Consider the following 222865-nt stretch of genomic DNA (forward strand, 5'->3'; position numbering starts at 1 on the left):
TCCGCTCGACCAGGCGGCGGAATAAAGCGCCCTGTCGAGCGCCTGATGGCTGCTCCGGCCGCGTTCCGGTGCGACCAAGGCTTGGAACCTTGGCACGCCGCTTACCGTTCTTCTCCTACGTGTTGCACCGCAGCGGTCCGGGGCGGGACGCGCCTTGCATTGCCGGGCCTGCCCGCGTACCAATGCCGGTTCGCCCCCGCGCGAGCGCATAATAGCCGTAACGAGGACGTACTCCATGGGTTACAAGGTCGCCGTCGCCGGCGCCACGGGCAACGTGGGCCGGGAGATTCTGAAGATCATGGCCGAGCGGGAGTTCCCCGCCGACGAGGTCATCGCGCTGGCTTCCGGCCGGTCGGCCGGCCGCGAGGTGTCGTTCGGCGAGGACCAGACCCTGAAGATCCAGGACATGTCCAAGTTCGACTTCAAGGGCGTGGACATCGTCCTGTCCTCGCCGGGCGGCGAGGTGTCGGCCGAATACTCGCCCAAGGCCGCGAAGGCCGGCGCGGTGGTGATCGACAATACCTCTAAGTTCCGGATGGAGCCGGACGTCCCGCTGGTCGTGCCGGAGGTCAATCCGGAGGCGATCGCCGAGCACACCAAGCGCGGCATCATCGCCAACCCGAACTGCTCGACCATCCAGATGCTGGTCGCCCTCAAGCCGCTGCATGACCTGGCCGGGATCAAGCGCGTGGTGGTCTCGACCTACCAGTCGACCAGCGGCTCCGGGAAGGAGGCGATGGACGAACTGTTCAACCAGACGCGCGGCATCTACATGAACGAGCCGGCGCGTCCGCAGAACTTCACCAAGCAGATCGCGTTCAACGCGATCCCGCACATCGACTCCTTCCTGGACGACGGCTCGACCAAGGAGGAGTGGAAGATGGTCAACGAGACCAAGAAGATCCTCTCCCCCGACATCAGGGTTGCTGCGACCTGCGTGCGCATCCCGGTGTTCATCAGCCACGGCGAATCGATCAACGTCGAGTTCGAGCGCGATGTGAGCGAAGACGCCGCGCGCGAGGCGATGCGCGACTTCCCAGGGCTGACCGTGGTCGATCACCGCGCCGACGAAGGCTACGTCACGCCGGTTGAAGCGGCCGGTGAGGACGACGTCTACGTCTCCCGCATCCGCAAGGACCCGACGGTGGACAACGGTCTCGCCTTTTGGTGCGTCGCCGACAATCTGCGCAAGGGCGCGGCCCTCAACACCGTCCAGATCGCCGAGACCCTGATCGAGCGTTTCTGGGCCAAGGAGCGCGCGAACGCCTGACCTCTTCGGCGCGTTACGAAGCGGCACAAAGGGCGTCCGGGGCAACCCGGGCGCCTTTTTTCTTTGGCGGATTGCAGGGGCAGTGTCTCTTCCGGCGGGAAGAGGACGGCTTACGGCGTTAGGCGCATTCCACCTTCACGGGCGCGCCGGCCTTCGCGCCCTTGAGCTTGCGCACGTCGTCGGGATCGGCGTCGGCGAAGATGTTGACCGGGGCGGCCAGGCGGATTTCGTCGCCCTGGCTGATCGGGGTCGGGCCGTAGCCGATCGCGATCGCGTTGCCTTCGGGCCAGTAGGCGATCTCGCCGGCATCGACCACTGCGCGCTGGTCGTCTTCAGGCGCGACGTCGAGCCGGGCGCCGAAATAAACTTCCTCGCCCCAGGTATTGGCCGTGCCCGTGACCGGGCAGGCGCTGGCAATCGCCTTGGCGGTCGGCGTGGCGCGCAGGGTTGCGTCGAAACAGACGTCCCCCACGGTGATCCGGATACGTTCAGTCATCGATACCTCCCGGACGGTTTTTCTCGTTTGCTCGTCCTTATGATGGACGTTGCACGATGACGGACGTTTTACCCGTCCTGATAGGCGGCGACCACCGCGTTCACTTCACGGGCGTGCGCGATCCGGGCCGGCTCGCCGCTGTCTGGGCCGTCGTAGCGTCCCAGCTCGCGCAGCAGCTGGAAGAAGCCCGGGCCCGGCAGGCCGTCGTTGCCGCGCCCGACCGCGAGCGCGGCCAGCATCGGCCGGTCGGCGGCGTGGTCGGCACGGGCGATCGCTTCCAGCGCTTCCGTCGTCTTGTGGATCGTGTGCGGGCCCGGCACCTCGGCCTCGTGGGCCAGATCGCGGTAGCGTACGGTCTGTCCCGCCCGTGCATGATCTTCCAGATGCCGGCGCAGCCGTGGGCAAAGTTCGACGATGAGCGCGAAGTCATTCATGCCTTCCACGTAGGCTCCTCGGGCGCGTCTTGCGAGCCGTGGCCGGGATTTTCCTGTGCCCGGGTGGGGCGCCCGCCGTCTTGCCGCCGCCCGCGCGAGCGGGTAGGCAAGGGAGCCGTCCAAGAACGCGCCTGGCCGCGCCGTATGCGGCCCGGGTTCGACAACATGCCTGCGAAGGCCGGGAGGGATCTCATGACCGAACAGTTGACCCACTTCATCGATGGTGCGCGTACGTCCGATACCGGCGGGCGCAGTGGCCCGGTGTATAACCCGGCAACCGGCCAGCAAACGGCCACGGTCGCCTTCGCCGACAATGCGGTGTTGCAGCGCGCGGTCGCCTCCGCCAAGCAGGCCTTGCCGGACTGGGCCGGGAAGACGCCGCTCACCCGCGCGCGGGTGCTGTTCAAGTACAAGGAACTCTTGGAAGCCAACCGCGACAAGCTGGCGGAGCTGATCTGCCGCGAGCACGGCAAGGTGTTCAGCGACGCCAAGGGCGAGGTCACGCGCGGTATCGAGGTGGTGGAGTTCGCCACCGGCGCGCCGCACCTGCTCAAGGGTGACTACACCCCGCAGGTCGGCGGCAGCGTCGACAGCTTCTCGATGCGCATGCCGCTCGGCGTGGTCGCCGGCATCACGCCGTTCAACTTCCCGGCGATGGTGCCGATGTGGATGTTTCCGGTCGCGCTTGCCTGCGGCAACACCTTCGTCCTGAAGCCGAGCGAGAAGGACCCGAGCGCGCCGCTGTTCCTGGCCGAGCTGCTGATGGAGGCGGGCGCGCCGAAGGGCGTGCTGAACGTCGTCAACGGCGACAAGCAGGCGGTCGACGGCCTGATCCAGCACCCGGACGTGCAGGCGCTGTCGTTCGTCGGCTCGACGCCGATCGCCGAGTACATCTATCAGCACGGCTGTGCGCAGAATAAGCGCGTGCAGGCCCTGGGCGGCGCTAAGAACCACATGGTGGTGATGCCCGACGCCGACATGGACCAGGCCGCCGACGCGCTGATGGGTGCGGGCTATGGCAGCGCGGGCGAGCGCTGCATGGCCGTCTCTGTGGCGGTCACGGTGGGCGAGGCCGGTGATCAGCTGATCTCCCGCCTGGCGCCGAAGGTGGAGAACTTGCGGATCGGTCCCTGGGACGACGCCAAGGCCGACATGGGGCCGCTGGTCACCGCCGATCACCTGCAAAAGGTGAAGGGCTACGTCGACCTGGGCGTCGAGGAAGGCGCTGAGTTGATCGTCGATGGCCGCAGCCAGTCGCTGCAGGGCTACGAGAACGGCAACTTCATGGGCGGCTGCCTGTTCGACCGTGTGACCCCGGACATGCGGATCTATAAAGAGGAAATTTTCGGCCCCGTGCTGTCGGTGGTGCGCGCCAACAGCTACGACGAGGCGGTCGAGTTGGTGAACGCGCACGAGTTCGGCAACGGCTCGGCGATCTTCACCCGCGACGGCGACGCCGCCCGGCAGTACCAGCAGGAGGCGCAGACCGGCATGGTTGGCATCAACGTGCCGATCCCGGTGCCGATGGCCTTCCACTCCTTTGGTGGCTGGAAGCGCTCGCTGTTCGGCGATCATCACATGCACGGCATGGAAGGCGTGCGCTTCTATACCCGTCTGAAGACCGTGACGCAGCGTTGGCCCACCGGCATCCGCGCCGGCGCCGAATACACCATGCCGACGATGGAGTAGGCTGAGCGCCGCGCGTCCTGTCTCCAGGCCGTTGACCTCGGCGCCAGCCGGCGCTTAGGTGCGCTGCGAAGACGGGTACGGAAGTGAGGAGTGCATGGCCGAGGCCGCGCGCGACAGCGCCAAGGCAACTAGCGACGCGCCGCAGCAGACCGACGTGAGCGCGGACGGGCCGCTCGCGGCCTATCGCACCCTGCGCCAGCAGGGCGAGATCGCCGCCGATCCCGCGCAGGAGCTGGCGGCGGAGAAGCTGGAATCGCTGCATCACGCCCTGCGCAACTACCAGCCCAAGAATCCTGGCGGCTGGAAGGCCCGCCTGGGCCTCGCCCGCCGGCCGGAGACGCCGCCGCAGGGCCTGTACCTGTACGGCGACGTCGGGCGCGGCAAGTCCATGCTGATGGATTTGTTCCACGACCGCGCACCGGTCGAGCGGAAGCGGCGCGTGCACTTCCACGCCTTCATGGCCGAGGTGCACGACCGGCTGCATGCCTGGCGGCAGGAAACCAAGGGGGCGAAGGCCGACCCGTTGCCGCAGCTGGCGGAGAAGATCGCGCAGGAAAACTGGCTGCTGTGCTTCGACGAGTTTCACGTCGTCAACGTTGCCGACGCGATGATCCTGGGCCGGCTGTTCGAGGCGCTGTTCGAGCACGGGGTGGTGGTCGTCGCCACCTCCAACTTCCCGCCCGACCGGCTGTACGAGAACGGCCTGCAGCGCGGCCGCTTCCTCCCGTTCATCGAGCTGCTGAAGCAGCGCCTGGACGTGCTCGGCCTGGAGGGCGGGCGCGACTACCGGCTGAGCCGCCTGTCCGACATCACGGTCTATCAGACCCCGCTCGGCCCCAAGGCCCGCCAGGCGATGGACCAGGCCTTCGCGCGCTTGACCGAGGGGGCGGAGATCGCGCGCGACTACGTCACGGTGAAGGGCCGGCGGGTCGAGGTGCCGCGCTGCGCCCGTGGGGTGGCGCGCTTCGGCTTCGACGACCTATGCGCCAAGGCGCTGGGCGCGCAGGACTATCTGGCGATCGCCACGCACTTCCACACCGTGCTGCTGGACGACGTGCCGGCAATGACCGGCGATCAGCGCAACGAGGCGCGGCGCTTCATGACCCTGATCGACGCCCTCTACGAGCATCGCTGCAACCTCTTGATCGCCGCCGATGCGCCGCCGGAACGCCTGTACCAGGGCGAGGACGGCGGCTTCGAGTTCCAGCGCACCGTCTCGCGCCTGATGGAAATGCAGTCCAAGGACTACATTGCCCTGCCGCACCTGACGTGAGGAAGCGCCAGGAGCGCGCGGCGAGGGAGCTTCACGTGTGAAGCAGGGGGAATTGATGTGACGGCTGACCGCCGTGCTTATTCCCCTACCTGCAGCAGCAATCCGCGTTTGCGGGCGACGTGGAAGCTGTACAGGAACAGGAACGCTCCCAGCGCCAGGTAGCAGAGATCGACCAGCGCGGCGTGCAGCAGCAGGTCGGTGCGCACCGTGTCGTCGACCAGAATCGCGCGCATCCCCTCGAACACCGGGGCGGTCGGCAGCATCCAGGACACCGGCTGCAGCCAGTCGGGCAGGGTGGCGACCGGGTAATAGACCGCCGACACTGGCGCCAGCAGGAAGATCGCCAGCCAGGCCACGCTTTCGGCGCCCTGGCCGACGCGCAGGACGAGCGCGGAGACCATCATCCCGATCGCCCAGCCGAACACCAGCAGCAAGGTGAAGAAGGCGACCAGCGGCAGGCCCAGCGTGAAGATGTTGAACCGGTAGAACACGATCGCCAGCGCGGCGGCCGGTAGCACGCCGATCAGGGTACGCAGCAGGCTCATCACCGTCAGCGCCGCCAGGAACTCACGGGGCGCCAAGGGGCTGACGGCCAGATTACCCAGGTTGCGCGACCAGATTTCCTCCAGGAAGGACAGCGAAAAGCCGAGCTGGCCGCGGAACAGCACGTCCCACAGCAGCACCGCGGCGATCAGCACGCCCGCGGCCTGCGCGACGTAGGCGCTGTGCTGCAGGAAGAACTGCGTGATGAAGCCCCACAGGATCATCTGGATCGTGGGCCAGTACATCAACTCGAAGACGCGCGGCCAGCTGGTCTGCATCAGGTAGACGTGCCGCAGCACGACCGCGCCGATTCGCCCGATCATGCTGCCGGTCGCCTGGGAGGTTGGGGCATCCGCCAGGCGGCTCATTCGGCCAACGCTCCCTCGGGCGTGTGGTGCGGCATTTCGCCGCCGCGTTGCCGGTCACGAGCGATGTCCAGGAACACCTCTTCCAAATTGCCGCGGCCATAGCGGTCGAGCAGGTGGCGTGGCGTGCCCTGGTCGACGATCCGGCCGGCACGCATCATCTTCACGTCGTGGCACATCCGCTCGACCTCGGCCATGTTGTGGCTGGCAAGCAGGATCGCGCAGCCGCTTTCGCGCTGATAGGCCTCCAGATAGCTGCGCATCCAGTCGCCCGTGTCGGGATCGAGCGAGGCGGTCGGTTCGTCCAGGAACAGCACCTGCGGGGCGTTGATCAGCGCCTTGGCGAGCGCGACCCGCGTTTTCTGTCCGGCCGAGAGGCTGCCCAACCGGCGTTTGCGCAAGTCGCCGAGGTCGAGTTCGTGCAGCAGATCTTCGATCCGTTGGCGCGGCCTTGGGACGCCGTAGAGTCGGGCGAAAAAGCTCAGCGTTTGCCGGACGTTGAGCCGCCGGGGCAGGTCGACATAGGGACTGGAAAAGTTGACCAGGGCCATCGCGCGGTGGCGCGCCCGCGCCATGTCGTGGCCCAGCACCTCGACCCGTCCGCTGGTCGGCAGCAGCAGGCCCAGCAGCATGGCGATCGTGGTCGTCTTGCCCGCGCCGTTCGCGCCCAGCAGCGCCATCGTCGTACCGCGCGGAACGTCGAAGTCGATTCCCTGAACGGCGTGCACCGACCCGAACGTCTTGGTCAAAGCAACCGCCCGGACGACGGGGGCGGGGGAGTCAGGGGCGGCGGGCTGGACGGTCATTTCGGCAATATGGCTTGGCGCGTTGAAACAGGCCAGAGGGTCCCCACGCGGTTCAGTCTATTGCTTCGATCGATGGTGTGGCATGCCCGTGTTGCAATGCACACCCGACGTGTAAGACTTGGCGAAAACGCCATGGCGCGCCATGCTCGCAGATGTAATGACAACCGATGTCCAACCAACTCTGAAGCGTGGGGTGCGCCCCCTGACCCCAACGACGAGCGCCGTCGCGGATGGCGGGCGGGTGCGGTTGCGTACCTTGAACACGATCCGCTGGGTCGCGGTGGGCGGTCAGATGGCGGCGCTGGCGCTCGTCTACGTCGGTCTGGAGTATCCGCTGCCGATCGTGCCGGCCGTGCTGCTGGTACTGGTGTCGGTTGCGACCAACCTGCAGGCCGCGTGGTCGCATCGCGGCGCGCCCTGGCTGACAGACCGGGGGGCTGCAATCTACCTCGCGGTCGATCTGGTGCAGCTAAGCGCCTTGCTGGCGCTTACCGGCGGTTTGGCCAACCCCTTCGCGCTTTTGATTCTGGCGCCTGTCACGGTGTCGGCAAGCGTGCTGTCGCGTACGAGCACCTTGGCGCTTGCTGGGGTCGCGATCCTATCGGCGAGCGTGCTGGCGCTGTGGCACGTTCCGTTGCCCTGGGCGAACGGGGGGCTGGACCTGCCGCGTTTGTATATCGGCGGCATCTGGGCAGCGCTGGTTCTCGCGGTGTCTTTCATCGCCGCCTATGTGTTCTCGCTTGCCGCCGAAGCGCAGCGCATGTCCGACGCGCTGTCCGCCACGCAGATGGCATTGGCGCGCGAGCAGCGGCTTTCCGCGTTGGGGGGACTGGCGGCTGCGGCGGCGCACGAGCTGGGCAGCCCGCTTGGCACCATCGCCGTGGTTGCGCGCGAGATTCGTGGCGAGGTGCCCGAAGGCAGCGACATGGAGGAGGACGCCGAGTTGCTGCTGCAGGAAACGCAGCGTTGCCGGGATATCTTGGCGCGCCTTGCCGCCCAGCCGGAGGGCGACCAGGACGACACCACCTTCTGGGACTTGCCGCTGTCTGCGTTGGCGCAAACCGCCGGCCAGCCGTTTCAGCGTGAGGAAATCGCGCTCGAGGTGCGTACGGACCCGCGCGATGGATCGGCGCAGCCGACGGTCCAGCGCAAGCCGGAGATTCTGCACGCGATCGGGACGCTGGTGCAGAATGCCATGGGATTCGCGAACAGTCAGGTCGTGTTGGAAACGCGCTGGGATGCGCGGACCGCGGAACTTGCGATCCTGGACGATGGGCCTGGCTTCGATCCGCAGATCGTCCCATATCTTGGGGAGCCCTATCTTTCGACGCGTCGACGGGACTCGGGCGGCGAAAACATGGGCCTGGGTATTTTCATCGCGCGCACGTTGTTGGCGCGTACGGGCGCCGATGTCCTGTTCGACAACCGCCCGGAGGGCGGCGCGCAGGTAATCGTGCGCTGGCCGCGCGCGCGTTTGGAAGAAGCCGCACCGGCGGGCGGCGGGTCGACCTGGCCCGGACACGCGCCGCGCCGACAAGACGAGAGGGTAGCGTCATGACTGAGCGGATGGACGTTAAGGGGCGGAACACTGACGGTGTCGACACCCCGAGCGCTGGAACAGCCACGATTGGCCAGCCGAGCGGGGCTGCCAGCGAGGTGGCCGACCTCGGCCGTCTCTTGTTGGTCGACGATGACGAGCGTTTTCTGACCCGGCTGGGTCGGGCGATGGCGAAGCGGGGATTCGAGGTATCGACCGCGACCAGCGTTGAGGAAGGGGCGCAGCTTGCGCATAGAACCGCACCGGACTACGCGCTCGTCGACCTGCGCCTGGAAGATGGCAACGGCCTGGAAGTCGTGCAGCAGATCCGCGAACACCGGCCGGAGTGTCGGGTCGTGGTGCTGACCGGCTATGGCAACATCACCACTGCCGTTGCCGCCGTGAAGGCCGGGGCGGTCGATTACCTCTCCAAGCCGGCCGATGCCGACCAGATCGCTTCGGCATTGCTGGCGCAGGGCGAGGATCTGCCGGAGCCGCCGGACAACCCGATGAGCGCGGATCGCGTGCGTTGGGAGCATATCCAGCGGGTTTACGAGCAGTGTGACCGCAACGTTTCCGAGACCGCGCGGCGGCTGCGTATGCACCGGCGCACCCTGCAGCGTATCCTCAGCAAGTATGCGCCGCGTGACTGACCCGCGGCGCTGCTACGATCCGGGTGGCCAGGGCGAAAGTGCGGCAGGCGGATGGTCTGTGGCTTTGCGCCCATGGCCAACGGGCAACGCCATGGGTCAGGCTTTGTGTGAGTGCTGCGGGCTCGGTAACGATGCCTAGCGGGATTTCACGTCGATTTGCAGGATGACGTTGCCCTTGGCCTTGTACAGCGACTTTTGGCCCTGTTTGGGGATGGGGACATGGGTCTTGTGGCAGTAGGCGATTAATGCCGCCGTCATTTCCAGTGCGGTGAAATGCGTCGGTCGCGGCACGTTTTCGAATTTAATCCGCGCGCTCACGCCTTCTTCCGTCTGACCGTCATACTCGATCGATGCCACCTGGCTTCTGGGCAGCGTGCGCTCGTGCGCCTCGGCAAACGTGCGCAGTGCCTGTTCGACTTCGGGCGTAGTGAAACGGATCAGGCGGCGTTCGCTTGGCATGGCGCACTTTTGAATTGAAAAGACGAGAGGGGGCAGCGGCTACGTGTTGCCGAAGTGATTGAGTGCCCAAATCGCGGCGAAGCCGAGAGCCACGAGCAGTACCGCTTTCACGGCGAGCATGGGCAACGAGGAACTGATGCTGCCGGCCTTGCCCTCGTTGACCTTGGCGTCGTTGCGGGCCGTGCGCGTCGCCGTCGCTTCCCGGCGCGCTTCGGCGCGCTCCTTGAGAGCGGTGTCGTTGTGCTGATCGAGCGCGCTGGAGCGATACACCGTGCGTGACTTGTACCCACCTGTTTCGGGATCGAAACGTTCTTCGACCACGCGTATGGCCGGAAACCGCCGGCTTTCGTCCATGCGGCGCGCTTCCAGGATCGCCAAGTCACGGTCGTCAAAGAACCCCTGTATCTTCCAGCGGCCGCCCGTATAACTATGGAGCTCGTAGGCGATCTCGGCGCTCATGCCTGCGCTCCTTCATCGACCTCGGTCACCGTGTCGGCCCCGAGTAGGCGGCCGTTCGCGGCCCCCAACAGATGGTCGATGGTCGTTCCGTCGTTCGACAACGGCAGCAGGACCGAGCGGAACAGCGTGCGCCCGGCATCCAGCATGGCGTCGCCGCCCAGACTGACCGGCACCAGCTTCTCCAGCGTCAGGTCGATAAAGCCGGCGGCGTGGTGCAGCAGGGCGCTTTCGGGCACTTCTTTAAGTGTCGCGGGGACCCCGTCCGGAAGCTCGGCCAAGAAGCCGTCACCGACGTGCAGCAGTTGGCTTGCCCCCGCTTGACCGTCGGCCAGACGCAGCAGGAAGCATTGCGCCCAGTCGTCGCCGACTTGCGCGGCGTCGATGTCGTCCGCGCGTGGGTAGTCGCGCTCGCCGCGCAGATCGTCCCAGTACGCCAGCAGACGCAGGACAAGCCGGCGCTCGTCCGGCCGGTAAACGTTCATACTTGTCGGGTCTCCCATTGCCATGAATGGCTTAGCGATCTCCAGCATGTGCGTGCTTGCTTAAAAAGCCGTAAAATCCCGTAACGAGCGTACCGACGTGTCGTGGTTGTTAAGCATGGCGCGTTGTGGCAATAGTGCATCCTATGCGGGTGTTGTGCGGTGATGTGACCACCTAAAGAAGTAAAATATCACGGGAGTAACGCATTTAGTTGCTCGTTTCGCGTGTGTACCTATAATCCCTCAGGGGTTGTTTGTATCGGCTTTGGGTCGCGTTTTTGATGTTCCGACTCCAGAAAGCTTGCCGTCCAGGATCGTATGCGGTTGGGCCTGGTTGGGATCGGGCGCGCTATTTGGCCGCTTTGTGCCTGACGCTTGCGTGGACTGCGCTGCTTCCGCCGTCCGTCAGTGCGCAGGAACGATCGGTGGTCGCCTTGCCGTCCGCCGTGGCCCGGCAGCTGGATGTGCAGATGGCCGATCTGGGCACGCCTGCGTTCGTCGATGGTTTTGCCGGTCTGGTGCTTGCGCATGCCGGTCGCGACGCCACGCGGGCCCGGGCCATGGCCAAATGGGTGGTCGACCGCGTGCCCAACGCCGCCCCCGAGGTGGCGCGGGCGTTGGAACTGGCCGGTTTCGCGCCATTGGGCGCCGGGCTGGCGGCAAAAACGCGTAGCGCCCATGCATCGCCTGTGCTGAGCGGCGTCCCGGGAGGTGATGGCGTGCGTGCCGTTCCTGGGGCGGCGGTCGGGACCAGGGATCTTGGCGGCGGGGGTGGTGGCCGGACACGCGGCGGGAGCGGGGGTGCAGGGGGCGGTGCAGCGCTCGGCAGTGCGCCCGGCTATCCGGCCCCGATCTCGGCTCGCCAGACGTTTCGACCCGCCCCCGACGACCTCGCAACGCCGCAACTGCGTTAGCGGCGGGGCAGTAAAGTAAGGGCGCGCGATGCACGGGAATCTGTCGCCACTGCCATCGCCGGTTCGCCCGTCCGCTCCGGCATCGGCGTCCAGCTCGCCCGGGCCAGAAGACGAGAACAACGAGGTTGCCCAGCTGCTGTGGGTGCTGTGGCGGCGCCGGACGCTGATTCTGTTGCTCACATTGATCGGCACGCTGGCGGTGGCCGCGCTCGTGATGCGCTTGCCGCCCAGCTACCAGGCCGAGGCGGTGCTGTTATTTCAGCCACCCTTCGCACCGGTGGATCCGACGACGGCGGCTCCGTCGGGCGCGCCGGACGCCGAGTTGCGCGATCTGGCAAGTGAGATCGAGCTGATCCGCTCGCACAGTTTGCTGAGCCGGGTCGTGCAGGATGCGGGCTTGCTGTACGCACCGGCGTTCAACCCGGTGTTGGGGCGCACGCCTGGACTGCTTGAGCGCCTCGGTCTGCAAGCTCCACCGCCGCCCGAGGCCTTGCGGCTCAGTCGTCAGCGGGCGGCCACGCTGGCCACCTTGCGGGAACGCTTGCAGGTCCGACCGGTCGGGCAGGCGCGCGCGCTGTCGATCACGGTGGCCGCGCCGGCTGCGGAGGTCGCCGCGCGCGTCGCGAACGCCGTTGCCGACACCTATCTCGCCCGCAGCGCGGCGCGTGCCCGCGCGCGGCGGTCTGCGGCGACGGCCTGGCTCGACCGGCGGGTGGCGAAGCTGCGCCAGCGAGTCCAGGCCGCCGAGGCTGCGGTCGCCGATTTCCGGATCGAGTCGGGCCTGGCGGAACGCGGCCCCGACAGCGCGGGGGCTCAGGACCGGGTTCGCGCGCTCAATCGCGCCCTCACCGAGGCCCGGGTCGCGGCCGCGGCTGCCCGTGCACGCGTGCAGCAGGTAACGGCGCAGCACGCTTCGACAGGTGCTGGATCGCCACCAGGGGAGGGGGTATCACCTACGAGGGTATCGACAAGGCCGCAGGGTACGTCGACCGGTCGCCTCGATCAGGCGCTGGAGTCGCAATTGCTTCAGGAACTGCGGCGCGCGGAGGCGGAACTCGCGCATCAGCGCGCACAGCTTGCCACCAGCTACGGACCGCGCCACCCGCGTTTGCGCGCGGCGAACGCCGAACTGCTCGACCTGCGGATCGAGATCGACCGGGAGAAAGATCGGCTGGTCGCCGGATTGCGCCAGGAGGCTGAGCTGGCACGTCAGCGTGCGGCGGACCTGCAAGCCGATTTGCAGCAACTGCACACCGAGGCGGGCGCGCTCGGCCGGGCGCAGGTCAAGCTTGCGCAGTTGGAGCGTGAAGCCGCAGCGGAGCGGGCGCTATTCGATACCTTCCTGGCTCGACTGAAGGAAACCCGCCTCGCAGCCGATCCCCCCGGCGGCAAGGCGGAGCTGGTTACCCGCGCCCATCCGCCGGCTGAGCCGTCCGCGCCGAATCGGCCCTTGCTGGCGGGCTTCGGGGCGGTCGCCGCGTTCGCTCTGGCGGTCGCGCTCGCGTTGCTGCGGGAAGCGGTCGATCGCGGGGTTCGGGAGCCGGAGCAACTGGAACGCGTCTCGGGCCTGCGCGTCCTGGGCACGTTGCCGCGTGTGCCGCGCGCGCCGGCCCGGCAGGTGCTGGCGCAGCCGACCGGCGCGTTGGCGGAGGCGCTGCGGGCGCTTCATACCAGTGTCTTGCTCAGTGACGTGGATCGGCCGCCGCGCACCCTCCTCATCACCTCCGCCTTGCCGGGGGAGGGAAAGACCGGGCTGGCCTGCGCGCTTGCCCGTGTGCTGGCGCGTGCCGGCAGCCGCGTTCTGCTGATCGACGCCGATCTGCGGCATCCAGGCGTGGCCGCCACGTTGGGCCTGCCGCCAGGTCCGGGACTGGCGGAGGTGCTGGCACGTCAATGCAGCGCAAGGTCCGCTGTCCGCGTCGATCCCGATCGGGCACTCGACGGCCGGCTATCCGTGCTGCCAGCCGGCCGGGCCGGCGATCCGGGCGGCCTGCTCGACTCCCAAGCGCTGGGCGCGCTGATTGAGGCGTGGTCCGAAGCGTACGATCTCGTCCTGATCGATAGCCCGCCTGTGCTCACCGTTGCCGACCCGCGCAGTTTGGCCACGCGGGTCGATAAGACCGTTCTCGCGGTGCGGTGGTCCGCCACCCCACGCACGCGCGTTCGCCGCGCGGTTGCGGTGCTGCGCGATTCCGGCGTGGCGCCGGCGGGGGTGGCCCTGACGTTGGTGAATGCACGTCATCATGCCCGCAATGCCGGTGTGTACGGTACCGGTCTAACCTCCCGGCGGGGATATTATGCCGGTGCCTGACGCTCGGGGCGCCCGGGGCCGCGCGCGTCGCACCGGGCTGGCGGCCCTGCTGCTGGGCGTCGGTTTGCTTGCCCTCGCCGTGCCGATTACGGGTGCGGCGCTGAGCCGTTTGCCGGGCGATGCCGTGCTGCGCGATCTGCGCGCCGACAAGGCTGTGGGCGTGCGTGCCTTGAACCGACTCATCGACAGCCGGCAAATGGCTGGGCGCTGGCGCGAGGATCCGCGCGATCTGGGCGATCTGGTCCTGGCATACCTGTTGCTGGCGGAGCGCCCGGCTGGCGATCCCGCGCACCTTCTCGCCGCCGAGCAAACAGTGACCGCCGCGCTGCGGGCGGCGCCGGCCGATCCCTACGGCTGGACGCGGCTGGCCTTGGTCCGCTGGCAGCTTGGCCGGCCGGCGGAGTCGATCCGCGCGGCGCTGAATGCGGCTTGTACGACGGGCCCGAACAGCACGCGCTTAAAGGCCATCCAGCAAGCCCTCAGGGCGAAGTTTCCGGCGGCGCCCGATGGTTGATTTCACTTGGCGTCCGCGACAGCCCCAGTCCTACGAGCAAGGCAGCGGTCAGGGCGACGGCCGGAATCTGTGGGCCGGGGTCGACCGCGCCCTGCAGGGCGACGACGGTCAGCGCGGGCACGGCTGCCAGAACACCAGCGCTGCGCGCGGGCGCACGCAGCAGGGCCACGGCGAAGCCCAGCAGGAGTGCGAGCCAGGCGCCGGCTGCCGGCAGCCCCAGTTCCGTTGCCCATTCCAATGGTCCGCTGTGGGCGCTTATTACCGGCTGCGTGGCGCTCGGCAGGCGGTACAGCGGGTACAACTCGGGAAAGCTGCCCAGGCCGTGGCCTGTCCAGGGCTGCTCCGCGATCGCGGCCAGCGCGGCCTGCCAAATGACCGCGCGGTGGGCGAGATCGCCGGGCAAATCGGCCAATCGTCCGTCCAGCCCGGCGGCCAGGAGCGCAAGCGCCGCGAGCGCCAGCATCCCGGCGCTTCCCACCAGGGCTTGCCGCCGGTCCAGCCAGTGCCCGCGGGCGGCCAGGGCCAGCAGCAGAAGATGCGCGGCCAGGGCCGCGATGACTGCGGTGCGCGACTGGCTCGCGACCAGGCCGGCGGCCATCAAAGTCCAGGCAAATGCCAGCAGTGTTCCGGGGGTGTCCCCCTCGCGGGTCAGCCACAGCGCGGCGCCCGCCAGCATCGTCAGCGTCAGGTAGCACGCGAACGCGCCACGGGCGACGAACGGGCCTGTCGGGGTTGGATGGAATGGGCCCTGCAGCCACAGAACGTTCTCGACGCCCAGGGCATGAGAGCTCAGGGCGCTGCCGGCCACGAGCGTTCCGGCAAGGGCGAGCGCCGACAGCGCCGGGCGCACGGGCGCGCCAGTCCACGCCTGCGCAACCAGCCAGCCGAGCAACAAAACGCTGCCCAACCGCACGACGGCATCCAACGCTTCGGCCCGGTGCAGGATCGGCGTGGCCAGCAGACTGGCGCCCGGGCGCAGCGTGTCGGCCAGCGCGATGCGCAGCGGATGGACTGGCAGGCTGGCCGTCAGTTGCCAGAGCGCGAGCCCGGCGATCCCGAGCAATGGCACCACGGCCCAGGCTGGCAGGGGCCACGGCCGCACGGGCTGTGGGGCGACCAGCAGCAACAGTCCGCCCTGCAGGATCGCCAATACCGCGATCAGGCATGCCAGACTGCTCCACGCCCACGCGGGTGCGGCGCCCAGCGCGATCGGAGCCAGCAGCACGAGGGCGAGGAGCGCAGGGCGCAGCACGGGGCACGGTCTCCGGCGACAGGTAGCGACGCGTGCACTTTATCCGATAAGATCTCGGACTGCGCGCTTTCTGCCAATGTGCGTGTGTCCGGAGAGTCGCGGTGAGGGTCGGTGTCTTTCACCCCGGCGCGCAGAACAGCTGGCAACGTGCACTGGCGGCGCAGGAGGCGGGCGTGCTCGCCTGGTACCTGTCGAGCGTACAGGTCCGCGCTGACGGCCCTGCGATGCGCACCGCCGCGAGCGTGCCTGGTGCTGCCGGGCGTTGGCTGCGGCGGGAGTTGGAGCGGCGCTGCTGCCGCGCCCTCGACCCGCGCATGCTGCGTCGCGCGGGGATCAGCGAGCTTGCCGAGATCGCGTTGCGTCGGGCCGGCTGGATGCAGACGGCGGCTGCGGTGAACCGCTGGGGCAACGCCTGCTTTGCCCGGCACGTGATCGCACAGGCGCGCGCCGAACCGGTTGATCTGATCTGGACCCACAACGATAGCGCGCTGGAGAGTTTCACCTGGGCGAAGCCGCGCGGCATCCGCTGCGTGCTCGACCAGTCGATCGGCCATCCAGCCGCCCTGGCCGAGATCCTGGAGAGCGATCGGGCCCGCTACCCGGAACTGTACGAGCGTGCGCCGCCGCTCCCAAGCGGACACGAGATCGCACGGGCGGAGCGCGAGTTGGACTTGGCCGATACCGTGCTGGTCGGCTCGGCGTTCGCGCGCGATAGCCTGACCGCCCGGGGCGTGCCGGGGGACAAGATCCGTCTGGTGCCCTACGGCTTTGACGAGACGCTGTGGAGCCAGCCGGGTCCTCGCCCGCCGCTGCGTGGTCGGCCGCTGGAGGTGCTGTTCGTCGGCGCCGTGCAGCCGCGCAAGGGCTTGGGGGCGCTGTTGCAGGCCTTCACCCGCATCGACCCGCGCGTCGCGCGGTTGACGCTGCTTGGCCGGATGGACCTGCCGGCCAACGCGCTCGCGCCCGTCGCTGATCGTGTTGTCCATCGTCCGCCGGTCCCGCGCCGCGAGGTCGCTGCCGTGATGGCCAGGGCCGACGTCCTGATCCTACCCAGCCTGTTCGAGGGTAGCGCTGTGGTCGCGTACGAGGCGCAGGCGGCGGGGCTGGCCTTGATCCAATCCGCGAGCACCGGGTGGATCGCCGAGCAGGATCGCACCGGTCTGATCCTGCCGGACGTGAGCGCGGCGGCGATCCGGACGGCTGTCCTGGCCCTGGCGCACGATCCGGATCGGCTGGCGGCCATGCAGACGGCGGCTGCCGCGGCCCAGCCGCGCTGCTGGGCGGATTACCGGGCCGAGGTGCGGCAGGTTCTGGGTCTGGCGGCGGCCCAGGTGCCCGAAAGCAGGGAGGCCGCGGCGTGATCGCCCTGGCGCTGACCTTGCAGATCGCCGTGTTCGTCGGTGTCGGCGTGGCTTTTCTCGCGCACCGGGGGGCGAGCGCCTTTCACCCGCTGCTGTACTATCTGCTGTTCCACCTGCTCGCGTTCGTTATCCGGCCGTTGCTGGTGCATCTGGCCGGGTTCGACGGGCAGTGGCGCTACATGGGCTTCCAGCCGAGCGACGCCGGGTTCGTGCTGACCCTGGCCGTGTCCAGTCTGGCGCTGATCTGCTTCGCCGCGGGGTGCCTCACCGCCGGCGCGGCGCGGCCCGTTTTTGTCGGGGCGGGGTGGCGCTTCGAGCGGGCGGATCGATTGGCATTGGCCTGCGTGGCAGCTGTGTTGTTGCCGGTCGCGGTCTATGCCGCCCACCTCGACCTGCGGCTGTTCGGCGAGCCCGCGACACGCCCCGGGCAGCTCTCGGACCACCCCAGCATGCTGCGCGACGTGGCGACTGGTTTCACGGTGTTCGCCGGGACGACGGCCTATCTCGTGAAGGCACACAATCTGCTCGCACCTTTCTCTGTCCTGTGTGTGGTTGCCGGGCGCTTTCGTTGGTGGGCGTACGTCCCGTTTGCCTTGTTCGTCGGGTATCGTCTCTACCTCGGCAGTCGCTGGGGCGTGGTGCTGGCACTTGTCATGCTGCTGCTGATCCAGCTCGCGCACGCGGGACGGCGATGGCCGCCACTCAAGGCCAGCTTGGCGGTACTGCCTGTGGTCGTTCTGTTCGTCTGGGTCGGGCTGGATCGGGATGGTCTGCGGACGTTGGGGGCCGAGCCACCGACGCATGCCCCAGTCACCCGCGCGTACACTGCGCCTCGCCATCTGCTCGACACCCCCGATTTCGCGAACTTCGACTATCTGGCCTTCATCATCGACCGGGTACCGGCGCAAACCGGTACCTACAGCTATTTCAGCCAGCATCTCGAACTGCTCACCCGGCCGGTGCCGCGTGTGCTCTGGCCAGACAAGCCGGTCGGCTCGCCGGTCACGCTGTTCAATCTGAACGACTACGGACGCTTCTACGGCCGGACCCGCGCGTTGCCGGGCGACGGCTGGATGAGCCTGGGCTGGTTGGGGGTGGTCGCGACGTCGGCTGTAGTGGGCGCGTTGCTCGGACTGGCGCACCGCTGGCTGTGGCAGCCACGGACGGGGATTTATGGCTGGCTGGCCTACGCCGCCGTGTTGCCGGCCACGATCCAGCTGTTCCGCGACGGCGCGCTCTTGTCGCTGGCGCGCTTTGGCATGTGGATGGCGTTCCCGGTGGTGGCGTGTTGGGCGCTTGCGGCCTTGTTCCGCCGGCTGGCCGGCGCGCGGGAGCAAGCGTCCGGACCGCCGGGGAGGGTGGTCTCGTGACGGCCCGCCGGCTCGCCTTCGTCTGGGCCCAGTTGGCGCCCTACCACCTTGATCGGTTGGATGCGCTCGCGTGCGTTGGGTTCAAGGTTACGGGGGTGGCGGTTGCACAGACCAGCCACCGTTATCCCTGGCGGCCGGGGCAAGAGGGGTCGGGCTGGGACCGCCATACACTCGTTCCCGGCATGCCGCTGGAAGCGGTGTCGGAGCGCATGCGGACCCGGGAACTCCTGGCTACCTTGCGTGCCGTTCGCCCGGATCTCTTGTTCCTGTGCAACTGGCCGCGCCCGCACGTGCTGGCAGCGGCGCTCTGGGCGCGGCGGGCCGGGATTCCCTCGGTCGTGATGTGCGACAGCACCGCTGACGACCGCCCGCAGAGGCGCTGGCGCACCCGGATTAAGCGCGCCCTGCTCGCTTCCTATTGCGGCGGGTTGGCTGCGGCGGACCGGTCGGCCGCTTACCTCGCGGCCCTGGGCGTGCCTGCATCGGCCATCGCGACCGGTTACGACCGTCTGTCGGTGGCCCGTCTGCGCACGCTTGCGGCTGCCCCGACGGAGGATGCACCGGAGCCGGGTTTCGTCGTGATTGCGCGGCTGGCGCCGGAGAAGAACGTTGCGGGCGCGCTCTCGGCCTACGCCCACTACCGCGTTTTGTGCCAGGCGGCGGGACGTGTTCCGGCGGCGCTGACGATCCTGGGTGACGGCCCCTTGCGAGCGGAGCTGGAGACTTCTGCCGCAGGTCTGCCCGGCGTCCGCTTCGCCGGCTTCGTGGCCTCGGATGCGGTGGCCCGGACGTTGGCCCGCGCGCAGGCGCTGCTGTTGCCCAGTTGGCGCGAGCCCTGGGGGCTCGTCGTGAATGAGGCGGTCGCGCTCGGGGTGCCGGTGCTGGCGTCGACCCGTGTCGGCGCGGCGGAGACCCTGGTGCGCGACGGCGTCAGCGGGCATCTGCTGGCGCCCGACGATCCGGCGGGTTGGGCGCAAGCGATGGCACGGCTGACGGCGGCGCCCGAATACCGCGCCCGGCTCGCGGCTGGCTCGGCCGCGCTGGCGCCGCGTGCTGACGTGGGGGGCTTCGTCGATGGCGTGGGGTGGCTGGCGGAGCGGTTGACGTGAGCCCGCCGCGCGTTCTGTCGGTTATCCACGCTCCCCACCTGGGAGGTCCGCAGCGGCGCAACCTCGCGCTCGCCCAGCGTTTCGCCGCGGATGGGACGGCGCATCTGACCGTGGCGCTGCCCGACGGTCCCGCGGCCGAGGTCCTGAGTGCGGGCGGTGTGGAGGTGCGCTCGCTGCCGCTTGGCCGTTTGCGGGCGACAGCCGATCCGCGCACGCAGCTCCGTTATCTCGCGGGTTGGCCGGGGGACGTCGCGCGCCTTGGCGGGCTGATTCGGTCGACGGGCGCGGACGTGGTGCTGTTGAACGGCCTGGTGAATGCCCAGGGGGCGGTTGCCGCCCGGCGCGCGGGGGTGGCGCTGGTCTGGCAGCTCCTCGATACACGTCCGCCTCCCGGCCTGATCCGTCTGCTGCGGCCGGTTGTACAGGCCTGGGCGGATTGCGTGATGACGACCGGTCCGGCGCTGGCCGTCGCGCAGCTGGGCGTCGATCCAGCGGCAACGGCTGGACCGTTGGCGGGCCGGGTCGTGCCGTTCGCCCCGCCGGTCGATGCCGGGTGCTTCCGCCCCGATCCGGCGATCCGTGCCGCGGTGCGGGGCGAGCTCGGCGTGGCGGGGCGCCCGGTCGTCGGCATGATCGCCAACCTGACCCCGCAGAAGGGGCACGACGCCTTCCTCGACGCGGCGATAGCGTTGCGCCGCGTGCGCCCCGACGTTGCCTTCCTGTGGCTGGGCGAGCGCTTTGCCGGGCAAGCGGCGTATGCCGAGCGGCTCGTCCAGCGCGCGCGTCGGCTGGGGCTGAACGACCTGGTCGTGCGGGCGCCGGGCCAGCGCGTGGCTGCGTTGGCGCAAGCCATCGACGTCGCCTGGCTGACCTCTGCCCCGCGGAGCGAAGGCATCCCCACCGCTGCCGGCGAGGCAATGGCACTCGGCCTACCGCTGGTCGGCTTCCGGGTCGGGGCGCTCGATGCGCTGGTCACGCATGGGCGGACCGGTCTGCTGGTGCCGCCCGGGGATATCTCAGGGCTGGTGACGGCGACGGCGGGGCTGCTGGCCGATCTGGATCGTCGCCGGACGCTCGGCGCGGCCGCCCGCGCAGCGGCGCAGGCCGTGTGTGCCCCCGAAGCTTGTGCGGCCCATCATCTCGCGGCGTTCGAGATCGCGCGGGCACATCGCCAGCGGTGTGCGATGGGCGGCACGACTCCCGGCCGCGGCAACAAAGTTCCGAGCATTTAGGGGCTTTTAATTAAATGCGCGAAGACTGGTTCAAACGCGCGAAGTCCGGAGCCGCCCAGGAAGGGTGGAGAGGCGGACCAACGTGTGCGCAGCAACGCCAATCCACAGAGGCGGACATGACCAGGATGGGCATGAGCCGGCAGATGCATGCACCGCAGGCGTCTTTGAACGGAGCCTCGGCAGCGGATACACACCGGTCGGCGGCAGCCGATGGGGAGAGTCGAGACGCGCCCGAACGCCGCCATGGGCAGGCGCTCAAGATCCTGATTCTGGCGTTGAACAGCGCGCCGGATCCCGTCGGTGCCGGCAAATGCACCGGTGAGATGGCTGCCTGGCTCGCCGCTCGCGGCCACCAGGTGCAGGTGGTCTCGGCGGCGCCCTATTATCCTGGATGGCGGGTCGCCGAAGGGTATCGCGCCAGCGTCTACCGTCATGAGACGAGCGACGGCGTCGAGACGCTGCGCTGTCCGGTATATGTGCCGCGGAAGCCGACCGGCCTCCGCCGCCTGCTGCAGCATTTGTCCTTCGCACTCAGCAGTTTGCCCGCCGTGGTGAGTCGGGCGCTTGCCGGGGGGCCGGATGTCGTCCTGACCGTTGCGCCGTCCTTGATCGCCGCGCCAAATGCCTGGCTTGCCGCCCGGCTGAGCGGGGCTGAGGTGTGGCTGCACGTCCAGGATCTGGAACTCGATGCCGCGTTGGAACTTGGCCTGCTCCCAGGCGGTCGGCGGCGCGGCTGGGCGGAAGCTGTGGAGGGGTGGCTGCTACGGCGGTTCGACCGGGTGACAACGATCGGCGATGGAATGGCGCAGCGGTTGGCCTCCAAGGGGGTCGATCCGATGCATCTGGGTGTGCTCGCCAATTGGGTCGACTGCACGCAAATCCGCCCCTTGCCGGAGCGCGAGGTGTCCCGTGCTTCCTTCGGCCTGCCGGCTGATGCGTTTGTGGCGCTTTATTCCGGCAGTCTTGGCGAAAAGCAGGGGGTGGAGGTACTGATCGATGCCGCGGCCCGTCTGGTGCACCGGCGCGATCTGCACATCGCGGTATTCGGTGACGGGCCGGTCCGGCAACGATTGCTCGATGCCGCGGCGCAACTGCCCAACCTGACCGTCGCTTCCCTGGTGCCCGCGTCGCGGCTCAACGATCTCCTGAACTGCGCCGACGTCCACCTGCTGCCGCAGGCGGTGGGGGTGCAGGATCTGGTTCTGCCGTCGAAGCTGACGCACATGTTGGCGAGTGGGCGTCCCGTCGTCGCCGCTGCGTCGCCAGGCACCAATCTGGCGGACCTGGTGGAAGATTGCGGTGTGTGTCTCAGCAGCAATGAGGGCGATGCGTTCGCCCAGGCCCTGATCCGATTGTCGGAAGATCCCGTGTTATGCCGGAGTTTGGCCCGTTCGGCGCGCGAACGCGCTGTGGAGCAGCTTGACCGGGATGCGGTGCTCGGACGTCTGGAACGCGCGCTGTTTGGCGCCCGTCACACCTTGAGCGCGCCGGACGACGCGTGATCCGGCGCAACCGGAAGCTGGCCGTCGGCAAGCGAGTCGTTCGCGGTACGTCGCGTACCGGGAGGCCCTCCCCAATCTGAGGTATTACGCTGAGCCTTTTTTGCACTTGTTAAGTGTGATTGTGTGCGCGCATGTTGAATAGCCGTTCAGCCAGCGGTTGGCGGTATGCCGGCAGCAGCAAGGCGAGCACACCCATGACGAACCGGCGATCACGTCCAACGAGTCCTTATTTGCAGCGGCGTTTGCGCAGCTATGAAGAAGCGTGCGCGGACCATCAAGCCGACTGTCAGACTGATCGGGATGCACCGGGGCAAAGTGGGCCCCGAGGGCCTCATTCCGAGCCGTCCGAGGCGAGTCCGGAAAGCGAGTAGCCTGCTCTTCTGAAGGAGATCATGGCGTAGCGGCGCCTGTTGGAAGCTCCCAATATTAAGGCGTCAGTGGCAAGTTTTCCGCCAAGTATCAGCGTCTACACTGCCAGGGGGTGTACGCGGAGCGCGTGCGCTTCTAAGGCGATGTGCTGGTAAATGTGCTTGTGTCAGTGTCGCAAGTTTGCAATCATCAGGTGTGTTTAGCTCATCGTGTTCGCGGGCGAGTCCGCGGGCACGTCAGAGGGTGGCCAGAAGAAGCGCGGTGTGGGGCGCGGCGCTTCCGAGGCAGGAAGGATGTAGCACACCGTGGCAGGGGGAGCGTGCTGGGGGCGGCGTGCGGGTGACACGACAGCACATCCGCTGGCCGGTCGCCGGGTGGGCGTCGCAGCGCTGAGCGCCTGTGTAATCACAGCCACGGTTCATGCCGGTTTTGCACAGGCGCGCCCGTTACATGCGGGCGAGACGGTTCTGGACCGTCCGCGCCCCGAGGTCACCGTGCATGGCGGCCGGATTGGGCAGATCTGGGTGCGGCCGGCCGTGACCACGGCACTGGCCTTCGATGACAATGTTTATGCCAACGATGCGCGGCGGAAGGCTGGCGTCCTGCTGCGCACGGTGCCCGCCGTGACGGCGCAGACTGATTGGCGTGGCCATACCGCCGCCGTGAGCGTCGCTGCCGAGCGTGGGGCCTATCTGGACCAGTCCAGCGAGGACTATCTCGACCTTCGGGCCAAGGCGTATCTCCGCATCCAGGCGACCCGCCATCTGCATAGCAGTGCGACGGCGCGCTGGGCGCGAGGGCACGCCCCACGTCACTCGGCGGAAAGTCCGGCCGACGCGGTCGAGCCCACCGTCTACCACGCGCGTAGCGGGGAGATCGTGCTGAAACGGCGTGGCGATCTGAGCGACTGGAGTGCGCGGGCGCGGGTGCGGGCGATCGACTACGATGATGTGGCCCGGCTGGATGGCGGGGTCATCAACAATGACGATCGCGACCGCTGGGTCGGGGAACTGACGCTCGCCGAACGTACCCGCTTGGGCCTGGATGTTGACGGGTTTCTGCGCAGCCGGATCAATGTGCGCCGCTACGCCAACGGGCCGGACGATCAGGGGTACGTCCGGGATTCCTGCGGTCATGCCAGCGTCAGCGGGGTCACCTGGCGGGCGACCGGCCTGACCACGTTGGAAGCCTATGCCGGCGTGCGCCAGCAAATCTACGCGGATCCGCGTTTCGCCCCGCTGTTGATGCCCACCGCGGGCGCCAGCATCACCAGCAGCCCCACCCAACTGACGAGCGTTCGTCTGGAGCTTGAGCAGGAGGTGCGCGAGACGACCGAACCGGCCGCGCGCGGTCGGCTGGTTACGGCCCTGACGGGGCGGATCGATCACGAACTGCGCCGCAATCTGTTGGCCGGGCTGCATGGCCGCTACGCCGTCGACGATTATGATGGCACAAGCCGCCGGGACGTGCATGTCAGCGTGGGGGTGACGCTCACCTATCTGGCCAGTCGGTATCTGCATGCCCGCCTGGCGTATGGTCACGCCCGGCGTGAGACCCATGGCGCGACGGCGCGGGAGTTTCGGCGTAACCGGATCGAAGCCAGCCTGGAGCTGCGCTATTGACCGGTTCGCCAACCCGCTTGCCCCGGTTCGCCTTGGGGCGCCGATCGCTGCTGCACGCGGGGCTCGCCTGTATGGTCATGGCGGCGGGGCCGGTCGGCTGCGCGCCGCGCCGGCGGGCGCCGGAGGACTTACCGCGATATAGCCTGCGTCCGGGAGACCGGATTGCCGTTACGGTACATGCGCACCCCGAGCTGTCGGGTGAGATGAGTCTGGATTCGACCGGGCTGGTGCGGCTGCCAATGGCTGGAACCGTCGGACTTGCAGGTCTGAGCGTGCGGAACGCCGAAACGCGCATCGCCGGCGTGCTGGAAGGACATTGGGTGCGCCAGGCCTCGGTTGGCGTGGAATTGCTGGATCACGCGCCGGTCTTCGTGCTGGGCGAGGTGCATCGGCCCGGCCGGTTCGCCTACCGGCCGGGGATGACGGTGCTTGAGGCCGTCGCGCTTGCCGGGGGCTACACCTATCGTGCCCGCACCTCCTGGGTCACGATCGTGCGTTCCGACCGCACCGGCATGCCGCAGGAATTCTCAGGCATGCCGTCCACGCCGTTGCTCCCTGGGGACGGTGTGCGTGTGCCCGAACGCCTCTTCTAGCTTCCAACGGCTGTGCCGCGCAGCTTCGCCGGCCTCCGAACGACCGAGCATCATGCCCTGTCCGCCTTACCGCCCGTTTTCGACCGTCAGCGCTTCCGGCCATGCCGCTCGGTCGATCTTCTGGGTCGCGCGTTTTTTCGGCGGCAGATTTGCTCAGTTGGCGGGGGCATCGGAGAGTTCCAGCGGTCCACTGCACACGCCCCAGCCGGCCCCGTTACCTGGCCCGACCGACCGGGTGGTCTACGCGATCGGTGATATACACGGTCGGGCAGATTTGCTGGCCCGCTTGCACGGCATGATCCTGAGCGACGCTGCGCGGCGCGGGCGACGGGCGGCGGTGGCGGTCCACCTGGGTGACTATGTCGACCGCGGGCGGGAGAGCCGGGCGGTGCTCGACCGTCTGACCGACGATCCGTTGCCTGGGCTGCAGACGGCCTTCCTGTGCGGCAACCATGATGCCTGGATGCGCGCCTTCCTGGATGACCCGGAAGCTGGGCGGGGCTGGCTGGTCAACGGCGGGCGGGAGACGCTCGCCAGCTACGGTATCCCGAGTGTGAGCACGGATCCCTCGTTGCGCGAACTCCGGCGTTTGCGCGCCGATCTGGGCGCCGCAATGCCGGCAGCGCACCGGGATTTCCTGGACGGTCTCCAGCTGACCTGGCGGGAAGGTGACTACCTGTTCGTGCACGCCGGTGTGCGCCCTGGCGTGCCGTTGGCGCGTCAGGACCCGGACGACCTGATCAACATTCGCCAACCGTTTCTAGCCAGCCAGTCGCGGTTCGACGGTGCGCTCGTGGTGCATGGCCACACGATCGTGAATACCCCGCAGGTGCACGACAACCGGATTGCTCTCGATACCGGCGCTTATGCCACTGGTCGGCTGACTGCGTTGGTGATCGACGGCGCGGAGATCAGCATTTTGCAGACCTGACCCTCACACGTGTGCTTGCGTGTGGGTGCTTGCGAGCCGGAGCGGGATGCTTTAGCTCCCGAAAGCGAAACCGGCTGCGCAGCTAGACCGCCCCGGAGCGTCCTTTGGCGACCCCGCTTGCCCCATTCCGATCTCCTAGTATCCCCGCTCCCGCCGCGTGGAGGGCCGGATGACGGTCGATGATGCCGATCTTGTCGGCAAGCTGGACGCGCTCGCCGGCGCACGGGTGGCGGTCGTCGGCGACATCATGCTAGATCGTTTCGTAAACGGAACGGTCGAACGGGTTTCTCCCGAGGCCCCGATTCCAGTGCTGAAGGTCGGGGAAACGACCGCGATGCTGGGCGGCGCCGGCAACGTTCTGCGCAACCTGGCGGCGCTTGGCGCCCAGGGCCGGTTGGTCGCGGCGGTTGGCGACGACGCGCCGGGAAGGGAGGTTGCGGAACTGGCCGAACAGGCCGCGCCGGGCGCGGCCCGGCTGGTTACGCTCCCCGCTCGGCCGACCTCGGTGAAGGTGCGTTATCTGGCCGGCGGGCAGCAGTTGTTGCGCACCGATTGGGAGGACACGTCCGCTCTCCCGGCGGATGCTGCGCAACGCCTGCTCGAGTGCACGGAGGCGGCGCTGGATGACGCCCAGGTGCTGGTGCTATCGGATTACGGCAAGGGCGTGCTGACCGCCGAGACGATTGGATCCCTGATCCAGGCGGCCCGCCGGCGTGGCGTGCCGGTCGTCGTCGATCCGAAGGCGCGTGACTACGCCGTCTATGCCGGCGCCGATCTGGTGACGCCCAACCGGGCGGAGCTGGCGCGGGCCACCGGTCACGGCGTGCCGGACGCGACCGGCCCCGAAGCCGACGCGCAGGTTGCGGCGGCCGCCCGCGCCCTCGCGCGGCAGTCCGGAATCGCGGGGGTGCTGGCCACCCGCAGCGCGCACGGCATGACACTCGTCGAGCACGCGGAGGCCGAGGCCCGCCATCTGCCCGCGGCGGCGCGCGCGGTTTACGACGTTTCCGGTGCGGGCGACACGGTGGTGGCGGCGCTCGCGGCGGCGTGGGCGGGCGGACTTACGCTTGCGGATGCCGCGCGGATCGCCAACGTCGCCGCCGGGATCGTGGTCGGCAAGGTGGGGACCGCGGTGGCCCGGCCGGACGAGCTGTTGCGCGTTCTGCACGCGCAACGGCTGCTGCAGACGGAAACCAAGGTCGCCAGCCGGGAGACCGCGTTGGAGCGGGTCGCGGCTTGGCACCGGTCCGGGTTGAAGGTCGCGTTCACCAATGGCTGCTTCGACCTGCTGCATCCCGGGCACGTGTCCCTGCTGGAGCAGGCGCGGGCCAGCGCCGACCGGCTGGTCGTCGGGCTTAACGCCGACAGCTCCGTGCGCCGTCTGAAGGGCGCTGATCGCCCGGTCCAGGGGGAGGCGGCGCGTGCGGCCGTGCTCGCCTCGCTCGCCAGTGTCGATCTGGTGGTGCTGTTCGAGGAGGATACGCCGCTCGAGCTGTTGGCGGCGCTGCGCCCGGACGTGCTGGTCAAGGGCGCGGACTATACCCGCGACACGGTGGTCGGTGCCGATTTGGTGGAGGGCTATGGCGGGCGCGTCGTGCTGGCGGCGCTGTCCGAAGGGCACTCCACGACGGCCACGCTCAAGCGCTTGCGCGGGCAGGGCTGAGGCGCAGGGGGACCGCTTGCGCAGCCGTCCGTGAAACCCCCGCCAAACCTACGAATCCGCTTGCGTTCCGCGTGGTATACGCGTAGTAAAGATCGGGTCTACGACGTCACGTTTCGCCCTAGCCTAGATGGTGTGCAGGGCCGCGCCGAGCTCCTGGAGACCGGAGAGACTGACAAGTGAGACCGCGACCACTCATACGGGGTGATCGCGCCAGTCAAACCGGATTCTCAAGGAGATGCGCATCATGGCGACCGGTACAGTTAAGTTTTTCAATACCACCAAGGGTTTCGGCTTTATCCAGCCGGATGACGGCAGCAAGGACGTGTTCGTGCACATCACGGCTGTCCAGAACGCCGGCATGGATTCCCTGGCTGAGGGCCAGAAGCTGTCGTTCGAGGTGATCACCGAGCGCGGCAAGCCCGCTGCCGGTAACCTGAAGCAGGCGTAAGCCTGCCGCTTCGGACGGTTCCCCCCGTTCGACTGCCGAGGCCCCGGATGTCGCCATAAGGCGGCGTCCGGGTGCTGGCCGGCCCGGAATTCAAAACGGCGGCTACCCGGATGACGGGTAGCCGCCGTTTTCGTTTTGGTGAGCTAGGGGCAGGGTCAGAGACGACCGGTATCCGGATATCCGGAGCGTTTCGTTCAGACACACGGTCGTCGGGTAGGGGCGCTCCGTCGGTGGACTACACCCAGACGGCTGTCATGACGAGTATCCCGATGATCGCGCAGACCACGGCTGTGCCGACACAGATGTAGACGTGCCGCAATCCTTCGCCGCCGATGTCCATCACGTTGGCCAGACCGCGCCCGGCGACAAAGCCGGCAAGCGCGAAGGCGCATACCCCTAGAACGATGGCCCCCATCTGTGTCCCTTTCGGCCGAAGCTCAGTTAACGCGAAAACGCCTTAACTGAGCTTGGGTTGCATTATCCTGTAATAAGTGGCTGCCCATTTTCCATGGGCCGCGCGATTCCCACGTGCAAGCCGACAGCCCATCGCGATCAGCTATGATTTACCCGCATTCACCGCCGCCAGATCGCCTTGCCGGTGCCGGGTAGGCCCATCTCGGCCCACTTGCGGTCGACGGACTCGATCGTGGCGTCGTCCATGCGTAGCTTCTCGCCCCACTCGCGCTTGGTTTCCGGCGGCCACTTGTTGGTGGCGTCGAAGCCGATTTTGGAGCCGAGTCCGCTGTCGGGGCTCGCGAAGTCCAGGTAGTCGATCGGGGTGTTTTCGATCGTCGTGGTGTCGCGCGCGGGGTCCATGCGGGTCGACATCGCCCAGATGACGTCCGTCCAGTCGCGGGCGTCGATGTCGTCGTCTACCACGATCACGAACTTAGTGTACATGAACTGGCGCAGGTAGCTCCAGGCGCCCATCATCACCCGCTTGGCGTGGCCCGGATAGGCCTTCTTCATCGACACCACCGCTACCCGGTAGCTGCAGCCTTCCGGCGGCAGCCAGAAGTCGACGATCTCCGGGAACTGCTGCTGCAATAGTGGGATGAATACCTCGTTCAGGGCCTCGCCCAGCACGCTCGGCTCGTCCGGCGGTCGGCCGGTGAAGGTGGAGAGGTAGATTGGCTGCGAGCGCATCGTGATCGCGGAGACGTGGAACACCGGGAAGGACTCGACCGCGTTGTAGTAGCCGGTGTGGTCGCCGTAGGGGCCCTCGTCGCCCTGCTCGTCCAGGCTGACATAGCCCTCGATCACGATCTCTGCTTCCGCCGGGACTTTGAGCGGGACGGTCTTGCAGTCGACCAGCTCGACCCGCTGGCCGCGCAGCAGGCCGGCGAACTGGTATTCGCTGAGGGTGTCCGGCACCGGCGTGACCGCGGCCAGGATGGTTCCCGGGTCGGCGCCGATGACCGCGGCGGCCGGCAGGGGCTCGCGCTTGCCGGCCTGCTTCCAGCGCTGATAGTGCTGCGCGCCGCCACGATGCTTCAGCCAGCGCATCAGCGTGGTGTCCTTGCCGGTCACCTGCATGCGGTAGATGCCGAGGTTGAAGGCGTCTTCGCGCTTGCCCTTCTGCGGCCCCTTGGTGACCACCAGCGGCCAGGTGATCAGCGGCGCCGGCTCGCCCGGCCAGCAGCCCTGTACCGGCAGCTGGCCGAGGTCGATGTCGTCGCCCTTGAGCACGACTTCCTGGCAGGGCGCACGGGAAACGCTGCGCGGACGCATCGACAGCACCTGGCGCAGCAGGGGCAGCTTGTCCCACGCCTCCTTCAGCCCGCCGGGCGGTTCCGGCTGGCGCAGGAAGGCAAGTGTCTCGCCGACCTCGCGGAGTTGGTCGGGTGTGCGGTCCATGCCGAGCGCGACCCGCTCGACCGTGCCGAACAGGTTGACCAGCACCGGTATATCCCAGCGCCGGCCATCAGCGGCCTCGGGCCGGTCGAACTGTACCGCCGGACCGCTTTCGGCCAGCAGGCGGGTGTGGATCTCGGTCATCTCCAGGTCAGGCGAGACCGGGGTGGAGACCCGCTGGAAGTCGCCGCGGCGTTGCAGTAGATCGCGGAAGTCGCGTAGGGAGGCGAAGGGCATGACGTTCCCGAAAGTCCGTTATGACACGGCTGGCTGTTGTCGCACGTGCGCGTGCTGCGGCAGGCTGTAGCCGCTTGCAGCCGATGACCGCAAGCCGCCGCTTGGTGCCGGCCGCTGATGCGCGTCGTCGCGGGTGGCGCTAGACCGCGTGCGCTTGGACTTGGGGACGGAAAAAGCGCAGGGTTAACGCGGCGGCAACACGCGCGGTTGCAGAAAAGATGGATCGCAGCGCGCCTGCATGCGTTTATGACCGCATGAGGCCAGAGCGCATTTGAGAGCTTGAGACGAGGGCAATGATGGCACGCTTCTGGGTCGTTGGCGGGGAATACGCCGACACCAACTTCGACATCACGGTGACGGGCGCCGAAGAGTGGTTCGGTCCGTACGACGACTATGAGGACGCCCGTCAGGTCTGGCAGCGCAAGGCCTGGAACACGGTGGACCACGCCACCACGCGCTACCGGATCGAACGCATCGACCCGGACGAGCCCCCGCGCTGCACGGACTAGCAGTCGGTGGTTGCGCGCTCAGCTGCTGGACCCCAGCAGACTCTGGCATGACCGGGCCGCCCTGGACGCTGCCGAGCGATCCCGTGCACCGGTTGGCGATCGCCAAGGGCTATCCGTACGACGCGCCGGCCAATTCCTACCTGTTCCGTGACGGGCGGGCGCAGCCGCTATCGGATGCCCAGGGCAGCGATCTGTGGGCCGGTCGCTGGGCCGTGCTGGGGCACGGCTCCAACCGGGCACCGGGGCAGCTCGCGCGCAAGTTCGCGCATTTCCAGGGTACGGACTCCGAGATCCCGGTCACCTATGTCTGGCTGGACGGTTACGACGTGGTCTATTCCGCCCACGTCACCGCGTACGGAGCGATCGCCTCCAACCTGACGTATGCGCCCGGATGCCGCGTGCGCGTCGCGCTCACCTGGCTGACCGACCGGCAGTTGGTGCGCATGCACGAGACGGAGGGCTCCTACGCCTTCGGCCGGCTGGATGGCGTGGATATCCAGACAGACGCCGGTCCGGAGGCCGCGGACACCGACGTCCACATGTACCTATCCGATCACGGATGCCTGCTCGATGACGGTGCGCCGGTCGGCATCCAGGCGGTGCGGGCACAGGGCCGCTCCCATCGGGTGCTCGATCAGCCGGGCGTTCAGGAACTCGTGCGCCACAAGCTCTCCGGGGCGGGCGACCTCGATACCTTCATCCTGCACGCCATCGCGGACCCCGACACCCGGATGCAGCGCATCCGCCAACTGCAGGCCCACGCCCAGCCGTCGCACGTACCGCACTTCGTGCCGCTGTGAGGTCGCGCCCGGTGTGCGGGCCGGCCTCTCCAGCGGCGGTTTACTCCCCTGTCAGCACCTGCGCCTGCGCGTCGGCATCGACGTCCGTGCCGTCGACCTGCCGGAAGGCGATCGTGACGGTGCCGACCTCGAAACCCCACTTGGTGACGTCGGCGGTGTTCAGCAGGACGCCATCTTCCTGCAGGAACATCCAATCGTCGAAGGTGACGCGGTAGCTCGACCCGTCGACTTCGAGATCGACCTGGTAGGTCCAGGTGAACGCGTTGCCGTAGGCTTCGCCCCGGGCGGTGCCGGGGACATCGCCGGCGGTGCCCTGGTAGCTGTGCGGGCCGGTTTTCCGGATCGTCCAAACACGCCGGTCGGTTTCGCCGTCCTGGTAGCGGAACCGTTCGTCCAGGGTCAGGGTGCGTGTCTGTGGGTCCCAGTCGCCGTGGATCGTCACGACGAACTGCCGGCGTACGTCGCCGAAGCGGTCGCGGAACAGGCCATACGCTTTGGTCTGGCCGGCGAAGTAGTCCTCCAGTCTCAGCCTGGGTTCGTTGTTCTGGAAGTCCTGGACGCGCATGGAGCCACAGGCGGCCAGCGGCACGATGGTAAGCGCGATCAGCAGCATCCGGCGCAGCAGCATCGGGGTCTCTCCGGTTGGGGGGTTCCTGGTTTCCTGAAGGGCATACGCACGCGCGGCCGGTTTCGACCACTAGCCTGTAGGGAGTCTGGCGCGACGCGACGCTCCAGGGCGGAACAGCGGCGCACGCGCGCAGGCCGGGGGTGGCGCATGCTGGTTTTGTCACACCCGCCACGTCCTTTTCGGATCACCCAGGAGCGCCGCTGCCGTGACCGCCCAACAGTCCGCTACCCCGCAGCCTTCAACCGCCGAGGCCCCGCCTGCCGAGCGCGCGCCGCGCGATCACAAACGTCTGGACGGCCGGATCGTCTCCGCGCGGATTCGCGAGAAGGTCGGGCAGAAGGTGGCCGGCTTGACCGCCGCCAACTGGCCGCCGCGGCTGGTGTCGATCGCCGTCGGCGCGGCGGAGCCGGCCGCGCTTTACATCCGCAACCAGAAGCGCGTGGCGGACAAGCTCGGCATCGCCTTCGAGGACCGGCACTATCCCGAGGGAACAACGCGCGAGGAGATGCTGGCGGCCGTGCAGGCGCTCAACGCCGACCCGCGCGTCACCGGCATTTTGATCCAACGCCCAGTACCGGGGCACATCCCGATGAAGGAGTTGCAGGCCGCCGTCCATCCGCTGAAGGACGTCGAGGGCATGCACCCCGCCTCGATCGGCAACATCGTCTATAACGATCTTATCCTCGGTCCCTGCACGGCCGTCGCGGCGGTGGAGATGCTGCGCGCGACCGACTTGGCGCTGGAAGGGCTGGAGGTCGTGGTGGTCGGCCATTCGGAGATTGTCGGCAAGCCGATCGCCTTCCTGCTGATGAGCGAGGGGGCGACCGTGACCGTCTGCCACCACATGACCCGCGATCTCTCGGTTCATCTGCGCCGGGCGGACGCGGTGTTCGTCGCGGTCGGCAAGCCGGGCCTGATCGACGGTTCGATGCTCAAGCCCGGCGCGGCCGTGATCGATATTGGCATCAACCAGATCGACGATGGTGCGGGCGGCACGCGGGTGGTTGGCGACGCCGACTATGCCAGCTGCCGCGAGGTTGCGGGCTGGCTGACCCCGGTGCCGGGCGGCGTCGGGCCGGTCACCGTGTCGATCCTGATGCGCAACGTGGCCAAGGCGGCGGAATTGCAGAAGCGGCACTACGAAAAGCAGTACGGCACACCGACCTTCGTGCCCGATGTCTAAGGCTGCTGTTATGGGGAATGAGGGGCGAGGTCTGCCCTTGCGTTTCCAATGCCGGCTCGCCGGCCTACGTTAGGGGAGAGGCGGGTGCGTATCGCCTATGGCCGAAGGGTGGTGCGCCGACGCCGCATCCCCACGTGCGTGGTCCGATCGGGACCATGCCAGAGGAGGACAATCCCCGTGCGTTGCCGACCGACCGTGTCCTTGCGTCTGCTGGCAGCGAGCCTGATCGTCCTCGCGTTCGGGCTGCCGACGGGCCCGGTGCGGGCGGCGTGCGACGACCCACCGGGCCCTGGCGTGGTCTGGGAGACCTGCCACAAGACCAGCTTGCGCTTGAACGGCAGCGATCTGGCCGGTGCGCGAATCGTGGGCAGCTCGCTTGCGCGCAGCGACCTGCGTAGGGCGAACCTGACGGGCGCGGTGCTCGAAGGCTCCTATCTCAACCGCGCGCTCTTGAGCGGGGCGAACCTAAAGGGCGCCGACCTGAGCCGTGCCGAGGCGTACCGCGGCGAATTCGCCCGGGCCGACCTGACGGCGGCGGAACTGGTCAAGACCGTGCTGGCGCGCGCGAATCTGACGGGGGCGCGGCTGCAGGACGCCAACCTGCACAAGGTGGATGCCGGGCGCGCCGTTTTGCGGGGCGCGATCCTGACCCGCGCCAATCTGACCAAGGCGGATCTGTCGCGCGCCGATCTGCGCGACGCCACGTTGGTCGACGCCAATGCGACCAAGGCCGCGCTGATTCGCGCCGACCTGCGCGGGGCTGATCTGACCGGCACCGATTTGACCGATGCGCACCTGATCCTGGCGGACCTGCGCGGGGCCAGGCTTAAGGGAGCCGACCTCACCGGCGCCTTGCTGCGCGACGTCGAGTTCTCGGGCACCGATCTGTCGCAGGTGACCGGTCTCGGCGCGGCGGAACTCGCACGCGCCTGCGGCGACACCGGCACCAAACTGCCCGCCGGTCTGACGCGCCCGGATACCTGGCCCTGCGCCCCGATGCAGCGCGAGCGCGACAGGTAGCCCGCAAGTGCGTCATGCTGGCATGAGTGCGGCATGCGAAAATACAGAAAAACGGAAGATGTCGAATGTCCTGCGGCAGACCGACGCGGTGCTGTCCAGCGGCGTCGCACGAGCGACCGTCACCCGAATGGGCCGAGACATTCCGGCCCGCGCGGCCATGCGGCGCGACGGCGGACGGCTCGGAACGAGACGGACGCCGGCGCACCTGGGTCGCAGGGAGACCGGGACGGAAAGACTCGTGGAGGACCAACGGGACGACGAGGACGCGGTCCCGCCCGGGTGGCGTATTGAGCTACCGCACGAGACGACGAATGGAAGAGATGAGCTGGCAAGTCGGTGTTTATTTTCGGGAAAGTTTGATTTCTCCCTCGAAGTCCGGCTCACGCCCCCTTATGAGGGCAGCATTGTTATATTGAAGAGGAGATGAGCGATGCGCCGGACCCTTCTTGCGTCAGCCATTTCGGTCACTCTTGCCGCTGGGGCCCCTGCCTTGGCAGCACAAGACACGATGAGCGAGGACCAGTGCCTCGCGGTGATCATGGCGATGTCGAAGCTCGAACTGGCAATGGTGGGCAAGGTGCCGCTCGCGGACGCCCGGGCGGAGCTGGCCGGGCTGCAATCGACCCTGCCGGAAAACGTCTCCACGCGCGTCGATGAGCTGGTCGCGGTGGCGGAATCCGCGCAAGGAATCGAGGTAGGCGACCCTGCGCACCCGATGGCGACTGGTGAGTTTCAGGAAGCCAACAAATTATATCGCGAAGCTCTCGCACCGAGATGTCCTAGCTTCGATCTGGACTACTAAGCGCGTCCTTTGTGGGGCACGTGAGGACTGGACGCGCGTTTCTGACCCCCGGCCTGACGATCGCTGGGGGACTCGGCTGTGTCCTCATTTATGATCTTGCCGTTGGCCGTGTGGCTTTGATTCCCGTAAGCCGTGGAAAGGAGGCTTTCCACGGCGAGCAGTCGCTACGATCTCATGGACTTCGAGTGGTAGGTGATCAAGGAGGTGCTGCCGCGTAAGGGGCGTGGCGCAACCCTTTCGGCTTCGCTGTTACCCGTGGCGTTACCCCAGATCGATTCGACTGGGTAACGTGGCTCTACATGCAAAGCCGGAAAAGCGCGGGATTCTGCGGAAGGGAAACTGGCCCGCTGGGGAGGATTCGAACCCCCAACCTCCTGATCCGTAGTCAGGTGCTCTATCCGATTGAGCTACCAGCGGGCAGATCGCGGCGCGTTGGCCGCGTCGACAGCTTGTGAGGCCGTCGTGTCCGTCACTTTAGGCGCGCGGGCGGCTCTCTAGCAAAGGGCCGTGAGCCGCAGCGTCCCCGACGGCGGCGCGGACCCTACTCAAGCCGGCGTGGCTTGGCAAGGGGCGAAGTGCATCGCTGTGATGATTGATCGGCCAGCGCCACCCGGGATCGCAACGCAGGCGCGCAACTACCTTGAATCTCAGGGAAACTCCGGCTTGTTCGGCGCATCCCCATAAAGTAGGATCGCGCAGCGAGATTTACGGGGGGCGGCGTGCCGGTCGACTCCGCAACGGCCCAAGGTGCGTTAAGGTTTCTCTTAACCATTGGTGTCGGATAACCCGAAGACGACACACGGCACGACCGAAGTATCATGGATGTTCCAAATGGCGAGACGCGCATGCTAGCCATCCGTCGAACGGCGGCCGCGATTGCCGCCGTCGTTGTCCTCGGCGGCTGCTCGATGACCGACCAGGGACCGGGCCCGGGGGGCCGGTCCGATTCCCGCAGTCAGACAGCCGGTGCCCAATCGAGCGGTGGCAGCGGCAGCAACCGACAGGAGATGCGCGCCACGCAGCTGGCCGCCAGCGGCGCGATCCCTTCGCTCGGTACCACCGTGTTCGAGCCGCAGCAGCTGCCGCAGTTCGAAACCACCGGCACCTATGTCGGGCAGAAGGTGCAGGAGCTGCGTGGCGATCTGGAAGACCTGAAGACCCAGATCAGCGATCATAACCAGCGCCTGCAGGAGCTGCGCCAGCGGACCCGTTCGGCGGCTCGCGGCTATCACGGCAATGTCGGGCAGATTAATACCCGCCTGCAGCTCGGCACCACGCCCGGCAATCCGGAGCTGGTGGAGATGTGGAACCAGGCGCGTCAGCGTCTGGGCACTGTCGAGCAGACGGTCGACGATATGAACCAGCTGTCCAACGAGGTCTCCTCGACCACGCGGCTGGCGTCCTACCTGCTGGAATCGGTGCAGGCGGCCTACGGTCTGTCGGGCGCGGTGGAAAAGGACCACGACCAGTTGGCGATCCTTGAGGATTCGACCAACCGCACGGTGGTCTTGATCGACCGGTTGGCGAACGAGCTGTCTTCCGATATCGCCCGGCAGAATCGCTACCTGCAGCGCGAGCGTGCGGACCTTTCGACCCTGTCGTTGGCGATCAAGAACGGCGAGTTCTACGGCGAAAGCCTGAGCAATCAGGCTTACGGCACGCCGACGCCGGCGAGCAGCACCGGCAGTTCGGACCGGGTCGGCCGCGACCAGCCGCTGGTCGTGATTCGATTCGACCAGGACAATGTCGATTACGAGCAGCCGCTCTATTCCGCCGTGCGCCGGGTACTCGACCGCCGGCCGGAAGCCGGATTCGACGTGGTCGCGGTGGCGCCGCAGGGCGGCCAGCAGTCCGCGCTCGGGTTGTCCCGGGCACGCCGCCAGGCGGAGCGGGTTCTGCGGGCGCTGAACGAAATGGGCTTGCCGCCCAGCCGCGTGTCCTTGTCCGCAACCACCAGTGCGCGCGCCAACGTCAACGAGGTGCACGTCTACGTGCGGTGAGCCGCACGGCGCGTGGACGACAGCTAAAAAGGCCCGTGTCGGCAAGTGAGCGGCACGGGCCTTTTTCGTTGCTGGTTTGCCCCTGCGGGCGTCGCCCGGACTGTCGCCTTTAGACCAGGGCCAACACGCGGGTCAGGCCGCCGGTGGCGTCCTGCACCTTGGGCGCGCCGATCACGACCGTGGCGCCGCTCGCGGGCACCTGATCCAGGTTCTTGAGGTTCTCCAGGCCCCAGCGGTTGGTCGGGAGCCAGGCGTAGTGGGTGTCGAAGCTGGTCGACTGCCCGTAGTCCAGTGACAGCGTATCGACCATCAGGCCCTGTGCGCCGGTTTCTTCCAGCAGGTATTGCGTCGCTTCGGCGTGGATGCCGGGGAAGTGCATGCCGCCATCGTCGTCGCGCCCGACGAACTTCTCGGTATAGGCGTGCTGGTCCCAGCCGCTGTTCATCGCCACGGCCGCGCCGTCCGGGATCGGCCCGTATTGGGCTTCCCAGGCCTTGAGATCGTCGGGGGTCAGGCGGGCGTCCGGGCTCTCGGCCGCCCGCGCCTTGATGTCGACGACCACCAGGGGGGCGACCAGCTGTTCAGCCGGAATCTGTTCGGCCGTATGCTGGTCTTCGCGCGAGAAGTGGATCGGAGCATCGAGATGCGTCCCGGCGTGTTCGATCAGCGACCAGCGGTACATGTTGTAGCCGTCGTTCTCGATCCGGGCCATCCGCTCCAGCTCGATGCCCGGCTTGTTGAAGAAGGTCGGGAACTCCGGGCTCATCGTGTGGGTCATGTCGACCACCCGCTCGAAGCTACGCGGCTGGGCCGCGGCCGGCCTGGGCGGGTAGGCGGCGGCCAGCGCGCCGGCCGCGGCGGTCGCACCGGCGCCCTTGAAGAAGTTGCGCCGGCTCAGCCGGTGATGGACGGTTTCCAGGCATCCGGGTGCGCACATCGTAAAGCTCCTTGCACGATCGTTATGGGACGTGGCGGCCTGCGATCACAGGCTTTGCGTTAGTGCCCTTGCCCGCTACGGCAGGACGCGGGCACGGCTAGGAGTCTCGCCCGGCTTCTTCCAGAACGCGGTGCAGGTCCAATACGGGGCCGGCGTGGCCCGCCTGGGTCAGCATTGCGTGGACCTGACCGCGATGATGCGTCTGGTGATTGAAGAAGTGCGCCAGCAATACAGGGACAGGGTCCCGGATGTCTCGGCCCGTATTGTTCCGGTAGGCGATGGTGCCGGTGAGGAAGCTGTCGTCCAGCCCTGCCATGAAGGCGCGGATCTTGGCATCCATCTCGGTCCGGGCCGAGCGCAAGGCGGCGAAGTCGGCGTACAGAATCGCGTCGAGCCCGGTTGATGGCACCGTCATGCCCTGAAAGCGCGCCATCCAAATTCGGTCGCCGACGAGCAGATGGTTCAGGGTGCCATGGATGCTGCCGAAGAACGTGCCGCGGTCACGGGTGCGGTCATCTTCCGACAGCTCGGCGCAGGCTGCGTAGAGGCGTCTATTGGCCACCTCGTTGTAGGCGGCCATGCTGCGGCATCCGTCCACGGTCAGCATGCGCCCGTTCCCCTGTTTTCAATGGCTCGCCGGCCCTAACGGCGGCGAGCCAGCAGGATGCAATCGGTAGACATGTGTATGAAAGTGCCCAGGCCGCCGGAGTGATCACCGACGGCCGGGCGACGACAGACCGGAGAGAAAAAAGGTCGACCGCCTGGATTAGGCGTCGACCTGATATCCCAGTCGTTCGATTTCGTCCTTGAGCCGCAGTTTTTCGCGTTTAAGTTCCGCGACGTGGTTATCGTCGCCATGCGGGCGGTTGAGTTCCTGGTGCAGTTCCTCTTCCAGCTTGGCGTGGCGGGACCGCAGGGATTCAAGACGTGCGTCGACCGTCATCCGGACCTCCTTGACCACCATCTGATCTGGTGAGCGTAACGCCCTCGTCAGAGCTTTGCCAAGCAAACGCGTCCGCGTGTGACCAACTTGCCACAGCCGAGTCGAGTTCCGTCATGACCGCCCCGTCTGATGCCGCCTCCAGCCCGTCGTCGGGAGCCGTGCCGCGCCGTCTGATCGTCGCCATCAGTGGCGCCAGCGGGGTGATCTATGGTGTCCGCCTGCTCCAGCAACTGCAGGCGACCGAGATCGAGACGCATCTGGTGATGTCGCGCCCGGCGGAGGTCACGCTCGCCCACGAAACCGACCTGAAAGTCGCCGATGTGCACGCGCTGGCCGACGTTGTGCACGCGCACGGCGACATGGCGGCGGCGATCTCCTCCGGTTCGTTCCGGACGCTCGGCATGGTGGTGGCGCCCTGCTCCGCGCGCTCGCTGGCGGAAATCGCCGGCGGGCAGGCGGGGTCGCTGCTGACCCGCGCGGCCGATGTCGTACTGAAGGAGCGCCGCCGTTTGGTGCTGATGCTGCGCGAAACGCCGCTGCACCACGGTCATCTGCGCAATATGCTGGCGGTCAGCGAGATGGGCGCCATCCTGGCCCCGCCGGTGCCGGCCTTCTATGCCCAGCCGCAGAGCCTGGAGGAAATGGTCGATCAGTCGGTCGGCCGGGTGCTGGATCTGTTCGAGATCGACGTCGGTTCGGTACGCCGCTGGGGCGAGCCAATCGCCGACGGCCGTCCGCCGCTGCGCACGGTGAAGTCGACGCGCGCGCGGTGACGGCCCAATATCCGCGTCAGGCGTTCTGGGCACGCTAGCTTATAGCCCCTCCCAACACCTTCGTGCGCAGCTGGCTCAAGTGGAATGACCTGGAATCGTGCGAATGATGGTGTTTTGTTAATGTTTTTGAGTCCAAAATTGAGAGCGATTGACGGCCCTCGCCCGGGGGTCTATTTCACCAATGCCTGATGCGTTACGTTGTGTCGCAGCATAGACCGCGATGACGGGTTCGAGATCGGTCGCGGTCGTTCAGCCGGCACATCCGCCGCCGCATCCGGCCTGTTGTCAACGCAAGGGTGATTTCCGTGAGTGATACCCAGCGCCCGCTTTCTCCGCACCTTCAGGTTTATCGCCCGCAGCTGACGTCCGTTCTGTCGATTTTGCACCGCATCACCGGCGTTGCGCTGTCGGTCGGCAGCCTCGTCCTGATCTGGTGGGTGGTCGCGGCGGCCAGCGGGGCCGAGTACTTCGCCTACGTCCAGGGCTGGATCGGCAGTTGGATCGGCTATCTGCTGCTGTTCGGCTGGTCGGTCGCGCTGTTCTATCACCTCTGTGCCGGTATCCGGCACCTGGTCTGGGATGCTGGCTACGGCTTCGAACTGGAGACCATCTACAAGAGCGGCTGGGTCATGGTTGCGGCGACCGCCACGCTCACCGTGCTGGCCTGGATTCTCGGCTTGGCGGCGCTGTAGCGCGCCGGACGTAAGGATGCTGGCCTTGGAACGTGAAGGGTAAGGAGATAGGCGCGATGCGGACGATGCGCACCCCAATGGCCCGCGCGCGGGGGCTGGGCGCGGCGAAGGACGGCACCGGCCACTGGTGGCTGCAGAAGCTACTGTCGCTGGCACTGATCCCGCTTGTGATCTGGTTCGCCGCCAGCGTGATTTCGCTGGCCGGTGCCGACCATGCCACGGTGACTGCGTGGCTCGGCAACCCGCTTGCCGCCGGGCTGATGATTCTGCTGGTGATCGCGACCTTTTATCACGGGCTGTTCGGTGTGCAGGCGGTGGTCGAGGATTACGTCGATCACGAGGTGGCGAAGTTCGCGCTGTTGATCGGGCTCAAGGGGCTGCACATCGTCCTCGGCCTGACCGGCGTGCTCGCCGTGCTAACCATTCTCTTCCAGGGCTAAGGCAAGCCATGAGCAAGACCAACGGCACCACGAACGGTAAGGGCAACGGCAAGGCGAACGGCGCCAACGGCCGCACCAACGGTGGCGGGGCGCCGAACCTGGCTGGCGAGACCTACCCGATCCAGGATCACACCTACGACGTCGTTGTCGTCGGCGCCGGTGGCTCCGGCCTGCGCGCGACGCTCGGCTGTGTCGAGGCGGGCCTGAAGACGGCCTGTATCTCCAAGGTCTTCCCGACCCGCAGTCATACGGTCGCCGCCCAGGGCGGTATTTCCGCCGCGCTCGGCAACATGGGCGACGACGACTGGCGCTGGCACATGTACGACACCGTCAAGGGCTCCGACTGGCTCGGCGACCAGGACGCGATCGAGTACATGACCAAGGAGGCCGTGCCGGCGATCGTCGAGCTGGAACACTACGGCGTTCCCTTCTCCCGCACCGAGGAGGGCAAGATCTACCAGCGTCCGTTCGGCGGCATGACCACCAACTTCGGCGATGGTACCGCCCAGCGCACCTGCGCGGCGGCCGACCGGACCGGTCACGCCATGCTGCACACCCTCTACCAGCAGTCGCTGCGCCAGAACGCCGAGTTCTTCATCGAGTACTTCGCGCTCGACCTGATCATGGACGAGGGGCAGTGCCGCGGCGTGGTCGCCTGGTCGCTTGAAGACGGGACGATCCACCGCTTCCGCGCCCACAACGTGATCCTGGCGACCGGCGGCTACGGCCGGGCGTACTTCTCCTGCACAAGCGCGCACACCTGCACCGGCGACGGCAATGGCATGGTGCTGCGTGCCGGCTTGCCGCTGCAGGACATGGAATTCGTGCAGTTCCACCCGACCGGCGTCTACGGCGCGGGCTGCCTGATCACCGAGGGCGTGCGCGGCGAGGGCGGCTACCTCACCAACAGCGAGGGGGAGCGTTTCATGGAGCGCTACGCGCCCAGCGCCAAGGACCTCGCAAGCCGCGACGTGGTCTCCCGCTCGATGACCATCGAGATCCGCGAGGGCCGGGGTGTGGGGCCGAACAAGGACCACATCAACCTGCACCTGGAGCACCTGGACCCCGACGTCATCCACCAGCGCCTGCCGGGCATTTCTGAGACGGCGCGGATCTTCGCCAACGTCGACGTGACCAAGGCGCCGATCCCGGTGCTGCCGACCTGCCACTACAACATGGGCGGCATCCCGACCCTCTATACCGGTGAGGTGGTGACCCTGCAGGACGGCAAGCCGGACTCGGTTGTGCCCGGCCTGATGGCGGTCGGCGAGGCGGCCTGCGTCTCCGTCCACGGCGCCAACCGCCTGGGCTCCAACTCGCTGCTCGACCTCGTCGTGTTCGGTCGCGCGGCGGCCAAGCGCACGGCGGAAATCATCACCCCGGGCGAGACGCACAAGCCGCTGCCCGCGGATAGCGCGGAACCGGCGCTGCAGCGCTTCGACCGGCTGCGCAACGCCAACGGCTCGACGCCGACGGCCGAACTCCGGCTCGACATGCAGAAGATCATGCAGACCAACTGCGCGGTCTTCCGTACCGGCGAGATCCTGGAGGAAGGCAAGCAGAAGATGTCGGAGGCCTACTCGAAGCGCGACGACCTGCAGGTCAACGACCGCTCGATGATCTGGAACTCCGACCTCGTCGAGACGCTGGAGCTGGATAATCTGCTCGGCCAGGCGATGACCACCGTCTGGTCCGCGGCCAACCGGGAGGAAAGCCGCGGCGCCCACGCCCGCGAGGACTACCCGGACCGCGACGACGAGAAGTTCATGAAGCATACGGTCAGCTGGCTGGACCAGGACGGCAAGGTCACGATCGACTGGCGCCCGGTCCACATGAACCCGCTGACCAACGAAGTGCAGTCCTTCCCGCCCAAGGCGCGGGTGTACTAACAGCGGCGAGCCTGCGCCCCCGCCCGCGGGCGGGGGCGGAGTTTCGAGGCATCAAGAGGCGTCCATGGTTGAATTCGCGCTGCCGCGCAACTCGAAGATCCGTCAGGGCAAGGTCCATCCGGCGCCGCAGGGCGCCAAGCGGCCCAAGACCTTCCACGTCTACCGTTGGGATCCGGACGCGGGCGAGAACCCGCGGGTCGACCAGTTCACCATCGACCTCGACGACTGTGGGCCGATGGTTCTGGATGGCCTGATCAAGATCAAGAACGAGATCGACAGCACCCTGACCTTCCGCCGTTCCTGCCGCGAGGGCGTCTGCGGCTCCTGCGCCTTCAACGTCAACGGGCGCAACACGCTGGCCTGCACGACCTTCATCGAGGAAACCGACGGCGACGTGAAGGTCTACCCGCTGCCGCACATGGAGGTGGTCAAGGACCTGGTGCCGGACCTCAACCAAGCCTACGCGCAGTACGCCTCGATCGAACCGTGGCTGAAAACCCGCACCCCCGCGCCCGAACGCGAGCGGCTGCAGAGCCCGGAAGAACGTGCGCAGCTGGACGGGCTGTGGGAGTGCATCCTGTGCTTCTGCTGCACCACCAGTTGCCCCAGCTACTGGTGGAACGGCGACCGCTACCTGGGTCCGGCTGTGCTGCTCCAGGCCTACCGCTTCATCAACGACAGCCGCGACGAGTTCACCGGCGAACGGCTCGACCAGCTTGAGGACCCGTTCCGCTTGTACCGCTGTCACACCATCCTGAACTGTACCCGCACCTGCCCGAAGGGCCTGAACCCGGCGAAGGCGATCGCGGAGATCAAGAAGAAGATGGTCGAGCGGCGGGTCTAGCGCCCGGCTGGCGATGGATGATTGAGCAAGGGCGCCGGAAAATTTCCGGCGCCTTTTTTCGTGTGGGGCTTGGGCGTCGGCGCCCGCCGCCTTCATGCAAGCGCCTCCACACTTGGAAGCGGAGCTTCGCCCTGCCCATGATCCGCGACCGCCGCTTTCTAGATGGCCGTGACATCCAGGATCCGATGGCGCGGATCGACGATGTCATGGGGGAAGTTGCGGACATCTACCGCTCCGCCGTGGGGACGGTCGGGCCGGCGTACTACGGCGCCGAGCAGGTCGCCGCCTGGGCCCGGGCGGCGGACAAGCCGACGGTTTTGGGGCAGGTGATGGCAAGCGGCCTCGCGCTTCTGCGCACGGTCAATGGCCGGCCGGCGGCGCTGGGGCAGGTGAGTCACGGCGGCCACATCGGCCTGCTGTACGTCCACGGCGCGTTCACCCGCCAGGGCCACGGCGCCCAGCTGCTGGTCCAACTGACCGACCATGCCCGGCGCCAGGGCGCGGTAGCGCTCACGATCGACGCCAGCTACTTCTCCGCCCGCCTGGCCGCCCGTCACGGCTTCATCGTGGAGGCCGAAGAGCGGCCCGACTACGCCGGCGTGCGCTTCACCCGCTGGCGAATGCGCCTGACCCTCTAATACGCATACGAAAACGCCCCGTGGGCCAGGGCCCACGGGGCGATGCGCCGTCCGGCTTGGGTTTCGGCGGGGTTAGATCGACTGTTCGACCCAGCTCTTCAGCTCGTTCTTGGAGACCGCGCCGACCTTGGTCGCCGCGACCTGACCATCCTTGAACAGCATCAGGGTCGGGATGCCGCGCACGCCATACTTCTGCGGCGTGCCCGGGTTGTCGTCGATGTTCAGCTTGGCGACGTCCATCTGTTCGTCGAGTTCGCTGGCAACTTCTTCCAGCGCCGGGGCGATGGTCTTGCAGGGGCCACACCATTCGGCCCAGAAGTCGACCAGCACCGGCTTGCTGGCCTTGAGAACGTCCTGATCGAAACTACCGTCGCTGGTGTTTGTCATGCTCATCGAGGTGATCCCCTTGGCGTGTCTCGTGTGCGGCATCTCGGCGCGCCAGCGTGCGCGCTGCGGGCCGCGTCCGCAAACGTAGGTAGGAGGCGTCGGCGGCCGGGTCAAGCTGGTATGGCTATGCGCTCAAGCATCGGTGATCTGCATCAGGTGCGGCCCGTCTGTCCACAGCAGCCAGGTTTCGACTCGTCGTTCCGGCCAAATCCGCTGCACCAGCCGGCGATAGGTAGCCAACTGGTCGCGGTAAACCTGCGGCACCTGCTCGGGTGTTTGCGGCGGTGGGCGGTTGGTCTTGTAGTCAACGATCACGACCGTCTCCTCGGTGATCGCCAGACGGTCGATCTGGCCGCTCGCCGCTTCCGGTCCCAGGCCACGGTCGAGCAGGCCGACCACCGGCACCTCCGGCCGGCTGGCGGGGCCGAACAGCTGCTGGAACTCCGGGGCCTCCACGATTCGCAACGTCTCCTCCAGGATCGCTTCGGCCTGCGCCGCATCCAGCTGGTGGCTGGGGCTATCCAGATAGCGCAGCCCGGCCTCGCGCCGCTCACTGGCGGGCAGGTCGGGCAAGGTCTGCAGCAGGCGGTGCACCAGCCTGCCGCGCTGGTAGGCCGCGCCCGAATCGCCGCCGAGCGGGGAGCGCACCGGCGGTTCCGACTCGGGCGCGCGCGACGGGGCAAGCGGGCGCGGCGGTGCGGGTTCCGGCGCGGGCGGCGCCACCGCCCAATCGGGGAGGGGCCCAGCGTCGGGCGCGGCACCGGCGTCGCCCGTATCCGGCTTGGTCTCGGTCCGCTGCGGGCTTTCCAGGACGTGCGCGGTGCCCTGCCAACCGTCGTGCGGCAGGTCGCGGGTCGCGTCGAACGCCCGTTCTTCGGCGAGCTCGGCCAAGCCTTGCTGGACCAGCTCGTACCAGCAGCCCGGCGGTGCGCTGCGCTTGGTGTTGTAGCCGCAGACGTAGAGCCGGTCCTCCGCCCGGGTCATCGCGACGTAGAGCAGCCGGCGGTACTCCTGGCTTTGCGCGTGCCCGGCCGCCTCGCGCAGGCCGCGGCCGACCGCTTCCAGATCGGCGGTCCGCGGCGGCCAGAGCGCCAGACCCTGGCCCTCGTCCCACAGCAGCTTCGCGCCCTGGGTCGGCACCTGCAGCGTGTCCGGCAAGAACACGACCGGCGCCTGCAAGCCCTTCGCGCCGTGCACCGTCATCACCCGCACGGCGTTGCCGCCGTGCTCGGCGTCGCGCTTGACCTCCTGCTCGCCGGCCTCGAGCCAGTGCAGGAAGCCCTGCAGCGAGGGCACGTGTTCGCGCTCGTAGGCGAGCGCGAGCGCCTGGAACTCGTCGACCGGATCGTTCGCCTCCGGCCCCAGCCGGGCGACCAAGTCGCGCCGGCCGCCTTCAGCGCCCAGCAGCTGGGCGTAGAGCTCGTAGGGCGGGACGTAGTCCGCGCGCGCCAGCCAATCGGCAAGGCGGGTATAGGCGCGCTCGAAATCCGCATTCTCGCCCGTGCGGTCGCGCAGGGCGTCCCACAGGCTGGCCTCGCCGCGATTCCAGGCGAGTTCGAACAGCCGCTCCTCGCTCAGTCCGATCAACGGGCCCTTGAGCACGCAGGCGAGTGTCAGCGAGTCCTCCGGCAGCAGCAGGAAGCGCCCGAGCGCGACCAGGTCCCGGACCGCCAGCTGCTCGGTCAGCACCATGCGGTCGACACCGGCGACAGGCACGTTGCGCAGCTTGAGCTCGCGGACCAGCTCCTCGACGAAGTCGTTGCGTCGGCGCACCAGCACCAGCACGTCGCCCGGGCGCATCTGCCGCCCCTTGGACGGCAGCCAGCCTTCGGGATCGTCCGTCCGGGTCCAGCGTTCGATCCGCGCGGCGATCAGGCGGGCCAGGCGCTGGCGCGGTGGCGCGTCGCCGTGGCGCTCGGTCGGCGGGGCCCAGGGATCGGGCTCCTGCGTGTCCGACGGATCAACCGGCGGCCACAGCTCGACCCGGCCGCTGTGGCCGACGCGCACGGGGTCGTGGTGCAGCGGTGCGTCGCCCTCGAACAGCACGCCATCGTGCGCCGCCGGCGTGCGGAACACTGTGTCGACCGCCTGCAGCACGGCGTCCGTGGAGCGGAAGGAGTGGCCGAGCGCCACGGGACGGAAGGTCCGCCGGGCGGCCTGGGCGCGGCTCTCGAAGTGCTTGCGCATGCGCGCGAAAGCGGCTGGTTCGGCGCGCTGGAAGGAGTAGATCGACTGCTTGCCGTCGCCGACCGCGAAGACGGTGCGCTGCGGCGCGTCCCGCGCTTCCGCCGCGCCTTCGCCGGCGAAGAACTCCTGGGTCAGCGCCTGCACGACGTCCCACTGCTCGGGGTTGGTGTCCTGCGCTTCGTCGATCAGCACGTGGTCCAGACCGCCGTCCAGCTTGTACAGCACCCAGGCCGCGCGGCCCTCCGCATGCAGCAGTTTGCGCGCGGTCAGGATCAGGTCGTCGTAGTCGAGCAGCGCCCGTTGCGCCTTGTGCCGGGCGTAGGCCTGCACGATCGCCGCGCCCAGGCGCAGCAGGCTGGCGGTCGCGGTCGCCGTGGTCGCGGCGTTCAGGCGTTCGCGCACGTCCTGGAGACGCGCGGCCTCGACTTCCATCGCCCCCAACGCGCCCGGAACGGCGGCGGCGTCCTTGTTCAGGAGCTTTTTGCGCAGGTCGCCGGCCGTGGTGAAGAACAGCGCGGTATAGCTGTCCCACAGCCGCACGCGCCCGGGCGTGTCGGTGTCCAGGAAGGCCTTCAGCGTCTGCGCGTTCTTCGCTTCGGTCTTGGTGCCCTGACGCATCGCATCCTCGGCGACCTTGAGGCCGAGGGCATCCAACGCCTCGGGCGCGCAGGCCTCCTGCAGCACGTCGTCCGTCGTCGTTTCGCGCGCCAGGCCAAGGGCGCGGTAGGTCCGCGCGATCAGCGAATCGATCCCGCCGGCGGCATCGATCAGCCGGGTCAGGCGTCCGCGCTCGGCGATCAGGTGCTGGATCAGCTCGGCGAATTCCTGCTCGTTCACCCGGGCGGTGACGTCCGCCAGGGCGCCGGCGAGTTCAGGGTCCTCGCCAGCGCCGGCGCGCGCCAAAACCTCCTCGCGCGATTCGCGCAGCATCTCCTGGGCGCTGCGCTCGTCCAGCACCTGGGCGTGTGGCGCCACGCCCGCTTCCAGCGGGAAGCGCGCCAGCAGGTGCTGGCAGAAGGCGTGGATGGTCTGGACCTTCATGCCGCCGGGGGCGTCCAGCACCTGCGCGAACAACTGCCGCGCCCGGCGCATCGTGGCAGCGTCCGGCGCCTGACCGGTCAGGTTTTCCAGCCAGCCGGCGAGCTCGTCGTCCGCCGCGGTCGCCCAGTCGCTCAAGCGGTCGGACAGGCGGTTCGCCATTTCCGCCGCCGCGGCCTTGGTGAAGGTCAGGCACAGGATCTTCGCCGGCGGCGTGCCCGCCAGCATCAGCGACAGCACGCGATCGGTCAGCACCTTGGTCTTGCCGGTGCCGGCTGAGGCGGCGACCCAGACGCTGGCCTCGGGATCGGCGGCCCGGCGCTGGCTGTCCGCCGCCTCCGCGATCTTGCGCTGGCTGGCGGCCACGGGATCGTGATCCAGCAGGTCGCCCGATCCAGGCGAGGTGGTCTTCGGACGGTCGTCGGGGGCCATCTAGTCCTCCCCGCCGATGCCGGCGGACCATTCCTGCACACGGGCCAGATGGTCGTAATCGGTGTAGCGCGGCGCGAAGCCGGGGCGCGGCCGTGCGTGGTACGGCTGGTCGGGGTCGGCGAACCGGTCGATCAGCGCGGTGAGACCATCCAGCGCCGCCGCCGCCAGCTCGTCCGGATCGGTTCTCTTCAGGGTCAGTTCCTGGCCGGCCTCCCGTCCGCCGGTCAGGCGCCAGTAGGCCAGTTCGCCCGCCCCGGCCGCCGCGACATCCGGGAAGCCGCCATGCGCGGCGATCGCGGCCTCCAACGGCAGTTGCGGGGCGAAGCCGAGCGCGACCTGTTTCTCGCTGGGCGGCGTACCGGTCTTATAGTCGATTACCGCCAGCCTGCCGTCGGGCAGCAGCTCGATCCGGTCGGCCTTGGCGCTCAGCGTCAGGCTGGCCTGCTTGCCCTCGACCGGGATCTCGCCCTTGCGTTCCGCCAGCACGCGCCGGCCATCGGCGCGGCGGGTGCGTTCGCGTTCCGCCAGCCAGTCGGCGATCCGCTCGAAGCGGGGCCACCAGAAAGCGCGCATGCCCGGGCGTACTTTCAATTCGTCGAACTTCTGCACGCCAATCCGGCGTAGGCCAGCCGCCACGTCGTCGGGCAGGCCGTGCGTATCCGCGTCCCGCGCGAACGCCTCCAGCACCGCGTGGATCAGCGTGCCATGCTCCGCCGCGCCAGGGTCCTGGTCCAGCGGCTCCAGCGCCCGCAGCCGCAGGACATAGCGGGCGTAGAGGTCGTAGGGATCGCGCATCCAGGTCTCGACCGCCGTCACCGACAGGCGGGCCGGCCGGGCCGCGCGCGGCGGGGTCGGGGCGGGCGGTATGCAGGGCCGGGGCGGCCCGGGATCGTCCAGCGCCTTCGCCCACTGCACCCAGCGGGGATCGGGGGTCAGCAGGCCCTTGACCCCATAGGCCGCCTGCAATGCTTCCAGCCGCAGTAGCCAGCGCGAGGGCACGGTCGGCGTTCCCTCGATCCGGGTGGCGCGGGTGAGCACGACCTCCGGCGCGGCGAACGCCTGGGTGAAGTCGTGCGCCATAAGCCCGATCCGCCGTTCCACCGGCGGTAGGCCGAAGTCGTCGCGCATCGGCCGGGACATCCAGGGGCCAGGGTCGGTCTCGGCCGGCCAGGTGCCTTCGTTCAAGCCGCCCAGGATGGTCAGGTCGGCGCGCTGCAGGCGCGCTTCCAGCGGCCCCAGGATCGCCAGACGTGGATGCCCGCCGTAGCGCGGCCGCACCACCTGCCCGGCCATCAGTCCGTCCAAAAGGGCCGGATAGCGCCGCCCATCGATCGTGGGTGCGGCGTCGGCGTGGCGGGCCAACTCGGCGGCAAAATCGGCCGCGCTCTCGCCCGCCTCTCCGGCCCACAGGCGTGCGGCCCCCGGTTCCTGGTCGCTGTCCGCCAGCGTCTCGGCGAAGCGCATGTGCGCCTCGACCACCTGGGCGAGGTCGACCGAACTGTCGCGCATCGCCGCCAAGGCGTCGGCCGCCATCTCCTGCAGCCGGTCCAGCCAGGGGGCGAGCCGCCGGTCGACCGGCTGGTCGCCCAGTTGCGCGCGCAGGCCGTCGAAGCCTTCCGCCGGCCGCACGCCGCGCAATACCCGTTCCTCCAGCTCGCGCACCCGCGCCTTGAACGCGCCCGGGTCCTCGCCGCCTGCGGCCAACGGATGCTTGAGCGCGGAGAGCAGCGGTACGGGCGCCAGCTTCTCCCCCAGCATCTGCGCGGTCAGGCGCAGGAAGGTGCCGGGCGCGGTATCGGCCATCGGCACGCCGGCGGAATCGTCGATCGCCAGATCGAAGCGGCGCAGTTCCGCCGCGACGCGCCGGGCGAGCGCGCGGTCGGGGGTGACCAGCGCGGCCGTCTTGCCCGGCACTTCCAACGCCTGGCGCAGCAGCAGCGCGATCGACGTTGCCTCCTCGACCGGGCCTGGCGCCGCGACCAGCCGGACGTCGGCGAGCGCCTGGCGCAGACCTTCCGCCCCACCGTCGAGGGCGAGGTTGCGCCATTCAGGCGTCGTGCTCGCGGGTTTCAGGGCTTCGTTGACCACCGCGTTGCGGCTCAGGGGCGCGGCCTGTGTGGGGCGGTCGACCGGCCAGTCGCGCACTTGATCGCGGTCGATGCCGAAGCTGGCGAGCAGCCGGGCCAGGTTGTGTTGCGGGTGCGTCGGGTCCTCGGTCACCGCCGCCCAGCTCTCGGCGTCTGCGCGCCGGTCCAGGCCGGGCAGTACGACCTCGCCCTTGGGGATGTGGGCGATCGTGCGTAAGAGTTCGGCGGTTGCGGGGATCGAACCGGTGGAACCGGCGGCGATGATTGGCCGGTCGGGCGGGTCGTCGGCCCAGGCCCGTGCCTGCGCCTGCATCAGCCGGCGCCGGCGTTCCGCCGGGCCGATCGCGCCCTCCTGGTCCAGCCAGTCGGGCCACCAGTCGGTGACGATCTTCAGGAAGTCGAGGGTGATCTGCCAGTGTTCGGCGTACTGCTCCGGCGCCAGCTCCTTCAGGCGCGCGAACTCCAGCCCTTCCGTCTCCACCTGGTCGAGCAGCCGGCCGAGTTCCTCGGCCAGGCGCGCGGCCTGATCGACCGTGGGCACGCCGGCGCCGGGCGCCACCTCGCCGAACTTCTGGATCAACTGCGTCAGCACGAACTGCCGGCGCACGCCGGAGATCGTGGGTGGCAGTTGCAGCGGCTTCGACGGGTCGCCCAGCCCGGCCGCGGCGAGCGCGTCCTCCCCACCCATCAGCAGCTCGTCGGCATCCAGATCGCCCAGCGGCAGCATCCGCGGCAGCAGCAGCGCCGCGCCATCGGACAGGCGCAGGAACGCCTCGTGCAGCGTCCGGCAGGCCCGGCGGGTGGGCAGTAGCACGGTGGTCGACGCCAGGGCGAGGGGATCGTCCCCCGCCCGGTCCTTGAGCCCGCGCGCCAGCGCGTCGGCGAACGACACCTCCGGCGGGATCGTGGCGACGGTGGGGGATGGGGCGAGGGCAACCATGCAGGTAGGCTATTCTTTCCAATCAGCAGACACGCGCATTAACGAGTGTCTGGGGCATCCTCGTCGCCGATCTGTCGGAAGCGGACGCTCTCCGACGCAGCTTCGGTCAGCAGTGTGTCCCAATCTTCAGGCGGGTGGCCACGATCCAGCATCTTCGCGAACACCCGGTAGGCATCGTCGCCGCTGTCATAGGCGCGCTTGCTGCCGGTGTCGTTCACCCAGGCGTAGACAATGATCCGGCTCGCCGCATGATAGCGAAAGAACAGGCGGTACTGTTGGAAGAACTTGGTGCAGAACCAGTGCTTACGGTCATCGCCTAGGGTTCGGCCCTGGCGATAGGCTGGATGCCCGGGGTCTGTTGGGATGTCGTGAAACGCCAGCTTGTTGATCGCCGCCAGGCGCTTGGTTGCATTCTTGCCGCGATAGCCCGTCGGGTCCTTGGTCTTCAGGCGGTCGACCTGGGCGATCAGCGCATCCAGTTGGTCCAGGAACAGCGGATGGGCGTAAAGCCGCCAACCGTTGACGACGAGCGGTCTGTCGGCCCCCTCGCTCATTCCTCCTCAGCCGGCAGCGGCTGGTCCAGATCGACTTCGATGTTCCCGACCAAACCGTTGACCCGTTCGGCGAGGTCCGTATCGATCTGTTGCAGACGCTCCGGGTGATTCTGCATGTCGCGCGCCAGGAATGTTAGGAACGTTTCGAGGACCGGGTCGGCGGCTTCTGCGTCGGCTCGGCGCAACTCGACGCTCCCGTCCGGGCGGATCGTGTAGGCGATCTGGTCGCGCTTCGACAGCTTCAAGGCGCGCCGTACCGCCTCTGGAACGGTGGTCTGATAGCGGTCCGTCAGCGTGGAGGTGACTGAATCCTTGGTGCCCATGGCTGCCGTCCTCAGCGATTGAACCGCTTATGGTAATGCGTTTGCATTACCTAGGCAAGCGCATGATGGGCGCTAAGACACCCGCTCCTCGGGCCGGTTGGTGCGGAAGCCGAGGTCGTACAGCACCTCCTCGGCGGTCTCGATGTCGTGGGGCGTGCCGATGTGGAACCACAGGCCATCGTGGCGCAGGCCGAACAGGCGTTCGCTGCCCTCGGCCTGGTCGAACAGTAGGTTAAGCGAGAAGCTCCCCTCCGGAGCGTAGTCGAACAGACGGCGGTGCAGGATCTGCACCCCGGCGAAGCAGAAGGGGGCGACCTCGAACTCCTGTCGGCGGCGCACCCGACCCTGGATGTCCATCTGGAAGTCGCCCGGCCCGGCGTAGCCGATCGCTTCCGCCGTTGCGCTCAGCAGCACGAGCGCGTCCATCTTCTCCGGGGCCCAGTGCTGAGCCAGTCTTATCAGCGCCGGCACGCAGCCGTCGAGCCAGAAGATATCGCCGTTGAGCACGTAAAAGTGCTCCTCGCCCAGCTTGTCGAGCGCGTTCAGCACGCCCGCCCCGGTGTCGAGCGGCGTGTCCGCCTCGCGGCTGATCTCGATCGCTGGCGGTCCGGACCGCGCGGCGAGATGGGATTCGAGCTTGTCCGCCAGATGGTGGCTGTTGACCACGACCCGCTCGACGCCCGCGTCCGCCAGACGGTCGAGGGTGCGATCGATCATCGGCCGCCCCATCACCTCCACCATCGGCTTGGGCGTTTCGTCGGTGATCGGGCGCATGCGCTTGCCATAGCCCGCAGCCAGGACCATCGCTGTTTTCGGCGCTGCGGTCGCGTCGACGGTGGACTGGGGCGCGGCGGAGGTCGGCTCACTCATTCGGCTGTCTCCGGGGGGATCACCCGTTGGGTCCGGGGCAGATTGACGTTGAACCAGGCATATACAGGCTCAAGCGCCGGCGCGCTCAGCGCCCGGTTCAAGAGGCGCCAAAGCCGTGGGATGTGCGCAAGATAGCCGCTCTTGCCGTCGCGCCGCGCGAGCCGGGTGAAGATGCCGATCACCTTGGCGTGGCGTTGCGCGGCGATCACGGTATAGGCGATGCGCGCATCCTGCGCATCCAGCTCCGGGAAGGCGGCGAGGTAGCGCTGCAGCATGCTCTCCTCGATCTCCGGCGGTACGTCGCGCCGGGCGTCCTGCAGCAGGGAGGCAAGGTCATACAGCGGGCTGCCGATCACCGCATCCTGGAAATCCAGCAAGCCGCAGGCGGCCGTGCCTTCGCGGCCGTCCAGGAGCATCAGATTCTCAGGGAAGAAATCGCGCAGCACCAGGGTGTTCGGATGAGCGTGCACGCGTGCCAACGCTTCTTGCCAGGCGTTGCGGTAGGCTTCGCGTTGGCTCGCGTCCGGTGTCAGGCCGATGGCCGGCATGTACCAGTCGAGCAGCAGGTTGGCTTCCCGGTCGATCAACAGGGCGTCGTCGTAGAGGGGCAGGTGCGCCTCCAGATGCGGCCCGGCCTCGCGCCAGGCGCGCTGCAGATCAATCAGCGTGTCGGTGGCCAAGCGATACAGCGGCTCCTGCTGCGTCGTTCCCTCAAGCTGCTTGCTAAACGTCTGGTCGCCGAAATCCTCCAGCAGCAGCAGACCGGCGTCCAGATCGCTTGCCAGGACCCGGGGCGCGGACAGTCCAAGCGACTGCAGCAACTGGGCCACATCGCGGAAGGCGGTGACGTTCTCCTGCGGGGGCGGTGCGTCCATCAGCACGGCCTGCGTGCCGTTCACCGCGTGCAGCCGTTCGTAGCGCCGGAACGACGCGTCGCCGGCGAGCATCGTCCGCTCGGCCGCGCCCCAACCGGCGTGGTCAAGAAAGGCGGCGATCGCCTTCTCGCGCGCGCTCATCGTCTGGTCCCCTGCTTACCGCGTTCGAAGGTCGGGTCAGCCGGTCCGGCCGTCCCGCGTCTGACCCTGGGCCTCGTCGCTGTCGGCCAGTGTGTCGATCCGCTCCTGCCAACCCGCGCCGCCCTGCAACACCGCAACCCGGCCGGTGCCGGCCTGATCATAGACCAGGGTGGCGTCCAGGCGCGTGCTGGGCAGCCGCGCGCCCAGCCGGTCCGGCCACTCGACCAGCACCAGTCCTTCGGCCAGGGCCTCTTCCCATCCCAGTTCGTCGACCTCGTCCGGGTCGCCCAACCGGTAGAGGTCGAAGTGCCAGACGGTGAGCGGCGCGCCATCGGCGCTTTGGCGGTCGTAGGTCTGCACCAGCGTGAAGGTCGGGCTCGGCACCTCTTCGTCCGAAGCGTCGGTGCCCTGGTGGTCGCGGAGCGCACCGATCAGTGCACGGGCGAGCGCGGTCTTGCCCGCGCCCAGATCGCCGGTCAACGCGATCAGGTCGCCAGGATGTACGATCCCGGCCAGCCGCCGGCCCAACGCCTGGGTGTCGGCCGGCTGTGGCAGGGGGATCGAAAGCGCTTCGGCACCGGATGATTCGGCCATCACGCGCCCGGTTGTACCGCCCCGTCGCCAGCCCGGCAACCTGCGTACCTCGCGTGTCTGAACCCTGTGTGGCTATGTCGGCGGTGCGCCTTGCCAAGCCGGAACCGCCTCGCCATCTTGCGCAGCCGGACGCGGGGCGGTGGCGCCTCAACAAACGCCTTGGACGCGAGAGACGATGAGCGACAGCCGGATCGAGACGGACGTGGTGATCGTGGGCGCGGGGCCGGTCGGCCTGTTCGCGGTGTTCGAGCTTGGCATGCTTGGCCTGCGCGCCCAGCTGGTGGATTCGCTCGCCGGCCTGGGTGGGCAGTGCCAGGCGCTTTATCCCGAGAAACCGATCTACGACATCCCCGGTTATCCCAAGATTCTGGCCGGCGAATTGATCGAACGGCTGGCCGAGCAGGCGGCGCCCTTCCAGCCCGGCTATCACTTGGAGCAACGCGTCGAAACGGTGCAGCCGACCGAGGCGGGCCGCTGGCGCGTAGTCTCCAGTGCGGGCACGGAGATCGATTGCGGCGCGGTGATCGTCGCCGCAGGGGTTGGCGCGTTCGGTCCGAACCGGCCGCCCTTGGACGGTTTGTACGACTATGAGGGCCAGGGCCCTGGAGCCGGGGTGCATTACCTTGTCAGCCGGCGGGAGGATTTCCGCGACAAACGGCTGGTGATCGCCGGCGGCGGCGACAGCGCGCTGGACTGGACGCTGTCGTTGTCGGACCTCGCGGCGAAGATCTATGTCGTCCACCGCCGGGACAAGTTCCGCGCCGCGCCGGAAAGCGTGCGCGAGATGCGGCGGCTGGCCGACGATCCGGCGAGCCCGGTGGAACTCGTCGTGCCTTACCAGCTGCACGGGCTGAGCGGCGAGGCTGGCCGTCTGTCCGGTGTCGACGTCGCCACGCTGGAGGGTGAGGTCCGCCGGCTGGAAGCGGACGCGCTGCTGCCTTTCTTCGGCCTGTCGATGAATTTGGGTCCGATCGCCGAATGGGGCTTGGACTTGGAGCGCGGCAGCCTGAAGGTGGACCCTGCGGCCTGCGAGACCTCAACGCCCGGCATCTACGCGATCGGCGATATTGCGAGCTATCCCGGCAAGCTGAAGCTGATCCTGAGCGGCTTTTCCGAAGCGGCGCTGGCCGCGCATGCGATCTACGCCCGTCTCAACCCGGATACGCCGCTGCACTGGGAGCATTCCACCACCAAGGGCGTGCCTGGCTTCGGTGCGTAGGCAGCTCTACTTCGTTGACGAGCCCGGGGGCGGAGCGGATTCGGAGGTGGAGTCGTCGGTGATCTGAGCCACCCCCGCCACCGGGAGGTGGCAGGTAACGCGGGTGCCCCTATCTGGGGCGCTGGTCAGTTCCACCCAACCGCCGTGCAGTTCGATCAGGCTCTTCACCAGCGACAGGCCGAGCCCGGCACCGGTCTTGCGCGGTTGGCCGCGAACGAACTTGTGGAAGACGTTCGCCTGATCCTCCTGCGGAATGCCGACACCGGTATCGATCACCGATAGATCCAGTGTTTCGCCGTCCCGCGCGGCGCGCAGCGTGACCTTGCCCTTGTCGGGGGTGAAGTTGAAGGCGTTGGAGACCAGGTTGAACAGCGCCTGCTTGAGGCGGCGTGGATCGCCTGTAATCGTGCCGATTCCCTCCGGACAGTCGATTGCCAGCTCGATGCCACGGCTGTGTGCGCGCTCGCGGGCGATCGCCTGCAGGTCGGCGAGCAGCTGGCGCGGGTCGATCTCCTGGGTTTCGAGTTCCAGGTAGCCCGCCTCGATCGAGGCGAGGTCCAGGATGTCGTTGATGAGGCCGATCAGGCGCTGGGAAGACTGGACGATCGCCCCGGCGTAGTCGTGCTGTCGGTCGTTCAATTCGCCGAAGTACTGGTTCTCCAATATCTCCGCGAAACCGACGATGGCGTTGAGCGGCGTGCGCAGTTCGTAGGAAATGTTGGCGATGAACTCGGACTTCAGCCGGTCGGCGGTCTCCAGCGCTTCCGCCTGCTCGCGCAGTGCGCGCTGGACGCGGATCGAATCGCTGATGTCGAGATAGGTGAACAGGCTCTGTCCGTCGGGCAGCGGCACCTGCGCCCAGTCGATCACCGCGCCGTCCGGGCGTTCGATCCGGCCGGTCTGGCTGTCCGGCTCGGTGGCCCGGCCGACCAATTTTTCCAGGACCTGCGGCCAGTCTTCATCGGCGATGTTGAACTGTGGCCGGGCGGCCTCGGCGACGGCGCGCACGTGCGGACGTTCGCCCAGCTGCTCCATCGGCATGTGCCACAACTGGACAAACGCCTTGTTGTACAGAGCCAGTCGGCCGTCCGATCCGAACACGGCGACCGCCTCGTACAGGTTCTCGATCGTCTCGCGCTGGACGTCGATCAGGGTGTTGAAGCCGCGTTCGAGCGCCAGGCGGTCGGTGACGTCCTCCAGCATGGTCAGCACGCCGCCGAACGGGTGCGGGGAGATTGTGTACTTCAGCGTGGTGCCGTCGGGACGATGCAGCAGCTCTTCTTCCGTCTGCACCACCGAGCGCATCGCCTCCACCTGCTCGCGCTTGAAAGCGGGGAAGTTCGGCTGCTCCGGGAGCTGGCGCTTTTCGCGCAAGGCTTCCAGCAAGTCGTTCAGGTGGGGCTCGCCATCCAGGAAGGCGTCGTCCAGGCCCCACAGTTCGGCATAGGCGCCATTGTAGAACTTGATTCGCAGGTCAGAGCCGTAGATCGCGATCGCGGTCGATAGGGTCTCCAACACTTCGGCCTGGGCGGAGACCGTGCGCGACAGCTCGTCCTGCAGCTCTTCCGTCTCGGTGCGGTCGATCGCCAGCCCAACCAGGCCGTTGGCCGTGCCGTCCGTGCCGCTCAGCGGCACTTCGATCAGCTCCATCAGCCGACGCTTGCCGGCGACCACGACATGGTGGTGCTCGCTTTCCATTCGCCCGCTGCTACGCGCGCGTTCCGCGAGCGCCCGGCCGATCTCGGACAGGGAATCGCCCAGCAGCTCGGCGTTCTCCGCGACCGCCTGGCTGCGCGGACGCTCGACCGCGCGGGCGTAGGGATCGTTGCAGTCGACCAGCCGGAGGTCATTGCCGCGTCGCCAGATCGGGATCGGCACGGCATTCAGGATCTGGACAAGCAGGTCCCGGGTGGCCGCGGCGTCGCTGGCACGGTGCGCGCTGTCGGTGACGTCGGAAAACCAGATCGCCGGTCCGGGGGTATGTGCCCGGCCTTCGGCGCGCAGCGTGCGGCTTCCGTCGGCAGTCGTGAGGGTCAGGACAAACGGTGTGCTGTCGGCGCGTAGGGCCTTGGCGGCCATGTGCAGCCGTTCGCCATCAGAGGCGCTCAAGGCCCCGAGCACGGTATCGAGGCCGGCACCGGCCGTCTTGATATCAAGCAGGTTCGCCATGCTGGCGGAAAGGCCTGCGCGTGGTCCGTCGAAGGCGTAGAAGCCGTTTGGGGCATTCGCCACCAGCGCACTGAGCGCGTTGCGGTCCGCCTCGATGCGCGCGCGACGCTGTTCCTCGGCCTGCCAGCGCAGTCGGTAGCCGATTGCCACCAGCGCGACCGCAATCACGGTCAGTAAGCCCAGCGTGATGGCAACCCAAATTCCGGTCATCGCGAACGTCGAACGACCGGTTGACTGATACTGGTCAAAGCGTACCTGCGGTTGTTTATCTGTGGCGCTCGGACTTGGCCGTTCCGGGCGCGTCCCCCAGTTTCCGTCAAAACGAGGCCCCCGCGTTTCCCGTGGCGAGTGTGACGCCGGCCAGGGATAGGTACAAGGGGGGCTGGATAGCGAAAAAGGCCCCACGACTGGCGAGTTCTGACGATGAGGCGGCTAGGGCCGGCTGGACCGTGATCATCCAACCGGCCCCGACGTGGGTGTCGACGTCTAGTAGCGGTAGTGGTCGGGCTTGAAGGGACCGGTCTTGGGCACGCCGAGGTACTCGGCCTGCTGCTCGGTCATCTGCTCCAGCTTGACGCCGATCTTGGACAGGTGCAGCGAGGCGACCTTCTCGTCCAGGTGCTTGGGCAGCACGTAGACGTCGTGCTTGTAGTCCTTGGCGTTGTGCCAAAGCTCCATCTGCGCCATCACCTGGTTGGTGAAGCTCGCCGACATCACGAAACTCGGGTGGCCGGTGGCGTTACCCAGGTTCACCAGGCGGCCCTCCGACAGCACGATCAGCCGCTTGCCGTCCGGGAACTCGACCTCGTCGACCTGCGGCTTGATGTTGTCCCACTTGAAGTTCTTCAGCCCGTCGATCTGGATCTCGTTGTCGAAGTGGCCGATGTTGCAGACGATCGCCCGGTCCTTCATCGCCCGCATGTGGTCGACCGTGATCACGTCGACGTTGCCCGTCGCGGTGACGAAGATGTCGGCCAGCGGCGCCGCCTCCTCCATCGTCGTCACCTCGTAGCCTTCCATCGCCGCCTGCAGCGCGCAGATCGGGTCAACCTCGGTCACCATCACCCGGCAGCCGGCATTGCGCAGGCTCTGCGCCGAGCCCTTGCCGACGTCGCCGAAGCCGGCCACCAGCGCCCGCTTGCCGGCCATCATCACGTCGGTGCCCCGGCGGATGCCGTCGACCAGGCTCTCACGGCAGCCGTAGATGTTGTCGAACTTACTCTTGGTCACGCTGTCGTTGACGTTGATCGCCGGGCACAGCAGCTCGCCCTTGCGCGCCATCTGGTACAGGCGTGCCACGCCCGTCGTGGTCTCCTCCGACAGCCCCTTGACCTGCTCCTTCAGCAGCTCCGGGAACTTCTCGTGCATCATCGCGGTCAGGTCGCCGCCGTCGTCCAGGATCATGTTCGGACGCCAGCCGTCCGGACCCACGATCGTCTGCTCGATCGCCCACCAGAAGCTGTCCTCGTCCATCCCCTTCCAGGCGAACACCGGCACCCCGGCCGCGGCCACCGCCGCCGCCGCCTGGTCCTGGGTCGAGAAGATGTTGCACGACGACCAGCGCACTTCCGCGCCCAACGCCGTCAGCGTCTCGATCAACACCGCCGTCTGCACCGTCATGTGCAGGCAGCCCGCAATCCGCGCCCCCTGCAGCGGCTTCGACGCCCCGTACTCCTCGCGCAGCGCCATCAAACCCGGCATCTCCGTCTGCGCGATCTCGATCTCCTTGCGACCCCACTCCGCAAGCTTGATGTCCGCTACCTTGTAGTCCTGCTGGTCGGCCATGATCGGGGCGACTCCTTCCCGTTCGATTGAGTATCGGCTGCCGTGTTGGACGGCGCCGCCGGTCCGGCGCGGTATCGCGCGGCCGTTCGGGACGGGGGCGCGATACCGCGGCACGCGGGGCGGCATTTGCGAGGCTGAAATAGCAGGCTGCCGCGATGCCGGCAAGCTGCCGTACGGTGTGCGGTTATCCGGGCGGGACAGGCGGTTATCCGGCGAAGTCGTCCAACAGGGCGGCGATCCGACCGGTGTCGTGCTGATCCATGATCGCCATGGCGCGGTGGCTGGCCGCGCGCATCTCGAGTTGTCGCACGCGCTGCTTCACCCGCGGCAGCGATGCGGAGGACATCGACAGGTCGCGCACCCCCAGCCCCAGGAACAGTGGGGTGTAGCGTGGATCGCCTGCCATCTCCCCGCACACCGAGACTGGAATGCCGGCGCGCAGTGCCGCTTCCACGGCGAACTGGATCAATCGCAATACGGCCGGATGCAGCGGGTTGTAGAGGTGTGCGACCCGTTCCTCGCCGCGATCGATGGCGAGTGTGTACATCGTCAGGTCGTTGGTGCCGATGGCAAAGAAGTCGGACACGCCAGCCAGCGCGTCCGCCGACAGCGCCGCGCCCGGTACCTCGATCATCGCGCCCAAGGGGGGCAGGGGATCCGGCACTTGTTCGCCGCGGCGGACCAACTCACGGGCGACCTCGTGCAAGGCCTTGCGGGCCTCGCGCATCTCGTTGGTGCTGGATACCATCGGCAGCAGGATTCGCACCGGCCCATGTCGGGCCGCGCGGAGCATCGCGGCCAACTGCGTATCCAGTAGGTCGCGCTGCTTCAAGCTGAGCCGGATCGCGCGCAGCCCGAGCGCCGGGTTTACGGACTCGCCCAGTTGGTTGCCCAGCGACCAGGCCAGCTTTTCCCCGCCCACGTCGAGCGTGCGCACGGTCACGGGGTGGCCCTTCATGGTCTCCAGGATCTGGCGGATCGCCTGGTATTGTTCCTCCTCGCCGGGCAGATCCTCCCGGTTCATATAGAGGAATTCGGTGCGCAGGAGACCGACGCCCTCCGCGCCTGCGGCGATCGCCTGGTCGCTCTCGCGCGGCAACTCGATGTTCGCTTGCAGGGTGATCCGATGCTGGTCGCGGGTCACCGCCGGGAGATCGCGCAGCGTCGCCAGTTGCCGCGCCTCGCGCTTCATCTCCGCCAGCCGCGCGCGATAGCGCGTCAGGCGGGCTTCCGTCGGGTTGACGATCACCCGCCCGCGCGAGCCGTCGACGATCACCTGCTCGCCCGGCAGCACCTGGCCCAGCAGGTCGGGCACGCCCAGCACGGCCGGCAGTCCGAGCGAGCGTGCCATGATCGCGGTGTGGCCCTCGGCGCCGCCCAGCACGGTGGCGAAGCCGCCGACCCGTTGCGGGTCCATCAACGCGGTGTCGGCCGGGGTGATCTCCTCGGCGATCACGATCGAGTTGGTTTCCAGGGTGTCGAAGGTTGTGAACGGCGCGTCCATCAGGTTGCGGACGATCCGCGCGCCGACCTCGCGAAACTCCGCCGCGCGCGCCTTCAGATAAGGATCGTCCATTTCCGCGAAGTTCTGGGCGATCCGCTCGATCTCGCCGGTGACCGCGCACTCGGCGTTGATGCACCGCTCGCGGATGCGCCGTTCGACGCCCGTGATCAGCGACTGCGAGCGCAGCATCTGCAGATGCGCGTCCAGCAGGTAGCCGAGTTCTTCGGCGGCGGAGCCGTGCAGGCTCTCCGCTTTCGCGCGCACCTTGCCGAGTTGCTTGCGCGCCTTGCGCACGGCCGCGTCGAAACGCCCGACTTCGGCATCGATCTGATTTTCGGTGATGCAGTATTCGACGACTTTGAGGTCGCCGGTGTCGCGGACGTGCGACGGACCGATCGCCACGCCGGGCGATACGGCAAGGCCGGTGAACACCCGTTCGTCCCGCCCCTGGGGTCCCCGGTCCTGAGCCCCAGCCGTTGGCGCGCCGTTCGGGGCGGCGTCGTCGGGCGTTTGTCCATGGCGGGAACGTTCGGACATCAGTCCTCGTCGAACTTACGGTCGATCAACTGCGCCAGCGCATTCAGCGCGCTCTCCGCGTCCGCGCCGGTGGCGTGCAGATCGATCTCGGTCCCCGGGCCAGCGGCCAGCATCATCAGGCCCATGATCGAGGTGCCGAGCACCTCGGTGTCGTCTTTCACCACCCGAACCTCGGCCGCGTATGCTTCAGCGGTCTTGACGAACTTGGCGGCGGCCCGGGCGTGCAGCCCACGCTGGTTGCGGATGGTGACACGCCGCGCCTGGCTCGCGGCATCGGTCATTTTTTGGTCGCGCCGGCGGTATTGTTGGGGCTGCCGCTCTCCTTGGGGGCCTTGGTCCCTTGAGCCCCCGTCGGGCCGGCGCGGGTCGGCTCGACACCGCCATGCAGCAACTGCGAGGCGACGTTGATGTACTTGCGTCCGGCTTCCTGCGCGTTGGCAACGACGACGTTCAGCGGCTCGCTCTTGCGCAGGGTGGCGAGCTTGATCAGCATCGGCAGATTGACCCCGGCGATCACCTCGACCTTGCCCTGACTGAGCACCGAGATCGCCAGGTTGGATGGGGTGCCGCCGAACATATCGGTCAGGATGACCACCCCGTCGCCGTCGTCGACCGCGCCGACGTGGCTTAGGATATCCTGGCGGCGGCGTTCCATGTCATCGTCCGGGCCAATGCAGACCGCCTGAATCTGCTGCTGTGGGCCCACGACATGCTCGAGGGCGGAGATGAACTCCGAGGCGAGCCGTCCGTGGGTTACCAGGACCATCCCGATCATGCGTCCTCCTGCACGCGCCAAATCGCGCCCGTCATGGTCGCTCCCCGGCGCGAGCGCGGGGGCGCCAGTGCGCCGTAACCGCGATCTGTCGCGTGAATCGGGCGGGTGTGCAAGCGTCGCGTTGTCCGCAGGGCAGCAGAATTCGCTGGGCCTAGAGGGATCAACCGGTTGGCGGGTATCTAGACCGGGTCAGCCGATCTTGCCAGCGGCGGGACTATTCGGGTCTTCCGAGTCCCCACCGACGCCGAGTTCGCGGTGGTTGAGGGTGACGCTGCGGCCGACGCTTTTGAGCTTGCCCGCCAGCTTCTCCGCCAGGGCCACCGAGCGATGCCGGCCGCCGGTGCAGCCGATGGCGATCGTCAGGTAGCTCTTGCCCTCGCGTTCGTAGCGCGGCAGCAGCCGTTTCAGCAGGCGCACCAGCCCGCCGAAGAAGGGCGCGAAGTCCGGGTCGGCGGCGACGTAGTCCGCCACCGCCTGGTCGCGGCCGGTAAGAGGCTTCAACTGCGGGTCATAGTGTGGGTTGCGCAGGAACCGCACGTCGAACACCAGGTCCGCTTCGCGCGGCAGGCCGTTCTTGTAGGAGAAGGAGGTGACGAACACCGCCATGCCCTGAGCTTCTTCCAGACCCAGTTGGGCGGAGATCACCCGCCGCAGGTCCTGGGTCGATAGGGTGGAGGTGTCGATCGTTATGTCCGCGCGCTTGCGCAGCGGGGCCACCAGGCGGCGTTCCGCGGCGATGCCATCGGTCAGCGGACGACCCTGGGCCAGTGGATGACGGCGCCGGGTCTCGGTGAAGCGCCGGCGCAGCACCTCTTCTTCGCAGTCGACGAACAGCAGCGTCACCGCCAGCGTCGGATCGCTTTCAAGCCGCTGCAGGGCGTCCATGAACGGCTGTACGGCAAAGTTCCGGGTGCGGATGTCGACTCCGATCGCCACCGGCGCATCCAGCCCGCCTTCGTGGACGATGGTGGCAACCAGATGCAGCGGCAGGTTGTCGATCGCCTCGTAGCCGACGTCTTCCAGCGCCTTCAGCGTGGTCGATCGGCCGGCGCCGGACATGCCGGTGACCAGGACAACGCGCTGGCGCCCGCCGTCACCCGTCCGGTGGACGTTGGCCGATCTGGTGTCCGCGTTCGGATCTTGCGATCCGGTGACCTCCGGTGGGGCCGCTTCTGCTGTGGGGGTGCCCTCATGGGTCATTTGGCTGGCGCGTCCCTATCCGTTGCGTCCGGGCGCCGTACCGTCTGGCGCCTCCGGATGCCAATCGGGCGGGAGTATAGTCGCGCCCCTGGACCCGAGGGCAAGTTGCAGCTTTGCGACAGCCGATGGGCTGCGGGCATCGAGTTCCATCCGCGTCAGTGTGCAGCCCAGCAGTATCTCGCGCGGTGGCTCCGGAAGACGTTGGGGGCGGTCGGTCAGATCGACGAGCAGAACGACCGGCGTCGGAGGCGCTGGCGGCAGGCGTACCAGCCCCAGTCCGCGCACCTCCATCGCCCCAAGGATGGCCTCGGGGGCGGACGCCATCACCGCGGCGCCGTCTCCGCGCAAGCGTACTTGGTCGTCCGCAAGCAGGCCGGCGCCGGCCTCCACGATCAGGCGCAGCAGCAGGTCCGACTTGCCCGCACCGGACGGTCCGCGCAACAGCACGGCCTGGTGGTCCAGGACGGCGCAACTGGCATGAACAAAGGTCTCTTCCATAGCCGGCAGACTACGCCCGTTGTCGGGTGGGCGACCATACCCAGAGCGGCTCAGGTGGAAGGCTTGTCAGCGGGTTGTGACTGCTGTGCCGGTTGGGGGGGCAAAGCTTCTTGGGAGGTGCCCGATTCGGACTGCGGCCCGGACGAGCGCAACCGGTCGGTCGGGAGGTGAATGGTCACGCGGGTCCCCAGGCCGATGGTGCTGTGCAGTTCGACGCGACCGTTGTGCAGATCGGCGAAATGCTGGACCAACGAGAGCCCCAGGCCGACGCCGTCGCGGTTGTGCTTCTGGTTGACGCCGTTGGGCGACTGCTGGAACGGCTTGAAGACTCGTTCCTGATCTTCCGGGGGAATGCCTACGCCCTGATCGCTCACGCTGAGCGCCAGGCCCTCTGCGTTGTGGTCCACGTGCAGGACGACGCGTCCGCCGGCGTTGGAGAACTTGATCGCGTTGACCAGCAGGTTGACCAGCATTTGCCGCACCCGCGTGGGATCGGCGTTCAGCAAGGGCAGATCGGCCGGTATTTCGGACAGCAATTCGATCTCATGGCTGCTGGCGCGATCGTGCACGATGCGTAGCGCCGATTCGACCATCCGGGTGACATCCACCTCCTCGGTCTGCAAATCCATTCGGCCCGTTTCCACGCGCGAGAGATCGAGGATGTCGTTGATCAGCTCCAGGAGGTGGGTGCCACTGTCGTGAATGTCCCGGGCGTAGTCCTCGTAACGCTTGTCGATCGGGCCGAACATGCCCGTCGACATCACCTCCGAGAAGCCGATCACGGCATTGAGCGGCGTGCGCAGTTCATGGCTCATGTTGGCCAGGAAATCGCTCTTTGCCCGGCTGGCAAGTTCCGCCTGCTCCTTGGCCCGGGCGAGCTCGCGCTCCTTGCGCTCGCGGTCGGTGATATCGGCATAGGTCAGGACCGCCCCGCCGCCTTCCAGGTGGGTGCTCCGAATCGAGAGGCTGCGCCCGCTGGTATGGTCATACAGGACATGCTCGCCGGCGCCCCCGCGCACCACAGCCGCGCGCGTCAATACGGCTTCATCCGTGTCCATGGGACCATAGTCGCCGCGTGCGGCGCGGTAGCGGATCAAGTCGTTTAAGTGGGTGCCCGGCTGTACCAGTGCGCGCGGCAGGGCCAGTATGTCGCAATAACGGTCGTTTGCGGCCAGCACGCGCCAGTCGGCATCGAGCGCGAGCACGGCATCCGCCATGCTCTCAAAGGTCGCCTCCAGAATTTCGCGACGGCGCTCGGCGGTGCGTTGTGCGGTGGTCTCCGCAGTCACGTCGCTGGCGGTCCCCCGATAGCCGGCGAACGTTCCGTCATCGCTGTAAAACGGCCGACCGCTAAGACGCAGGACGATCGGTTTGCCGTTGGCGTCGGCTGCGTTGGCGGTGAGGTTCCGAAATGCCTGGCCACGGCGCATGTGGGCGGCGATGCGCAGCCAGCTACCGCTCAATCGGTCGCCGAACAGCTCGGCCGGCGTGCGTCCGAGCACGGCCTCCGTGCTCAGGCCGGTCACCTCGGTGAAGTGACGGGAGACGAAGGCGAAGCGCAGGTCGCGGTCGAGTTCCCAGACCCAGTCGGCCGCCGTGTCGGTGATATCGCGCAGCCGGGCTTGCTCGGCGATCAGCTCGCGTTCGCCGGCGCTCATGCGCCGGGTCGTGTACAGGCCGAGCAACCCGCCGCTGGCCGCGAGTAAGGCGGTCAGCCCCGCCATGCCCGCGATCACATAGCTCTCGACCGTGCGTGCTGCGACGCTGATGGCGCGGGCGAAACGACGGGTGTGCCGACTGAGGGCGGCCGAGGTTCCGATCACCTGGCTCTTCAGCCGCGCGCGTCTGGCCGGGTCCAGGGTGTCTTTTCCTATAAGATAGGCGCGCGCGGTCATTCCCAGGTTGTCCAATGCCAAGACCATCCTGTTGCCGTCGGACCAGGCCTCCTTCGCTTCCGTCATCAGATCGGTGTGGACCAGCAGCCGATACATCCATACGGACGCCGCGGCATCGTCCGGGTGCATGCCGACCGGGGTCAGGAGCTTGACGGCGTGGGAGGCATCAAACGTCGGGTTGTCGATGAGGACCTTGGCCAGCGCGTAGGATTTGGGGACTTTGAGCGCGGCCTGGAAAGCGATGTAATAATCGATGTCACCGGTGCGTATGAAGGTCTTCAGCGCTGACGCGGCTTCGTAGCTCGCCTTGGAGTAGTGGCTCTGCCCTTCCAGGTAGGAGCGACCGATGTCGACCAGATAAATCCCGGCCATGCCCGCAGCCATGATCATGAGCTGAAGGGCGATCAGCACGCCGACCAGCCAGTGCAATTTTGACTTCGAGCGGGCGCGCATGTGAGGGCCAGTAATTTGTTTGTCGCGATCGGCATCCATCCCGATGAAGCACCAGTTTCGCCTTATACGGCATTGATAATCAATTAACATTTGCGCGGATGGGTGGGCGCAGTCTTCGAGCTAGGAGTAGAGAAGGTCGAACATCGACCTGTGATACATGTCAGGTGATTAAATACACGCGGATCGCAGCCCCATCGCCTTTGATCAGGATGATCGAAGAGTTTGAGGCGGGGGAGGGGCTCGATCAATTCGGTCGCCGCGCAGGTTCATTTATGGACGGCGCATGCGATGATTTTGGGGTTGGTTCACTCGGCCGGGAGCCAGACGGTGAAGCGGGCGCCGGCGATCTGGCTGTTGGCGTCCCGGCGGTTTTCCGCACGGATGTCGCCACTGTGGGCATCCACGATCTGCTTGGAGATCGACAGTCCCAAGCCGGAGTGGGTGCCGAACTTCTCGTCCTTCGGCCGTTCGGTGTAGAAGCGATCGAAGATCGCCTTCAACTTGTTCTCCGGAATGCCCGGGCCGTCGTCGTCGATGGTCACCTGCACCCAGCCGTCCCAACGCCGCGCGGTAACCCGGATCGTGCCGTCGGCTGGAGAGAAGGTGGCGGCGTTCGACAATAGATTGCGGAACACCTGGCCTAACCGGCCTTCCAGGCCCTGGATGGTGAGCGGGTCCGTAGTGCCGTCGACCGTTTTCGGCAGCTCGATCGTGTAGGTTGGCCCGCCGCGCTCCTTCGAGGTGGCCCCCTCGACCTCGACCAGCGCGTCGAGCAGGCGACTCAGGCCGACCGGCTCGCTCTGGGCGCGCGACAGTTCGGCATCCAGGCGGGAGGCGTCGGAGATGTCGGAGATCAGCCGGTCCAGACGCTGCACGTCGTCCAGGATGATCCCCATCAGCTTCTTCTGCTGCTCGGGATCGTCCACCCGCGCGACCGTCTCGACGGCGCTGCGCACGCTGGTCAGGGGGTTCTTGATCTCATGCGCGACGTCGGCGGCGAAACGCTCGATCGCGTCGAGCCGGTCCCACAGCGCTTGGGTCATGTCGTTGAGCGAGACCGATAGGTCGCCGATTTCGTCCCGGCGCTTGGACAGGTCCGGGATCTCGACTTGCCGGCCTTGGGCGCGCCGGACCCGGTCGGCGGCTTCCGCCAGACGGTGCAACGGCCGGGCGATCGCGCCCGCGAGATAGAACGAGAGCAGCACCGTGACGCCCAGCGCGACCGCGAACACGACCAGGATGTCCAGCCGCCGGTCGCGCACCGCAGCCTCGATTTCCGAGCCGTCCTTGGTCAGCATCAGCGCGCCCAGCACCTGCCGGTACCGCTGTACCGGCATCGCTACCGACAGCACCAGTCCCCCGTTGGGGTCTCGGTAGACCCGGCTGGCGGCGTCGCCGGCCAGCGCCCGTTCGGCTTCCAGGTACTGCGCGGCGCGTTGCCGGCGTGCTTCCCGATACGTCGGCAGGTCGTCGCTGGGGATATAGTTGAGCACCCAGTTGTAGGCGCGCTGAACCCCCTTGGGCAGCCAGCTGCCGGGTTCCGGGGGCGGCAGCTCTTCCACCGTCACTTGCCCGCCTGGGCCCATCAGGACGAAGCTGTCGGCGACCAGATTCCCGCCGGGGCCGAACAAACGGGCGCGGATATCGCTGCCAGACAGCAGGACGCGCATGGCATGGCGCGTCCCTTCGGCCAGCAGTTTTTCCTCGCCGGACTGGGTGACGACGACCGAACTCCCGGCCAGCGTGGTGGCGAAGGCACGGGTCTGCGTGCCGAGCGCCTCCACTTCCGCCTCGATCAAGCTGTCGCGATACTGTTCCAGGTGCAGCAGACCCAATACCGGTACCGCCAGCACAAGCACGTTGAGTGCCAGAATGCGCCGGGTCAGGGGGGACCGCCAGGCACCGCGCTTACGCCGACGCCGGTCGCGTCGCCGGTCGGCCGGTTGCTCTTCGTCGTCGGTCCCCATGCCGGTCGGTGGCGCCCCGCGCCCCGGCCTATCCCCCCTCGACAAAACGGTTCAGCCTCGCTGATCAGGCTTCGCGGTAGCGGTAGCCGACACCGTACAGCGTCTCGATCTGCTGAAACTCCGTGTCGACCTGCCGAAATTTCTTGCGCAGGCGCTTGATGTGGCTGTCGATCGTCCGGTCGTCGACGTAGATGCTCTCGCCATAGGCCGCGTCCATCAACTGGTCGCGCGATTTCACGTGGCCCGGGCGATGGGCGAGGGTCTTCAGGATCAGGAACTCGGTGACCGTCAGGTTGACCTCCTGTCCCTTCCAGGAGCAGAGGTGTCGGCTGGGATCCAGCATCAGGTTGCCGCGCTGGATCGCCTGCTCCTCGGGCGTCGCCTCCTCCATCCGGCCGGCCAGCCGTTCGCGGCGCAGCAGGGCGCGGATGCGCTCGATCAGCAGGCGCTGGGAGAACGGCTTGGTGATGTAGTCGTCCGCCCCCATCCGAAGGCCCAGCACCTCGTCGACCTCCTCGTCCTTGGAGGTCAGGAAGATCACCGGCAGGTTGGAGTTCTCCCGCAGCCGGTTGAGCAGTTCCATGCCGTCCATGCGCGGCATCTTGATGTCCAGGACGGCGACGTCGACCGGGCTCGTCTGGATGCCCCGCAAGGCTTCTGTCCCGTCGGCATAGGTGCGGACCTTGAATCCCTCGCTTTCCAGCGCGATCGAGACCGAGGTCAGGATGTTGCGGTCGTCATCGACCAGGGCGATCGTGTTCTGCATGGCGTTCGTCATCATGCCCGCGGCGGGGGCGCCGCTGCGCGTCTGGTGGGTCGTCTCTTCCAACATGTGGTTGCCCCTTGGCGTGAATTCTACATGGGCTGTGCATCGGCGGGTGCGCGGACGCGTGTGTCGCGGCGCCCGCAATCAGCAAATCGGGCAGATGGCCCCTTATGGGGTGCGCAGCCGGCGGTCATGCGGCGGGATTGGGGCAGATCGGTGACGGGCGCCGGTTGTTGCAGCGTCGCGTAGACATATGCGTGACGGGCGCGTTCGGGGTCCTTCTTTGGGGTGCACGCGCGGTTGGCCGGAACCGGCTACACTCAGACTATCTGGACGCCGACGCGTTCAGTGGGGCGTTCGGGTTTTGGCTTTGCCAACTGGAATTAACGCGCGTGGATTTGGTCTTCCGGCTGGAAAAGTAAGCTGGGCGGCGGCCAAGCGCTGCAATGCAACATTGTCGATACTGAGGCGTTAAGGCTCGGGAGGCAGCCATCATCGAGCACAGGTATAGCCTATCTGGATAGGTGCCTCGGCACCGTGTGGCCCGGACGGCATAACCCGGCCAGCACGTAAACAGGACAAGAATTGGACGAGAACAAAGTGTGGTTTATCGTCTGGTAGCTGTTGAACACCGGTTCGAAAGCGACTAAGGCGTGGACCCCTTTCGCGGCGCGAAAAGTGGGAGCCGGACACGCGCGGACGCTGCGTGCCAGTCCGGGCGGCATGCGCGGCGAAACCGATATCATAACGTCTCGAGGGAGGCCGACGTGAGTGTGACGGGACCTGTCGTAAGCCGTTTCGACCTGAGCCACCAGGGCATCAAGAGCGCACGGGCAGAACATTGGAACCTGCCGGTGGCGGCGTTGACGGAACATGCCCTGCGGCTCGGCGAAGGGCTGCTGGCAGCCGATGGCCCGCTGGTGGTCGAGACTGGTGACCACACCGGTCGCTCGCCCAACGACAAGTTCATCGTCGAGGATGACGTTACCCGCGAACGGGTGTGGTGGGGCCAGGTCAACCGGGCGATCACCCCGGAGGCGTTCGAGCGGCTGCACGCCAAGGTGCTGGCTTACCTGCACGGCCAGGAGCTGTTCGTGCAGGATCTCTATGCCGGGGCCGACCGGGATTATCGCCTGCCGGTCCGGGTGGTGTGCGAGCGCGCTTGGCAGGCGCTGTTCGCGCGCAACATGTTTATCCGCCCGCCGGTCGAGGATCTGCATGACTTCGAGCCCGGCTTCACGGTGCTGCATGCCCCCGGGCTGGAAGCCGATCCGGACCCGGATGGCGTCAACTCGGGGACCTTCATCTGCGTCGACTTCACCCGCCGGATCGTGATCATCGGCGGCAGCGAGTACGCCGGGGAGATCAAGAAATCGATCTTCACCGTGCTCAACTTCCTGCTGCCGGAATCCAACGTGCTGCCCATGCATTGCTCGGCCAACATCGGCGCGAATGGCGATACCGCGCTGTTTTTCGGCCTGTCCGGCACCGGGAAAACCACCCTTTCGGCGGACAGTTCGCGTACCCTGATCGGTGACGACGAGCATGGCTGGTCGGATAACGGCACCTTCAACTTCGAGGGCGGCTGCTACGCCAAGGTCATCCGCCTCAGCGAGGAGGCGGAGCCGGAGATCTATGCGACCACGCAGCGGTTCGGCACGTTGCTGGAGAACGTTGCCTGCGACCCCTACACGCGGCTGCTGGATCTGCACGACAACGCCAAGACGGAGAACACCCGCGCCAGCTACCCGCTCAACTTCATCCCGAACGCGAGCGATGACGGCCTGGGCGGCCACCCGGCCAACCTGATCATGCTGACCGCGGATGCCTTCGGCGTATTGCCGCCGATTTCCATGCTCTCGCCCGAGCAGGCGATGTACCACTTCATCTCCGGCTACACCGCCCGCGTTGCCGGAACCGAGAAGGGCATGGGCAATACGCCGAGTGCTACCTTCTCGACCTGCTTCGGTGCGCCGTTCATGCCGCTGCACCCGGTCGAATACGCACGCCTGCTGGGCGAGAAGATCGAGCGGCACGGCTGCCGCTGCTGGCTGGTCAATACCGGCTGGACCGGCGGGGGCTACGGTGTCGGCAAGCGCATGGACATCAAGCACACCCGCGCGATGATCGCCGCCGCCCTGAACGGCGAGCTGGAAAAGGTGCAGATGGAGGTCGATCCGCATTTCGGCCTGCACATGCCCACCCAGTGTCCGGGCGTACCGAGCGAGGTGCTGAACCCGCGCAATACCTGGGCGGATCTCGCCGACTACGACCGCGTGGCCCGCGACCTGACCCTGCGGTTCGCCGAGAACTTCGAGCAGTTCGCTGACGTGGTCGACGAGGATATCAAGGCCGCCGGTGTGAAGGCCGCGGCTTAAGGGAGAAGAGTGCAGGGCGGCGCGGATGCCCAAAAGCGCCCATGAAAAAGCGGCTTCCAGCTTTGACAGCTGGAAGCCGCGCTTCCTCTACGATCCCCTTGTGAAGGCAACGGGTAGTTAGGCCGCGCGCTTCACGTTGATCTTCTTGGTCTGTTCCTTCTCGGCCGCTTTCGGCGCCGTGATCGTCAGCACGCCATCCTTGAAAGCGGCGTCGATCTCGTCCTCCTTGATGCCGTGCCCAAGCGGTAGCTGGCGCTCGAAGCGGCCGTAAGCCCGCTCGGTCACGTGGACATTGCGGTTCTGGTCCGCGTGCTCCTGTTTCTTCTCGCCGGCGATCCGCAGCACGCCATCGTCGTAGGTCACCTCGACGTCGTCCTCGCTCAGGCCCGGCAGTTCGGCGGTGACGTACCAGTTGCGGTCGTCGTCTTTCACCTTGATCCGCGGCGCGGCAATCGTGCCCTCGAGATTTGCCGCCGGGGTGCCGAAGCCATTCCAGACGTCGTCGAACAGCCGGTTCATTTCGGTCTGCAGCGTCGCGAACGGATCGCGCAGCGCCACGTTGCGGCCGTTGCGGGTCGTCAGATCGTTGTTGCTTACCGGGAACAGGGTCCGACGCATGGCTCTCACCTCCCGTTTGCCTGAAAGTGAACAGCCTGTCGTCTTGTCCTTAGCGCGTCTTGCGCCGCCCGTCTGAACGGGTCTCGACCGGAAGACGGGAAACCGCCGGCGATTGCCGCCGTTGCCCGTCTTCCGTGTTCATTTTTCCAACTAGTGCAGAGGGTTAGACTGTCAAGGGCGATGCAGAATGCAGGTCTGCTGTGCGTGCGGGGGGCCTTGTTCCGGGGGGCGGTTTCGGGCACTGTCCGCGGCGCAATCAAGCCGTAAGACGCGCGAGTCCGCCGCTTTTCGGTGCCGCGCGCCCACCTGTCGGCCCAGTATTTCCGTGCGTGAGGGCGCCCGCATCCGCGCGCCTCGTCAAAAGCCAGGGAGCAGTGAGCCCAGCCATGAGCGAGCAACAGCAATACGATCTCGTCGTCATCGGCGGCGGGCCCGGTGGTTACGTCTGTGCCATCAAAGCCGCGCAGCTGGGCCTCAAGGTGGCCTGTGTGGAAAAGCGCGGCAGCCTCGGCGGCACCTGCCTGAACGTCGGCTGCATCCCGTCCAAGGCGCTGCTGCAATCGAGCGAGAAGTTCGAGGAGACGCAGGGCGAACTGGCCAATCATGGCATCAAGATCTCCAAGGCCGAGCTCGACCTGAAGACCATGCTGGGTCGCAAGGACGAGGTGGTGAAGTCGCTGACCCAGGGGGTCGAGGGCCTGTTCAAGAAGAACAAGGTCACCTACATCGCCGGGACCGGGAAGATCACCGGCCAGGGCGAGGTCACGGTCGACGGCAAGGACAAGCTCGCCGCCAAGCACATCGTGATCGCTACCGGCTCGACCCACGCCGATCTGCCGGGCGTGGAGATTGACGAGAAGAAGATCGTCTCCTCCACCGGGGCGTTGTCGTTGTCCAAGGTGCCCAAGCACATGGTGGTCATCGGCGGTGGCTACATCGGCCTGGAAATGGGCGCGGTCTGGCACCGTCTGGGCGCCGAGGTCACGGTCGTGGAATACCTGGACCGCCTGCTGCCCGGCATGGACGGCGAACTGGGCAAGAATTTCAAGCGCTTCCTGGATAAGCAGGGCTTCAACTTCAAGCTCGGCACCAAGGTGACCGGCGCCAAGACCACCAAGTCCGGCGTGACGCTGACGGTTGAGCCGGCCAAGGGCGGTGACTCCGAGGAGATCCAGGCCGACGTCGTGCTGGTCGCGATCGGCCGCAAGCCCTTTACCGATGGGCTCGGCGCCGAAGACATGGGCATCGAGATGGACAAGCGCGGGGTGATCCAGGTCGACGATCACTTCCGCACCAACGTCCCCGGCGTCTACGCGATCGGCGACGTGATCCCCGGCCCGATGCTGGCGCACAAGGCCGAGGAGGAAGGAGTGGCACTGGCCGAGCAGCTCGCCGGCCATGCGGGCCACGTCAACTACGAGACCTGCCCCGGCATCGTCTATACTTGGCCGGAGATCGCCTACGTCGGCCGCAGCGAGGACGAGCTGAAGGAGCGTGGGATCGAGTACAAGGTCGGCAAGTTCTATAATGCCGCCAACTCCCGCGCCCGGGCCAATGGCTTCACCGAAGGCTTCATCAAGGTGCTGGCCGACGCCAAGACCGACCGCGTCCTGGGTGTTCACGCCATGGGCCCGGAAGCGGGCAACCTGATCCACGAGGCGGTGATGGCGATGGAGTTCCAGGCCACCAGCGAGGACATGGCCCGCGCCTTCCACGGTCACCCGACCTTGAACGAAGCGGTCAAGGAAGCCGCCATGGCGGTGACCGGCAAGCCGATCCACAGCTAACCGGCCGTGTCGCCGACGTCCTACGGAGCAGATCCGATGCAACGCCCGCTCGTGCTCGTCCTTGGTTGGGGCTTCACGATTTTTGGCGCCCTGGCGCTGTTCGACGACCTGCTGCAGGGCGTGTTGCTGTTGGCGCTCGGCCTTTATCTGCTGTCGTTCGAGCAGCCCTGGGTGCGCAGCCGCCGGGCGGAGCTGGAGAAGCGCTTCCCCGATGCCGCGCGGATGCTGGCGGCTGGTGAAGGCAAGCTGCGCGACCTGCACGCCAAGGTCAGCGGCGAGGCCAGGTCGCAGCCGCCGAAGGACGGGACCGGTTCCGACGCCGGGCGATGATACCGCGTCGTTCGACCGGAATCTGTAACCGGGGTGCGCTAGCCTGCAGGGCCCATGGCCCCGGTCGATCCGACGTCCAGTCCCGCTGCCTCCCGGACACGCGCGCGCAAGCCGCGCCCGCTGGGCCGTCGGCTGGCTGCGGTCGGTGGGGCGCTGTTGCTTGGCACGGGGCTGGTGGTGTTCGTCACGCCCATCCCGTTCGGTGGCATCATGGTCGGCGTGGCGTTGGCCGTGCTGATCCGGGTGTCGCCGACCGCCCGGCTGGTCCGCCGCACGCTGTCCCGCCGCTATCCGGATACCGCCCGCCGGTTGGAGGCCCTGCGCCAGCGCGTGCGCGCCTACCTGCGGCGTTGAGTTCCCCCGCACGCGCCAGAATATGCACGGCGTTGGCCGGGCAGGCCGGGCGGCTCTGGTGAGCGTTGCCCGCATCACGGCTGTGATGTGCGTGGCTCAGCTCCTGGGCATGCTGTCCAACGCCAGCTTTCCCGCATTGATCCCGACCTTCGTCGATGTCTGGGACCTGTCAGGGGCAACGGCCGGGTGGGTGGCCGGGATGTACTACGCCGGCTACGTCGCCGCGGTGCCGCTTCTGGTGGCCTACACCGATCGGCTGGACGCGCGGGCGATCTATCTGACCTCGCAGTTGCTGGGTCTGGTCGCCGCCGCCGGTTTCGCGCTGTTCGCCGCGGGGCCCTGGAGCGCCTCGGCGTTGCGCTTTTTCGACGGAATCGCGCTGGCCGGCACCTACATGGTCGGGGCGCGCATGCTGTCCGACCGTGCGCCGGGGTCGTCGCGCGCGCTCGCTTTCTATACCGCGACCTTCTCGTTCGCCACGGCGGTCAGCGTGTTCGCGGCCGGGGAAATCTCGACGATCGCCGGTTGGCCGTCGGCCTTCTGGCTGGGGGCGGTGGGGCACGGCCTCGCCGCGGTCTTGGTGTTGGTGAGCTTGCGCCCCCGTCCGCCCGCACACGCGCCCCGGGCCCACCCGCGCGACGTCCTCGATCCCCGTCCGGTGCTGCGCAACGCGCCGGCGATGGCCTACATCCTGAGCTATGCCGCGCACATCTGGGAGATGTTCGGGTTCCGCACCTGGCTGGTCGCCTTCCTTGGCTTCGCGTTCGTGCGTGCCGGGGCGCAGGCGGACGCCCCTAGCTTTGCTGGGCTGACGCCGACCCAGATCGCGACCGTGCTGCTGCTGCTCGGGATGCCGGCGAGTATCCTGGGGAACGAGGCAGCCGTGCGATTCGGCCGCCGGCGGGTGCTCAAGGGCGTGATGGCGAGTTCCGGGCTGCTGGCCTGTGCGCTCGGGGTGTTCGCGCTCGGGCCGGTGTGGTTGCTGCTCGCGGCGTGTGCGCTCTATGGCGTGCTGATGATGGCCGATTCGGCGGCGCTCACCGCCGGGACGGTGGCCGCCGCGGCGTCCGACCGACGCGGCGCGACGATGGCGCTGCATTCGTTGTTGGGCTTCGGGGCCGGCGTGGTCGGTCCGGCCGTCAGCGGGGTCGCGCTGGACATCGCAGGCGGGCCCGATCGTCCGGTGGCCTGGGGCGCGGCGTTCGTCGTTCTGGGCCTGGGCGGGCTGCTCGGGCCGGTGATTCTGAGTCGGTTGGGCCGGCAGGGCGATCCCGCCGACCCGTCGCGGTCGGCTATGTGAGAGGCTGCCTGCCCTAGACGGGCCGCGGGCGGGGTGCCATAGTCCGCGCCAGATCAACAGGCGACCTGACCCGCCCTGTCGCGAGTGCGAACGGGGCGCGCGACACGAGAGTCAGACCCGGACCCATGCGAAACAGTCTTGTCACCCGGCTCTACACCCGGCGCTACGGCATCTACGTCGGCGAGGACCAGTTCGGCAACCAGTACTACCGCAACCCGAACGCCCACCGGGCGCCGGGCCTGCTGTCGTCCAGCGAGAAGCGCTGGGTGCTGTACAACGGCGACCCGGAGGCTTCGCGCGTGCCGCCGGCTTGGCATGCCTGGCTGCATCACATCACCGAGGAACCGCCGACCCAGGGCGGCGTGCCCGACCGCAAGCCGTGGGAAAAGGAGCATACGCCGAACCGCACCATGACCGCGGAGGCGTATCGGCCCCCAGGGCACACGCTGCGCGGTGGCAAGCGCGCGCGCGGCACCGGCGATTATGAGCCCTGGCTGCCATCCTAAGAAATTCCACTTAGTGTGAGAGCGTAAAAAAGATTCGGGGTGCAGAGTGAAAGTCAGTGAGTTTGAAGCCAAAGCCTGGGAAGTTGATGGGGTTGCAATTGTTGTCCGTGCCCCAAAAGATGCTGAGGTGGGTGAATTTCACTGGGGACGAGCCCTTGGCGGTGATTCCAGAGTGACCGAATGGCTTGAAGGTAGGATTTACGCTAAGCTTAACGGTTGCGATGCTGAGGTGCTATCTGGTTCGGGTAGACGTCCCAACGGTAACACGAAAATGCGTTCCTTGCGTGAATCGTACAATTACTGATGCTCGTTTAAATTCAAGGGCTCGCAGTTAAAATCCAGGGTTAATACTCGCTCTACAGGCTTCAGGACACCTACTCATATGCGCCGCAACATTATCGAGACCATCATGGGCGCCGCGGTGATCCTGGTCGCCGTGGGCTTCGTCGTGTTTGCCTTCTCCGCGACCGGTGTCGGGTCGTCGGTCGATGGCTACCGTGTGACCGCGCGTTTCGATAACGCGCAGGGTGTGACCCCGGGCACGGATGTGCGGATGGCCGGCGTCAAGATCGGCGCCGTGGTGGCGCAACGGCTGAACACCGAGACCTACTTCGCCGAGGTCGAGCTGGCGATCCAGGAGGATATCCGGCTGCCGCAGGATACCAGCGCCCGGATCGTTCCGGAGGGTCTGTTGGGTGGCAACTACGTCAACCTGGAGCCCGGCGGGGCGGAGGCAACGATCCCGGACGGTGGGCAGATCCAGTACACGCAAGGCGCGGTCAACCTGATCGACCTGATCGGCCGCTTTATGTTCTCAAGCGGCGGGGACTCTGGCGGTTCCGGGAGCGGTGGCAGCGGCAGTGTTCCGGGCGGCGGCGCCGTTCCGGGCGGCAACTAGCCGCCGCCGCGTGATGGGCGACTCGGTCGACAGCCTGGGCGATGGCCCGGTTGCACAGCACTGGAATCCCGAGCGCTACCAGCGGGAGGCCGGGTTCGTCGCGGAGTTGGGCCGGCCGCTGCTGACCCTACTCGCCGCCCAGACGGGCGCGCGTGTCCTCGACCTCGGTTGCGGCGACGGACGCTTGACGTTGGAGGTCGCGGCCGGCGGCGCCCAGGTCACTGGCGTTGACCTCAGCCCCGACCTGGTGGCGACCGCGCGGGGGCGCGGCCTCGACGTACAGGTCGCGGACGCCGCCGCGCTGCCCTATCCCGACGCCAGTTTCGATGCGGTGCTGTCGAACGCTGCCTTGCACTGGATGACCGCGCCGGAGCCGGTACTGGGCGAGGTTGCCCGCGTGCTCAAGCCCGGGGGCCGTTTCGTCGGCGAGATGGGCGGGGCAGGCAACGTCGCCGCGATCGTGGGCGCGATCACGAATGCGTTGGCCCAGCGTGGGATTGAGGTGACCCGCGCCTATCCCTGGTATTTCCCGACCCTGGCGCAGTACCGCGCGCAGTTGGAGGCCGCCGGCTTTACGGTTGACACGATCGAACGGTTCGCCCGTCCGACCGATCTTCCGGCCGACATCACCGGCTGGTTGGCAACCTTCGCCGAGAGCTTCCTGTCGCTGGTTCCGGCATCGCAACGCGACCAACTCGTCGGCGATATCCGCGATGCGCTGGAACCGTCGCTGAAGCAAGCCGACGGGCGCTGGGCGGCGGACTACGTGCGCTTGCGGTTCAGCGCCCATAAAGCCGCCACATAGCCGGGGCATCGACGTCGCTTGTGCCCGTAGACGTATCCGCCTACCTCTGCCGGGCAGAAGCCCTTATGCGAACGGGAGAACGCCTGTGATGGCGCAGGTCCGCGACAGCCAGTTCCCCACCTGGACGCAGCCGGACGGTCAACCGGTCGGCTGTCGGGACAAGATCAAGGTTCTGAACGAGAACCTGGAGGAGGTCCGTGAGATGGCACAGGACGCGCTGGAGGATGCCATCCTGATGGGGTGTGACGAGGGCCAGGTCCGTCAGGTGCTGCACCAGTTGATGGACGGGTTGGAGAACCCTTACGCCAGCACGGCCGGTGAGACTTCCGGCGGATCGGATACGGAGCAATCGTGATGGCCGGGGTTGTGCGTTGTCTAAGCGTTGCCGTCGCCAGCGCGTTGTGCACCCTCGCGCTTGCCGGGCCCGTCGCGGCGGCGGAAGCGAAGGTCGTCGTCCTGCAGGGGCTGGACAAGGTAACCGCGCGCACCGACACCTTCGAGGTGCCGGTCGGGTCCGCCCACCGCTTCGGCACGCTGGAGATCACGGTGGATCACTGCTGGAAGGCGCCGCCGGAGGAGCCGCCGGAGAACAAGGCGTTCCTGGAGATCGTCGACATCCGCCCGGACCGGGAGCCGAAGACGGTCTTCACGGGATGGATGTTCTCATCCTCCCCGGCGCTCAACGCGCTGGAACACCCGGTCTACGACGTCTGGGTGGAGACCTGTAAGATGCAGGCGGGGCCATCTGGAGACGAAGACCAGCCGCCCAAGCCGGACGAGGTGCCAGGACGTTCGGAGTGAGGGTCAGATAAGACGCAGATTCCGAGGCAAATTACTGACCGGAAGTGTGCTCTCAGTACAGTGGTAGGGGTGCCACAAATTGAGGCACATCCATCTTGCCACTGCTTATTCGAATAAATCGGGGGTTTTAGTTTGGGGGCGGTTTTCGTGAATTTTCTGGCTCAGATGTCGGGATTTTCCTTGGATATCGCTTAATCTCTCACTCATTTGACGGCCAAAATTATCATCGCCGAAAGCGCCGCCAGATCTATCTAAATCGAAGTTGTGATCATATATAAGACTATTAATTTTTAATGCTGCCCTTGCTAAATCCTGATCTATCAAAGACATAAATTTCCAATCTTTCGTAGAGTCAGGCGGTGAAAGTTTCATTCTTGCCTTGATTTTATCTCCAATTTGAGCGTTTTCAGCTTTGGCTGCCCTAATGGTCCCACAGCCATTTTTAGCTCGCTTCGAGATGAGAGATAAATCTTCTGCGAGTTCAAGGCATCTCAGGTTCACGAGCTGTACTTCCTCTCGCTCTTGTTTTTGTCTCTCAGCTCGTACAGAAATATGTGTTGATTTATAAATTAAAAAAGCTGTTATGCATGCCCCGATAATCGCGAGGATTCCGGTCATTAAGTTTTGGAATTCTTTGATAAAAGCTATGATTTCTATCATGTGAGTTTTTCGAGATAATGAGCATTTGTCTGGTGATCTAGCCCGCCTCTTCCTCGACCTTCTCGCGGGTCATCAACGGCATCTGGGCCATCGCGAACACAATGGTCAGGCCGAGCAGGCCGAACACCTTGAAGCTGACCCAGAAGTCGGTCGACTGGGTGCGCCAGACCACCTCGTTCAGGACCGCCATCGCGGCGAAGAATACGCCCCAGCGGAAGGTCAACTGGCGCCAGCCGCGTTCGGTGATCGTCCAGGGCATCGCCATGCCCAGGACCGGTTTGAGCAACGCCCGGCCGAACGCGAGGCCGCCCAGGAGGACGACCGCGAAGATCGCCTGTACGATTGTCGGCTTCATCTTGATGAACGTCGGATCGTTGAGGGCGAGCGTCAGGCCGCCGAACACCGTCACGATCCCCGCGGTGATCAGGGGCAGCTTGGGCACGGTCCGCTGGATGCCCAGCGACAGGCCCAGCACCAGCACGGTCGCCACGATCAGGGCGGCCGTGGCGGCCATCAGCCCGTCGATCACATAGGCGGCGAAGAAGACGGCCAGGGGGCCGTAGTCGATCGTCGGCCGGAGCCAGGCGGGGGTGCGCTGTTCGCTCAACTGAGGGCCTCGCTGTCGGATGGCTTGGCCGGCACGTCGGCCGGGTCCTGACCCCGCTCTTCGCGCGTGGCCGCCATCTCGTCAAGCAGCCAGTCACGGAAGGCGCGCACGCGGCGCAGCTTCAGCTTCGCTTTGGGGGCTACGATCCAGTAGGAAAAGCCGGTGCCAGCCGTGTTGCCGGCGCCCGCTTCGTGCGCGTCGAACGGCGCGACGAGCCGGCCGGCGGCCAGATCGTCTTCCATCAGCACGCGCGCCGCCAGCGCCACGCCCTGGTCCTGGAGAGCGGCTTGCACGGCGTATTCGGTATGGTTGAAACGCGGACCGCGGCGGCTGTCGATGTTCGAGACGCCGGCGCTGCGGAGCCACTCGCCCCAGTCCGGATCGGTCGCACCGCTGCCCCAACTGGTGTGGATCAGGGTGCGGTTGGCCAGGTCCGCCGGCTGCTTGAGCGGCGGATCGGCGTACGCGACGGCCGGGCTGCACACCGGGATGACGTCGCCGGATGCGAGCCGGATCGCCTCCAACCCCGGATAGCCGCCCGTACCGTAACGCAGGCCGAGATCGATGTCCTGATCCCGGCTGAAGTCGACGACCGTACCGGTCGCATCCAGGCGCACGTCGATTTCCGGATGCTGTCGGCGGAAACGGTCGAGGCGCGGGACCAGCCATTTCGACGACAAGGACGGCACGGCGGAGACGGTGAGTAGGTGCTGGTTGGCTTCGCTGGCGTCCCGCAGCCCCTCCACCGCCTCGGCCAGGTGCTCGAAGGCCGCCCGAATCTCCGGCAGCGCCCGCTGGCCGGCATCGGTCAACAGCAGGGTGCGCGGCTCGCGGCGGAACAGTTGGACCTGTAGATGCTCCTCCAGTCCTTTAATCTGGTGACTGATCGCCGCAGGCGTGACGTTCAGTTCCTGCGCGGCCTTGGAGAACGACAGGTGGCGGCCGGCGGCTTCGAAGGCGCGCAGGCCGTTGAGCGGGGGCAGGGCGCGCGGCATCTCGGACCCTTTCAAATTTTCCTAAACCTGACGCAAGACATCGTCGTTTGTCGGCATCAGGAGTTTCCCCAATTATGCCTTTCAAGAGACGGAGGGGATAGGCCCTCGGTTGAGGAAAATTTGAAAGGCCTGGGCGATTGTGCGCAGGCCGGAGCGGAGAAGGAGACGACGTCATGACGTTCCAGAGCCCCAGCGCCACCGCCGTGCCGACCGCCTCCCACCCAGACACCCGGTTCAAAACCCGCACCGCCAATTTTCTGACGGCGATGGCGCGGCGGGTTGACCGGGCGGCCGAACAACGAGCCCGCCGGAAGGCGCAGCGGATGACGCAAGCCGAACTGGCCAACGTGCCGGATGAGGTGCGGCGCGAACTCGGCCTGGATAGCCCGCGTGCCGACGCGCCGTCGCCTTTCCTGCAGGGGCTGGTCGGCCCGGCCGTCTACTGGACGCCGCACGCCGGTAAGTCTGGGAAGCCCTGATCTAGCGTGGAGACCTCATCGTTGCTGGCTTTTCCACTGACCCTGTGAGGAGCGGTCGCGGACCCAAGTCGGTCCGCGACCGCTTCCGCGGTGACAGTTTGGCTACCTTTAGCCGTCGGTGTCCTCGCCATTGCCGGCGTCCTGCATGTCGCCAACCGGCGCGGTTGCGTGGCCGTGGCGGTCCAGGAAGGCGTGAAGCTGCTGGCGCGTGATCTGGGGCGGGAATTCGGCAGCCGTGGGGACCGCGTCGGACAATAGCTGGCGGTATTGCTCCCGGCGGATGTCGATCGCGCCGAATTGGTTCAGGTGCGGGGTTGTGAACTGCGTGTCCAACAGCTTGAAGCCGCCGATCTCCAGCCGAGCGACCAGGTGCACGAGCGCCACCTTGCTCGCATCCGTAAGGCGGGAGAACATGCTCTCGCCAAAGAAGGCACCGCCCAGCGCCACCCCGTACAGGCCGCCCACCAGCTCGCCGTCCTGCCAGCATTCCACCGAATGGCCAAAGCCGAGCTGGTGCAGATCGCGATAAAGCCGCTCGATCGTCGGGTTGATCCAGGTGTCCGGGCGGTTTTCCGACGGCTGCGCGCAGGCGGCGATGACGTCGCGGAAGGCACGGTCGGCGGTGATCTCGAAAACACCCCTGCGCACCGTGCGCCGCAACCGGCGCGGTACGTGGAAATCCTCCAGCGGGATCACGCCCCGCACTTCCGGATCGATCCAGTGGATTTCGTGGTCGCGGCGGCTTTCCGCCATCGGGAAGATCCCGACGGCGTAGGCGCGCAGCAACAAATCCGGCGTCAGTTCCATTGCGTTGTCGTCGGCCGCGTCACTTGTGCGTTACGTCCGTGCGTGCCCGTCACCTGCGCAGTCTAGCGCGATAATCGGGACGAGGCGAGCGGCTGTTCACCCGCTCGGGCGGCGACGTCCAACAAGAGTCATTTGGCTGTCACGCGATGGCCGCTTGCTCCGAACGGCGCCGCGCGGCATTTCTCGCGCCATCGCGGAGACGGCACGTTTGCGTCGTTCCGCCGTCCTGAGAACGGCTTAGGGATCGGCTCCCATGCACTACCGGTCCTGGCTCGTCGCCCCCCTCGCGGCGCTGTTGCTGGCAGGTTGCGCCAGCACGCCGAAGACGAGCACGTCCAAACCCGGTCGCACTTTGGCTTATACCTGCGAGGATGGCGGCCATCTGGAAGCCTTGGTGCGGGAGGGTGATACGCTCACGCTGCTGGCCCCAGGCCGCTCGGCAGTCACGCTGCACCGCGTGCGGACCGCCTCCGGGGCGCGCTACACCGGCGCGGGCCTCAGTTTCTGGGACAGTGGCGACGAGGCCACGTTCACCCCGTCCGGGGGCGAGCCGGTCGACTGTGACCTTGAACCGCAGGGGTCTGCGCCCTGGGCCGCCGCAGCCGCGCGCGGGGCGCTGTTCCGGGCAGTAGGGCAGGAGCCTGGCTGGCACGCCGTGGTGGCCCATGGTCGGATCGAGGCGACGTTGGACGATGGCGCCCGGATTGTCACCGCCCCGGTCGAACGCGCGTCGACCGGCACGGGCGCGGTCCGCTGGCGTGGCACCGCACGTCCGGGCGATCTCCGCTTGCGTGCGCGCGACGTGCCCTGCCAGGACTCGATGAATGGCCGCGCCTATCCTGCGAGCGTGTTGCTGACGGTGGACGGGGAAACCTACGAGGGCTGCGGGCGCTGGCTTAGGATGCCCTAGCCGCGTCTCTTATGGGGTTCCGGTCGAGGCGCATGAAACTGCCCCGCAAAAAATCTGAAATAATTTCGGAATAAAGCGCCCGGGCTTTCGGTCCACGGGATGCGCCCAGATTCGTTCTGTCCCGAATCCGGCGGCGTGATCACCATTCGGACACGAAAGGCTTGTAGCGATGCGCATCAAAATTGCGGCTCTTCTGGTGGCCGCCTTGGCCCTGCCGGGCACCGCGTTGGCCCAGACCGGCGATCAGGAGCCGGGGCCGAAGCAGGGCGACTGGGAAATCACCCTGTCGGGTAACGGCACCAGCAACAACGACTTCGATAACCACCAGATCGGTATCTCCGGCAGCGTCGGCAACTACGTGACCGACAACATCCTGCTGGGTGCCCGGCAAAGCATAAACTTCGCCGATTTGGAAGATGACGACCAGGTGAACGCCGCCACCCGCGGCTTCATCGACTACGTGTTCGACCTGGGCCGGTTCCGCCCCTACATCGGCGCTAGCTTCGGCGGGATCTACGGCGACAACGTCAACGACAGCTTCGCCACCGGTCCGGAAGCGGGTCTGAAGTACTACGCGGACAACAACACCTTCATCTTTGTCCAGAGCGAATACCAGTTCACCTTCTCGAACGCCGAGGACGCCGACGAAGCGGCGGACGACGGCCAGTTCTACCACCTGGTGGGCGTTGGCTTTAACTTCTAAAGGCGGCGGTATCCGCGTTCTGCGGTTCGAAGACCCCGATCAGCCTACAAGGCGGATCGGGGTTTTTTATGAGTGCTGAAAAGAGATACGCGTTGTCCCGCTACCCGCTCTTCGCATCGACGTAGCGCTGCAGCCAGTGGATGTCGTAGTTCCCGGAAACGAAGTCGGGTTCGTGGATCAACTCGGCGTGGAGCGGGATGGTGGTCGAGATGCCCTCGATCACGAACTCTTCAAGCGCGCGGTTGAGCCGGCGCAGGCATTCCGCGCGGGTGGTGCCGGAGACGATCAGCTTGGCGACCAAGCTGTCGTAGAACGGCGGGATGCGGTAGCCACTGTACAGCCCGCTATCGACGCGCACCGCCAGCCCGCTGGGGGCGTGGAAGTTGGTGACCTGCCCGGGCGAGGGGGCGAAGGTGCGCGGGTCCTCCGCATTGATCCGACATTCGATGGCGTGGCCGCGAATCTCCACGTCGTCCTGCCCGAAACCGAGTGGCAGGCCAGCGGCCACCCGGATCTGCTCGCGCACCAGGTCGACGCCGGTGATCGCCTCGGTCACCGGGTGCTCGACCTGCAGGCGGGTGTTCATCTCGATGAAGTAGAACTCGCCGTCCTCGAACAGGAACTCGAAGGTGCCGACCGAGCGGTAGCCCATGCCCCGCACCGCGTCGACGGCGCGCTGGCCGATCCAGGTGCGTTGCTCGTCGGTCAGCGCTGGCGAGGGGCCTTCCTCCAGCAGTTTCTGGTGGCGGCGCTGCAGGGAACAGTCGCGCTCGCCCAGATGCACGGCGTTACCATGGTTGTCGCCCACCACCTGCACCTCGATGTGGCGCGGGTGGCCCAGATACTTCTCCAGGTAGACGGCGTCGTGGCCGAAGGCGTTGCGTGCCTCGGTGCGCGCCATGTTGAGCGCGTCGTGCATCTCCTCGCGCTTGTAGGCGACCTTCATGCCCCGGCCGCCGCCGCCGGCGGCCGCCTTGACCAGCACGGGATAGCCGATCCGCTCGGCGATCGCCCAGGCCTCGTCGTCATCCGTCACCGCGCCGTCGGAGCCGGGTACGACCGGCACGCCCAGATCCTTCATGGTCTGCTTGGCGGTGACCTTGTCGCCCATCGAGCGCAGATGCTCGGGGTCCGGGCCGATGAAGGCCATACCGTGCTCGCGCACCATGTTGGCGAAGTCGGCGTTCTCAGACAGGAAGCCAACGCCCGGGTGGATCGCGTCGGCTCCGGTGATCGTGGCGGCGGTCAGGATCGCCGCCATGTTCAGGTAGCTGTCCTTGGAGGCGGGTGGGCCGATGCACACGCTTTCGTCCGCCAGGCGCACGTGCATGGCGTTGGCGTCGGCGGTGGAGTGCACCGCCACCGTGTGAATGCCCATCTCGCGGCAGGCGCGGTGAATGCGCAGCGCGATCTCGCCGCGGTTGGCGATCAACACCTTGTGGAACATCGGTTCGGCCCTTTGCCCGGCCTACTCGACGACCAGCAACGGCTCGCCGAACTCGACCGGCTGGCCGTCGCTGATCAGGATCTGCGACACCGTGCCTGCGCGCGGGGCGGGCAACGGGTTCATCACCTTCATCGCCTCGATGATCAGTAGGGTCTGGCCCTCGCTCACCTTGTCGCCGACTTGCACGAAAGCGGCCGAGTTCGGGTCCGGCGCGGTATAGACCGTGCCCACCATCGGTGAGGTCACAGCGCCGGGGGGCACCTGCTCGGCCGTCGCCTCCGGGCCGGGCTTGGGCGCGCTCGCCGCCTCGCCGCCGCCCTGCGGCTGCGGTGCTGGTGCCGGCGCGGCCGGTGCGCTTGCCTGGACATTGATCTGTCGGGCGACCCGGATGCGGTGGCCGCCGGTCTCGACCTCGATCTCGGACAGGTCGGTTTCCTTGAGCAGGTGGCTCAAACGGCGCACCACCTCCTCGTCGAAGTTGAAGTCGTCGCGGCTCTCGTCGTCGGCCATCAGGCCTCTCCTTGCGCGCTCAGGCGTCGGCCAAGGGCATCCAGCGCGTAGAGATACCCGGCGGCGCCGAGGCCGCAGATAACGCCCTGCGCCGCCTGACTGATGTAGCTGTGGTGGCGGAATGTTTCACGCTTGAACAGGTTCGACAGGTGCACCTCGATCACTGGCAAATCGACGGCCAAGAGCGCGTCCAGGATCGCAACCGAGGTGTGGCTGTACGCGCCTGCGTTGATCACGATTCCGGCGTGGCTGTCCCGCGCTTCCTGGATCCAGTCGACCAGTTCGCCTTCCCGGTTGGATTGCCGGAAATCGACCTCCAGGCCCAGCGTTTCCGCGGTCTTGGTGCACGCGCGCTCGACATCGCCGAGCGTCTCGCGGCCATAGACCGACGGCTGCCGGGTGCCCAGGAGATTCAGGTTCGGTCCGTTCAGGATCAGGATCTTCGGGGTGCGTGCCAAACCGCCCTCGTCAGCGCCGTTCAAGCGGCGCGATAGCTAGCACACGCCAAGCCGGCGGTGCAACGCGCTGTGCGTCGCAGAATTTCGCCTAAGATATGCCTGCGTGAAAAACGTCGTGGGTACAGCTTGATAAACGGCCTCTTCACCGACCCGACCCTTTCTGATGCCCGGTGTTCGCTATGCGCAGAGAAACGGGTTCCGGCTATAACTGCTTGCGAATGTTGAATAATTCAGCGTTTTTGGGGGGAGGTTGACGCTTAAGCAAGAGCCCCTACCCTTACCCCAAAACTCAGAACCCTTATTAATTGGGGTGTCAGAATGCGCGCAAACAACCTTTGCACGTTGCGCGTGCGTTAACAATACGCAACCAGGGAGGCTGAGTGATGCAGAAAATCACCTCTACATGTCTGGCGCTGGCCGTTGCCGTCGGCACGGCTGGTGCGGCGCAGGCGGAAGACAACGGCGTCGTCGAGATCGGCTACTTCAACTGGTCGGATGCGCTCTTCACCTCGCACGTGGTCGAGTACATCGTGCGCGAGAAGATGGGCAAGGAAGTCGAGATGACCAAGGCCGATCCGGCCGCCGTCTATCAGGCGGTGCAGTCGGGTGACATTGACTTCCATACGGATTCCTGGCTGCCGGACACGCACTCCGACTACTACGACAAGGTGGCACAGGACACCGTCAGCATCGGTCCGATCTACAGTCGCGCCCGGCTTGGCTGGATCGTTCCGGATTACGTGCCGGAGGATCAGCTCGGCTCGATTGAGGACCTGAAGTCCGAAGAGATCCGGGAGAAGCTCGACGGCAAGATCATCGGTATCGGCCCGGGCGCCGGTCTGACCCGCCTGTCGAAGAAGGCCATGGACGAATACGGCCTGAAGGATGCGGGCTACCGTCTCGTGGTCTCCTCAGGCAGCGGCATGACCGCCGCGCTTCAGCGCGCGATCAAGAACGAGGAGTGGATCGTGGTCACCGGCTGGAGCCCGCACTGGAAGTTCGGGCGCTGGGACCTGCACTACCTCGAAGACCCGAAGGGCGTCCTCGGCAGCATCGAGCGGGCCGATATCCTGGCGCGCGAGGGCTTCTACCGCGAGTTCCCGGACGTCTATGAGATGCTGGACCGGATCTCGATCCCGCTGGACGACGTGCAGGCGGGCATGGACGTCGGCGAGCGTGAGGATTACCCGACGGCTGCCAAGCAGTACGTCGAGAATCATCCCGATCTCGTGAACTTCTGGATCACCGGCGAGATGCCGGACTAACGCCAGAGTCGATTGCCGAGAGGAGGGCCCGGTCGCTTCGGCGGCCGGGCCTTTTCATGTCCGGGTCAGGTTACGATCGGGCACGGCCGGCGCATCAGGTCCCGCTGCGCGGCTTCAGGCGGGTGACGTGGCCCATCTTGCGGCCCGGGCGGGCCTCTGCCTTGCCGTAGAGGTGCAGGCGGGCGTCGCCTTCCCGCGCGATCTCCAGCCAATGGCCGGCCTCGTCCCCCAGCAGGTTGTCCATCACTGCGTCCGAATGCCGCGTGCAGGGGGCGAGCGGCAGCCCGGCGACCGCGCGGATGAACTGCTCGAACTGCGAGGCGGGGCAGGCGTCGATCGTCCAGTGGCCGGAGTTGTGCGGGCGTGGCGCCAGCTCGTTGACCAGCACGTCGCCGTCGTGGGTGACGAACAGTTCCACCCCCATCACGCCGACCAGGTCGATCGCGCGGGCCACCGCCTCGGCCGTGTCGGTCGCCCGCTGTGCTGTCGTCGGGTTTAGGTCGGCCGGGGCGATCGTCTGGGACAGGATGTGGTGCTCGTGCCGGTTTTCGACGGGCACGTAGCTCGCGATCTGCCCGTCGACCCCGCGGGCGACGATCACGGAAGCTTCCAGGGCGTAATCGACGAACGCCTCCAGGATGCCCACCGGCTGGGCATCCGTCCCGGCCATTTCGCTCCAGGCTGCCTCGGCATCGCTGTCGGGCGCGATCATCAGCTGGCCTTTGCCGTCGTAGCCGCCGCGCACCGTCTTCAACACGGCCGGCCGGCCGATTGCCCCGTCGGCCAACGCGTCGGCCAGCTCCTGGGCGCTCGTCACTTCGGCATAGTCGGTCGTGGGGATGCCGTGGTCGCGCAGGAAGTCCTTTTCCTTCAGCCGGTCCTGGCAGATCGCCAGCACACCGGGGCGCGGGCGCAAGGGGACGCTCTCGCCCAGGATCTCTGCGGTGCGCGCGGGTACGTTCTCGAATTCGTAGGTCACCACGTCGACCGCTTGCGCGAAGGCGGCCAGCGCCTCGGCGTCGTCGTAGGACGCGATGGTCGTGCGGTCGGTCACCTGGGTCGCGGGATCGTCGGCCTTGGGGGTGTAGACATGCACCCGGTAGCCCAGCGGGTAGGCGGCCAGGGCCGCCATGCGGCCAAGCTGGCCGCCCCCCAGAATGCCGATCACGGAACCGGGGGCGAGCGGGTCAGACATGGGAACAGGCTCTACGTTGTGGGCGGGGACTCAGGCACTGTCGCTGGGCGTCTCGGCAACGCCGGCGCTCTGCTCGGCGCGGTAGGCGTCCAGCGCCTCGGCGACGTCCGCGTCGATCAGGGCGATCACGCTGGCGGCGAGCAGGCCCGCGTTGACCGCGCCGGAACGGCCGATGGCGAGCGTGCCGACCGGCACGCCGCCCGGCATCTGCGCGATCGACAGCAGGCTGTCCCAGCCGCTCAACGCCTTCGACTGTACCGGCACGCCGAACACCGGCAGCGGCGTCATCGAGGCCACCATGCCCGGCAGGTGCGCGGCCCCGCCCGCGCCGGCGACGATCACCTTCAGACCGCGCGTCCGGGCGGTCTTGGCGTAGTCGACCATGCGTTCGGGCGTGCGGTGGGCGGAGACGATGCGCGTTTCGTAGGCCACGCCCAGCCGGTCCAGCGTGGCGGCGGTGTTCTGCATGGTCTCCCAGTCGGACTGGCTGCCCATGATGATGCCGACGACGGGCTCGGCCATGCGGAGTCCCCTACGGATACGGGTTGTTGGATGGGCGCGCGGCAGAGCCGCAGCGCGCGCAGTATTCTCACCCGAGGCCGGCCTGACAAGGGCGCGTCCGGTGGACGGATGACGGTGACAGAGGTAGCGAGGGGCGCTGCCGGATCAGGCGATGATGTCGGGCAGTAGACGGCTGCGAATCCGGGTGATCTCGTCTTTCAGCTGCAGCTTGCGCTTCTTCAGCCGCTTGATCTGCAACTGGTCGTTGATCGAGCCATCGGACAGCCGCTCGATCACGTCGTCCAGATCGCGGTGCTCGCTCTCCAGCTCTTGCAGGCGGTTGCGCAGTTCGCTGTCGGGGTCGTTCTCGCTGAAGGTCTCGTCGTCCATCGTCAGGTTTAGCGGCTTTCGTCGGGTTCAACAGGGCAGCGCGCAGCGCGATGATGGGCGGACTATACGCTTCGCAGACGCGTGCGGGGAGTCGTCTTTGTCTTCCCAGGAGCGGATTTTTCACCCACTTCGGCGTGTGAAAAGGGGGTTTTCCGTGTCCGGTCGCCTTGCGAAAGCGGGGCCTTTTCAGGACACTTCGTCACCAGCACGGATCGGAGCGATACACGCAACGCCATGGCCGAACGTAAACGTCTGGGGATTCTGACCAGCGGCGGTGATTGTGCCGGGCTGAACGCGGCGATTCGGGCCGCGGCTAAGCGTGCGCAGGCGTACGGTTACGAGGTTTACGGCATCCGCGCGGGCACGGTTGGGTTGATGCACCGCCCGGTCGATGCCGTGCGGCTGGACCCGAACGATTTCGATGGCACGCTTCTGCGCAAGGGCGGCACGGTACTCGGCAGCAACAATTCCAACGACCCGTTTCACTATGTCGACAGCGATGGCAACCGGCTCGACCGCGCCCCCGAGGTTGCGCAGGGGTACCATGAGCTGGGTCTCGATGCGTTGATCGGAATCGGCGGTGATGGGTCGATGGCGATCCTGCGCCGGCTCGCCGGGATCGGGGGCTGGAACTTCGTGGGCGTGCCCAAGACGATCGACAACGACGTCGGCGCGACCGAGGTGTCGATCGGCTACGCCAGTGCCGTCAATGTCGCGACCAACGCGCTCGACAACCTGCAGCCGACCGCGGCCAGCCACAACCGCGTGATGGTGCTGGAGGTGATGGGCCGCGACGCCGGTCACATCGCACTCGCCGCCGGTATCTCGGGCGGGGCCGACGTGATCCTGATCCCGGAGATCCCCTACAGCATCGATGCGGTGGCCCAGCAGATCGAGGCAATCCGCAAGAGCGGGCGCAACTTCGCGCTGGTCGTCGTCGCGGAGGCGGTGCAGACGGAAAGTGGCGAACCGGTGCGCCAGCAGCATACCGGTGGCGGCACGACCTACGGCGGGATTGGGCATTATATCGGCGGGCGCATCGCGGAGGCGACCGGTGCGGAGGTGCGCGTCACCGTCCTTGGCCACGTTCAGCGCGGCGGCATGCCGGTCAGCCGGGATCGTTTGATGGCGTCCGTGTTCGGCGTCCACGCGGTCGACCTGGTGGCGCAAGGCAAGTACGACCGCATGGTCGCCTGGCAGAACCGTCAGGTCGTCGACGTGCCGTTACAGGATGCGATCGACCAGTTCCAGGCGGTCGAGCGCGACAGCTCGCTGGTGCGTACGGCGCGTGGTCTCGGGATCTCGTTCGGGGACACGGATCCGGTACTCTAAGGGGTCGATTTTCTGGGAAGGACTCGGCAAGGCGTTTCGTGGTTTAATCGAAAAGTCACGCGTGCCTGCTAGAGATTGGGTCATGGACACCGCGCTCGACACGCCCTTCTGGCGGTTCTCGCTGGACCTTTACGGTCGGCCGGGGGTCGATGCGGCCTGTCTGTCCCTGCAGGGGCGGCACGATCTCGACGTCAATCTGCTGCTGTTGTGCGTCTGGGCGGGGCAAACTGGCACCCGTCTGTCCCGGGCCGATGTCACGTTGTTGGCGGACAAGGTCGCTGCCTGGCAGGGCGAGGTGGTGCAGTCGCTGCGTGCCGTTCGCCGGTGGCTGAAGTCCCAGGACGCAACATCGGCCATTACGCCGTTGGCCGATGCGGCCGAACGGTTGCGCGACGGGGTCAAGGCGCAGGAGCTGGCGGCCGAGCAGCTCGAACAGGCTTTGTTGTACGAGGCGGTACAGGCCGGCGGGGTCGGTGCGCCCGCGTCAGTCGGCCCGCGGTTGGCAATGGGCAACCTCGACGCCTATTTCGCCTGTCTCAGCCGCGAACCTGGGGTGGCCGACGCTGCCGATCTGGCACAAATTCTCACCGCCGCTTTCGGCGATCGGCTGCGTCCCCTCGATGCCATCTGGCAGATGCAGGATGGCCGCGACGTTTTGCCGGCGTAAAGAAACGGCGGCGATTGCCGGCTTGTAGTTGGATAAGAGTATCCTGGCCTACGCGACCAGGGACGGGGCGGCGTCAGCGTACCACCAGCACCGAGCAGGTCGCGTGCCGGACGATCTGGGAGGCATTGGAGCCGATCAGGTAGTCGCGTAGATCCGGGCGGTGGGAGTTCATGACGATCAGGTCGCAGTTCCGTTCCTCCGCCGCCTTGCGCACGTTCCGATGGACCGAGGCACCGCGGTAGATTTCCGCTTCGACCTTAACGTCGCGTGGGACCTGCGCGTCGACCAGGTCCTGCAGCTCGCGCGCCACGTCGTGCGCGGTCTTCTTGTCGTCTTCCGAGGCAACGTCGGAGGTCACCGTGACGACGTGTAGCGTCGCGCCATGGCGTCGCGCCTCGCCGATGGCCAGCGGCAGGGCCTTGCGCCAGGTGCTGGGCCGGTTCGGCCGGATCGGTACCAAGATGTTCTGGAACATGGCGCGTGCCTCTCGCGGATGCGGTGGGCAGGTGGCCGGATTTTCGCCGGCCACGCCAGGTTAAGGCTTCCCCCGGGCGCGGGAAACCGCCGTACCGGGCACCGGCAAGCCACCTTGCCGGCCTATGCGGCCGGCGGCGTGCCCAGCCGTTGGTCGCTCGTGCCCAACACGCGCTCGACCGTCTGTGCAAGCGCCAGCAGACCGGCCTCTCCGCCCGGTTGGCCGAGCAACTGCAGGCCGACCGGCATGCCCGCGGCATCCAGCCCGGCCGGAAGCGTCACACCGGCCATCGTCAGGTAGTTGCCCACGGCCGTGTTGCGCAGGGCGAAGCCGTTTGCCCTCGCAAACGCGTCGGGCGCTTGCACGGCATCGATTTCGGGTGGGGTGAGCGCGACCGTCGGCGCGACCAGGGCATCGCAATCCCGCAAGCGTTCGGCGGCCGCGCGCGAAAGCTCGGCCACGCGGGCGCGGGCGGCCAGCCACTGCCAGGCGGGCACATCGGTCGCCTTGTCCAGGCGTTGGCGAATCGATGGGTCTACCGTGTCGAGCCACCCCGTAAGCTCGGTCGACAACAGACGGTACAGGTCGGGACCCGCCAGATTGGTGGTGCGGAAGACCTCGACCGCCGCGAGGACCTCCGGCACGTCCCGGCGCAGCAGCTTAGCGCCCGCCGCCTCCAGCTCGCGCAGCGCGCTCTCGACAGCTTCGGCGATCCCAGGGGCGGTGTCGTCCCAGACCACCTGTGCCGGCACGCACAAGCGCACGCCCGTCAGATCCGGCCGTGCCATCGGGGCCGCGCCCGGCGCGTCGCCGTTAAGGGCGCCATAGCCGATCGCCAGGTCCTGGGCGGTGCGTGCGATCAGCCCCGGCGTGTCGAGCAGGTGGCTGAGCGGCACGATGCCCTCGGTCGGCCATTGCCCGGCGCCCATCTTCAGGCCCGCCAATCCGTTCATGGCCGCCGGGACGCGGATCGAGCCCGCCGTATCGGTGCCGAGTGCCAGCAGCGCGCTACCTTCGCGCACAGACACGGCCGCCCCGCTGGACGAACCACCGGCGACCCGCGCCCGGTTCCAGGGGTTGCGCGGGGTGCCCCAGTGCGGGTTGGTGCCCAGCCCCGAGAACGCGAACTCCACCGTGTTGGTCTTGCCCGTGATCGTGGCCAACTGCCGTCGCAGCTTGGCGACCAGCGGGCCGTCGCGTTCCCACGGCTCGGCCGGTAGGGCCTTGGGCGAACCGGCATAGGTGCGCCAGCCGGCCGCCGCATAGATGTCCTTGAGGGAAACCGGCACGCCCATCAACGGCCCCGTGGTCGCGCCCGCCTGCCGCGCGGCGTCGGCTGCCGCGGCCTGGGCGCGGGTCGTCTCGGGCGTCCAGGCGGCATAGGCGTTGAGTGCGGGATCGTGTGCGGCGATCGCCTGCTCGGCGAGGTCAGAGGCGCTCAGATGCTGTTCGGCAAGCGCGCGCATGGCGGCGGCGAGGTCGGTGGCGGCTTCGGGCATGAGGGGCGGCTTGGTCGACGGGTGAACGGGGAAGGGGTCTCGCCAGTCTAGCGCGCTGTGCCGCCGGCTGTCGTGGTCGCGTGAAAATGCCCAGCCTTCGGCAAGAGACTTAGCTTGATTTCTGTTAACAACAGAATGTGGGTTTATGGCGAATGCTTGGCCTTTCCCACATCGGTTTACCAAGAATTAAGATCTGAAATACCTAATACTTGGTAATACAGTCCGCCTTGAGCGTCGTATAGGGTCAATGGAGTCGAAAGAGCGCGTGGACTGGGACGCGCTGTGACCGACCCCCGGTCGACGTGACCCAGTCCGGCTCTGCTGCGGTCATGGCGCCTGGCGTCGGCCGACCGCACGCCCGATGCGCGCCTGCGGGGTGCATATCGGGCGGGTGCCTACAAGACGGGGTGGCGCCGAGGGGGTGCTCCTCCGCAAGCCGCGCGCATCGGCGCGCAGAAGGGAAGCGATATGTCGGGCAACAGCCGCCGGACGCTGGAACTAGTCTACTCGAATGGCAGGCCGGTTGGCGTCGTCGAACCTGAGACGGAAAACGGACACGGCCAGCACCGCGACACGGATGATACGACGCGCGCGATCGAGCGGTTCCTGACCTATCTCTATGGAGAGTTGAAGACCTCGGAGAAACGTCACGCAGCCCACCTCGTCGGCGCCGCGATTCTGGCGCTACGTGACGAGTTTGACGGCGAGGAAGGGGGACAGGTGCATCCGTGAGCCGCGTACGGGGACCCGTCGTGTCAGCTGTCGCCGGCGGATGGCCAGCCATCGGGCATGACGCCGGCGACCTTCACATGGCCTGTGCGCAGGGCCGCCATTAAGTCGCGGACGCCCGCCTGCATCGCCTCATGCCGTGTCCGGGCGGCCTCGAGCATCTCGATCTGTTTGGACTCCGGCAACCCGTCGACCTCCGCGAGGTCGAGTGTGGCGGCAAGGTAGCGGGCCTTCGCCTTGGCGGCCTTTTCGATCACCCTCTGCACCTCGCGCGGGGTGACCTCGACCAGCGTTTCCCGGATTTGCGTCCGTTCGGCCCGTTGGATGGTCTGTTCCAGGGCGTGCAGATAGTCCGACAGCGTCGGCTCGGCTGGCCGGTCGGGCCTCGGCAGGGCGGTTGCCTCGGGCTCGCGGTCGCTGGCGGTGAACAGATCCGCGAACGGACGACGGCGGTTGCCGGGGCGGCCGCCGTCGAAGATCGTTGCTGCGGTCATGGGCGCCTCGTCTTTTCCGGTTGGGCATCGGGCACGCTCGAATGCAGTCGCCATGCATGCGACGTGCCAGCTTGCCGGTTATCCCCAAGGCCCACGGGTTCCGGGCGAATTGGCTCGCGACCTCTGGCATGCGTGCGGTTTGCCCGGTCGAAATCGCCGGGCAGTTTCTGCCTGCTGGCGGTCGGCCGGTCGCTGTCCTACATAACCGGGGACGGCTACCGATATGAGCGGAACAGCAGGTTCGCCCTTCGCACACCAACTGCCTTGGAAAGGCCGGCTCATGGTCGATCAGCGCGCCGTGCCATCGGATATCGCCGATTTCGATCTTACGATCTGCGGGATCGATGAACTGCACCACCACAGCACGGCACCGATCACGCACGTGCTGTCGATCCTGGACCCGGAAGCGCCGGTCCCACAGGCGTTCGAGGGATATGCTGCCCTGCGCCAGCACTGGGTGCTGCGGTTTCACGACGTGAGCGCCCCGATCGGGGATGCCCGTGTGCCGGAGCAGGCGGACGTCGAGCAGGTCTTGGCATTCGCCGCGGAACTACAGGTGGGAGCCCCGAACGCGCATCTTCTCGTGCATTGCCATGCCGGCGTCTCCCGCTCCACTGCGGCGGCGGCGATCCTGCTGGCTCAGCGCAATCCAGGGAAGGAGGCGGAGGCCTTTCAATATGTCGCCCGCATCCGACCCGGCGCCTGGCCCAACCGGCGCATGGTCGAGATCGCCGACCGTTTGATGCACTGCGACGGGCGCCTGATCGAGGGTCTGCGGGCGATGCCTCGTGTGGGGGCCCCCTAGAGACGCCGCAGCGGGCGGGCTATGCTGTCGTAGCTGCGCCTGAGGACACGGGCGGCCAAACCGGGGGTGAGTGCAGTGTCCGACGTCCAGCCGAAGGCGCTGTTCGCCCGGGCCGAGGTTCAGGCCGAACGGACGGTTTCGGTGTTGCGCATGGCGATCGCGCTGGCGCTGGTGCTGGTGTTCTTCGCCGTTCTGCGCGAGGCGCCGGCCGGCGAGCCGATGCTGGTCCGGCAGTGGTTGTCCGCCGGTGCGACCATGAGCGCCTATTTCCTGCTCGGCGCGGCCTCGTTTCTGGCGATCCGGCGCGGGCTTTACCGCCCCTGGATGGCTTGGATCGCGGTGACCGGCGATTGCCTGTTCCCGCTCGTGAACATCTGGCTAGGGCTGGCCAACACGGGCCTGCCGACCGGCTTCCTGATCATTCTGCCGCCGGTCTGGCTGGCCCCCGTCGTGCTCGCCTTTGGCGCGTTGCGCTTCAATCCTTGGCTGCAGGGATACGTCCTGTTGTTACTTGTCGGCGGGCTGGCGGGGCTCGCTTATCTGGAGGCGCCGATGGGCGGCGAGGCGTCGCCGGCGCTGATCGCCAAGTTCACCTCGTTTTCGCCCAACGTGATACGCCTGTGCATGTTGGCGCTTGCGGCCGGTGTGTTGCTGGTCGCCGCCCTGCGTGCCCGTAGCCTGTTGCGAGGTGCGATCGCGGAGACCTATCGGCGGATCAACTTGACCCGCTATCTGCCGGCTGAGGTCGCCGAACGCCTGGCACAGGGCGGCCTGAAGGAACTGACGGGCGGGCGTCGGCAAACGGTCGCGGTGCTGTTCGTAGACCTGCGGGGGTTCACCCGGCGCGCGGAGGGGATGAGCCCGGAGGAGGTGGGAGCCTTCGTTACCGAGTTCCGGCGACGGGTGCGCCGGGCGGCGGAAGCCTCGGGCGGGACGATCGACAAGTTCATCGGCGATGCCGCGATGATCGTATTCGGCCTGCTGAAAGAGGAGGGCCCGCCGAACGCGCGCGGGGCGCTGGCCTGCGCTGACCGGATTCTGTTGGAGATGGCCGATTGGAACCGGGGCGAGGCGTCCTCGGAGCCTGTTGCTGTCAGCGTCGGGCTGCACTGGGGGCCCGCCTTCTGCGGGGCGGTCGGCGATCAGAGCCGGCTCGAGTTCACCGTGCTCGGGGATACCGTCAATATCGCAGCCCGATTGCAGGAATACGCGAAGTGCGAAGGCGTATCGGTCGTGGTGTCCGCTGCGACTCTGCAGGCCGCCGAGCGCGTGCCGGGGCGGCACTGGCGCGAGTTGCCGGAGGTCACGCTGCGCGGCCGCCGGGATGGCGTGCGGGCCTTTGCAACCGCCGAGCCGCTCGACGGTGCTCCCGCACGTGAAAGCGAAGCTCGTCAAAGCGCCGATTGATTACGCGTCAGGCCGCCTATTTCCACTCCAGGAAGGCGCGGAAGTGGTTTTCCAGCGCGCCCTGGATGATTTGTCGCCACTTCGGCGGCACGGCGGAGACGGTGCCGTTGGTCGGCCAGAGCCGGCCGGATTTGAGGTCGCACCAGCCGCCGTAATCGAAATCCCGCTTGTCGCGACCGCGCAGGATGTTGCCGTGACCCGAATTGGAGATCAGCAGCAATAGCTGGTCGCTCGAAAAGCAATAGGCGATCTTGGAGCGCGGCTTGATTGTGCCGAGCGGGCGTACTTCCACGTCGCCGGGGCGGGGCTGCAGGTCCATCGGTGCGCTCAGCCCGCGTCTGGGACGACCGGCAGATTGTCGATCAGCCGCACGCCGTCCAGCCACGCCGCAGCCAGCAGCCGTGCCGGACGGTCAACGTGGGTCAGCGGCGCCAGATCCTCGGCCGCGCGCAAATCCAGGTAATCGATCGCCTCGAAGCCGGCATGACCCAGGCGTGCCCGCCCCTTGGCCAGGATCGTGCTGGACGCGCCTTCCCCGGTGGCGAGCGCCGCCGCGCTGTCGCGCAGCACGGCGTAGAGTTCCGCCGCGCGGACCCGGGCTTCGGCACTCAGTTGCCGGTTGCGCGAGGAGAGCGCCAGTCCATCGGCTTCGCGCACCGTGGTTACGCCGTCGATCTCCACGGGGATGTCCAGGTCCCGGACCAGGCGCTGGACGGTGATCAGCTGCTGATAATCCTTTTCGCCAAAGGCCGCGACGTCGGGCAGGGACTGCAGCAGCAGCTTGGTAACCACGGTTGCGACGCCGGCGAAGTGGCCCGGACGGTGCGCGCCCTCCAGCGGTTCGGTCACCTGTCCGACGTGCACGCTGGTGGAGAAGGTGTCCGGGTACATCTGCTCCACACCCGGCGCGAACAGCAGATCGCAGCCGTTGGCCGCTAGTTGCGCGCGGTCGCTCGCCTCGTCGCGCGGGTAGGCGGCCAGATCGTCCGGCCGGTCGAATTGCTTGGGATTGACGAACACGCTCGCGATCACGTGGGTGCAGCGCGACCGGGCGTGCCGGATCAGCGCCAGATGGCCGTCGTGCAGCGCGCCCATGGTCGGCACCAGGGCCACGCTCTCCCCGCGCCGGCGCATGCTGCGCACGTGCCCACGCAGATCGGCGACCGTGCGGACGACCGGCAGCTCGGTCTGGCTAGCGCTTTGTATCGCGGCTCGGCTCATCGGCGCGCTCGCATTTGTCGGCGGAACAACGGTCAGCCCTGACGCGGCCGGGTGACGTGTGTGGCCTCGGGGAAGGTGCGGTCGCGCACCTCCTCCGCGTATTGCCGTACCGCGGTGTCGATCGCCTGGTCCAGACGGGCGTAGTGCTTGACGAAGCGCGGCGTCTGTTCGCCGAACAGGCCCAGCATGTCCTCACTGACCAGCACCTGGCCGTCGCAATCGGCCGAGGCGCCGATGCCGATCGTGGGGATCTTGACGGCCCGGGTGATCTCGCGGGCCAGCGGCTCGACCACCCCCTCAACGACCAGGGCAAACGCGCCGGCGCGCGCGACCGCGGTGGCATCGGCGCGGATTCGTTCGGCCGCCGCGTCGTCGCGGCCTTGAATTCGGAACCCGCCCAACTGGTTCACCGCTTGCGGGGTCAGGCCGACATGGCCCATCACTGGAATGCCGCGCGCGATCAGGAAACGGATGGTCTCCGCCATATCCTGACCGCCTTCGAGTTTGACCGCCGAGGCGCCGGTTTCCGCCAGCACGCGCGCGGCCGTGCGGAACGCCTGCTCGGGGCTCTCCTGATAGCTGCCGAACGGCAGGTCGACCACCACCAACGCACGCTCGGCCGCCTTCGCGACCGCGCGACCGTGATTGATCATCATGTCCACGCTGACGTCGAGCGTGGTGTCCATGCCGTAGACCGCCATCCCCAGGCTGTCGCCGACCAGCAGCACTTCGGCGTGGGCGTCCAGTAGGTGCGCCATCGGCGCGGTATAGGCGGTCAGGCAGACGAGCGGTGTCCCGCCTTTGCGCGCTTGTATGTCGCGCACGTTGATCGGACGGGCGGGGCGGCGGTCGGACCCGGCAGTGGCGGTTGGATCGCTCACGTCAGGACGCCCTTTTGCTGTTGGGCTTGAGGGAGACCGGTGCGGGCCGCATCGGGCACGCCTCTCCGCAGAGAGGAACTTTGTACATACCTGTCTTTCACGGTGCAAACCCGCCGCCAACAAGGCTGGCGAATGTTAGGGGCGTATGCGCGAAGAGGTGGAAGCCGTTTCAATCCCCTTGGGCGACGTCGTCCAGGGCTTCGCGGTCCAGAATGTCCACCTTGCCGCCGTTGCGGAGCGCAATCGTGCCGCCGGTGCGCAGGTTGGTGAAGGTACGGCTGACGGTTTCGGTGGTCAGGCCCAGGTAGTCGCCGATGTCCGTGCGGCTCATCGGGACGGAGACCGGGTTGCCCGGCTGGCCGCGTGCTTCCGCCCGCTGGGAAAGGTTCAGCAGGAAGGAGGCGATCTTCTCCTTCGCCGTCTTGCGGCCGAGCAGCAGCATCTGCTCTTGCGCCACGGCCAGCTCGTGGCTGGCGATCGACAGCAGGCGCTTTTCCATCTTGGGATAGCGTTCGAGCAGCTTGTCCAGCTTGCTGCGCGGGAAGCGGCACAAAGTGGCGTGAGTCACGGCTTCCGCCGAATAGGCGTAGGTATCGTTGTTCGCGAGGCCCAGGAAGTCACCGGGGAACAGGAATCCCGTCACCTGCCGCCGGCCGTCGGAGAGTAGCTTGTAGACCTTCATGGTGCCGGCGGTGACGTTATAGACCTGATCGGCGCCTTCGCCCTCGTCGAACAGGGGATCGCCCGGGGACATCTCCACACTCTGGGAGATTGCGGCGACCTCTTGGACTTCCTGGTCGTCGAGGGGGGCGCAGACCGTCAAATGGCGTACCGTACACCCCTGACAGGGCGACTGCGCGCGCGTCGGCCGGCGCGTCGGCTCGCTCAGCGGCGACATCTTGTTCACGTCGAACGCGGACACGGGCATTCACCCCACCTCTTTGCGCTGGCTGGCATATAGCCGAGCGCGCTGCTCAAGTATCTTTTCCGGCGTAAGTCTGGCGCCAAACCGGATGCGGTTCAACAGCGACCGTCTAGCGCACTTGACGTATATCAAGGCAGCTATGCGCTGATCGGCTGCATGCTCTCAACACTTCATCAGCGGAGAAGACCTGGATCGCGCACCTTTTCAGGCAGCAGGAACCCGCCCGGCATGCGTAGTTTGACCATCGAACCCCTGACATCCGAGCGGATCGATCAAGCTTATCCCTTGATCCAGATGGTCCGGCCGCGACTGAGTGTCACAGGCTGGCAGGCCTATGCGCGTGCGCAGATCACCCAGCCCAACGGCGGCGTCACCCTGCTGGTCGACGATGGCGGTCTGATCCTGGGTCTGTTCTCCTGGTCGGTCGAATCGCATCCTGACCATGGTGCCACTTTGGCCGCCGAGGATTTCGTGGCGCTCGACATTGTCGGCTCCAGCCGAATCGCCGACGCCCTGGCCGATGCGTTGGAAGACACCGCGTATCGTCGCAACTGCCAAGCGGTCCATACCAACGTGACCTGTACTGGCGGGGGCGCCAAGGGCCTGGTCGACCGGCTGGCCGGGCTCGGCCACCGGATGGAGAGCTTCCGGCTGTGCAAGCAGCTGACGCAGGCCTGAACGCCTCAGCCGGCTTTCGTTCCCGCAGCCGCGCAGGCTAGGGTACTTTCGTTTCCTGACCCTGGGACGAAAGCAGGCGGATCATGCGGATTTTCCTGACAGCGCTCGCGCTGACCCTGACGCTTGCAGCCTGCGCGCAGCCCGGCTCGCGGGCGCAGCCGGAGGCGGCGAGCGGGCGCAGCGATGCGCGTCCGCCGGCGGTCGCCGAACGGCAGATGGTCGTCGCCGCGCATCCGCTGGCCGCGCAGGCCGGGCGCGAAATTCTGCGCGCCGGTGGCAGTGCGATCGACGCGGCGATCGCCACGCAATTGGTTCTGGGCCTGGTGGAGCCGCAGTCGAGCGGGATCGGTGGCGGCGCGTTTCTGTTGCGCTACGACGGCGCAAGCGAGTCGGTGACAGCCTTCGACGGACGCGAAACGGCGCCTATGGCCGCGGGCGAGACGCTGTTCCTGAATGCCGATGGAACGCCGATGGGCTTCTGGGAGGCGGTGGTCGGCGGCCGGTCGGTCGGTGTGCCAGGTACGCTCGCGATGCTGGAAAAGGCGCATGAGCGTCACGGCAAGCTGCCCTGGGCGCGGCTGTTCCAGCCGGCGATCGAGCTTGCGCGCAACGGCTTCGACGTAACGCCGCGGCTGCACGCGCTGATCGCGCGCGATCGCTTCCTGAAGACCTACGGCCCCGCGCGCGACTACTTCTACACCGACGCCGGCGAGCCGCTGCCCGTGGGCCATCTGCTCAAGAACCCGGACTACGCCCGCACGCTGGAGACAATCGCGCGCGAAGGCGCCCAGGCGTTCTATCGCGGCGCAATCGCGCGCGATATCGTCGCGACCGTACGCGAGGCCAAAGGCAATCCAGGCCTGCTCAGCCTGCGCGATTTCGCCCGCTACGAGGCCAAAGTTCGCCCGGCGCTGTGCCGTCCGTACCGGGACACTACCGTCTGCGGCCACCCGCCGCCCACCAGCGGCGGGGCGACCAGCCTGCAGATTCTGGGCATTCTGGAGAATTTCGATCTGCCCTCGACGCAGCCGATGGGTGTTGAGCCGGTGCACCTGCTGGCGGAGGCGAGCCGGCTGGCGTTCGCCGACCGCAATCGTTTCCTGGCCGACAGCGACTTCGTCGACGTCCCGCTCGAGCGGTTGCTGTCGGACGCCTACCTGCAGCGTCGCGCCGGGCTGATCGAACGCGATTCGAGCTTGGGCACGGCCGAGCCCGGTTTCCAGCGCGATCTGGCCTCGATGCCGGATCAGCCGGGAGGGCGGTCGACCAGCCACTATGCGATCGTCGACGCCGATGGCAATGCCGTCTCCGCGACCGCGTCGGTGGAGCAGGCTTTCGGCTCCCGGTTGATGGTGCGCGGCTTCGTGCTGAACAACCAGCTGACCGACTTCTCCTTCGTGCCCGAACGCGATGGTCGACCGGTCGCCAACCGGGTGCAGCCAGGCAAGCGCCCACGCAGTTCGATGGCGCCCACGATCGTCAAGGACGCCGCAGGCGATTTCCGGCTTGCCGTTGGATCGCCGGGCGGTAGCCGGATCATTGGCTACACGACCCTGCGTGTGCTGGCCGTGCTGGATTGGGGGTTGGACGCGCAGGCGGCGGTGGAATTGCCCAATGTGGTCAACCGTAACGGCCCGACGACGCTGGAAGCGGGCACGTCCGCCGAAGCGCTCGCCGGTCCGCTGCGTGCCCGCGGGCACACGGTCGAGATCGAGGCGATGACGAGCGGCCTGCATGCGATCGAACGGCGTGACGGCCGGCTTTACGGCGGTGCCGATCCGCGACGGGAAGGCATCGCGTTGGGCGATTGAATTGTTGGTGGGCATGTTGGCTGCGCGGCCTTGGACATGGCCGGGGTGGATCGGCGATAAGGGAGCCGATTCGATCTGTCGCGCATGCATGAAAAGGATCGCTTTTCGGTGACGACTCTCCCATTCGCCAGGCGGGCCGGCGTGGTCCTGCTCGCCGTCGCCGCGCTCGCGGGCTGCAGCAGTGACGATGGTCCCAGCATTCAGGAGAAGCTCGCGGCGAACGCCCGTGCCTCGGAAACGGGCGACCGCAGTTACGCGTTGCCGCCGCTGTCGCGCCCGCCGGAGTTTGGCGCACGCCCGGAACTCGACACGGACGGCACGCTCGCCGATGACGGGCCGACCGTGTTTCGCGAGCCGAGCGGCCAGGAGCAGGATATTCCGGCCCGGATCGCCGAGATCCCCGGTCTTTCGGATGGCAGCCGAGCCTTTCTGGCCAAGGCTGTTCCCGCGGAAGAGGGGACGTCTGGTGACGAGCGCGCCGCGTCGCCGGAGCTGATCGAGCGGCTGGCGACCGGCGACAATGTCGCCGATGCCGGGTCCGAGGCGACTGCTGGGCGGAAAGTGCGTATCGAGCGCCAGTCTGGCTGGTTCGACTGAGTCGCGACAGCCCGGCGCCGGGCTTGTCGTCACGGACCGCCTTGCCCGTTGCGCCCAGGCGCGATCCCTGCCATGAGACGCGGGCCATGACCCAGTCGTCTGTTCCTTCCGCCGCCGTCGATCCGGCGGCCCGTCCGACCGTTCGCCTGAGACCCGCGGGCAAGAAGAAGCGCCCGCACTTCGGCAGCCCCTGGATCTACGCCAACGAGGTCCAGATGACGCCGGAGGCCAAGGCGCTCGATCCTGGCACGCCGGTACGCTTGGAAACGGCGGAGGGGGCACCGCTTGGATGCTTTCTGTTCAACCGCCATCCACTGATCTGTGCCCGGTTGATTTCGCGCGATCCCGACGCGGTCCTGGATCGCGATTTCTTCGAGGCGCGTATCCGCGCGGCGGTCGAACTGCGCGACAAGCTGGTCGGCGTGCCCTACTACCGCCTGGCGCATGCCGAAGGAGACGGTCTGCCCGGCACGGTGATCGACCGCTACGGCGACACGCTGGTGCTGCAGGTCAACACCGCCGGTCTGGATCGCCTGCGCCCATCGTTGCTTGAAGCGCTCGATCGGGTCGTCGCCCCCCAGACGGTGGTGTTGCGTAACGATAACCCAGCGCGCGAGCTGGAAGGCCTGTCCACCCAGGTCGAGGTGGTGAAGGGCACGGTCGACGGGCCGGTCGAACTGGTCGAGAACGGCGCCCGCTTCCAGGCCGATCCTGGTGAAGGGCAGAAGACCGGCTGGTTCTACGACCAGCGTGCCAATCGCGCCTTTGTCGCCGGCCTTTCCAAGGGGGCGCGGGTGCTCGACTGCTACGCCTTCGCCGGCGGTTTTACGGTGCAGGCGGCGCTTGCTGGTGCGAAGCAGGTGACGGCGGTCGACCGCTCCAAGGACGCGCTTGAGCTTGCACGGAAATCGGCGGCCTTGAACGGGGTGGCCGACGTCTGCCGGTTCGAAAAGCGGGAGGTGTTCCAGGACCTGGCCGCCCGCGCGCAGGCGGGGGAGCGGTACGATGTCGTCGTGGTCGACCCGCCGGCGTTCGTCAAAAGCAAGAAGGACTACTGGCAGGGCATCAAGGGCTACCGCAAGATGACCCGCCTGGCCGCCCCGCTGGTCGCGCCGGGCGGCATCCTGGCGGTCTGTTCCTGCTCGCACCATGTCGAGCCGGACACCTTCGCCGACCAGATTCGCCGCGGCCTGGGACAGGCCGGGCGGGATGGCCGTATCCTGCGTTTCGCCGGGGCGGACGTGGATCATCCGGTCCACCCCTGGCTGCCGGAGACCAGCTACCTGAAATGCCAGGTCCTGGCGCTGGACTGACCGGCGGCGCAGGGGGACGGAGGATGGGGCGGCGGCTACTTCGCCGCCATCAGGCCCAGGCGGCCGACCGGAGCCGTCCACTCTCCCGGTTCCGGCGGGCGCTTGCCGGAGCCGAGCCTCTCCTGGGCGAACGCCACCCGGCTTTCGACATCGGGCAGATCGTCGATCGCCTGATCGATGGCATCCAGTCGATGGCGTTGGCCGGTATTGTTGGCGATCTGGATCGCAAGGCCCGGGCGGGCGTTCAGTTCGAGCAACAACGGACCCTGTAGCCGGTCGAGCACGATGTCGACGCCCAGGTAGTCTAGCTGGGTGATCTCCTGTGCGCGCGCGGACATGTGCATCATCTCCTCCCAGTGTGGGACGGCCACGCCAGCAATGTCCTTTCCGGTGTCGGGATGGCACTGCACGGCATGGTCGTTGCACACGGCCGTCGTGGTGACGCCCGAGGAGATGTCGACGCCGGCGCCGAGCCCGCCCTTGTGCAGGTTGGCCTTGCCGCCCGAGGCTGCGGTGGGCAGGCGTGCCATCGCCATCGCCGGCACGCCGCGGTAGACCAGGACACGTATGTCCGGCACCCCGCCCCAGGCGATCTCGGCGAACACGGGATCGACGTCCACGAAGTCCTCGATGAAAGCCGTATCCGGCTGTCCGCCCAGCGAGTACATGCCGGAGAGGACGTTGGACAGGTGGAACTGCAGGTCCGCGGTCTCCAGCATGCGCCCGCCGGCCATTCGCCAGTAGCCGTTCACTTGGCCGGTGACCACCAGGATACCGTCGCCGCCGGCCCCATGGGCGGGCTTGATGGCGAAGGAATCGCGCCCTTCCAAGATATTCCGGAGCTTGCTGACCTCGCCATTGACCGAGATCGCCCCGAACAGTTCCGGCACCTTGATACCGACTTCCTGGGCAAGGCGCTTGGTCTGCAGCTTGCAGTTCACCGCGGCCTGAAGATGGCGGGCATTATGGGGGAGCACATAGGTCGCGTTGCGGGCGTTGACGCCGACGACGCCGGCGTTCTTCAGGTCGCGAACGCGTTTCCAGATCATGCGGTGCGCTCCTTTGCAATGTCGCGGAACCGCCACAACTCGACCAGCCGGTAGCCGGTATAGCGGCCCAGCAGGAGTGTCAGCGCAAGCAGGATGAGCAGCAGTTCCGGGAACGTGAAGGTCAGGTATTCGACCAGATCGTTAAACATCACGAGATAGACAAGTGTTGCCACGCCCAGACTGCCCAATCCTTGCTGGATGGCATCCTTGGGGCCGTCCTCTTCCCAGACGATCGACATACGCTCGATCGTCATGGTCAGGATCACCATCGGGAACAGGGCGATGGATAGACCAGCGCTTGTTCCGATCTGTTCCGTCAGCACGCTGAACGCCGCCATCATCAGTACGACCACGATCAGCATCGAGGCCAGCCGTGGAACCAACAGCAGCTTCAGCCGTTCGAAGTAGAAGCGCACCAATAGCCCCAGGCTGACGATCACGGTGAACAGCAGCACGCCGTTGAGCAACTGGGTTTCCCGGAACGCCAACGCGATCAACACGGGCATGAAGGTGCCGAACGTGGCGATGCCGACCACCTGACGCATGAGGGTCAGCACGAGCGCGCCCACGGGGATCAACAGCAGCACCTGGTAGAGCAGCTGCGTCTCAAGCGAGGTGTTGAACAAGGAGAAGCGCAGCAGCGGGGCATCCATCGCCAGCCCGCGCTGGACCGCGGCTTCCAGCGCGTTTTCACGCGTGTGCGCGAACGACATGTTGAGCTCGATCTCTTCGGCGCCTTCCCACTGCACCAGCGGCCGGTCACCACGCCACCATGGCAGGTGCCCCTCCGGCAGGGCGCGGGTTTCGCTTTCCAAGCCGATCGGGCGCCAGAAACCGTTGTCGTAGACCTCGATCCAGTGCGCGAGCGCTACATTGCTCGCGGCCCCCTTGCTCAGGTCCAGTCCATGGACGCTGCGCGCGGGGATGTCGTCGGTGCGCAGCACCTTGGCCGCCGTCTGCGCAAGCTGGTCCTGGCTGGCGTCGGGCGGCAGCAGCGCGGTGACGTTCTCGCCGGGCGAGCTTGCGGTGAGCTCGTCGATCAGGTTGAGCGCCAGCGTCTCCCGGTCGGCGCTGTTGGCCCGGATGTTATCGAGCAGACTGTTGGCGGCGGCCCGTTCACTGCCGGTCCAGGCGGGCGGGCTTACGCGCGGTTCAGGCGCCTGCACCTTGTCGTCGATCTGCGGATAGCTCGCGACGTGGGCGCGGTAATAAAGGGTTTCGTCCCCTTCGCCGTCCCGTTTGGAGAAGATCACCAGTTGGTTGCCTGCGGCGTCGCCGTCATGGGTGACGCCGTAGTCGCCGGAGACGTAGGCTTGCCGGCTGATAACGTAGTGCCCGGTCTTGCTGGGCAGCGCGAGCGTTGCCTTGAACGGGCCGGGTGTATCCTGGAACGACATTTTTAACTCGACGTTCCAAGAGTTCGCCTGCTGCCCGGCGCTTAGCGGGAAGCCCAGGCTGGTCACCTTGTACAGAAAGATCGCGGTACCGACCGCGGCCAGTATCGCCGCGAGGACGACGACGTGCAGGTTGCGGCGCATGGTTTAGTCGTCCACCGCATCGACCGCTGGCCCGATGCATTTCGGGTCGGTGGTGAACTCCGCGCTGGAGTCCACGAGCGCGGCGCCACTCAGGAACTCGCGGCCGAGCAGCATCCGGGTGGAGAAGCCGCTGCGGTCGGCCAGGTTCACCTCGACCGTGCGGTGCAGGTGCGCCATGCACAGATCAAGCTTGATCATGTAGCGCTCGTTCGACTCTTCGCCCTTCTGCTTGATCAGGACCGTGTCCTGGATCGGGGCTTCGTACCGGATGGTTTCTTGCTCGAACTCGGCTTTTTCTTCCTCGTCCTCGGAAATAACCACGTCGAAGCGGACCCAATCCTCGCCGTCCTTCTCGAATTTCTCGATGTTTTCGGCGTGCAGGGAGGCGCTTTCCGCCCCGGTGTCGTTCTTTGATGCCAGGGTCAGGTCCAGGGCTGGAATGCGGACTTTTTCCTTCCAGCCCACGATTGCGCGCGGTTCATCGGCAGCTGCGTTGTGTCCGGCAAGAACGCCGGCCATCAGCGCCAGGACCGTCAGCGGTCGTAGGGGAGTCCGCAAGAGCTTCATCTTTAGCGTCCTTCGTCAGTGTGCGCGCGAGGGGTGCGCTGCGTCTCTATGTTTGTTTCGGGGTCCCCCTTGGGGACGGCGATCGGGCTCAACCCGCCTCGCATCCACGGCCATGGCCGGCGCGGCGGCGCGACAATAGGGAGGCAACGGTGGTCAAGTTCAAGCAGTTCATGAAAATCTCACACGGCCCAAGGCGCAGCAGCCGGGGCTCCCGCGTTGTGTCGGGCGCGTGACGGTCGCGTAGAGGGCGTTTGCGTGACGGCTGTAAACGGGGCACGGTAGCCTGTGCAAGACCTTGGGTCCATGGAACGCAGGCACGAAAGACCGGACATGTCCGCGCACGACTTCACCTTTCCCGCGCTGGAAGGCGGTGACATCAACTTGGCGATCTTCGCCAATCGGGCGCTGCTGCTGGTCAACACTGCAAGTGCCTGTGGCTATGCCGGTCAGTTCACCGAGCTGCAGCAGCTCTACGACGACCTGGGGGAACGCGGGCTGATGGTGATTGCGGTGCCGTCGAATGATTTCGGCGAGCAGGAGCCGCTCTCGGAAGGCGAGATCGCTCAGCATTATCGGAACGAGTTGGGTCTGACGTTCCCCATCACCGGCAAGCAGCAGGTGGTGGGAGCCGGCGCGCACCGCTTCTACCACTGGGTGCACGAAGAAGCGGGCGAAGCGGCCGCACCGCGCTGGAATTTCCATAAGGTGCTGTTGGACCCGCAGGGTGAGCTTGCGGGCGTATGGCCCAGTTCGGTCAGCCCGCAGGATGCCGAGGTGCGTGCGGCGATCGAGGCGGTATTGCCAGGATGACCATCGCTTCGCGTGTGAGGCGCGAAGGCGATTTGGCAATTCCCTGTCGTTTTTGTGCCGTGCCGCGCCATCTTCTAAAAGAACCTGCGATCTTAATGGTTTATCGTAGGTCCGCTAAAGTATGATTACTTGAGCGGCCTTGACTTTGTATCGCCGTTCTTGCATATCTGTGGGACGGCGTAGGGCCGCGAGGTCCATCGACGCGACACGCATTCCAACCTGTCTCCCGCGATGATGCGGAGCTGGGCTGGAGGGCGGACCCGGGCAAAGCACGGTCGTTGTCGATCCAAGCGTCGTACACCCGAACGGACGGACGGTGCCGGGGCTGCATGCAGCCACCCACCCCGTCCGTTGTTCTTTTTCCGGGCCTGGCGCCGCGTGCCACGCGGGGTCCGAGCGCGGACGGAATGGAGTGCCGGGCGCCCGGACGGCCCGGCCTTCTGGTTCATCTGCTGGTTTAGGGGGTCCTAAGAATGCCGGCCACCACCACCCTCAAATTGGGGATGAACTCGGAAGAGGTTCCGAGCGACGCCCAGGCTGAGATTTACCGCTTCCCGCACGAGGGCGAGGCTGCCGTGGAGCAGACCGCCCAGCGACAGGCCGCGGCCCATCCGGCATCCGTCCAGGATGCAGATACGCAATCGGACGAGAATGCCGACCATTTCATCACGCGCGACGGCAAGACCTATGCCGGCACGCACCTGATCATTGACGTCTATGGCGGCAGCCGTTTGGACGACATCGAGCACATCCGCCAGATGATGCACGATGCCGTGACGGCAGCCGGCGCGACGCTGCTGCACACCCATCTGCATCACTTTACGCCCAATGGCGGGGTGTCCGGGGTGGCGGTGCTCGCGGAATCGCACATCTCGATCCACACCTGGCCGGAGCGCGACTACGGCGCGCTCGACGTGTTCATGTGCGGCGATAGTGCGCCCGAAAAGGCGGTCGAGGTGATCCGCGAGGCGTTCCAGCCAAGCCGTCTGGCCGTCGACACGTACTTGCGCGGCGAGGACGTCGAGACGGGCGAGGTGCGCGAGACGGCGTAGACGTGCGCGCGTTCCAGCGCTGAAGACTGAAAAAGCCGCCGGGGCGGGCGCCTCGGCGGCTTTTTCGTATGGGGTATGAGGGTGGACGTCAGTCCGTCTTGCGCGCGTCGATCCGGTCGAGGACGGTGCGCTTTTCATCGGCCGTCATGATTGGCCAATCGCGTATTTCGTCGATCGAGCGTAGGCAGCCGACGCACAGATCGTCGGGGCCGAGCTGGCAGACCGCGATGCAGGGCGAGGCGACGGTGGTGTCGAAAGTACGCTCGCGCACCCGGCGGCGGCGCTCCGCCCGGCGTTGCGCGCGCGCATCCTCGACCGACGAGGCGTTCGCGTCGGCGCTCGGCTCAATTGTCTCGCGGCGGTCGCTGTCGTCGCGGAATTCGTCGGTCACGTTCAACTGCCCGTCTTTGATCGAAGGTGTCGCATGCCAAGGACGCCGTGCAGTGGGCGCGGCATCGGCGATAAATTACCCTACACACCACTCAGGAATGGTCAAACGGCCGCGTGCGACGTCGTCTGCCGCGGATGCGACGTCCGCGCTATCAGCCGCTCGGCAACAGGCGCTCGATCCGGCTGACGATCGCTGTGTCGGTCGGGCGCACGCCGGAGGGCCAGCCAGCGACCGGCTGGCCCTGCCCGTTGACCAGCACCTTATGGAAGTTCCAGCGCGGGCGCCCGTCACGGCCCAGCTTCCGCCCCAGCCACTGGTAGAGCGGGTGGGCGTCCTGCCCGGTGACGTGGCTGATCTCCGTCATCGGGAAGGAAACGTCGAAGGTGGCCTCGCAGAACTGCTTGACCGCTGCTTCGCTTGCCAGTTCCTGCCGAAAGTCGTTCGACGGCACGGCGAGCACGACCAGCCCTTTATTCTTGTAGCGGTCCCACAGCGTCTCGAGGTCGGCATATTGGTCGGTGTAGCCGCAGCGCGAGGCCGTGTTGACCAGCAGGATCGGTTGCCCGTCGAAGCGCGCCAGATCCATCGGCGCGCCGGTGATCGAGGTGAAGGAGAAGGCGTGCGCGCTTCGCTCCGAAGCTTCGGCCCCGGTTCCCAGGCGTGGCGGCAGTACGGCCAGCATCAGAGCCGCACACAAGACGGTGGTCAGGCGCATCTCAGGCATTCTTGCAGCCTCCTTCGACCTGTCGGCTCGGGCTTGGATCCCGGCGATCTCGGAGCGATGAACTGGGCGCGCGGACGGGGAAGTCAATTGTCTCTTGCCTTCTGCGTACGGCCACGATGGCCTTTTGATTACTTGCAAGCCGCTGATCCCGTCGCTATCCCGGCGCGGACTTATGATTCACAAATTCCGGAGACTTCGTCCGATGGTGTCGCGCGCCGCCGGTCACGCCCGTTTGTCGATCGCCGTTCTGGTCGGTCTGCTGATGCTGCTTATGGCGGCGCTACCGGCGGCTGCGCAGTCCGGTGGCGGATCCGGTGCATCGGATACGGGGGGCAGCAGCGGTGGCAGTGGCGCGGCTGCCGAAAGCCTGCCGCCGGGCGCCGTCTCGGCAAGCGCGGAGAAACTGCAGGACCTGGTCGACACGCTGCAGGACGACCAGCAGCGTCAGGACTTTGTCGGCAAGCTGAACGCCTTGATCGAGGCCAAGCAGGCCGACAGCGGGCAAGGCGGTGCGGACGCGGGCAACGGTGCATCCAAGGCGGGTCCCGATGGCCTGGGCGCGCAGTTGCTGCGGGCGATCACCGAGCGGCTGGATCAGGCGGGCAGTGCCCTGGCCGGGATGGTCGACACGGTCAAGCAGGTGCCGGCGATCGCGCTTGAACTGTGGAGCGAGGTGCAGAACGACCAGCAGCGACAGCTGTGGACGGCGACGGCGATCAACCTGCTGCTGATCCTCGGCGCTGCGATCGTCGTCGAGCGTCTTGCCCACTGGTCGCTGCGGATCCCGCGCCGGCGAATTGAAGCGCGGGCGAACGACAATGTGCTTGTCCAGGTGCTGTTCCTGATCGCCCGGACGCTCTTGGACGCCGTTCCGATCGCCCTGTTCGCGGCTGCCGCTTTCGGCACCATGACGGTCGTGCAGCCTCGCGAGGTGGCACAGGTGATCGTGGTCGCGCTGATCAACGCCAGCGTGCTCTCGCGTGTCGTCGCGTTGCTCGGCCGGGCGATCCTGGCGCCGGATGCGGGGGGGCTGCGTCTGCCCAAGCTGACCGACGAGACGGCGCACTATTTGTTCATCTGGCTGCGCCGGGTCGCGCGCACGGCCATCTACGGCTACGTCGCCAGCGAGGCGCTGGGCCTGCTGGGACTCAGCACGGCCGCGGTGGTGACGGTGCAGAAGCTGATCGGCTTCGCCATCGCGCTGATGGTGATCGTGTTCGTTCTGCAAAACCGTCAGCCGGTCGCCCGCTGGCTACGGGGGCCGGCTGATGAGTACGCCAGCATCCGCGGTCTGCGTACCCGCTTGGCGGAACTTTGGCACGTACTGGGCGTGGTTTACGTGCTCGTGGTCTACGGCGTCTGGGCGCTGGAGGTGCCGGGTGGCTTCGTCTTCCTGGCCCGGGCGACCCTGGTCACGATCGCGGTGCTGATTGCCGCCCGGCTGATTAATCTGGGGCTGGATAAGCTGATCAATCGCGGTTTCCAGCTGAGCGACGATATACGCCGGCGCTATCCGGGCTTGGAGGCGCGCGCCAATCGTTACCTGCCGACGGTCAAGCGGATCCTGCGCGCGCTGGTCACGTTGGTTGCCGCCTTGATGATCCTGCAGGTCTGGGGCGCGGGGGCGCTCGACTGGCTGACCTCATCGGTCGGCCGCGATCTGCTGGGGACCGTTATCACGGTCGCCATGATCCTGGGCCTGACCTTCGCGTTCTGGGAGATCGTCAGCGCCACGATCGAACGCGTGCTGACCCGTTCCAGCCAGCGCGACACGGCCAAGCGTAGCCAGCGGCTGGCGACCCTGCTGCCGTTACTGCGCAACGCGCTCAGAATCCTTCTGATTGTGGTGGTCTCGCTGATCGTGCTGTCGGAGATCGGCGTGGACATCGGCCCGCTACTCGCCGGTGCCGGCGTGATCGGCCTGGCGATCGGCTTTGGCGCGCAGACCCTGGTGAAGGACGTGATCACCGGCGTGTTCATCCTGCTGGAAGACAGCCTGGCGATCGGCGACTGGGTCGACCTCGGCGGGCACGGCGGTGAGGTCGAGAGCATGACCATCCGCACGATCACGCTGCGCGACCTGCACGGGCATATCCACGTCGTGCCCTTCTCCGACGTCACCTCGATCCTGAACATGGCGCGTGACTACGGCTATGCGGTGATCGACATCGGTGTCGCCTATCGCGAGGACACGGATGCGGTGATCCAGTTGCTGCAGGAAGTCGCCGAAGATCTGAAGAACGATTCCGACTGGGGGCCGAAGATCATCGGCGAGCTGGAGGTGTTCGGCGTCAACAATCTGGGCGATTCCAGCGTGGAAATCCGTGTGCGCCTGAAGACTAAGACGCTGGCGCACTGGGGTATGCGCCGGGAGTTCCTGCGCCGGGCCAAGCAGAAGTTCGACGAGCGTGGGGTGGAGATCCCCTATCCTCACCGTACGCTCTACTTCGGCCAGGACCGCCAGGGCGAGGCGCCGCCCGCCCGCGTCGCCTTGCAGCGCCCGCCGCGTGGGGGCGAGGGCGAGCTGGAGACCAGCGCGCCGAGCCAGACCAGTTCGACCACCCCGACCGACGACCCGGACGCGGAGTAGGGCGTCGGTTAAGGGCCCGTCAGGGACGCTGCACCACCGCGCTTCCTGCGCGTTCGGCATGACGTCGTTGGTGTGGTGGCAGAACACCGCGGGGCGTCCGGGAGGGCCTGGCGCGGCCAAGCCTGTCGAACAGTCGTTACGCCTGTCGCGGTGTTGGGTTTATCCCAGCGGGCCCGGCTGCGCGCCGGCTTCCTGTTCCAGCGTCTCCAGGTCATCGCATTGGACAACCTGTCGGGCGAGGTCGAGGGAGAAGCCTTTGCGGGCGAGCGCGGCCATGTCGCGGTCTATGTTTGCTGCCTGCTGTTCGGGAGCGCGGTAGGGACCGATCCGGCGTTTGCGAGCGTAGCGGAGGGCGGCGGCCAGTTCGGGCGTGTCGGCCTCCTCCTGAAGGGTCTCCAGCGCGGCCCGGGCCGTATCTTCGTCGATCCCCTTCTGGCGCAGCTTCATCCAGATCGCCTGCGCGCCGTGACCGGCCCGGTGCAGACTGATCGCCCGGCCGCGGGCATAGGCGGTGTCGTCGAGGTAGCCAGCGCGGCCCAGGCGGTCCAGCAGCTGCTCGACCGCCTGGGCGCCGTCGTCCCGGTCGGTGCCGTGGGCGCGGGCAGACCGCTCGACCTTGCCCAACAGCACGCGCCGCAGGTTGGCGCGCGAAGAGGCATAGCGCTCCAGATAGTGCAGCGCCGCCTTTTCCAGATAGTCGGGGGTTGCCTTTTTCGGCCCCTTGGGTTTGCGGCGCTTGTCGCCGCGGCTCGGTCTGCCCGCGGGAGCTGCGCCTGAAGGGTCGTGAGAGTCGCTCATGGCGTAGAGATAGCGCGCGTGCTGCGCCTGCGCCAAGGCTGGCTGGCCACTTCCGTGACACGCTTGGCGCGTGTTGCCCGGAACAAAGCGCGTGAGCTTCAAGACAAAAGTTTCGGGTGTGTAGTCGCCACCGTTTGCCGCGTGTCTGACGCTTGCCTTACACGTATCGGGTGATGCGTGGGTTGGGTTATTCGACGCCGAAGATCGAATTTTTACACCTCAAAATTGCTCCGATGCTCATTCGTTCGCCTCTGACATTTCTCGGGTCTAGGTAGTACAATACGAATATTTTTATTTATTTCGGATTTATAGCCGGTATTCAGGAATCTGGTTTATTTCAGAGTTGGAGTTGATTAACGCTTCAGAAAGTATCGGGTGGGTATCTACGCAAAGAATATCGGTTTCGATTAAGCAGTGACGGCCCGAGGGCCTATCTGAAGGGTGAGCAGATGACCAGCTATGCATTGCGGCAAAGCCGTATCACCGATCTAACGATCTCAAAGAAAATCTTGTTGCTTGTGGTCGTATTGCTGACCGGCACGTTGCTGGCGGGCGGGGCCGGGATCTGGGCGGAGAGCCGTCTATCGACCGCGACACGGCAACTCGACTTGGCCGCGCAGGAGGTCAAGCACGGTGCACGCAGCAACGAGGCGGTGCTGAACTTGCGCCGGATCGAGTACCGCGTTGCCGCGGATCCGGCCTTCGCCGATGAGGCGCGCGAGCGCATGGCTGCCATCGAGGCTGAGCTTGACCGGCGCATGGGCTTGCTTCGGGAGAGCGCGGATGGCCAGCGGGGGCGCACGCTCGACGAACTGCGGGATCGGATCGATAGCTACATTCAAGCGGTCGGGCAAACGATCGCGGTCGCTGAACGCGCGGTAGGCGTAAACAATTCGCCCGAACGCGAGGCAATCGTCACGGCGATTCGCGACAATAAGGAGTTGTCCGGCACGCTTGAAACCAAGTTCGATGCCTATGTGAACCAGGCCGAGGACCTTGGGGATCAGGCGGCAGCGAATGCGGTGCAGACGGGAGCGTTGGCGGAACGGGTGATCCTGCTCGTCGGCGCGGTTGCGGTATTGGGCGGCTTCGCGCTTGGTTGGGCGATCGCGCGGTTTGGTGTGGTCAAGCCGTTGAACGGGGCGCTGCGGTCGCTGAACAGCCTGGCGCAGGGCAAGCTCGATACCGAGGTGTTCGGTGTCGGCCGGCGAGACGAGATCGGCGATATCGCCGGGGCGATGCAGGTGTTCAAGGAGAACATGCACGAGACCGAGCGCCTGCGCGCCAAGCAGGTCGAGGATGAGAAGCGGGCGGCCGAGGCGCGCCGGCGCGAGCTGGAGACGTTGGCGACCAAGTTCGAGGATCGGGTCGGGCAGATCGTCAAGTCGCTTTCGTCCACCATTACGGAGTTGGACTCGACCGCGCAGTCGATGAGTTCGATCGCCGAGGAGACCAGCGCCCAGGCAGGCGTCGTGGCCGCCGCTGCGGAGGAGTCGTCGAGTAACGTCGAAACAGTGGCGTCGGCGACCGAGGAGCTGACCGCGTCGATCGACGAGATCAACACGCAGGTTACGCAATCGACCAAGATGGCGGCCACGGCGGTGGAGAACGCGGACGGCGCGGCGCAAAAGGTAAAATCGCTGGCCGAGGCGGCGGACAACATCGGCAATGTCGTCGAATTGATCCAGGACGTCGCCGAGCAGACCAACCTTCTGGCGCTCAACGCCACCATCGAGGCCGCCCGCGCGGGCGATGCGGGCAAGGGCTTCGCCGTGGTCGCCCAGGAGGTCAAGCAGCTGGCAACCCAGACGGCCAAGGCGACCGAGGAAATCTCCAGCCGGATCGCCACCGTGCAGAAGGAGACCGGCGTTGCGGTCTCCGCGATCGAGGAGATCGCCGCTCAGATCCGCACGATGAACGAGACCGGTGCCGCCATTGCCTCCGCCGTTGAGGAACAGGGGGCGGCGACCCGTGAGATCGCCCGCAACATCCAGGAAGCCAGTCACGGCACTACCGAGATGACGAGCAACATCTCCGGCGTTACGCAGGCGTCCCAGGCGACCGGGGCGGCGGCGACGCAGATGACCCAGGCGGTGGGCGAGCTGAACCAGCAGGCCCAGCGGCTCGACACCTCCGCCACCGAATTCGTGCAGGAGGTCCGCGCGGCCTGATCTGTACCGCTGGACTGCCTTGACGGCAGCTTCCAAGGCCCGCCGCGTAGCCGCGGCGGGCCTTTTTGTTTGGGGGCGTCCCTACCGCCGCATAGCCCCGATGCAGAGGCGGTGCTTGCACATCAGGCTGCTTGGCTCTATCTGGCCGCCATGGCCTTCGAGAAATTTTCTTCCCATCCGCCGCGCCCACGTCCGATGGGCCGGGTCAACTGGCTCGGTTTGTGGACGCTGTACCGCAAGGAAGTGATGCGGTTCATCAACGTCTTCACCCAGACGTTGGCGGCCCCGGTCGTGACCGCGCTATTGTTCTTCGCCATCTTCAACCTGGCGCTCGGCCGTGCGGCGCCGGCATGGGAGGGCGTCACCTACGAGGAGTTCCTGGCCCCGGGTCTGATCATGATGACCCTGGTGCAGAACGCCTTCGCCAACACCTCCTCGTCGATCCTGATCTCGAAGGTGCAGGGCAACATCGTCGACGTTCTGATGCCGCCCCTGGCGCCGTGGGAATTGACCATCGGCTTCGCGATGGGCGGCGTCAGCCGGGGTATGCTGGTCGCCTTCGCCGTGTTCCTGGGCCTGCTGCCGTTCGCGCCGATCAGCGTCCACAGCCCGTTGGTCGCCATCTATTTCGCCTTCATGGCGTCGCTGATGCTGTCGCTGCTCGGCATGATCGGCGGCATCTGGGCGGAGAAGTTCGACCACATCGCGGCGGTGACGAACTTCGTGATCACCCCGCTGTCGTTCCTCTCCGGAACTTTCTATTCGCTCGACCGCCTGCCGGAGAACTGGCACATCGCCGCGCACGTGAACCCGTTCTTCTATATGATCGACGGGCTGCGCTATGGCTTTACCGGCTATGCCGACGGCAACGTGATGGTCGGCGCGCTGCTGGTGCTGCTGGTGAACGTCGCGCTGTTCACCTGGGCGCACCGGATGATGGCCACCGGCTACAAGCTGAAGGCGTGAGCGGTCAGGTGCCCGGCGGCACCGCCCCGCGTGTGCGCCCGATCTCCCGGCCGCACTGGCGCGGCCTGTGGACGGTCTATCGGCTGGGCGTGATGCGGCTGAGCCGGATCGTGCTGGAAACGATCGTCGGGCCGATCCTCTCCTCGCTGCTGTTCCTGGCAGTGTTCGCGATCGCGCTCTCCGACACTCAGGACTTCGGGGGTGAGGTCGGTTTCCTGCAGTTCCTGGTCCCCGGGATCGCCGCTTTCGCGATGATTCAGGGGGCCTACCAGATGGCTGCCTTCCCGGTGGTCTACGACAAGCTGGAAGGCACGCTCGCCGACCAGATCATGAGCCCGCTGATGGAGTGGGAGATCGCGGTCGGCTACGCGCTGGTCGGGGCGACGGCAGGCTTGTTCGTGGGCGCGGGCGTGCTCGGGATCGCCTCGGCGTTCGTGGCGTTGCCCTTTGCCAACCCGCTGTTGACGGTCGTGGTTGCGGTTCTGGCCGCGTTCGCTTTCGCGTTTCTCGGCACGGTCACGGGGCTGTGGGCGCAGAAGTGGGACCAGCTCTCGGTCGTCGCCACCTTCCTGATGTTGCCGCTGGCGTTCCTGTCGGGCGCCTTCTTCGCGCTCGACCGCGTGTCCGGCGTGGCGGGGGTGCTGATCCGCTTGAACCCGGTCGCCTATGCGATCGACGTGCTGCGCTTCGGCGTTTCCGGTTGGCACGCGACCAACCCGGTGATCGCGGTCGCGGTCGTGGCATGCCTGACGGTTGCGGCCGCCGCCCTGTCCCTGCGGCTGTTCTCCATCGGGTGGAAGATCAAGGCCTGAGGCGCTCGCCCGTGCCCGCGATGCTGAGGGTCAGCGAGGATGCGGAAAGTTTGCACCCCTGGTATCCGCCGTCAGTACCCTTGGCGGTCAGGCGCACCTTGACGCCAGCCGGCGTTCCCGCTTAGGTCGCGGTTCCGTTTCCGCGCCCGGACGCCTGCACACGGGGTAGGCGTGCGGGCGGCGGACGGTTTTCCAAGCGCTTGCAACGACGCGGTCCTGTCCGCACGAGAGGAGGCTCCCTCGTGATTGATGCCCTGATGCCCATCTACAACCGGGTCGACCTCAGCTTCGAGGCCGGCGAGGGTCCGTATCTGGTCACGGATCAGGGGCAGCGATATCTGGATTTCGCCAGCGGCATCGCCACCACCAACCTCGGCCACGCGCATCCGCATCTGGTGAAGACGTTGCAGGAGCAGGCGGCCAAGGTCTGGCACGTCTCCAACCTGTGGCGGATCAAAGACGGCGAGCGCCTGGCTCAGCGGCTGGTCGAGACGACCTTCGCGGACACGGTGTTCTTCTGCAATTCCGGGGTCGAGGCGTTCGAGGCCGCGATCAAGCTGGTGCGCAAGTATCACGACGACAACGGCCAGCCGCAGCGTCACCGCGTGATCACCGTCGAGGGCGCCTTCCACGGCCGGTCGTTGAACGCGATCTCCGCGGCGGGCGGCGAGAAGTTGGTGAAGGGGTTCGCGCCCCTGGTCGACAGCTTCGACCATGTCGGCTTCAACAACACCAACGAGCTGGTCAACGCGATCACCGACGAAACCGCGGCGATCCTGGTGGAACCGGTGCAGGGCGACGGCGGCATCCGCCCGGCGGACCTGGAGTACCTGAAGGCGTTGCGCCGGATCTGCGACGAGCACGGCCTGCTGTTGGTGTTCGACGAGATCCAGTGCGGCATGGGCCGGACCGGCAAGCTGTTCGCTCATGAGTGGGCCGGCATCACTCCGGACGTGATGATGTCCGCCAAGGGGCTGGGCGGCGGCATGCCGATCGGCGCCTGCCTGGCCACCGAACAGGCCGCCAAGGGCATGACCGCCGGCACCCACGGCAGCACCTTCGGCGGCAACCCGCTGGCGACCGCCGTCGGAAACGCCGTGCTGGATGTCGTGCTGGAGCCTGGTTTCCTGGACGGGGTCGACCGCGTGGCGCGCGCGCTGTGGCACCGCCTGCAGGAGCTGGCGCCCGCGCATCCGTCGGTGATCCAGGAGGTCCGCGGCGCCGGGCTGATGCTGGGCATCCGCTGCCACGACCAGGTGGCCAACACCGATCTGGGGGCGGCGCTGCGCCAGCAGGGCCTGCTCACCGTGCCGGCGGGGGACAACATCGTTCGTTTGTTGCCGCCGCTGGTGATCGACGAGACCCACGTGCGCCAGGCCGTCGAGATGATCGACGCCGGCTGCCGCCAGGTTGCGCCCGCGGCCTGACGTCGTTCCTTGCCAAGAAAGCGATCCTTGCGATGACCGCTCTGACACCTGCCGGAACCCCGAAGCATTTCCTGGACCTCGACCGGTTTGACCGGGAGACGCTGCGCGGCATGATCGAATCCGCCAAGGCGATGAAGCGCGGCGACAGCCCCGGCGGCGATCCCCGCCCGCTTGGCAACAAGACGCTGGCGCTGATCTTCGAGAAGCCATCGACCCGCACCCGCGTCTCCTTCGAGGTCGGCATGCGTCAACTCGGCGGCGAGCCGATCGTGCTCGAGCCCTCGGGCATGCAGCTCGGCCGCGGCGAGACGGTGGCGGACACCGCGCGCGTGCTCTCGCAGTACGTCGACGCGATCATGTTGCGGACGACCGCCGAGGAGAAGCTGCTGGAACTCGCCGAGCACGCCCGCGTGCCGGTAATCAACGGCCTGACCGACCGTACGCACCCCTGCCAGTTGATGGCCGACGTCCTGACCTTCGAGGAGCATGTCGGCGCGATCGCCGGTCGGACGGTGGTCTGGGTCGGCGACGGCAACAACATGGCGACCTCCTGGCTGCACGCCGCCGCGCGGTTCGACTTCGAGCTGAAGCTGGCGACGCCGGACAGCCTGCAGCCGCCGCAGGACGTGGTCGACTGGGCGCGCGCCGAGGGGGCGGCGATCACCGTCACCGACGACGTCGAGGCGGCCGTCACCGGCGCGGACGCGGTGGTCACCGACACCTGGGTGTCGATGGGTGACAGCGACGAGACGATCGACCAGCGGCGCAAGGACCTGCGGCCCTACCAGGTTGACGAGCGGGTGATGAGCCTGGCGGCCGACCACGCGATCTTTATGCACTGCCTGCCCGCCCACCGTGGCGAGGAGGTCACCGACGCGGTGATCGAGGGGCCGCGCTCGGTCGTCTTCGAGGAGGCGGGCAACCGCCTGCACGCGCAGAAGGGAATCCTGCTCTGGTGCCTGACATGAGCGACGGCAACGGCAAACATGGCGGTTATCCGGACCTGGCAGCGGTACGCGGCGACGACGATGTGATCCAGCCGTTCATGCTGGAGCGCACCGGCGTGCGCGGCCGGCTGGTGCGCGCCGGGCCGATGGTCGACGCGATCCTGACCCGGCACGCCTATCCCGCCCCGGTCGCGCAGCTTCTGGGCGAGGCGCTGGCGCTCGCCGGGCTGATGTCCGGGATGATGAAGTACGACGGCCTGTTCACCTTGCAGATGGTGGGCGACGGGCCGGTCAAGATGCTGGTTGCGGACTTCAGCAGCGATGGCGCGGTGCGCGGCTACGCCGACTTCGACGCCGAGCGGGTGGCGGCCCTGAATCTCGATGACAGCGCCCCGAACGCGGAGGTGATCAAGCTGCTGGGCCAGGGCCGGCTCGCCTACACGGTCGATCACCAGGGCGCGAAGGACCGTTATCAGGGGATCGTCGAGCTGAACGGCGCCACGCTGGCGGAGTGCATGCACCACTACTTCCAGCAGTCGGAGCAGGTGGTCTCCTCGATCCAGCTCACCTGTGGGCGCCTGACCGAGGGCGACGGCACGCAGCGCTGGCGCGCCGGCGGGCTGATGCTGCAGCGCCTGCCGGGGGAGGCGGGCGAGCGCACGGTCGAGGACCCGGACGAGGACTGGCGCCGCTCGGTGATCCTGATGTCCAGTGTCACCCAGACCGAGATGGTCCGCCCCGATCTGACCGCGCACGAGCTGCTGTTCCGGCTGTTCCACGAGGAAGGCGTGCGGGTCTACGACACCTGGCCGCTCAAGGACCAGTGCCGCTGTTCGCGCGAGCGGGTCGAGACGGTGCTGATGCAGATGGACCGCGACGAGCTCGGCGAGATGAAGACCGAAGACGGCGTGGTCGAGGTGACCTGCCAATATTGCTCGACCGTCTACCGCTTCGACGACGCCCAGCTGAATGCGCTGCACGACACCGACGGCGACAGCGATCATGGACAAAGCGGTACGGCCTGACGCGCTGCCGCTTCATCCAGCGGTCACGCGCGCGCTCTTGATCGCCGCGCCGCCGGCTGCGCATGATCCCTGCTAGGGTTAATGAACCGCTGCCGGGAGGGTTTCATGTCCGCGCTGACCCGCGTCGCCGCGACCATCACGCTTGCGCTGCCGTTACTGGCGGCCTGCACCACGCCGCCAGAGGCGCCGCAATTCGCCGACATCACCTTCGAGCATCGTCCCGACATCGAGATGGACGTCGGCGATATCGTGGTGCAGCAGGAATATCAGGCGCCGATGGAATCGCCGAACGTCGATCATCTCTTCCCGGTTCAGCCGGCGAAGGCGCTGATGTCCTGGGGGCAGGACCGGCTGGTTGCGATGGGCGACGACGGGGTCGCGACCTACACCGTGACTGACGCGTCGGCGGTGGTGGAGGACCTCGGCACCGACCAGAGCCTGTCCGACTACTTCACCACCGAGCAGGCCGAACGCTACACCCTGAAGATGGCCGTTCGTCTCTCCGTCGATCATCCGGACGGGACCGGCTCGATCCGCGTCACCGGCCAGCGCGCCACCACGGTGCCCGAGGGTGCCTCGGTGTTCGAGCGCGAGCGCACCTGGTACGAACTGACCGAGAAGCTGATGGCCGATATGGACGAGGAACTCGAGGTCACGCTGCGCGAGGAACTCGGCAGGTACGTGCTGTCGAAATAAGTTTCGCGTCAGTGCCGTTGGTGGGGGACGCGGCTGGTAGGTTGCCGCTGTTTTGACGACGCCACCCTCGCGGCCCTTAACCGGGTTGCGTCGGTAGCCCTCTCCTTTGAAGGGAGAGGGCTACCGAAAAGCGTCCTCATGCGCCCCGACTTATCCCCGTTTTCCACAGCCCCAGGTGCTGACCGCCGGCGTCTGTGCCGGGGTCTGCGCTTCACGCTGTCGGGCGGGGCTGATAGGATGGCGTGAGCTACATTTAGTGGGCGCAGCGCCATGAAGCTCTCAGATATAGATATCCGGCGGTACCTGGAGGCAGGCTGGCTCGCCATCGACCCGCTGGTGGAGCGCCACATCGGGCCGATGTCGGTCGATCTGTCGCTGGCCACCCGCTTCCTGTTCTTCAAGCACTCCCAGCTGGAGCTGATCAACGTGCGCGAAAGCACGCTGAAGGATGAGCTGAAGCAGGCCGACCTGATGGACGAGATCGACGTCGGGCACGAGGGTAAGTTCATCCTGCAGCCCGGCCAGTTCGCGCTCGGCTCGACGGTCGAGCGGGTGTCGCTGCCAAACGACCTCGCCGGCTGGCTGGACGGGCGCAGCAGCCTGGCGCGTGTCGGCTTGATGGTGCACGCCACGGCCCACACGCTGGAGCCCGGCTGGGACGGCGCGATCACCCTGGAGTTCTTTAACGCCGGTAACGTCGCGCTGGCGCTGCACCCGGGCGTGCGCATCTGCGCGGTCAGCTTCGAGAAGCTGTCGACCCCGGTCGAGCGCGACTACGGCGAAAAGGGCGGCCGCTACCAGGGCCAACAGGGCCCGCAGGCGAGCCGCCTGAACGGCTAGTGAAGAATCTCGGCGCGCGGGGAACGAACGCGCGCCTCAGCGGAGGAGACGAACGACGATGGATGCAAGCAGCGCGCAGCGCCTTTGGGGCGAGCACGCCTATCTCGACATGTGCCGGCGGATCCTGGACCAGGGCGCCTACCGCAAGCCGGACGACGAAGAGGGCCGCTACGAGGCGTTCGCCCAGCCGCTGAAGTTCGACCTGCGGGACAACAAGCTGCCGCTGCTCACCACCAAGCGGATGCAGTGGAAGTCGCTGGCGGTGGAGATGCTGTGGTTCATCTCCGGCTCCTCCAAGATCGACCTGCTGCACGAGAACAACGTCAAGATCTGGGATATCTGGGCCAACGAGGAAAACGACGTCGGCCCGCTCTACGGCTACATGTGGCGCAATTGGTGGGTCGATCCGAACCTGGTCGACGTCAATGGCGGGCGCACCGAGATCGACCAGCTCGCTCAGGTGATGACCACGCTGAAGGAGCGGCCCGAGGCGCGCAGCCACGTCATCACCGCCTGGCGGCCGGACTGGCTGAAGGCGATGTCGATCAAGCCCTGCCACGTCTACCTGCAGTTCTACCGGGTGGGTGATGAGGTCTCGCTGCTGCTGACCCAGCGCTCCTGCGACACCTTCCTGGGCGTGCCGTTCAACATCGCGCAGTATTCCCTGCTGTGCCATCTGGTGGCGCATCAGCTCGGCTGCACGGCGGGCGAGTTCACCTGGATGGGCGGCGACGTGCACATCTACGAGAACCACGTCGATCAGGTCCGCGAGCAGCTCACCCGCGAGGTCAAGCAGCCGCCGAAGCTGAAGATCCACCGCACGCCGGAGGGGATCGACGGCTACCGCTTCGACGACTTCGAGATCGAGGGCTACGAGTACGCGCAAGGGCTCAAGGGCGCGATCAGCGCCCAGGGCACGCCCAAGGCCGGCACCGATATCGACAAGCTGCGTACCGTGAAGAAGGCGTGAGCGGCGCTTAGGCGACCCGTTTCGTAGGGGCGAGACGCGGCTTTCGTTCAATGAGTTCAGGAGCCGCGCCTCCCCCTGAAACGGCGCACAGGGCCGTCTCGACGGGCGTTGACGATTGTTGCGGCGGTGGAAGCGTGCGATTGGCCGCACCGTCGGCCCGTGACTCGCGCGCCCGGTCGCGCCATGTCCTGGGCGCGAGCTTTGCCGTTCCACCGCCCTAGAGGAGGCCATGCGCCCCACCACCGCCTCCAGCGAGGCCAAGCTGGAGTTTAAGAAACAGCTCCAGGTGGTCCGCCGTCTGCTGCCTTACCTGTGGCCGCGCAACCGCCGCGATCTGCGCATCCGGGTCGGGATCGCGCTTGTCCTGATGATCGCGGCGAAGGTCGCGAACGTCTACGTGCCGATCGTGCTGAAGCACGCCACGGACGCGCTGGCCCCGGAGGCGGAGAACCTGCTGGTCGCCGTTCCGGTCGGCCTGCTGCTGGCCTATGGCGGCGTGCGCCTGGCCAGTCGCGGGTTCGGCGAGCTGCGCGATGCGGTGTTCGCCCGGGTGGCGCAGAACGCGATCCGCCGCGTCGGTCTGCAGGTGTTCCGGCATCTGCACCGCCTGAGCCTGCGCTACCATCTGGAGCGGCGGACGGGCGGGCTGTCCCGCGCGGTCGAGCGCGGCACCAAGGGCGTGGAGTTCCTGCTCTCCTTCGTGCTGTTCAACATTCTGCCGACGCTGATCGAGATCCTGATCGTCTGCGGCATCCTGTGGGCGATGTTCGACTGGCGCTTCGCCGCCGTCACTTTCGTCACGATCGCCGCCTACGTCTGGGTCACCTTCAAGATGACGGAGTGGCGGATCCGCTTCCGCCGCGAGATGAACGACGCCGACAGCGGCGCCAATACCCGCGCGGTCGACAGCCTGCTCAACTACGAGACGGTCAAGTACTTCAACAACGAGGCGCACGAGGCCGAGCGTTACGACCGCGGCCTGCGCGTCTACGAGGAGGCCGCCGCCAAGTCCAAGGTCTCGCTGTCCGCGCTCAACAGCGGCCAGGCGGCGGTGATGGCGGCGGGGATCACCGCGCTGATGACCATGGCGGCGTTCGGCGTGGCCGCCGGACGCATGACGGTGGGCGACTTCGTCATGGTCAACGCCTACCTGATCCAGTTGTCGATCCCGCTCAACCTGCTCGGTACCGTCTACCGCGAGATCAAGCAGTCGCTGGTCGACATGGAGACGATGTTCGAGATCCTCGACCAGCCGCCGGAGGTCGTCGACAAGCCGGGCGCGCCGCCGCTGAACGTGACGCAGGGGCGGATCGACTTCGAGCAGGTCCACTTCGCCTACGACAGCCGGCGGGAGATCCTGCACGACGTTTCCTTCGCCGTGCCGTCCGGGGCGCGGGTGGCGATCGTCGGGCCGACGGGGGCTGGCAAGTCGACGATCAGCCGGCTGCTGTTCCGCTTCTACGATGTCTCCGCCGGGGCGGTGAAGATCGACGGCCAGGACGTGCGCGAGGTCACCCAGGACAGCGTGCGCCAGGCGATCGGGATCGTTCCCCAGGACACCGTGCTGTTCAACGACACGGTCTACTACAACATCAACTACGGCCGCCCCTCCGCCAGCGCGGAGGAGGTGTACGAGGCCGCCCGGATGGCGCGTATCCACGACTTCGTGCAAAGCCTGCCGGACGGCTACAACTCGATCGTGGGCGAGCGCGGCCTGAAGCTCTCCGGCGGCGAGAAGCAGCGCGTCGCGATCGCCCGCGCGATCCTGAAGCGCCCGGCGATCATGCTGTTCGACGAGGCGACCAGCGCGCTCGACACCAAGACGGAGCAGGAGATTCAGACCGCGCTGGCAGACGTCGCGCAGGGCCGCACCACGCTGGTGGTCGCCCACCGTCTGTCGACCGTGGTCGACAGCGACGAGATCCTGGTGCTCGATCATGGCCGGATCGTCGAACGCGGCACCCACACCCAACTGCTGCACCACGGCGGCGCCTACGCCCAGATGTGGTTCCGCCAACACGCCGACGCCGACGCGCCGCCGGAACCGGTGGCCGCGCAGAACGCGGGCGAGTAACCAAATGACTCGCTGCCCTGGCCACACCAGGCACTGCCGCAAAGCTTGACTATACCGTCTGGACGGTATAGTTTGCGGGCATGGCCGAGAGCAAGACCCGACAGCGTGTGTTGCATGCCGCCGGGCGGGTGGTGCTGCAGCAGGGCGTCAAGGCGCTGACGCTGGAAGCCGTCGCCAAGGAGGCGGGCGTCAGCAAGGGCGGGTTGCTGTATCACTTCGCCTCCAAGGACGCGCTCCTGACCGGCATGGTGGGCGAATTCGTCGAGCTGATCGACGGGCGGATGCGGGAGGCGATGCAGGCCGACGACGCGCCGGGCGCCTGGACGCGCGCTTACCTCGACGCCTCGACGGTGGACCGGGCCGGGGACGATCCGATGGATCGGCTGGCGACCGCGATGCTGGCCGCCGGGGCCTCCGATACTGCGCTGCTGGCGCCGCTCTATGCCCGACAGAAAAGCTGGCAAGCCGCGCAGCGGGACGACGGCATCGATCCCGCGACCGCCGCGCTGGTCCGCCTTGCCGCGGACGGGCTGTGGATGAACGACCTGTTCGGCCTCCAGGTGGTCTCCGACGACGAACGCCAGGCCGTGATCGAGCGTTTGCGCGCCCTGACCCGCGGGTAAGCGCGCCGATCGGTCAGTCCCGCCGCACCACATTGGATGGTTCCATGCATGCGTCCCGGACAACGACGCTGGCCACGCTGTTCGTCGTCGCGACCGGCAGTCTGTGGGGCTTCTACTGGCTGCCGGTGCGCCGGCTGGCGGAGCTCGGCCTGTCCGGCGCCTGGGGCACGCTGGCGATCGTCGCCACGGCGGCGGTCGTGCTGAGCCCCTGCGCGGTACGGGCGCGCCAGCGACTGGTGCACGGCGATCCGGTCGCGCTCGCCGCGACCGCGCTGGGTGGGGTGGCGTTCGTGCTGTACTCCACGGGGCTGGTCTATGGCCGGGTGGCGATCGTCATCCTGCTGTTTTTTCTGACGCCGGTGTGGAGCACGTTGCTCGCCCGCTACGTCATGGGTTGGACCACGCCCTGGCTGCGCCTGGCGGCGATCGCGGTCGGCGTCGCCGGGCTGGTGTGCGTGTTGAGCGCGGACGGCGGCGTGCCGATGCCGCGCGGTCTGGGCGACTGGCTCGGCCTGGCCTCTGGCCTGCTGTGGGCGGTGGCGACCACGGCGATTCGGGCGCGGGGCGATACCGGTCCCGGTGAAACGGCGTTCGTGTTCGCGCTCGGCGCCTGCTTGTGCGCGGGCGTGCTGGCGCCGGTGCTGGAGCCACTGCCGAGCGTTGCCGCCGCTGCGCTCGGGCCTGCGGCCGGCTGGGCGGTGGCTGGGGGCGCGCTCTGGTGGGGGCTGTCGATGGCGGCCCTGATGTGGGCGGCGGCCCGGCTGGAGCCGGCGCGTGTCGGTATCCTCCTGATGGCCGAGGTGCTGATCGGCACCGCGTCGGCCGCCGTGATCGCGGGGGAGCGGATCGCCCCGCTGGAACTGATCGGCGGCGCGTTCGTGGTCGCCGCCGGCGTGCTGGAGGTGTGGCCGGTGCGCAGTCGTGCGCGCACCTGACGCCAAGCGGTCGATCCCGATGATGCGCGCGCCGATCAATAGCCTTTCGAGAAATCCACGATCGGGCTGGGCGCCGCGCCGCGTTCCATCTTCCGGATGTTCTCGGCAATCGTGGCGGCGGCGGTTTCGGGCGGGGTGACCGCCGCCTCGTGCGGGGTGATGGTGATCCGCGGATGATCCCAGAAAGGATGGCTGGCGGGCAGCGGTTCCTCGGCGAAGACGTCGAGCGTGGCTTCGGCGATCTGGCCGGTGCCGAGCAGTTCCAGCAGGTCCGCTTCGACCAGATGCCCGCCGCGGGCAACGTTGACCAGGCAGGCGCCCTTGGGCAGCGCGCCCAGGGTATGCCGGTTCAACAGGCCGGTCGTCTGCTCTGTCAGCGGCAGCAGGTTCACCAGGACCTCGGTCCGGGCCAGGAACTTGCCGAGTTCGTCCTGGCCGGCAAAGCTCTCGATCCCATCGATCTCTTTGCGCCGGTTCGACCAGCCGGCGACCTCGAAGCGCATCGCCGCAAGCGCGCGGGCGGCGTCGGCCCCCAGTTCGCCCAGTCCCATCACGCCGACCCGCCGGCTCGGACCCAGAGGGACCTCCAAGCGTTCCCAACGGTGTTCGGCCTGCAGTTGGCGGTATTCGCGCGTGCGCCGATGATGGCCCAGAACGGCCCAGAGGACGTATTCCGTCATCCCCCAGGTCAGCCCGGGATCGATCAGCCGGACGACCGGCACGTCGGTCGGCAAGTCCGGATCGCTTGCCAGATGGTCGACCCCGGCGCCTAGCGACAGGATCGCCTTCAGGTTGGGATACTGCTTCAGCAGGCCCTTGGGCGGTTTCCAGGCGACCGCGTAGTCGACCTCGCGCACGTCCGAAACCGAGTCCGCGCCGATCCGCAGGTCGGCTTCGGGGAGGGCGGCGGCGAACGCCTGGCGCCACTTCTCGGGATCGTCGGCCTTGGACTGGAACAGGATCACCATGTCTCCGGCGGGCTCCTTCTGGTTGGCGCACGATGGGAAGGGCTTGTCTTGCCGCGCCAGGATTGAAGGGAAATCGCCGAAGGTCAATTCGGCCTCCCAACGCTTGCGGGTCCGGCGCACCAAAGCGGCGGCGCCCACCGGTGTGGACGCCGCCCATTGTGCCCTGACTTGGAGGCGTGACTACTGCCCGGTAGGCCGGTGGGTCAGGCCGCGCGGACTTCGCCGATGAAGCCGTCCACTTCCGTGCGCAGACGTTCGGCCTGCTCGGAAACCCCGCTTGCGACCGACAGCACCTGGTTCGAGCCTTCGCCAGCCTGCTGGGCGGCCTCGCGCACGCCGGAGATGTTGCGCGCAACCTCCTGGGTGCCTTGGCTTGCTTCCTGAACGTTGCGGGCGATCTCCTGGGTCGCCGCGCCCTGCTCTTCGACCGCGGAGGCGACCGATTGCGCGATCTCGTTGATCCGCTCGACCGTTTCCGAGATGCCCTGGATCGCATCCACGGCCGAGCCGGTTTCGGTCTGAATCTGGGTGACCTGGGTGCGGATCTCTTCGGTCGCCTTGGCGGTCTGGTTGGCGAGCGATTTCACCTCGTTCGCCACCACGGCGAAACCCTTGCCCGCATCGCCGGCGCGGGCCGCCTCGATCGTCGCGTTGAGCGCCAGCAGGTTGGTCTGTTCGGCGATGTCGGAGATGATCTGCACCACCTCGCCGATCTTGTCCGCCGCTGCTTTCAGGCCTTCGACCTGCGTGTTGGTGCTTTGCGCCTGCTGCGCGGCTTCGGCCGAAATGCGTGAGGACTCGCTGACCTGGCGGCTGATCTCCTGGATCGAGCCCGCCAGCTGTTCGGAGGCGCTGGACACCGTCTGGACGTTTGAGCTTGCCTCCTCGGCGGCGGTGCCGACGGCCTGGGCCTGCTGGACGGTCTGCTCGGAGGTGCTGGACATGCTCTGCGCCGAGCGTTCCAGTTGGCCGGCAGAGTCGCTGAGCAGCTGCACCACCTGACCGACGGATTCCTCGAACTTGTCGGCGAGGGCACGGGCGGTTTGGCGCTTTTCCTCCTCAGCCCGCTGCTCGGCTTCGGCCTGTTCGGCTTCCAGCCGCTGCTTGTCGGCCAGACTGGCGCGGAAGGTCTCGAGCGCACGGGCCATGTCGCCGACCTCGTCCTGGCGCGTCTGGTCGGGCACCTGCGTGCTGGTATCGCTGGTTTCGGCCAGATGCGACATTGTCTGTGTCAGACGCGGGATCGGCCGCAGCATCCGCCGGAACAGCCACCAGGTCACCGCGGTCGTGAGCAGCAGCAGCACGGCGGCGACCGTGACGAGATCGAAGGTCAGGCGATCCTTGATCGCGGTCAGGCTCGCCTTCTCCACACCGGCGTACAGGATGCCGATGATGTCGCCGCCCGGGTCGAAGATCGGCTCATAAATGGTGAAATATTCACGGTCCAGGATCGTCGCTTCACCCAGGTAGGTCTCCCCAGACATGATCACGGGGTAGACCGCGCCGTTCTTGCCCAGGTTCGTTCCGACCGCCCGGTTGCCGTCCGGCTTCACGATGTTGGTGGTGCGCCGCCAGAAGTCGCCGTTTCCCGGCTCGTAGGCGAAAACGGTCGCGGTTTCGCCGGTGAGCAGGCCTACGCGGTCGATCATCTTGTGATTGTCGAACGTCGGCATCTTCGGCAGGGTCAGGCGTTGCACCCGTTTGTTGGACCCCCAGGTGACCTCCAACTCCGGATAGCGTTCCGCCATCACCGCCGCGGCCGCCCGCAGGCTGGCGTTCTGGCTCTGGATCGTCTCGCGCTCGATCTCCTGGTTGATCTGGATCAGCGTAACCACGGCCACGCCCAGGATCGACATCGCGATCAAGGCGATGGTGACAAGCGTTGTGCGCGTGATCAGGCGCAATCGGCCAATAAAGTCCGTCAGCATTGTGTCCCCCTCTAGCTGGCGGTTGTGTGCAGGCCAGGTAGCCCCCGAGCGCATACTAAAGGATATCGGGTATTAATCGGGGCTTTACGATTAGAGTTTTTCTAATCGCCAATAGCCGACGAGTTGGCTTGGTGAGGCGTGCCTTACAGCCAGCCCAGGCGTCGGAACAGCCAGATCTCGACCGCCGCGACGCCGGCCGAGCCGCCCGCAACGGCGGCGAACGCCCAGGGCGTGTCGGCCCCCGGCATACCGGCGACGTTGACGCCCAACAGGCCGGTCACGAAGCCGAGCGGCAAAAACACCGCCGCCACCACCGACAGCACGTACATCCGGGTGTTCAGCCGTTCGGCGACCGCGTTCGCCAACTCGTCCTGAATCACGGCGGCGCGTTCGCGCCCGGTGTCCAGCGCCTCAACGTAACGGGTGACGGCGTCCAGCGATTCGCGCAGGCGCTGGCGCAGGGTATCGCTCAACCAGTCGGGCGCCAGCTCGATCAGCCGCTGCAGGGCGGCGCGCTGCGGGGAGAGGTAGCGGCGCAGCGTCAGCGCCTGGTGGCGCAGGCGCAGCAGGCGCGGGCGCACCCGGGCGTTCGATTTGGCGGCGCCTTCGGCCGCGTCGGACATGGCGGCTTCCAGCGCGTCCAGCTCGTCGTCCAGCGCATCGATCGTGGGTGCCATGCGGGCGGCCAGCCGTTCGGCGAGGGCAACCGCGGCCTCGCCGGCGCTGCTGGGCCCGCATCCGGTGTCGAGCGCGTCGACCACGTCCTGCACCGCCATCAGCCGGCGCAGCCGCACGCTGACGATGCCCGGTCCCTTGCCGTCGGGCCCCGTCGGCCCGATCCAGACGCGCAAGCTGACCATGTCGTCCGGGTCGGCGCCGGCGTTCAGGTTGACCCCGCGTAGGATCAACAGAAGTCCGCCGTCGATCGCCTCGCAACGCGGCCGCGTCTCCGGCGCCAGCAGCCCGTCGACCGCCAGCGGCGGGATGCCGCTGGCGTGCCGCAACCAATAGACGCTGTCGGCCTTGGTCGCATCCAGATGCAGCCAGTCCGCCCACGGCGAATCCACCGCCGGCCCCGCGCCGTCGCCGCGCAGGGCCCGCGCGTGCACCACACCTTCCAGCAGCTTCCGGGGACCGCCTGTCATGGCTGCTCAATGCGGGCGAAGCGCCGCAGGGTCAAGCGGGATGTGGGGGAAGGTGCGCACAGGTTGATAAGACTAGTCTACTGTGGTCTCTAACGGGTAGGAAAGCACCCTAAGAAGGCCACAAACATGCCGTTGACGCCAACTGAAATATCTGCGCTAAACCGCATATTTCAAAATCAAGGTTGGCACGACTTAGGCACACAAGACGCTAGTGTTGAAAGATTTGAGATTTTCTGTGAATTTCTCGATAAACTTGATGTTGAAGAACGAAATTTAGCTATTTGCTTGACCGAAGCGTTCGTTGAGATTGATATCAGTGACTATGTTTTTCATTTACGGGCCGCTTTCGAGAAATTTGACGATACAAATATATGCGAAAAGACCAGGGTGTTTGTTGTTCCTTTAAGGTCCCCTGAGGATAAGAGAAAAGGTAAGGCAAAAAGTTCAAGCTCTTTGCCATATTTCTTTGTAAGCAATGTTATACCCGTATTAGGGAAGTTCCAAAAAAATCAAAAAGAGGCCTTGTATTCGGAAGAAGCCCTTAATGATTATTTTGCTGAGAGAGGGCCCTCCTTGATAATAGCTCTCGATGATTTCGTTGGATCAGGTGACACATGCCATAAATTTATAGATGAAATGGAGAATAATTACCTAAAAAAAGAAGACAGTCTCGCCATCATTGCGATAAGTGCGTTAGAGTCTGGCTACAAGTCAATAACCGAACGTGGATATAAAATGTTGTATTCTGTTATGCAGAAAAGAGGCATCACCGACTCAGACATTATTGGCGACAAGGAAAAGGCGCTAAGGCTTGTTGATAACATCGAAAAAAGGATAAATGTGAGCTCGGAATACCAAAGAGGATACAAACAATCAGAAGCACTGATTAAATTAGCAAGAACACCGAACAATACATTTCCAATGTATTGGACAACTAAAAAGGTTAAAGGCGTGCCATGGCCAGCCCCATTTCCACGGTGAGCACGGACAAAAGCGGTGACATAAAGCTGTTTTTGCGTTTAATCTACCATAACGCAAAACTAAACCCGTTGCTGGAACGAGGGTATTCATATTCTCAAGTTGCCAGTTTGCTTAACCTGGCTGAGAAAGAGGGACTGATAACGATTACCGATGGGCAGATTGCGCTTACGGATCGTGGTTTTAATTCCCTCAACAAGGCGGCTCTTAGTAATTTGTATGATAAAGGATGGATTCGCCCATTGGAGGAAGAAAAGGTTGAGCCGCTGGGTGATAACGAACTATACCTTCCACCGAGGTCTACGGTGCGTTCGTTAAGACGCTTGGGTCACTAGTCCTATGTGGTTTGACCACACGAGTGGCGAGTCGCCACTCGAGGAAGAACGCTCCTTCGAGCCAGCGAGCGGGCGGGGTTCCCCAAAAGGATTTGGCGAACCCCGCCCGCTCGTGCGTCGGCAAAGCACGACGCGCGAACGTGTTCGAGGTCTTCACCTCGAACACGTTCGGGATCAGACTCCTCGGTAGTGACCATGCGAACGCACCGTGACCTCGCCTCGTCTTGGGCTGCTTACGAAGCCGCTTTCATAATTGAAGCCCGTCGACGGGGGTATTCGGATGATGACGTTCGAACATGCCTGTCTTACGCGAAAAAACTACATTTAAGTAACCTACCAGTAATCTATGATCAGGCACATTTTTCAGATCGAGTAGGATACGATATTTCGTATATACGACGGGCGTCGAACGATCCCGAACATTTTTACCGGACGTTTAACGTCCCGAAAAAATCTGGTGGGGTGCGTCAAATTAATGAACCGCTTCCAAGCCTCAAGGAAATTCAACGTTGGATATTAGATAATATACTTGGCGCGATGTCCGTGAATCCGTGTGCGAAAGCCTTTGTTGTTGGTCGCGATGTCAGAGATAACGCTCGATTTCACCGCAATCAGAGGATTGTTATAAATGTGGATGTTAAGGACTTTTTTCCGAGCATAACTCATAGACAGATTAGGATGATCTTCCTAAAAGCTGGATATAGCCCTGAAGTTGGTGAGCTACTTACGCAACTCTGTTGCCTTGATGGTGTTCTGCCTCAAGGCGCGCCAACTAGCCCTTATATTTCGAACTTGGTGTGCCGACCTCTCGATGAGAGATTGTTCGGATATGCAAAGAAGAATGGGTTGAGATATACCCGATACTCCGACGACATCTCCGTTTCCGGAGATATGGAACCGGCCGAAGTTCTTCAGTTCGTCAAGAAAGTATGCCGCGAGCACGGATTCAAAATACATCCGGATAAAATTAGGGTTTTAGGGCCTGGCAGACAGAAGAGAGTAACTGGGATCGTCGTAAATAAACATCTCCAAGTTCCCCGAAAAAAGAGGCGAGTACTTAGGCAGTCAGTGTATTACATTAAAAAATTTGGGTTGGATGAGCATCTCAGCAAAACGAAAAACAATCGGCGAAATTTTCTTGATCATCTGATGGGGCAGGTGAATTATGTCCTTTTCGTGAATCCGAAAGATCGAGAAGCGCAAGATTGGCTCCGTCAACTTCGTGAAATAAAAAATGGGGCAATCGATTATAGAGACTAAAAATCGTTTGCCCCATCTCTACACACTCACAACCCCGCTTTCCGTCGCCTCCAGCTCGAACGCGGCCTTCATCAGCGCCTGAGTATAGGCCGCCTGGGGGCGGTCGAAAATGTCGGCGGCGGGGCCTTGTTCGACGACTTGGCCGTCCTTCATCACGATCACGTCGTCGGCGAGCGCGCGCACCACGCGCAGGTCGTGGCTGATGAACAGGTAGGCCAGGTCGTGGCGGCGCTGCAGGTCCCGCAGCAGGTCGACGATCTGTGCCTGCACGCTCATGTCGAGCGCGCTGGTCGGCTCGTCCAGCACGACGAAGCGGGGCTTGAGCACCATTGCGCGGGCGATCGCGATGCGCTGGCGCTGGCCGCCGGAGAACTCGTGCGGATAGCGGAAGCGGCTGTCGGGGTCGAGGCCGACCTCCTGCAGCGCCTGCACGATCCGGGCTTCCCGGTCCTTTTCGGACATCCCGGGCTCGTGCACCTTCAGCCCTTCCTCGACGATCTGCCCGACCGACAGGCGCGGGGAGAGCGAGCCGAAGGGGTCCTGGAACACCACCTGCATCTCGCGGCGCAGCGGGCGCAGCGCCTTGGGGCGCATGTCGGAGATCCGCCGGCCGTCGAAGCCGATCTCACCCTGGCTCTGGATCAGGCGCAAAAGCGCCATGCCAAGCGTGGTCTTGCCGCTGCCGCTTTCGCCGACGACGCCTACCGTGTGGCCGGCGCGGATCGTGACGTCGATGCCGTCGACCGCGCGGACGTAGTCGACCGTACGCTTGAGCAGGCCCTGCTTGATCGGGAAGTGCACCTTCACGTGTGATCCCTGCATCACCACCGGCGCGTCGGCGCGGGGGCCGACCGGCTTGCCGGACGGCTCGGCGGCCAAGAGGCGGCGGGTATAGCTGTGCTGCGGGTCGGCGAACAGGCGCCGGGCCGGGCCCTGCTCGACCGCATGGCCCTGGGTCATCACCACCACCTCGTCGGCCATCTTGCGGACCACGCCCAGGTCGTGGGTGATCAGCATCAGCGCCATGTTGAACTCGCCGGCGAGCTGGCGCAGCAATTTGAGGATCTGCGCCTGGATGGTGACGTCGAGCGCGGTGGTCGGCTCGTCGGCGATCAGGAGGTCCGGCTCGTTCGCCAGCGCCATCGCGATCATCACCCGCTGGCGTTGCCCGCCGGAGAGTTCGTGCGGGTAGGCGGTGAGGCGCTGGCGCGCTTCCGGGATGCCGACCATGTCCAGCAGCTCCAGGCAGCGCTTGCGCGCCTGGGTGCGGTCCATGCCCTTGTGCACCAGAAGCGGCTCGGTCACCTGCTTTTCGATGTGGTGCAGCGGGTTCAGCGAGGTCATCGGCTCCTGGAAGATCATCGCGATCTCGTTGCCGCGGATCTGGCGCATCCGCGCCTCGCTGGCGTTGGCCAGTTCCTCGCCCTTGAAGCGGATCGAGGAGCCGGGGGTGTGGCGCGCCTGCGGGTAGGGCAGGAGCTGCATCACCGACAGCGCGGTCACCGACTTGCCGGACCCGCTTTCGCCGACCAGTGACAGCGTCTGGCCCCGGTCCAGGCCGAACGACAGCTCGCGCACGGCCGGGACGGCCGTGGCGCCCTGGCCGAAGGTGACGCCCAGGTTCTCAACCTCGAGCAGGCGGTCGGTCATGGTCGGCGCTCGCGTGGTGTGTCTTGAGGGAGAAGGAGCGGCGGCACGGATCGCGGGTCTGTTCCCTGCATCATCACGCCCCGCCGCCCTGGGCGCGGCTGGCGGCGACGGCGCCTTCGGGGCCGACGCCGGGTTCGGCCGGGGTCGGTTCGTTCTGGAACAGCTTGCGCGGGTCGAAGGCGTCGCGCACCGCCTCGCCGATGAAGAACAGGAGGCTCAGCATGATCGCGAGCACGAAGAAGCCGGTCAGGCCGAGCCAGGGCGCCTGCAGGTTCGCCTTGCCCTGCGCCAGCACCTCGCCCAGCGAGGCCGACCCGGGCGGCAGGCCGAAGCCGATGAAGTCGAGCGCGGTCAGGGTGGTGATCGAGCCGGCCAGCGTGAAGGGGAGGAAGGTGAGGGTGGCCACCATCGCGTTGGGCAGGATGTGGCGGAACATCACCATCGTGTCGGAGACGCCGAGCGCCTTCGCCGCCTTGACGAAGTCGAAGTTGCGCGCGCGCAGGAATTCCGCGCGGACGTAGCCGACCGGCCAGGGCCAGCCGAACAGCACCATCACGCCCAACAGCCACCAGAAGTTCGGCTCCACGACCGAGGCCAGGATGATCAGCACCAGCAGCATCGGCAGGGTGCCGAACACCTCCATCACCCGCTGGAAGATCAGGTCGGTCCAGCCGCCGAAGTAGCCCTGCACCGCGCCCGCCGCGACGCCGATGAGCGTGGTCAGGGCGGTCATCGCCAGGCCGAACAGCACCGAGATGCGGAAGCCGTAGATCACCCGGGCGACCACGTCGCGCGCCTGGTCGTCGGTGCCCAGCCAGTGCGTGGCCGATGGCGGCGTGGGGGCGGGGTCGGTCAGGTGCCAGTCGACCGTGCGGTGGTCGTAGGGGATCAGCGCGCGGATCATGAAGCCGTTTTCGGCGATCTGCTGCTCGACGAACGGGTCGGAGTAGTCGGTCTTGGTCGGGAAGAAGCCGCCGAAGGTGGTCTCGGGATAGTCCTGGAAGATCGGCGTGTAGAGGTTGCCGTCGTACCAGACCGCGATCGGGTCGTCGTTGGCGACCACCTCGGCGAACAGCGACAGGACGAAGAAGAACAGGAAGATCCACAGCGACCAGAAGCCGCGTGTGTTCGCCCGGAAGTTCGCCAGCCGCCGCGCGGTGATCGGCGAGATATCGCGGCCCAGGAAGGTATAGCGCGGGGCGGCGGTCATGCGCGCACCTCCGGATGGTCGGGGGTCGGGCAGACGGTCATCCTCAGGTCTCCCGCGCCTCGAAGTCGATCCGGGGATCGATCACGGTGTACATGATGTCGTTCACGAGCTGCAGGATCAGACCCATCAGGGTGAAGATGTAGAGCGTGCCGAACATCACCGGATAGTCGCGGTTGACCACCGCCTCGAAGCCGAGCAGGCCGAGGCCGTCGAGCGAGAACAGGATCTCGATCAGCACCGCGCCGGTGAACAGGATGTTCACGAACGCCACCGGGAAGCCGGCGATCACGATCAGCATGGCGTTGCGGAAGACGTGGCCGTACAGCACCCGGCGTTCCGCCAGCCCCTTGGCGCGGGCGGTGACGACGTACTGCTGGTTGATCTGATCCAGGAAGGAGTTCTTGGTTAGCATCGTGAGCGCGGCGAACGAACCGATCACCAGCGCGGTGATCGGCAGCGCCATATGCCAGAAGTAGTCGACGATCTGCATCGGCCAGGTGAGCGTCTCCCAGTCGTCGGAGACCAGGCCACGCAGCGGGAACCAGTCGAGATAGGCGCCGCCGGCGAACACCACGATCAGCAGCACCGCGAACAGGAAGGCCGGGATCGCGTTGCCGACGATCACCACGACGGACGTCCAGAAGTCGAACGGCGTGCCGTCGCGCGTTGCCTTCGCCACGCCCAGTGGGATCGAGATCAGGTAGGTCAGGAGCGTCGTCCACAGGCCGAGCGAGATCGACACCGGCAGCTTGTCGACGATCAGCTCGGTGACCGAGCGGCTGCGGAAGAAGCTCTCCCCGAAGTCGAAGGTGGCGTAGTCGCCGACCATCATCAGGAAGCGCTCGGCCGGTGGTTTGTCGAAGCCGAACTGTGCCTCCAGGTCCTCGATGAATTCCGGCGGCAGGCCCTGCGCGCCGCGGTAGTCGCCGCGCGGGCCGGTGCCGCCGCTGGGTTGGCTCTGGGCGGATCCGCCGGCGCCGCCATCGCCGCCGGCCTGGGTGATCCGCTGGGTCGCGGCGACGCCGGTGCCGGTGACCTGACTGATCACCTGCTGCACCGGCCCGCCGGGGGCGGCCTGGACGATCAGGAAGTTGATCAGCATCGCGCCCAACAGGGTGGGCACCATGAGCAGGATACGGCGGATGATGTAGCTGGTCATGGCCGCCTCACTCCGTGCCCTGCTGGCTGGCCTTGCGGTGGAAACCGCGGCGGAAGAAGAGGAGCGCGAGCCCGGCCAGGACGAGCACGCCGAGCGCGGTCAGCCAGACGCCGCTCCTGCCGGTATCCTGCGCCGCGTCGCCATTCGCCTCGGCCTGCGCCCGGGCGATCTGCTGTTCCTTCTCTGGCGCGATCCACCAGGCGTCCAGCAGGTTCAGGGCGTAGGGGGCCGTCGTCTCCGGCCGGCGGAACTTGTCCCAGTAGACCAGCGGCCAGGCGCCCATGTGCCAGTTCGGCACCACGTAGTGGTGCCACAGCAGCACGCGGTCGAGTGCCCGGGTCCGGGCAACCAGCTCTTCCCGGCTGGGTGCGGCGATCACCATGTCGATCAGCTTGTCGATCACCGGATCCTGGATGCCGGCCCAATTGCGCGTGCCGGGGCGCTCGGCGGCCGCGGAGCCCCAGAAGCTGCGTTGCTCGTTGCCTGGCGACAGGGATTGCGGCCAGCCCCCGACCGTCATGTCGAAGTCATAGGAATCCAGCCGGTTCTGGTACTGCACGCTGTCCACCAGCGAGACGTCGACCTCAATGCCCAACCGGTTCAGGTTGGCGACGTAGGGCAGCACGACGCGTTCGAAAGCTTGGCTGTTCAAAAGGATTTCGAACGTCACGGGCCGGCCGGTGCGCGGATCGATGAGCTTCATGTCGCGCACCTCGAAGCCGGCCTCGCGCAGCAGCCCGAGCGCCTTTTTCAGGTTGTCGCGTGGGTAGCCGTTGCCGTCGGTTTCCGGCGGGTCGTACTCCTGGGTGAAGACTTCCGGGGGCACCTGGCCGCGGAACTGCTCCAGGATTTCCTTCTCGCGGCCGGTCGGCAGCCCGTCGGAAGCCAGTTCGGAGTTGGAGAAGTAGCTTTCGGTGCGGATGTACTGGCCGAAGAAGAGGTTCTTGTTGGTCCAGCCGAAATCGAAGGCGTAGCTCATCGCCTCGCGGACCTTCGGCTGGTCGAACGGCGCGCGCCGGGTGTTCATGACGAACGCCTGCATGCCGGTCGGTCGGCTGTTTTCCAGCTTGACCTTCTTCAGCCGGCCCTGGCGCACCGCGGGCACGTCGTAGGCGGTCGCCCAGGCCTTGGCGGTGTTCTCCAGCCGGAAGTCGACATTGCCGGCTTTGATCGCCGAACGGATTACGGTGGGATCACGGAAGTAGTCGTAGCGGATCTTGTCGTAGTTCCAGCGTCCGCGGTTCACCGCCAGGTCGCGGCCCCAATAGTCCTCGACCCGTTCGAACACGACGTAGCGGCCGGGCTCGTAGTCAGTGACTTTATAAGGGCCGGAGCCCAGCGGCGGCTCCAGCGTGGACTTTCCGAACGTGCGTCCCTCGGCTGTCCAGTAGTGCTTTGGCAGGACCGGCAGCTGGCCCAGGATCAGCGGCAGTTCGCGGTTCAGCCCCTCGCTGAACTCGAACCGGACGGTGCGCGGGCCGATCTGCCGGGCGCTTTTGACGTTCTTGTAGTAGAAGCGGTATTGGGGATGGCCCTGTTCCTTCAGGGTATTGAAACTCCAGATCACATCTTCGACCGTGATCGGTTCCCCGTCGTGCCAGCGCGCGTCCTTGCGCAGGGTGTAGGCGACCCAGTCGCGGTCCTCGGGCATGTAGATGTACTTGGCGATCAGGCCGTACTGGCTGAACGCCTCGTCGTCGCTCGAGGTCATCAGCGTCTCGAACGCCAGCCCCATCGCTTCCGCCGCCTGCCCCTTGAGGATGTAGGGGTTGAAGCTGTCGTAGGTGCCGTCGGCGGCCATCTTGAGGGTGCCGCCTTTGGGAGCATCGGGATTGACGTAGTCGAAGTGCTGGAAGTCTGTCTTGTATTTGACCTCGCCGTGCATCGCTACGCCGTGGCGCGGCGGCACGCCTTCCAGTTCGCGCAGCGTGCTTTGGGGCAGGTCGGGCTCGGGCGCCTGGGCGGTTTGCTGCGACGATGCGGCGGCGATGTCCGTAGTCTGCGCCAGGGCCGGCAGCGCCGGCAGGTTGACCGCCAGCGCGAGCACGCCGGCCGCAAGAAACGAGGTTATCCCCCTCACGTCGCCACCTGCTCCAGTGCCTGGGCGTGTAGGGCAGGGTCGCCGGCCGCGAGCACGCGCCCGTCTGAATCCGGGCCGAGCGGGCGTCCTTGCCAGTCGGTGATGACGCCGCCCGCGCCCTCGATCACCGGGACCAGCGCGGCGAAATCGTAGTAGCTCATGCCGGCCTCGCAGACGAGGTCGAGGTAGCCGGCGGCGAGCAGGCCATAGTTATGGCAGTCGCCGCCGTAGAGCGTCAGCTTGGCGTGCTGGCGCAGACGCTCGAACGCGGCGTTCTCTTCGGCCTGGGCGAACATGCCGGGGGAGGTAGCGCACAGCGTGGCCGCGTCCAGGCTTGGGCAGGCTCGGGTCTGCGCCGGCATCTCGCCGTGGGCGTCGGCGAACAGGGTCGTCCGGCCGGCGGCGCCGACCCAGCGTTCCTGAATCGCGGGCATGTCGATCACGCCCAGCACCGGACGGTCTCGGTGGACCAGCGCGACTAGGCAGCCGAAGGTCGGCTTGCCGGAAATGAACTGCTTGGTCCCGTCGATCGGGTCGAGCACCCACACGTTTTCGGCACCGGCACGCACGGTGCCGTGTTCCTCGCCGACGATGCCGTGCTCGGGATGCGTTTCCTCGATAATCCGGCGCATCGCCGATTCGGCTTCCCGGTCGGCCACCGTGACCGGGCTGGCGTCCGGCTTGTCGTCGACCGCGACGGGGGTGCGGAAATGGTGCCGGGCGGTTTGGCGGCCGGCGTCGGCCAGCCGTTCGGCAAGCGCCACGAGCGCGTCGCTCGGCGTGTCGGTGGAGTCTTGGGGCCGCGCGGCGGGCGGGCGGGCGTTGGCGTCACTCACGTGAGGGGTTCTCGCTTGACCGCAGAACTGGGGCGGACGGCAACCGGAGCGCAGGGAGATAGCTATCCGGAGCCGTTCAAGACGAACTGGGCCGCCACTGTATCTGTCCCGGCCCGTCGGCGCCTAGGGCTTACTTGGCATGGCGAAGGACGTAGGGAGGGCGGATATGGCGTGTGGTCCGAATGCCGATGGCGGCTTCGCTTCGAAGAGGCCGCTTGGTTGACACAGATCGTCGGCGCTCTCGGGCATTGTTCGTGCGACAATCGCACACACATCGCTCAGCGAAGGCGGCGCGCAAGGGGCGTACGCCCGGCAAGGCATTATAACAAGGCATCATAAGGGGAACAGAACCTGAGATGAGCGAACGAACGGCAGACGATGGTCAGGCCGACAGCATCACCAGCACTCTGCACGCCTTGAAGCGCGCCGCCCGGCAGGACCGTGTCTCGCTCGGCACGTTGATCGACCAGCTGGGCCAGCGCACCTACGGCCCGCTCTTTTTCACCATTGGTTTGATCGCGCTATCGCCGATTGGAGCGATTCCGGGAGCCTCTGTCGTCTGTGCGACCTTGATCGTGCTGCTGGCTGTACAGATGAGCTTTGGGAGTCATACGCCCTGGGTGCCTGGCGCGCTGCGTCGGCTGGAGGTCGACGGCGACCTGGGCCGACGCTCGATCGAACGAGTGGAGCCATACCTGCGTTGGCTCGACCGGCTCACGCAGGCGCGCTGGTCGGTGCTGTTGTCCCGGCCGGCCCTACATGCGGTCGTGCTTGGGCTGTGCGCGCTGGCGGTATTGATGTACCCCCTTGCGCTGGTTCCCTGGGGCGTTTTGCCGGTTGCGGCCGCGATCACGGTGATCGGCCTGGGCCTTTTGACCGCAGACGGACTGATCACCGCCATTGGGCTGGCAGTCGCCCTGGTTGGCGGCGGTGGCGGCCTGTACATCCTGTCGGGCTGAGGCCGCGTGCCGGCCGCGCTACCCGCACCAGTTTGCATGAAAACGGCCCGCCGGCATCTGTGTCGGCGGGCCGTTTGCTGGAAGGCGCTTTACTCGGTGGCCTCGTCGGCCGCGTCCTCGGCAGCGTCGCCGGCGTCCTCGACGGCGTCCGAGGCCTGATCGCCGGCCTCTTCGACCGCGTCGCCAGCTTCCTCGGCGGCGGTGTCGTTATCGCTTTCGCCGCAGGCCGCAACGCTACCCAGCATCAGTAGGGCAAGAGCAGCAGCACTCCAACGCTTCACCATGGTCCCGGTCCTTTTCAGTTAGATCTATCGTGCACGTCGTTTAACGCGTCGGTCTGAAATGGTCCTGACGGCAGGCGTGACACAAGGGAGGTCACGCGCTGGCCACGAAATTGGCGCGCACGATGCGGCGATGGGAGCGGGGCGAGGGCAAAAGAAAAACGCCGGCGGGTGTCGCCACCCGCCGGCTCGCATCAGGCTGCAGTGAAGCGTCGGGGCTTAGTTGCCGCCGGCGTTCTCCGACTGCTGGAGCATGTAGGCGATGATGTTATGGCGCTTCTGCGCGTCCTTCACACCCGGATAGGTCATCCGGTTGCCGGACGCGAACTCGTTCGGGTTTTCGAGCCACGCATCCATCTTTTCCAGGTTCCACTCGCCTTCCTTGCTCTTGAGCGCGTCGGAGTAGTTGAACCCGTCGTGACTTGCGATCTTGTGGTTCAGAACGTTGTAGAGGTTGGGGCCGACCTTGTTCGGACCGCCCTTTTCGAAGGAGTGGCAAGCGCTGCAAACCGCCACGGCGGACTTCCCGGCCGACGGATCGGCGGAAGCGATCTGCTGCTCCAGCTCGGAACCGCCACCAGAGCCGCCCCCGCTGGCGTCAGCCTTCGCGCTCTGGGTCTCCCCCGCACCGCTGTCACCGGAACCACTGTCGCCGGACTGCGTGTCGCCGGAACTGTCCGATGCTTGCTCGCCGTTGGCGCCTTCGTCGCTCCCGCTGGCGTCGGCCGACTGCTGCTCGGGTTCGGGCAATGGCGGCGGGTTATTCGACTGCTCCCGCAGATACAGGATCACGTCGGCACGCTTCTCCGCATCCTTGATACCAGGGTAGGACATGCTGGTCCCAGATGCCCAACCGCTCGGGTTTTCCAGCCAGGCGTCCAGCTTCTTGTAGGTCCACTCACCCTCCTTCCCCTTAAGGGCGCTGGAGTAGCCGAACCCGTCGACGCTGGCGATCTCGCGCCCGACGACATTGAACAGGTGCGGGCCGACCTTGTTTGCGCCGCCCTCCTCGAAGGAGTGGCAGGCCTGGCAGGCGCGCACGCCGCTCTCGCCCTCGCTGGCGGAAGCGTTAGCGAGAAGCGTCGCCAGATCCGGCGCCTGCTCCTCGCCGCCGGAACCGCCGGACCCACCGGAACCACCACCGGAGCCTTCTTTGGTGGCAACCGTATAGACCGGCTCTTCAGGCGCATGGGGGCTGACCAGCAAATCGGCCACGAAGCCAGAGGCCATCGCAACCACGCCGCCGGTGAGAACAGCCGCCGCGATCTTGTTCAGTTCCAGAGACATTCGGACTTTCCTTGCAGCCTCGCGTGTGAAGCGGCGCGACAATAGCCGCAGCCTTGCAGGCGTTCAATAGTTCGGGGTCAGGGGTGGCGGGTGAAATTCCTGCCATGTTTCGCGTGCCAATCTCGCCTTCCCGGTACCGCTGTCCATCGGTGTGCGTCGCTATGCCGCGCCAAATGTGAAACCGTCGTGAACGGGGAACACCGCGCGCGCCATGTAGGACCCGGGCGCGCGTTGACACCCCCGAAGCGGCTCTCGATACTCCGCCGCGATGCGCGCCGTGAACGCTTCTTCCTGACCGCGCGCGCCGCCGACCTGCCAGGTTGGGGCGTCGACGACCACCGACCCGCCTTGTCGAACGTGGCTGGCAAGCTCAACGGCCGAGCCACGCAACCGGGAATGCCGATGTCCGAGACTGACTATACAAGCCCGCGCGTGGCGGGCGTCGAGACCGATCCGGAACAGACGATCGCTTTTCAGGGCGCCCACGGCGCCTACTCCGACATGGCCTGCCGGGTCGTGTTTCCAGCGTTCACCACCCTGCCGTGCCCGTCGTTCGAGGATACTTTCGCCGCCGTGCGGGACGGCTTGGCGCGTTACGCCATGATTCCGATCGATAACTCGTCCGCCGGACGGGTCGCGGACATCCACCATCTGCTACCAGACAGCGGCCTCCATATCGTGGGCGAGCATTTTCAGCCGGTGAACCACAACCTGCTGGGGGCGCCGGGGGCGACGTTGGAGGGCATCCGGAAGGTGCACAGTCACATCCAGGCCCTTAGTCAGTGTCGGCAGTATCTGCGCGACCGTGGCCTGGAGCCTGTGGTGCACGCCGACACCGCCGGTGCGGCTGCCGAGGTGGCAGAGCGCGGCGACCCGGCGGAGGCGGCGATCGCCTCCCGTCTGGCTGCCGAGACCTACGGTCTGGAGTTCCTGGCAAACGACATCGAGGACCTGGAGCACAACACCACCCGCTTCCTGATCATGGCGCACGAGCCGATCGATCCGGACCCCGAACAGGGGCGGATCGTCACGTCGCTGGTGTTTCGGGTGCGTTCCGTCCCCGCGGCGCTGTACAAGGCGCTGGGCGGGTTCGCGACCAACGGCGTCAACATCACCAAGCTGGAGAGCTATATCCTGGACTCCCGCTTCACGGTTGCGCAGTTCTATGCCGACGTGGAAGGGCATCCCGACAACCGGCTGGTGCGCCTGGCGCTGGAGGAACTCGGATTCTTCTCCCGCGAGGTGAAGATCCTGGGCGTCTATCCGGCGTCGCCCTTCCGGCAGGATGCGGAAGCCGGCTAGCGCGCCCGCCCGCGTAGTGTGAAGAGTGTGCCTGGGGCGCGTTCATCCGTTGCGGGGGCTTGTGCCCGGCAGGGGCATCGTCATATGCAAGTTAGATCGCTCGCCTCGGGCGGGAGTCGGGCGACGGTCGGCCATGGCTGGTCCCGGCAGCGCTCTGTCCTGCCCGATCGACGTCAACCTGGCGCGTATTCTGCGCCCGACAGCTGGCGAGAGACATCAACATGCGGCGCGCGCCGCCCGGCCGGCACCTCCGAAGGGGGCATGGCTTCGGGGGGGCGCGTCCCAACCATGGGAACGCAGATACGATGCTGACCAAGATCGTCGAGGGGCTCGATAGCGTGTTCCGCGCTTGGCGCTACCACTTGGCGGTGCCAACGAGCCGGGACGAGCTGCGCAAGCTGATCCGCACGGGGCCGGAACCGGTCAACTCGGATGTCGTCAACTCTGGCAGCAAGGGGCATAACGGTCCGCCGAAGGGGCTCGACGGTTTCGATCCCTTTACCCTGCTCAGCAGCTATTGGGAGGTTGAGTACGACAAGCAACCGCAAAAGCCGTACCACGCCCTCGTCGATCTGCTGGACATTCCGGAGATCGACAAGAAGGCTGCCTGGAGCCTGTACGAGCACGGCATCATCTCGGTCGACGACGTCCGTCGCGCGGACATGAACGCGCTCGCCAGGCTATCCAACGTCGGCGAGCAGACGGTGGCCTTCCTGAAGACCCTCTAGGGCTTGATTGCCGGAGGTGAGCTTGCCTCCGGCGTGGATCGGGTTCTTTTGTGCGCGCGTCGTTGCCCGCCAAGACCTCCTGCTGAGAAGTGCCGCGCGTCATGACCGAATTCGCGCTTGCCGGACTCGTCTTCCTGGCCGCACATAGTCTGCCGTCGATCCCGCCCGCGCGGGCCTGGCTGCGCAACACGCTCGGCCCGCGTGGCTATGCCGTGGCGTTCAGCGTGTCGTCGCTGGTGCTGCTGGCGTGGTTGCTTTCCGCCGCGATTCGGGCGCCCTATGTTGCGCTGTGGACCCCGCCGGTCTGGGCCTATCACCTGACGCTGCTGTTGGCGCCGATTGGCACTGTATTGGTGGTCGCCGGTCTCGTCCGGGCGAATCCGCTGTCGATCGGCTTTGTCACCCGCGGCTTCGACCCCGAGCGCCCAGGTCTGGCCGGGGTCACCCGGCATCCCGTGCTGTGGGGGTTTCTGTTCTGGGCGGCCGGTCATATCCCGGCCAATGGCGATGTCGTCGCCGTCAGCCTGTTCGGCGCGCTCGGGCTGTTCTCGCTCGCCGGCTTCTGGTTGGTTGATCGGCGGCATCGTCGCCAATTGGGCGCGCGCGGGTGGAACCGTTTAAGCGCGGCCGCGCCCACGCTGCCGTTCGCGCGCGGCCTGCCGCGGTTCCAGGTGACCGATGGGGTCGCCCTGCTTCTGGGGATTCTGGCCGCCGCTGCATTGCTGGGCGGTTTGCACGTCTGGCTTTTCGGCGTCGATCCGCTGATCGGGCTAAAGCTCGTCTAGCGCGATCGCGTCCTTCCCATCCGCTTACGCTTGGCCGTGCAGCCAGGCCTCGATCAGCTTGCGCGCGATCGAATCCTTCCGGGGCAGGCTAAGCGTCTCGTCCCCGGGGGCGTTCAGCAGTTCGTCCCGATGGAACCAGCGCGCGCCCACCAGTTCCGCTTCGTCGACCGTTAGCGGCAGGCATTCGCAGGCGGCGTGGAATCCCAGCATCAGCGAGGCCGGAAACGGCCAGGGTTGTGAAGCGAAGTAGCGCACCCCCTCAAGCGGCACGGTGATGCCGACCTCTTCCTTGACCTCGCGGACGACGGCTTCCTCAAGGCACTCGCCTGGTTCGACGAAGCCGGCCAGGGTGGAATGCATGCCCGGCGGGAAACGGGCGTGACGGCCGAGCACGCAATGCTCGCCGCCGTCGTGCACCAGCATGATCACGGCCGGGTCGGTGCGCGGGAATTGCGTGGTGCCGCACTGACGCCCGCAGCAGATCCGGGCGAAGCCGGCATCCTTGCTCTCGTTCGGCTGGCCGCAGCGCGGGCAGTATTGGTGGTGGCCATGCCAGTGCACCAGCGCCCGCGCGTAGGCCATCAACGCGCCATCACCTTGGGCCATGTTCGGGCCGACTTCGCGCAGGTCGCGGAAGGTAGCCCCGTCGCCCACGGCTTGGTGTGCTTCCACCTCCTCCAGCGGCGACAGGTCGATGGCGAAGATCGCGGCGCCATCCTGGAGGCCGAGCAACACCACCTCGTCTGCGAGTTCGAGCGCGAGCGACGCCTGCTCTCCCATCAGGAAGCAGGGCTGCGGCCGGTCGGGATCGCTGACCAGGTTGCGGTTGTTCCACACCGGCACGAAACGCGTTTGCCGGTCGAGCAGGCGCGCGGCGACCCACGCCGGGTCGCTGCGCATCTGCGCGGCGCGGTCGAGCGAGCAGCCGGTGTAGGGGATTGGCCCAGCGGGCGATGTTGGCACGGATTCCATCATCTGCACCCATCGCACAGCTGTTGTGCCGTGGCAACTTGGTGCGAAGCGTTCGTGCGTCCGGGCGATCCTTGATTCATGTCGCTCCAGGGTCCATAACCTGCACAGGGAGACTGGCGGCGGACGGGCCGCCGGGTAACCCGGTCAGGTCCGGAAGGAAGCAGCCGTAACCGGTCAGGCCTGGGTCGTCCGTTCAGTCTCCCACCCCTTGCTCGCCGCCGCCGCGCGCGGGCGTCGCGCGCCGCTGGTCTTGGTATAGGCCAACCAGCGCCTGTTCAGCGACGCGGCGCAGGCGGTGGTGTTTTTTAACGTGTACGCCCCGACAGCGGTTCCCGGCGCTTTCCATGTCCGATTCGCACGACGCCGCACCGCCCGCCGATCCAGCCGATGGCGGGAGCGGCGCAGCCACGTCTTCCAACGTCGGGGCGCCCGATCCCTACCGCGTGCTCGCCCGGAAATACCGGCCGGAGACGTTCGACGATCTGATCGGTCAGGATGCGCTGGTGCGGACCCTGACCAATGCACTGCAGGCCGGGCGGATGCCCCAGGCCTTCGTCCTGACCGGCGTGCGTGGGGTCGGCAAGACCACGACCGCCCGGATCATCGCCCGGGCGTTGAACTGCATCGGTCCGGATGGGCAGGGCGGACCGACACCGCGGCCCTGCGGGGTGTGCGAGCACTGCACCGCGATCGCGCAGGACCGGCACGTCGACGTCATCGAGATGGACGCCGCGAGCCGCACCGGCGTTGACGACATCCGCGATCTGATCGACGGCGTGCGCTATCGCCCGGTGACCGCCCGGCGGAAGGTCTACATCGTGGACGAGGTCCACATGCTCTCCAAGAACGCCTTCAACGCGTTGTTGAAGACGCTGGAGGAGCCGCCGGAACACGTCACCTTTGTCTTCGCCACCACTGAAATCCGCAAGGTCCCGGTCACGGTGCTGTCGCGCTGCATGCGCTTTGACCTGCGCCGGGTCGACCAGGACACGCTGGTCCAGCATTTCCGCAACCTGCTGACCAAGGAAGGCATCGCGGCCGAGGATCAGGCGCTCGCCATGGTCGCGCGGGCGGCCGATGGCTCGGTGCGCGACGGGCTGTCGCTGCTCGACCAGGCCTCCGCGCTGTCCGGCGGTGAGATCGGCGAGCCGGTCGTGAAGGATATGCTGGGCCTGGCCGACCGGGGGCGGGTCTACGATCTGTACGATGCTGTCCTGGGCGGACAGGCGAAGCAGGCGCTCGATGTCTTGGCCGATCTGTACGATGCCGGCGCCGATCCCGCGGTGGTGTTGCAGGACCTGCTGGAGGTCACCCACACCCTGACCCGTTTGCAGGTCGTGGGGGCGGGCGAGGCGCTGGCCGGTCTGCCGGAGGTCGAACGCACGCGCGGGGCGGAGATGGCCAAGGCGCTCAATCCCGCCCAGTTGGCGCGCAACTGGCAAATGCTGTTGAAGGGCCTGCAGGAAACCCAGAACGCGCCGCAGCCGCGCCAGGCCGCGGAGATGGTGCTGTTGCGCCTGGTCTACGCCGGCGAGCTGCCGACCCCGGGAGAGTTGGTTAAGCAGCTGAAGGGGGAGGGCGGCGCCGTTTCCGGCGGGGGGCGCGGTGGATCTGTCGGCGGTGGCGGTGCGTCCGCGGGAAACGCCGGTAGCGCGCAGGCGTCGCGGTCGTCGGTCGAGGCGTCGGGCGGCGGCGGAACGCAGACCCGGGCGGTTCAGGGAGCCGGTGGCGCGACCGCACAGCGTCAGGCCGCCCCCGCGCCCGAGCAGACGCCGGAGCCCGCCGATCAGGCACAGACCGAGGCCACCCCGGAGCTGCCGCAGCCGCAGAGCTTTCAGGACGTGGTCAAGCTGGCCAGCGACAAACGCGAGCTGAAGCTGGCCGCCGATCTACGCAATGCGGTTCATCTGGTGCGTTTCGAGCCGGGGCATATCGAGGTCCGACCGAACGCCAACGCGCCCAAGGATCTGGCCGGCAATCTGGGGCGGCTGCTGTCGGACTGGACGGGTCGGCGGTGGGTCGTTTCCCTGTCCCAGGACGCGGGCGATCCGACGCTGTTCGAGCAGGAGCAGCAACGCAAGGCGGAAGAACGCGCGCGCCTGCTGCAGCACCCCAAGGTGCAGGCCGTGCTCGAAACCTTTCCAGGTGCCAAGCTGATCAACTACACAGGCGCTGACGGGCCGGGAAGCGCGCCGGCGGTGCCGGATGACGCATCCGATGATGACGGCGAAGCGTCGGCCGAGGCGCCGGGCGACGATGGGCTGGATCAGATCGACGATCCGGACCACGACGGCTACGGCGATGAAATCGATCCTAATGACCCGCGCTTTCAGTGACCCCACATGAAGGCTGACGGCGCATGAACTAGGTGTGGGCGGCAGTCTAGGACACCGCCTGGATACTTCCGAATTCCCCCGCGAGGAGGCGAGGCCGAGATGAAGAACCTGAGCAACATGATGAAGCAGGCGCAGCAGATGCAGGAAAAAATGCAGGAGATGCAGGAGCGCCTGGCCCAGGAAGAGATCACCGGCACGGCCGGCGGCGGCATGGTGCAGGTCACGATTACCGGCAAGGGGCAGACCAGCAAGGTGTCGATCGATCCCTCGCTGATCGATCCGAACGAGGGTGGCGTGCTGGAAGATCTGGTCGCCGCGGCCAATAACGATGCACGTCAGAAGCTGGACGAGTATACCCAGCAGCAGATGTCCGAACTGACCGGCGGCATGGACCTGCCGGCCGGCTTCAAGCTGCCGGGCATGTAAATCCGCGCGCGGCAAGCCCCTGGGCGCCCGCGTTGTCCGTCACACCAACACTGGAGACCACAGATGGCGAACAGTCATACCAAGAGCGTGACCGATATGGAGATCGAGGAGTACCGCGCCCACAAGCACCGCAAGCGCGAGGACTTCCTCAAGCAGTTTCCGCCCAAGGAGCGCCCGAAGCACCGGGCCCAGGCGCGCGCGATCGTGCGTCAGGACGACAAGCGGCGGAAGGATATCGGGCTCGAGACCTGATCCAACGCGAGCACGCTGAGCCGTCGTGGCCGTCAACGAGATCGACAAGCTGATCCAGCTGCTGGGCCGTCTGCCTGGGCTTGGGCCGCGCTCGGCCCGGCGGGCGGTGCTGTACCTGATGAAGCGCCGCGACCAGTTGATGGTGCCGCTGGCTCAGGCGATGCAGGCCGCTGCGGAGAAGATTCGGGCCTGCTCGGAATGCGGCAACCTGGATGCGCAGGACCCTTGTGCCGTCTGCCGCGATCCCGAGCGCGACAGCCATGTGATCTGTGTGGTCGAGGACGTGGGCGACCTTTGGGCGCTGGAACGTACCAGTGCGTTCAAGGGGCGCTACCACGTCCTCGGCGGCACGCTGTCGGCGCTCGATGGTCGCGGGCCGGAACAGCTGAACCTGGACCGGCTGGTCCGGCGGGTGCAGGAGCAGGGCGTGGACGAGGTGATCCTCGCCCTTTCCGCCACTGTCGATGGCCAGACGACCGCCCACTACATCGCCGAAAAGCTCCGCGCCCACGGCGTGGCAGTCACGCGCCTGGCTCACGGCGTTCCGGTCGGCGGCGAACTTGACTACCTGGATGACGGCACTTTGACCGCTGCGCTCAACGCACGGAAGTAGGGCCGCGCAATCGCCATAGTGCCTCAGCACGCTTCATGTGAGGGATCGAGCAGGAACATGGATATGACGCGCAGCACCCTGACCGCGCTTGCCACTGTCGCCGCGCTTGTCGCCGGCCCGGCCGCCGCGCAGCAGGATAGCGCCCCGGATGTGCCGGCCGCAGCAGGCGGCGATCGGCTGGCGATCTACCAGGACGATCTGGCGCTGGTCACGACCGCGCGGTCGGTCACGCTGGAGCCCGGTACCGCGCAATTGCAGATCGACCGGATCAGTCCGCGTATCGTCCCCGGCAGCCTGGACGTGGCGGCCCCGGGCCTGCAGGTCACGCAGCAGCGGCTGGCGCCCTGGCCGCTCGACCGCCGCGCGCTCCTGGCGGCGCACCTGGGCCGCGAGGTAACGCTGGTGCGTCCGGGGGCGAACGGCGGTGACGGCGCGCGGGTGACCGCCACGCTGCTGTCGATCGAAAATGGCTTGGTGTTGCGCGTCGACGACCGGATCGAGGTCGATCCCGCCGGACGGATCGTCTTTCCCGACCTGCCCGACAGCCTGTCCACCAGTCCGCGCGCGGATATCCGCGTCAATGTCGAAGAGGCCGGCGACCGACGCCTGACCCTGCGCTACCTGACCCAAGGGCTGTCCTGGTCGACCCAGTACGTCGCGCGCTACGACGCGGAGGCTGGGGTCATGGACCTCTCCGGCATGGCACGGATCGAAAACGACCTGCCGGTTGCCTTCGGTGCCCGGCAGGTGCGCCTGCTGGCCGGGCAGGTGTCGCAAGTTAACGGCGACGAGGGCGGCGGCCCCGGCCCCCGGAAGATGGCGGCGATGGCCGCCCGGGTGGAGGATGCGCGCGTGCCCACGCCGCAGACGCAGGCGGACCTGAAGGTCTATCCCCTGCCGGATGCCCTGGACCTGCCCGCCGGTGGCCAGGTGCAGGTGCCGCTGATGCAGGTGGAAGAGGTGCCCGTCGAGCGGGAGTATCGCCTGACCGGCCTGGCTACGGCCTATCCCTACAACGGCGTGCGCGGGCCGTCGGCCGCCAGTGTGCGGCTGCGTGTGCCGGACACCTCGGAGGCCGGGTTCGGCCAGCCGCTGCCGGCGGGCACGCTGCGCGTCTATGCTGGCGATCTTTATCGGGGGGCGCAGCAGATCGACGATATCCCGGTTGGTGGCGAGCTGACGGTCAATCTGGGCCGGGCATTCGACGTCACTGCGACGGCGCGGCAGACCGACTACACCCAGTTGAGCGAGCGCAGCTACGAGACCGCGCAGGAAATCACGGTGAGCAACGCCAAGGATCAGGCGGTGCAGGTGAAGGTCCGGGGCCACTTCCCAGCGGACTGGGAGATGCGTCGGGAAAGCCATTCCCACGATTCGGAGGATGCCAGCACGCCCGTCTGGACGCTGGAGGTGCCGGCCGGCGGCGAGACCGTGCTGAGCTACCGCGTGCGCGTGCGCAACTAACCGTGGTCTTACCCGGCGAGCACGCCGCCGCCCATCCCCTCGACATCGGCGAGATCGCGGCGGGACAGCTGAGGCTGCTGCCGCTCGGCGTCGATGACGTCGAGGAACTTCGCGCGGTCACCAGCGACCCCGCCGTCACTTCGGTCATTCCTTTTCTGCCGGAGCCGTTCGGTCTGCAGCAGGCCGAGGCGCTGCTCGCCCGGACGGCGCAGGGACGCGACCTCTACCTCGGTATCCGCGCTGGTCGCGACGGTGTGGTGCCGGAGGTGCCCGCGGGCACGCTCCTGGGGGTGTTGGGCGTCCACCTGCGCGGGGCGGAGGAGATCGAAATCGGCTATTGGCTACCCGGCCGCTATCACGGCCACGGCATCGCTGGCACCGTCGCGCCTGCTGCGGCTGCCGTCTACGCGCGTGCGTTTCCTGACCGTCGCCTGATTGCCGAGTGCCATCCGGACAATACCGCCAGTCAGCGGGTGCTCGCCCGTGCCGGGTTCCGACCGCTGGGTGATCCGGGTCAGCGGCCGAGCCGGGAACTGTACCTCTACGATCCGGGGTGAGCCTTGGCGCTCTGGACAGCCGGGCGCGTGCAGCCTACCCCTCGATCCATGACCGATTCGCCTCAGACCGATTTCTGGCCCGACAGCGGCTACGACCTGCTGCAGGTGCGCGACGACGGCCGGCTCGCCGTCACCGACGCCTATCTCCGTCGTTTCCTGCAACGCCCCGAACTCGCGCCGGTGGCCGAGTCCAACGCGGCCGAGCGCCAGCTGCATGCCGAGCTGCTGGACAGACCCCGCATGGCGGTGCCCGACAGCCGGCTGGATGCGCTGGGCGATCCGGATGCGGTGGAGAACTATCAGGTCGCGCTCGCCTTCCGCGACCGGCTGGTGCAGTCGGGAACGCTGGAAGCGGCCTATCTGGGCCTGTTCCTGAACCCGGGCGCGCACGGCGGTGTGCCGGTGCCGCCCCTGTTCGTCGATCTGCTGGCTCAGGCGATCGTCCGGCACCTGATCGCGGGCACGCAGGACGCGTTGAGGGCGCGTGCGGCCGAGTTGTTGTTCCGCGAGCAGGCGGTGACGATCAACGAGGGCTTCATCATGACCGCCGACCACGCGGTGGTGGAGAGGCATGCCGAGGGCGGCGGCTTCGGCGATCTCGGCCGGCTGGTCCAGCAGGCGCAAACGCCGCTGCGCACCGTCGATCTGGACGTGCTGGACAGCGAGACCGCGCACACCTACTGGGCGCGCGCGCACAAGCACGACACGGTGCTGAACCTGAACTTCGCGGGCGACGGGTTGGACGCCTTCTGCCGGGTGCTGGAGGCGTGGGTGGCCCACATGCTAGGCGTCCGCGTGGCGATCCAGCCGGTGCAGCAGATCACCGACGCCCGCTGGGTCTGGCACGTCGGCCTGGACAAGGAGGCGAGCCGGCTGCTCGACGACCTGTGGCACGGCGCGGAGGTGGGGGACGCGCGGTTGGCGCGTCTGCTCTCGCTGTTCCGCCTGGAGTTCCAGGACCCCAGCGTGATGATCGCCGACATCCAGGGGAGGCCGGTCTATCTCGCGCTGATGATGACCGAGGACAAACGCCTCAAGCTCAAGCCGCAGAACCTGCTGCTCAACTTGCCGCTCGCCGAGCGGGCTTGAGGCCGTCGGTTAGTCCGTGCGCAGATCGCTCGTGAACGAGAGGGCGGTTTCGACCCACACCGCGACCAGATCGTTGCTGACCGCGCGTGCGTCCTGCGCCAGCGCCGGCGAGGCCATCATCGCCCCGCCCACGGCGACTCCAAGGGTGATCAGGATCGCGCAAGAGATCGCGACCGCCTTCAGCCAAGCTTTCATCGCGGGCGCCTTTCGTTAACGTTCGGTAATACTTTAGCGCGGGCTTGCGCCGCCGGCCAACCCTGGCACGGCGAGGTCACGGGCGGGGGCCAGGCGATAAGATCCGTGAGGCCCCTGCAACTCTCCGATCTTCGGTCGGCGGCTTCAGCACGCGTGTTTTGGGGTAAGTGGGGCCCAGTGGTGGTGAGCGCGTGCCTTGTCGTGGCGGCAACGCTACGCTACGGCTGATCTCACCCGATCCCCTCACCCACGAAAGCCGGATACTTCCCCATGCGCGATATCGACCAGCCTTCCCAGGTCGGCTGCTCCATCGACCTGTCGGCCAATGGCAAGCAGCACGGCCACATGATGGTGCCGCATTCCCGCAACGAGAGCGCGTGGGGCACGCTGATGGTGCCGATCGCCAGCGTGAAGAACGGCGATGGGCCGGTCATGCTGGTCACGGCCGGCAACCACGGCGACGAGTACGAGGGCCAGCTGGCGGTGCTCAAGCTGTTGAACCGGCTCAGTGCCGACGGCTTCAAGGGACAGCTGATCGCGATCCCGGCGCTCAACCTGCTGGCTCAGCGCGCCGACACCCGGGTCAGCCCGCAGGACAACGGCAACATGAACCGGGCCTTCCCCGGCCATCCGCGCGGTACCGTCACCCAGCGGGTGGCGCACTTCGTCTGGCAACAATTGATGCCGCGCGCGGATATCGTGGTCGACCTGCACTCCGGCGGACATTCGCTCAACTTCGTGCCGTCGGCGGTGATGCACGAGCTGCCCGACAAGGAGCTGCAGGCGAAGACGGAGGCCGCGCTGAAGGCGTTCGGTGCGCCGGTGGCCCTGCAGCTCGTCGAGCTCGACGCGGTTGGCATGCTCGATACGGCGGCGGAGGAGATGGGCAAGCTGTTCATCTCCACCGAGCTCGGCGGCGCGGCGATGGTGACGCCGGAGACGGTGGGCGTCGCCGATCGCGGGCTCGACAACCTGCTCAAGCACTTCGGCATGATCGAGGGGGCGCCGAGCGGCCACCAAAGCCGGATGATGACCACCCCGGACGGTGCCTACACGATGTCCCATCACGCCGGCCTGTACGAGCCGCTGGTCGAGTTGGGGGAGGAGGTCAAGGCCGGGCAGGAGATCGCCCGCGTGCACTTCCTGGAGGACGGCGGGCATGCACCGGTCGCCTACACCGCCCCGATCTCCGGCCTGCTCTACTGCCGCCGCGTCCAGGGCTGGTGCGGCCGCGGCGACACCTTGGCCCTGGTCGCGCAAGACCTGTAGGGCGGTTCACCACCAAGGCACGAAGGCACCAAGAGGCCGTGAAGCCCGCGATCTAGAAGAAGGAGCTCGTTCGGTAGTCGGCCTCCAGTTGGTAAAAGCGCCCGCGATTTGATCCGAGGCGAGACTCCCCTTTGGGCCGTGTTCGCACGGCCTCTTGGTGCCTTCGTGCCTTGGTGGTGAGCTTCTCCTTTAGGCGCGGGCGTCCTCGTCCTCCGCGTCCTGGTCCGGCGCGACCTTCTGGGCGAGGGCGGCTTCCAGGAAGTCGGTGATGTCGCCGTCCAGCACCTTCTTGCTGTCGGTGCGTTCGACGCCGGTGCGCACGTCCTTGACCATCTGGTAGGGCTGCAGAACGTAGGAGCGGAGCTGGTTGCCCCAGCCGATGTCCGACTTCTGGTCGGCGGTTGCCTGAGCCGCTTCCTCGCGGCGCTTGAGTTCGCGCTCGTACAGGCGCGCGCGCAGCATGTCCCAAGCTTGTGCCCGGTTCTGGTGCTGCGAGCGGCCGGACTGGCAGCCGACCACGATGCCGGTGGGGATGTGGGTCAGGCGCACGGCCGAATCGGTCGTGTTGACGTGCTGTCCGCCCGCGCCGGAGGAGCGGAAGGTGTCAACGCGCACATCCTTGTCCAGGATCTCGACCTCGATCCGGTCGTCGATCACCGGGTAGACCCAGACGCTGGCGAACGAGGTGTGTCGGCGTGCCTGGCTGTCGAACGGCGAAATCCGTACCAGCCGGTGCACGCCGCTCTCGCTCTTCAGCCAGCCGAAGGCGTTGTGGCCGGAGATGCGCAGCGTCGCCGACTTGATGCCGGCTTCCTCGCCGGGCGTCTCGGCGATCTGCTCGACCTTGTAGCCTTGGCTCTCGGCCCAGCGGACGTACATGCGCCGGAGCATGTGCGCCCAGTCCTGCGCCTCCGTGCCGCCGGCGCCGGCGTTGACTTCGAGGTAGGTATCGTTGGCGTCCGCCTCGCCGGAGAGGAGGGACTCGATCTCCATCTTCTGGACACGACCCTGCAGGTCGCGCAGGGCTTCCTGCGCTTCCTGGACGGTATCCTCGTCCTCTTCCGAATCTCCGAGGGATTCCAGTTCGATCGCGTCTTCCAGTTCCTGATCGAACTGCTGGACGGTCTTGATCCGGGTCTCCAGATGCTGACGCTCCTTCATCAGCTCCTGGGCCCGGTCCGGATCGTTCCAGATGTTCGGGTCTTCGGCGTAGGCGTTCAGTTCGTCGAGGCGGCGCCGGGCGTTATCCCAGTCAAAGATGCCTCCTCAGCAGGGCCAGCGATTCGCGAATCGCGCTGGCCAAGCTTTCGGTTTCCGCGCGCATGTCGCAGCGCTCCTTCAAGCTGGTCTGTGATTGGTGGACGGTTCTGGGTATAGGAAGCCAGCCCGCACCGGCGCAAGGGCCGTGCCGGGAGGTACGGGCTCACGATGCCGTCAGTACAGGCCGCCGCCGGTGCCGGTGTCCGCCGGTGCCTGGGCGCCGCCGTTCTGCCCGCTGGAACTGCCTGAATTGTCGTTGGCGGCTGTCTGGCCCTGGCCGATCACGCGACGATCCTGGGCCGGACTGTTGCCGGTCTTGAACGCCTCCAGGATGACGTTGTCGTCGCCTGGCCGCGCCGGCTGGCCGGTGTCCAGGTTCATGCGCACCAGCTTGATGCCCGAAGGGATGCGGAAAGGCACCTTGGGCTCGCCTTCGAGCGCGTTCTGCATGAACTGCTTCCAGATCGGCCCGGCGGTGTTGGAGCCGAAGGAGTTCGGCCCCAGGGTGCGGGGATTGTCGAAGCCGACGTAGACGCCCGCCACGAGGTCCGGCGAAAAGCCCATGAACCAGGTGTCGACGCTGTCGTTGGTGGTGCCGGTCTTGCCCGCCAGCGGACGGTTGAGCGACCGCATCCGCCGGCCGGTGCCGCGCTCCACCACGCCGCGCAGCATGGAGACGATCTGGTAGGCGGAGGCCGGATCGGTCACCTGCGCCCGGTCGTCTGGGATTTCGGGTGGCTGCTGGTTCAGCCACAGATCGGCGTCGCAGCCGGGGCAGGGGCGGTCGTCGTGCTTGAAGATCGTCTTGCCCTCACGGTCCTGCACCCGGTCGATCAGGGTCGGCTTGATATTCTTGCCGCCGTTGACCAGCTGGCCGTACGCGGTGGCCAGCTTGAGCAGTTTGGTCTCGCCCGCGCCCAACGCCATGGCCAGCTGGTGCGGCAGGTGATCGTAGATCCCGAACCGCTCGGCCGTGTTGGATATCTTGTCCATCCCGACCGACTGCGCCAGGCGCACGGTCATCAGGTTCTTGGACTGCTCGATGCCAACGCGCATCGGGGTCGGGCCGTAGAAGTTGCCGGAGTAGTTCGCCGGCTTCCACTTGCCGAGGCCCTGGCCCTGGTCGATCACGAAGGGGGCGTCGAGGATGATCGTTGCCGGGGTATAGCCGTTCTCCAGGGCGGAGAGATAGACGAACGGCTTGAACGAGGAACCCGGCTGGCGGCCTGCCTGGGTGGCGCGGTTGAACTGGCTGCTGTCGAACGAGAAGCCGCCCTGCATCGCCAGAACGCGGCCGGTGTGGGGGTCGAGCGCGATAATCGCGCCGGACACCTGCGGCATCTGTTCCAGGCGGAAGTTGTCGCTGTCCTGGATCGCCGAAACCAGCACGACGTCGCCGATCGAGACCACCTGTTCCGGGCGCCGTGGCTTGGCGCCGACCCGCTGGTTCTTCAGTTGCGGCCGAGCCCAGTCCATGCCCGACATCAGGATCAGGCCCGTGCTTCCGTCGGTGAAGCCGACCCGGGCGGCGTCCGGCCCGACGGCGACCACGACCGCCTGGCGCCAGCTTTCCGGCATGCCTCCGGGCGGGCTCAGGTCCTGCAGCTTGCTTTGCCAGGGGGCGTCACGGCCTTCGATGTCGAGCGTCCGCTGCGCCCCGCGCCAGCCATGCTCGCGGTCGTAGGCGATCAGGCCGTCCTGCAGGGCGTTCTTGGCGTAGCGCTGCAGTTCCGGGTCAAGCGTGGCACGCACGCTCATCCCGCCACCGTAGACCTTGTCCTCGCCATACAACTGGATCAGTTCGCGGCGCACTTCCTCGCCGAAGTAGTCGGCCTCGGCGATCTCGGTGGCGTCGCGCCGACGGGTCTCGATCGGCGCGTCCTGGGCATGTTGCGCGGTGTCGGCGTCGATATAGCCGTTTTCGTGCATCTGCCGGATGACCCAGTCGCGCCGGGCCTTGGCCGCGTCCGGGTGGAGGTCGACCTGATAGTTGTTCGGGGCCTTGGGCAGGGCGGCGAGGTAGGCGGCCTCGGCCACGGTGAGGTTGTCGAGCGACTTGTTGAAGTAATTCAGCGCCGCCGCGGCGACCCCGTAGGAGCGGCTGCCGAGGTATATCTCGTTCAGGTACAGCTCGAGGATGCGGTCCTTGGTGAACGTCTGCTCCATCCGGAAGGCCAGGATCGCCTCGCGGATCTTGCGTTCGATCGACACCTCGTTGGTCAGCAGGAAGTTCTTGGCCACCTGCTGGGTGATGGTCGACGCGCCCACCGGGCGCTGGTCGGTGCCCAGGCGCTTCAGGTTGTTGTAGGCGGCGGCGATGATCGAGGGGAAGTCCACGCCCGGGTGCTGATAGAAGTTCTTGTCTTCCGCCGACAGGAAGGCATTGATCACGCGCCGCGGCATCGCCTCGATCGGGACGAAGACACGCTTCTCCTTGGCGTATTCTTCCAGCAGCCGACCATCTTCGGCGTAGACGCGCGTGGTGGTCGGTGGCTGATAGTCGGCCAGCTGCTTATAGTCCGGCAGACCCTGGCCGTAGGTCCAGAACACGTACAGCGTCCCGCCGGCGGCCACCAGGCAGCCCAGCAGCAGGAGCGCTACGAGAGAGATCACAATACGCAAAGATCGTCGCTTCCGTTGTCGCGTCTCGATCGGCGGGTGAACGGCGCGTGTCCCGTTTACCCGTCTCGGGATGTTCAACTTCTTAAGATAGTCGGCTGGCCGGCGCGCGACCAGCGTTCAGCGTGGGCGCTGTGTTTTCGGACTGTGTCCCCTGCGTGCCCCTTAGCGCTAGTGCCGTGCCAATCTGGCGGACCAGTGTGGCGAAGGTACGGCAGCGGCGCTTACGTTGACCGGGGGCGTCCTGGTCAGCTTCCGGTGCACTGTTGGTGATCGGGCCGTCGGCAGCACGGGCATTGCGACCCTCTGCATAGGGCTGTTCGATACCGTGTGTGCGCCGCAAATTTGATTGGCCCTGAGCTTCAGAGGGCGCCAGCCCGCTTGACTACCGCAATCGGCGGGCTTCCTGCCATTCGAAAAAGCTGTCGACCGCGTCCAGGATTTCCTGATTGACCTTCCGACGATGGCTGGCGGTCAGGAGTTGCTGTTCCTCCTGGCGGTTGGTCATGTAGCCGATCTCGACCAGCACGCTGGGGATGTTCGGCGACTTCAGCACGGCGAAGCCGGCGTAGCGGTGCGTGTTGCCCAGAAGTTTCACCGACTGTCCAAGCTCGTCCACCAGAACGTTGGCGAAGTGCTTGGACTCGTTCATCGTCTCCCGCTGGGCGAGGTCGATCAGGATCTGGCTGACCACCTTGGTCTGACCGCCCAGATTGACGCCGGCGATGATGTCGGACTTGTTCTCTTTCGCCGCCAGTTGCGCGGCTTCCTTGTCGGAGGCGTTTTCCGACAGGGTGTAGACGCTCGCGCCCCGGATCTTGCCGGAGTTGTGCGTGTTGGCGTGCAGCGAGATGAACAGGTCGCCCTCGGCCTCCTGCGCCAGCTTGATACGCTCGCGCAGGCGCAGGAAGATATCCCGCTGGCGGGTCAGGACGACGCGGTAGCGACCGGTGCTTTCCAACAACTCGCGCAGATGCTTGGCGTAGTCGAGGACAATGTCCTTTTCGTGCGTTCCGGACACGCCGATCGCCCCGGGGTCAACGCCGCCGTGGCCGGCGTCGAGCACGATCGTCGGGCGCTTGTCGCCGCGATCCGGTTCGGGCGCGCGCTGCTGCGGGTCGGGTTTCGGCAGCGGCTCCTCGGACGTGATCCGCCGGTCGCTCAGGCTCGCGAACCTGGTCTGGCTGACCCGCTTCATGTCGACCACAAGGCGGTACGGATAGCCCTCCCGGGGGCTCAAGCGGAACACCTTATCGATCGCCACCGGCGTTTTGGCATCCAGTACGACGCGGCTCGTGGTCGGCGAGAACAAGCCGAAACGCAGCGCCCGGACAAGTCCGACGTCGGCTTCGCCCATCTTGTTTTCCGGGATCTGCCAGTCGACTTGCGGCAGGTCGATCACCACCCGGTACGGGTTGGACAGGGTGAACACCTCGTACGGGGCGGCCGTGGATAACTCCATGACGAAGCGGGTTTTATCCGGGTGCTGCCCCAGCCGTACGGCGGACACAGTCGGGTCGTCCGCCTGCGCCGATTGCGGCGCGGCGAGCCCCGCCAGCACCAGCAGGACGAGCAGTCCCGCCAGTCGATGTCCGAGCCGCTTGGCCATTATCCGCTCACCCATACCTCCAGGACCGGTCGTCCAGAATAGACGTCGACCCGCGTGAGGATGTTCCGACGATATACCGAATCGAACGTTAACAGTGAATGATAAACCCGCTTTCTAGCATCAAAAACCCGCTTCCGGTCTGGGCGGTGGCGTGTGTCCGGCTCAGGATGGGGGATGACAGGGGCCGGAGCGGGGCGCCCACCTGCATGGGGCGTCCATGCCCGTTCGATTGGCCGATTAACCATTGTGGACTTCGCCCGATAAGTCCTATGTTAGACGGTGATACGCGGTCCTGGAGGGCCGCGCCGGCGTCGCGCAGGCGACGGACCGCCGCACACTGTTGCGGTGGTTCGGACGACCGCCGTCGCGGGTGCAGCCGTCCGTTACCGCGCGGGACACGTCCGCCCCGAAGAGTGCCGTCGTTTCCCACCGGAGCCCGTCATGCAACCGCGCTTCGGTGGTTGGGTCGACCGCCATAGCAAGGGGCGAGGAACGCCCGCGCCGGGCGCGTCTGGGGCCTCTGCCCGCGTGTCGCGATGCCAAGGTTCGCGCAGTTTATCGGGAGAATCCCATGATCGTGCGCGGCCACCGGCCGTTTGGATCGCCGAACGGCCGGACCCATGAACGACCGGGCCACCTGCCGAAGAGGCCGTCTTGAAGCCAATCCGCTCCGCCATCCGCACGACCCTCCGCGCTCCGCGCTCCAGCGCCGGCGCGGGGATGTTTGTGACGGTGCCGGAGGGGGTACGGCCGACGGCTTCGGCTGAACTGTTGCTGCCACGGCCCCGGATGATGCCGGCAGACCGACGCCGGTCCCCCATGCGCCGGCCCGATCGTGGCCCGATCGGCGCCCCCGCACATACCACACGTCGCGCCCGCCCTGGCCAACGCCGAGGGTGCGGCTCCGCAATCACCACGTTCGCGCCGCTGACCGCTGTTGAGGCGGTCCCAGCAGGACGCGGATCGAGGATGCAGATTCATGACCCGACGCATGCTCCTGGACGCCAGCCACCCGGAAGAAGCCCGGGTGGTCGTCATGTCCGGCAATCGACTGGATGAATTCGACTACGAGACAAAAGACAAGAAGCAGCTCAAGGGCAATATCTACCTGGCGAAAGTGACCCGGGTAGAGCCTTCGCTTCAGGCCGCCTTCGTTGACTACGGCGGCAACCGGCATGGCTTTCTGCCGTTTTCAGAAATTCATCCCGACTACTACCGTCTCCCGGTTGCCGATCGCGAAGCGCTGATCGCCGAGGAAGAGGAGGCGCAGAAGCATCAGTCCGAGGACGAGAACGCCGGGCCGGAAGACGACGACGAGGATTCGGACAGCCCCGATGCGGCTTCCGAGGCAGCGGCCGACGCCACCCGTCGCCGGCGCCGGTCGCGGAAGGGCGGCGATGAAGGGGAAACGGTCGGCGCTGGGGAAAGCGAGGAAACGACCGATCCCGAGGTCGAGCAGGTCGAGACCGCTCAGTCGGTCGAGACGCTGGCCGGCGACGACATCGAGGATGCCGCCCGCCGCCGCGCGGCCAGCCTGGGCCGTTACAAGATCCAGGAGGTGATCAAGCGCCGGCAGGTCATGCTGGTGCAGGTCGTCAAGGAAGAGCGCGGCAATAAGGGCGCGGCGCTCACCACCTACCTCTCCTTGGCCGGACGTTACTGCGTCCTGATGCCAAACACCGCCAAGGGCGGCGGTATCTCCCGCAAAATTGCCAGCGTTGCCGACCGCAAACGCCTGAAGGGGGTGCTGTCCGAACTGCACATCCCCGGCGGCATGGCGGTGATCGTGCGCACGGCGGGGTCCAACCGCTCCAAGCTGGAGATCAAGCGGGACTACGAATACCTGCTCAGGCTGTGGGATCAGATTCGCTCGACCACGCTGGAGTCCACCGCGCCTTCGCTGATCTACGAGGAAGCCGATCTGATCAAGCGGGCGATCCGGGATCTCTATACCCGCGAGATGGACGAAATCCTGGTCGAGGGCGAGGAAGGCTACAAGGCGGCGAAGACGTTCATGCGCTCGCTGATGCCTTCGCACGCCAAGAAAGTGAAGAAGTACGAAGATCCGAAGGTCCCGATCTTGCACCGTTTCCAGGTCGAGGGGCAGCTGGACGACATTCACAACCCGATCGTCCAGTTGAAGTCGGGTGGCTACATCGTCCTGAACCAGACCGAGGCGCTGGTTGCGATCGACGTCAATAGCGGCAAGGCGACCAAGGAGCGCCACATCGAGGAGACGGCGTTCAAGACCAACCTCGAGGCCGCCGACGAGATCGCCCGACAGCTCAAGCTCCGCGACCTGGCCGGGCTGATCGTGATCGACTTCATCGACATGGACGCGGCCAAGAACAACCGCGAGGTCGAGCAGCGCCTGAAGGAGGCGATGCGCCAGGACCGCGCGCGCATCCAGCTTGGCCGGATCTCGCCGTTCGGCCTCCTGGAGCTGTCGCGTCAGCGTTTGCGGCCCAGCCTGCACGAGATGTCGACCGAGGTCTGCAAGACCTGTGGGGGCAGCGGCTTCGTCCGGTCGCCGGATTCGACGGCTCTGCACGTGCTGCGTGCGCTCGAGGAAGAGGGCATTAAGCGTGGCGGCGGCGAGGTGCAGCTGACCGTGCCGACGCAGGTCGCCCTCTACGTGCTGAACGACAAGCGCGACCGGTTGATGGACGTCGAGCAGCGCTACGGCTTCCGGGTGCGCATCGAGACCGACGATCGACTCGTGTCGCCGGCCCACCGGCTCGACCGCCTGTCGTCGACCCCCACAGAGGATCGCCAGCCCGGCGTGACCGCCGAAGCGATCGACGTGCCGGCGGACGCGGAGTTGATGGAGGACGCCAGTGCCGACGCTGGGGCTGAGTCCAGCCCGGACGAAAAGTCCGACGGCAATGGGCGCAGCGCCAAGCGCAGCCGGCGCGGTGGACGCAAGCGCGCGAATGGCGACAGGCGCGGCGATGACGGCGAGGAGGTGCGCGAGGCCGCGCAGCAGGCGGTTGACGCCGCCGACGACTCGCAGGCCGAAGGGAGCGAGCGCCAGCCAGCCGAAGAACAGGCCGGCGAGGGCAGTGCGGAAGACCAGGCCGCCAAGCGTCGGCGTCGCCGGGGCAAGCGTGGCGGCCGCCGCCGCTCGCGCCGCCGCGAGGACGAGCAGGGCGCCGAACAGCAGAACGTGCAGGACGGCACGTCCTCTGACGAGCAACCGGCTGAGATCGACCATCGCGCTGAGTCATCCGAGGCGGTCGACATGCTGCCGGCGCCGCAGTCGGGCGACGAGGTCGAGACCCCGCACGCGGCGGCAGATGAGGCTGAGACCGACAACGGCCAGGCCGCCCAAGACCCGGCCAGCCCCGTTGCGGCCGCGGAGACTGCGGACGCCGATCAGGCGCGCGCTGTTGCCACGGATGAGACCGTATCAAGCGACACGGCCGAGGCGGCGGAGACGCCGGCCCAGTCCAGCAGCAAGACCAAGCGTTCCAGCCGGTCGCGGCGGTCGCGTAAGAAGACCGAGGCGCCCGCCCAGGCTGAAGCCGGTGCCGACCCGGCTGAAGGCGAAGCGGCCCCGGCCGACGCGCAAGCCTCCGACAATGGCGCGGCTGAGACGCCCACGGGCAAGAGCAGCAAGCGCAAGTCGGGCGGCGGTCGTAAGGCCGCCAAATCGAAGGCCAAGCCAAGCGCGGAGGAGGCGCCGGTCGCCGAGACACCGGCCGATCGCAAGCCCGCCAGTACGGCCCCGGCGGAGACGGACGGGACACCGGCCGAAGCTCAGGCGTCCGAGGGTCAAGGCGCGGACCGTGCGGCCGCCGAGCAATCGGGTGGTGCTCCCACCGAGGCACCGGTCGAATCGGCGCCCTCTGCCCCGACGGACGCGCCGGAGACGTCGGCGCATGTGCCCGCCTCGACGACGCGCGATGAAGCCCCAGACCAGGAGGCGCCAGACCAGGGCGCGACCGGCAACGAGGCGGAGCAGCCTGCCGAGAGCGCCTTCGGCGAAGCGGCCCAGCCCAATGGCGTCGACGAGATCGGCGATCAGCCCCGTACGCCCAAGCGGCGCGGCTGGTGGCAGAAACTGGTCAACTGAGCTGACGCCCGAACGGGAAGGGCCCACCGTCCAACGTGGCGGTGGGCCTTTTCGTGTCGCCTATCCAAATCCCGTTGTGCCGGTGCGTGAACGGGCCTTGGCCGCCGTCTTTGCTACCCTTTCGCGCGGGGATGCGTCTGGTCGTAAACGCGGCTCAGGCCTGCGGCGTCGACGGCGGTGTAGCGTTGGGTGGTCGACAGGCTGGCGTGGCCCAGCAGTTCCTGGATCGCCCGCAGGTCGCCGCCGGCGGACAGCAGCTGGGTGGCGAAGGTGTGGCGCAGGGCGTGCGGCGTGGTCGATTCCGACAGCCCGACCAGCCGACGGATCTGCTGCAGCCGTTCTTGCAGTCGGCGGGCGGAGAGGGCGCCGCCGCGCACGCCCAGGAACAGCGGGTCATCGGGCCGGAGGGGATGCGGGCAGGCGGCGAGGTAGGCCTGCACCGCTTGGCCCACGATCGGCAGCAGCGGCACGCGGCGTTGCTTGTTGCCCTTACCCGTCACCAGCAACACTTCATCCTGCTCGCTTGGGGCTTCCTTCACGGTGAGCGCGAGCGCTTCCCCGATGCGCAGGCCGCAGCCGTAGAGCAGCAGCATCACCGCCACGTCGCGTTTGGCCACCCACGGTTCGGGCGCCAGTTCGCGCACACTGCGCAGCACCTCCTCCATGTCTTCGGAGTTGAGCGCCTTGGGCACCTGTCGGGGCAGGCGCGGCGCCCGCACGGCGCGCACGGCGGCGTTTTGCGCAAGCTCGTTGCGCGCGGCCCAGGCGAAGAAATTGCGCACCGTGGAGAGCGCCCGGGCGGTCGAGGTGCGTTGCAGACCGCGTTCGTGCCGCTGGGCGAGCCAGGCGCGGAAGTCGGCGACCGTCAGGGAATCCAGTTCGCTGAGGCCGGGGCGGTCGCCCAGGTGGCCGGCGATGAAGGTCAGAAAAGCTTGCAGGTCGCGGGCATAGGCATCGCGGGTATGCGGGCTCGCCTGCTTCTCGTCGGCGAGCCAGGCTTGCCAGCGTTGGATCGCGCGGACGAGATCGTCGGCCGCGACCGTGGCTGGGTCGGGCAAGCTGCTGCCCGTTGACGCCTGCCGCTTAGAGGGATCGGCGTTTACGCCGGCAGTTCCAGCCATTGGCGGATCGTGGCCTCCAGCGACTGGGCGAGGAACTGCAGCAACTCGCTGCCCTGGCCGGGATCGAAATGGTCGGGCTGGCGCGAGCCGAGTGCCAGCAGCGCTGGCGGCGTGGCGCTCGAGATCGACATGCGCAGGAAGCCGGCCGAGCGGACCAGTCCGGCGGCGGAGCCGAACAGCTCCGGCTCGCCCTCGATATCCGAAAGGAAGGCGTGGGTCCGTTTCGGGCCGAGCAGCGCTGCGACCGTGCCGGGCTCCAGCTGGTGGACGCCGCGGATTCGGGTCGGGGCAGGGCCGTCCTGAGCCTGTTCGACACACAAGGTGACCGCGTCGAGGTCCAGGATGACGCTGATATCGGTCACCACCGTATCGATTAGGTGCTCGAACGAGCGCGCCTCCAGGATCGCCAGCACCGCCTGATGGATGCGTCCTGTGGAGGCCATGTTGGCGCGGCCCGTGTAGAGCAGCTCGTCGCGCGATTCCTTCAGCTGCGCGACTTCCCGACGCAGGCGGTCGAGCATGAACTGCTGCAGGTCGACGATGTCTTCCCCGTCGACCCGGCGCGGGGGCTCGAGCACGTCCAGCAGTTGGCTATGCCGTTTCAGGAAGTCCGGATTGCGGCGCAGGTAGTCGGCGACCGCCGCGTCGCTAAGGCGAACGCCACCGCCGTCCTCGCCCTCCGGTTCGCCGGAGGCGGCATCGGTGCCTTTCTGCGTCATGCTACTCCGCAGCCTTGGCTTTCAGGATCGACTGGCCGGTCTTGGCCCAGTCGTTGAGGAAGGCATCCAGCCCCTTATCGGTCAGGGGATGCTGGAACATCTGCCGCAGCACCTTGGGTGGTACGGTGGCGACTTCCGCGCCCATCTTGGCCGAATCGGTGACATGGATCGGATGACGGATCGAGGCGACCAACACTTCCGTGGTGATCTCCGGCTGCGCCTGGAAAATCTCGCAGATCTCGCCGATCAGGCCCATACCGTCCTGGCCGATATCGTCCAGCCGTCCGACGAACGGCGACACGAAGGTGGCGCCGGCCTTGGCCGCCAGGAGCGCCTGCGGCGCCGAGAAGCAAAGCGTCACGTTGACCTGGGTGCCCTCGTCGGCGAGCGTCTTGCACGCCTTCAGGCCGTCCGGGGTCAGCGGGACCTTGACCGCGATGTTATCCGCGACCTTGGCGAGCGCACGGCCCTCCGCCAGCATGGTCTCGGTGTCGGTCGCCGCGACCTCCGCGCTCACAGGGCCAGGCACGATGGAGCAGATGTCGGACAGTACCTCAAAGAAGTCGCGACCGGTCTTGGCCACCAGCGAAGGGTTGGTGGTCACGCCGTCCACCAGTCCGGTGGCAGCCAGATCGCGAATCTCGTCGATGTCGGCGGTATCGATGAAGAATTTCATGGCGGGTCGCCGGGTCCTTTCTTGGCAGCGGATGCGGAACGAGGTCGCCGGGGCATCGCGGCCGCTTGGCGCAAAGTGTATCCGATGGCCATAGAGCGCGCCAACCCTGCCCGCGGCGATGCGGCTGCTGATGGGACGGCGCCGGCCGTCAGTTTATTCGACGACGCGCCGGTGCGGCGGGTTCGCGTGCTGCTGCCCCGGCCGCTTGATGGTGCCTACGATTACCTCCTGCCCCCGGACATGGCGCTGGAGCCGGGCGCGCTGGTCGAGGTGCCGCTCGGCCGGCAGCGGTTGCCGGGCGCGGCTTGGACCGTCGAGCCGGGCGACAGCGATGTCCCGGAAGGCAAGCTGCGGCCGGTGCAGCGCCGCTTCGATACGCCGCCGTTGCCCGAACCGCTGCGGCGGTTCGTTGACTGGGTCGCCGCGTATTACCTCGCAGCGCCGGGCGCGGTTTTGAAGATGTGCCTGTCGGTGCCTGCCGCCCTCGACCCGCCGGCCCCGCGGATCGGCTACCTGCGCGCGCACACCGATGCCGATGCGCTGGGTCTGAAGCTGACGCGGGCACGCCGGCGGGTGCTGGAGGTGTTGGCGGACGGGCCCGCGCGCACGCTCTCGGAACTGACGAGGGAGGCGGGCGTTTCCGATGGCGTGGTGCGGGGGCTGGCCGACGCCGGCCTGCTCGACCGGGTGGAAATGGGCTTTGGCCGACGGTTCGAGGCGCCCGACCCCGAGACCCCCGGGCCCACACTGTCGGAGGCGCAGCGGATGGCGGCCGATCAACTCTGTGCCAAGGTCGACGGCGATGCCTTCTCGGTCACGCTGATTGACGGCGTCACCGGCTCTGGCAAGACGGAGGTCTACTTCGAGGCGGTGATCCGCGCGCTCGCGGCGGGGCGGCAGGTGTTGGTGCTGCTGCCGGAGATCGCGTTGTCGGCGCAGTGGCTTGACCGCTTCGCGCGCCGCTTCGGCGTGGAGCCGGCGGTCTGGCATTCCGAGCTCAGCCAAGGCGAGCGCCGGCGCACCTGGCGCGCGATTGCCGAGGGCGAAGCGCGGGTGGTGGTCGGTGCGCGGTCGGCCCTGTTCCTGCCCTATCCGGAGCTTGGCCTGATCGTGGTCGACGAGGAGCACGAGCAGGCGTTCAAGCAGGAGGAGGGCGTCCCCTATCACGCCCGCGACATGGCGGTCGTGCGCGCCCGGTTGGGTGGGATGCCGGCGATCCTGGTCTCCGCGACGCCGTCTTTGGAGACGATGGAGAACGTCCGCGCCGGGCGCTACGACCGGGTGCAGCTACCCGAACGCCACGCCGGGGCGCTGTTGCCCGAAATCCTGCCGATCGATCTGCGCCACGACCGGCCGAAACCGATCCCCGGCCACGGCACTTCCTACCTCGCGCCTAGCCTGCGCGCGGCATTGCAGGAGACGCTGGACCGCGGCGAGCAGGCGTTGTTGTTCCTGAACCGGCGGGGCTACGCACCGCTGACGCTCTGCCGGACCTGTGGCTTCCGTTTGCAGTGCCCACACTGCACCGCCTGGCTGGTCGAGCATCGGCTGCTCCACCAGCTGCAGTGCCACCATTGCGGCTTTGCCCAGCGTCCGCCGACCAAGTGCCCGGACTGCGGCGATGCGGACTCCTTCGCGGCCTGCGGTCCCGGCGTCGAGCGGCTTGGGGAGGAGGTCGCCACCCTGTTCCCGGACGCGCGCGTGGCGCTCATGGCCTCTGACACGGTGAGCGGGCCGGAGAGCGCGCAGCGTTTCGTGGAATCGGTGCAGAACCACGAGGTCGACCTCCTGATCGGCACGCAGATCGTGGCCAAGGGTAACCACTTTCCGGCCCTGACGCTGGTCGGTGTGGTCGATGCGGATCTGGGCCTGTCGGGGGGTGATCTGCGCGCGGGCGAGCGCACTTACCAGATGCTGCACCAGGTGGCCGGCCGCGCGGGCCGGGCGGAGCGGCCGGGCCGGGTGCTGCTGCAGACGTACGAGCCGAATCACGAGGTGCTGCGGGCGTTGGTCGATGGAGATCGCGACCGTTTCCTGGAGGTCGAGGCGGAGGGCCGCAAGTCAGCCGGCATGCCGCCGTTCACCCGCTTGGCCGCGTTGGTGCTGTCGTCGGAGGATGAAGCCGCGGTCGACCAGACCGCCCGCGCGCTCGCACTCGCCGCACCCGACCGGGAAGGGGTGGAGGTGCTGGGGCCCGCGCCGGCGCCGCTGGCGGTGCTGCGCGGGCGCCATCGCCGGCGCCTCTTGTTCAAGACCCGTCGCGACCTGGCCCCGCAGCCGATCCTGCGTGCCTGGCTGTCCCAGGTGCAGGTGCCGAGCAAGGTGCGCCTGACGGTCGATGTCGATCCCTACACCTTCCTGTAGCGGGTTATAGCCGGCTGACCACGGTCTGAGGGTTTGCGGGGCGCATGAGCTTGCTTCACGGCCCTGCGAAAGGCAGGGTCCACACGGACAGCCACCGCCTTGCAACCCCGTTGGGGCTATGATACCAAACGCGCGCTTTCGGGCCGGGAGGGCCCGGAAGCGCCGTTCGCCTTGCACGCAGATCGCCATAGCGGTGGGTATCACCTCGCCGTTGCGACCTTCTTTATCTTCCTAAGGGGGCCTTCCGCCTTGCCAGCTGAAAGCAAGCCTGTCGGAGGTCTGGCTGCGCGCTACGCGCACGCGCTCCTGGATCTGGCCGAGCAGCAGAAGAAGCTCGACCAGGTAGCCGAGGACCTGCGCGGCCTGCGCGCGCTGATCGACGGGAGCGCGGAGTTCCGCCGCCTGCTGCGGAACCCGCTGTTCGACCGGGACAAGCAGGACGCCGCGATGAAGGCGGTGTTGGACAAGGCCGGGGTCGACCCGGTGACCAAGAATTTCTGCTTGGTGGTGTCCAAGAACCGCCGGCTGTTCGCGCTGCCGGAGATGATCGACGGCTATCTCCAGGAGCTAGCGCGCAAGCGCGGCGAGGTCACCGCGAAGGTGACGGTCGCCCGCGAGCTCAACAAGGATCAGGAATCCGCGCTGACGGATGCGCTCAAGCGCAGCGTTGGTGGCAAAGTGAATATCGAGACCCGCGTCGACCCCGAGCTGATCGGCGGCATGGTGGTGCACGTGGGTAGCCGTATGATCGACAATTCCCTGCGCAGTAAGCTCAATAGACTGCAGCAGCAGATGAAAGGGGCTGGCTGATGGACATCGGCGCTTCGGAAATCTCCGCGATCCTCAAGGAGCAGATCGAGAACTTCGGTGCCGAGGCGGATGTCGCCGAGGTCGGCCAGGTGCTCTCGGTGGGTGACGGCGTCGCCCGCGTGTACGGGCTCGACAATGTCCAGGCCGGCGAGCTGGTCGAGTTCCCGGGCGGCATCACCGGCATGGCGCTGAACCTGGAGCACGACAACGTCGGCGTCGTGCTGTTCGGCTCCGACCGGGGCATTCGCGAGGGCGACACGGTCAAGCGTACCGGCCAGATCGTCTCCGTCGGCGTCGGCAAGGAGATGCTCGGCCGCGTCGTCGACGCGCTGGGCAATCCGATCGACGGCAAGGGCCCGATCAAGACCGCGGAGACCCGTCAGGTCGACGTCAAGGCGCCGGGGATCATCCCGCGCCAGTCGGTCAGCGAGCCGATGCAGACCGGCCTGAAGGCGATCGACGCGCTGATCCCGATCGGCCGCGGTCAGCGCGAGCTGATCATTGGCGACCGTCAGACCGGTAAGTCGGCGATTGCGCTGGACACGATCCTGAATCAGAAGTCGGTCAACCAGACGTCCGACGAGAGCAAGAAGCTCTACTGCATCTACATCGCGGTCGGCCAGAAGCGCTCCACCGTGGCGCAGCTGGTGAAGACGCTGGAAGACCAGGGCGCGATGGAGTACTCCATCGTCGTCGCCGCCACGGCCTCCGAGCCGGCGCCGCTGCAGTTCCTGGCGCCGTATGCGGGCTGCGCGATGGGCGAGTACTTCCGCGACAATGGCATGCACGCGCTCACGGTTTACGACGATCTGTCCAAGCAGGCCGTCGCCTACCGTCAGATGTCGCTGCTGCTGCGCCGCCCCCCGGGCCGCGAGGCTTATCCGGGCGACGTCTTCTACCTGCACAGCCGCTTGCTGGAGCGTGCGGCGAAGATGTCCGACGAGCGCGGCGGCGGCTCGCTCACGGCACTGCCGATCGTCGAGACGCAGGCCGGCGACGTCGCTGCGTATATCCCGACCAACGTCATTTCGATTACCGATGGCCAGATCTTCCTGGAGACCGACCTGTTCAACAAGGGCATTCGCCCGGCCGTGAACGTCGGTATCTCGGTGTCCCGCGTCGGCTCCAGCGCGCAGATCAAGGCGATGAAGCAGGTCGCCGGTCCGATTAAGCTGGAACTTGCGCAGTACCGTGAGATGGAGGCTTTCGCTCAGTTCGCCTCCGACCTCGACGCCTCGACCCAGCGTCTGTTGCGCCGCGGCGCGCGTCTGGTCGAGACGCTGAAGCAGGACCAGTACTCGCCACTGACCGTGGAAGAGCAGGTCCTGGTGATCTTCGCCGGTACGCGCGGCTATCTCGACAACCTGGAGACCGACGACGTTCGCCGGTTCGAGCTGCAGATGCTCGACGAGGCGCGCGACAAGGGCCAGGAAATCCTGAAGGCGATCCGCGACAAGCAGAAGCTGGACGACGATCTCGAAAAGCGGATTTCCAAGTTCCTCGACGACTTCTCCAAGAAGTTCGCGTGAGCCGGGACGGATCCGTCCATCGTCTAACGGGATCGCGTCGAACGGGAGCGGCACAGCACCGTGGCTAGTCTGAAGGACCTCAAGAACCGGATCGACAGCGTCAAGTCGACCCGCAAGATCACGCAGGCCATGAAGATGGTCGCGGCCGCCAAGCTGCGCCGCGCCCAGGAGCAGGCCGAGGCTGCGCGGCCGTATGCCGAGCGTATGCAGCGCATGCTGGCCGCCCTCGCCGCGAGCGTCGAGGGGCGCCCGGATGCGCCGAAGATGCTGGCCGGCACCGGTAGCGAGGAGAGCTATCTGGTCGTCCTCTGCACCGCTGACCGCGGTCTGTGTGGCGGCTTCAACTCCAACCTGGTGCGCGAGGCCGACCGTCGGATCAAGCAGCTCCGCAACGAGGGCAAGACGGTCAAGATCCTGGCCGTTGGCCGCAAGGGCAACGACCAGATGCGCCGGCTACACCCGGACATGCTGGTCGAGGGCTCCGGCGAGATCGGCAAGGAGCTAGACTACGATACGGCGCGGGCCTATGCCGACCGGATCACCAAGCTGTTCCAGGATGGCGAGTTCGACGTCTGCCAGCTGGTGTATTCCCGCTTCAAATCGGCGATGCGCCAGATCGTAACGGTACAGCAACTGGTGCCCTTCTCCGCTCAGGAAGAGTTGGCCGAGCACGAGAAGGAGAAGGACGACGCCGCGCAGTTCGTCCAGCAAAATGCGGGCGAGAGCACGGAGTCCGGCGGTGGCGGCCCCTACGAGTTCGAGCCGGACGAGGAATCGATCCTCAACGAGCTGTTGCCGCGCAATCTGGCGGTGCAGATCTACCGCTCGCTCTTGGAGAACAACGCCGGCGAGCAGGGCGCGCGTATGACGGCGATGGACGGCGCCACGCGCAACGCCGAGGAGATGATCGACGACCTGACGCAGACCTACAACCGCACGCGTCAGGCCGTGATCACCACCGAACTGAACGAGATCGTCTCGGCTGCCGAGTCGATGAAGTAGGACGCGGCCCCGCTGTCTGCGGCGATGCGCAGGCGGCGGTCCGGTCCGCGACGCTCAACCCGAAGGAGCGAGAGCGCACATGGCACAGGGCAAGAACCTGGTCGGCAAGATCACACAGGTCTTGGGCCCGGTGGTGGACGTCAAGTTCGAGGGCGACCTGCCTTCGATCATGAACGCGCTGGAGTGCGACAACCACGGCAACCGTCTGGTGCTCGAGGTCGCGCAGCACCTGGGCGAGACCGAGGTCCGCACGATCGCAATGGACGCCACCGAGGGGCTGACCCGCGGGCAGGACGTGACCGACACCGGCGCGCCGATCTCGGTCCCGGTCGGGCCGGAGTGCCTGGGCCGGATCATGAACGTGATCGGCGAGCCGATCGACGAGCGCGGTCCGATCAAGACCAAGCAGACCGCACCGATCCACGCCAAGGCCCCCGATTACGTCGATCAGAACACCGAAACCGAGATGCTGGTCACCGGCATCAAGGTGATCGACCTGCTGGAGCCGTATCCGCGCGGCGGTAAGATCGGCCTGTTTGGCGGTGCTGGCGTCGGCAAGACGGTGCTGATCCAGGAGCTGATCAACAACGTTGCCAAGGCGCACGGCGGTTATTCCGTGTTCGCCGGCGTCGGCGAGCGGACCCGCGAGGGTAACGACCTCTATCACGAAATGATGGACTCGGGCGTTATCCAGCCCGATGGCGACAGCAAGGCCGCGCTGATCTACGGCCAGATGAACGAGCCGCCGGGAGCGCGTGCCCGCGTCGGCCTGACCGGCCTGACCGTGGCGGAGTACTTCCGCGACCAGGAGGGCCAGGACGTCCTGCTGTTCGTCGACAACATCTTCCGCTTTACCCAGGCTGGCCAGGAAGTCTCGGCGCTCTTGGGCCGCATTCCCTCCGCCGTGGGCTATCAGCCGACGCTGGGCACCGACATGGGCGAGCTGCAGGAGCGGATTACCACGACCAAGCAGGGCTCGATCACCTCGGTGCAGGCGATTTACGTCCCGGCCGACGACCTGACCGACCCGGCGCCGGCGACGGCGTTCTCCCACTTGGACGCCACGACGGTGCTGTCCCGCTCGATCGCCGAGCAGGGCATCTACCCGGCCGTGGACCCGCTGGACTCGACCAGCCGCATCCTGGACAGCCGCGTGCTGGGTCAGGAGCACTACGAGACGGCGCGTGAGGTGCAGCGGGTGCTGCAGCAGTATAAGTCGCTGCAGGACATCATCGCGATCCTGGGCATGGAGGAGCTGTCCGAGGAGGACAAGCTCACCGTTGCCCGCGCGCGTAAGATCCAACGCTTCCTGTCGCAGCCCTTCCACGTGGCCGAGGTGTTCACCGGCCTGCCGGGCAAGCTGGTTGCGGTCGAGGACACCATTAAGGGCTTCAAGGGCATCTGCCAGGGCGATTACGATCACCTGCCCGAGAACGCCTTCTACCTGGTCGGCACGATCGACGAGGCGATGGAGAAGGCGGAGAAGCTGGCCCAGGAAGCCGCGTAACCACCGCGCACGACCGGCAGATCCGGATCGGGCACGCCCCACGACGGCGCGCCCGGTCCGGCGCTAGCCGGCCGACGCGGTTCAACCGGGAGCGTTTTCGCCGATGGCGGAACAGGAACAGATCGCCTTCGAGCTGGTTTCGCCGGAGCAGCTACTGCTGTCCGAGGGGGCCGACATGGTCGTCATCCCCGGGGCCGACGGCGACATCGGTGCGATGTACCGGCACGCGCCGCTGATCACCTCGCTGAAGCCGGGTGTGGTCGGGCTGTACGACGGCCGAACGGTACGTGACCGCTATTTCGTGGCGGGCGGTTTCGCCGAGATCACGAACGAACGCTGCACGGTCCTTGCCGAGCATCCGACCAAGGTTTCTGAGCTCACGCGCGCTGATGCGGAGCAGGAGCTCAAGAATGCCCGCGAGGACGTGCAGGACGCCAAGAGCGACGACGAGCGGGCCGATGCCGAGCGGCGGGTCGAAATCGCGGACGCCAAGCTGCGTGCCGTGCAGGCAGCGGAGCAAGGCTGAGGTCGAGCGTTCGGCCATAGAGAACAATGTACGGGGCCCGTGGTGACGCGGGTCCCGTTTTATTTTGCCCGTCCCAAAGGAAACCCGCCCAGCCAAGGTGCGTTCATGGGCATGGTAAAGCAAACCGAGACGAGTGTGGCGCAGGACTTGAATCCCGCGACGCCAATAGCTTTATAGGCTCTAGGACTTCTTTAACCACGTGGTCTGTCGAACCGACGGGCGCGTTTCAAAGACCAAGACGAGGCGTGCAGACCGATGGCCGAAACACAGACAACGATGGCACACGCCGCCACCGAAACCCAGGCGCCGAAGTCGGCTGCCCAGAAGACCAAGACGCCTGTGGGGGCGCACCGTCACTGGGATATGAACGTCGACATCCCATGGGATGAATTCGACCCGTCGAAGGTGGACCCGGAGCTGCTGAAGATCGTCAAGGCGGCTTCGATGGTCGAGTTCAATGCCTGGGACTATGCGACCTACCTGAACAATGTCTTCGCCGACGACGAAGAGGCGGTGGAGGAGTTCAACCACTGGGCCTATGAGGAGGTCCAGCATGGTCAGTCGCTTGGCAAGTGGGCCGAGTACGCGGACCCGAACTGGAGCCACAAGGAGCACTTCGACCGCTTCGTTGCCGGCTTCCGGCCGGACATTGACGCCACGCAGTCGATTCGCGGCAGCCGCGCCGGCGAAATGGTGGCGCGCTGCATGGTCGAGATCGGGACCTCGTCCTATTACGGCTCGATCGGCCAGCACACGGAAGAGCCGGTGCTGCGCGAGATCTGCAAGCGGATCGCCGCCGACGAGCTGCGTCACTACAAAATGTTCTACAAGAACATGAAACGCTACCTGGAGAGCGAGAACCCGACCCGGATTCAGCGCCTGCGGGTGGCGCTCGGCCGCGTGCTGGAGACGGAGGACGACGAGCTGTCCTACGCCTACTATGCGGCGAACTGCGATCCGAGCACGGCTTACGACCGCGAGACTTATAACAAGGCCTACATGCGCCGGGCGTTCGAATTCTACCACCCCAAGCAGATCGAGCGCGCGGTTTCCATGACCCTGAAGGCATCCGGGTTCAACCCGCAGAGCTGGTACGCCCAGATGGCCGCCCGGGGCGCTTGGTGGTTCGTGCGCTACCGTGCTTCCCGCCTCGCCGCCGCGAACGCGTAGGCGGGCTCGGCGAAAACGCCAGCACCGTTGTGAAAGCCGCCGGGGGGCCAGCCACCGGCGGCTTTTTTAATATTCGGCTTGTGGGAATCGTGGCTGGATCGTCCAACAGGCCGGGATGACAGCAGGGCGCACGCGGAAAAGGACCGATAGGGCGCGGGTTAGTCCCCGCCCCCCTGACGCAAGCGGTCGACGAGCGTGCGGAACTCGTCGATCACCTGGTCGTAGACGTCGCGCTTGAAGGGCACGATCATCGACGGCAGCTTGTCCACGTCGGCCCAGCACCAGGCCTGGAACTCCTGCTCGTGAGCTTCCAGGTCGATCTCCGCGTCGCAGCCGGTGAACCGCAGGGCGAACCACTTTTGGCTTTGGCCACGGTATTTCCCGCCCCAGACCTTGGGGATCAGGTGTGCCGGCAGGTCGTAGCGGTGCCAGTGTTCGCTTTCGCCCACAATCTCGGCGTTGTCGGTGCCGATCTCTTCCTTCAGCTCGCGCATCGCCGCCTCGCGCGGGCTCTCGCCTTCGTCGATGCCGCCCTGGGGCATCTGCCAGGCGGCCCCGCGTACGTCGACGCGCTGGGCGACGAACACCTGTCCCCGGGAGTTCAGCAGCATGAGTCCGACGCACGGCCGGTAGGGCAAACGTTCGATCTGCTCCGGCGTGGGACGGGATGTGTGCTGCGCGGCCATGGCGGGCTTGGTCGCTTTCTCTCGTTCTGTTGTTGCCGACGCAGCCGGCGGTTAGCGCAGCTGTGCAGCGCTCTGGCCGGCGCGTTCGATCGCCGCGTAGGTTGCCGGGACCAACACGAAGCCACGCGCCTCGAGCTCGTCGGTCCAGCTCACCAGCAGTTCCAGGCTCACAGGGTAGGGGTGTGCGATCACCACCGCCAACCCCTGTTCGCGGGCTATCCGTTCGGCTTCGACCAGTCGGGCCTCGATGGCGCGCCGACTGACCTGGCCACCATCCAGGGTGCGATCGTTCACCGCGTAGGGCAAGCCCAGACGCTGCGCGACCTGGCGCGCCGCGCTGTCAGCGACGACGCCATTGTCGACGAACATCAACCCGCGATCCTTCAGGTCGCGTAGTATGGGCTCCACGACCTGTGGACGGGACAGCACGGCTGCGCCCATCTGCGCCACTGCGCCGACCTCCTGGTCCACCTGGGCAAGCAGCCAGTCCAGACGTTGTAGGTTCTGCTGTGCGCTGAGCCCGGTCATGACCGCCTGCGGGCCAGGATCGGTTGCCGGATAGTTGGCCGGTTGCATGGGCAGGTCGACCAGAACCTCGTGCCCGTTGCGCCGCGCCTCCGCTGCCCAGGCCTTGGCGCGGTCCCGGGCGTAGGGCGTGAACGCGAGCGAGACGTTGGCCGGCAGCTGATTCGTAGCCGTCTGCGCGGCCGCGCTGGATAGGCCCAGCCCGCGTACGATGATGGCGATCTTCGGCATGCCCTGCGGCGGCGTCATCCGCTGAGCATAGCGTTTCCAGGCCGGGGCGTTGGGGTCGCTGACCGGCAGCTGGGGCCGCGCGGTGTCCTGCGCGGGCGTGGCAGGTTGTGCGCTTTCTGTGCGGCCGGTCTGGGTAGCGGCCTGCTGGGTTTCCGATGGTTCGGTGGGGCCGTTCCCATCGTCTTGGCCAGCCTCACCTGCCAAGAGATTGACCGGTGCCTGTCCGTTGCGGGTGGGAGGCTGGGGTATGCGGGCGGCAGCGCTGCCGCCGCTTTCTCCGGCCGGGGCATCCGTGGCCGTCGATTGAGAGGGAGAAGCGGCCTCGGCCGTGTCGTTGGCGGAAGCGGCTGCGTCGCCGCCGTCGGCCGCCTCAGGCGACTCCCCGGTTGCGGACATCGATTCGTCAGCAACACTCGGAGCTAAAGGGCCGGCCTTCTGCTGACCTTCCGCCGCCGCTTGGCCGGTTGGGGCAGGGGGCTTGGGCACGGACATCGACAGGCGCGGCCGGTCGTCGACCGGTCGCGTGTCCGGCCCGATGACGACTGCATAGGCGGCAACGCCCGCCCCAACCGCCAGTACCGCCAGCCAAGCCAGCATCAGGGCGATCGGACCGCGTCGCCGCGGCCTGCCGTCAGCGCTGCTCAAGGTACCCGTTCCTTAACTGGCCAGGGGACCGGCGGCCGGGATGGTTCCAGCGCGCCGGCGCCCAATGCCCGGCGATCAGTTCGCCACGCGCTGGTTGAACAGGGTCAGGCCGCGCAGCAGGTCGACCGCCCGAGACAGCTGATAGTCCTCGTTCAACTGGGCGGTTTCCTGACTGACCTCCTGCTCGGCTTCCGAGGCCGCCGGCTGATTGTCGTTCGCGGCCCCATTGTCTTCCGGGTTGGCCAGCGCGCCGCGCAGGTCGGATTCGCGCCGGGCCTCCGGCCGCTCGAGCACCTCGATGTCCGCGGGCTCGACCTGAATATCCGGCGAGATGCCCTTGGCCTGGATCGATCGGCCACTCGGCGTGTAGTAGCGGGCGGTGGTCAGGCGCATGGCCCCGTGGCCCGGCAGCGGGATGATCGTCTGCACCGAACCCTTGCCGAACGACTGTGTGCCCATGACGATCGCCCGGCCGTGGTCTTGCAGCGCCCCGGCCACGATCTCGGAAGCGGAGGCCGAGCCGCCGTTGATCAGCACGACCAGCGGCTTGCCGCCCGTCAGGTCGCCGTTCTCGGCGTTGTAACGCTGGCTATCCTCGGCGTCGCGTCCCCGGGTGGAGACGATTTCGCCCTGCTTCAGGAAGCTGTCGGACACCGAGATCGCTTGATCCAGCAAACCGCCGGGGTTGTTGCGCAGGTCGATTACGTAGCCCTGCAGGTCATCGCCCAGCTCGTCCTGGATGGCGGCGATCTCTTCCTCCAGGCCGGGCTGCGTCTGCTCGTTGAAGGTGGTGATCCGCAGGTAGCCGACGTCGCCGAAGGTCTTGGACCGCACCGACTGGATGGTGATCTTTTCGCGCTCGATCGCCACCTTGAACGGCTCGCGCTCGCCGCGGCGGATGGTCAGCTCGATCTCGCTGCCGACCTTGCCGCGCATCTGGTCGACCGCTTCGGAGAGCGACAGCCCGGTGATCGGTTCGCCGTCCAGCGCGATGATCAGATCGCCCGCGCGGATACCGGCCCGGGCGGCTGGCGTGTCGTCGATCGGCGAGACGACCTTGATCACGCCCTGCTCCATCGTGACCTCGATGCCCAGGCCGCCGAACTCGCCCTGGGTCTGGACCTGCATCTCCTGGAAGTTCTCCTTGGAGAGATAACTGGAGTGCGGGTCCAAGGAACTCAGCATGCCCTGGATTGCGGCCTCGACCAGTTCCTTGTCACCGGTCTTTTCGACGTAGTCGGCGCGCACGCGCTCGAACACATCACCGAAGAGCTTCAACTGGCGATAAGTATCGCTCCGCTCCTCGTCTGCGCTGCTGGCGTCGTCGCTTTGCGCAATCGCGGGAGCCATCGGGGTAAACGCTAGAAACGCGGCGCACAGCGTCGCGGCCAGTCGGAAATGTCGCATTAACCTCGTACCTTATCGCCGGTTTGCGCGAGCCAGGGCAGTGGATTGATGGGCTGCCCGGTGCGCCTGAGTTCCACGTAGAGTTTCGGGGTTCGGTTCGTCGATGAGTTGCTCCGGCCGCCAGTCCCGGTTGCATCCGCCATCACGCCAACGGGTTCCCCCGCGAGCACCCATTGCCCGACCACCGCATCGATCCGTTCGAGCCCGGCTAGGAGACTATGATATCGCCCGCCGTGTTCTATGATCAAGATACGCCCGTAGCCACGGAACGGGCCGGCATAGACCACCTTCCCGTCATACGGCGCGACCACCTGCGCGCCTGGGCGGGTGACGATCTCGATGCCCTTGGCGCTGACCCGGCCGCCGGCGCGCTGCATACGCTCGCCGTAGCGGGTAACGATCCGGCCCGCCGCCGGCACCGTCAGGCTGCGCCGGCTGTCGGGGAAGTCGCGGATGTCGCTTGGCCTGCCCAACCGCAAGTCGCTGCTTGGGGACGCGTCGCGCTCGACTGCCTGCTCGCCGGTGGTGCGCGCAGCCGTTTGCGTTTGTTGAGGTGCGCTGTCGTCGCGTGTTGGCGGTTGCGGCGGGGCGGTCCGGTCGGTGCGTTCTGCTGGGGTCGGCGGCTTGGTGTTGGGTGTGGGCGCGGCTTGTGCGCGGCGCCGTCGCATCGCCGCTTCGCGGGCGTCGCGCTGGGCGCGCAGTTCCGCCATCAGGTCGCGCATGCTCTGCGCTCGCTGGGCGAGTGCGTCGGCTTCCTCGGTGGCGCTCTTGGAACGTGCCACGGCCTGCGCACGCAGGTCGCGTTTGCGCGTGGCCAGCTGTTCCAGCTCCGTGCGTTCCTGCTGCAGCTTGCCGGTGGTCTCGCGCAGGTCGGCGCGCTGCTCGGTGATCTCCGTGCTCAGCTGGCGCAGTTCCGCGATCTCCTGCTTGAGCGCCTGGGCGCGCTGCTCGATCTCTGGAACAGCGACCTGAAGCAGGTTCGCCGATCGCACGATCTCAAGTGGCGAGCCACGCGCGACGGCGAGCGCTTCCGGGGGCAGCACCGCGATCCGCTGCAGGGCGGCCAGCGTTTCGGCCAGTTGGCCCTTGCGTTGGTCCAGCTGGCCGTGCTTGCGCCGACGCTTGGCCTCCAGGGTGGACAGCCTGTCCTCGATATCCGTCAGCGCACGCTCCAGTTCCTGGATCCGGCGGGCGGTGGTTACCGAGCGCGCTTTCAGGCTGCGCACCTGTTCGGAGAGCTTGGCTGCCTTGTCTTCGAACTCTTCGGCTTGCTCACGCCGCTCCTGCGCCCGGTCCTCGATCGTTTGCAGCGAAGTGCCGCCCTGCGAGTCCTGCGCGACGGCAGGACCCATATTCCAGGCCGCCAGCAGCGCGCCGCCAAGCGCCGCCGTTAGTTTGAGGGGGCGACGGGTCTCACGCCGTGGCACGATCGGCGGCCGTCCGTCGGTAGGCGGGGGCGCCGTCGAGCAGCGAAAAGCCGTCCATATCCTCCGGCTGGGGCAGGTCGAGCAGCGCCAACAGCGTGGGGGCCACATCGGCCAGGATGCCGTCGTGCAGGCCGTTGACGCCGTCCGGCGCGCCGGCGAGCAGCACCGGCACCGGGAAGGTGGTGTGCGCGGTGTGCGGGCCGCCGGTTTCGGGATCGACCATCTGGTCGGCGTTGCCATGGTCGGCGGTCACCAGCATGCAGCCGCCGGCCTTGACGACCGCTTCGCTCAGCCGGCCGAGGCAGCTGTCGACCGTCTCCACCGCGCGGATGGCGGCCTGCATATCACCCGTGTGGCCGACCATGTCGCCGTTGGCATAGTTCACGACGATCACGTCGTAGGTGCCGTCGCCGACCGCCTCGACCAGGGCATCGGTCAGCTCCGGTGCCGACATTTCCGGTTGCAGGTCGTAGGTCGCGACCTTCGGCGAGGGCACCATCTTGCGCGCCTCGCCCGGGAACTGCTCTTCGCGCCCGCCGTTGAAGAAGAAGGTGACATGCGGGTACTTCTCCGTCTCCGCCGCGCGGAGCTGGGTCAGACCGGCGTGGGAAATGACCTCGCCGAACATGTTATCCAGTTCGAGCGGCGGGAAGATCGGGTCCATCAGCTCGTTCAGCCGGTCGGAATATTCGACCATGCCGACCTTGGCGGCGAACTGCGGCACCCGCTTGCGCGCGAAGCCATCGAACTCCGGATCGACCAGCGCGCCCAGCAATTCGCGCACGCGGTCGGCGCGGAAGTTGGCGCAGACCAGCACGTCGCCGTCGGCGATGCCGGCGTAGTCGCCGATCACGGTTGCCGGCACGAATTCGTCTGTGACGCCGTCGGCGTGGGCCTGCTCGACCGCCGTCACGGCGTCCGGGGCGGTGCGCTGGCCGTCGGCGTCGACGATCGCGTTATAGGCCTGTTCCACGCGGTCCCAGCGCTTATCGCGGTCCATCGCGTAGTAGCGGCCGGTGACGGTCGCGATCTCGGCTTCAGGCGCCTCTTCCTGCAGGGTGCGGATGTAGTCCGCGGCCTTGTCCGGCGGGGTGTCGCGGCCGTCGGTGAAGACATGGATCTTCACATCCAGCCCCGCGGCGATCATCGCGGTGGCAAGATGCGCGATGTGGCTCTGGTGGCTGTGCACGCCGCCCGGCGAGACCAGCCCCATCAGATGGCAGGTCGCGTCGTCCTCGACCATCCGCGCCATCGCCTCCTTCATGGCGGGCGATTCCGCGATCGTGCCGTCCTCGCAGGCCTCGTCGACGCGCACCAGATCCTGCGGCACGATCCGGCCGGCGCCGAGGTTCATGTGGCCCACTTCGGAGTTGCCCATCTGGCCTTCCGGCAAGCCGACGTCGCCGCCGAAGGTCGAGAGGGTGGCGTGCGGGCTCGCCTGCCACAGCCGGTCCATCACCGGCGTTTCCGCCTGTGCGACGGCGCTGTTCGTGGGATCGGGGTTGAGCGCCCAGCCGTCCAGGACACACAGGACGACCGGACGGGGCCGGTTCGGGTTGGGTTCGGCCGGGGTTGCGTGCGCTTCGGTCATGACGCCTCCTGTTATAGCCGACCCGAACGGCTCACGACAGGGGCGCTGGCGCGGCGTTTCGGCGCCGTGGCGCGCCGACGCCGGGAGACATCGCGCCGTAGCGGCTCGGGGCGGGTCATTTGTGGTAGGGGTGGCCCTGGCGGATTGTCTGGGCGCGATACAGCTGCTCGGCCAGCAGGACGCGGACCAGCATGTGCGGCCAGGTCATCGCGCCGAGCGACAGCTTGAGGTCGGCGCGCTGAAGCAGTGCGGCGTCGAGCCCGTCCGAGCCGCCGATCACGAACGCGACCTCGCCGATCCCGTCGTCTTCCCAGGCGCCCAGGGTGGTGGCGAAGCGCTCGCTGGAAAGCGTCTTGCCGCTTGCGTCGAGCGCGATCAGCACGGCCTGGTCGGGCAGGGCAGCCTGCAGCAGCTCGGCCTCGTGCGCCATCAGCGGTGCGCCCTCCAGCGGCTTGCGCGCGGTCACCTCTTTCAGCGTCAGCGGCCAGGACAGGCGTTTGCGATAGTCCTCGAACAGGTCGGGCAGCGGCCCGCGCTTCCAGCGACCCACAGCAGCCAGGGTCAGACGCATGATGTCATCTTATGCGAAAAAGCCTAAGCCATTGAGGCATTGGCAGAGCTTTGCAGCGCGTGCCCTCTCCGCCACAGATGAAGAGCGGCCCGCTGCTATGTACGGCGCCCGCGCAGACTCACCCGAACACGCGGCACGACAGCACGCGGACTGCCGCGCCGGTCGGATGTTACTTGGCTACGTTAGGTCAACACGTTCTCGCTGGATGGGTCGTCCATGTTCTCGTCGATGGTCGGACCGCCCCACATCTTCTCCAGATTGTAGAACGCCCGGACCTCGGGTCGGAACAGATGGACGATCACGTCACCGGCGTCGACCAGCACCCAGTCGCCACGGGTCATGCCCTCGACCGGGACCTCGCCACGGCCGGTCTGCTTGATGCGCTCGCGCAGCTTGTCCGCCATCGAGGTGACCTGGCGGCTGGAGCGCCCGCTGGCGACCACCATGTAGTCCGCCATGGCGCTCTTGCTGGCGAGTTCGATGACGACGACATTGTCTGCCTGATCGTCGTCCAGCGATGTTTTGACCAGCTCGAGCATGTCTCGGCTGGCCTCCTCGAGATGGGGCGCGTGCGTCGACGTGCCCGCTGTGCGCGCGGTTGGTATGGTTACCTCTCCACCGAACGGGATTGCTGAGCCGGGCGTCCGCCACGCACCGCCAGCCCGCCGTGCGCCAAAAACGACGCAACCGCCGGGGCCTTGGCCCGATCCGCCCTGATCCGCGACATCCCCGTTTCCGGGGGGCGGCGGGTGGGACCGGTGCGGCGGCGCGCGGCGGTCGGCAAGGGTACTGTCGTGTCCTTCAGGTTCGCCTGCAGGTCTGCCTGCGTTGGCGGTCTACGCTGCTTCGTTACCGGTTCCGGTGATGCACCGAAACCGGCCGTTAGCGGCGTTGCGCCCGGATTTCCGTCGCCGACCGCGGGTCCCTGGTCGCATGCAGGAAAACCCAGGCCGGCGGCTTGCTCTCCGCCAGTCGGCCCGACTTGCTTTCTGGCAGCCGGGCCTGACGGAAGTGCTGTGCCGCTTTTGCAGCATTCGCCCTTAAAGAATAATTGGGGCGGTCGAAAACGGCAACGGGCACGCTGCGAAATATTTGTGGCCAGTTCGCCCAACGATCGATCTGCACCAGATTGTCCGCGCCCATCAGCCAGACGAAACGCACTTCCGGGAACCGGCAGGTCAGGGCGCGCAGCGTATCCAGTGTGCGGAGCGTGCCCAGCTCCGCCTCGATCGCGGTGGCGCGCACGCGGGCGCGGCCGTTGGTCACCGCCCGGGCGCTTGCCAGGCGTTCGGCCAGCGGGGCCATGCCGGTCTTGGGTTTTAAGGGGTTCTGCGGCGAAACCAGCCACCAAACCGCATCCAGCCGCAGGCGTTGCAACGCCGTCTCTGAAATCCGCAGGTGACCGCCGTGGGCCGGATTGAAAGAGCCGCCCAACAGGCCGATCCGCTGCCCGCGCGCCGGCAGCGTCCCGCCCAGCGCCCGCGCGAGCCGTCGTGGCGTCGCCGGCCGACTGGTCAATGTCGAGGGGCCAGCGGCTGCCCAGGCGTTGCGGATGCGCCGCGGCGTCGTGTCGGAGGGGCGCCCTGCCGAGTGGGGCATCGCGCGTGCGCTCACCTAAAGGTCCTGTTCGGGGCAACGGGGTGTAAGGTCGGGAACCGCCCCGCGACCAAGAACGGGGCAGGGGACAGTTGCCCCGGCACTGGCCGGCTGTCAAATGTGAGCGGTCATTTGGCAGGCTTCAGGGCCCATTACGTTTCCAGCCGGTCCAGTTTGGCCGTGGTAAACGCTGGCACCTCGGCCTGCGCGTCCGCCGGCAGGTCGGCTTCCGTACACACGCGGTTGCGGCCCTTGTCCTTGGCCAGATAGAGCGCGCGGTCGGCACGCTGCAGCAGGTCGTCCAGCCGTTCGCCCAGTTGGTAGACGGCGATGCCGAGCGATAGCGTCACCTTGCCGTAGCGCAGGTCGGTTTTGCGGCTGGTCAGGCTGTGTTCGGCCAAGCTCTTGCGGATCTGTTCGGCGAGCACGCCGGCGCCGGCCAGCGTGGTCGACGGCAGAATCAAAGCGAACTCCTCGCCGCCATAGCGCGCCGGGGTGTCGCGCCCCTTCACCTGGTTGCGCAGGTGGCGGGCGACCAGTTTCAGCACCTCGTCGCCGACCCGGTGGCCGAAGCGGTCGTTGAACGCTTTGAAGTGATCGATGTCGACCATCACGAGCGCGACCGCCCCGCCATCCTCCAGCGCCGCCGCGCAGGCTTCGCGCAGGCGCTGATCGAACTGTTTGCGGTTGGCGATTCCGGTCAGGGGGTCGGTGAGCGCGTCCCGGCGCACGCTTTCCAGGTTCTGGCGTAGCTGTTCGATCTCCCGCTTGGAGCGGGCCAGCCGGTGTTCCAGTTCCTGGTTCTTGACCAGGATGGCGCGGGTTTCCTGGCGCAGCTGGCGCAGCACCGCCTGCACCGTCTCCGCCGTCGAGCCGCCTTCGAGCGCGCCCGACATCTGCGCCAGCTTGTGGCCGTAGGCGGTTTGATCGGCGTCGAAGTCGCCCAGCAGGCGCAGCACACGCGTCATCGCGCTTTCCAGCCCCTCGCCGGTGCTCTGCACCGTCTGGTCCAGGCGCGAGCGGGAGAAGAAGCGTTCGTAGATCTCGGCGTTGCGTTCGGGGGTGAAGGTGCCGTGGTTGGAGATCACCACGTTCAACGCCTTGACCAGTTCGGGATCGGAGCCCGCGACGTAGGCGTACCAGATGGTATAGTTCTCCGGCGTCGCTGGCACGTCGTAACGCGCCATCGCCGTCATCGCCTGTTCGGCGATCGCCCTTGCACCATCTACTTGTTCTGACCGCATTAAAGTCCCCGCGCCTGCGGCACGCTCGACTCGCAAGACCAGCTAGCCATGCGCGGGTTAGGAAATGGTTGAGGGGCCCGGCACGCGGTCGCCTAAAAATGCCAGCAGTCGGGGGCTACGCGCACGCAGCCCCCGATCGATCCTGAGCGTAGCGGCTTAGGGCCGGGTCTGCCCGGTGCCGCGGACGATGTACTTGTAACTGGTCAGTTGCTGGGCGCCGACCGGACCGCGGGCGTGCAGACGGCCGGTGGCGATGCCGATCTCCGCGCCCATGCCGAACTCGCCGCCGTCGGCGAACTGGGTGGAGGCGTTGACCATGCAGATCGCCGCGTCGACCTCGCGGCCGAAGCGCTCGGCCGCGGTCTCGTCGGATGTCAGGATCGCCTCGGTGTGGCCGGTGCCGTGGCGATTGATGTGCTGAATCGCGGCGTCCAGCCCGTCGACCGCGCCGATGGTCAGGATCGGGGCCAGGTATTCGGTGTCCCAATCCGCAGCCGTGGCCGGCGCGATTCGACTGTCGGTGGCGCACACGGCGGCGTCGCCGCGCAGTTCGCAGCCGGCGGCCGTCAGATCGTCGACGATCGGCTTGAGGTGCGTCTCCAGCGCGGCGCGGTCGAGCAGCAGCGTCTCGGTCGCCCCACAGATGCCGGGCCGGCGCAGCTTGGCGTTGTGGACGACCGCGACGGCCTGCTCGACGTCGGCGCTGGCGTGGACGTAGGTGTGGTTGATCCCTTCCAGGTGCGCCAGTACCGGCACGCGGGAATTCTCCAGCACGCGCTGGATCAGGCCCTTGCCGCCGCGCGGCACGATCAGGTCGATGTGCTCGGGCATCGCGAGCATGTAGCCGACGTTCTCCCGGTCGGCCGACGGCGGACGCTGCACGGCATCGGCCGGCAGGCCAGCACTTTCCAGACCTGCGCGCAGGCACTCCAGGATCACCCCGGAGGAGTGCCAGCTCTCCGAGCCGCCGCGCAGGATCGCGGCGTTGCCGGCTTTCAGGCACAGGCTGCCGGCGTCCGCCGTCACGTTCGGCCGGCTTTCGTAGATGATGCCGATCACGCCGATCGGGACGGAGACGCGCGCGATCTTGAGGCCGTTGGGCCGGTCCCATTCGGCCAGCGTCGCGTTCACCGGGTCCGGCAGCTGAGCGATCGTCTCCAACCCGGCGGCCATGCCCTCGATCCGCGCGTCGGTCAGCTTGAGCCGGTCGAGCAGCGCCTCCGACAGCCCTTCGGCCGCGTCGACGTCGGCCTGGTTGGCCTGCTTCAGGTCCTCCGCGCGTTGGCGCAGCGTGGCCGCGGCGGCGGTCAGGGCCGCGGTCTTCGACGCGCCGTCGGCGTTCGCCAGCGCCAGCGCGGCCGTGCGCGCCCGCGCGCCGACGTCTTGCATTTGCGTCTTGAGGTCGGAAGTGTCGTGCAGTGCCTGAACGCTCATGGCTGGGGTCGTCCGGTTTACGGGGAATGGGGCTACGGCATGTTTAGTATGCCGGCAGGTCCGATTTCACGACAACACCAGGTCGTCGCGGTGGATCAGTTCCTCGCGGCCGCGATAGCCGAGGATCTGTTCGATGTCGGTCGACTTGTGGCCGATGATCTGTCGGGCGGCATCGTCGGAGTAGGCGGTCAGGCCGCGCGCCACCTCACGGCCTTGGGGGTCGCGCACGATCACCGCGTCGCCGCGCTCGAATCGGCCGTCGACCTGCGTCACCCCGGCGGGAAGTAGCGATTTACCGGCCTGCAGTGCCGTCAGCGCGCCGGCGTCCAGCGTCACCGACCCGGCCGGTTTCAGCGTGCCGGCGATCCAGCGTTTGCGCGCTTGGCGCGGTTCGACCTGGCTGGTGAACCAGGTGCAGCGGCCGCCGTCGGCGACCGATTGCAGGGCGTGCGCGGGCCGGCCTTGGGCGATCGCCATGTGGCAGCCGGCGGCGACCGCGATCCGCGCGGCGGCCAGCTTGGTCACCATGCCGCCGGAGGAATAGCCGGGCAGGGCGTCGCCCGCCATCGCCTCGATCTCCGGTGTGATCGCGTCGACCCGTTCGATGAAGCGGGCGCTGGGATCTCGCTTGGGATCGCCGGAATACAGTCCGTCGATGTCGGAGAGGAGTACGAGGCCATCGGCGTCGATCATCGCGGCGACGCGCGCGGCGAGGCGGTCGTTGTCGCCGAAGCGGATTTCGCTGGTCGCGACCGTGTCGTTCTCGTTGATCACCGGCACCGCGCCCAGGCGCAGCAGCGTGGCCACGGTCGAGCGGGCGTTCAGGTGGCGCCGGCGTTCCTCCGTGTCGGCGAGCGTGACCAGCACCTGCGAGACGCTGAGCCCGTGGCGATGGAGCGCCTCCTGATAGGCATGGGCGAGCTGGATTTGCCCGGTCGCCGCGGCGGCCTGCTTCTCTTCCAGCCGGATCGTCTTGCGGGTCAGGCCGAGCTGGCGGCGGCCGACCGCGATCGCGCCGGAGGACACCAGAACCACCTCGGTCCCGCCGGCGGTCAGCGCCGCGACATCGTCGGCAAGTGCGTTCAGCCAGCTGCGCTTGACCCGGCCGGTCTCCTCCTCGACCAGCAAAGCGGAGCCGATCTTGACCACCACCCGCTTCATCCGGGCGAGAGCGGGCAGGCCGGTGGCCTCGTTCGATTCGGGGCTTTGGGTGGTGCTGTCGGGGGCCATCACCGGGGTTCCCGGTTGGGGGCCAGAGGGTCGAACGGCTCGGCGGCGGCTTCCGCGGCGGCTTCGCGGTCGCGTTCGATGTAGCCGTGCAGCTCGGCGAGCAGCGCGCCCACGCCGGTGCCGGCGATGCCCGAGACCTTGTGCACCGTGCGCCCGCACGCCTTGGCGAGCAGCTGCGCCTGCTCCTCTGCCAGGTCGTCGGGCAGGGCATCGACCTTGTTGAGCGCGACCACCTCCGGCTTCGACTCCAGGCCGTGGCCGTAGGCATCGATTTCGTGCCGGATCTTCTCGTACGCGGCCTCGGTATCCTCGGTCCCGTCGATCAGGTGCAACAGCACGCTGCAGCGCTCGACGTGGCCCAGGAAGCGGTCGCCCAGGCCGCGGCCGTCGGAGGCGCCCTCGATCAGGCCGGGCACGTCGGCGATCACGAAACGCTGACCGTGTGCCTCGGCGACGCCCAGGTTGGGTTGCAGGGTGGTGAAGGGGTAATCCGCGACCTTGGGCCGGGCGCGTGAGGCGGCCGACAGCAAGGTCGACTTGCCGGCGTTGGGCAGGCCGACCAGGCCGACGTCGGCGATCAGCTTGAGCCGTAGCCAGACCCAGCGCTCCTCGCCCGGCCAGCCGGAGTCGGCCCGGCGCGGCGCCTGGTTGATCGAGGACTTGTAGCGCACGTTGCCGAAGCCGCCGTCGCCGCCGCGGCACAGGACGACGCGCGCACCGTCGGCCTGCAGGTCGGCCAGCAGCGTTTCCTTGTCGTCGGCCAGGATCTGCGTGCCCACCGGCACCTCGATCACGGCGTCCTTGCCGTTGGCGCCGGTCTGGTTCTTGCCGCTGCCGTGCTGGCCGCGTTCGGCCTTGATGTGCTGGTGGTAGCGGAAGTCGATCAGGGTGTTCAGATCGTTCTTGGCGACCAGCACGACATCGCCGCCGCGCCCGCCATCGCCGCCATCGGGCCCGCCGAACTCGATGTACTTCTCGCGTCGGAACGACATGCAGCCGTTCCCGCCGTCCCCGGCCTTGGTGTAGATTTTCGCTTCGTCGAGGAACTTCATCGCTGTCGACCTACGTTCCCTCTCCATGTGCGGAGGCGGGGCCCTACCGTATCACCCGATTCCAGGTGGCGACTCCAAGCCACGTGCCCAAGAGCGCGATCCGCGGGGCACAAACACGAAAACGGGGGGAATGGCTGGCCATTCCCCCCGTCGGCATTCGAGCGCGGCTGGGACGCGCGGGTGGGTACGCGCTTACTCCGCCGCGTCGGCGACCGGCGGCACCACGGAGATCAGGGTGCGCCCGCCGGTGGTCTTGCGGAACTGCACGTGACCCTCGGTCTTGGCGAAGATCGTGTAGTCCTTGCCGATGCCGACGTTCTCACCCGGATGCCAGCGCGTGCCGCGCTGCCGGATCAGGATGTTGCCCGGGATGACGTGCTCGCCGCCAAACTTCTTGATGCCGAGCCTTTTGCCAATCGTATCGCGGCCGTTCTTGGTACTGCCGCCAGCCTTCTTGTGTGCCATGACCCGTTACTCCTCGCTCTTGCCCGACTGGCCGCCGGACTTGGCCTTGCTGCCACCGGACCCGGCCTTGGCGATCTTGCTCTGCGTACGCTGCTTGGTTGTGGCGGTCGACTTCTGCTTCGACTGCTGCGTGGTCGCCGACTGGGTCGCCTGCTTCTGGCTGCGCGCCTGAACCTTCTGGTCGGCCTGCTTGGCCTTGGCGGCATCGCCCTCGCCGGCGGTCTTGTCGCCGACCTGGATGTCGGTCACGCGCAGCAGGGTGAAGCGCTGACGGTGGCCGTTGCAGCGGCGGAAGTTCTTCCGGCGCTTCTTCTTGAAGACGTGGATCGTGCGGTTCTTGTCCTGATCCACGACCTCGGCCGCGACCTTGGCGCCGTCCAGCTTCGGGGCGCCGACCTGCGGGGCGCCGTCGCCGCCGACCATGCGCACGTCGTCGAGCGTGACGCTCTCGCCGACCTCGGCCGGGAGCTTCTCGACCTTCACAACGTCGTGCTTGGCGACCTTGTACTGCTTTCCGCCGGTCTGAATGACTGCAAACATCTGCTCGTCTCGGTCTTGTGCGACGCCTTCTTCAGCTCAAGAAGCGCCGGTTTGGTGGACGGGTCCATGTGGGTCGTAGTCTTGCCCGATGGCCCGGCTGCTCGGCGTCTCGCCGCCCATGACGCAAACGCGGCGCCCTCGTCCCGGGCCTCAATCGGCCGCGGGACGGCGCCGGCGGTCTACGCGCTGAACGGCAAGGGTGGCCAGCGCCCCGGTCACCGCCGCGTGGGCGGGCCGGCGCTTGCTCGGGCGCACCGATCACGCCCATCCTGGCTGCAGCGCCGCAAGGACGCCTCAAGATGAACGTGCGCGCGGACTATAACGACGCGCGGACGGGTGTCAACACGATCAAGGTCGCCACCGTCTCTTCCCGCGGGCACTCGGTCCGCCCGGTCGAGCGGACGGCGATCTGTCGAGACCCCGTTGCGCCGGCCGACGGCATTTGCTACGTCCCCGTCCGACATCGGCGGGCAGGTCGCCCGCCCGCGTCTGGTATGGAGGGGTGGCCGAGCGGACGAAGGCACCGGTCTCGAAAACCGGCGTACCGGTAACCCCGGTACCGTGGGTTCGAATCCCACCCCCTCCGCCACTCCGGTACAAAACTGGGCACTTCCTTTCGTAAAAAGTCGGCCTAAGCGGCGGCGCTCAAAATCGCCGCCTCAGATCCGCGTATCTCGACGGTGTCTTCGCTCACCGTGACGTTGTCTGCCAGCGTATGCACTTAGGGCTGGGACCCATAAAGGGGTTTCCCTTTGAGGCGGCGGTATGATTCCTGGTCTCCGAAGGGAGACCGGTTATGGATCAGGATTGTTTCTGGCTGAGTGATGAGCAGTTTTCGCGGCTTGAGCCTCATTTGCCGCAGGATACGCGAGGTAAGCTGCGGGTGGATGACCGGCGCGTGATCAGCGGCTGCCGCTGGAAGAGCTGCTTCTCGCCCTACCTCTACCGCAGCCGGAACGTCATCGAGCATATGTTCAATCGGCTGAATGACTTCGGCGTATCGCCACCCGCTACGATCGCCTCGCCATCACCTTCCTCGCCGCCGTCCACATAGCTGCCATCGTCAACTACTGGTTATGAGTCCCAGCGCTAAAGGACAGCCGGCCCGGTGACGTTCTTCTGATCGAGCAAGTCGACCGCCTGTCTCGCCTAACGTCCGCTGATTGGACGAAGCTCCGGGCGGAAAGCGCCGCCAAGGGCGTTTGCGTCGTCGCCCTCGATCTCCCGACCTCATACATGCTGGCCGATGCCGAGAGCTTCACGGCTCGGATGTCAGAAGCGATCAACGGAATGCTTCTCGACATGCTCGCCGCCGTCGCCGGCAGGCGCAAGGTCAGGCCAGAGCGAAGGCCGAAGGCAAATACAAGGGTCGGCCCATCGATGTGAAGCGGAATGCCGGCATCGCGAAGATGCTCGCCGAGGGGGCGTACACTCAAATTCAGGACGCCACTGGTGCGAGCCGAGCGACTATCGCGAAAATTGCCAAAATTACCCGACCTCTGATCGCGTCCTGATCGTTCGCTTTCAGTGCGAACGAATGTCTCTCTTACAGCTTGAGTTTTCATACACGCCCTGGTTGTTTAGGGTGGGTGACGGGGATGCTTCGGGAGGGGTGAATTGAGCGGGCACATCATAAGCCGGATTGTGATAGAGAATTTTCGTTCTTTTCAGAAGGAGGAAATCGCACTCTCAGCGTTCACACCACTAGTCGGGAAGAATAATGCGGGGAAATCTAACTTGCTCGCTGCCATAAGGTGGTTGATTAGCAAATCGGTGCTAAGTAAAAGCGAATACAATAAGGCTGATATCCCGATTATTGTTGAGGGAACGGTTTCAGGTGTTTCTGACGATATCATTGAGCGTCTAGACCAGGTCCATGCTAGGAAAATTAAACCTTTTGTTCACGAGCAAACGGTGACCCTTCGACGTGAGCAAAAGGTTGACGCATCCTCCGCGAAAGATATCACACTTAGCCTTTTTGATCCGACGGCAGGCACTTGGAAAGAGAACCCAAGCGGAATTGACAATGCGATCAAAGCTTTGTTTCCAGAACCAATTGTTATTGGCGCGATGGAAAATGCAGCAGACGATGTTGCGAAATTTGGTAAGTCATCTTCAATCGGCAGGTTGCTAACCGAGATTATTGAACCCATCCGAGAGGTTCACGCGAAATCCATTCGCGATGCACTTGAAAGTGTAGAAAAGTCATTCTCTGCGAACAGTGCTGAAAAAGACGATGCACTTATTGCCTTAGACGAGCGGTTGCAAAAAGAGGTAGCGAACTTCTTTCCCGGTATTGTTCCAAAGACGCACATTCCCGTGCCTGGTCTCGATGATTTTCTCAAATCGGCAACTATCAAAATTTTTGAGGATGGTTATCCGAATGAGCGAGATGCTGCCGAGATGGGGCATGGAGCACAACGATCAATACAAATGGGCTTGGTAACGTGTCTTTCTGAAGTAAGGCGTGAAAAGGAGGAGAAAAATCCTACTACTACAATGCTAATGCTCGATGAGCCGGAGTTATATCTGCATCCACAAGCTGTTGAACTTGTTCGATCCGCGCTTTCTTCTTTGAGCCAGCGCGGTTATCAGGTGCTGTTTTCCACCCATTCCGCAGACATGATCGATCGCTCAGACGCGGAGAATGTGGTCCTAGTGAGAAAAAGCGACGAGCGGGGGACGCATGTGCGAAGGAGCCTTCGTGAGGCGGTAACTACGGCAATCGCGGATGCTCCTAGCCAGTCCGAGATGCTTTTCTCACTTACGAATTCCTCAAAAATCCTCTTCACCGAGAGAGTGCTTCTGGTAGAGGGTTCGACTGAACTGCGCGTTTTTCCGCACGTTTTTCGAAAATGCAAAGGGAAAACGCTGGCTGAATTTGGCGTCGGTCTCGTCGAGATAGACGGCAGCGGCAGTCTTCAAAAAGCAAAGGCCGTGCTTGAAGCTATGGACATTCCGACAGTTGCATTGGTGGACTTGGATTACGCATTCAAAGAACCGCCATCTGATCGAGAAAAGAGATACGACGACGCTGTTAATGGTTGTCGAAAAGTGTTTGTCGACTTAGAGGCGGCGGGTGAACTTGAGCTAGGTGACGACGGGTATCCGAAAAAGTCGACAATTTGCTCGGCAAGTCGCGGCTTTGAGAAACTTGCTGAAAGCCCTGATGCACAGCCGCATATCGAAGTAATGCGGGATGTGCTGAAATCCGTTCAACTCTGGCTCTGGTCTATGGGAACGATCGAAACTCATCTTGGCCTCGAAGGGAAGAAGCCAGCACACCACGCGGCGTTCTTAAAACGTCTCGATAAAGAACGTGATTTAGCATTCATCTCCGATGAAGATGGTGTTCGGGAATTCTGCGATTGGTTGCTTAGGTAGCTGAAGCCGTCCAACCAAGAAGCTGCTACAAAACGGTATGGCCTGATGTTTGTAGCGTGTCGAAAACATATTAAATTATCAACTGATTAGGCATGCGCGTTGTTGCTCTCACACCCTCCGCCATACTTTCGGTCGTTTGTGAGTAGCCTCGGCGTGATTACGCCTCGGGCGTCTTGTCCGGCGTTTCGGTGAACGCCGCGATGGCCTGCGCGCCGGTCAGGCAGGTGCGCGTCCCGGCGAACGTGTAGTAGTCCGGCTTGTCGTCGATGAAAACTTCGGTGGTGAACGGCAGGTCCGGCGCGTCGTCGAGCAGCGCAACCGGGAGCGCCTGGAAGGTGCCGTCGAGGCTGCGCCACAGGACCGAGGTGCCGCAGTGCCTGCAGAAAAGGCGCTCGGCCCACTCGGACGAACGATAGATCTTGAGCGCGCTGGCGTCGCTAAACTGTGGGGCCTTGGCGAGGGTCACCACAAACGCCGGCCCCCCGCCCCAGCGCCGGCACATCTTGCAATGGCAGCAATGGATTTCCGGGGAGTCGATCTCGACATCGCAATGCACCGATCCGCACAAGCAGCTTGCATGATGGGTCGACATGAGGGGGCTCCTGGTTTGCGGTGGGGTGGATGCGGTGTCGGCTCTGCCACCACAGCTCGGGTCAGCGCCTGAAGACCAAGTCTATCGGTCGGTGCCGGCAGTTCAATACGCAGGGTCGCGCCCGCTGCATGAACCTCCGCGCGATCCGCAGCGATCCCGGAGGTCTCACGTCCGCCAGGCCAACAATCGGCGTTCGACCTGGCCGATCAGGAACGACAGCAGCACGCCGAGCGCGGAGAGCATCGCCACGCCGGCGAACAGACGTTCCAGGTCGTAGAGCGAGCCCGCCTGCAGGATCATTGCGCCCACCCCGTGTTCGGCGCCCAGCATCTCGGCGGCGACCAGCAGGATGATCGCGATTGCCAGGGAAATCCGGAGGCCGGAAAGGATCCCGGGTAGCGCGCCGGGCAGCACGATCTTGCGCACGATCGATAGCCAGGGCAGGTCGAAGCTCTGCGCCATCCGGATCAGCGTGCGGTCGACGTTGTCCACCGCGCCATAGGTCGAGACCACGGTGGGGGTGAAGGTGCCGAATGCGATCAGCGCGTACTTGGAGCCCTCGTCGACGCCGAACCAGATCACGAACAGCGGTAGCAGCGCGATCTTCGGGATCGGGAACAGCGCGGCCACCAGCGGGACCAGCGCGGCGCGGATGTAGGAGAACAGGCCGATCGCGACCCCGACCGCGATGCCGGCGAGCGCGCCCATGGCGCCGCCGACCGCCAGGCGCTGCAGACTGGGCAGCAGGTGGGTCCAGAGCATGCCGCTTTGCCACAGCTCGGCGAAGGTGGCGAGCACCGCGCTGGGCCGGGGGATCGTGAGCGGCGAGATGAGCCCCGCGCGGGTGCCGATCTCCAGTACGGCGAGCAGCAGGGCGAACACCACCGGGGCGATCCAGCGGATGCGTACCGGCCGGAAGCCGCCGCCGCGATAGGGCACCGGGCGGACCGCTTCGTGCCCTCCGGCGGTCGGGCGCGAATCGCGCGCGTCAGACGTTGGCGTATCTGGCGCAGCCGCTCGGTCAGTCATCCACCAGCTCCTGATCGGCGGCCATCGCTTCCGCGCGCATCAGCGCCCACAGCCGCGCCTGGATCTGATCCAGGTCGGGATCGGCCAGCCCGCGCTGGTCGAGCGGCCGGTCGATCTCGACGACCTCCCGGATCTGGCCGGGCCGGCGCGACAGGACCACCACCCGGTGGCCGACCCGTACCGCCTCGCTCAGGTTGTGGGTGACGTAGACGGCCGTGAACGGCGTGCGACCCCACAGCCGCACGAAGTCGTCCAGCAGCAGCTCGCGGGTCTGCGCGTCGAGCGCGCTCAAGGGTTCGTCCATCAGCATGATCGCCGGCTTGACCGCGAGCGCCCGGGCGATCGCCACGCGCTGCTTCATGCCGCCGGAGATCTGCTTGGGCAGCGCGTGCCGGAAGTCGGTAAGACGGGTGCGGGCCAGCACATCGTCGACCAGGGCGTTCGCCTCGCGCCGGGCGATCTTCTTGTCTTCGAGGCCGAGGCGGATGTTGCCTTCGACAGACCGCCAGGGCAGCAGCGCGAAGTCCTGGAAGACGTAGGTCAGGGGATTGAGGCTGTCCGCCGGCGGCGCGCCGATCTGCAGCACTTGGCCCACGTTGGGACGTTCCAGGCCGCCCATGAAACGCAGCAGGGTCGACTTGCCACAGCCGCTGGGCCCGATCAGGCAGACGATCTCCCCATCGCCTGCCGTCAGGGAGACGTCGCGCACCACTTCGGTGGCGCCGTAGGCGTGCGAGACGCCGTCCAGCGAAAGCCGCATCGTTGGTCCTGTCGGTCGTGTCGGGCGCTCAGGTCGTTTCGACAAAGCTGGTGTCGACCAGCTTGTCCAACGTGATGCTGCCCGGCACCAAGCCTTCCGAGGTGAACCAGGACAGTTGATCCTCGATCGAGGCCATGTTGAGGGCGGCGCCTTCGCTGATCCGCATCGCGCCGGCGCGGATGGCGGGCGCGGCCTTCTCGTAGGGGCGGTCGGCGTAGACGTATTTGTGGATCAGGCGGACCATCGCCTCCGCCGCGTCGTCGCCTTCGCTGCGATCGACCAGTGCGGCGTTGTAGTCGCGCGCACCCTTGGCGAAGGCGTCGATGAACGCCTGCGTCTTCGCGCGGTCGCCGGTCACGTTCTGCGGCGAGGTGAACGCGGTGGTCACCTGATAGTTGGGCAAGTAGTCGACGACCTCGCCGATGATCTGGACCGCCCCGCCACTGGCCAGCGCCTCGGCGATATGTGGGACGATCGACCAGGCATCGATCTGCCCGGTTTTGATCGCACCGATGACCGCGCCGATTTTCTGCAGCGGCTTGAACGAAACGTCCGCGCCTTCCGCGGCGGCGATCTGCGTGCCCATGTAGTGGAACGACGAACCGGCCTGGGTCATGCCGTAGGTCGCGCCGTCCAGCTTGCTGGGATCGGTCAAGCCGGCTTCGAAGGCCTTGTTGGAGGCCAGGATCTTCTGCCCGCTAACGCCCTTGGATTCCTCCAATGCGCCGCCGATCACCCGAATTGCACCCTTGTCCGCCAGGCTGATCAGACCGCCGGTGATCGCGGTCACGGCGTAGTCCGCATCGCGCGAGGCGATCGCGACGGCCATCGGCTGGGCGGCCTGGAAGAACTTCAGGTCGACGTCGAGCCCGGCCTCCTTGAAATAGCCCCGCTCCTGGGCAACGAAGGTGGGGGCGTGGCTGGTGAAGCGCAGCGCGGCGATCGTGGCCTTGTTCGCGCCGCGCGCGATCCCCGGCAGGCCCAGGGCCGAGATGCCTGCGGCCGCGCCCAGCCCCTGCAGCGTGCGCCGGCGGGTTAGGTCGATCATGGCGTGCTCCCCAACGTCTGTTTTGTCGTTCGATGGCCCAGGGTCTGGGCATCGGACGGCTGGGTACGCCGGCTGTGTGGTCCGGTCAAGGCGCAGGGGAGGTGCGGCTACAGCTCGATGACCCGGCCGTCGTCCAGCGCCTCCAGGCGCAGCTCGTCCTGCCGGTCCAGCATGCACGTCGACATGTGGGTCAGCGCGATCCGGCGGGCGCTCAACTCGTCGAGATGCCGCTTGAGCGTCTGGTAGTCGGTGTGGGTCGGCAGCGACCGGTCGAAGGCGTAGCACTCCACGATGAACAGGTCGGCCTGCTCGGCGAGATCAGGCAGGGCATCCACCCACTTGGTGTCGCCGGAGTAGGCGAAGGTCTTCTCCCCGTCGGTGATGCGCAGACCGAACGCCGTTATCCCCTCGCCATGGTAGACTTGCCGCGGAGTCACGGCCACGCCGCCCAGGGTCATCGACACCCCCTCTGCCCATTCGCGGAAAGTCAGGTCGAAGTGCCAGTCGCAGTTGATGCTGCCAAACAGCGCGGTGCAGGCGTCCTTGACGCGCTGCCGGATGCCCGGCGGGCCGACGATCTCCAGCGGGCGGGTGCGCTTTGCCTCGAACTGCAGGTAGAGCAGCAGGAACGGCAGGCCGCCGAAGTGGTCGCCGTGCAGATGGGTGACCGCGACCGCGTCGATGCTGTCCGGATCGGTTCCGAAACGGTGCATCGAGATCATCGCGCTGGCGCCGCAATCGACCAGCAGGCGGGTGTCGCGCCCATCGTCCGCGCGATGGGTGTCGAGCTGAAAGCAGGTGTTCAAGCGGCCACCACTGCCGAATGCGTCGCCGCAGCCGAGGACGGTCAGTCGCATAAGGGTGCCTGGGCCTCCTCGCAGGTCAGGTCGCCCGTCCGGATGCCGATGGGCGATCATCTCACTGTCGACAAACCTTGCCGAGGGTCAAGCGTTAGACAGTGACGGTGCGCACAGACGGCACAGGACGATGTGGGTTTGTCCGAGTAACGCCGACTGTCGCGCGCGGCGTCTTAATCCGGCAGGCCGGCGAGCGCGCGCACCTCGGCCGGACTGTATCCCGCTTCGCGGTAGGCGCGCAGCGATACTGCGTCGTCGCGCTTGGCGAGGCGCTTGCCCGCGTCGTCGTCGAGCAGGCGGTGGTGCGCCCACTCCGGCACCGGCAGGTCCAACAGCGCCTGCAGCACGCGGTGGACCGGGGTGGCCGGCAGCAGGTCCTCCCCGCGGGTGACCAGCGTGATCCCCTGCGCGGCGTCGTCGACCACGACGGCCAGATGGTAGCTGGTCGCGACCTCCTTACGCGCCAGCATCACGTCGCCGATCGCGCTCAAGTCCGCCTGGAAGGTGCCGTGGTGCCGGTCGGTCCACTGGGGATGGCCGACCCGTTCGTGCGCGCGCAGGTGGTCGAGGCGCAGGGAATAGGGCGTGCCGGCAGCGATCCGCGCATCGCGTTCGGTCGGGGACAGATCGCGGCAGGTGCCAGGGTAGGGTGTTCCCAGCGGGCCGTGCGGGGCCGCGCCGAGACGTTCGGCCTCCGCCTGGATGTCCTTGCGCGAGCAGAAGCAGGGGTAGATCACGCCGAGGTCGTCCAGCCGGGTAAGCGCGCGGGCGTAGGCGTCCATCCGCGTACTCTGGCGCATCACCGGCGTTTCCCAGCTCAGCCCGAGCCAGGCGAGGTCGTCGAAGATCGCCTGCTCGAACGTGTCGCGACAGCGGGCAGTGTCGATGTCCTCGATCCGCAGCAGGAAACGTCCGTGTGGTCCAGCGGCCCGCGCGCACGTCACGGCGGAATAGGCGTGGCCCAGATGCAACAGGCCGGTCGGCGAGGGGGCGAAACGCGTGACCTCGCTTCGCGGCGTTCCCACGGAACGTGGTGTGCTGTCTGGGCGCGGCGCAGCAACGGACATGGGGGTGCATCTACCCGCCGGTGCCATTAAGGTCCAGCCCCATGGACCCTGCACCGCAGCAAGATACCCGCCTGAAGGCCGCCCTGGACGCGCTGGCCGAGGCCGATCCGGCGCTGGGCCGTGCCTACGCCGCCTGCGGTCTGCCGCCGGTGCGCAAGGCTGAAGCCGGTTTCGGCGGCCTGGTCAACATGATCGCCGCCCAGCAGTTGTCGAAGCAGGCGGCCGGCGCGATCGTCCAGCGCATCCGCGAGCGCCTGGACCCGGTGACGCCGGCCGCGTTTCTGGCCCTGAGCGAGGACGACGCCCGCGCGCTTGGCCTCAGCCGGCCCAAGTACCGCTACCTGACCGGCCTGGCGGAGCAGGTGGCCTCGGGCGCGCTCGACTTCGACTGGTTGGCCGAGCAGGACGACCAGACCGTGCTCAAGCATCTGACGGCGCAGAAGGGCGTGGGCGTGTGGACGGCCGAGATCTTTCTGCTGTTTGCGTTGGAGCGGCCGGATGTCTTCCCCGCGCAGGATCTGGCATTGCAGGAGTCCGCGCGGCGTATCCATGCCCTGGACGCCCGACCGGACACCAAACAGATGCGTGACATTGCCGAGCTGTGGCGACCCTACCGCTCGGCCGCGGCGCGCTTCCTCTGGCACGCCTATCGCCATCCCGGGGCGCCGACCTGAGCCCATCGTCGCGCCCCGGAGCCCACCAGCAACCACGGGACGGAACGAAAAAACCGATGTCCGAAGACAGCATTCCCCAGATCGACGGCCCCCGCCAGCAGCCGGCCAGCGGCGGCCCGGCCCAGCAGCTGATCGTTCTGCTGCACGGCCTAGGCGCGGACGGCAACGACTTGATCCAGCTGGCCCCGATGCTGGGCCAGGCGTTCCCCGAGGCCGCCTTCGTCTCCCCGAACGCGCACCAGGACTGCGACGTTGCCCCGATGGGGCTGCAGTGGTTTTCCTTCCGGGGCGAGACCGACGCCGTGATGATCCAGGGCGCGGAAGCGGCGGCGCCGGTGGTCGACGCCTTTCTGGACCAGGAGTTGGAACGTCACGGCCTGACCCCCGATAAGCTGGCGGTGATCGGCTTTTCCCAGGGGGGCATGATGGCGCTGCATTGCGGTCTGCGCCGGGCCCAGCCGGTGGCCGCGCTGGTCGGCTTCTCGACCTTGCTGCCGGGCCCGCAGAAGCTCGACGCGGAGATCAAGAGCCGGCCGCCGGTGCTGCTCACCCACGGCGATCAGGACCAGATCATCCCGCCGCACGCCATGCCGCAGACCGAGGCGGCCCTGAAAGCCGCCGGGGTCGCGGTGGAGAGTGAGACGCGCCCCGGTCTGGGCCACGGCATCGACGAGCGCTGCCTGGAAGTCGCCAGCGCGTTCCTGCGCCGGCATCTGCTGGGAGAAGGGGGCGCCGCCACGTAACCCCCTGGCCGGCTCTCTGGTCGGCGCGGATTTCGGCGCTATTTTCTTGCAAGGCGGCAAGCACAGGCCAAGGGGTGGACAGGGACCATTGGGTGTGGCCAGAGTCCAGCACCGGTCGCGTGAACGAGGACTTTACAAGCAGATGAAGTTTTCGGGGCTCGAGACGCAAAATCTTGTACGAAGCGACGGAATGGCGTATCACGTTGCTTGTAGAGGCGCTGGCCACTCCCGGTCGCGGCGCACGGAGCACAGGAGGAGAGCGGGGCAGTGAGCGTCCCGGCGAATGCTTTCCCAGCCCTCGTGCTGAACGCGGACTTCCGTCCGCTGAGCTATTTTCCGCTGTCCATCTGGGCCTGGCAGGACGCGGTGAAGGCGGTCTTTCTCGACCGCGTCAACATCGTCAGCGAGTACGATCAGGCGATCCACTCGCCATCCTTCGAAATTCGATTACCGAGCGTCATATCGCTCAAAGAATACGTCCCCTTGAACCGAAGGCCGGCGTTCACGCGCTTCAACGTCTTCCTCCGGGACGGCTTCAAATGCCAGTATTCCGGAATTCGTCTCCCCGCCGAACAGCTCACCTTCGATCACGTCATTCCGCGCTCCCGGGGCGGACGCACTTCCTGGGAAAACGTTGTTACGGCCTCGGCGGAGATGAACCTGCTGAAGGCCAATAAGACGCCGGAGGAAGCGGGCATGAAACTCCGGCGCGCCGCGCGCCAGCCCACCGTTCACGAGCTGCAGCGCCAAGCCCGCAAGTTCCCGCCGAACTACCTCCACGAAAGCTGGCACGACTTCCTGTACTGGGACACCGAGCTGGAGGATTGACCGCGCCTGCGTCCCTTGTACCCCTATTAAGCTTGTCCTGTTTTATTAGGATTGCGTTGCCAGGGGCAGAAAGCGGGAAGTGGGTCGACCGAGCGACGCGGTGGCGGTCAGCCCGCGCGCCGGGTCACCAGCGCCCAGACCGTTCCGGCCGTCAGCAAGAGCGACAGCACGAAGTTCCAACCGGCCATCGACAGGCCGGCAAAGATGAACGCCGGTTCGTCGCAGGCGACGATCCGGTCCTGGCCGGCCAGCGCCGCCTGCAGGTCCTCGACGCGCACGTCGGATGACAGGGCTGCGCCCGAGCAGCCGGGCAGCCCCGCCCACCAGCCGTATTCGACCCCGGCGTGGTAGCCGGCGATCCCCGCCCCGGTGAGGAACGCGAGCCCGGCGGCAATGACCAAGGTAACGCGCGCATACCGGCTGAACGGGCCGAGTGCCGCGGCGAAACCGAACAGGGCCGCGGCGACATAGGGCCAGCGCTGCCAGATGCACAGCTCGCAGGGCTGCAGCCCGAAGCCGTATTGCGAGATCAGCGCGAAGGCGAGCGCGCTCACGCTCACGGCGAAGATCGCTGCGGGGACGATCCGGCTGCCCGGCGTCAGGTGGGAGAGGTCGGTCTGGTCAGACGACATATTTGATGGCCACGAAACCGCCGAACAGAAGGACGAAGAAGATCACCGTGAGCCAGCTCAGGTGCTTCTCGATCAAGGCCCGGATCGGGGGGCCGAAATACCACAAGAGGGCCGAGACGATATAGAAGCGCGCACCGCGCGACACCGCGGAGGCGATCAGGAAGGTGAACGGATTGAGCGCCAGCACGCCGCTCGTGATCGTGATCACCTTGTAGGGGAAGGGCGTCAGGCCGGCGGCCATGACGAACCAGAAGCCCCACTCCGCGTAGAACGTGCGGAAGTCCGCGAACTTGTCGGTGTAGCCGTAGAATTCCAGGACCGCCTGGCCGACCGTGTCGTACAGGTAGTAGCCGATCGCGTAGCCGAGCAGCCCGCCCAGCACGCTTGCCAGCGTGCACACGAAGGCCACCCGCCAGGCTCGTGTCCGGTCGGCGAGCACCATCGGGATGATCAGGATATCCGGCGGGATCGGAAAGACCGAACTCTCGACGAACGACACCGCCGCCAGCCCGCTCATGGCGTGCCGATGCCCGGCGATCCGGAGCGTGCGGTCATACAGGGCGCGAAGCATCGGGCGGCGGAAATCCGGAAGATGGCGGGGGATAAAGCCGCACCCGATCTACCAGTCTCGCGCGCCTGCGGCAATCGGCGCGATTGGGGGGGCGGTACGTCGGCCCCTTCGGGGTGAGATCCCCGACTGTTCAACGATCCCAACCCGGCTCGCGCGCGTCCGCACGCTCGGCTAGGATGGTCGGCAAAAAGACAGATTTCGGGGAGGTTGCGCGGCCATGACGCAGACGAGGGACGACCAGCCCAAGGAGATGGGGCGCTTCGACTATGTGATCGTCGGGGCGGGCAGCGCCGGCTGCGTGCTCGCCAACCGGCTAAGCGCGGACCCGGATGTCTCGGTGCTGCTGCTCGAGGCCGGCGGGCAGGACGACTACATCTGGATCCGGATTCCGGTCGGCTATCTCTACACCATCAACAACCCGCGCACCGACTGGTGCTTCAAGACCGAGGCCGAAGCGGGGTTGAACGGGCGCGCGCTCGGCTATCCGCGTGGCCGGGTGCTGGGCGGCTGCTCCTCGATCAACGGCATGATCTATATGCGCGGTCAGGCGCGCGACTACGATGGCTGGCGCCAGCTCGGCTGCACCGGCTGGGGCTGGGACGACGTGCTGCCGCATTTCAAGGCGCACGAGGATTTCGCCTGGGGCGCCGACGCGCTGCACGGGGCAGGCGGCGAATTGCGCGTCGAGGGCATGCGGATCTCCTGGGAAATCCTGGATGCCTTCGCGGACGCGGCCGAGCAGGCCGGCATTCCGCGCACGGCCGACTTCAACCGTGGCAGCAACGAGGGCGTGGGTTACTTCCAGGTCAATCAGCGCCGCGGTCGGCGTTGGAATGCCGCGGACGCCTTTCTGCGTCCGGCCGAGGAGCGGCCCAACCTGACGGTCCTGACCAAGGCGCAGGCGCAGCGGCTGGAGATGACTGGCAAGCGGGTTACCGGTGTGCGCTTCTGGCACGACGGGCAGGACGCGCGGGTCGACGCGGACGGCGAGGTGATTCTGGCGGCCGGATCGGTCGGCTCGCCGCAACTGCTGCAGCTCTCCGGCATCGGGCCGGGCGCGCTGCTGCGCGAGCGCGGCGTCGAGGTCCGCCACGACAACCCGAACGTGGGTGAAAACCTGCAGGACCATCTGCAGATCCGGGCGGTCTATTCGGTGGAGGGCGTGGACACGCTGAACCGGCGGGCGAACAGTTGGCTCGGCAAGGCCGGGATGGCGTTGGAGTACGCCCTGTTCAAGCGCGGGCCGATGACCATGGCGCCCAGCCAGCTCGGTTGTTTCACCCGATCGGACCCCAGCCGCGTGACACCCAACCTGGAATACCACGTACAACCGCTGTCGACCGACAAGCTGGGCGATCCGCTGCATCCCTTCCCCGGCATCACCGCGAGCGTCTGCAACCTGCGCCCGGAAAGCCGGGGGGTCGTGCGAATCCAGAACGCCGATCCGCGCAGCCACCCGTCGATCAAGCCGAACTACCTCGCCACCCCCGGCGACCGGCAGGTAGCGGCGGACGCGCTGAAGCTGACCCGCCGGATCATGGGGCAGCCCGCGATGCGGAAGTATCGACCGCAAGAGCGCAAACCGGGGCCGGAACTCGAAAGCGACGCCGAGCTCGCCCACGCGGCGGGCGATATCGGCACGACCATCTTTCACCCCGTCGGCACCTGTGCGATGGGACCGGACCCGGCGAGCAGCGTGGTGGATCCGCGCCTGGCGGTTCACGGTGTGGGCGGGTTGCGGGTGGTCGATGCCTCGATCATGCCGCGGATCACCAGCGGCAACACCAACGCGCCCACGATCATGATCGCGGAAAAGGCCGCCGCGATGATTCGCGCCGACCGCAAAGCCGGGCGGCAAGCCGCCGAGTAGGTCGACGTGCGCGATTCGCACCCGTATGCCGCGTTCGCGGGTTTGCGTACCCACAGCCGGCGGTTTATACACGGGCGGCACCGAAGCGCATTACCGTGGCGCGCTTCGGTGCCCGTGCCCCTGTGGCGGAACTGGTAGACGCGCGCGACTCAAAATCGCGTGGCCATCGGCCGTGCAGGTTCGAGTCCTGCCAGGGGCACCAACACCGACTGCTTTGCAGGCGGTTTGAAGGCGCCGTCTCGGTGCGCCTGACCCTCCTTGGGAAACGGCAGGTGTCGCTGGTTTATAAAGACAGGGGCGCGGTGTCTGTGATGTTGCCTGAGTCCTGACTCGGCCTGTTCGTTGGGTGCCGCCGCGTTAGGGAGCCTTGTCTAAGCAGGATCAGCACGAGCAGGCCCAGACCAGACCCTATTAGATACAGGTTCTTTGGCTGGTCGACCTGGATCTGTAGCTGTGGCTGGTACACTACGACACCCAGTTCGTCGTTGGGCGCGAACGGTATCGGGGAATATAGCCTGAAACCCAGGAAACGGGAGCTCTGGTTTCTGAAATCCAGCAGGCTACGGGTAACATCGAGCGTTAAGAGGCCGCCGTCCCGGAAGCTGTAGTGACTGCCGGGCGGTTCACTGACATAGCCGCTGGCGGTTTCGGTCTCGGCGGGTATGGGCAGGTGCCCTTCGCGGGTGAGGGGCGGGCCATCGAAATCGGTTACGGGGTTGGCCAGGCCGTCCCCAATATAGGAGTCGACATGGATGCGTTCTGCGTATTGCTCCGGGGATGATGGGGTCAGATCGAGAAATTCTTCTGCCAGACCATAACCGCCCAGGCGGAACGAGAGCGTCGCGGATCGGAAGGCCCTCGGGACCGTCGGGACAAAGAACTCCGTGACGGCCCTTGCGTGTTCCCCTCTCCCATCTTGTCCGCCGCCCCCGATTTCGAGCGGGTAGGTGGGCAGGGCATCGGGGTCGATAAAGGCGTCGTAATGATCGTGGTATCCCCCATAACCACTTGAGCCATCATAGTATGCGAACCACGCCTTTTCCGCCACGAGCGGTGCACGGATCACGCCGGCCTCGACGACGGAAGACCAGCCGAACAAAGCAGCAAATAAAGCGAAGCTGAGGCCGATGCGCTTCGATTTGGTACGCAGCGAGCTAGACATTAGGGATCCCATCATGCGCATGACTAAAACAGCGTTTCTGGCAGAGCATGATTTATGCCAATATAATTTATTCTAAAATTCCAGTGCTTTATGAGGTGTCCCCGAGGCATTTGTAAAAAATGCTAACGTGGCGCATCGCGCGGGCATGCCAACTGTCAGAATTTCCGACGCTTTGAGCCAAGGCGTGTCTCATGCCCCCCGGCTTGTCGGCGGGGCTCGCGACTCGGTTGTTAAGCTAGGCCACATGCCGGCAATAGCTTTTCATGCGGATCAGCGCAGGTCCGGACTTCCGTCACAACCACATTTGACACACGTCAATGTAGTGCCTGCGGAGTAGGCATACATTTCAAACCAACGGACGAAACACGGATCCCATGCCAGTCTTCGGTTTGACGATGCAGGCGCGGGGTCCACGCCTCGGGCCTGTCCAAAGGGGAGGTCCGAACGGCGGTCGCGCCGGTCCCGGCCATCCCAGCGCCGCCCGGCCGTAACCCGGCGCGACCGCCTCGCCGTTCGATTGCCAGGGCGAGGCGCCGTTTACCAAGATCGCCCGTCCGGTTGCGCTTTTCCCAAGATGCTGGAGTTGGATCAGCGGTACACGACCTGCTTCTATCCAATCGTCTCGATTAGAAGGTCAGCGACAGCGCGCACGGCAGGCGCATCTTTCAGATCGGTGTGAATGACCAGCCACACGTGGCGGGGGGCAGGGTGCTCCTGGGCGACACGGACGAGATGTCGGTTTCGCGCCGCCATGACGCACGGCAACAGCGCAACGCCCAACCCCGCTTCCGCAGCGGCGCGCTGGCTGTGGAAGTCGCCCGTCAGCAGGTCGAGCGGGCGGTCGCCGGCGAATTCTTCCAGCCAGCGTTGCTGCGGCACATGGGCGAGCGTTTCGTCGAAGGCGATGAAACGCCAGTGGTGCGGCGGGAGGCTGGCAACCTCTGGGCTGGCATAGAGCGCGAAGGCAATCGAGCCAATCCGGCGCACGATGTTCTGCCGTCCCTGCGGTTCGACCATGCGCACGGCCAGATCGGCCTCGCCGCTATCGAGCGACGCGAGCTGCGAATTGGCGGACAATGCGATCTGTAGAGCAGGATGCGCGGCGCGCAGATCGCGCAGGGCGGGGATGATGAGTTCGCTGACGAGCACCGGCGGCGCGGTCAATCTGACCCGACCGGTGAGCGTGCCCTGGGCGGCATGAGCGAGCCGCTCAACGCGGTGCGCCTGCTGCTTCATCTCCAGCGCGATTTCGGCGATCTCCCGCCCCTTGTCGGTGAGCGGCGTGGAGCGGGCGAGGCGGCGCACCAGCTTGTGGCCGAGACTTTCCTCCAGCGCGGCGATTCGGCGCGATACGGTGGCGTGGTTGACGCCCAGCACGCGCGCCGCGCCAGCCAGTGAGCCTTCGCTGTGCAGTATCGCCAGAACCTGCAGATCATCCCAGTTCATCTGATTATTTTTGCACGGATGGTGTGTCGAGATGAAGAATTCTCAACAGATCGCCCGCCTGTCAGACATCTCTGCACGCGACAGACAGGAGCAACGCGATGATCCCGACCCTTCCTCTCGGTACCGATGGCCCGCAACTCCCGGCCCTTGGGCTTGGCTGCATGGGCATGTCCGAATTTTATGGCGAGACCGATGACGCCCAATCATTGGCGGTGCTCGCCCGTGCTCATGAGCTGGGCGTGCGGATGTTCGATACCGCCGACATGTATGGCAATGGCCACAATGAAGAACTGCTGGCCCGCTTTCTCAAAGAGGGCGGTCGCGACGCCTTCATCGCCACCAAGTTCGGCGTTCGCAGGGCGCCCGGCGAATACGCCCGGTCCATCGATAACAGCCCGGATTATATCCGTCAGGCCTGTGATGCCTCGCTGCGGCGTCTGGGGCGTGAAAGGATCGATCTATACTACGTCCACCGCATCGAAGCGGGGCGACCGATCGAGGAAGCCATGGGGGCGCTCGCCGATTTGGTGCGGGCAGGCAAGATCGCGCACATCGGGCTTAGCGAAGTGTCCGCCGATACGCTGCGCCGCGCCCATGCGGTGCATCCGGTGGCCGCCGTGCAGAGCGAATATTCGCTGACCACCCGCGATATGGAAGCCGAAGTGATGCCTGCCTGTCGCGAGTTGGGAGTTGCTTTTGTCGCCTACAGCCCGCTCGGCCGTGGGTTGCTGTCCGGCGCACTGGATGGCGAGAGTCTCGACAAGGATGACGCCCGTCGCAACTTCCCGCGCTTTGCCGGAAACGCGCTGGATGCGAATCTTGCCCGTATCGACAGACTGCGGGCCATTGCAACCAAGTACGACGCCACGCCATCACAGATCGCGCTTGCCTGGGTGCTGGCCAAGGGCGTGTTCGCCATTCCGGGCACCAAGCGGGTGACCTATCTCGAACAGAATATGGCCGCAACCGACGTTCACCTGACCGCCGATGATCTGGCCGAGCTGGATCGCGCCTATGCTCCAGGCAGCTTTACGGGGGATCGCTACACCGCCGAGGGCATGAAGGGGATTGAGGCGTGAGCACGGTGGCGGATTCGTCACCCCAGGGCGGGTCGATCGGACTGCATGCGATGAAAGCCATCACCGTACTGCAGGAACGCGGGGTTGGAGCGCTCGTCGCCCAGGCTTTCCCGCTGCACGATCATACCACCTGCCTGTTCGACAGCGGCGGTGAAGGTTCTCCTATAGTTCTGCTGCATGCGCTCGGACTGGACTGGCGGATGTGGTCGCGGGTCATTCCGCTGCTCACGCCGCACCATCGGGTGGTCGCGTTTGACCTGCGCGGGTTTGGCGGGGCGGCCTTTGCCCCACAGGTTCGCGACCTCGCGCACTATGCCGCAGATGTGGCTGAGCTGCTTGACCGGCTTGACCTGTCGCAGGCTCATATTGCCGGGCTGTCGCTCGGCGGGTCCATTGCGCTCGAACTGGCGCTCCAGCGTCCCGATCTGGTCGCGGGCTTGAGCGTGATCGCAGCAACGGCATGGCCGTTCCCCGCTTTCGAGGAACGTGCCCGGGCCGCCGAGACAGCGGGCATGGAGGCGCAAGTCATCCCCAGCCTCACGCGTTGGTTCCGCCCTGCGGACCTGGCCGCGAACGCCTGGCCGGTACGTTATGCACGCAACAGCGTGCGCCGTGCGTCCATCTCTGACTGGAGTGCCGCCTGGCGTGCCTTGGCCGGGATCGGCCTTGAAGGCAGATTAAGCGAGGTACGGGCGCCGACGCGGATCATTGCCGGAGAATGTGACCAATCCACGCCCCCAAATCTCATGGAAGGCTTGGTCACAGGCGGCTGCCGCGATTTCACCGTCCTCCAGAGTGCGCCACATATGCTGGCGCTGACGCATCCAGAAGAACTGGGCAAGGCCATCCTGGCCGACCCGTGATCGCGGGTTGCCTGCAGCGGCTGGTCCGGGATGAATCCGGTGATGTCAGCCCTGTGTGAGGCCATCGTTAGCCATTCGGAGCCTAACGCGCAGGCTGGAGCCAGCCGTTGGGTGGCAGAAAAACGGGGCGGAAGAGCGCGATGTCCCTCCGCCCCGTTAGTTACATCAAGCGCGCCGGCCGCCGGGGATAATGGGGAAGTAGGCCGGCGCGCCCGGGTCGGAAGGAGCCGCGTCGAATCGGCATGGGGACAAGGCCGCACGGGCTCATCTTCCTCTCATGACCAACGGTCGCCTTGGTCCGATGTTCGCCGGAAATCGGTTATTTTTTTCTGCGGTGGCCAAGGTTTGGGGCTGGATGGGCGAATTATACGTTTGCGTTCTTCCCCAGACTTGTTTTCCGCAATACCTTAGGATGCCCAGCCACCGTACTCGGCGAGCCTGCCATGTCTCAGCAGCCCGATCCCGCCAGTATCATTCGCTATGCCCTGGAGGAATCCCGCGGCCGCGGGCTGGATAGTCTCGGCCAGCTCAACCATGCGGTGCGCCGCGTTCTGCATCTGCGCCCGGATATGGGCCGCAGCCGGGTCGAATCGCTCGTGCAGGAAGCGATGTGGCCACGGCCACCCCGCGTTGGTCGTAGCGTCGGGGCCGGCATTCCCGTGCCGCACCGGGCGCCGGCGGTGCTTCGTCAGTCCCCCAGCACGCGCGACTGAAGCCTGCGGTCGTTTCCAAAGCGTAGGGCCCGGCCGTTGTGTAGCGGCCGGGCCCTTGGTGTGTCCGTCGGCTGGGTGGTGCTGCCGGGGGCGTCGGGTCAGAGCATGCCGCGGGCTTCGAGCAGGGCGATGACCTGCTGGGCGAGCGCCTCGGGGCTGGCCTGGTCGGAGCGCAGGTGCAGCTCCGGGGCCTCGGGCGGCTCGTAGCTGGAGCCGATGCCGGTGAAGTTCGGGATCTCCCCGGCCCGCGCCTTCTTGTACAGCCCCTTGGGATCGCGCTGCTCGCACACATCCAGCGGCGCGTCGACGAACACCTCCAGGAACTCGCCCTCGGGCAGCATCTCGCGCGCCATCCGCCGCTCGCTGCGGAACGGCGAGATGAACGACACCAGCGTAATCAGACCGGCGTCGGTCAGCAGCTTCGACACCTCCGCCACCCGGCGGATGTTCTCCACCCGGTCCTCGTCGGTAAAGCCCAGGTCCCGGTTCAGCCCGTGCCGGACGTTGTCGCCGTCCAGCATCATCGTGTGCTTGCCCATCCCCGCCAGGCGCTGCTCCACCAGGTCGGAGACCACCGACTTGCCCGCCCCCGACAGCCCGGTGAACCAGAGCACGCACGGCCGCTGCGCCTTCGCCTGCGCNCGCACCGCCTTGTCCACCTTGGTGTCGTGCCAGTGCACGTTGGTCGCCCGCCTGAGCGCGTAGTCGATCATCCCCGCGCCCACGGTGGCGTTGGTCATCCGGTCGATCACGATGAACGAGCCGGTCGCCGGGTTCTCCGCGTACGGGTCGAACGGCACCGGCCGGTCGAACGCCAGGTCGACCACCGCCACGTCGTTCAGCGCCAGATGGCTGGCCGCCGTCTCCTCCAGCGTGTTGACGTTCACCGTGTGCTTGATCCGGTTGATCTGACCGCCGACGAAACTGGTCCCCAGATGGATCAGGTACGACCGCCCGGGCAGCATCTCCTGCTCGTCCATCCAGATCAGGTGGGCGTGCACCTGATCGGTCACCGTCGGCCGGTCCTGCGCCGGCGCGATCACGTCGCCGCGCGAGATGTCGATCTCGTGCTCAAGCGTCAGCGTCACCGCCTGCCCGGCGTGCGCCACCTCCAGATCGCCGTCCATCGTCACGATCCGCTTGACCCGCGAGCCCTTGCCCGACGGCAGCACCGCGACCTCCTCGCCGACGCGCACCTGGCCGCCCTGCACCGTCCCGGCATAGCCCCGGAAGTCCAGGTTCGGCCGGTTGACCCACTGCACCGGCAACCGGAACGGACGCCCGCGCGCCGCGTCCTCGAGCTGCACCGTCTCCAGCTTCTCCAGCAGGCTCGGCCCCTGGAACCAGTCCATGCTCCGGGACCGCTTGGAGATGTTGTCGCCCTTCAGCGCCGAAACCGGAATGCAGGTCACCTGCTGGATCCCGACCTCGTGCGCAAAGGTCCGGTACTCCGCCGCGATCCGCTCGAAGGTCGCCTCGTCCCAGTCGACCAGGTCCATCTTGTTGACCGCCAGCACCACCTGGCGGATGCCCAAGAGCGAGACGATGTAGGAGTGCCGACGGGTCTGCGTCAGCACGCCGTGGCGCGCGTCCACCAGCAGCACCGCCAGCTCCGAGTGCGACGCCCCGGTCGCCATGTTGCGGGTGTACTGCTCGTGCCCCGGCGTGTCGGCAACCACGAACTTGCGCTTGTCCGTGGTAAAGAACCGGTAGGCGACGTCGATCGTGATCCCCTGCTCGCGCTCCGCCTGCAGGCCGTCCACCAACAGCGCCATGTCCGGCTCTTCCCCGGTGGTGCCNAACTTGCTGCTGTCNGCGTCCAGCTGCGCCAGCTGGTCCTCGAACAGCAGCTGGCAGTCGTACAGCAGCCGGCCGATCAGGGTCGACTTGCCGTCGTCCACCGAGCCGCAGGTGATGAACCGCAGCAGGTCCTTGTCCTGCTGGCTCTGCAGATACGCCGCAACCTCCGCCGGCGTCGCCTTGCCGGTCCCGCTTTCCGCCTCGGACACCGTCACCTCGCCCTGGGTCACATCGCCCTGGGCCACCTTGCCCAGCTCATGTTCGTTCGGGGCCATCAGAAGTAGCCCTCCTGCTTCTTGGCTTCCATCGAGGCGCCGGCGTCGCGGTCGATCACCCGCCCCTGGCGCTCGCTGGTCTTGGCCAGCAGCATCTCCCGGATCACCTCCGGCAGCGTGGTGGCGTCGCTCTCGATCCCGCCGGTCAGCGGATAGCAGCCCAGCGTGCGGAAGCGCACCTGGCGCATCTCCGGCGTCTCCCCGGGCTCCAGCGGCATCCGCGCGTCGTCGACCATGATCCAGGTGCCGTCACGCCACACCACCGGGCGCTGCTTGGCGAAATACAGCGGCACCACCGGGATCCCCTCCAGGTAGATGTATTGCCAGATGTCCAGCTCGGTCCAGTTCGACAGCGGAAACACCCGAATGCTCTCGCCCTTGTTGATCCGCCCGTTGTACAGGTTCCACAGCTCCGGGCGCTGGTTCTTCGGATCCCAGCGGTGCGAGGACGTCCGGAACGAGAACACCCGCTCCTTGGCCCGGCTCTTCTCCTCGTCCCGCCGCGCCCCGCCAAACGCCGCGTCGAACTTGTAGCTGTCCAGCGCCTGCTTGAGCGCCTGGGTCTTCATCACCTCCGTGTGCACCGCAGACCCGTGGTCGAACGGGTTGATCCCCTGACGCACCCCCTCCGGGTTCTGGTGCACCAGCAGCTCCAGCCCCAGCTCCGCCGCCCGCCGGTCGCGGAACTGCGTCATCTCCTTGAACTTCCACGTCGTGTCCACGTGCAGCAGCGGAAACGGCGGCTTCGACGGGTAAAACGCCTTCAGCGCCAGGTGCAGCAGCACACTCGAATCCTTGCCAATCGAATACAGCATCACCGGATTGCGAAACTGCGCCGCCACCTCACGGAAGATGTGAAGACTCTCCGCCTCCAGGCGCTCCAAATGCGTCATCTGCGCCTGGGAGAGGCTTTGCGGCTCGGCGAGGGGGCTAGACATTCGGGACGGTCCAGTGCGCGGGAAGTACGGTTTGGTATGCTGGAAATGGTAAGATTCAGCAAAGGTGCTGCGGGAACCTACTGATGCGTCGCCCGCGCTGCAACCGGTGCTGAGGTATGTGCCGTGGGTTTCTCAGGGTACCCACGGCGCATTGCACACGCAGGCGCATCTAAACGGGGGAACCCTGTTGGGAAAAAGGGGCGAATCAGGGATTGCCCCGGCGGCGGACGATATGCAATACGTCTAGCCGCGCTGAGGGCGGGCGTCATGCCCAGCCGCTCCATTGCGGTTGTTCCCGGGTAGCTCAGTGGTAGAGCAATCGGCTGTTAACCGATTAGTCGGGGGTTCGAATCCCTCCCCGGGAGCCATCTTTCGCAATCTTGTGATTTCTCTGAACTTTCTGGACGGTTCCGACCCGAGTTCTAGCCGACGCGATCGCCGCTCAACGCCCGGCGCGTGACGTGTGCAAGCCAGCCCGAGCGGGTGTAGCCCTCCCGCTGCGCGCGGTCGTCGATCCGACCCAGCAGATCCTCGGGCAGCGTGACGTTCACGCGCTTGACGTGAAGCGGACGGGTCGGCCCCTTGACCAGGATCAGGGTGGCGTCGGCGAAGTCCGGGTCCTGCGCGACCTGCTCCGGCGGCGTCGGCTCCGGCATCGTGCCGGCTTCCAGCATTTCCGTGCAGAACAGGGCAAGTGCTTCCTGGCCCATCTCGACCGCCTCGTCGACGGTCGCGCCCGCGGACACGCAGCCCGGAAAGTCCGGGAAGGAAATGCCGTAGTCGCTGTCCTCGTCTTTGTGTAGTGCGGCAACGTAGTAAGTCATGTCGCGAGTCTCCTTTAGCGGAGTTTGATGCCGGCCTGTTTCTCGATGCTCTTGAGCGTCCCGACGGGGAGGTTCTTTTTCGGGTGCGGTACGACCACATGCCCGGCTTTCGTCGGATGGGCGAACTTCTTGTGGCTGCCCACCTGGTGGACTTCCTGCCATCCGTCGGCCTTTAAGAGCTTTATGATGTCCCGGCTTGGCATGTGTATAGAATACACACGTTTCTGAGGCTCGTCAGCAGAATATACACACGTAGTGTGTTTTAGGCCTGTTCGTTGTATCGGCTCGGCCGCGCGGAGGTGTTCCGAATTGTGCAGCAGGGTGGCTCTCCTGCATCGCGTTCGCGACACCGCTCTGACGTGATCCGACTATTTAGGGTCGCTGAAAGGGAAGGGCGGCGGTGGCGTTGCCGGCAACATGGCAATATAAAGATAGCTCTATATGTCGCCGGAAACTGCGCCTCGAACGCCTGACTCGGGATCTAGCACGATGATCGACGCCACCCAGAACCGGGATTTCCCTGTTGCCACCGCGCTGTCCGTTGGCCTCAGCGTTGATGGGCGAACCGTGTTCGCCGTGGCGGAGACGCGTGCGCACGGTCGCCGGGCCGTATTGCTCGCCGAGAGCACGTTACAGAAGCTGCTCGACCACGCTGGCAACGCGCTGCGCGCCGTCAAGACTCCAGACGCGGCGCGCGCGGACTCGGATGATCTGCTGGCGTTGGATCGGATCGGTGAGGCGGCTGGTGGCAACGACCGATTCGCCCACTATGCCGATTGGGAAGATGCCCCCACCGTGCTGGTCAATGAGGTGACGGTTGTGCCGCAGGACGGCCATCTGCTGTTGGCCTTTGCCGGAACGCGTCAGACGTTCGGGCGCGGCGTGGTCCGTGACGGTGAGCCGGCGTTCAAGCTGCTGCTCGACCGCGAGGCTGCCTACCGCGTTCTCGGCATGATGGGGGAGCGGGCGCGTAGTGCCGGTCTGATTCAGCAGACCGCAGCCGCATGGCTGTTCGAAATGGCCCCGGCGGCGCCGACCTGGGTGCACTGAACTATGCCTCCCTGCGGCAGCACTGAGCGGTTGTGTTTCGGTGTGCCGATACCCTGCTAAGGGGTAGCCTTCACGTTCCGTCTTGGGTACCTTCGTGTGTTGAAGGCGCGAGGGGCGTGATGACGGGGTGGGGGATGCGCAAACCGGTGGCGGAAAGTGGCTGGCCGTGTGTGGGCTGTGCTGAGCACGGACTTGAGGCCGAAAATCCCGCTCACTTTGACGATCGGGTCAAGCGGGTAACCGATCTGCTGCTGGCCAGCACACTGCTGATCGTGGCGTTGCCGGTGCTTTTATTGGCTGGCCTTGCGATTCGGCTGGAGACGCCGGGACCGGCGCTGTTCATACAAACGCGTGTGGGCATGCACGGTCGGCGCTTTCGCGTCCTCAAGCTGCGCACCTTGTATCGCCATGGGCGCGGCAGGAGCGCCCGGGGCGGGCAGGTGCGGCCCGGCGATCCGCGGGTCACGCGGGTTGGCCGCGTGCTGCGGCGCACCTGCCTGGACGAGTTGCCGCAACTGGTGAATGTGTTGCGTGGAGAGATGTCGCTGGTGGGCCCCCGTCCCCATGCCCTCGGCCACGATCTGCACTTCGCGCGGCTGGTTCCCGGGTACGCCGACCGCCGGCGGGTCCGCCCCGGACTGACCGGCTGGGCGCAGGTGAACGGATGCTGTGGCGCGGTCGAGGAGGTGGCGCAGCTGTATCGGCGCACGCGTCACGACCTGCGTTATGTTGCCAGCCGGTCGTTGGCGCTCGATCTCGCGATCCTGGCGCGGACGGCTGGCGTCGTTGTGCGCTGCGGGCCGGTGTCGCCGCGGCGCGATTGACAAGCGGGGGCGCGCCCGCCTGAATATGCGGGCACTGGCGCGCCTCTGGTCGATTTGGCCACCCCGCGAGCGTGTCGTCGACATCTCCCGATCGCCTTGCTAAGGGGCGATCCAACGAACACGAACCCCCGAACAGCGAGAGGCTTGATGACCGTCACCCACCGGATTTCCACCGCGCTTGCTGCGGTTGCCGGCGTGCTTGCGGCCATGGCCGTAAGTCCGGCAAACGCCCAGGATGAGACGCTTAACGTTTACAACTGGTCTGACTACATCGCCGAAGAAACGATCCCGATGTTCGAGGAGGAATACGGGATCGAGGTCAACTACGATGTCTACGACGGCAATGCCGTCCTGGAAGGCAAGCTGATGGCCGGCAATACCGGCTACGACATCGTTGTGCCGACCAGTGGTTTTTTCCAGCGCCAAATCCAGGCTGGGCTGTATCAGAAGCTCGACAAGTCCAAGCTGGACAATATGAAGCACCTGGATGCGGACATCATGGAGCGGATGGAGAAGTTCGATCCGGGTAACCAGTACGGCATCCCTTACATGTGGGGCACTAACGGGATCGGCTACAACGTCGGCATGGTCGAGGAGCGTCTGGGCGCGGATGCGCCAACCGATTCCTTCGATCTGCTGTTCGATCCCGAGGTGGTCGCCAAGCTCGAGGACTGCGGCGTCACGCTGCTGGACGAGCCGACCGAGGTTTATCCGCTGGTCAAGCATTACCTCGGCATCGACCCGGAAAGCGAGGACCCGGCGGACCTGGAGAAGGTCGAGCAGCACCTCAAGAAGATCCGACCGTACGTGAAGTACTTCCACTCCTCGCAGTACATCAACGATCTGGCGAACGGCGACATCTGCGTGGCGTTGGGCTGGTCCGGCGACGTCTACATCGCCCAGACCCGCGCGGCGGAGGCCGATCAAGGGGTCGAGGTGGCCTACACCATCCCCAAGGAAGGGACGGTGCAGTGGTTCGACATCATGGCCATTCCGGCCGATGCGCCGCACCCGGATGCCGCCCACGAGTGGCTGAACTTCAACATGCGCCCGAAGATCGCTGCCCTGAATACCAACTACGTCTGGTACCCGACGGCGAACGCTGGGGCCGACGCGTACATCGACGATGAAATCCTGAACGACCCCTCAATCTATCCGCCGGAGGAGGTCAAGGAGAAGCTCTTCGTCGACGTGCCGAACTCGCCGAAGTACCGCCGGTTGCGGACGCGTAGCTGGACCTCGGTGAAGACCGGGATGTGACGGCGTCGAGCGACATGCTCTGATTACGCCGGCGCGGCGGGGCGCAGCCTCGCACGGTGCGACCGTGCGGGGATGTCGCCCCGCCGCGCCAAGTCTGTTCCGTCGGCCCGTGATGGCCGGCGTCTTCAGGCCCAAGGGGATCCGTGCCGATGGATCGCAGCCCGCCGCAAACCCCGGAGCGTACCCGCACATCGCAGTCACCGGTTCGTGGTGCGCCGGCGCGCCCGCAAGTGCCGCTGGAGCCTTGGGAGGACCCCAACGCCGCGCCCTACGTGCGGATCGACGGCGTCACCAAGCGCTTCGGTGACTTCACGGCCGTCGACGATGTCGATCTGTCGATCTACCGCAGCGAGCTGTTCTGTCTGTTGGGCGCGTCCGGCTGCGGCAAGACCACGTTGTTGCGCATGTTGGCTGGCTTCGAGCGGCCGTCGAACGGGCGCATCCTGATCGACGGTCAGGACGTCACCGATCAGGCGCCCTACGAGCGTCCGGTCAACATGATGTTCCAGTCCTATGCCCTGTTCCCGCACATGACGGTGGAGCAGAATGTCGCCTATGGCCTGAAGCAGGACCGGGTGCAGAAGGACGAGATCAAGCGCCGGGTGCACCAATTACTCGAACTGGTGCAGCTCGATCCCTGGGCCAAGCGCAAGCCGCACCAGCTTTCCGGCGGCCAGCGCCAGCGCGTCGCGCTCGCCCGGGCGCTGGTCAAGCGGCCCAAGCTGTTGCTGCTGGACGAGCCTTTGGCCGCGCTCGACAAGAAGTTGCGCGAGCAGACCCAGTTCGAGCTGATGAACATCCAGGACGAGGTCGGCGTGACCTTCGTGGTCGTGACCCACGACCAGGAGGAGGCGATGACCCTGTCGACCCGCATGGCGGTGATGGACAAGGGTCGGGTGCAGCAGGTCGGCACGCCGACCGAGATCTACGAGTTCCCACGCACGCGCTTCACTGCCGACTTCATCGGCTCGATCAACATGTTCGAGGGGACGGTGCAGGGCGTCTATGATGGGCGCGTGCGTGTGACGGCGGACAGCGTGCCCTGCGCGCTCGAGGTCGACAGCCCCCTGCAGGTACAGGATGGCCAGCGCGTCTGGTTCTCGGTCCGCCCGGAAAAGCTGCGCGCGCGCCGGGATGATGGCGGCGACCTGCCGGCCGTCAACGCGTTGCGTGGCATGGTCCGTGACGTGGCCTACATGGGTGATACCTCGATCTTCCGGATCGACTGCGGCATCGGCGAGTTGGTCGAGGTGCTGCAGCCCAATGTCTTCCGCTCGCGCGAGCGCGAGGTCGACTGGGACGATCCCGTCATCGTCGAGTGGTCCACCGATGCTGGCTTGGTGCTGACGGAATGACCGAGGCGGCGACCAAACGCGCTTCCGAAACGGTGCTCGCCCGGGGCCGCGCGTGGGTGCAGGCGCTCGCCGGGCGGCTGGGCATCAACGGACGGACGGGCGTGGTCGCCTTACCGTACGCCTGGCTGTTCGTCTTCTTCTTTGTGCCCTTCGTGATCGTTGCCAAGATCTCGCTGGCGCAGATGATCCTGCAGCGTCCGCCCTACACGGCCTTCCTGCTGTGGCCGGATGGGCAGACCTGGCCGACGATCCAGGTGTTCTGGTCGAATTACGCTTGGTTGCTGCAGGATCCGCTGTACTGGATCGCCTACCTGAACTCGCTCAAGATCGCGCTGATCTCGACGTTTTTTTGCCTTTTGGTCGGCTATCCGATCGCCTATGGCATCGCGCGCTGTGCGCCGACTGTGCGCACGCTGCTGCTGTTGATGGTGATCCTGCCGTTCTGGACGTCGTTCCTGCTGCGCGTCTACGCCTGGATCGGCATCTTGAAGCAGCAGGGCCTGATCAACGCCGCGTTGATGGGGCTCGGCATCATCGATCAGCCGCTCGACATCCTGCACAACGACTTCTCGGTCTACGTCGGGATCGTCTATAGCTACCTGCCGTTCATGATCCTGCCGCTCTACGCGACGTTGGAGAAGTTGGACGTCAGCCTGTTGGAAGCGGCGGAGGATCTGGGTGCGCGGCCGATCAAGGCGTTCTTCACCGTGACCGTGCCGCTGTCGCTGCCGGGCATTCTGGCGGGCTCGATGCTGGTGTTCATCCCGGCGGTGGGCGAGTTCGTGATTCCCGCCCTGCTCGGCGGGCCGGATACGCTGATGATCGGCAAGATTCTGTGGAACGAGTTCTTCTCCAACCGCGACTGGCCGGTCGCCTCGGCGGTGACGATCGTGCTGATTCTGGTGCTGGTGATCCCGATCGTGATCCTGCAGCGCCAGCAGGTGAAGGCGCAGGAGGCGCTGGAATGACCCGGCGGCTCTCGCCCTTCGTCATCAGCGCGATGGTGTTCGGCTTCGCGTTCCTGTACGGGCCGATCGTCTCGCTGATCGTCTACTCGTTCAACGAGTCCAAGCTGGTCACCGTCTGGGGCGGCTTCTCGACCAAGTGGTATGGCGAACTGCTGCAGAACGAGCAGATCCTCTCGGCCGCTTTCCTGTCGCTGAAGATCGCGCTGATGACCGGCATCATCGCGGTGGTGTTCGGCACGCTGGCCGGCATGGCGCTGGCGCGGTACGGCAACTTCCGGGGACGCACCTTCTTCACCAGCCTGGTGACCGGGCCGCTGGTGATGCCGGACGTGATCATCGGCATCTCGCTCTTGCTGATGTTTGTCTCCACCCAGCAGTGGTTCGGCTGGCCCGAGGGGCGCGGGGTCGACACGATTACGATCGCGCACGCCACCTTCTGCATGGCCTACGTGACGGTGATCGTGCAGTCGCGGATGTCCTCGCTCGACGGTTCGGTGGAAGAGGCGGCGCTCGATTTGGGCGCGCGGCCGGCCAAGGTGTTCTTCACCGTCACCCTGCCGCTCATCGCGCCGGCCTGTATCGCCGGGTTCCTGCTGTCGTTCACGCTGTCGCTGGACGATCTGGTAATCGCCTCGTTCGTCTCGGGTCCCGGCAGCTCGACCTTGCCGATGGTGGTTTTCTCCAAGGTGCGCCTGGGGGTCTCGCCGCAGATCAACGCGTTGGCGACAATCATCGTCGGGATCGTCACGCTGGCGGTGATCTGTGCGGGCATCTTGATGTACCGCCAGGAAAAGCGTCGGCAGGCCGACATTCAGCGGGCGTTGCAGCAAGCGGGCTATTGAGGCGGCTGCCAAACGATTGCGCCGGGTGTGCCGCCTGACCCGGCCCGCTCCTATCCAGACGAGGGTGCCAGGCTGCGGGCGATCACGGACTGCCAGGCGGCGCGGGCCCGGGCCGGCGTGAAGTCGGCGGCCCGGGCGGCAGCGCCGGCTTGCAGCCGCGTTCGCAGGTCGGGCGCGTGCAGGAGGCGGACCAATGCGTCCGCCAGAGCCGTCTCCGACGGCGTCAACGGGGCCGCAGCCTCCAGGTCCTCGCCCGGCATGGGCGGCACGAGGATCCCGGCGTTCGTGACCTCGACCGCTTCTGTAATCCGGTTCACGGGCGTGTCCGGGGCGAGCAGTTCGCGCGGGCCTGTCGGGCAGTCCGCGGCGACGCACGCTTGGCCCAGGGCCATCGCCTCTAGAAGGGCGTTGGGGAAGCCTTCGGCGCGCGAGGGCAGGGCAAGCGCGCCGGCGCGCGCCATCCACGGATAGGGGTTCGTCTGGAACCCGGCGAACGCGACCTGAGGCGCGATCCCGAGATCGGTGGCCAGGGCCGCAAGGCGGTCGCGAAGCGGCCCATCGCCGACCAGCACCAATCGGGCTTCCGGCACCTGTCGAACCACCTGGGCGAAGGCGCGCAGCAACGGCGCCTGGCCCTTTGCCGGTACCAGCCGACCGACGGTCACCACCGTCGAGGGTCCCAGCAGGTCGGCGCCCGGTCCGACCGGTTCCGCCTCGGCCTGTTGGACGATCGCGGGATCGACCGCGTTCGGAATCACGTTCAGGCGCGCGTTTGGAATGTGGAAGCGGCGGGCGAAGTCGGCGGCCGAGCCGTGCGCGTTGAGCACGATTGCGCGTGCCCGGCGCAGCAGCAGGGGATAGGCGCGTTCAACCAGGGTGCGCTTGAGGGCCGACTTGTCCGCAAGCGCGACCGAAATCTGCTTGCGGACCGAGATGATCCGGGGAACCCGGCGGGTACCCAGCAGGTTGAGGAGATTGGCGCGCTCCATGAAGGAGACGACCACGTCCAGATCGTGCTCGGCGATCGCGGCTTCGAGACGACGGTGCAGACGGGGAAAGCGCAGGCTTTTCGACAGCGTGCCTGCCCGCACGCTGGACCCGCCCAGCACGCTCAGGCGGGCTTCCAGCGCCGCCTGGGTGGGCCCGTCACCTGGCAGGGTCATCTCACGATCCGGATTGAGCAGCAGCAGGCGCACCTCCCAGCCGTCGGCCAGCAGATCGTGCGCCAGGGCGAGGGCCATCCGCTGCGCCCCACCGGCTTCCAGCGAGCCGATCAGGATGCCGACGTGTGGCGGTCGTTGGCGGATCCTCCCGTCATCTGCGGGGCGGGCGGACGTCATGCCGTCTTGCGCGGCGCCCAGCGGGCGATCCGCTTGCCGCGTAGAAAGTCGAGCACGCCCAGCAGCATCCCTAGCATGCCGAGTCCGGCGTAAAAGCCGGTTGCCCAAAGCTTCTTGAGCCGTTGGGGCAGCCGGGCGGTCAGGCCCGTGCGCATCGCTGGCGGATAGGCTGCCGCGATCAGGCTGCCGGCCAGCGCCATGGCCAGAACGCCGTTCGGCCAGGTGTGCGTCGGGGCAAGCAGGAGCAGACCGAGCCCGGTGAGCAGCCCGGCGACCGGCAGGAGGCGGCGCAACAGCTTGTTGACGATCAGCCGTGGGCCGAACAGCCCGAAGCGTAGGGTCAGGAGCAGATGAGGCCGGGCGAACAGGCCGGTCAGGCTGCGCAGCGTCACCCGGCGCCGGCGTGTCAGGTCGTGGCCGGCGGTCCGGGCGGGCGCGGGGATATATGCCATCGCTTGTGGCTCGAACAGCACGCGCTGACCCTGCGCGACCACGCTGAGCGCGTTGTACAGATCGTCGGTTGCCGCGGGGTGGATCGGTTGGAACAGTGATCGCCGCACGGCGTACAGCTTGCCGTCGTTGGACGTGATCGCGCCGAGCCGGTTCTCCAGCAGCTTGATCCGACTGTCGAAATCGGTATAGGCGCGCTGGCCGGACTCCGCGACCGCAGCGCGGTCCTGATGGACGATCAGCCGCCGGCCGCAGACCGCGCCGACGGATGGGTCGGCGAACCAACGCAGCAAGACGTCCAAGGCGCTGTTGCTTAACTCGGCGTCGAGGTCGGAAAACACCAG

General features: G+C 66.6%; 211 protein-coding genes, 4 tRNA genes, 1 other RNA gene and 3 pseudogenes (2 of these 219 running past the window's edge). 114 read left to right on the top strand and 105 right to left on the bottom strand.

All coding sequences use genetic code 11. The annotated features are described in order from the left end of the window. Nucleotides 1-25 carry the end of a bifunctional acetate--CoA ligase family protein/GNAT family N-acetyltransferase gene (locus tag RHOSA_RS0103095; protein WP_027287538.1) on the top strand. The gene continues 2663 nt to the left of window position 1, outside the view, so the window shows 25 of its 2688 coding nt (coding positions 2664-2688); the start codon falls outside the window, past its left edge; its stop codon occupies nucleotides 23-25. 210 nt (nucleotides 26-235) lie between these two features. Beyond that, nucleotides 236-1270 (top strand): aspartate-semialdehyde dehydrogenase, encoded by a 1035-nt coding sequence (locus RHOSA_RS20060; protein WP_037255619.1) that lies wholly within the window; start codon nucleotides 236-238, stop codon nucleotides 1268-1270. Nucleotides 1271-1388: 118 nt separating this feature from the next. Here RHOSA_RS20060 and RHOSA_RS0103105 read toward each other — a convergent pair whose 3' ends face one another. Together RHOSA_RS0103105 and RHOSA_RS0103110 are read right to left on the bottom strand one after the other, a co-directional pair. Then, complete coding sequence (locus tag RHOSA_RS0103105) at nucleotides 1389-1766, bottom strand: cyclophilin-like fold protein (RefSeq protein WP_027287539.1); 378 nt, start codon at nucleotides 1764-1766, stop codon at nucleotides 1389-1391. Between the two features lie 68 nt (nucleotides 1767-1834). Next, on the bottom strand, nucleotides 1835-2209 hold the full coding sequence (locus tag RHOSA_RS0103110) for a hypothetical protein (protein WP_156092486.1): 375 nt from the start codon (nucleotides 2207-2209) through the stop codon (nucleotides 1835-1837). A 183-nt stretch (nucleotides 2210-2392) separates the two neighbouring features. On the opposite strand from RHOSA_RS0103110, the gene RHOSA_RS0103115 reads away from it, so the two are divergent. Further along, complete coding sequence (locus tag RHOSA_RS0103115; protein WP_027287541.1) at nucleotides 2393-3889, top strand: CoA-acylating methylmalonate-semialdehyde dehydrogenase; 1497 nt, start codon at nucleotides 2393-2395, stop codon at nucleotides 3887-3889. Nucleotides 3890-3983: 94 nt separating this feature from the next. Next, nucleotides 3984-5162, top strand: a complete 1179-nt coding sequence (zapE, locus tag RHOSA_RS0103120) for a cell division protein ZapE (protein ID WP_081728409.1) — start codon at nucleotides 3984-3986, stop codon at nucleotides 5160-5162. A gap of 77 nt (nucleotides 5163-5239) precedes the next feature. Here the strand turns inward: zapE and RHOSA_RS0103125 are convergent, their stop codons facing one another. Both RHOSA_RS0103125 and RHOSA_RS20065 read right to left on the bottom strand, forming a co-directional pair. Beyond that, nucleotides 5240-6073 (bottom strand): ABC transporter permease, encoded by an 834-nt coding sequence (locus tag RHOSA_RS0103125; protein ID WP_242468731.1) that lies wholly within the window; start codon nucleotides 6071-6073, stop codon nucleotides 5240-5242. Next, nucleotides 6070-6876 (bottom strand): ABC transporter ATP-binding protein, encoded by an 807-nt coding sequence (locus RHOSA_RS20065; RefSeq protein WP_051431743.1) that lies wholly within the window; start codon nucleotides 6874-6876, stop codon nucleotides 6070-6072. The genes RHOSA_RS0103125 and RHOSA_RS20065 overlap by 4 nt, the downstream gene beginning before the upstream one ends. Before the next feature lie 157 nt (nucleotides 6877-7033). Here RHOSA_RS20065 and RHOSA_RS20070 point away from each other — a divergent pair, with 157 nt between their 5' ends. Together RHOSA_RS20070 and RHOSA_RS0103140 are read left to right on the top strand one after the other, a co-directional pair. Beyond that, nucleotides 7034-8434, top strand: a complete 1401-nt coding sequence (locus RHOSA_RS20070) for an ActS/PrrB/RegB family redox-sensitive histidine kinase (protein ID WP_081728410.1) — start codon at nucleotides 7034-7036, stop codon at nucleotides 8432-8434. Further along, on the top strand, nucleotides 8431-9066 hold the full coding sequence (locus RHOSA_RS0103140) for an ActR/PrrA/RegA family redox response regulator transcription factor (RefSeq protein ID WP_242468732.1): 636 nt from the start codon (nucleotides 8431-8433) through the stop codon (nucleotides 9064-9066). The genes RHOSA_RS20070 and RHOSA_RS0103140 overlap by 4 nt, the downstream gene beginning before the upstream one ends. Before the next feature lie 135 nt (nucleotides 9067-9201). Here the strand turns inward: RHOSA_RS0103140 and RHOSA_RS0103145 are convergent, their stop codons facing one another. Genes RHOSA_RS0103145 through RHOSA_RS0103155 form a run of 3 tightly spaced genes read right to left on the bottom strand, consistent with a single transcriptional unit; the run spans nucleotide 9202 to nucleotide 10466 of the window. Further along, a complete protein-coding gene (locus RHOSA_RS0103145) occupies nucleotides 9202-9525 on the bottom strand; it encodes a hypothetical protein (RefSeq protein WP_027287545.1) in 324 nt (107 codons plus the stop codon). A gap of 39 nt (nucleotides 9526-9564) precedes the next feature. Beyond that, entirely contained in the window at nucleotides 9565-9984 is a 420-nt protein-coding gene (locus RHOSA_RS0103150) for a hypothetical protein (protein ID WP_027287546.1), read from the bottom strand. Next, on the bottom strand, nucleotides 9981-10466 hold the full coding sequence (locus tag RHOSA_RS0103155) for a PAS domain-containing protein (RefSeq protein WP_027287547.1): 486 nt from the start codon (nucleotides 10464-10466) through the stop codon (nucleotides 9981-9983). Before RHOSA_RS0103155 ends, RHOSA_RS0103150 begins: the two co-directional genes overlap by 4 nt. Before the next feature lie 422 nt (nucleotides 10467-10888). Between RHOSA_RS0103155 and RHOSA_RS0103160 the strand changes: the two genes are divergently transcribed. From RHOSA_RS0103160 to RHOSA_RS0103170, 3 genes are read left to right on the top strand one after another with little or no spacing between them, the layout of a single operon-like run. Next, nucleotides 10889-11377, top strand: coding sequence for a hypothetical protein (locus RHOSA_RS0103160; protein ID WP_027287548.1), 489 nt, complete (start codon nucleotides 10889-10891; stop codon nucleotides 11375-11377). A gap of 28 nt (nucleotides 11378-11405) precedes the next feature. Continuing rightward, nucleotides 11406-13688, top strand: coding sequence for a GumC family protein (locus RHOSA_RS0103165; RefSeq protein ID WP_027287549.1), 2283 nt, complete (start codon nucleotides 11406-11408; stop codon nucleotides 13686-13688). Further along, nucleotides 13681-14202 (top strand): hypothetical protein, encoded by a 522-nt coding sequence (locus RHOSA_RS0103170; RefSeq protein WP_156092491.1) that lies wholly within the window; start codon nucleotides 13681-13683, stop codon nucleotides 14200-14202. Before RHOSA_RS0103165 ends, RHOSA_RS0103170 begins: the two co-directional genes overlap by 8 nt. Here the strand turns inward: RHOSA_RS0103170 and RHOSA_RS0103175 are convergent. Further along, the gene (locus RHOSA_RS0103175) at nucleotides 14168-15454 is read right to left on the bottom strand and encodes an O-antigen ligase family protein (protein WP_027287551.1); all 1287 of its coding nucleotides are present in this window, start codon (nucleotides 15452-15454) and stop codon (nucleotides 14168-14170) included. The genes RHOSA_RS0103170 and RHOSA_RS0103175 overlap by 35 nt on opposite strands. Before the next feature lie 101 nt (nucleotides 15455-15555). Between RHOSA_RS0103175 and RHOSA_RS0103180 the strand changes: the two genes are divergently transcribed. The 10 genes from RHOSA_RS0103180 to RHOSA_RS0103225 all read left to right on the top strand — a co-directional run bounded on the left by RHOSA_RS0103180 (nucleotide 15556) and on the right by RHOSA_RS0103225 (nucleotide 27654). Then, nucleotides 15556-16815, top strand: coding sequence for a glycosyltransferase family 4 protein (locus RHOSA_RS0103180; protein WP_027287552.1), 1260 nt, complete (start codon nucleotides 15556-15558; stop codon nucleotides 16813-16815). Next, nucleotides 16812-18185: a hypothetical protein gene (locus RHOSA_RS25350; RefSeq protein WP_051431744.1), complete on the top strand. Its 1374-nt coding sequence runs from the start codon at nucleotides 16812-16814 to the stop codon at nucleotides 18183-18185. Before RHOSA_RS0103180 ends, RHOSA_RS25350 begins: the two co-directional genes overlap by 4 nt. Beyond that, complete coding sequence (locus RHOSA_RS25355; protein ID WP_027287553.1) at nucleotides 18182-19294, top strand: glycosyltransferase family 4 protein; 1113 nt, start codon at nucleotides 18182-18184, stop codon at nucleotides 19292-19294. Before RHOSA_RS25350 ends, RHOSA_RS25355 begins: the two co-directional genes overlap by 4 nt. Further along, nucleotides 19291-20526, top strand: a complete 1236-nt coding sequence (locus RHOSA_RS20085; protein WP_051431745.1) for a glycosyltransferase family 4 protein — start codon at nucleotides 19291-19293, stop codon at nucleotides 20524-20526. Before RHOSA_RS25355 ends, RHOSA_RS20085 begins: the two co-directional genes overlap by 4 nt. Before the next feature lie 116 nt (nucleotides 20527-20642). Beyond that, nucleotides 20643-22028: a WcaI family glycosyltransferase gene (locus RHOSA_RS20090; protein ID WP_215904978.1), complete on the top strand. Its 1386-nt coding sequence runs from the start codon at nucleotides 20643-20645 to the stop codon at nucleotides 22026-22028. A 674-nt stretch (nucleotides 22029-22702) separates the two neighbouring features. After that, nucleotides 22703-24019, top strand: coding sequence for an outer membrane beta-barrel protein (locus tag RHOSA_RS0103205; protein ID WP_081728411.1), 1317 nt, complete (start codon nucleotides 22703-22705; stop codon nucleotides 24017-24019). Continuing rightward, nucleotides 24016-24612: a polysaccharide biosynthesis/export family protein gene (locus RHOSA_RS0103210; RefSeq protein ID WP_156092495.1), complete on the top strand. Its 597-nt coding sequence runs from the start codon at nucleotides 24016-24018 to the stop codon at nucleotides 24610-24612. Before RHOSA_RS0103205 ends, RHOSA_RS0103210 begins: the two co-directional genes overlap by 4 nt. 157 nt (nucleotides 24613-24769) lie before the next feature. Continuing rightward, nucleotides 24770-25543, top strand: a complete 774-nt coding sequence (locus tag RHOSA_RS0103215) for a metallophosphoesterase (RefSeq protein WP_169816586.1) — start codon at nucleotides 24770-24772, stop codon at nucleotides 25541-25543. 169 nt (nucleotides 25544-25712) lie between these two features. Continuing rightward, entirely contained in the window at nucleotides 25713-27206 is a 1494-nt protein-coding gene (gene rfaE1 / locus RHOSA_RS0103220) for a D-glycero-beta-D-manno-heptose-7-phosphate kinase (protein ID WP_027287557.1), read from the top strand. A gap of 244 nt (nucleotides 27207-27450) precedes the next feature. Then, entirely contained in the window at nucleotides 27451-27654 is a 204-nt protein-coding gene (locus RHOSA_RS0103225; RefSeq protein WP_027287558.1) for a cold-shock protein, read from the top strand. Between the two features lie 235 nt (nucleotides 27655-27889). Here RHOSA_RS0103225 and RHOSA_RS0103230 read toward each other — a convergent pair whose 3' ends face one another. Next, nucleotides 27890-28069, bottom strand: coding sequence for a hypothetical protein (locus RHOSA_RS0103230; protein ID WP_027287559.1), 180 nt, complete (start codon nucleotides 28067-28069; stop codon nucleotides 27890-27892). Nucleotides 28070-28227: 158 nt separating this feature from the next. Then, nucleotides 28228-29745, bottom strand: coding sequence for a UbiD family decarboxylase (locus tag RHOSA_RS0103235; RefSeq protein WP_027287560.1), 1518 nt, complete (start codon nucleotides 29743-29745; stop codon nucleotides 28228-28230). A gap of 296 nt (nucleotides 29746-30041) precedes the next feature. Between RHOSA_RS0103235 and RHOSA_RS20095 the strand changes: the two genes are divergently transcribed. Both RHOSA_RS20095 and RHOSA_RS23945 read left to right on the top strand, forming a co-directional pair. Further along, a complete protein-coding gene (locus RHOSA_RS20095) occupies nucleotides 30042-30254 on the top strand; it encodes a DUF4170 domain-containing protein (RefSeq protein ID WP_169816587.1) in 213 nt (70 codons plus the stop codon). A gap of 47 nt (nucleotides 30255-30301) precedes the next feature. Further along, complete coding sequence (locus RHOSA_RS23945; protein ID WP_027287561.1) at nucleotides 30302-31054, top strand: hypothetical protein; 753 nt, start codon at nucleotides 30302-30304, stop codon at nucleotides 31052-31054. Nucleotides 31055-31094: 40 nt separating this feature from the next. On the opposite strand, the gene RHOSA_RS20105 is transcribed toward RHOSA_RS23945, so the two are convergent. Continuing rightward, nucleotides 31095-31682 (bottom strand): DUF3833 domain-containing protein, encoded by a 588-nt coding sequence (locus tag RHOSA_RS20105; RefSeq protein WP_081728414.1) that lies wholly within the window; start codon nucleotides 31680-31682, stop codon nucleotides 31095-31097. 205 nt (nucleotides 31683-31887) lie between these two features. On the opposite strand from RHOSA_RS20105, the gene RHOSA_RS0103255 reads away from it, so the two are divergent. From RHOSA_RS0103255 to RHOSA_RS0103270, 3 genes are all read left to right on the top strand, one after another. Next, complete coding sequence (locus RHOSA_RS0103255) at nucleotides 31888-32865, top strand: bifunctional 5,10-methylenetetrahydrofolate dehydrogenase/5,10-methenyltetrahydrofolate cyclohydrolase (RefSeq protein ID WP_081728415.1); 978 nt, start codon at nucleotides 31888-31890, stop codon at nucleotides 32863-32865. A 177-nt stretch (nucleotides 32866-33042) separates the two neighbouring features. Next, complete coding sequence (locus tag RHOSA_RS20110) at nucleotides 33043-33885, top strand: pentapeptide repeat-containing protein (protein WP_169816588.1); 843 nt, start codon at nucleotides 33043-33045, stop codon at nucleotides 33883-33885. 508 nt (nucleotides 33886-34393) lie between these two features. Beyond that, nucleotides 34394-34687, top strand: a complete 294-nt coding sequence (locus tag RHOSA_RS0103270) for a hypothetical protein (RefSeq protein ID WP_156092497.1) — start codon at nucleotides 34394-34396, stop codon at nucleotides 34685-34687. A gap of 340 nt (nucleotides 34688-35027) precedes the next feature. Here the strand turns inward: RHOSA_RS0103270 and RHOSA_RS0103275 are convergent. Continuing rightward, nucleotides 35028-35104, bottom strand: a tRNA-Arg gene (locus RHOSA_RS0103275). Nucleotides 35105-35505: 401 nt separating this feature from the next. Here RHOSA_RS0103275 and RHOSA_RS0103280 point away from each other — a divergent pair. Next, on the top strand, nucleotides 35506-36687 hold the full coding sequence (locus RHOSA_RS0103280; protein WP_081728417.1) for a hypothetical protein: 1182 nt from the start codon (nucleotides 35506-35508) through the stop codon (nucleotides 36685-36687). A gap of 109 nt (nucleotides 36688-36796) precedes the next feature. Here RHOSA_RS0103280 and RHOSA_RS0103285 read toward each other — a convergent pair whose 3' ends face one another. The 3 genes from RHOSA_RS0103285 to RHOSA_RS20115 all read right to left on the bottom strand — a co-directional run bounded on the left by RHOSA_RS0103285 (nucleotide 36797) and on the right by RHOSA_RS20115 (nucleotide 38567). Continuing rightward, nucleotides 36797-37624: a cyclase family protein gene (locus RHOSA_RS0103285; protein WP_027287566.1), complete on the bottom strand. Its 828-nt coding sequence runs from the start codon at nucleotides 37622-37624 to the stop codon at nucleotides 36797-36799. Between the two features lie 97 nt (nucleotides 37625-37721). Then, nucleotides 37722-38231 carry a DinB family protein gene (locus RHOSA_RS0103290; RefSeq protein WP_027287567.1) on the bottom strand — a complete coding sequence of 170 codons (510 nt, stop codon included), beginning with the start codon at nucleotides 38229-38231 and terminating at the stop codon, nucleotides 37722-37724. Between the two features lie 159 nt (nucleotides 38232-38390). Next, a complete protein-coding gene (locus RHOSA_RS20115) occupies nucleotides 38391-38567 on the bottom strand; it encodes a YdcH family protein (RefSeq protein WP_081728898.1) in 177 nt (58 codons plus the stop codon). Between the two features lie 113 nt (nucleotides 38568-38680). On the opposite strand from RHOSA_RS20115, the gene RHOSA_RS0103300 reads away from it, so the two are divergent. The 6 genes from RHOSA_RS0103300 (at nucleotide 38681) to RHOSA_RS20120 (ending at nucleotide 43843) form a co-directional block, all read left to right on the top strand. Continuing rightward, nucleotides 38681-39340: a UbiX family flavin prenyltransferase gene (locus tag RHOSA_RS0103300; RefSeq protein WP_027287568.1), complete on the top strand. Its 660-nt coding sequence runs from the start codon at nucleotides 38681-38683 to the stop codon at nucleotides 39338-39340. A gap of 305 nt (nucleotides 39341-39645) precedes the next feature. Further along, complete coding sequence (gene sdhC, locus RHOSA_RS0103305) at nucleotides 39646-40032, top strand: succinate dehydrogenase, cytochrome b556 subunit (RefSeq protein WP_027287569.1); 387 nt, start codon at nucleotides 39646-39648, stop codon at nucleotides 40030-40032. A gap of 56 nt (nucleotides 40033-40088) precedes the next feature. Beyond that, complete coding sequence (gene sdhD / locus RHOSA_RS0103310) at nucleotides 40089-40472, top strand: succinate dehydrogenase, hydrophobic membrane anchor protein (protein WP_027287570.1); 384 nt, start codon at nucleotides 40089-40091, stop codon at nucleotides 40470-40472. Between the two features lie 8 nt (nucleotides 40473-40480). Continuing rightward, nucleotides 40481-42361, top strand: coding sequence for a succinate dehydrogenase flavoprotein subunit (gene sdhA / locus RHOSA_RS0103315; RefSeq protein WP_081728418.1), 1881 nt, complete (start codon nucleotides 40481-40483; stop codon nucleotides 42359-42361). A gap of 64 nt (nucleotides 42362-42425) precedes the next feature. Continuing rightward, nucleotides 42426-43205, top strand: a complete 780-nt coding sequence (locus RHOSA_RS0103320; protein WP_027287572.1) for a succinate dehydrogenase iron-sulfur subunit — start codon at nucleotides 42426-42428, stop codon at nucleotides 43203-43205. A gap of 137 nt (nucleotides 43206-43342) precedes the next feature. Further along, entirely contained in the window at nucleotides 43343-43843 is a 501-nt protein-coding gene (locus tag RHOSA_RS20120) for a GNAT family N-acetyltransferase (RefSeq protein ID WP_051431749.1), read from the top strand. A 72-nt stretch (nucleotides 43844-43915) separates the two neighbouring features. Here the strand turns inward: RHOSA_RS20120 and trxA are convergent, their stop codons facing one another. From trxA to tsaE, 8 genes are all read right to left on the bottom strand, one after another. Next, on the bottom strand, nucleotides 43916-44236 hold the full coding sequence (gene trxA, locus RHOSA_RS0103330) for a thioredoxin TrxA (RefSeq protein WP_027287573.1): 321 nt from the start codon (nucleotides 44234-44236) through the stop codon (nucleotides 43916-43918). Nucleotides 44237-44362: 126 nt separating this feature from the next. Next, the gene (addA, locus tag RHOSA_RS0103335; protein ID WP_081728420.1) at nucleotides 44363-47887 is read right to left on the bottom strand and encodes a double-strand break repair helicase AddA; all 3525 of its coding nucleotides are present in this window, start codon (nucleotides 47885-47887) and stop codon (nucleotides 44363-44365) included. After that, nucleotides 47888-50914 (bottom strand): double-strand break repair protein AddB, encoded by a 3027-nt coding sequence (addB, locus tag RHOSA_RS0103340; protein WP_027287575.1) that lies wholly within the window; start codon nucleotides 50912-50914, stop codon nucleotides 47888-47890. A gap of 38 nt (nucleotides 50915-50952) precedes the next feature. Continuing rightward, nucleotides 50953-51468, bottom strand: a complete 516-nt coding sequence (locus RHOSA_RS0103345) for a type II toxin-antitoxin system YhaV family toxin (protein WP_027287576.1) — start codon at nucleotides 51466-51468, stop codon at nucleotides 50953-50955. Then, nucleotides 51465-51791 (bottom strand): type II toxin-antitoxin system PrlF family antitoxin, encoded by a 327-nt coding sequence (locus RHOSA_RS0103350; protein WP_027287577.1) that lies wholly within the window; start codon nucleotides 51789-51791, stop codon nucleotides 51465-51467. Before RHOSA_RS0103350 ends, RHOSA_RS0103345 begins: the two co-directional genes overlap by 4 nt. Before the next feature lie 72 nt (nucleotides 51792-51863). Continuing rightward, on the bottom strand, nucleotides 51864-52661 hold the full coding sequence (locus tag RHOSA_RS20125; RefSeq protein WP_081728421.1) for a nucleotidyltransferase family protein: 798 nt from the start codon (nucleotides 52659-52661) through the stop codon (nucleotides 51864-51866). Then, nucleotides 52658-53677 carry an aminoglycoside phosphotransferase family protein gene (locus RHOSA_RS0103360; protein ID WP_037255632.1) on the bottom strand — a complete coding sequence of 340 codons (1020 nt, stop codon included), beginning with the start codon at nucleotides 53675-53677 and terminating at the stop codon, nucleotides 52658-52660. Before RHOSA_RS0103360 ends, RHOSA_RS20125 begins: the two co-directional genes overlap by 4 nt. Before the next feature lie 36 nt (nucleotides 53678-53713). After that, the gene (gene tsaE, locus RHOSA_RS20130; protein ID WP_051431750.1) at nucleotides 53714-54271 is read right to left on the bottom strand and encodes a tRNA (adenosine(37)-N6)-threonylcarbamoyltransferase complex ATPase subunit type 1 TsaE; all 558 of its coding nucleotides are present in this window, start codon (nucleotides 54269-54271) and stop codon (nucleotides 53714-53716) included. A gap of 175 nt (nucleotides 54272-54446) precedes the next feature. On the opposite strand from tsaE, the gene RHOSA_RS0103370 reads away from it, so the two are divergent. Then, nucleotides 54447-55490 carry an NAD(P)/FAD-dependent oxidoreductase gene (locus RHOSA_RS0103370; protein ID WP_027287579.1) on the top strand — a complete coding sequence of 348 codons (1044 nt, stop codon included), beginning with the start codon at nucleotides 54447-54449 and terminating at the stop codon, nucleotides 55488-55490. 6 nt (nucleotides 55491-55496) lie between these two features. On the opposite strand, the gene RHOSA_RS20135 is transcribed toward RHOSA_RS0103370, so the two are convergent. From RHOSA_RS20135 to RHOSA_RS0103420, 10 genes and pseudogenes are all read right to left on the bottom strand, one after another. Continuing rightward, nucleotides 55497-57869 carry a sensor histidine kinase gene (locus RHOSA_RS20135; RefSeq protein ID WP_051431751.1) on the bottom strand — a complete coding sequence of 791 codons (2373 nt, stop codon included), beginning with the start codon at nucleotides 57867-57869 and terminating at the stop codon, nucleotides 55497-55499. 276 nt (nucleotides 57870-58145) lie between these two features. After that, complete coding sequence (ahcY, locus tag RHOSA_RS0103380; RefSeq protein WP_027287580.1) at nucleotides 58146-59444, bottom strand: adenosylhomocysteinase; 1299 nt, start codon at nucleotides 59442-59444, stop codon at nucleotides 58146-58148. 205 nt (nucleotides 59445-59649) lie between these two features. After that, nucleotides 59650-61485 (bottom strand): phosphoenolpyruvate--protein phosphotransferase, encoded by a 1836-nt coding sequence (gene ptsP, locus RHOSA_RS20140; RefSeq protein WP_081728422.1) that lies wholly within the window; start codon nucleotides 61483-61485, stop codon nucleotides 59650-59652. Next, a complete protein-coding gene (locus RHOSA_RS0103390; RefSeq protein WP_027287581.1) occupies nucleotides 61485-61766 on the bottom strand; it encodes an HPr family phosphocarrier protein in 282 nt (93 codons plus the stop codon). The genes ptsP and RHOSA_RS0103390 overlap by 1 nt, the downstream gene beginning before the upstream one ends. Before the next feature lie 101 nt (nucleotides 61767-61867). Next, nucleotides 61868-62260: pseudogene (locus RHOSA_RS20145) on the bottom strand (PTS sugar transporter subunit IIA); the annotation flags it as partial. 189 nt (nucleotides 62261-62449) lie between these two features. Then, the gene (rapZ, locus tag RHOSA_RS20150; protein WP_081728424.1) at nucleotides 62450-63460 is read right to left on the bottom strand and encodes an RNase adapter RapZ; all 1011 of its coding nucleotides are present in this window, start codon (nucleotides 63458-63460) and stop codon (nucleotides 62450-62452) included. Nucleotides 63461-63475: 15 nt separating this feature from the next. Next, entirely contained in the window at nucleotides 63476-63958 is a 483-nt protein-coding gene (locus RHOSA_RS20155) for an HPr kinase/phosphorylase (RefSeq protein WP_051431752.1), read from the bottom strand. Nucleotides 63959-64008: 50 nt separating this feature from the next. Next, complete coding sequence (locus tag RHOSA_RS23950) at nucleotides 64009-66306, bottom strand: sensor histidine kinase (protein ID WP_051431753.1); 2298 nt, start codon at nucleotides 66304-66306, stop codon at nucleotides 64009-64011. A gap of 305 nt (nucleotides 66307-66611) precedes the next feature. Beyond that, entirely contained in the window at nucleotides 66612-68273 is a 1662-nt protein-coding gene (locus tag RHOSA_RS0103415; RefSeq protein ID WP_027287582.1) for a sensor histidine kinase, read from the bottom strand. Between the two features lie 64 nt (nucleotides 68274-68337). Next, nucleotides 68338-69039, bottom strand: coding sequence for a response regulator transcription factor (locus RHOSA_RS0103420; RefSeq protein ID WP_027287583.1), 702 nt, complete (start codon nucleotides 69037-69039; stop codon nucleotides 68338-68340). 767 nt (nucleotides 69040-69806) lie between these two features. On the opposite strand from RHOSA_RS0103420, the gene RHOSA_RS0103430 reads away from it, so the two are divergent. Further along, the gene (locus tag RHOSA_RS0103430) at nucleotides 69807-71417 is read left to right on the top strand and encodes a phosphoenolpyruvate carboxykinase (RefSeq protein WP_037255635.1); all 1611 of its coding nucleotides are present in this window, start codon (nucleotides 69807-69809) and stop codon (nucleotides 71415-71417) included. 117 nt (nucleotides 71418-71534) lie between these two features. Here RHOSA_RS0103430 and RHOSA_RS20165 read toward each other — a convergent pair whose 3' ends face one another. Further along, complete coding sequence (locus RHOSA_RS20165; protein ID WP_051431754.1) at nucleotides 71535-72035, bottom strand: Hsp20/alpha crystallin family protein; 501 nt, start codon at nucleotides 72033-72035, stop codon at nucleotides 71535-71537. Nucleotides 72036-72421: 386 nt separating this feature from the next. Between RHOSA_RS20165 and lpdA the strand changes: the two genes are divergently transcribed. The 9 genes from lpdA to RHOSA_RS20180 all read left to right on the top strand — a co-directional run bounded on the left by lpdA (nucleotide 72422) and on the right by RHOSA_RS20180 (nucleotide 78816). After that, on the top strand, nucleotides 72422-73822 hold the full coding sequence (lpdA, locus tag RHOSA_RS0103440) for a dihydrolipoyl dehydrogenase (protein WP_027287586.1): 1401 nt from the start codon (nucleotides 72422-72424) through the stop codon (nucleotides 73820-73822). Nucleotides 73823-73858: 36 nt separating this feature from the next. Next, on the top strand, nucleotides 73859-74152 hold the full coding sequence (locus tag RHOSA_RS0103445; RefSeq protein WP_027287587.1) for a hypothetical protein: 294 nt from the start codon (nucleotides 73859-73861) through the stop codon (nucleotides 74150-74152). A 54-nt stretch (nucleotides 74153-74206) separates the two neighbouring features. Then, nucleotides 74207-74506: a hypothetical protein gene (locus RHOSA_RS0103450; RefSeq protein ID WP_027287588.1), complete on the top strand. Its 300-nt coding sequence runs from the start codon at nucleotides 74207-74209 to the stop codon at nucleotides 74504-74506. 58 nt (nucleotides 74507-74564) lie between these two features. Continuing rightward, nucleotides 74565-75806, top strand: coding sequence for an MFS transporter (locus RHOSA_RS20170; RefSeq protein ID WP_169816589.1), 1242 nt, complete (start codon nucleotides 74565-74567; stop codon nucleotides 75804-75806). 125 nt (nucleotides 75807-75931) lie between these two features. Continuing rightward, entirely contained in the window at nucleotides 75932-76312 is a 381-nt protein-coding gene (locus RHOSA_RS0103460; protein ID WP_027287589.1) for an NADH:ubiquinone oxidoreductase subunit NDUFA12, read from the top strand. 382 nt (nucleotides 76313-76694) lie between these two features. Next, entirely contained in the window at nucleotides 76695-77210 is a 516-nt protein-coding gene (gene mlaD, locus RHOSA_RS0103465; RefSeq protein WP_027287590.1) for an outer membrane lipid asymmetry maintenance protein MlaD, read from the top strand. Next, entirely contained in the window at nucleotides 77161-78015 is an 855-nt protein-coding gene (locus RHOSA_RS0103470; RefSeq protein ID WP_244880600.1) for a class I SAM-dependent methyltransferase, read from the top strand. The genes mlaD and RHOSA_RS0103470 overlap by 50 nt, the downstream gene beginning before the upstream one ends. An 88-nt stretch (nucleotides 78016-78103) precedes the next feature. Then, nucleotides 78104-78370 carry a hypothetical protein gene (locus RHOSA_RS20175; RefSeq protein ID WP_037255640.1) on the top strand — a complete coding sequence of 89 codons (267 nt, stop codon included), beginning with the start codon at nucleotides 78104-78106 and terminating at the stop codon, nucleotides 78368-78370. Further along, nucleotides 78370-78816, top strand: a complete 447-nt coding sequence (locus RHOSA_RS20180; protein ID WP_081728426.1) for a DUF2155 domain-containing protein — start codon at nucleotides 78370-78372, stop codon at nucleotides 78814-78816. The genes RHOSA_RS20175 and RHOSA_RS20180 overlap by 1 nt, the downstream gene beginning before the upstream one ends. Nucleotides 78817-78921: 105 nt before the next feature. Here RHOSA_RS20180 and RHOSA_RS24985 read toward each other — a convergent pair whose 3' ends face one another. Genes RHOSA_RS24985 through gcvA form a run of 3 tightly spaced genes read right to left on the bottom strand, consistent with a single transcriptional unit; the run spans nucleotide 78922 to nucleotide 81093 of the window. Further along, entirely contained in the window at nucleotides 78922-79476 is a 555-nt protein-coding gene (locus RHOSA_RS24985) for a hypothetical protein (protein WP_156092499.1), read from the bottom strand. 37 nt (nucleotides 79477-79513) lie between these two features. Further along, nucleotides 79514-80083: a septation protein A gene (locus RHOSA_RS0103485; protein ID WP_027287592.1), complete on the bottom strand. Its 570-nt coding sequence runs from the start codon at nucleotides 80081-80083 to the stop codon at nucleotides 79514-79516. Next, on the bottom strand, nucleotides 80080-81093 hold the full coding sequence (gene gcvA / locus RHOSA_RS20185) for a transcriptional regulator GcvA (protein ID WP_211234256.1): 1014 nt from the start codon (nucleotides 81091-81093) through the stop codon (nucleotides 80080-80082). The genes RHOSA_RS0103485 and gcvA overlap by 4 nt, the downstream gene beginning before the upstream one ends. A 158-nt stretch (nucleotides 81094-81251) precedes the next feature. Between gcvA and RHOSA_RS0103495 the strand changes: the two genes are divergently transcribed. Next, a complete protein-coding gene (locus RHOSA_RS0103495) occupies nucleotides 81252-81557 on the top strand; it encodes a hypothetical protein (protein WP_027287593.1) in 306 nt (101 codons plus the stop codon). Between the two features lie 108 nt (nucleotides 81558-81665). On the opposite strand, the gene aat is transcribed toward RHOSA_RS0103495, so the two are convergent. Next, nucleotides 81666-82364, bottom strand: a complete 699-nt coding sequence (gene aat, locus RHOSA_RS20190; protein ID WP_081728427.1) for a leucyl/phenylalanyl-tRNA--protein transferase — start codon at nucleotides 82362-82364, stop codon at nucleotides 81666-81668. Between the two features lie 253 nt (nucleotides 82365-82617). Between aat and RHOSA_RS23955 the strand changes: the two genes are divergently transcribed. Further along, the gene (locus RHOSA_RS23955) at nucleotides 82618-83274 is read left to right on the top strand and encodes an MliC family protein (RefSeq protein ID WP_051431757.1); all 657 of its coding nucleotides are present in this window, start codon (nucleotides 82618-82620) and stop codon (nucleotides 83272-83274) included. Between the two features lie 169 nt (nucleotides 83275-83443). Further along, the gene (locus RHOSA_RS0103510; protein ID WP_027287594.1) at nucleotides 83444-83977 is read left to right on the top strand and encodes a hypothetical protein; all 534 of its coding nucleotides are present in this window, start codon (nucleotides 83444-83446) and stop codon (nucleotides 83975-83977) included. A gap of 100 nt (nucleotides 83978-84077) precedes the next feature. Here RHOSA_RS0103510 and accC read toward each other — a convergent pair whose 3' ends face one another. From accC to aroQ, 3 genes are read right to left on the bottom strand one after another with little or no spacing between them, the layout of a single operon-like run. Beyond that, the gene (accC, locus tag RHOSA_RS0103515; RefSeq protein ID WP_027287595.1) at nucleotides 84078-85424 is read right to left on the bottom strand and encodes an acetyl-CoA carboxylase biotin carboxylase subunit; all 1347 of its coding nucleotides are present in this window, start codon (nucleotides 85422-85424) and stop codon (nucleotides 84078-84080) included. Between the two features lie 21 nt (nucleotides 85425-85445). Next, on the bottom strand, nucleotides 85446-85934 hold the full coding sequence (gene accB / locus RHOSA_RS0103520; RefSeq protein ID WP_027287596.1) for an acetyl-CoA carboxylase biotin carboxyl carrier protein: 489 nt from the start codon (nucleotides 85932-85934) through the stop codon (nucleotides 85446-85448). Beyond that, the gene (gene aroQ, locus RHOSA_RS0103525; RefSeq protein WP_027287597.1) at nucleotides 85934-86392 is read right to left on the bottom strand and encodes a type II 3-dehydroquinate dehydratase; all 459 of its coding nucleotides are present in this window, start codon (nucleotides 86390-86392) and stop codon (nucleotides 85934-85936) included. Before aroQ ends, accB begins: the two co-directional genes overlap by 1 nt. A 383-nt stretch (nucleotides 86393-86775) precedes the next feature. Between aroQ and RHOSA_RS0103530 the strand changes: the two genes are divergently transcribed. Beyond that, a complete protein-coding gene (locus RHOSA_RS0103530; protein ID WP_200371936.1) occupies nucleotides 86776-87657 on the top strand; it encodes a glycine betaine ABC transporter substrate-binding protein in 882 nt (293 codons plus the stop codon). Between the two features lie 94 nt (nucleotides 87658-87751). On the opposite strand, the gene RHOSA_RS0103535 is transcribed toward RHOSA_RS0103530, so the two are convergent. The 3 genes from RHOSA_RS0103535 to RHOSA_RS0103545 all read right to left on the bottom strand — a co-directional run bounded on the left by RHOSA_RS0103535 (nucleotide 87752) and on the right by RHOSA_RS0103545 (nucleotide 89743). After that, the gene (locus RHOSA_RS0103535; RefSeq protein WP_027287599.1) at nucleotides 87752-88852 is read right to left on the bottom strand and encodes a 5-(carboxyamino)imidazole ribonucleotide synthase; all 1101 of its coding nucleotides are present in this window, start codon (nucleotides 88850-88852) and stop codon (nucleotides 87752-87754) included. 30 nt (nucleotides 88853-88882) lie between these two features. Then, on the bottom strand, nucleotides 88883-89374 hold the full coding sequence (purE, locus tag RHOSA_RS0103540; RefSeq protein ID WP_027287600.1) for a 5-(carboxyamino)imidazole ribonucleotide mutase: 492 nt from the start codon (nucleotides 89372-89374) through the stop codon (nucleotides 88883-88885). 144 nt (nucleotides 89375-89518) lie between these two features. Next, on the bottom strand, nucleotides 89519-89743 hold the full coding sequence (locus RHOSA_RS0103545) for a YdcH family protein (protein WP_037255652.1): 225 nt from the start codon (nucleotides 89741-89743) through the stop codon (nucleotides 89519-89521). 234 nt (nucleotides 89744-89977) lie between these two features. Between RHOSA_RS0103545 and RHOSA_RS0103550 the strand changes: the two genes are divergently transcribed. Together RHOSA_RS0103550 and RHOSA_RS23960 are read left to right on the top strand one after the other, a co-directional pair. Beyond that, nucleotides 89978-91075: an ATP-dependent 6-phosphofructokinase gene (locus RHOSA_RS0103550; RefSeq protein ID WP_027287602.1), complete on the top strand. Its 1098-nt coding sequence runs from the start codon at nucleotides 89978-89980 to the stop codon at nucleotides 91073-91075. An 82-nt stretch (nucleotides 91076-91157) separates the two neighbouring features. Beyond that, the gene (locus RHOSA_RS23960; RefSeq protein ID WP_051431758.1) at nucleotides 91158-91742 is read left to right on the top strand and encodes a TIGR02444 family protein; all 585 of its coding nucleotides are present in this window, start codon (nucleotides 91158-91160) and stop codon (nucleotides 91740-91742) included. A 73-nt stretch (nucleotides 91743-91815) separates the two neighbouring features. Here the strand turns inward: RHOSA_RS23960 and RHOSA_RS0103560 are convergent, their stop codons facing one another. Together RHOSA_RS0103560 and RHOSA_RS0103565 are read right to left on the bottom strand one after the other, a co-directional pair. Beyond that, nucleotides 91816-92217 carry a universal stress protein gene (locus RHOSA_RS0103560; RefSeq protein ID WP_027287603.1) on the bottom strand — a complete coding sequence of 134 codons (402 nt, stop codon included), beginning with the start codon at nucleotides 92215-92217 and terminating at the stop codon, nucleotides 91816-91818. A gap of 122 nt (nucleotides 92218-92339) precedes the next feature. Beyond that, on the bottom strand, nucleotides 92340-93716 hold the full coding sequence (locus RHOSA_RS0103565; RefSeq protein WP_027287604.1) for an amidase: 1377 nt from the start codon (nucleotides 93714-93716) through the stop codon (nucleotides 92340-92342). 468 nt (nucleotides 93717-94184) lie between these two features. Between RHOSA_RS0103565 and RHOSA_RS0103570 the strand changes: the two genes are divergently transcribed. Further along, the gene (locus RHOSA_RS0103570; RefSeq protein WP_027287605.1) at nucleotides 94185-94448 is read left to right on the top strand and encodes a hypothetical protein; all 264 of its coding nucleotides are present in this window, start codon (nucleotides 94185-94187) and stop codon (nucleotides 94446-94448) included. Nucleotides 94449-94471: 23 nt separating this feature from the next. On the opposite strand, the gene RHOSA_RS0103575 is transcribed toward RHOSA_RS0103570, so the two are convergent. Then, complete coding sequence (locus RHOSA_RS0103575) at nucleotides 94472-94939, bottom strand: hypothetical protein (protein ID WP_027287606.1); 468 nt, start codon at nucleotides 94937-94939, stop codon at nucleotides 94472-94474. A gap of 280 nt (nucleotides 94940-95219) precedes the next feature. Here RHOSA_RS0103575 and RHOSA_RS20205 point away from each other — a divergent pair, with 280 nt between their 5' ends. Beyond that, a complete protein-coding gene (locus RHOSA_RS20205) occupies nucleotides 95220-95744 on the top strand; it encodes a tyrosine phosphatase family protein (protein ID WP_051431759.1) in 525 nt (174 codons plus the stop codon). 66 nt (nucleotides 95745-95810) lie between these two features. Beyond that, nucleotides 95811-97151, top strand: coding sequence for an adenylate/guanylate cyclase domain-containing protein (locus RHOSA_RS20210; protein ID WP_156092507.1), 1341 nt, complete (start codon nucleotides 95811-95813; stop codon nucleotides 97149-97151). Nucleotides 97152-97167: 16 nt separating this feature from the next. Here the strand turns inward: RHOSA_RS20210 and RHOSA_RS0103590 are convergent, their stop codons facing one another. The 4 genes from RHOSA_RS0103590 to RHOSA_RS0103605 form a co-directional block, all read right to left on the bottom strand. Further along, entirely contained in the window at nucleotides 97168-97470 is a 303-nt protein-coding gene (locus tag RHOSA_RS0103590; RefSeq protein WP_027287607.1) for a hypothetical protein, read from the bottom strand. Between the two features lie 8 nt (nucleotides 97471-97478). After that, nucleotides 97479-98372, bottom strand: a complete 894-nt coding sequence (panC, locus tag RHOSA_RS0103595) for a pantoate--beta-alanine ligase (RefSeq protein WP_051431760.1) — start codon at nucleotides 98370-98372, stop codon at nucleotides 97479-97481. A gap of 32 nt (nucleotides 98373-98404) precedes the next feature. Then, nucleotides 98405-99253, bottom strand: coding sequence for a 3-methyl-2-oxobutanoate hydroxymethyltransferase (panB, locus tag RHOSA_RS0103600; RefSeq protein WP_051431761.1), 849 nt, complete (start codon nucleotides 99251-99253; stop codon nucleotides 98405-98407). Between the two features lie 169 nt (nucleotides 99254-99422). After that, nucleotides 99423-100181, bottom strand: coding sequence for a cyclic nucleotide-binding domain-containing protein (locus tag RHOSA_RS0103605; RefSeq protein ID WP_215904979.1), 759 nt, complete (start codon nucleotides 100179-100181; stop codon nucleotides 99423-99425). Between the two features lie 225 nt (nucleotides 100182-100406). Here RHOSA_RS0103605 and RHOSA_RS0103610 point away from each other — a divergent pair, with 225 nt between their 5' ends. The 4 genes from RHOSA_RS0103610 to RHOSA_RS0103625 all read left to right on the top strand — a co-directional run bounded on the left by RHOSA_RS0103610 (nucleotide 100407) and on the right by RHOSA_RS0103625 (nucleotide 104577). Next, a complete protein-coding gene (locus RHOSA_RS0103610; RefSeq protein ID WP_027287611.1) occupies nucleotides 100407-100856 on the top strand; it encodes a hypothetical protein in 450 nt (149 codons plus the stop codon). Between the two features lie 83 nt (nucleotides 100857-100939). Then, nucleotides 100940-102667, top strand: coding sequence for a gamma-glutamyltransferase (gene ggt, locus RHOSA_RS0103615; RefSeq protein ID WP_027287612.1), 1728 nt, complete (start codon nucleotides 100940-100942; stop codon nucleotides 102665-102667). Between the two features lie 108 nt (nucleotides 102668-102775). Next, nucleotides 102776-103264 carry a hypothetical protein gene (locus RHOSA_RS0103620; RefSeq protein WP_156092509.1) on the top strand — a complete coding sequence of 163 codons (489 nt, stop codon included), beginning with the start codon at nucleotides 102776-102778 and terminating at the stop codon, nucleotides 103262-103264. Nucleotides 103265-103350: 86 nt separating this feature from the next. Next, nucleotides 103351-104577 (top strand): class I SAM-dependent rRNA methyltransferase, encoded by a 1227-nt coding sequence (locus RHOSA_RS0103625; RefSeq protein WP_027287614.1) that lies wholly within the window; start codon nucleotides 103351-103353, stop codon nucleotides 104575-104577. A 35-nt stretch (nucleotides 104578-104612) separates the two neighbouring features. Here the strand turns inward: RHOSA_RS0103625 and RHOSA_RS20215 are convergent, their stop codons facing one another. From RHOSA_RS20215 to RHOSA_RS0103640, 3 genes are read right to left on the bottom strand one after another with little or no spacing between them, the layout of a single operon-like run. Further along, nucleotides 104613-105626, bottom strand: coding sequence for an alpha-L-glutamate ligase-like protein (locus RHOSA_RS20215; protein WP_051431762.1), 1014 nt, complete (start codon nucleotides 105624-105626; stop codon nucleotides 104613-104615). Next, a complete protein-coding gene (locus tag RHOSA_RS0103635) occupies nucleotides 105623-107164 on the bottom strand; it encodes a UUP1 family membrane protein (RefSeq protein WP_027287615.1) in 1542 nt (513 codons plus the stop codon). The genes RHOSA_RS20215 and RHOSA_RS0103635 overlap by 4 nt, the downstream gene beginning before the upstream one ends. A 3-nt stretch (nucleotides 107165-107167) precedes the next feature. Continuing rightward, nucleotides 107168-107731: an ATP-dependent zinc protease family protein gene (locus tag RHOSA_RS0103640; RefSeq protein WP_051431763.1), complete on the bottom strand. Its 564-nt coding sequence runs from the start codon at nucleotides 107729-107731 to the stop codon at nucleotides 107168-107170. A 330-nt stretch (nucleotides 107732-108061) separates the two neighbouring features. On the opposite strand from RHOSA_RS0103640, the gene RHOSA_RS20220 reads away from it, so the two are divergent. Further along, nucleotides 108062-108541 carry a glutathione peroxidase gene (locus RHOSA_RS20220; protein ID WP_037255657.1) on the top strand — a complete coding sequence of 160 codons (480 nt, stop codon included), beginning with the start codon at nucleotides 108062-108064 and terminating at the stop codon, nucleotides 108539-108541. A gap of 473 nt (nucleotides 108542-109014) precedes the next feature. Then, entirely contained in the window at nucleotides 109015-109593 is a 579-nt protein-coding gene (gene speD / locus RHOSA_RS0103650) for an adenosylmethionine decarboxylase (RefSeq protein WP_081728429.1), read from the top strand. Nucleotides 109594-109681: 88 nt separating this feature from the next. On the opposite strand, the gene RHOSA_RS25580 is transcribed toward speD, so the two are convergent. After that, nucleotides 109682-109984 carry a DUF1289 domain-containing protein gene (locus tag RHOSA_RS25580; RefSeq protein WP_215904980.1) on the bottom strand — a complete coding sequence of 101 codons (303 nt, stop codon included), beginning with the start codon at nucleotides 109982-109984 and terminating at the stop codon, nucleotides 109682-109684. Between the two features lie 151 nt (nucleotides 109985-110135). Then, nucleotides 110136-110708, bottom strand: coding sequence for a glutathione peroxidase (locus RHOSA_RS0103660; protein WP_242468666.1), 573 nt, complete (start codon nucleotides 110706-110708; stop codon nucleotides 110136-110138). A gap of 202 nt (nucleotides 110709-110910) precedes the next feature. Here RHOSA_RS0103660 and RHOSA_RS20225 point away from each other — a divergent pair, with 202 nt between their 5' ends. After that, nucleotides 110911-113298: a mechanosensitive ion channel family protein gene (locus RHOSA_RS20225; RefSeq protein ID WP_051431764.1), complete on the top strand. Its 2388-nt coding sequence runs from the start codon at nucleotides 110911-110913 to the stop codon at nucleotides 113296-113298. 159 nt (nucleotides 113299-113457) lie between these two features. Here the strand turns inward: RHOSA_RS20225 and RHOSA_RS20230 are convergent, their stop codons facing one another. Further along, the gene (locus tag RHOSA_RS20230; RefSeq protein WP_215904981.1) at nucleotides 113458-114132 is read right to left on the bottom strand and encodes a regulatory protein RecX; all 675 of its coding nucleotides are present in this window, start codon (nucleotides 114130-114132) and stop codon (nucleotides 113458-113460) included. A 413-nt stretch (nucleotides 114133-114545) separates the two neighbouring features. Between RHOSA_RS20230 and RHOSA_RS0103675 the strand changes: the two genes are divergently transcribed. The 12 genes from RHOSA_RS0103675 (at nucleotide 114546) to RHOSA_RS0103730 (ending at nucleotide 127582) form a co-directional block, all read left to right on the top strand. Continuing rightward, the gene (locus tag RHOSA_RS0103675; RefSeq protein WP_051431765.1) at nucleotides 114546-116267 is read left to right on the top strand and encodes a methyl-accepting chemotaxis protein; all 1722 of its coding nucleotides are present in this window, start codon (nucleotides 114546-114548) and stop codon (nucleotides 116265-116267) included. Nucleotides 116268-116417: 150 nt separating this feature from the next. Beyond that, complete coding sequence (locus RHOSA_RS0103680) at nucleotides 116418-117233, top strand: ABC transporter permease (RefSeq protein WP_027287621.1); 816 nt, start codon at nucleotides 116418-116420, stop codon at nucleotides 117231-117233. Continuing rightward, entirely contained in the window at nucleotides 117230-118045 is an 816-nt protein-coding gene (locus tag RHOSA_RS0103685) for an ABC transporter permease (RefSeq protein ID WP_027287622.1), read from the top strand. Before RHOSA_RS0103680 ends, RHOSA_RS0103685 begins: the two co-directional genes overlap by 4 nt. Before the next feature lie 242 nt (nucleotides 118046-118287). Beyond that, nucleotides 118288-119472, top strand: coding sequence for an aspartate aminotransferase family protein (locus tag RHOSA_RS0103690; RefSeq protein WP_027287623.1), 1185 nt, complete (start codon nucleotides 118288-118290; stop codon nucleotides 119470-119472). A gap of 32 nt (nucleotides 119473-119504) precedes the next feature. Further along, nucleotides 119505-120440, top strand: a complete 936-nt coding sequence (gene argF / locus RHOSA_RS0103695; protein ID WP_027287624.1) for an ornithine carbamoyltransferase — start codon at nucleotides 119505-119507, stop codon at nucleotides 120438-120440. Then, on the top strand, nucleotides 120437-121444 hold the full coding sequence (gene hslO, locus RHOSA_RS20235; RefSeq protein WP_051431766.1) for an Hsp33 family molecular chaperone HslO: 1008 nt from the start codon (nucleotides 120437-120439) through the stop codon (nucleotides 121442-121444). Before argF ends, hslO begins: the two co-directional genes overlap by 4 nt. A 105-nt stretch (nucleotides 121445-121549) precedes the next feature. Continuing rightward, on the top strand, nucleotides 121550-122140 hold the full coding sequence (locus tag RHOSA_RS0103705; RefSeq protein WP_027287625.1) for a hypothetical protein: 591 nt from the start codon (nucleotides 121550-121552) through the stop codon (nucleotides 122138-122140). 270 nt (nucleotides 122141-122410) lie between these two features. Further along, the gene (dcd, locus tag RHOSA_RS0103710) at nucleotides 122411-122980 is read left to right on the top strand and encodes a dCTP deaminase (RefSeq protein ID WP_027287626.1); all 570 of its coding nucleotides are present in this window, start codon (nucleotides 122411-122413) and stop codon (nucleotides 122978-122980) included. Nucleotides 122981-123038: 58 nt separating this feature from the next. Beyond that, nucleotides 123039-123950 (top strand): thymidylate synthase, encoded by a 912-nt coding sequence (gene thyA / locus RHOSA_RS20240; protein WP_051431767.1) that lies wholly within the window; start codon nucleotides 123039-123041, stop codon nucleotides 123948-123950. Nucleotides 123951-124179: 229 nt separating this feature from the next. After that, nucleotides 124180-126024, top strand: coding sequence for an ABCB family ABC transporter ATP-binding protein/permease (locus RHOSA_RS20245; protein ID WP_037255664.1), 1845 nt, complete (start codon nucleotides 124180-124182; stop codon nucleotides 126022-126024). An 80-nt stretch (nucleotides 126025-126104) separates the two neighbouring features. Then, nucleotides 126105-126647, top strand: a complete 543-nt coding sequence (locus RHOSA_RS0103725; RefSeq protein ID WP_027287627.1) for a TetR/AcrR family transcriptional regulator — start codon at nucleotides 126105-126107, stop codon at nucleotides 126645-126647. Nucleotides 126648-126691: 44 nt separating this feature from the next. Further along, complete coding sequence (locus RHOSA_RS0103730; RefSeq protein ID WP_027287628.1) at nucleotides 126692-127582, top strand: DMT family transporter; 891 nt, start codon at nucleotides 126692-126694, stop codon at nucleotides 127580-127582. 35 nt (nucleotides 127583-127617) lie between these two features. Here RHOSA_RS0103730 and RHOSA_RS0103735 read toward each other — a convergent pair whose 3' ends face one another. From RHOSA_RS0103735 to RHOSA_RS0103745, 3 genes are all read right to left on the bottom strand, one after another. Then, nucleotides 127618-128550, bottom strand: coding sequence for a 2-hydroxyacid dehydrogenase (locus RHOSA_RS0103735; protein ID WP_027287629.1), 933 nt, complete (start codon nucleotides 128548-128550; stop codon nucleotides 127618-127620). Between the two features lie 203 nt (nucleotides 128551-128753). Further along, nucleotides 128754-130478 (bottom strand): methyl-accepting chemotaxis protein, encoded by a 1725-nt coding sequence (locus tag RHOSA_RS0103740; RefSeq protein ID WP_037255667.1) that lies wholly within the window; start codon nucleotides 130476-130478, stop codon nucleotides 128754-128756. A 143-nt stretch (nucleotides 130479-130621) separates the two neighbouring features. Then, nucleotides 130622-131623, bottom strand: a complete 1002-nt coding sequence (locus RHOSA_RS0103745) for a zinc transporter ZntB (protein ID WP_027287631.1) — start codon at nucleotides 131621-131623, stop codon at nucleotides 130622-130624. A gap of 126 nt (nucleotides 131624-131749) precedes the next feature. On the opposite strand from RHOSA_RS0103745, the gene RHOSA_RS24990 reads away from it, so the two are divergent. From RHOSA_RS24990 to RHOSA_RS24580, 3 genes are all read left to right on the top strand, one after another. Continuing rightward, nucleotides 131750-132604, top strand: a complete 855-nt coding sequence (locus RHOSA_RS24990; protein ID WP_156092511.1) for a phosphoribosyltransferase-like protein — start codon at nucleotides 131750-131752, stop codon at nucleotides 132602-132604. Continuing rightward, complete coding sequence (locus tag RHOSA_RS24995) at nucleotides 132580-132936, top strand: hypothetical protein (protein ID WP_156092513.1); 357 nt, start codon at nucleotides 132580-132582, stop codon at nucleotides 132934-132936. The genes RHOSA_RS24990 and RHOSA_RS24995 overlap by 25 nt, the downstream gene beginning before the upstream one ends. A gap of 195 nt (nucleotides 132937-133131) precedes the next feature. Further along, nucleotides 133132-134196: a retron St85 family RNA-directed DNA polymerase gene (locus RHOSA_RS24580; protein ID WP_081728432.1), complete on the top strand. Its 1065-nt coding sequence runs from the start codon at nucleotides 133132-133134 to the stop codon at nucleotides 134194-134196. An 18-nt stretch (nucleotides 134197-134214) separates the two neighbouring features. On the opposite strand, the gene RHOSA_RS0103755 is transcribed toward RHOSA_RS24580, so the two are convergent. The 5 genes from RHOSA_RS0103755 to hisN all read right to left on the bottom strand — a co-directional run bounded on the left by RHOSA_RS0103755 (nucleotide 134215) and on the right by hisN (nucleotide 141131). Then, nucleotides 134215-135846, bottom strand: a complete 1632-nt coding sequence (locus RHOSA_RS0103755) for an ABC transporter ATP-binding protein (protein ID WP_027287632.1) — start codon at nucleotides 135844-135846, stop codon at nucleotides 134215-134217. 73 nt (nucleotides 135847-135919) lie between these two features. Beyond that, entirely contained in the window at nucleotides 135920-137056 is a 1137-nt protein-coding gene (locus RHOSA_RS0103760; RefSeq protein ID WP_051431768.1) for an ABC transporter permease, read from the bottom strand. Nucleotides 137057-137099: 43 nt separating this feature from the next. Continuing rightward, on the bottom strand, nucleotides 137100-138215 hold the full coding sequence (locus RHOSA_RS0103765) for a microcin C ABC transporter permease YejB (protein ID WP_027287634.1): 1116 nt from the start codon (nucleotides 138213-138215) through the stop codon (nucleotides 137100-137102). Between the two features lie 7 nt (nucleotides 138216-138222). Further along, nucleotides 138223-140295, bottom strand: a complete 2073-nt coding sequence (locus tag RHOSA_RS20250) for an extracellular solute-binding protein (RefSeq protein ID WP_215904982.1) — start codon at nucleotides 140293-140295, stop codon at nucleotides 138223-138225. Then, the gene (gene hisN, locus RHOSA_RS0103775; protein WP_081728433.1) at nucleotides 140292-141131 is read right to left on the bottom strand and encodes a histidinol-phosphatase; all 840 of its coding nucleotides are present in this window, start codon (nucleotides 141129-141131) and stop codon (nucleotides 140292-140294) included. The genes RHOSA_RS20250 and hisN overlap by 4 nt, the downstream gene beginning before the upstream one ends. 356 nt (nucleotides 141132-141487) lie before the next feature. Between hisN and RHOSA_RS20255 the strand changes: the two genes are divergently transcribed. Continuing rightward, complete coding sequence (locus RHOSA_RS20255) at nucleotides 141488-142090, top strand: exopolysaccharide biosynthesis protein (RefSeq protein ID WP_051431769.1); 603 nt, start codon at nucleotides 141488-141490, stop codon at nucleotides 142088-142090. Between the two features lie 89 nt (nucleotides 142091-142179). Here the strand turns inward: RHOSA_RS20255 and RHOSA_RS0103785 are convergent, their stop codons facing one another. Next, nucleotides 142180-142374, bottom strand: a complete 195-nt coding sequence (locus RHOSA_RS0103785; protein ID WP_027287636.1) for a hypothetical protein — start codon at nucleotides 142372-142374, stop codon at nucleotides 142180-142182. Nucleotides 142375-142590: 216 nt separating this feature from the next. Beyond that, nucleotides 142591-143658 carry a c-type cytochrome gene (locus RHOSA_RS24585; RefSeq protein ID WP_081728434.1) on the bottom strand — a complete coding sequence of 356 codons (1068 nt, stop codon included), beginning with the start codon at nucleotides 143656-143658 and terminating at the stop codon, nucleotides 142591-142593. A 402-nt stretch (nucleotides 143659-144060) separates the two neighbouring features. Between RHOSA_RS24585 and RHOSA_RS0103795 the strand changes: the two genes are divergently transcribed. The 3 genes from RHOSA_RS0103795 (at nucleotide 144061) to RHOSA_RS0103805 (ending at nucleotide 146473) form a co-directional block, all read left to right on the top strand. After that, on the top strand, nucleotides 144061-144960 hold the full coding sequence (locus tag RHOSA_RS0103795; protein WP_081728902.1) for a prephenate dehydratase: 900 nt from the start codon (nucleotides 144061-144063) through the stop codon (nucleotides 144958-144960). 305 nt (nucleotides 144961-145265) lie between these two features. After that, a complete protein-coding gene (locus RHOSA_RS0103800; protein WP_027287638.1) occupies nucleotides 145266-145688 on the top strand; it encodes a helix-hairpin-helix domain-containing protein in 423 nt (140 codons plus the stop codon). A 101-nt stretch (nucleotides 145689-145789) separates the two neighbouring features. Continuing rightward, a complete protein-coding gene (locus RHOSA_RS0103805; protein ID WP_027287639.1) occupies nucleotides 145790-146473 on the top strand; it encodes an NnrU family protein in 684 nt (227 codons plus the stop codon). Between the two features lie 24 nt (nucleotides 146474-146497). Here RHOSA_RS0103805 and nudC read toward each other — a convergent pair whose 3' ends face one another. Further along, nucleotides 146498-147448: an NAD(+) diphosphatase gene (gene nudC / locus RHOSA_RS0103810; protein WP_215904983.1), complete on the bottom strand. Its 951-nt coding sequence runs from the start codon at nucleotides 147446-147448 to the stop codon at nucleotides 146498-146500. Between the two features lie 105 nt (nucleotides 147449-147553). On the opposite strand from nudC, the gene ffs reads away from it, so the two are divergent. The 8 genes from ffs to RHOSA_RS0103845 all read left to right on the top strand — a co-directional run bounded on the left by ffs (nucleotide 147554) and on the right by RHOSA_RS0103845 (nucleotide 154182). After that, nucleotides 147554-147650, top strand: an RNA gene (gene ffs / locus RHOSA_RS24590) — signal recognition particle sRNA small type. Nucleotides 147651-147789: 139 nt separating this feature from the next. Further along, a complete protein-coding gene (locus RHOSA_RS20265; RefSeq protein ID WP_081728435.1) occupies nucleotides 147790-149781 on the top strand; it encodes a DNA polymerase III subunit gamma/tau in 1992 nt (663 codons plus the stop codon). Nucleotides 149782-149880: 99 nt separating this feature from the next. Continuing rightward, entirely contained in the window at nucleotides 149881-150207 is a 327-nt protein-coding gene (locus RHOSA_RS0103820) for a YbaB/EbfC family nucleoid-associated protein (RefSeq protein WP_027287641.1), read from the top strand. A gap of 63 nt (nucleotides 150208-150270) precedes the next feature. Continuing rightward, nucleotides 150271-150459 (top strand): hypothetical protein, encoded by a 189-nt coding sequence (locus RHOSA_RS0103825; RefSeq protein WP_027287642.1) that lies wholly within the window; start codon nucleotides 150271-150273, stop codon nucleotides 150457-150459. Nucleotides 150460-150484: 25 nt separating this feature from the next. Then, nucleotides 150485-151072 (top strand): recombination mediator RecR, encoded by a 588-nt coding sequence (recR, locus tag RHOSA_RS0103830; protein ID WP_027287643.1) that lies wholly within the window; start codon nucleotides 150485-150487, stop codon nucleotides 151070-151072. Between the two features lie 63 nt (nucleotides 151073-151135). Next, a complete protein-coding gene (locus RHOSA_RS25360) occupies nucleotides 151136-152536 on the top strand; it encodes a DUF4139 domain-containing protein (RefSeq protein WP_169816590.1) in 1401 nt (466 codons plus the stop codon). Nucleotides 152537-152538: 2 nt separating this feature from the next. Beyond that, nucleotides 152539-153093 (top strand): GNAT family N-acetyltransferase, encoded by a 555-nt coding sequence (locus RHOSA_RS0103840; protein WP_027287645.1) that lies wholly within the window; start codon nucleotides 152539-152541, stop codon nucleotides 153091-153093. A gap of 48 nt (nucleotides 153094-153141) precedes the next feature. Then, nucleotides 153142-154182: a DUF6352 family protein gene (locus RHOSA_RS0103845; protein WP_027287646.1), complete on the top strand. Its 1041-nt coding sequence runs from the start codon at nucleotides 153142-153144 to the stop codon at nucleotides 154180-154182. Between the two features lie 9 nt (nucleotides 154183-154191). On the opposite strand, the gene RHOSA_RS0103850 is transcribed toward RHOSA_RS0103845, so the two are convergent. Further along, entirely contained in the window at nucleotides 154192-154377 is a 186-nt protein-coding gene (locus RHOSA_RS0103850; RefSeq protein WP_027287647.1) for a hypothetical protein, read from the bottom strand. 270 nt (nucleotides 154378-154647) lie between these two features. On the opposite strand from RHOSA_RS0103850, the gene RHOSA_RS0103855 reads away from it, so the two are divergent. After that, nucleotides 154648-155646, top strand: coding sequence for a succinylglutamate desuccinylase/aspartoacylase domain-containing protein (locus tag RHOSA_RS0103855; protein WP_027287648.1), 999 nt, complete (start codon nucleotides 154648-154650; stop codon nucleotides 155644-155646). Nucleotides 155647-155835: 189 nt separating this feature from the next. Here RHOSA_RS0103855 and prfB read toward each other — a convergent pair. The 3 genes from prfB to RHOSA_RS20270 form a co-directional block, all read right to left on the bottom strand. Continuing rightward, nucleotides 155836-156970 (bottom strand): peptide chain release factor 2 gene (gene prfB / locus RHOSA_RS0103860; protein WP_156092519.1). Its coding sequence is split into 2 segments (ribosomal slippage): nucleotides 155836-156900 and nucleotides 156902-156970, totalling 1134 coding nucleotides; the frame shifts between segments, so codons are not numbered across the junction. A gap of 110 nt (nucleotides 156971-157080) precedes the next feature. Beyond that, entirely contained in the window at nucleotides 157081-159519 is a 2439-nt protein-coding gene (locus RHOSA_RS0103865) for a penicillin-binding protein 1A (protein ID WP_215904984.1), read from the bottom strand. Between the two features lie 391 nt (nucleotides 159520-159910). Next, complete coding sequence (locus RHOSA_RS20270) at nucleotides 159911-161134, bottom strand: N-acetylmuramoyl-L-alanine amidase (RefSeq protein ID WP_037255675.1); 1224 nt, start codon at nucleotides 161132-161134, stop codon at nucleotides 159911-159913. Between the two features lie 979 nt (nucleotides 161135-162113). On the opposite strand from RHOSA_RS20270, the gene RHOSA_RS20275 reads away from it, so the two are divergent. Next, nucleotides 162114-165209, top strand: coding sequence for an Rne/Rng family ribonuclease (locus RHOSA_RS20275; RefSeq protein WP_051431772.1), 3096 nt, complete (start codon nucleotides 162114-162116; stop codon nucleotides 165207-165209). Between the two features lie 113 nt (nucleotides 165210-165322). Here the strand turns inward: RHOSA_RS20275 and RHOSA_RS0103880 are convergent, their stop codons facing one another. The 3 genes from RHOSA_RS0103880 to fsa are packed head-to-tail and all read right to left on the bottom strand — an operon-like array spanning nucleotide 165323 to nucleotide 167725. Continuing rightward, nucleotides 165323-166267, bottom strand: a complete 945-nt coding sequence (locus RHOSA_RS0103880; protein ID WP_027287651.1) for a tyrosine recombinase XerC — start codon at nucleotides 166265-166267, stop codon at nucleotides 165323-165325. 41 nt (nucleotides 166268-166308) lie between these two features. Beyond that, on the bottom strand, nucleotides 166309-167049 hold the full coding sequence (locus RHOSA_RS0103885) for a DUF484 family protein (protein WP_027287652.1): 741 nt from the start codon (nucleotides 167047-167049) through the stop codon (nucleotides 166309-166311). A gap of 1 nt (nucleotide 167050) precedes the next feature. Next, nucleotides 167051-167725, bottom strand: coding sequence for a fructose-6-phosphate aldolase (gene fsa / locus RHOSA_RS0103890; RefSeq protein WP_027287653.1), 675 nt, complete (start codon nucleotides 167723-167725; stop codon nucleotides 167051-167053). A gap of 84 nt (nucleotides 167726-167809) precedes the next feature. On the opposite strand from fsa, the gene RHOSA_RS0103895 reads away from it, so the two are divergent. The 7 genes from RHOSA_RS0103895 (at nucleotide 167810) to RHOSA_RS0103925 (ending at nucleotide 176633) form a co-directional block, all read left to right on the top strand. Beyond that, nucleotides 167810-170089, top strand: coding sequence for a primosomal protein N' (locus tag RHOSA_RS0103895; RefSeq protein ID WP_081728903.1), 2280 nt, complete (start codon nucleotides 167810-167812; stop codon nucleotides 170087-170089). A gap of 249 nt (nucleotides 170090-170338) precedes the next feature. Next, a complete protein-coding gene (locus tag RHOSA_RS0103900) occupies nucleotides 170339-170899 on the top strand; it encodes a F0F1 ATP synthase subunit delta (RefSeq protein ID WP_027287655.1) in 561 nt (186 codons plus the stop codon). Then, nucleotides 170899-172428: a F0F1 ATP synthase subunit alpha gene (gene atpA, locus RHOSA_RS0103905; RefSeq protein WP_027287656.1), complete on the top strand. Its 1530-nt coding sequence runs from the start codon at nucleotides 170899-170901 to the stop codon at nucleotides 172426-172428. Before RHOSA_RS0103900 ends, atpA begins: the two co-directional genes overlap by 1 nt. A gap of 60 nt (nucleotides 172429-172488) precedes the next feature. Next, nucleotides 172489-173430 carry a F0F1 ATP synthase subunit gamma gene (locus tag RHOSA_RS0103910; protein WP_027287657.1) on the top strand — a complete coding sequence of 314 codons (942 nt, stop codon included), beginning with the start codon at nucleotides 172489-172491 and terminating at the stop codon, nucleotides 173428-173430. A 79-nt stretch (nucleotides 173431-173509) separates the two neighbouring features. Further along, complete coding sequence (gene atpD / locus RHOSA_RS0103915) at nucleotides 173510-174937, top strand: F0F1 ATP synthase subunit beta (RefSeq protein WP_027287658.1); 1428 nt, start codon at nucleotides 173510-173512, stop codon at nucleotides 174935-174937. 103 nt (nucleotides 174938-175040) lie between these two features. Next, on the top strand, nucleotides 175041-175463 hold the full coding sequence (locus RHOSA_RS0103920) for a F0F1 ATP synthase subunit epsilon (RefSeq protein WP_027287659.1): 423 nt from the start codon (nucleotides 175041-175043) through the stop codon (nucleotides 175461-175463). Nucleotides 175464-175718: 255 nt separating this feature from the next. After that, nucleotides 175719-176633: an acyl-ACP desaturase gene (locus RHOSA_RS0103925; RefSeq protein WP_242468667.1), complete on the top strand. Its 915-nt coding sequence runs from the start codon at nucleotides 175719-175721 to the stop codon at nucleotides 176631-176633. A 158-nt stretch (nucleotides 176634-176791) separates the two neighbouring features. On the opposite strand, the gene RHOSA_RS0103930 is transcribed toward RHOSA_RS0103925, so the two are convergent. From RHOSA_RS0103930 to rplU, 14 genes are all read right to left on the bottom strand, one after another. Then, nucleotides 176792-177319, bottom strand: coding sequence for an RNA pyrophosphohydrolase (locus RHOSA_RS0103930; RefSeq protein ID WP_037255677.1), 528 nt, complete (start codon nucleotides 177317-177319; stop codon nucleotides 176792-176794). A 51-nt stretch (nucleotides 177320-177370) separates the two neighbouring features. After that, nucleotides 177371-178720 (bottom strand): divergent polysaccharide deacetylase family protein, encoded by a 1350-nt coding sequence (locus RHOSA_RS0103935; RefSeq protein WP_027287662.1) that lies wholly within the window; start codon nucleotides 178718-178720, stop codon nucleotides 177371-177373. A gap of 75 nt (nucleotides 178721-178795) precedes the next feature. Continuing rightward, entirely contained in the window at nucleotides 178796-180127 is a 1332-nt protein-coding gene (locus RHOSA_RS0103940; RefSeq protein ID WP_027287663.1) for a S41 family peptidase, read from the bottom strand. Further along, nucleotides 180127-181554, bottom strand: coding sequence for a murein hydrolase activator EnvC family protein (locus RHOSA_RS20280; RefSeq protein WP_051431773.1), 1428 nt, complete (start codon nucleotides 181552-181554; stop codon nucleotides 180127-180129). The genes RHOSA_RS0103940 and RHOSA_RS20280 overlap by 1 nt, the downstream gene beginning before the upstream one ends. Further along, nucleotides 181541-183145 (bottom strand): 2,3-bisphosphoglycerate-independent phosphoglycerate mutase, encoded by a 1605-nt coding sequence (gene gpmI / locus RHOSA_RS20285; protein WP_051431774.1) that lies wholly within the window; start codon nucleotides 183143-183145, stop codon nucleotides 181541-181543. The genes RHOSA_RS20280 and gpmI overlap by 14 nt, the downstream gene beginning before the upstream one ends. Nucleotides 183146-183260: 115 nt before the next feature. Then, entirely contained in the window at nucleotides 183261-183716 is a 456-nt protein-coding gene (rlmH, locus tag RHOSA_RS0103955) for a 23S rRNA (pseudouridine(1915)-N(3))-methyltransferase RlmH (RefSeq protein WP_027287664.1), read from the bottom strand. Between the two features lie 182 nt (nucleotides 183717-183898). Next, on the bottom strand, nucleotides 183899-184345 hold the full coding sequence (rsfS, locus tag RHOSA_RS20290) for a ribosome silencing factor (protein ID WP_496196129.1): 447 nt from the start codon (nucleotides 184343-184345) through the stop codon (nucleotides 183899-183901). A 253-nt stretch (nucleotides 184346-184598) separates the two neighbouring features. Next, complete coding sequence (locus RHOSA_RS0103965) at nucleotides 184599-185315, bottom strand: nicotinate-nucleotide adenylyltransferase (RefSeq protein ID WP_081728439.1); 717 nt, start codon at nucleotides 185313-185315, stop codon at nucleotides 184599-184601. 149 nt (nucleotides 185316-185464) lie between these two features. After that, nucleotides 185465-186499, bottom strand: a complete 1035-nt coding sequence (locus RHOSA_RS20295; RefSeq protein WP_169816591.1) for a GGDEF domain-containing protein — start codon at nucleotides 186497-186499, stop codon at nucleotides 185465-185467. Nucleotides 186500-186712: 213 nt separating this feature from the next. Further along, nucleotides 186713-187990: a glutamate-5-semialdehyde dehydrogenase gene (locus tag RHOSA_RS0103975; protein ID WP_027287666.1), complete on the bottom strand. Its 1278-nt coding sequence runs from the start codon at nucleotides 187988-187990 to the stop codon at nucleotides 186713-186715. A gap of 66 nt (nucleotides 187991-188056) precedes the next feature. Next, nucleotides 188057-189220 carry a glutamate 5-kinase gene (gene proB / locus RHOSA_RS0103980; RefSeq protein WP_081728441.1) on the bottom strand — a complete coding sequence of 388 codons (1164 nt, stop codon included), beginning with the start codon at nucleotides 189218-189220 and terminating at the stop codon, nucleotides 188057-188059. Beyond that, entirely contained in the window at nucleotides 189220-190272 is a 1053-nt protein-coding gene (gene obgE, locus RHOSA_RS0103985) for a GTPase ObgE (protein ID WP_027287668.1), read from the bottom strand. The genes proB and obgE overlap by 1 nt, the downstream gene beginning before the upstream one ends. Nucleotides 190273-190464: 192 nt before the next feature. After that, nucleotides 190465-190737 carry a 50S ribosomal protein L27 gene (rpmA, locus tag RHOSA_RS0103990; protein ID WP_027287669.1) on the bottom strand — a complete coding sequence of 91 codons (273 nt, stop codon included), beginning with the start codon at nucleotides 190735-190737 and terminating at the stop codon, nucleotides 190465-190467. 6 nt (nucleotides 190738-190743) lie between these two features. Next, the gene (gene rplU / locus RHOSA_RS24595) at nucleotides 190744-191277 is read right to left on the bottom strand and encodes a 50S ribosomal protein L21 (RefSeq protein WP_081728442.1); all 534 of its coding nucleotides are present in this window, start codon (nucleotides 191275-191277) and stop codon (nucleotides 190744-190746) included. A 496-nt stretch (nucleotides 191278-191773) separates the two neighbouring features. Here rplU and RHOSA_RS0104000 point away from each other — a divergent pair. The 5 genes and pseudogenes from RHOSA_RS0104000 to RHOSA_RS24600 all read left to right on the top strand — a co-directional run bounded on the left by RHOSA_RS0104000 (nucleotide 191774) and on the right by RHOSA_RS24600 (nucleotide 194661). Further along, nucleotides 191774-191866 (top strand) — tRNA-Ser (locus tag RHOSA_RS0104000). A 207-nt stretch (nucleotides 191867-192073) separates the two neighbouring features. Then, nucleotides 192074-192187 (top strand): annotated as a pseudogene (locus RHOSA_RS26025) (transposase); the annotation flags it as partial. 33 nt (nucleotides 192188-192220) lie between these two features. Continuing rightward, nucleotides 192221-192357 (top strand): annotated as a pseudogene (locus tag RHOSA_RS26030) (IS5/IS1182 family transposase); the annotation flags it as partial. Nucleotides 192358-192417: 60 nt separating this feature from the next. Then, complete coding sequence (locus RHOSA_RS26035; protein ID WP_437123684.1) at nucleotides 192418-192663, top strand: recombinase family protein; 246 nt, start codon at nucleotides 192418-192420, stop codon at nucleotides 192661-192663. 231 nt (nucleotides 192664-192894) lie between these two features. Beyond that, the gene (locus tag RHOSA_RS24600) at nucleotides 192895-194661 is read left to right on the top strand and encodes an ATP-dependent nuclease (RefSeq protein ID WP_081728443.1); all 1767 of its coding nucleotides are present in this window, start codon (nucleotides 192895-192897) and stop codon (nucleotides 194659-194661) included. Nucleotides 194662-194818: 157 nt separating this feature from the next. Here RHOSA_RS24600 and RHOSA_RS0104015 read toward each other — a convergent pair whose 3' ends face one another. From RHOSA_RS0104015 to gluQRS, 6 genes are all read right to left on the bottom strand, one after another. Next, complete coding sequence (locus RHOSA_RS0104015; RefSeq protein WP_027287670.1) at nucleotides 194819-195253, bottom strand: GFA family protein; 435 nt, start codon at nucleotides 195251-195253, stop codon at nucleotides 194819-194821. 165 nt (nucleotides 195254-195418) lie between these two features. Next, complete coding sequence (locus tag RHOSA_RS0104020; RefSeq protein ID WP_027287671.1) at nucleotides 195419-196282, bottom strand: ABC transporter permease; 864 nt, start codon at nucleotides 196280-196282, stop codon at nucleotides 195419-195421. Beyond that, nucleotides 196275-197042, bottom strand: coding sequence for an ABC transporter ATP-binding protein (locus RHOSA_RS0104025; protein ID WP_027287672.1), 768 nt, complete (start codon nucleotides 197040-197042; stop codon nucleotides 196275-196277). Before RHOSA_RS0104025 ends, RHOSA_RS0104020 begins: the two co-directional genes overlap by 8 nt. A gap of 28 nt (nucleotides 197043-197070) precedes the next feature. Continuing rightward, nucleotides 197071-198090, bottom strand: a complete 1020-nt coding sequence (locus RHOSA_RS0104030) for an ABC transporter substrate-binding protein (RefSeq protein WP_027287673.1) — start codon at nucleotides 198088-198090, stop codon at nucleotides 197071-197073. A gap of 107 nt (nucleotides 198091-198197) precedes the next feature. Continuing rightward, nucleotides 198198-198947, bottom strand: coding sequence for an MBL fold metallo-hydrolase (locus RHOSA_RS0104035; RefSeq protein WP_027287674.1), 750 nt, complete (start codon nucleotides 198945-198947; stop codon nucleotides 198198-198200). 173 nt (nucleotides 198948-199120) lie between these two features. Beyond that, nucleotides 199121-199972, bottom strand: a complete 852-nt coding sequence (gluQRS, locus tag RHOSA_RS0104040) for a tRNA glutamyl-Q(34) synthetase GluQRS (RefSeq protein WP_027287675.1) — start codon at nucleotides 199970-199972, stop codon at nucleotides 199121-199123. Nucleotides 199973-200055: 83 nt separating this feature from the next. Between gluQRS and RHOSA_RS0104045 the strand changes: the two genes are divergently transcribed. From RHOSA_RS0104045 to RHOSA_RS0104055, 3 genes are all read left to right on the top strand, one after another. Then, on the top strand, nucleotides 200056-200688 hold the full coding sequence (locus RHOSA_RS0104045; protein ID WP_027287676.1) for a DNA-3-methyladenine glycosylase family protein: 633 nt from the start codon (nucleotides 200056-200058) through the stop codon (nucleotides 200686-200688). A 56-nt stretch (nucleotides 200689-200744) separates the two neighbouring features. Beyond that, the gene (locus RHOSA_RS0104050; protein ID WP_027287677.1) at nucleotides 200745-201431 is read left to right on the top strand and encodes an alpha/beta hydrolase; all 687 of its coding nucleotides are present in this window, start codon (nucleotides 200745-200747) and stop codon (nucleotides 201429-201431) included. A gap of 267 nt (nucleotides 201432-201698) precedes the next feature. Continuing rightward, on the top strand, nucleotides 201699-202259 hold the full coding sequence (locus tag RHOSA_RS0104055; RefSeq protein WP_027287678.1) for an HNH endonuclease: 561 nt from the start codon (nucleotides 201699-201701) through the stop codon (nucleotides 202257-202259). A 107-nt stretch (nucleotides 202260-202366) separates the two neighbouring features. On the opposite strand, the gene RHOSA_RS20315 is transcribed toward RHOSA_RS0104055, so the two are convergent. Together RHOSA_RS20315 and RHOSA_RS0104065 are read right to left on the bottom strand one after the other, a co-directional pair. After that, nucleotides 202367-202891: a disulfide bond formation protein B gene (locus RHOSA_RS20315; protein ID WP_081728446.1), complete on the bottom strand. Its 525-nt coding sequence runs from the start codon at nucleotides 202889-202891 to the stop codon at nucleotides 202367-202369. Further along, complete coding sequence (locus RHOSA_RS0104065) at nucleotides 202881-203462, bottom strand: YqaA family protein (RefSeq protein WP_027287679.1); 582 nt, start codon at nucleotides 203460-203462, stop codon at nucleotides 202881-202883. Before RHOSA_RS0104065 ends, RHOSA_RS20315 begins: the two co-directional genes overlap by 11 nt. A 250-nt stretch (nucleotides 203463-203712) precedes the next feature. Here RHOSA_RS0104065 and RHOSA_RS0104070 point away from each other — a divergent pair, with 250 nt between their 5' ends. Next, complete coding sequence (locus RHOSA_RS0104070) at nucleotides 203713-205332, top strand: GMC family oxidoreductase (protein ID WP_027287680.1); 1620 nt, start codon at nucleotides 203713-203715, stop codon at nucleotides 205330-205332. A gap of 116 nt (nucleotides 205333-205448) precedes the next feature. Then, nucleotides 205449-205534: transfer RNA gene (locus RHOSA_RS0104075), tRNA-Leu, on the top strand. Nucleotides 205535-205615: 81 nt separating this feature from the next. Here RHOSA_RS0104075 and RHOSA_RS0104080 read toward each other — a convergent pair. Beyond that, complete coding sequence (locus RHOSA_RS0104080) at nucleotides 205616-206494, bottom strand: hypothetical protein (RefSeq protein WP_156092527.1); 879 nt, start codon at nucleotides 206492-206494, stop codon at nucleotides 205616-205618. Nucleotides 206495-207103: 609 nt separating this feature from the next. Continuing rightward, a complete protein-coding gene (locus RHOSA_RS0104085) occupies nucleotides 207104-207940 on the bottom strand; it encodes a LysR family transcriptional regulator (protein ID WP_027287682.1) in 837 nt (278 codons plus the stop codon). A gap of 98 nt (nucleotides 207941-208038) precedes the next feature. Between RHOSA_RS0104085 and RHOSA_RS0104090 the strand changes: the two genes are divergently transcribed. The 3 genes from RHOSA_RS0104090 to RHOSA_RS25000 all read left to right on the top strand — a co-directional run bounded on the left by RHOSA_RS0104090 (nucleotide 208039) and on the right by RHOSA_RS25000 (nucleotide 210595). Beyond that, a complete protein-coding gene (locus RHOSA_RS0104090; protein ID WP_027287683.1) occupies nucleotides 208039-209019 on the top strand; it encodes an aldo/keto reductase in 981 nt (326 codons plus the stop codon). Then, nucleotides 209016-209882: an alpha/beta fold hydrolase gene (locus tag RHOSA_RS20320; RefSeq protein ID WP_051431777.1), complete on the top strand. Its 867-nt coding sequence runs from the start codon at nucleotides 209016-209018 to the stop codon at nucleotides 209880-209882. Before RHOSA_RS0104090 ends, RHOSA_RS20320 begins: the two co-directional genes overlap by 4 nt. 443 nt (nucleotides 209883-210325) lie before the next feature. Continuing rightward, nucleotides 210326-210595, top strand: coding sequence for a hypothetical protein (locus RHOSA_RS25000; RefSeq protein WP_156092531.1), 270 nt, complete (start codon nucleotides 210326-210328; stop codon nucleotides 210593-210595). A 98-nt stretch (nucleotides 210596-210693) separates the two neighbouring features. Here RHOSA_RS25000 and cysN read toward each other — a convergent pair whose 3' ends face one another. Together cysN and cysD are read right to left on the bottom strand one after the other, a co-directional pair. Next, a complete protein-coding gene (cysN, locus tag RHOSA_RS0104105) occupies nucleotides 210694-212670 on the bottom strand; it encodes a sulfate adenylyltransferase subunit CysN (protein ID WP_081728447.1) in 1977 nt (658 codons plus the stop codon). Then, nucleotides 212670-213608 carry a sulfate adenylyltransferase subunit CysD gene (cysD, locus tag RHOSA_RS0104110; RefSeq protein WP_037255686.1) on the bottom strand — a complete coding sequence of 313 codons (939 nt, stop codon included), beginning with the start codon at nucleotides 213606-213608 and terminating at the stop codon, nucleotides 212670-212672. The genes cysN and cysD overlap by 1 nt, the downstream gene beginning before the upstream one ends. Nucleotides 213609-213901: 293 nt before the next feature. On the opposite strand from cysD, the gene RHOSA_RS0104115 reads away from it, so the two are divergent. Further along, nucleotides 213902-213976, top strand: a tRNA-Asn gene (locus RHOSA_RS0104115). A gap of 54 nt (nucleotides 213977-214030) precedes the next feature. Here the strand turns inward: RHOSA_RS0104115 and RHOSA_RS0104120 are convergent. Together RHOSA_RS0104120 and RHOSA_RS0104125 are read right to left on the bottom strand one after the other, a co-directional pair. Continuing rightward, nucleotides 214031-214432, bottom strand: coding sequence for a type II toxin-antitoxin system HicB family antitoxin (locus tag RHOSA_RS0104120; protein WP_027287686.1), 402 nt, complete (start codon nucleotides 214430-214432; stop codon nucleotides 214031-214033). 14 nt (nucleotides 214433-214446) lie between these two features. Then, nucleotides 214447-214635, bottom strand: a complete 189-nt coding sequence (locus RHOSA_RS0104125) for a type II toxin-antitoxin system HicA family toxin (RefSeq protein WP_027287687.1) — start codon at nucleotides 214633-214635, stop codon at nucleotides 214447-214449. Between the two features lie 286 nt (nucleotides 214636-214921). Here RHOSA_RS0104125 and RHOSA_RS0104130 point away from each other — a divergent pair, with 286 nt between their 5' ends. From RHOSA_RS0104130 to RHOSA_RS0104155, 6 genes are all read left to right on the top strand, one after another. Beyond that, entirely contained in the window at nucleotides 214922-215482 is a 561-nt protein-coding gene (locus RHOSA_RS0104130) for a hypothetical protein (RefSeq protein ID WP_027287688.1), read from the top strand. 119 nt (nucleotides 215483-215601) lie between these two features. Continuing rightward, a complete protein-coding gene (locus tag RHOSA_RS20325; protein WP_200371960.1) occupies nucleotides 215602-216306 on the top strand; it encodes a sugar transferase in 705 nt (234 codons plus the stop codon). A gap of 147 nt (nucleotides 216307-216453) precedes the next feature. Further along, on the top strand, nucleotides 216454-217566 hold the full coding sequence (locus tag RHOSA_RS0104140; RefSeq protein ID WP_027287689.1) for a polyamine ABC transporter substrate-binding protein: 1113 nt from the start codon (nucleotides 216454-216456) through the stop codon (nucleotides 217564-217566). Between the two features lie 149 nt (nucleotides 217567-217715). Beyond that, the gene (locus tag RHOSA_RS0104145; RefSeq protein WP_081728449.1) at nucleotides 217716-218921 is read left to right on the top strand and encodes an ABC transporter ATP-binding protein; all 1206 of its coding nucleotides are present in this window, start codon (nucleotides 217716-217718) and stop codon (nucleotides 218919-218921) included. After that, nucleotides 218918-219889: an ABC transporter permease subunit gene (locus tag RHOSA_RS0104150; RefSeq protein ID WP_081728450.1), complete on the top strand. Its 972-nt coding sequence runs from the start codon at nucleotides 218918-218920 to the stop codon at nucleotides 219887-219889. The genes RHOSA_RS0104145 and RHOSA_RS0104150 overlap by 4 nt, the downstream gene beginning before the upstream one ends. Further along, on the top strand, nucleotides 219886-220731 hold the full coding sequence (locus RHOSA_RS0104155) for an ABC transporter permease subunit (RefSeq protein WP_027287692.1): 846 nt from the start codon (nucleotides 219886-219888) through the stop codon (nucleotides 220729-220731). Before RHOSA_RS0104150 ends, RHOSA_RS0104155 begins: the two co-directional genes overlap by 4 nt. 50 nt (nucleotides 220732-220781) lie before the next feature. Here the strand turns inward: RHOSA_RS0104155 and RHOSA_RS23975 are convergent, their stop codons facing one another. Both RHOSA_RS23975 and RHOSA_RS0104165 read right to left on the bottom strand, forming a co-directional pair. Next, on the bottom strand, nucleotides 220782-222071 hold the full coding sequence (locus RHOSA_RS23975) for a glycosyltransferase (protein WP_051431778.1): 1290 nt from the start codon (nucleotides 222069-222071) through the stop codon (nucleotides 220782-220784). Next, nucleotides 222068-222865, bottom strand: the 3' portion of a protein-coding gene (locus tag RHOSA_RS0104165; protein WP_156092534.1) for a glycosyltransferase. It continues 396 nt past the right edge of the window; 798 of the gene's 1194 nt are visible here — the last part of the coding sequence; its start codon lies beyond the right edge, outside the window; it ends in the stop codon at nucleotides 222068-222070. The genes RHOSA_RS23975 and RHOSA_RS0104165 overlap by 4 nt, the downstream gene beginning before the upstream one ends.

The sequence above is a fragment of the Rhodovibrio salinarum DSM 9154 genome (assembly GCF_000515255.1).
GTDB classification, from domain to species: Bacteria; Pseudomonadota; Alphaproteobacteria; order Kiloniellales; family Rhodovibrionaceae; genus Rhodovibrio; species Rhodovibrio salinarum.

Excerpts from the sequence above, each read along its gene's own strand:
- RHOSA_RS20060 (WP_037255619.1), top strand. The coding sequence starts at position 236 with ATGGGTTACAAGGTCGCCGTCGCCGGCGCCACGGGCAACGTGGGCCGG.
- RHOSA_RS0103105 (WP_027287539.1), bottom strand. The coding sequence starts at position 1,766 with ATGACTGAACGTATCCGGATCACCGTGGGGGACGTCTGTTTCGACGCA.
- RHOSA_RS0103115 (WP_027287541.1), top strand. The coding sequence starts at position 2,393 with ATGACCGAACAGTTGACCCACTTCATCGATGGTGCGCGTACGTCCGAT.
- zapE (WP_081728409.1), top strand. The coding sequence starts at position 3,984 with ATGGCCGAGGCCGCGCGCGACAGCGCCAAGGCAACTAGCGACGCGCCG.
- RHOSA_RS0103125 (WP_242468731.1), bottom strand. The coding sequence starts at position 6,073 with ATGAGCCGCCTGGCGGATGCCCCAACCTCCCAGGCGACCGGCAGCATG.
- RHOSA_RS20065 (WP_051431743.1), bottom strand. The coding sequence starts at position 6,876 with ATGACCGTCCAGCCCGCCGCCCCTGACTCCCCCGCCCCCGTCGTCCGG.
- RHOSA_RS20070 (WP_081728410.1), top strand. The coding sequence starts at position 7,034 with ATGACAACCGATGTCCAACCAACTCTGAAGCGTGGGGTGCGCCCCCTG.
- RHOSA_RS0103140 (WP_242468732.1), top strand. The coding sequence starts at position 8,431 with ATGACTGAGCGGATGGACGTTAAGGGGCGGAACACTGACGGTGTCGAC.
- RHOSA_RS0103145 (WP_027287545.1), bottom strand. The coding sequence starts at position 9,525 with ATGCCAAGCGAACGCCGCCTGATCCGTTTCACTACGCCCGAAGTCGAA.
- RHOSA_RS0103150 (WP_027287546.1), bottom strand. The coding sequence starts at position 9,984 with ATGAGCGCCGAGATCGCCTACGAGCTCCATAGTTATACGGGCGGCCGC.
- RHOSA_RS0103155 (WP_027287547.1), bottom strand. The coding sequence starts at position 10,466 with ATGAACGTTTACCGGCCGGACGAGCGCCGGCTTGTCCTGCGTCTGCTG.
- RHOSA_RS0103165 (WP_027287549.1), top strand. The coding sequence starts at position 11,406 with ATGCACGGGAATCTGTCGCCACTGCCATCGCCGGTTCGCCCGTCCGCT.
- RHOSA_RS20090 (WP_215904978.1), top strand. The coding sequence starts at position 20,643 with ATGACCAGGATGGGCATGAGCCGGCAGATGCATGCACCGCAGGCGTCT.
- rfaE1 (WP_027287557.1), top strand. The coding sequence starts at position 25,713 with ATGACGGTCGATGATGCCGATCTTGTCGGCAAGCTGGACGCGCTCGCC.
- RHOSA_RS0103225 (WP_027287558.1), top strand. The coding sequence starts at position 27,451 with ATGGCGACCGGTACAGTTAAGTTTTTCAATACCACCAAGGGTTTCGGC.
- RHOSA_RS0103230 (WP_027287559.1), bottom strand. The coding sequence starts at position 28,069 with ATGGGGGCCATCGTTCTAGGGGTATGCGCCTTCGCGCTTGCCGGCTTT.
- RHOSA_RS0103235 (WP_027287560.1), bottom strand. The coding sequence starts at position 29,745 with ATGCCCTTCGCCTCCCTACGCGACTTCCGCGATCTACTGCAACGCCGC.
- RHOSA_RS20095 (WP_169816587.1), top strand. The coding sequence starts at position 30,042 with ATGGCACGCTTCTGGGTCGTTGGCGGGGAATACGCCGACACCAACTTC.
- RHOSA_RS23945 (WP_027287561.1), top strand. The coding sequence starts at position 30,302 with ATGACCGGGCCGCCCTGGACGCTGCCGAGCGATCCCGTGCACCGGTTG.
- RHOSA_RS20105 (WP_081728414.1), bottom strand. The coding sequence starts at position 31,682 with ATGCTGCTGCGCCGGATGCTGCTGATCGCGCTTACCATCGTGCCGCTG.
- RHOSA_RS0103270 (WP_156092497.1), top strand. The coding sequence starts at position 34,394 with ATGAGCGAGGACCAGTGCCTCGCGGTGATCATGGCGATGTCGAAGCTC.
- RHOSA_RS0103280 (WP_081728417.1), top strand. The coding sequence starts at position 35,506 with ATGGATGTTCCAAATGGCGAGACGCGCATGCTAGCCATCCGTCGAACG.
- RHOSA_RS0103285 (WP_027287566.1), bottom strand. The coding sequence starts at position 37,624 with ATGTGCGCACCCGGATGCCTGGAAACCGTCCATCACCGGCTGAGCCGG.
- RHOSA_RS0103290 (WP_027287567.1), bottom strand. The coding sequence starts at position 38,231 with ATGCTGACCGTGGACGGATGCCGCAGCATGGCCGCCTACAACGAGGTG.
- RHOSA_RS20115 (WP_081728898.1), bottom strand. The coding sequence starts at position 38,567 with ATGACGGTCGACGCACGTCTTGAATCCCTGCGGTCCCGCCACGCCAAG.
- RHOSA_RS0103300 (WP_027287568.1), top strand. The coding sequence starts at position 38,681 with ATGACCGCCCCGTCTGATGCCGCCTCCAGCCCGTCGTCGGGAGCCGTG.
- sdhD (WP_027287570.1), top strand. The coding sequence starts at position 40,089 with ATGCGGACGATGCGCACCCCAATGGCCCGCGCGCGGGGGCTGGGCGCG.
- sdhA (WP_081728418.1), top strand. The coding sequence starts at position 40,481 with ATGAGCAAGACCAACGGCACCACGAACGGTAAGGGCAACGGCAAGGCG.
- RHOSA_RS0103320 (WP_027287572.1), top strand. The coding sequence starts at position 42,426 with ATGGTTGAATTCGCGCTGCCGCGCAACTCGAAGATCCGTCAGGGCAAG.
- RHOSA_RS20120 (WP_051431749.1), top strand. The coding sequence starts at position 43,343 with ATGATCCGCGACCGCCGCTTTCTAGATGGCCGTGACATCCAGGATCCG.
- trxA (WP_027287573.1), bottom strand. The coding sequence starts at position 44,236 with ATGAGCATGACAAACACCAGCGACGGTAGTTTCGATCAGGACGTTCTC.
- addA (WP_081728420.1), bottom strand. The coding sequence starts at position 47,887 with ATGGCCCCCGACGACCGTCCGAAGACCACCTCGCCTGGATCGGGCGAC.
- addB (WP_027287575.1), bottom strand. The coding sequence starts at position 50,914 with ATGGTTGCCCTCGCCCCATCCCCCACCGTCGCCACGATCCCGCCGGAG.
- RHOSA_RS0103345 (WP_027287576.1), bottom strand. The coding sequence starts at position 51,468 with ATGAGCGAGGGGGCCGACAGACCGCTCGTCGTCAACGGTTGGCGGCTT.
- RHOSA_RS0103350 (WP_027287577.1), bottom strand. The coding sequence starts at position 51,791 with ATGGGCACCAAGGATTCAGTCACCTCCACGCTGACGGACCGCTATCAG.
- RHOSA_RS20125 (WP_081728421.1), bottom strand. The coding sequence starts at position 52,661 with ATGAGTGAGCCGACCTCCGCCGCGCCCCAGTCCACCGTCGACGCGACC.
- RHOSA_RS0103360 (WP_037255632.1), bottom strand. The coding sequence starts at position 53,677 with ATGAGCGCGCGCGAGAAGGCGATCGCCGCCTTTCTTGACCACGCCGGT.
- tsaE (WP_051431750.1), bottom strand. The coding sequence starts at position 54,271 with ATGGCCGAATCATCCGGTGCCGAAGCGCTTTCGATCCCCCTGCCACAG.
- RHOSA_RS0103370 (WP_027287579.1), top strand. The coding sequence starts at position 54,447 with ATGAGCGACAGCCGGATCGAGACGGACGTGGTGATCGTGGGCGCGGGG.
- RHOSA_RS20135 (WP_051431751.1), bottom strand. The coding sequence starts at position 57,869 with ATGACCGGAATTTGGGTTGCCATCACGCTGGGCTTACTGACCGTGATT.
- ahcY (WP_027287580.1), bottom strand. The coding sequence starts at position 59,444 with ATGGCCGACCAGCAGGACTACAAGGTAGCGGACATCAAGCTTGCGGAG.
- ptsP (WP_081728422.1), bottom strand. The coding sequence starts at position 61,485 with ATGTCCGAACGTTCCCGCCATGGACAAACGCCCGACGACGCCGCCCCG.
- RHOSA_RS0103390 (WP_027287581.1), bottom strand. The coding sequence starts at position 61,766 with ATGACCGATGCCGCGAGCCAGGCGCGGCGTGTCACCATCCGCAACCAG.
- rapZ (WP_081728424.1), bottom strand. The coding sequence starts at position 63,460 with ATGACCCATGAGGGCACCCCCACAGCAGAAGCGGCCCCACCGGAGGTC.
- RHOSA_RS20155 (WP_051431752.1), bottom strand. The coding sequence starts at position 63,958 with ATGGAAGAGACCTTTGTTCATGCCAGTTGCGCCGTCCTGGACCACCAG.
- RHOSA_RS23950 (WP_051431753.1), bottom strand. The coding sequence starts at position 66,306 with ATGCGCGCCCGCTCGAAGTCAAAATTGCACTGGCTGGTCGGCGTGCTG.
- RHOSA_RS0103415 (WP_027287582.1), bottom strand. The coding sequence starts at position 68,273 with ATGGGGACCGACGACGAAGAGCAACCGGCCGACCGGCGACGCGACCGG.
- RHOSA_RS0103420 (WP_027287583.1), bottom strand. The coding sequence starts at position 69,039 with ATGCAGAACACGATCGCCCTGGTCGATGACGACCGCAACATCCTGACC.
- RHOSA_RS20165 (WP_051431754.1), bottom strand. The coding sequence starts at position 72,035 with ATGCGTCGGACCCTGTTCCCGGTAAGCAACAACGATCTGACGACCCGC.
- lpdA (WP_027287586.1), top strand. The coding sequence starts at position 72,422 with ATGAGCGAGCAACAGCAATACGATCTCGTCGTCATCGGCGGCGGGCCC.
- RHOSA_RS0103445 (WP_027287587.1), top strand. The coding sequence starts at position 73,859 with ATGCAACGCCCGCTCGTGCTCGTCCTTGGTTGGGGCTTCACGATTTTT.
- RHOSA_RS0103450 (WP_027287588.1), top strand. The coding sequence starts at position 74,207 with ATGGCCCCGGTCGATCCGACGTCCAGTCCCGCTGCCTCCCGGACACGC.
- RHOSA_RS0103460 (WP_027287589.1), top strand. The coding sequence starts at position 75,932 with ATGCGAAACAGTCTTGTCACCCGGCTCTACACCCGGCGCTACGGCATC.
- mlaD (WP_027287590.1), top strand. The coding sequence starts at position 76,695 with ATGCGCCGCAACATTATCGAGACCATCATGGGCGCCGCGGTGATCCTG.
- RHOSA_RS20175 (WP_037255640.1), top strand. The coding sequence starts at position 78,104 with ATGGCGCAGGTCCGCGACAGCCAGTTCCCCACCTGGACGCAGCCGGAC.
- RHOSA_RS20180 (WP_081728426.1), top strand. The coding sequence starts at position 78,370 with ATGGCCGGGGTTGTGCGTTGTCTAAGCGTTGCCGTCGCCAGCGCGTTG.
- RHOSA_RS24985 (WP_156092499.1), bottom strand. The coding sequence starts at position 79,476 with ATGATAGAAATCATAGCTTTTATCAAAGAATTCCAAAACTTAATGACC.
- RHOSA_RS0103495 (WP_027287593.1), top strand. The coding sequence starts at position 81,252 with ATGACGTTCCAGAGCCCCAGCGCCACCGCCGTGCCGACCGCCTCCCAC.
- aat (WP_081728427.1), bottom strand. The coding sequence starts at position 82,364 with ATGGAACTGACGCCGGATTTGTTGCTGCGCGCCTACGCCGTCGGGATC.
- RHOSA_RS23955 (WP_051431757.1), top strand. The coding sequence starts at position 82,618 with ATGCACTACCGGTCCTGGCTCGTCGCCCCCCTCGCGGCGCTGTTGCTG.
- RHOSA_RS0103510 (WP_027287594.1), top strand. The coding sequence starts at position 83,444 with ATGCGCATCAAAATTGCGGCTCTTCTGGTGGCCGCCTTGGCCCTGCCG.
- accC (WP_027287595.1), bottom strand. The coding sequence starts at position 85,424 with ATGTTCCACAAGGTGTTGATCGCCAACCGCGGCGAGATCGCGCTGCGC.
- accB (WP_027287596.1), bottom strand. The coding sequence starts at position 85,934 with ATGGCCGACGACGAGAGCCGCGACGACTTCAACTTCGACGAGGAGGTG.
- RHOSA_RS0103530 (WP_200371936.1), top strand. The coding sequence starts at position 86,776 with ATGCAGAAAATCACCTCTACATGTCTGGCGCTGGCCGTTGCCGTCGGC.
- RHOSA_RS0103535 (WP_027287599.1), bottom strand. The coding sequence starts at position 88,852 with ATGTCTGACCCGCTCGCCCCCGGTTCCGTGATCGGCATTCTGGGGGGC.
- purE (WP_027287600.1), bottom strand. The coding sequence starts at position 89,374 with ATGGCCGAGCCCGTCGTCGGCATCATCATGGGCAGCCAGTCCGACTGG.
- RHOSA_RS0103545 (WP_037255652.1), bottom strand. The coding sequence starts at position 89,743 with ATGGACGACGAGACCTTCAGCGAGAACGACCCCGACAGCGAACTGCGC.
- RHOSA_RS0103550 (WP_027287602.1), top strand. The coding sequence starts at position 89,978 with ATGGCCGAACGTAAACGTCTGGGGATTCTGACCAGCGGCGGTGATTGT.
- RHOSA_RS23960 (WP_051431758.1), top strand. The coding sequence starts at position 91,158 with ATGGACACCGCGCTCGACACGCCCTTCTGGCGGTTCTCGCTGGACCTT.
- RHOSA_RS0103560 (WP_027287603.1), bottom strand. The coding sequence starts at position 92,217 with ATGTTCCAGAACATCTTGGTACCGATCCGGCCGAACCGGCCCAGCACC.
- RHOSA_RS0103565 (WP_027287604.1), bottom strand. The coding sequence starts at position 93,716 with ATGCCCGAAGCCGCCACCGACCTCGCCGCCGCCATGCGCGCGCTTGCC.
- RHOSA_RS0103570 (WP_027287605.1), top strand. The coding sequence starts at position 94,185 with ATGTCGGGCAACAGCCGCCGGACGCTGGAACTAGTCTACTCGAATGGC.
- RHOSA_RS0103575 (WP_027287606.1), bottom strand. The coding sequence starts at position 94,939 with ATGACCGCAGCAACGATCTTCGACGGCGGCCGCCCCGGCAACCGCCGT.
- RHOSA_RS20205 (WP_051431759.1), top strand. The coding sequence starts at position 95,220 with ATGGTCGATCAGCGCGCCGTGCCATCGGATATCGCCGATTTCGATCTT.
- RHOSA_RS0103590 (WP_027287607.1), bottom strand. The coding sequence starts at position 97,470 with ATGGACCTGCAGCCCCGCCCCGGCGACGTGGAAGTACGCCCGCTCGGC.
- panC (WP_051431760.1), bottom strand. The coding sequence starts at position 98,372 with ATGAGCCGAGCCGCGATACAAAGCGCTAGCCAGACCGAGCTGCCGGTC.
- RHOSA_RS0103605 (WP_215904979.1), bottom strand. The coding sequence starts at position 100,181 with ATGCCCGTGTCCGCGTTCGACGTGAACAAGATGTCGCCGCTGAGCGAG.
- RHOSA_RS0103610 (WP_027287611.1), top strand. The coding sequence starts at position 100,407 with ATGCGTAGTTTGACCATCGAACCCCTGACATCCGAGCGGATCGATCAA.
- ggt (WP_027287612.1), top strand. The coding sequence starts at position 100,940 with ATGCGGATTTTCCTGACAGCGCTCGCGCTGACCCTGACGCTTGCAGCC.
- RHOSA_RS0103625 (WP_027287614.1), top strand. The coding sequence starts at position 103,351 with ATGACCCAGTCGTCTGTTCCTTCCGCCGCCGTCGATCCGGCGGCCCGT.
- RHOSA_RS20215 (WP_051431762.1), bottom strand. The coding sequence starts at position 105,626 with ATGATCTGGAAACGCGTTCGCGACCTGAAGAACGCCGGCGTCGTCGGC.
- RHOSA_RS0103635 (WP_027287615.1), bottom strand. The coding sequence starts at position 107,164 with ATGCGCCGCAACCTGCACGTCGTCGTCCTCGCGGCGATACTGGCCGCG.
- RHOSA_RS0103640 (WP_051431763.1), bottom strand. The coding sequence starts at position 107,731 with ATGAAGCTCTTGCGGACTCCCCTACGACCGCTGACGGTCCTGGCGCTG.
- RHOSA_RS20220 (WP_037255657.1), top strand. The coding sequence starts at position 108,062 with ATGTCCGCGCACGACTTCACCTTTCCCGCGCTGGAAGGCGGTGACATC.
- speD (WP_081728429.1), top strand. The coding sequence starts at position 109,015 with ATGCCGGCCACCACCACCCTCAAATTGGGGATGAACTCGGAAGAGGTT.
- RHOSA_RS0103660 (WP_242468666.1), bottom strand. The coding sequence starts at position 110,708 with ATGCCTGAGATGCGCCTGACCACCGTCTTGTGTGCGGCTCTGATGCTG.
- RHOSA_RS20225 (WP_051431764.1), top strand. The coding sequence starts at position 110,911 with ATGGTGTCGCGCGCCGCCGGTCACGCCCGTTTGTCGATCGCCGTTCTG.
- RHOSA_RS0103675 (WP_051431765.1), top strand. The coding sequence starts at position 114,546 with ATGACCAGCTATGCATTGCGGCAAAGCCGTATCACCGATCTAACGATC.
- RHOSA_RS0103680 (WP_027287621.1), top strand. The coding sequence starts at position 116,418 with ATGGCCTTCGAGAAATTTTCTTCCCATCCGCCGCGCCCACGTCCGATG.
- argF (WP_027287624.1), top strand. The coding sequence starts at position 119,505 with ATGACCGCTCTGACACCTGCCGGAACCCCGAAGCATTTCCTGGACCTC.
- hslO (WP_051431766.1), top strand. The coding sequence starts at position 120,437 with ATGAGCGACGGCAACGGCAAACATGGCGGTTATCCGGACCTGGCAGCG.
- RHOSA_RS0103705 (WP_027287625.1), top strand. The coding sequence starts at position 121,550 with ATGTCCGCGCTGACCCGCGTCGCCGCGACCATCACGCTTGCGCTGCCG.
- dcd (WP_027287626.1), top strand. The coding sequence starts at position 122,411 with ATGAAGCTCTCAGATATAGATATCCGGCGGTACCTGGAGGCAGGCTGG.
- thyA (WP_051431767.1), top strand. The coding sequence starts at position 123,039 with ATGGATGCAAGCAGCGCGCAGCGCCTTTGGGGCGAGCACGCCTATCTC.
- RHOSA_RS20245 (WP_037255664.1), top strand. The coding sequence starts at position 124,180 with ATGCGCCCCACCACCGCCTCCAGCGAGGCCAAGCTGGAGTTTAAGAAA.
- RHOSA_RS0103725 (WP_027287627.1), top strand. The coding sequence starts at position 126,105 with ATGGCCGAGAGCAAGACCCGACAGCGTGTGTTGCATGCCGCCGGGCGG.
- RHOSA_RS0103730 (WP_027287628.1), top strand. The coding sequence starts at position 126,692 with ATGCATGCGTCCCGGACAACGACGCTGGCCACGCTGTTCGTCGTCGCG.
- RHOSA_RS0103735 (WP_027287629.1), bottom strand. The coding sequence starts at position 128,550 with ATGGTGATCCTGTTCCAGTCCAAGGCCGACGATCCCGAGAAGTGGCGC.
- RHOSA_RS0103740 (WP_037255667.1), bottom strand. The coding sequence starts at position 130,478 with ATGCTGACGGACTTTATTGGCCGATTGCGCCTGATCACGCGCACAACG.
- RHOSA_RS0103745 (WP_027287631.1), bottom strand. The coding sequence starts at position 131,623 with ATGACAGGCGGTCCCCGGAAGCTGCTGGAAGGTGTGGTGCACGCGCGG.
- RHOSA_RS24990 (WP_156092511.1), top strand. The coding sequence starts at position 131,750 with ATGCCGTTGACGCCAACTGAAATATCTGCGCTAAACCGCATATTTCAA.
- RHOSA_RS24995 (WP_156092513.1), top strand. The coding sequence starts at position 132,580 with ATGGCCAGCCCCATTTCCACGGTGAGCACGGACAAAAGCGGTGACATA.
- RHOSA_RS24580 (WP_081728432.1), top strand. The coding sequence starts at position 133,132 with ATGCGAACGCACCGTGACCTCGCCTCGTCTTGGGCTGCTTACGAAGCC.
- RHOSA_RS0103755 (WP_027287632.1), bottom strand. The coding sequence starts at position 135,846 with ATGACCGACCGCCTGCTCGAGGTTGAGAACCTGGGCGTCACCTTCGGC.
- RHOSA_RS0103760 (WP_051431768.1), bottom strand. The coding sequence starts at position 137,056 with ATGACCGCCGCCCCGCGCTATACCTTCCTGGGCCGCGATATCTCGCCG.
- RHOSA_RS0103765 (WP_027287634.1), bottom strand. The coding sequence starts at position 138,215 with ATGACCAGCTACATCATCCGCCGTATCCTGCTCATGGTGCCCACCCTG.
- RHOSA_RS20255 (WP_051431769.1), top strand. The coding sequence starts at position 141,488 with ATGAGCGAACGAACGGCAGACGATGGTCAGGCCGACAGCATCACCAGC.
- RHOSA_RS0103785 (WP_027287636.1), bottom strand. The coding sequence starts at position 142,374 with ATGGTGAAGCGTTGGAGTGCTGCTGCTCTTGCCCTACTGATGCTGGGT.
- RHOSA_RS24585 (WP_081728434.1), bottom strand. The coding sequence starts at position 143,658 with ATGTCTCTGGAACTGAACAAGATCGCGGCGGCTGTTCTCACCGGCGGC.
- RHOSA_RS0103795 (WP_081728902.1), top strand. The coding sequence starts at position 144,061 with ATGTCCGAGACTGACTATACAAGCCCGCGCGTGGCGGGCGTCGAGACC.
- RHOSA_RS0103800 (WP_027287638.1), top strand. The coding sequence starts at position 145,266 with ATGCTGACCAAGATCGTCGAGGGGCTCGATAGCGTGTTCCGCGCTTGG.
- RHOSA_RS0103805 (WP_027287639.1), top strand. The coding sequence starts at position 145,790 with ATGACCGAATTCGCGCTTGCCGGACTCGTCTTCCTGGCCGCACATAGT.
- nudC (WP_215904983.1), bottom strand. The coding sequence starts at position 147,448 with ATGATGGAATCCGTGCCAACATCGCCCGCTGGGCCAATCCCCTACACC.
- RHOSA_RS20265 (WP_081728435.1), top strand. The coding sequence starts at position 147,790 with ATGTCCGATTCGCACGACGCCGCACCGCCCGCCGATCCAGCCGATGGC.
- RHOSA_RS0103820 (WP_027287641.1), top strand. The coding sequence starts at position 149,881 with ATGAAGAACCTGAGCAACATGATGAAGCAGGCGCAGCAGATGCAGGAA.
- RHOSA_RS0103825 (WP_027287642.1), top strand. The coding sequence starts at position 150,271 with ATGGCGAACAGTCATACCAAGAGCGTGACCGATATGGAGATCGAGGAG.
- RHOSA_RS25360 (WP_169816590.1), top strand. The coding sequence starts at position 151,136 with ATGACGCGCAGCACCCTGACCGCGCTTGCCACTGTCGCCGCGCTTGTC.
- RHOSA_RS0103845 (WP_027287646.1), top strand. The coding sequence starts at position 153,142 with ATGACCGATTCGCCTCAGACCGATTTCTGGCCCGACAGCGGCTACGAC.
- RHOSA_RS0103850 (WP_027287647.1), bottom strand. The coding sequence starts at position 154,377 with ATGAAAGCTTGGCTGAAGGCGGTCGCGATCTCTTGCGCGATCCTGATC.
- RHOSA_RS0103855 (WP_027287648.1), top strand. The coding sequence starts at position 154,648 with ATGCGCGATATCGACCAGCCTTCCCAGGTCGGCTGCTCCATCGACCTG.
- RHOSA_RS20270 (WP_037255675.1), bottom strand. The coding sequence starts at position 161,134 with ATGGCCAAGCGGCTCGGACATCGACTGGCGGGACTGCTCGTCCTGCTG.
- RHOSA_RS20275 (WP_051431772.1), top strand. The coding sequence starts at position 162,114 with ATGACCCGACGCATGCTCCTGGACGCCAGCCACCCGGAAGAAGCCCGG.
- RHOSA_RS0103885 (WP_027287652.1), bottom strand. The coding sequence starts at position 167,049 with ATGACGCAGAAAGGCACCGATGCCGCCTCCGGCGAACCGGAGGGCGAG.
- fsa (WP_027287653.1), bottom strand. The coding sequence starts at position 167,725 with ATGAAATTCTTCATCGATACCGCCGACATCGACGAGATTCGCGATCTG.
- RHOSA_RS0103895 (WP_081728903.1), top strand. The coding sequence starts at position 167,810 with ATGGCCATAGAGCGCGCCAACCCTGCCCGCGGCGATGCGGCTGCTGAT.
- atpA (WP_027287656.1), top strand. The coding sequence starts at position 170,899 with ATGGACATCGGCGCTTCGGAAATCTCCGCGATCCTCAAGGAGCAGATC.
- atpD (WP_027287658.1), top strand. The coding sequence starts at position 173,510 with ATGGCACAGGGCAAGAACCTGGTCGGCAAGATCACACAGGTCTTGGGC.
- RHOSA_RS0103920 (WP_027287659.1), top strand. The coding sequence starts at position 175,041 with ATGGCGGAACAGGAACAGATCGCCTTCGAGCTGGTTTCGCCGGAGCAG.
- RHOSA_RS0103925 (WP_242468667.1), top strand. The coding sequence starts at position 175,719 with ATGGCCGAAACACAGACAACGATGGCACACGCCGCCACCGAAACCCAG.
- RHOSA_RS0103930 (WP_037255677.1), bottom strand. The coding sequence starts at position 177,319 with ATGGCCGCGCAGCACACATCCCGTCCCACGCCGGAGCAGATCGAACGT.
- RHOSA_RS0103940 (WP_027287663.1), bottom strand. The coding sequence starts at position 180,127 with ATGCGACATTTCCGACTGGCCGCGACGCTGTGCGCCGCGTTTCTAGCG.
- gpmI (WP_051431774.1), bottom strand. The coding sequence starts at position 183,145 with ATGACCGAAGCGCACGCAACCCCGGCCGAACCCAACCCGAACCGGCCC.
- rlmH (WP_027287664.1), bottom strand. The coding sequence starts at position 183,716 with ATGCGTCTGACCCTGGCTGCTGTGGGTCGCTGGAAGCGCGGGCCGCTG.
- RHOSA_RS0103965 (WP_081728439.1), bottom strand. The coding sequence starts at position 185,315 with ATGCCCCACTCGGCAGGGCGCCCCTCCGACACGACGCCGCGGCGCATC.
- RHOSA_RS20295 (WP_169816591.1), bottom strand. The coding sequence starts at position 186,499 with ATGGCGCGTTACGACGTGCCAGCGACGCCGGAGAACTATACCATCTGG.
- RHOSA_RS0103975 (WP_027287666.1), bottom strand. The coding sequence starts at position 187,990 with ATGAGCGTTCAGGCACTGCACGACACTTCCGACCTCAAGACGCAAATG.
- proB (WP_081728441.1), bottom strand. The coding sequence starts at position 189,220 with ATGGCCCCCGACAGCACCACCCAAAGCCCCGAATCGAACGAGGCCACC.
- obgE (WP_027287668.1), bottom strand. The coding sequence starts at position 190,272 with ATGAAGTTCCTCGACGAAGCGAAAATCTACACCAAGGCCGGGGACGGC.
- rpmA (WP_027287669.1), bottom strand. The coding sequence starts at position 190,737 with ATGGCACACAAGAAGGCTGGCGGCAGTACCAAGAACGGCCGCGATACG.
- rplU (WP_081728442.1), bottom strand. The coding sequence starts at position 191,277 with ATGTTTGCAGTCATTCAGACCGGCGGAAAGCAGTACAAGGTCGCCAAG.
- RHOSA_RS0104015 (WP_027287670.1), bottom strand. The coding sequence starts at position 195,253 with ATGTCGACCCATCATGCAAGCTGCTTGTGCGGATCGGTGCATTGCGAT.
- RHOSA_RS0104020 (WP_027287671.1), bottom strand. The coding sequence starts at position 196,282 with ATGACTGACCGAGCGGCTGCGCCAGATACGCCAACGTCTGACGCGCGC.
- RHOSA_RS0104025 (WP_027287672.1), bottom strand. The coding sequence starts at position 197,042 with ATGCGGCTTTCGCTGGACGGCGTCTCGCACGCCTACGGCGCCACCGAA.
- RHOSA_RS0104030 (WP_027287673.1), bottom strand. The coding sequence starts at position 198,090 with ATGATCGACCTAACCCGCCGGCGCACGCTGCAGGGGCTGGGCGCGGCC.
- RHOSA_RS0104035 (WP_027287674.1), bottom strand. The coding sequence starts at position 198,947 with ATGCGACTGACCGTCCTCGGCTGCGGCGACGCATTCGGCAGTGGTGGC.
- RHOSA_RS0104045 (WP_027287676.1), top strand. The coding sequence starts at position 200,056 with ATGGACCCTGCACCGCAGCAAGATACCCGCCTGAAGGCCGCCCTGGAC.
- RHOSA_RS0104050 (WP_027287677.1), top strand. The coding sequence starts at position 200,745 with ATGTCCGAAGACAGCATTCCCCAGATCGACGGCCCCCGCCAGCAGCCG.
- RHOSA_RS20315 (WP_081728446.1), bottom strand. The coding sequence starts at position 202,891 with ATGTCGTCTGACCAGACCGACCTCTCCCACCTGACGCCGGGCAGCCGG.
- RHOSA_RS0104065 (WP_027287679.1), bottom strand. The coding sequence starts at position 203,462 with ATGCTTCGCGCCCTGTATGACCGCACGCTCCGGATCGCCGGGCATCGG.
- RHOSA_RS0104070 (WP_027287680.1), top strand. The coding sequence starts at position 203,713 with ATGGGGCGCTTCGACTATGTGATCGTCGGGGCGGGCAGCGCCGGCTGC.
- RHOSA_RS0104080 (WP_156092527.1), bottom strand. The coding sequence starts at position 206,494 with ATGTCTAGCTCGCTGCGTACCAAATCGAAGCGCATCGGCCTCAGCTTC.
- RHOSA_RS0104085 (WP_027287682.1), bottom strand. The coding sequence starts at position 207,940 with ATGAACTGGGATGATCTGCAGGTTCTGGCGATACTGCACAGCGAAGGC.
- RHOSA_RS0104090 (WP_027287683.1), top strand. The coding sequence starts at position 208,039 with ATGATCCCGACCCTTCCTCTCGGTACCGATGGCCCGCAACTCCCGGCC.
- RHOSA_RS25000 (WP_156092531.1), top strand. The coding sequence starts at position 210,326 with ATGTCTCAGCAGCCCGATCCCGCCAGTATCATTCGCTATGCCCTGGAG.
- cysD (WP_037255686.1), bottom strand. The coding sequence starts at position 213,608 with ATGTCTAGCCCCCTCGCCGAGCCGCAAAGCCTCTCCCAGGCGCAGATG.
- RHOSA_RS0104120 (WP_027287686.1), bottom strand. The coding sequence starts at position 214,432 with ATGACTTACTACGTTGCCGCACTACACAAAGACGAGGACAGCGACTAC.
- RHOSA_RS0104125 (WP_027287687.1), bottom strand. The coding sequence starts at position 214,635 with ATGCCAAGCCGGGACATCATAAAGCTCTTAAAGGCCGACGGATGGCAG.
- RHOSA_RS0104130 (WP_027287688.1), top strand. The coding sequence starts at position 214,922 with ATGATCGACGCCACCCAGAACCGGGATTTCCCTGTTGCCACCGCGCTG.
- RHOSA_RS20325 (WP_200371960.1), top strand. The coding sequence starts at position 215,602 with ATGACGGGGTGGGGGATGCGCAAACCGGTGGCGGAAAGTGGCTGGCCG.
- RHOSA_RS0104140 (WP_027287689.1), top strand. The coding sequence starts at position 216,454 with ATGACCGTCACCCACCGGATTTCCACCGCGCTTGCTGCGGTTGCCGGC.
- RHOSA_RS0104145 (WP_081728449.1), top strand. The coding sequence starts at position 217,716 with ATGGATCGCAGCCCGCCGCAAACCCCGGAGCGTACCCGCACATCGCAG.
- RHOSA_RS0104150 (WP_081728450.1), top strand. The coding sequence starts at position 218,918 with ATGACCGAGGCGGCGACCAAACGCGCTTCCGAAACGGTGCTCGCCCGG.
- RHOSA_RS0104155 (WP_027287692.1), top strand. The coding sequence starts at position 219,886 with ATGACCCGGCGGCTCTCGCCCTTCGTCATCAGCGCGATGGTGTTCGGC.
- RHOSA_RS23975 (WP_051431778.1), bottom strand. The coding sequence starts at position 222,071 with ATGACGTCCGCCCGCCCCGCAGATGACGGGAGGATCCGCCAACGACCG.